Genomic DNA, 230,686 nt, shown 5'->3' with positions numbered 1-230,686 from the left:
CTTTTGGGATAAATGTCGCAAGTCTAATTTTCAGTAAATCGGTAAAAATTGATCAGATTTATTTATCAGATTCGTTTATAAATGTAAAAGTCAATCCTGATGGAGAAGCCAATTACAACATTTATAAATCGCAAGAACAAGCTTCGCAATCAAAAGATAGTTCTGACACTGCTTTAAAACTAGACCGAATTGAAATTTTAAACAGCAAGATTATTTATGATGATAAATCGACAAAAGTTCATTTTGACGCTTTCGGATTCAATTATTTAGGAAAAGGAGACTTGAATAAAGCCGTTTTTGATTTATACTCAAAAGCCAAAATCGAGAAATTAAATATCGTTTACGAAGATGAGCCGTATTTAATGAATAAAAAAGTCGATGCTGATTTGATCACCAAAGTAAACATAAACTCCCTTTCTTTCTTTTTCCAACAGAACAACCTTAAAATCAATCAGCTTTTGGTCGATTTTAAAGGAAAATTTGACATCTTGAAAGACGGCTATAACATGGATTTCGTTATTAAATCTGATAATAGCGATTTGTATGATGTTTTTACCGCTTTTCCTCCAAAATACATTACTTGGCTTTCTAAAACCGAATTAAAAGGAAACACCAATCTTCTTCTAACCTTAAAAGGAAAATATATTTCTTCAGAAAATATCGCTCCAGATTTGGATTTAGATGTTAAAATAAAAGATGGTTTTGTGAATTACAACAAAAGCGCCTTTCCTGTTTCAAACTTAAATTTAGACATCAAAACAACCGTTCCGTCTTTAAATCCGGACTTAGTTATTGTTGATGCCAAAAACCTTTCTTTAAACATTAATCAAGATTATTTAAAATCGAAGTTTTTGGTTAAAGGTGTAAATACGCCAGATATTAATGCTGATTTTAAAGCTAAAATTGATCTTGAAAAACTAACTAAAGCACTTGGAATCCCAGATATCGAATTAAAAGGAGCTTTGGCTGGAGATGTAAAAGCAAATGGAGTATTTGACCAGAAAAACAAGCGTTTTCCTGTTACAAACGGAGTCTTGAATTTGGACAACGGATATTTAAAAACACCATATTACCCAAATCCGATTACCAACATTACGATTAAATCGAAAATCGAGAACCAAAAAGGTACTTTTCAAGATTTGAAGGTAAGTTTAACTCCAACTCAATTTACTTTTGAAGGGAAACCTGTTTTTGTACAAGCCGATTTAAGCAATTTTGATGATTTAAATTACGACGTAAAAGCTAAAGGCGAATTGGACATTAGCAAAATTTATAAAGTTTTCTCTCAAAAAGGCCTTGACCTTGACGGTTTCGTAAAAGCAGACGTTTCTTTGAAAGGAAAACAAAGCCATGCCGAAAAAGGAAATTACAGCAAACTCAACAACAAAGGAACTCTTGAATTAAGAAACATCGGAATTGCTTCTGAATATCTTCCAAAGAAATTTATCATCAAAGAAGGTATTTTCAAAATCAATCAGGATAAAATGTCGTTCAATAATTTCTTAGCCGCTTACGGGCAGTCTGATTTTAAAATGAACGGTTATTTACAAAACGTTTTCAATTACGTCATGACCAATACAGGCGTTTTAAGAGGTTCTTTTAAAGTTTCTTCTCGATATATCAATGTAGACGAATTTATGTCTAGCGTAGATCCAAATACAACTGTAACGCAGAGTTCGGCTCCAAAACCGGAAGCAAAACCATCAGAAAGTGCTCAGACTGGAGTAATCATCATTCCAACCAATTTAAATTTACAATTGACAGCTAATGCTCAAAAAGTAAATTTCGACAAATTAAACCTTCAAAATGCAACTGGAAATTTAACTATGAAAAATGGCAAATTAACCATGCAGAACACTGGCTTTAATTTAATTGGATGCCAAGTTTCTATGAATGCTAATTATCAAGCGGTAACTCCGCAAAAAGCGAATTTTGACTATTCTATAAAAGCTACAGATTTTGACATCAAAAGAGCTTATAACGAAATTGAAGTTTTCAGAAAAATGGCAAGTGCCGCAGAGAAAGCACAAGGAATTGTTTCTTTAGATTATCAATTAAAAGGCCGCTTAAATGGAAATATGGAACCTGTTTATCCTTCTCTTGTGGGCGGCGGAACACTTTCTGTAAAAGATGTAAAAGTAAGAGGCCTGAAAATGTTTAGTGCTGTAAGCAAACAAACGAACACAGAGTCTATCAAAAATCCAGACCTTTCTAAAGTTGACATTAAAACAACCGTTAAAAACAATATCATAACGGTAGAACGCTTTAAATTTAAGTTTGCAGGCTTTAGACCAAGAATTGAAGGAACATCAAGCTTAAACGGAAAATTAAACTTGAAAATGCGTCTAGGATTACCTCCTTTTGGCATTTTCGGAATTCCGTTAACTGTTACAGGAACTCAAGATAATCCAAAAGTAAAAGTGGGACGAAAAACCGAAGATTTGGAAGAGACTAAGGATACTGAATAAATGAAATTCAAATTCCAAAATTTTAAATTCCAAATTCCAAAAGCTAAATTCTAAAAAATGTACTTATATATAAAACCGAAGCTTTAGACTGCACCCAAAAGTTTGGACGAATTTATAATTAAATTTGATAATAATGAGCTCGATATTGTATCGGGCTCATTCCTTTTAGATTAAGTTTTATCCTGTCATTATTGTAATAGTTTATATACTCTATTATTTCTTGTTTTAATTGAGCAATGGAACTGTATTTTTTGAGATAAAAAAGTTCTGATTTTAATATTCCAAAGAAGTTTTCGATAATAGCGTTGTCAAGGCAATTCCCTCTTCTAGACATACTTTGCTTAATTCCTTTTTTCTTTAATAAATATTGATATTCTTTCATTTGATATTGCCACCCTTGATCTGAGTGCAGTATTAAATTTGTTTTATCTGGTATTTTTTCAAAAGATTTTTTAAGCATAGACACAGTCTGATTGAAATTTGCTCTTTCTGATAAATCATAACTGATAATTTCTCCATTGAATAAGTCAATTATTGGAGACAGATATAACTTTTTGCCAGACACATTAAATTCCGTAACGTCTGTTGCCCATTTTTCATTAGGCATTACAGCTTTAAAATTACGTTTTAATACATTGGGAGCTATTTTGCCTTGTGCTCCTTTGTATGATTTATATTTCTTTGCTCTAATTAAACTTTTTAAGCCTAAAAGCTTCATCAGCCTGAGTACTGTTTTATGGTTGATCAGAATGCCTTTGTTTCTAATTTCCAAGGTAATGCGTCTGTAGCCAAATCTTCCTTTATGCAGATGGTAAATCTGCTGGATCAGTGATTTAATATATTTGTATTTATCCTCTGCTTGATGTTTTTTCTCGTAGTAATAGTAACTGCTACGTGCCATATTCATATGAGCCAGCATAATGCCAAGCCCATACTCATGCCTTAATTCTATTATGGCTTGCGCTTTAAATTCTTGGCTTCTTCGGCTTGAACTAAGGCATTGAACTTTTTTAAAAGAGCATTTTCACATCGCAATGACTCAATCTCCAGTAAAAGTTCTTCTTCTCTGCTAAGAGGTTTGCTTGGTTTCTTTTTAGCTCTTTTGAAGTTCATAGATTTAGGTCTTCCTTTAGGTTGGTCTTTTAAGCCTAAGATACCTTGATCTTCATATCTTTTTTGCCATTGAATAATAACAGATTCACTAGGAATATTAAATTCAAGACAGGCTTCTCTCAAAGATAAAGACTTCTTATTAATTTTTAGCAATACATTTTGCTTAAACTTGACGCTGTATATCTGGTTTTCCCTGGGTAAAAGACCTTCTTTGCCATACTGCTGGTAAAACTTAACCCATTTTCTCAGATTTGACTCGTCAAAATTATTTTCATTAGCAACTGAATTAACTGAACGATGTCCATTTAAAACTTCTTCTACACAACGAAGTTTAAACCCATAATTGTACTTGATTTTTCTTTCCATAAAAATGCCCCAAAATAGTGTCTAACTTTTTGGGGCAGTTCACTTATGCCTCGGTTTTTTTTTTATTTTAAGCTTGATATATTATTTTAGAAACATACAAGATTCCTTTGGCTAATAACCACAACAAAGCTGCCGTTCCAAGCAGTTTCCAAGCCCAAGCTTTACTTCTTTTCCAATCTGAGAAAAAGGAGAATATTTCAAAGTATTTTATAATGATATAAACACTTGTTCCAATTAGCGAGAACCACACAATCTCGTTGAAATGATTCTTAAAACCGTACCAGAAAGCTAAACTTAAAAAAAGTATAGTGACAAATTGCAGATAATAATAATTCCTGAAATCATATTTGTAATTCATTTTTAAAGACAAGATCAAAAATGACATCGTCAGTAAACTTATTAAAGCCGATATCACATTATTAAAAAGAGAATTCTCTTGAAATACAAACGCAACAACTGCAGCAATTGCAATAACCGTACATCCGCCAAGAGAATTTATTCCACGGTCTCTTTTCTCTTTTTTAAAAGGAAACAAAACCGGATATAAGTATTTTTCTAAAGTGCGCCAAAATGGTAAAGCATAAATTGCAGCAATTCCCGACAATACAATTTCGTAATTATAAAACACATCTTGAGGAACTTTGTACAGCACATATACAAGCGCCAGTGTAAGACATAATGCAGGCAGAGAGATTGTTTTTACTGCATCCCAAGGACTTTTACCCCAAAAATCATCTTCTATCCTAACAATATATCTTTTAATCAAATATTCTTTAGTAAAAATAGCTGTCGACTGACTCCACAACAAACACAAACCGACATGAACAACGACTGTACGAAGTACAAATTCTTCGATAGAAACTCCAAAATAAATACAGAAAACACTCACTATAAGCAATTCGTAAGTCAATAAAACAGGAGAAAATAAAAATCTAAATAGCGGCGCTAAATGCTTAATTACAAAATCAATCAGCAAGTTCCAATATCTTTTAAACAAAGCAACGACAGCGCAAATAGCTATAAATGCAGAAAGATAATACATCCAATTTGCCAGCGATTGTGCTTGTATCCAGAATTGAATTGCCGAATCTTTTGGCGGAGTATATAGTATCTGAGAATTAGTAAAAACTTCCAGCGCTAACTGATCTCTTTCTCGATCATTCAACTTCGGAAATTGATTTTTATGTTTCAGCCAGAATTCGTTAGCATCAAAGCCATTCTTCTCTAAAACTGCCAATTCATATAAAACTTTTTTCTGTTCGCCGTTGAATGAATTTAAACGAATATTAATACTGTCAGAAACAGCTTTTGCATACGTACTGAAACAGCACAGCAGTAGAAGTAGTATTACTTTTTTCAACTTTTAAAAATTAAGGCATAAAACAAACGCAAAAAGTAAATATAAGTTTTAAAGTCTTTTAAAAAAAATATATAAAACAAAAAACCCGATCATTTCTGAACGGGTTTTTGTAAAAGTCATCTTTATGATTATTATGCCTCGAATGGGATAATAGATACATAAGATTTGTTATCTCTTTTCTTTTGGAACTTAACAACTCCAGCAACTCTTGCATGAAGAGTGTGATCTTTACTAATGTAAACGTTTTCACCTGGATTGTGTTTAGAACCTCTTTGTCTTACGATGATGTTCCCAGCAATAGCAGCTTGTCCACCATAAATCTTAACGCCTAGACGTTTTGATTCTGATTCTCTACCATTCTTCGAACTACCGACACCTTTCTTGTGAGCCATGACGTATGAGTTTAAATATTGTTATTATTCTTTAGTAGCTTCTTTTTTTGCTTTTGGAGCTGCTGCCTTTTTCACTTTTGGAGCTTCTACTTCTTCAGTAGCTGCATCTTCTGCTACAACTGCTTTTTTAGCTGCTGCTTTTTTAGTTCCTCCTGCTGCAGTAATACCTTCAATTACAATTTGTGTAAGATATTGTCTGTGACCATTTCTTTTTTTGTATCCTTTTCTTCTTTTCTTTTTGAAAACGATAACTTTATCACCTTTTAAGTGTTGTAACACTTTAGCTTCTACTGAAGCACCTTCTATAGCTGGGGCGCCTAAAGTTACATTTCCGTTGTCATCTAATAAAAGAACTTTGTCAAAAGAAACTTTTGAACCTTCTTCGTTAGCTAAACGGTGAACATAAACCTTTAAGTCTTTGCTTACTTTAAATTGTTGCCCTGCTATCTCTACGATTGCATACATACCAAATTGATTTATTGATTTTTAAGGTTGCAAATATACAACTAATAATTTACTGTGCAATCCCTAAAAGCAAAAATATTTTTCCTTAAAAAACCCTTGTTTTTCAACCAGTTTCAAATTGTCAACATAATTAATTTAAAGTAAAATATTGTTAAAATTGCATTTATTTGAAAACAAATCTGTAATACCTAAGTAAAAAAAACTATTTTTGGTGTAACCAAAATCAACTCTTGTCTACCTACTATTGTTGATATTTAAAATTATTAATCTTTATGAAAAAATCAATAATGATGTTAAGTGCTGCATTAATGCTTGGCGGAGTGGCTCATGCCCAAAAAGTAGCTTTTGAAGAATACGATTTAGACAATGGCCTGCATGTCATTTTACACAATGACCCTTCTGCTCCAGTTGTTATTACTTCGGTAATGTATCATGTTGGATCAAAAGACGAACGCCCTGATAGAACTGGATTTGCGCACTTCTTTGAACATCTATTATTTGAAGGAACTCAAAATATAAAACGAGGCGAATGGATGAAAATTGTTACTGCCAATGGCGGAGTTAACAATGCCAATACATCCGACGATAGAACTTATTATTATGAAGTTTTTCCTTCTAACAGCTTAGAACTTGGATTATGGATGGAGTCTGAAAGATTGATGCATCCTATTATTAATAAAATTGGAGTTGACACGCAGAATGAAGTCGTAAAAGAAGAAAAAAGAATGCGTTACGACAATCAGCCTTACGGAAATATTCTTCCTGAGGTTAAAAAGAACATGTTCAAAAAACATCCTTACAGATGGACTACAATTGGTTCTATGAAAGATTTGGATGCAGCAACTCTTGAAGAGTTTCAAGCTTTCAATAAAAAATTCTACACGCCAAATAATGCTGTTTTGGTTGTGGCTGGAGATTTTGAAAAAACGAAAACCAAAGAATGGATTCAGAAATATTTCGGACCAATTCCAAGAGGCGAAGAAGTTAAAAAACAAACTTACGTAGAAGATCCAATCACTCAGACCATTAAAGCGACTTACGAAGATCCGAACATTCAGATTCCGATGATTGTGGCTTCGTACAGAACGCCTTCAATGAAAACCAGAGATGCCAGAGTTTTAGATTTGATTTCTTCTTATTTAAGCGACGGAAAAAGCTCTAAACTTTACAAAAAGATCGTTGACGACAAAAAAATGGCGCTACAAATTGGCGCTGTAGGTTTTAGCCAAGAAGATTACGGAATGTACATTTTATATGGTTTACCAATGGCTCCATATACTACAGCCGATATCTTAAAAGAAATGGATGAGGAAATTGTAAAAATACAAACCGATCTTATTTCTGAGAAAGATTATGAAAAATTACAAAACAAATTCGATAACAATTATGTAAATGCGAATTCGAGCGTAGAAGGAATTGCAGAAAATCTTGCTTCGTATTATTTGCTTTATGGAGATGTCAATTTAATTAATACCGAAATCGACATTTACCATTCTATCACAAGAGAAGAAATACGAGAAGTTGCCAAGAAATATTTAAATCCGAATCAGCGTTTGATTTTAGATTATCTTCCAACTGCCAAATCTCAAAACTAAGAATATCGAATCATGAAAAAAATATATCCTTTTTTAATCCTTATTTTCCTAACTGGAATTATGCAAGCACAAAATCGTCCACAACCCAAACCAGGAAATGCCCCAGTAGTCAACATCAAAAAACCCCAGACCTTTGTTTTAGCAAACGGAATGAAAGTTTTAGTTGTTGAAAACCACAAATTGCCTAGAGTTAGTTTTACACTTACGCTAGACAATGCTCCATTTACTGAAGGCAACAAAAAAGGGGTTGATGAATTGACTAGCAGCTTAATTGGAAACGGAACTAAAAAAACAACCAAAGAAGCTTTTAACGAAGAAATTGATTTTTACGGCGCTAATATCAATTTTACTTCTCAAGGAGCTTATGCGAGTTCATTATCAAAATATTCAGCACGCGTTTTGGAGCTTTTGGCAGAAGGTGCTTTACAGCCAAATTTCACTCAAACTGAATTTGACAAAGAAAAGGCAAAACTTTTAGAAGGCCTTAAAGCCGATGAAAAAAGCGTTCCTGCTATTTCAAACCGAGTAGTTGATGTTTTAGCTTTCGGAAAAAATCATCCAGCAGGAGAATATCTTTCAGAAGAAACTGTAAAAAATGTCACTCTTGCAGATGTTCAGAACAACTACAACACTTATTTTGTTCCAGAAAACGCTTATTTAGTTGTTATTGGAGACATTAAATTTAAAGAAGTAAAAACGGCTGTCGAGAAATTATTCAGCGGATGGAAAAAACAAGCCGCACCAAAAAACACCTATCCAAATCCGACAAATGTTTCCAACTTACAAATCGATTTTGTCGATGTTCCAAACGCAGTTCAATCTGAAATCTCATTAGTAAATACGATCAATTTAAGAATGAGCGATCCAGATTTTTTCCCTGCTGTTATTGCGAATCAAATTCTCGGAGGTGACTTCAACAGTTACTTAAACATGAATTTACGCGAACAGCACGCTTGGACATATGGCGCAAATTCTAGCATTGGAAGCGGAAAATATGTTACAAAATTCAAAGCTTCTTCGGCTGTTAGAAACACAGTAACTGATAGCGCTGTGGTACAATTCGTAAAAGAAATTAAAAGAATTAGAACAGAAAGAGTTGACCCAGAAGTTTTAAGAAACGTAAAAGCAGGTTACATTGGAAGATTTGTAATGCAAGTTGAAAAACCGCAAGCTGTTGCACGTTATGCTTTGAACATTGAAACAGAAAAACTTCCTGCCGATTTCTACGAAAAATACATTCAAACTATAAATAATGTTACGGCAGACGATATTTACCGTGTTGCCAACAAGTATTTCTTGCTAGACAATATGCGAATTGTGATTGTCGGAAAAGGATCGGATGTTATTCCTGGCTTGGAAAAACTAAATATTCCGATTTCTTATTTCGATAAATACGGTAATCCAATTGAAAAACCTGTTTCTAAAAAAGAAGCTCCAAAAGATATTACCGCAAAAACAGTTTTTGAAAACTACATCAATGCTATTGGGGGAGAAAAAGCCGTTACTGCAGTAAAAACATTATACATGAATGGTTCTACAACTATCCCTCAAGCTTCTACTCCATTAACTTTTACTTCTAAATTAGATTCAAAAGGAAAAATGATGGTTTCGCTTTCAATGGGAACAATGAATTTAATGAAACAAGTTGTAAATGAAAAAGGCGCTTACGTTGAACAGCAAGGACAAAGAAAAAACCTTGAAGGTGAAGATTTAGCCGAAATGAAAGCCAACGCCGCTCCTTTTGAAGAATTACAGCTTGTAAAAAGAAGCGATTTGAAGGTAGAAGGAATTGAACCAATTAACGGAAATGATGCTTACGTAATTAAAGACGGTAAAACAAAATACTTTTATGACGTTAAATCTGGCTTAAAAATAGCTGAATCCAAGGTTCGCGAACAAGGTGGAAAATCAGTTGAGCAAATCACTAATTTCAACGATTATAAAGAAGTAAAAGGCGTAAAGGTCCCTTTTAATTTAGTTCAGAATGTTGGTTTCGAATTGGATATCAAAATGTCTGACATCAAAATAAACGAAGGAGTTTCTGAGAAGGATTTCTTGTAAAAAAAGATGCTGAGATTCTAAGCTACTAAGTCGCTAAGCTTTTCTTACTCATAGGCTTTGTCAAAGTTTAAAACTTTGACAAAGCTTTTTTTTATTGAATACGTTTATCACTATAAGCCCTTCGTTCCTAAGGATAAACTCCATCAAAGAGCACAAAGAGCTTCGACTCCGCTCAGCCTGACAGAACAACTTCAATACATTTTACATTTCACAAACAACTTTTCACTCATAACTCATAACTCATAACTTATAATTCATAACTCAACAAAAATCATTTTTTCGCAGACAAATAAACCCCTATCAAAATGACAAACGCACCAAGAGATTGAATTGGAGTTAAAAATTCGTTATCCAATAATCCCCAGAAAAATGCAACAATCGGAATCAAATACGTTACTGATGTTGCAAATACTGGAGACGACATTTGTATCAGTTTAAAGAAAAGGACATTGGCAATTCCGGTTCCTAAAACACCTAAAATCATGACAAAAAGTATAGAATGTTGCGTTTCTTCAAAATGTATTTTCTGACCGATATCGGTTGTGCTTAAAATAAGTAAAGCAGGTAAAAGTAGAATGGTAAAATTTCCCGTTGTAATGCTAACCGAATTCAGATCGTGCAAATATTTCTTAATCAAGTTTACGTTGATTGCATAACTGAGCGTTGCCATTACAACCAACAGCACATAAAGATAATTTTGAGTTCCGCTTGAAGAATCACCGCTTAAAACCAAAAGCAGACAACCGATAAGCCCCACAAAAACACCTAAAACTTGTCGTTTTTGAAACTGAATTCCGAAAGCTATAATTCCTAAAACCAAAGTGTTTAAAGGCGTCAGCGAATTCAAAATAGCCACAATCGAGCTATTTACCTGAGTTTCTGCAATCGCAAAAAGATAAGCTGGCATAAAAGTTCCGAAAAGCGAAGTTATCGCAACATATTTCCACTGACGTCGCGATATTTTCTTTAGACTATTAAAACCTACAATTAACAGAAACAGAGCAGCAAAAATAATTCGGAACGAACCAACTTGAATTGCTGTCAGCCCCACTAATCCCTTTTTAATTAAAATAAATGAACTTCCCCAAATAAGAGAAAGAATCGTTAAGTATATCCACTTTAACTGTTTTGTATCCATAAATTGTTATTTACTGCAAATTTGTAATTATTTTACGAACTGAGCGTTCTCTTTTTATTAATTTTGCAAGAATCTAATTCGCAATTTTTAAATTTATATATAATGAAAATTTCAAAAATCTTAATCGCCGCAACAATCGCTGGTCTAGTATTTGTTGGCTGTAAAAAAGCAGAGGACAAAAGTCTTCAAGTTGTAAATGCAGAAAAAAATGCTCCAAAAGAGCACAAACCAATTGCTGCTGAAAATTTACAGACTGCAAGCTTTACAATTGAAGGAATGACTTGCGCTATGGGATGCGCGAAAACAATCGAAGAAGAATTAGCAAATCTTGATGGAGTTGACAAAGCAACGGTTGATTTTGATAAAAAAACAGCAACAGTAAGTTTTGATAAAACCATCCAAAATCCAGAATCTTTAACAAAAGTAGTGCAAGAAACCGGAGATGGAAAAACATATAAAGTTTCGAATTTTAAGTCTTAAATCGAAATTCAACAGTTAGGAAAGGTGTTCAAATTTGAACGCCTTTTTTAATTTATATTTGTTGAGAAATTGCTTTAATTCACGAGCGAGATTCCTATAAATGGCAAAGTGTTTACGCAATAGAAAGAACAACTTTAAATAATTAAAAATGAGAATTTATAATTTTTTATACTTACATTATTTATCTTCAAATTTCGGTTTATTTTTTATCTTATTCTGTTTATTACTTTCCCTTAAAATGATTGGCTTATTAGTCTACATTTTACTTCTTTCAATATTGGCTTTGGTTTATTTTCTAAGATCAAAAAAATTAACGATAAATAATGAAAGCCTAATATTATCCTACAAAAATTCAATAAGGAACAAAGACTTTAACTTTCAACAAATTGATTCTATTAATATAATCCATAAAGATTATCAAGTATTTCACATTAAAAGTATCGAAATAAAATTCTACGATAAAAAAAGCTATAAAATTAATTGCAATGGCATTTATGAAGAAGAATATGAAGATGGAATGTTCGATTTATTTTTATTTATAAAAGAAAAATTTGAAAATACTTTTTTCATAGAATTTGATTTATTAACGAAGTGCATAAGACTTACAAACAAAAAAGGATCCCAAATTTAACCCGATAGCGCGGATTTGTAACCGTGCGCGCAACAATAAGACACAATACAAATTATTAAATATAAAAGCTTTCGAGTTAATATACTTATTTTTGAAACGCTCAACTGTTGCGCTTACTCAATTTTGTGGGCAAAGATTGGAAATCAACGCTAACAGACGGAGTAACGGAGGCATTAAAATCTAAAATTAATTTCATTGAATCAAACTATGCTCAACTACATTTACATGCTTTTTTTCTTATCACTAAACATTTACATTTATATATATTTAAATAATGTGTCAGAAATAAGACGTATTTTTTATTTCATCTTAGCATCAATATTTATAACTATAATCTTATTACATGAGCTAGAGCTTATACCATTCCAAATAACAAGGTCTCAATTTAATCATATATTCTTTTTTAGTTATGTGATAATACTTTTCTATTTTTTTAATAAACTGCTAATTCGTGAAGTAGCGAAAAAGCAATCTTTTAATTCCTTTAATACTTTGATAGTTTCTAAAATAGAGAACGGAATATTTTTAAAATTCATTTTTCTAGTCTGTTCTATAATACAGCTAAAAGCAATCTATGCACTAAAAAATCTTTGAGCATATACGAGCGAGACGCTCGTGCTAGCAGGAGGACAAAATAAATTATAATTTTAATGATGAAAAATACGTATCTATTTATAATAAGTTTAATTGCTTTCAACTTAATTTCTTGTGAAAATTATACTAAAAAAACTACAGATGATATTGAAGAAATATCTAAGTCTACAAAAAGTGGCTTAAAAGATAATTCTATTAAAAATCAACTTATAAAGAGCCATGATTTAGAAAAAAAATGGCTCATAGATTTTTATATAAGTTATATTAGGTTTTATATAAACTCATCAAATGGAAAAGATAAACCAAAAATGTCTTTGTTTTTTAAAGAATTAGATTCGATTAAAAAGCAAAATTCGATTCAAAGTTTCTATAAAATTCAAACAAAGGATTTTAATAAAGATTTTGACTACATAACCAATAATGAGTTTATATGTGAGCAGTCGCTAACAAGCTTAAAAATAAATAAGAAAGAAGGATTAGAAAATACCTATGCGGTATCTTTTATTGCCGAATATCCTTTAAACGAAAAAGAATCAGAATACAAAAAGATAAATTTTGATGTTAAAGTAGTGAATGAAAATGGGAAATATAAAATATCCAAGACCTGCTGTTTTTAGTTACTTTACATAAAAAAAAAGGATCCAAATTGGATCCTTTTAATTTTTATTTCCATTTCAACGTTTCCATCAAACGCTGCATATCATTTTTAACATAACTCGCGGCAGGCATAATCGAATCAAAGTTTGGTTTTGCGTAGAAATACACCGAACCTATTAAAAAGTGCTTTGTACTGTCGGTAACGTAAAACTGAGAATTTGTTGCTGCGTTTCCGTCTACTTGATAAAACATTCCGTAAACCTTTTTCTGCGGATTTAAATATGGCTGTTCTAAAATATCATCGGCTTTAATTACGTGCTCATACGTCAGTTTTTGAGCGTCGCGTAGTAATTTATCAATATTGCCATTTACTGGCTTATAGGTCAAATAAATGGTTGCTTTCATCTTTGGGTAAGTAATCGCAAATCCGCATTCTTTTTCACCTTTAATAATCGCATCTTCATTCATCTGAAAAGCAAATGGGCAATTGTTTTCAAAGTTCACATATTTTGCTTCTGGATAATCTAGTCGCAGGTAACTCGCTGGTTTTGGCAAAACATCATTTTTACAGCTTATAACCGTTAGAGCAAGCAAAATTGCTGTTATTGAAAGTATTCTATTTAACATTTTAATTTATGGTTACTTTTATTTGTTTTACACGCTTTTTATCAACTGTTTCTATGGTGAAAATACAGTTTTCAAAAGGCACTTTTTGATCTTTTTTCGGAAAGTTACCTAAAATTTCCAGAATAAATCCAGCTAATGTTTCGGCTTCTCCTTTGTGAGCTTCAAAAACATCTTCATCAACATCCACAATTCTGTAGAAATCTTTCAGGTTTATTTTTCCTTCAAAAAGAAAATTATTCTCGTCAATCTGCGAGAAGTTTAAATTTTCATCATCAAACTCATCACTGATGTCTCCAACTATTTCTTCAATAACATCTTCTAATGAAACCAATCCAGATGTTCCTCCATATTCGTCAACCACAATGGCTAAATGGCTTTTTAGGCTCTGAAAATCCTTTAAAAGATTATCCAGTTTTTTATTCTCAGGAACAAAGAAAGCTTCACGAATTAAAGAAGTCCAATCAAATTCTTCTTTATCAATATGCGGAAGCAAATCTTTTACGAAAAGAACCCCTTCAATCTGATCGATATTATCACGATAAACTGGAATTCTCGAAAAGCCTGTTTCAATTATTTTCGGATAAATGGCGGCGAAAGTTTCTGATATTTCTAATGCAAAAATATCAATTCTCGGACTCATTACTTGCTTCGTATCGGTATTTCCGAAAGAAACAATTCCTTCCAGAATTTTTTGTTCTTCTGTCGAAGTTCCTTCAGAATCGGTTAATTCTAAAGCCTGAGAAAGCTGATTGATCGAGAAATTATTCTTTTGCTTGCCTAATTTATGCTGCAAATATATAGTAACAGAGCGCATTGGCAAACTTACAGGAGAAAGTACTTTGTCTAAAAATGCGAGAGGATAGGCTACTCGTTTAGCAAAAAGAATACTGTTTCGGCTTGCATAAACTTTAGGAAGGACTTCGCCGAATAATAAAATTAAGAAAGTCACCAGAATTACTTCTAGCGTAAATTTAAAAGCAGGCGAACTTACATTGGCAAAAATATTCTGCCCGATGTAAGCAAATAGGATTACAATGCCGATATTAAAAAAATTATTGGCAACCAATAAAGTTGCCAAAAGCTTTTTGGGTTTATCTAATAAATTCGAAATAATTTTTCCTTTTGCGGGACTATCGTTTAAAGACTCATCGATATCTTGCTGTGACAAAGAAAAAAGAGCTACTTCAGCACCAGAAACAATTGCTGAAAGGAATAATAAAATAAAAATCCCGACGGAACCAATAATTAAATTAGCGTCAAGATTGGAAGAAAAAAGTAAACTGGGCTCTGGGTCCAAACTGTGTAAAATTAGTTAAACATCGCTTAAAAGGGCAAATCATTAATAGGCAGCCCTTCAGGAGCATCAAAGTTAGTGTTTTTTGCCGACTCTGTGTCCTGGTTTTGTTTGGTATACGCAGTTTCTTTTTTCGTAGTCAGGAAAGTAAACTCCGTAACCTGTATTTCGGTTGTATATTTTGTTGTTCCATCTTCTGTCTGCCACTGACGAGATTTAATTCTTCCTTCAACATAAATTTTGTCTCCTTTAGAAAGATATTTTTCGCAAATCTCTGCGGCTTTATTACGCACAACCAAACTATGCCATTCTGTAGAGGTAATCTTTTCATTGGTCGTTTTATTGATATATACCTCATTGGTAGCCAGCTGAAAACGTCCGATGCAGTTTCCTCCATCAAAATAATGCATCTTTACATCATCGCCTAAATGGCCAATAAGCATCACTTTATTTAATGTTCCGTTCATAGTTTTTGGTAGTATTTCTCCCAAAGATACATTTTTTTAGCAATTTATTTCTTGCTTTTCTATAAAATTATATATCACAATAGGAAAAGGAAAAGTTTTTAATTTTTGGGCATCTATTCCATTTTCAATTTCTTCTTTCACTTTAATTTTCCAAAATTGAATATGCAGATGCTGGTGAGAAAGTTTATGAATTAAGGTCGATTCGCTGTAATCTTCTATACTTATAATAGTATATTCTGGAAATATTTCATCCTTTACTGCTTGCGAAACCTCTGGAAAATCAACAATCGATTGGGTTTCTAGGAGCGGAAACTCATATAAGTTATGCCAGATTCCTTTTTCGGTTCTTTTTTGAATTAAGGTGTTTCCCGAAACATCTTCCAAAATCAAATAATTAAAGTAACGATTGGTTACTTTTACTTTTTTTGATTTTATAGGCAATATATTCACTTTTCCTTTCTGCAAGGCAGCACAACTTTCATTAAAAACACAAATAGAGCAATCGGGGCTTTTAGGAACGCACTGCAATGCTCCAAACTCCATTATGGCCTGATTAAAGATAGCAGGATTATCTTTAGGCATTAATTGCTGCGCCAAAGCCGTAAATTCTTTTTTAGTTGCTGGAAGTGCAATATCAGATTCGATATCGAAATAACGAGCCAATACGCGAAATACGTTTCCATCTACAACAGGAACAGGTTCGTTGTAAGAAAAAGAAGCAATTGCGGCAGCCGTATATTCGCCAACACCTTTAAGTTTTAAAAGTTCTTGATACGAATTGGGAAAAATTCCATTTAAATCGTCACTTATATATTGAGCTGTTTTATGAAGATTACGAGCACGAGAATAATATCCTAAACCCTGCCAAAGTTTCAAAACTTTCTCTTCTGAGGCATCAGCCAAATGTTTTACAGTAGGAAATTCCTGAGTAAACGAAAAAAAATAAGGCATTCCTTGAGCAACTCGCGTTTGCTGAAGCATGATTTCTGAGAGCCAAATCTGGTACGGATCGACCGTTTTTCGCCACGGTAAATCACGCTTGTTCTGTAAATACCATTTTATCAATATGTTATAAAAATCCATTGCAAAATCCTTAGATTGCAAAAGTAAATGTTTATGTAATTAAAATTTAACGAATTAGCTTGATTAATTATTTTTTTAATTCCTATATTTGCAAACTCAAAAAAATAGTACACCATTTATAAATAAAATAGGAAAGAAAATGACGAAAGCAGATATCGTAGCGAAGATTTCAGAGAAACTAGGTCTTGAAAAAGGAGACGTTCAAGCAACAGTAGAAACTTTTATGGAAGAAGTTAAGACTTCTTTAGAAACTGGAGACAATGTTTACCTAAGAGGTTTTGGTAGTTTTATCGTAAAGACTAGAGCTGAAAAGACTGGAAGAAACATTTCAAAAAACACTACTATTAAAATTCCAGCACACAACATTCCTGCGTTTAAACCTGCAAAAGTTTTTGTAGAAGGAGTTAAAACTAACAACGAAGCAAAATAATATTAATTAACATAAATCTGACACAATATGCCAAGTGGTAAAAAAAGAAAGAGACATAAGGTAGCTACTCACAAACGTAAGAAAAGAGCGAGAGCTAACCGCCACAAAAAGAAAAAGTAGTTTTAAACTACTTTTTTCTTTTTAAACGTTCATTGAAATTGAAAATTAGTATTCAGTCTTCAGTATTTAGTGTTCAGTCCACTGATTACTTACAACTGCTAACTGCAAGCTAGTTTTCTCCGGGTTAATACCTGTTAAAAATATTGTTTAATCCATCTGTAGATAAGATTTTAGATTTTAGATTTCAGATTTTAGATTTTTAATTAAGTCTATATTCTTTTCTCTTCATTCTATTTTCTGAAAAAACAGATAAAAATTTACAGTGTGAATAAAGAATTAATCATTAGATCTAGTTCTGAAGCCGTAGATTTTGCCTTATTAAAAGATGGAAAACTAATTGAATTACACAAAGAAGAAGAAAAAAGCAACTTTCAGGTTGGTGATATTTTTATTGCCAAAATCAGAAAACCAGTTGCTGGACTTAATGCTGCTTTTGTAAATGTAGGCTTTGAAAAAGATGCCTTTTTACATTATCATGATTTGGGTCCAAACTTAGCTTCCCAACTGAAATTCATAAAACTTGTAAGCGCAGGTAAATTAAAAGATTTCTCCCTAAAAACCTTTCAGTTTGAAAAAGAGATTGACAAAGATGGCATCATTACTGATATTTTAAGTGCCAATCAATCTGTTTTAGTCCAAGTAGTTAAAGAACCTATATCGACCAAGGGTCCAAGAATAAGTGCTGAGCTTTCTCTTGCCGGAAGATTTATTGTTCTAGTTCCTTTTTCTGATCGCGTTTCTATTTCTCAAAAAATAGAAGACAAAAAAGAAAAGGATCGTCTAAAAAAACTTGTTCTATCGATCAAACCTAAAGGATTTGGTGTTATTGTTCGTACAGTAGCAGAAGGCAAAAACGTAGCCGAATTAGAAAAAGATTTGCAGAACCTGCTTGGCAGATGGTCTGCAATGTGTAAAAAATTACCAACTGCTCATCATCCATCAAAAGTATTAGGAGAGCTTAATAGAGCTTCTTCGATATTAAGAGATGTATTTAATGATACCTTTAGCGGTATTCAAATAGATGATGAAGAGTTGTACCATCAAACGAAGGAATATCTGCAAGAAATTGCACCTTCAAAACAATCGATTGTTAAGTTTTATCAATCAAATGACACCCCAATTTTTGAGAAATACAATATAGAGAGACAAATCAAAACTTCATTTGGCCGAACTGTTTCCATGAGTAAAGGTGCTTATCTTATTATAGAACACACCGAAGCTCTTCACGTTATAGACGTAAACAGCGGGAACCGTTCTAATAAAGCGACCAACCAAGAAGACACAGCCATGGAAGTAAATATGATTGCCGCAGCAGAAATCGCAAGACAACTACGCTTGCGCGATATGGGCGGAATTATCGTAGTTGATTTTATCGATATGTCTAATCCAGAAAACAGGAAAGTTTTGTTCGACTTCTTGCGAGAAGAAATGAGCGACGATAAAGCAAAACATAAAATATTACCGCCGAGTAAATTTGGTTTGGTCCAGATTACCAGACAGCGAGTAAGACCAGAAGTGAATATCAAAACCAGAGAGGAAGATCCTAATAAACACAATGGCGAAATTGAAGCTCCAATTTTAATCATTGATAAGATCACCGCTGATTTAGAAAGACTTTTAAAAACCCACAATAAAGTTGTGCTTAATACACACCCGTTTGTGGCTGCATACCTCAGCAAAGGTTTTCCATCATTACGTTCAAAATGGTTTTTTGAACATAAGAAATGGGTGAAAATCATACCTCGTGACGCTTACACGTACTTAGAATATCATTTCTACGATAATAAGGGAAATGTTATTTCAGAATAAAAACTAAAACCGCCTTTCGAAAGATTGGCGGTTTTTTTTATGCTTTTTTTTAGTTTTTCCGCCACGAATTCACGAATTAGTGCAAAACAAATTCGTGAATTCGTGGCGGAAAAATTATTCTCTTACAATTTCAATTTTTCTTCTAATTTCGTTTCCAGAAGCATCTACAACTGTAATAAAATGCGTTCCTGTTGTTGGCGTAATTGGCAATTCATGGAATGTTTTTGTTGTTGCTTTGTACACATCATCAATATACCAAAACAATTCCTTATCTCTTTCAGAATAAGCCACTTTTAGAATTACTGGTTGCACGTTACTATTAAAATCCTTTGTTAAATAGATTTTACTGTTGGCTTTTGGATAAATAAAATCCATTGTTGTGGTTTGTGTTCCTTCGCAACCTTCTTTAAATGGTGGCAACGGCAGGTATTCTATATGCTGGCTTTTGTAATACCACGCCATAACCGGAGGCAGTACAAACCAGTTTTTAGTCACAATATTATCGATGCTTTCGCAGCTGCTGTTTACCTGAAACTGTTCTGTTTTATCTAAATGAATGGTTTTATGATAGGGACAAACTTTGGTCGATTTTCCTTTTTTAGGAACCCATTGCTTGATTTTCGGGCAGTTATCTTTTGCTAAATAACCGCTTAAACGGCAGACCTCAACTTCGGCTAAATCATTATACGGAGTATCGAACCATCTTTGTCTTGGCAGTAAATTAAAAACATCAAATAAAATGGGTGCGGCACTGGTAACTCCCGTTAAAGTTGGCCTTCCCTCGCCTGTTGCATTTCCAACCCAAACTCCAACTACATATCTGGAATTGGTACCAATTGCCCACGCATCTCTATTTCCGAAACTGGTTCCTGTTTTCCATGCAATTTTAAGCGAACTGTCGTAAAACTTCCAAGCTTCGTCTCCTTCGGGCCTGTTGACTTCTTCCATTGCGTTATACGTTAGCCAAATTGCTCCTGCACCCAAAATATTCTTCTGATTGGTTTCTGATCCAAAATCAGGCTTAAAATCGTTTTTATAATTCAGCTCTGTAAATTCGTTTGTTCTATATTGTCCTTTATTTTTTGTGTAATAATTAACCGTAGACGAAAGATTCGCATACGTTCGGCATAAATCCCACAAATTGCTTTCTGCACCTCCTAAAATCAACGACAAACCGTAATGATCAGGTGTTTTATTAATGTTTCTTAATTTGAATTTCTGCAGTTCTTCATAAAATTTATTTACGCTAAAATCCTGCAACATTAAAACCGCGGGAATATTTAACGAACGTGATAATGCACGATGTGCCGGAACAGCTCCGTCAAAAGTCAGATTGAAATTTTGCGGTGTATATCCTGAAATCTGCGTTGGAATATCGGCAATTAAAGTATTTGGCAGTAATTCTCCATCGTCTAACATTGCGCCGTATAAAAGCGGTTTTAAGATACTTCCTGTACTTCTTGGCGCATCAATAATATCGACATCTTTTTGATGATCTGCATCAGCTGGAGAATTTCCAACATAACTCATTACATTTCTGCTCTGAACATCGATTACTAAAATTGCCAGATTGTGAACTTCATTTTGTTTATACTGATTATAATAATATCTCGCAATTTGATTGACTCTGTTTTGAAGTGCATAATCAATTGTAGTTTTAACTCTTGTGCCCTCTTCGTTTTTAGCCGCCCTTTGAAGCAAATGCGGTGCGATTTGAGGCAGATCATACGGTTTTTGAGGCAATGGTTCTTCTATTGAAAGTTCATACGTCTGCTTGTCGATTATACCTTCTTGATGCAGTTTTAGCAAAAGTCGGTTACGTTTGCTTAATAGTTTTATTTGATTTTTCCCTGGATAAATTAAACTTGGCGCATTGGGTAAAACCGCCAAAACTGCACTTTCTGCCCATGATAATTGATTGGACTGAACACCAAAATAACGCCACGAGGCCATTTCCAATCCCACAACATTTCCTCCAAATGGTGCGTGTGCGGCGTACATTTCGAGAATTTCATTTTTGGAATAGCCTAATTCCAATCTTGTTGCAAGAATAATTTCTATTATTTTTTCGAAATAGGTTCTGTTTTTTCCTTTTCGTGATAAACGAATGACTTGCTGTGTTAGTGTACTTCCTCCTCTGACCACTTTTCCTGCTTTTCTGTTTTGTTTGAAAGCATTGATCATCGCGCCTGGATTAAAGCCTGGATGTTTATAGAAATATTCGTCCTCAAAATAAACAATGCATTTCTTGAATTTGTATGGAACACTGTCTTGTGCAGGAAAACGCCATTGTCCGTCTCTGGCAATTTTAGCGCCTAGCAATTCTCCTTCTTTGCTTTCTATTACGGTTGAATAGGGTTCTTTGAATAAGGTTCGGGGTATCGAAAAATAGTAAATCAGCAAGAGCAGAAATGCAATTGCTGATTTTATCTTGTTCTTTTTTATCCAGTTTATAATGCGCTGGAGGAATGCTTTTATTTTTTTTTTCAATGCTTGTTTTTTTAACCGCAAAGACGCTAAGTAATGCGCAAAGTTCGCAAAGTTTTTTCGCCACGAATTCACGAATTATTTTTTTATAATTTAAATTCGTGAATTCGTGGCTAACAACTATTTCACCACCTCAACCCAGAAACCTTTTGTTCTTGCTAAGAATGTATTATCGTACATCGCTTCGCATTGCAATCCTGGCAGGTAATAATTTCCTAAATAGGATGCGTTTAACAAAATACGGAAAACTTTAGTTTCTCTGGCTTTCATTCCGAAATAGAAATTTGTTCTGTCGTCGCGGATATCAATATAATCGGCAATGTTATTTACCGCATCTCCATAATCGGTGAAACGAGTATTTACGATTTCGAATCCTGAAGGAAGAATTTGCGACAATGCCACATTTTGAACACTTTCTCCTCTTTGGTTTTTAATGGTAACCTCAGCAACAAATTCAGTTCCTTGATTGATTCTTGAAACATTGATTATACTTCCTTTTCTGTCTTTAAAAACAATAGAAGCCGTAACATCGCTTTGAACCGCATTTTCTTGTCCTATAGGCAGAATTCCGGTATTCAATACGCGAACATAAATTGTGTTTGCCTTATTATTTTTCAGCGTGATACTATTTGCGCCAGAAGCAACAGACAAACTGCGATCTGCAACTGATTTACCAGTGTTTATCGTTTCTCCTTTTCCGTTTTTACTGAATTGGATATTGATTCCTTTTGGACCATTGCTCACCGCAAATTTCGACATTGCATATAAGCAGTAAGCTGTTGTCTGCGTGCTCATCCATTGATTAGCCGACATTTCTTTAGCCAATTTCGTTGCTGTTACAAAGGCTTTTTGTTTTTGATCTAACAGAAGCATCGTTTCTAAAGCCATTGCTCTGTTTCTTTCGCTTGAACCATAATAGTAATAGCTGTAACCGTCTGAACTTCCGTCGATGCTTGTTTTCAAGAATAAACTTTGTCCTGCCGATTTTTGACCTGCTAAAACATAAGCCGCTGCTAAACGAAGCATACTTTCATTCGAAATGCCTTTTGTTTCTCTTAATCTATTCATGGCTGATAAATCGGCATTTCCGGCTAAAGCCAAAGTATATAAACGATACGCCTGAGCTAAATCATTTCCGTATTTCGGTTCAAAACGCCATTGTTTCGCTTCTTTCTGCTGGTACGACAGCCATTTTGATTTGAAGTTTATCGGTAATACATATCCTTTTTTCTCCGCTTCAATTAAGAAATGTCCTGCGTAAGAAGTTCCCCAATCGTCTGCAATTGCATTGCCTTGCCAGTATGGCATTCCTCCGTTTGATAATTGGAAATTGCCCAATCTTGCAATTCCTGCAGCAATATTTTTCTGAATCAAATCTTTACGTTTCGCATCAATATCAGCTACATCACCCAAATACAATTGCGGAAAAACAGATGAAGTTGTTTGTTCAACACATCCATGAGGATATTGAATTAAGAATTGTAATCTTCCGTTCAAGTTCATTGATGGCATTGACGAAACTTCCAATCTTGCTTTGTTACTTCCTGCAATTCCGAAAGTTTTCCATGAAATTGTTTTGGTACTATTTGGCGTTAAAACAACATCAGTAAAAGTACTCGTAACCGGATTCGGATTCGTCATATCGATTTCAACATCATAAACTGATTTCTCACTTCCTGATGTTGCGATTACCTGGACTTTTGCGATTCCAGTTGCAGATCCTACAACCAAATTAAAATACGCCATTTTTTCATCTGGCTGGGCAAAATTCAATCTTTGAACTGTGCTTCCCATTACTTTCAATCCGTTGCTGGTTTTTACCCGAATTGAAACATTTTTGATTTTGCTTTCAGTAGCAAAAACTGTTACTGGAAGTGTTACTTTTTCTGATGGCGAAATTTTTCTTGGTAAAGAGGCTAAAACCATCAGCGGACTCTTAACTTGTGTTGCTTTTTCTACACTTCCGTAAGCGCTTGTTTTTGCATCTCCTGCCACAACCATTGTTCGAACAGAACCAATGTATTTAGGCAATTTTAATTGATGTGATTTCGTTTCTCCTTTTTCTAATTTAAATGGACCATAGTACAATACAACAGGTTTAAAACGGTTTGCTTTTTTAGCTTTTCCTCCGCCTAAATCCTGGTCACCACCAATACTGAAAATCTGATTTATTTTTCCGCCATAAGCGCCAATTACATCATCATAGATATCCCAAGTTTTTACTCCTAAAGCTTCACGAACATAGAAACTATCCCAGGCATTTGGCGTTTTAAAACGAGTTAAATCTAAAAGTCCTTCATCTACAACCGCAATTGTATACGTCATTTCTTTGCCTGATTTCTCGCCTACTTTTACTGTAAATGGCTGTTCTGGTCTTAACACATCTGGCATATTAAGTGTTGGTGCCAAAATCGTATTTTTATCTACTACTTCGATTGGCACAATTCCGTACATACGAATTGGCGAATCGTTTTTGGTTGAAGCGTGCGGTTGCAATAACGTAATATTGAAATAAACGTTTGGCGCCATTTCTCCCGTAATCGGAACTTCAACTTTGGTTTCTCCTTTTTTAGTTTCTGCCCAAATAGTCTGCACTACTCTTGATCCATTTTCTACAGAAATTAAAGCACGCCCACCTTCACTTGAAGGGAAAGAAATTTGCGCTTTTTCTCCAACTGCATAGTTTTTCTTATCCGTAGAAAATACTAACATATTGGCTGTCGATGCATCTCGGTTTCTTGTTTTTCCAGACCAGATTGGCCAGTCGATATTTACAGTTAACGAAGTTGCATGACCATCTTCCTGATCGGCAATACGAATTAAATAACGCCCCCATTCTTCATCAGTTAAGGCAAATTGGAAACTTCCTTTTCCGCTTGAATCGGTATTGATTACAAAAGTTTTGTATGAAGTTGTTGCATTCGACGAGTTATAATTGGATAAATTATCGCTCGAAGAATCCCACCACCATCTCCAATCTACTTTGTAAACCCTTACTTCGAGATTACGAACCGATTTTGGTCTTCCGTTTTCATCCACTGTCACTACTTCAAAACGATTATTTGTTCTCGTTTCAAGCATACTGTATTTATTCAGTTCTGGCGTTTTAAGTCCAACATACGTTTTGTAAGGAGAATAAGTCGTCGACATTACATCTGTACTAAAATCTCCTCCTTCTTCATATACTTTTGTGATGAAGGATACACGAAGAATTCCCGGCGCCTGACCTTGCAATCTTGGCTGAATATTTATCGAAGCTTTTCCGCTTTCGTTTAATTTTCCTGAGAATACATTGATTTCCTCTGTACTGAATTGACGTGCTAAATCATCAAAAGTATATTTTTCGTATCCTTTGAAAGTAGTCGACTGCTGAGAGAATTTAGCCTGCATTTCTACATTCAAATTCTTCGCAATGGCACCATGAAGCCAAGTTACTTCTAGATTATCTGTATTTGGATACGATGCCGAAAGTGTTTTTCTGCTAAAGGTATTTTTGATTTTCAAACGATTTGGTTTGATCGTCTCAATCTTAATGCTCTTATAGAATTTTGCCCCTCCAACGCTTACCATTGCCTCCCAGTTTCCTGTTGGCGCATCTTGGTTTGTTGGAATGGTAAAAGCATAATGATTTAAATCATTCGTTTTTTGAACCGTCTGATAAACTGTTTTCCCGTTCGGATCATTTAATCTAAATTTAATTGGATGTGATTTCGGTAGTTTATTCGCAGCATCATTCAAAATAAATGACAAATACAAATTATCACCCGGACGCCAAACACCTCTTTCTCCGTAAATAAATCCTTTTAAACCTTTTTGTAAAGTCTCACCCGCAACATCAAAATTACTTACCGATAACGAAAGTCCGTCATCCAACTTCACATAAGTTGACTGGTCTCCTAAAGTTACAATAGCAAAATAAGCGAATTTATCCAATTGGAAAGATGCAATACCTTCACTGCTTGTCGCTTCAGTGGCAATTTTTTGCTGTTGAAAATTATACAAATCAACTCTTGCGTTCGAAACCGGTTCTGTGGTAACAATATTATTTACCGCAAATAAATACGATTTGTTCTCTCCTCTTTTAGCAATAACGCCTAAATCTGTGGCTAAAATATTGGTTGCGATTCTTGCATTGTAGAAATAAGAACCTGTACAAGGATCTTGGCTTTCTCTCCAATCGTAATCGTCGTAATAATAGTAATCATCATAAGAGTTTCCGCTATAGTTTACGTCGTTTTCATCCACTTCCTCTTCTTCTGCCTGATCATCACTATCGTCTGATGTTTCGCATTTATAAAGTGAATATTTCTTTTTGTAAACAAACTCTACTCTGTAAATAGCCCCTGGTTCTGGTTTGATGATTTTAGATAAATCTAAAGCATAGGTATTCCATTTTGCTAGATTTACGAGCGTGCTTTCCTTTAAATTCAGCGTCGTTTTAGCAATTGGCTGTGCTACCTTTTTGAGGTTTTGTCCGCCGTTTAATTCGTTATATTGAAGAAATTGCAGAATATTATTTTTGTAGATTTTATATACTTTTACATCTACCGCACTAAGATTTACAGCTTCAAAATTTAATTTTAAATTGTTTGAACTTGGCAGAATCGTTCCGTTTTTAATAAAACGAATATTGGGTTTTATCTGGTCAAAAGAGATTTTTTCGCTGTAATTGTTTTCCAGTTTTTTGCCGTACTGACTTTCGATTCCTTGAAAAACTTCCAACAACAATTCTCCCGTCACAACTTGTTCTGGCTCTTCATCTGGCACATATTCAACCGCTTCTTCTGCAACTGTAGCGACTGAATCTACAGCAACCGCTGCTGAGTCAACCACAACGGCAGCCGAGTCTACAGCAACAGCAGCTGGTTCTGCCACTGCTATAGCTACTGGCTCTTCTTTTTTAGGCGCATTTTGGTTTGTAAAATATACTTTCAGTAAATTTCCTTGTGTAGAAAACTTAAGATTGTTGGTGTTTTGAATAGAAACCAAACCAGCAAAATCTTGTCCTTTTTCTAAAGGTTCGGAGAAATTAATTAAAACCTGCTGATTGTTTCCGTCTGGAACCTCAACTTTTATAACTTTAAATTCGTTGATACTAGTAATCGGAAAATCGATTTGCCCTTTTTGATCGATATCGAAATCATTTCCATCATAGATAATTTCTAAATTTGAAGCTTCTGACTGACGCTGAATACTGTCAATTATAAAATGAAATTCTTTGCCTGAAGACACGTTTTTATCAAACTTAATCTTAAGATCGTTTCCGTTATGTTTGGCTTGAACCAACTTTATGGCAGTTTCCAAATCAATATTGTCTGCTGTTTTAAGCGTACAGTTTAAATACTGATATTCTTTGCTGTAGGACTGAATATCACCTGTATTGATGGTAAAATCTTGCTTAACGGTTTTAACTGTAAAATTGAATTTAGAAAGGTCTTTTTCTTTCTCTTTCGGAATGGCTGTTAGTTTATCTAAGTTTAAAGTAACTTGATATTCTGTTCCCATTTTGAGTTTTTTCTCCGGAATAAAAGCCAGAGTATTTGTAGAAAGGGCAATGACTTTTCCGTGAACACTTGGCGAAATATCAAACAAATCGTCGTCTAATTCCTGATTGGGTTTCCAATCGTTTTTATCGAATGCCAAAACCACACGAATATCAGAATCTGCAGAAACGATACCGCCTGTAAAACTGGTAATGTAATCTTTGAATAATGAAAAATCGGAGTTGAAATCTGCAGCTGATTTGCGACCGCAAGATTGAAAAATAAAAAACACAAAAAATACGAGAAACAGTCCTTTTGCTTTCACTTTTAACTAGAGTTAAATGGTTAATAAACTAGTATAAAAGTAAAATATTTTCTGAATCTTTAAGAGGAAAATTCTTTAACAATGATTATTTAACTTTTGTTGAAGATTTTAAATATTGAGAACTACATTAGAATGTATTAGAGCACTATTATTTACGCCTTTCCAGAAAAAAACGTTTCATTAAATCGGCTGCTTCGTTTGCCATTACACCAGAAACTACTGTAGTTTTAGGATGCAGTTTGGTTCCCATATTCAAGAATCCACGCTGTTCATCGCGTGCGCCAAAAACGATTTTAGAAATCTGGCTCCAATACAACGCTCCTGCACACATTTGGCAAGGCTCAAGAGTAACATAAAGTGTACAGTCTTTTAAATATTTTCCGCCTAGAAAGTTGGCTGCTGCGGTGATCGATTGCATTTCGGCATGAGCTGTAACATCATTTAGTAATTCGGTCAAATTATGACTTCTTGCAATAACTTTATCTGCCACAACAATAACAGCTCCAACAGGAATTTCGCCTTTTAAGTAGGCTTCTTCTGCTTCCTGCAAAGCTTTCTTCATAAAATATTCGTCTGTAAAAGGATTTTCCATAAATGCAAAAGTAAAACTTTACTCATTATTTTTACTACATTTAAACTTTGAAATTCGAGTATGAAAATAAAATACAAAATAGCTGCTAAACCAAATTGCAAATTCTTTTTGCCAATGCTCCATGCAGTTATCGCTGTAGTTTTATTCAGTTGTCAAAATAAAGAAGATAAAGAACAGGAAGTTAAGAATATTGAATATACCAAAGATACTGCGACAACAAAAACGGCTATTTTAGACTCAACTACAATCAATGAGAAAAAACTAGATCAGCCTTCTCGAGATTTACCAAAAGCTACGAAGATCGAATTAAAACAAACAACGTCAATAGCAACTAAAGAAGTTGACAAGAACAACTCTTCAAAATCTGATAAAGTAAAAAAAGACGATGCTCCATTAGCTGTAAAACCTCCTTCAAATACAAACGCAGAATTTCCAGGCGGTATCGATCAATTTCATACTTTCTTCATGAAAGAATACAAGAAACCTGAAAACGTAAATTATTGGAAACTCAATTTCACGCTTGCGTTTGCGGTAGAAAAAAATGGTTCTGTTTCTTTTCTTGAATGTTCTCCAGCCGTTGAAGAACCTTTAGAAAAAGAAATTATCAGAGTTTTAAGTCTATGCCCGAAATGGCTGCCTGGCGAATCGAATGGAAAAAAAGTCAGAATGCAATATTCTGTTCCTATTTTATTGAAATAAGACTCGACAGGAAAATTAAATTTAAAACCGTAAATTTGCTTTTTACCATACAATGAAAAGCGATTTACTTTCCAACATATATAATCCTGCTGATTTACGTCTTTTAAAAGAAGAACAGCTTAGTCAAGTTGCCCAAGAACTTCGTCAGTTTATTATTGATATTGTTTCTGTAAAAGAAGGTCATCTGGGGGCAAGTTTAGGCGTTGTAGAACTTACAATTGCTTTGCATTATGTTTTTAATACTCCTGATGATTTATTGGTTTGGGATGTTGGGCATCAAGCTTACGGTCACAAAATCCTGACCGAAAGAAGAGAAATTTTTCATACCAATAGACAAATTGATGGCCTTTCTGGTTTCCCAAAAAGAAGCGAAAGTGTTTATGATACTTTTGGAGTTGGACATTCGTCGACTTCGATTTCTGCTGCTTTAGGAATGGCAATTGCTTCTAAATTAAAAGGTGATTTCGATAAAGAACACATTGCGGTTATTGGTGATGCTTCAATTGCAAGCGGAATGGCATTTGAAGGCTTAAATCATGCCGGAGTTACCGATGCCAATATTTTGGTGATCCTAAACGATAACGCCATCGGAATTGACCCTAGCGTGGGCGCTTTAAAAAAGTATCTTACTTCGGTTAAAAATGGAAAAAATCCGCGTCAAAACAACATCATTAAATCTTTGAATTTTGATTATTCTGGCCCAATTGACGGTCATGATCTTCCGAAATTAATCAAAGAATTAAATCGCCTTAAAAAGATAAAAGGGCCAAAATTCCTTCATATTGTCACTACAAAAGGAAAAGGTTTGCTGCAAGCGGAAGAAAATCAAGTGAAATATCATGCTCCTGGAAAATTTGATGCTTCAACTGGAGAAATTCATTTAAAATCGGAAGAAAATCTTCCTCCAAAATATCAAGATGTTTTTGGTTTAACCATTTTGGATTTAGCCAAAAAGAATGAAAAAATAATCGGAATTACACCCGCAATGCCCTCTGGAAGTTCATTAAAATTTATGATGGATGAATTGCCCGATCGTGCCTTTGATGTGGGAATTGCCGAACAGCATGCCGTAACGCTTGCCGCAGGAATGGCTACTCAAGGAATGATTGTGTATTGCAATATTTATTCGACTTTTTTACAGCGTGCGTATGATCAAGTGATTCATGATGTTGCTTTACAAAACTTGCCGGTCATTTTTTGCCTTGACCGCGCGGGCTTGGTAGGCGAAGACGGTGCGACACATCATGGCGTTTTCGACATTGCTTATCTGCGTTCGATTCCGAATATGATTATTTATGCTCCGTTAAACGAAATTGAACTGCAAAACATCTTGTACACAGTTCAATTAGGAATCGATCATCCAATCGCAATTCGATATCCGAGAGGCCGCGGAGTGCTTCCAAACTGGGAAGTAGAAAATTTCGGACATTACGAAAAAATAAACTGGAATGAGGCAAAATGTTTGAAAGATGGTACGAAAGTTGCTGTGCTATCGACCGGAACAATAGGAAATAATGTTATAGAAGCGCTCAAAGAATGCAACCATTCTGATGAAATTGCCCACTATAACTTTAGCTTTATTAAACCATTAGACATCAATACATTAAATACCATATTTAAAACTTTCCAAAACATTATTACAATCGAAGATGGGGTTAAAAATGGTGGTTTTGGAAGTGCTATTTTAGAGTTTGCAGCATCAAATAATTTTAAAAATTCTATTGAAATTTTGGGTGTTCCAGACGAATTTATAGAGCACGGAACAGTAAATCAGCTGCAACAACTATGTAAAATTGACGTTAAAAGTTTGGTAAATCTTTTTTCTAACGGTTCAAAATAATTATTTTGCGACACCAAAAACAAATTGCCTAATGAAATTATTACGTTCTATCCTTTTGCTACTATTGCTTCTGTGTACATCTAATAACTTTGCCCAGATTATTCAAACCACTCTAAGCCCAAATCAAGCACCTAAACCGCCTTCAAACTGGACAAAAAGAAATCAGCTTGGTTTTGACATTTCAGAAATTGCATTCGTAAATTGGAGCGCCGGGGGAACAAGTTCTATTTCAGGTTTATTTAAAGGTGAATTTGGAAGAACTTATGCAAAGAAAAATCACAAATGGGTAAACGAACTTATTGTCAAGTATGGCCTTAACAAACAAGATGGTATCGAATTAAGAAAAACAGACGATGCGTTTCAATTTAACTCTACTTACGGTTTTAGAAAAGACACGGCTTCAAACTGGTATTACTCTTCTAAATTAAACTTCAACACGCAGTTTACAAACGGTTATAATTATCCGAATAGAGACGTCGCAATCTCTAAACCTTTTGCACCAGCTTACATCTTTCTGGGAGCAGGAGCTGAAAATGCAAACAAACAAAAAAATAGAGTTTTTTACTTCTCACCTATTACGTTAAAAACTACTTTGGTCTTAGATCAAGATTTAGCCAATCAAGGTTCTTTCGGGGTTAAAAAAGCGGTTTACGCAACAGACCCGCTTGATCCTACGCAACAAATTTTAATTGAACCAGGTCAAAAAGTTAAAGCCGAATTTGGTATTCTTTTTACTGGATATATGAAAAGCGAAATCTATAAAAACGTTTTTTACGAAAACAGATTAAGCTTATATACGGATTATCTAAACAAATTCGGAAATGTCGATATAGATTATGACACCAAATTAGATCTTGTTGTTAATGCTTATGTAAAAGCAAATATCGGATTTCATTTAATTTATGACGACGATATTAAAACTAAAAAAGATGTTGTTGACCCAACAACCGGAGCCACTTCGCAGGTAAATGATGGCCCAAGAATGCAGTTAAGACAGGTTCTTGGTGTTGGTCTTGTTTACGCTTTTCAATAAGGGATAAATACTATTATATAAAAAAAGCTTCTTTTAGAATATTTCTGAAAGAAGCTTTTTTGTTTTTTAGCGCTTTTTTTGTCCCTGAATCATTTCATAGAGTTCAAGAGCATTTCCGTCTGTTAGTAATGAAACATAGTGGCAGATATGCAATAAACGCTCGTATAAATTGGTTTTATCCAAATGATGCTTTTCTGGCAACATTTTTAAAATGAGCTTATCATAGTTAGAGGCAGTTCCTTCAAATTTATTGTTATATGCTGTAATGAATTTATCCAGCAGTGTTTGAATAATCTGATATCCTACAATTTCTTTTTCGATCACTTCGCGGCTTTGGTAGATTTTTTCAATGCTTAGTTTGATAATATCATCCATCTGGGCTTTGTATTTGCTCTTATCTGTCAAAGCATACGGAAAGTTTCCAGCCAGAATTGCTTCTTCATTTTCAACAAAAACATTTACCGCATCATTAATTAAAGTTCCAATTGCTAAGGCTCTCAAATAACTAATACGATCTTCTTTTGTTGTTAACGATTTGTATTTAGAAACTCCGATATTGTCTTTTACCAGATTAATCAAATATTCTAAAGCAAAATCTTCAGAAACCAAACCTAAATTGATTCCATCTTCAAAGTCAATAATAGTATAGCAAATATCATCTGCGGCTTCAACTAGATATGCTAAAGGATGTCTTTCGAAACCAATATCATTTCCAGATTTATTAGCAATCATTCCCATATCTTTGGCCACTTCTTCAAAGAATAATTTATCAGATTGAAAGAAACCGTATTTTTTATCGGCGATATTATTGGTTGGTTTTTTCGGAAGACTTTCTTTCGGATATTTCATAAAAGCGCCTAAAGTAGCGTACGAAATACGTAGTCCGCCCTCTATTCCAGGACGGCTTGCGGTTAAAACCGAAAATCCGTTGGCATTTCCTTCAAAATCAATCAAATCTTGCCATTGTTTATCGGTTAGCTGGTTTCTGTATCTCTGACCATTTCCGATAGAAAAATATTCTCCTATGGCTTTTTCGCCAGAATGTCCAAAAGGCGGATTCCCTATATCGTGCGCCAATGAAGCCGCCGCCACAATTGCGCCAAAATCATTCATATGGTAACCGTGAACTTCTTTCAGGTAAGGATATTTTTCGATGATCTTTTTTCCAACCAAACGCCCAAGCGAACGTCCAACAACAGAAACTTCCAAACTATGCGTTAAACGTGTGTGCACGAAATCGGTTTTGGAAAGTGGAATAACTTGTGTTTTATCTTGTAAACTTCTAAAAGCGGCAGAAAATATAATTCTGTCATAATCGACTTCAAATCCTAAACGCGTATCATCTTGTTCTACACGTAATCTTTTGCTTGTATCGCCCTGACGTTTTAATGATAAAAGTTGTTCCCAGTTCATTTTTATATTTTAGATTTCTGATTTTAGATTTTAGATTTGGATCCAAGCTTCAAAAATACGTTTTTATTTTAGGATAATATTCAATAAATATAAGCCGCAGATTAATTTTGATTCGAAAGCTTAAATAATTTTTTTTGCCACGAATTTCACGAATTTTCACGAATTAATTTAGACGCAATGATTTGTGTTAATTAGTGAAATTCGTGGCAAAAAAACATTAAAATTCTAAAGCGGTGCTGTGTTTGATTTCGCCCATTACAAAAATACTGTTCGTATTTCCTATGTTTTCTATGGTCGACAGTTTATTCATTACAAAATCCTGATAACTAGCCATATCTTGCACTAAAATCTTGAGCATAAAATCGTAATCGCCAGCAATATTATAGCATTCTATAATTTCTGGAAGCGCTACAATATCTTTCACAAAGTTGCTTCCGACATTTTTGGCGTGCTCTTTTAAACGTACGTTACAAAAAACAGTCATTCCGCGATTCATTTTCTTCTTATCTAAAAGCGCCACATATTTGGTAATATAACCGTCTCTTTCCAATCTTTTAATTCGTTCATAAACGGGCGTTACCGTCAAAAATAATTTGCTGGCAAGGTCTTTTGTATTGATATTGCAGTCTTCTTGAAGATATTTTAGGATGAGCAAATCGGTTTTGTCTAAATTTTCCATAGTTTTTTTTACGGCTAGAAGTTCATTTTAAACCATTTCAAAGTAATTAAATCTTTAAAAATAGGTTTTAAAAACACATTTTACTGAAATAAACCTCAAATATAAGTTATAAAAACCAAGAACGTAAATTTGTTCAGTAAAAAATACTGAATCAAAAATGAAAACAAACAACTTAGGTTACCCAAGAATTGGCAGCAACAGAGAGCTCAAAAAAGCATCTGAATTGTATTGGGCAGGGAAAATTTCTGCCGCAGAACTTATAGATGCCGGAAAAGAAATTCGTCTTAAAAACTGGAAATTACAAGCTGAAGCAGGGGTTGATTTAATTCCTTCTAATGATTTTTCTTTTTATGATCAAGTTTTAGATTTGACTTTAACTCTTGGAGCAATTCCAGCACGTTACCACGAATTGGCAAAAAGCAACTCGTCTCTCGATTTGTATTTTGCAATGGCAAGAGGATCTCAAAAAGACGGACAAGATGTGGTGGCAATGGAAATGACAAAATGGTTTGATACCAATTACCATTACATTGTTCCTGAATTCACAAAGAACCAAAAGTTTGAATTGTTTTCTGAAAAAATAATCGATGAATTTAAAGAAGCCAATGCGCTTGGTATCAAAACAAAACCCGTTTTAATTGGGCCAGTTTCGTATTTATTATTAGGAAAAGAAAAAGAAGAGGGTTTTAATAGAATTGATCTTATCGATGCTTTACTTCCTGTTTATTTCGAAATTCTTGAAAAATTGCAAGCAGAAAATGCCGAATATATTCAGTTAGACGAACCTTTCTTGGCTTTAAATTTAACTGATAAAGACAGAAGCGCTTTCACGAAAGTGTACAACGAAATCAACAAACGTTTCCCAAAACTTAAAATTGTTTTAGCAAATTATTTCGATTGTTTTGGCGAAAATTTAGAAACGGCTTTGGCTTTGCCTGTTGATACCTTCCATTTAGATTTAGTTCGTTGTCCCCTTCAATTAGATGATATTTTAGAATCAGGAAAATTGGTTTCAAACGTAAATCTTTCTCTTGGAGTGGTTGACGGAAGAAATATCTGGAAAAATGATTTTAAAAAATCTTTAGAATTAATCAAAAAAGCAACTAATGCTTTAGGCGAAAGCCGAATTTTAATTGCACCTTCTTGCTCTTTAATTCATAGTCCGTGCGATTTAGATTTGGAAACAAATGATGAAACGCTTACACCAGAAATCAAACAATGGCTGGCTTTTGCTAAACAGAAAATCAACGAAATTGTTCTTTTACAACAATTTGCTTCTAATGAAGTGAATATCGAAAACTCAGCCGAATACAAAGAAAATGTTCTGGCAAATGAGAACCGTAAAACTTCAAAATTAATTCATAATAACGAAGTAAAAGCACGTGTGGCAGGAATTACAGCTTCTGACAACCAACGAAAAAGTGCTTTTGCAACAAGAAGAAAAAGACAAATTGAAGCTTTAAAATTGCCTTTATTTCCAACCACAACTATTGGATCTTTCCCTCAAACAGCAGAAGTGAGAAGCTGGCGAGCAAAATTCAAAAAAGGCGAATTAACAGCTCAGGAATACAACGATTTAATCGAAAAAGAAACCGAGGCAACAATTCGTTTTCAAGAAGAAACCGGAATCGACGTTTTAGTTCATGGTGAGTTTGAACGCAACGACATGGTGGAATATTTCGGCGAACAATTGGCAGGATTTACTTTTACCAAAAATGGTTGGGTTCAAAGCTATGGAAGCCGTTGTGTGAAACCGCCAGTTATTTACGGAGACGTTTCTCGTCCAAACTCAATGACGGTAAAATGGTCGCAATATGCACAATCTTTAACTCCGAAATGGGTAAAAGGAATGCTGACAGGTCCTGTAACTATTTTACAATGGTCTTTTGTTCGTAATGATCAGCCGCGCTCTGAAACTTGCACGCAAATCGCTTTAGCCATTCGTGATGAAGTTGCCGATTTAGAAAAAGCAGGAATCAAAATCATCCAGATTGATGAACCGGCAATCAGAGAAGGTCTTCCATTACGAAAAGAAGAATGGGCAAAATATTTAGATTGGGCGGTTCGTGCTTTCAGAATTTCGGCAAGCGGTGTAAACGACGATACGCAGATTCACACGCACATGTGTTACAGCGAATTCAACGATATTATCCAAAACATTGCCGATATGGATGCCGATGTTATTACAATCGAGTGTTCTCGTTCGCAAATGGAACTTTTAGATGCTTTTGCTAACTTTAAATATCCAAACGAAATTGGTCCTGGAGTTTATGATATTCACTCTCCTCGTGTTCCTTCGAGTACCGAAATGGTTCGTTTGCTAGAAAAAGCTTCCAACGTAATTCCGTTAGATCAGCTGTGGGTAAATCCAGATTGCGGATTAAAAACCCGCCATTGGGACGAAACCAAAAAAGCACTAATAGAAATGGTTGCCGCAGCCCAAGAAATGCGTGCAGCTGTAGAAAATCCAGTGACTTAACACCTTAAATAGTTTTTGTTTTTTATGCTAACAAAGGAGGCCGAATATTAGTTATGATTCGGTTCGGCTTCATTTTGTTGGTATTACTTTTTTAGGAGCGGAATATTTATAAAAGCATTCTTTTTTTCTTTAGCATTTCTGTCCTCTCTTTTTTCAATGAATTTAAAAAATTTGCATTTACAAGCATTATCAAAAAATGCCCTATTCATTACCAGAGATTATTGTTCCTTTAAATCAACATTATAATTCCAAATTTTTACTTTACCTTTTTCGTTTACTAATATAATTGTCTCAATAGTTTCCAATCTATCATATTTTACATTATAAATCAATAAATACTCTCTTCTACTATCCGTTCCAATTGCTCTGGCTGTTTTCCATTCTTTTAAATTATAATCTTTAAAATCTCCTACTTTTTCCTTTTTCTGAATCAAAAACAGTTTTAATTTTTCTTTCTCAACTGAATTTTTATAAAGTGAATCACTAAATAATTCTATAGCAGTTTCAATTTTGTTACTACTTATTGCAGAATAAAACAAAGCTGCTGTAGATTCTGCATTATTTTTCTCTTCTCTTTCATCTTTAAAATTTACGTTAGCATTAAAATTACAACTTGATAAAAATATAATTCCTACTGCAATAATCAATTTAAAACTTCTCATTTCTTTTTTTATTATATACCTTTTCACCACATTCAAAATTAAAACTCAAAACAGCTGGCGTTTGTTGGTGCTGTTGTAATTTTTTAAAGATATCCTTTAAAAACATCAAAAAGAACCTGTAAAAGATTAATTTAAAACATAATAAGCCAAAAAAACATGTCCTATTTTGATACACTTTATTAAATGCAGCACTGTTTTTGACGTTATAAATAGCCTAAAAACAGTCATATTAAAAAATGACCTATTCTGATACATTATCCATTACCCTATTGTTCATCAATTGATACTGCTTTTAAAGGCAATTGACTTAATACTTTTTTTCAAATTTTTTTTCTATTTCTCTCCTTTCAAACCACCATAAATCTCTCAGATATAGCCATCTTGGCTTATTGTCCACCATTCTAAAGACAGCCCGTACTGATGCTCCAGGATTTTTATTAAAATTTTCCTTTGGAGGGATAACTGATACATAATACATTTCATCATCATTTGAATCTTCCTCTCTGAGATAAAAAATCTTTCCTTTTAGAAAATTATAACCTTTTTGTTCCCAATTATCATACTTCTTCCACTTTTTTGGAATTCTTAAAGATAAATTATGCTTTTCAATATTATCTAGATAAAAATTTAACTTCTCCTCTGTACAGTTAAATCTATGTATATTCCCTCCTCCTAAAGTTCCTGAAAACCCTAAATCACAGGAGGTCAAAATCATTAAACCAAAAACTGTAATTGCTAAATACTTTTTCATAATTATTTCCCTAATTCAATTATTTCAAATGCCTTAACCATATTTACAGCAGCATCAAGTTTCCGTTTCCAAAAAGGTGTAGTCCCGCTATCCGCTGTATCTTTTGCGGCCAATCCTGCCACAAAGGGTGCCGCTTCTATCGTGGCTAGAAAAGAAATTTTCGATTTTTTAAAGATCTTCTTTCAAAACGGCAAAAACAACCTGCAAAAGTTTAATTTAAAACACAATAAGCCCAAAAACAAAAAGACAACCAGAAGGCTGTCTCTTTTTTCAATGAATTTTAAACTTATCTTATTATTTCTTTCATATTTACTGGCGTTATTAAAAAATGCCCTATTCTTATACATTACCCGTTTTTATTTAAATTCATTTAACTTATAGGCCAATGAATCTCCTCTTGTAAAAACAACTATGACTTTGTTTTTATATAATTCAAACTTTTCAACTTTAGCATTAAAAAAACGATCCGGTAATTCTTTAGAGAATATTTTTTTGCTCTCCATATTAAAGAAAAAAAACTTATGTCCTTTTTTAAAAAACAGAAACTCCTTTCCAGAATTTTCTACAATCTCTGTTTCAAATTTAGTAACATCAATTTTACCTAACTTATTGTTTGCATTACATATTATTAAATATCTATAATCAGTACTTGAGCCTTGTGATAAAACAATATAGTCCGTTTTGAACAGTAGCTTTGGAATCATGCCATTATAAGAATTACAGTCAAACGAATAATTATCAAGAATATCAGTAATATCATTCAATTTTATTTCAATACCATAACTTTTATTATTAATTGGTATAAATTTGACATAATCTCCATTTTTGAAAACTGTATCTTTAGCTGTGGTACACTTAAAAAAAGCTTCTTTGCTTAAACTCTTATTATCATTAATTGATGTTTTACTTTCATTTTGCTGTAATCGATCGTTCTTTTGACAATTAAACAATAAAGCACATATAAGCAATAGGCTATAGTGGCTTAGCTGTTCTACCTTTAATTTTTTCATAATTTAAATTGGGGCTGAAATTTATAGCTTTGATTGAAAAAGATGGTGTTGCTTTCCAAAAAATGGTTCCTCCATATGCTGCTGAAGAATTAAGGAGAACCATTCCATTGAAATATCCTTGGCTTGCAGGCGAATATGTCAATAATCTTCCTGTCATTTTAAAATCTGGATTAAAAACAGCATTCTTATTACCTGAATATTTAGCCAATTTATCGTCAGTCCAGAATCCTTGAAATGTGTTAAAATGTGAAGTATTAATTCCTAATCCAAGTGTTCTAGATTTAATATGATCCCATCCTTTAGTTGCTAAATCAAAACCATCCCATCTCGTTGCACCATTTGAAAAATCATTTCCTCCTATCACAGCATTGATAGCCGCTTGCATTCCATACTCTGAATTATTATTATATTTTGTAGAATTACCGCCGTTACCGTAGCCATATATCCCCTCGGTTTGTAAAGTTGAAGATATCGTTTTGACTTTGTAATTTGCTAAGTTAACGATTGAAGATGCTAAAGCATAAGATTCTTGTATCTAGCTCCGTAATAGTACAATCCTGTCTCTTTATCGAGCTCTTTCGAAGTAAACAAATACGGAGTATTCCACTTGGCATTCTTCTCTTCTAAGAAACCCTCCCCGAAAGGCACGTACTCAATATGCTGCACCACTTCGCCGTCTAAGTTAGTGATATAAGATGTACTGCCCAAATGATCTGGCAATGCCCTATTTTGATGCATTACCTATTCTGATACAATACCAAATTATTCATTACAAAATTTTATATCTGACTCTATTATACCATTGGAAGCAAGTGTCATTTCATACTCATCTACTTCTCCTCCTTCTTTGAAGTACCTTTCTTTTTTATCTCCATGCATATTAACTTCAATATATTTTACTTTTGCTTCGTTTTGCATAACAAATCCAATCGACATAATAGCCTTTCCATCTTTTATTTTCAAACAAGCCGATTCATTGAAAACATAAAAATTATCTATATTAGAGTAATCTAATTTAAGGCATACAATTCCATACTGCCTTCCCCCATGTTTAACAATTTTCGAATCCATAACGGCTCCCTTAAATTGAATCTTTTCAATATTCTTACCTGTATGTTCAAAAACGTCTTTATGCTGTTCTTTAATATAAAATTGACTAATTATAATTACACCTATGAAAGCTATTATAATAATCAAAATAAATAATAGTTGTTTCGTTATTTTTTTCATAATCAATTATTAAAAAGGAAGTTTTAATTTTTTATACCAGTTAGATATTATATCTGCCCAACTACGTTGTTTTGTAGGGACTGGCTTTGTAAGTAACATCGTCGTTCCCATATGTGCTTCTCCCCCTATATTTCCTCCTGCAAAAATTCCTCCTGATGGACCTATTCCAACAGAAGCTCCTAAACTGTAAACTGTCCATGATTTATCTTTTGCTACTGATACTTGGCCATTTACAGCTACTTTCCCTAACAAAGGCTCATAAGAACCATAAACTCCTCCTCCTGTATATTGACCAGCAAATGCCTCGGGATTATTAGTATTCTTAACTTTAGGATCATGAACTGCCAAAAACCAACTTGCTCCTGCATTCGCTGAAACCGAAAAACCTGTTTCTGCGTTTAATTGACCTTCAACTCCCATATAATCGTACCAATAGCCCGAATATTCATTTCCTAAAAACAGTGTGTTTATTTTAGAAATACTTCCACTTGTACCAGTACCTGCTACTGCTGTAACTGATCCTGTTATTTGATAGCCAATTGCTAAATTAGTTACGTCAGAAATTGTATGATTCCCTTTAAAATCTCGATCTGAATTTAAAGTAATGTCTATTGCGCTTGTTTTTATGGTTAGGCTTGAATTATTTTTCCCTTTTATGATAATATCATCAGGTTCATTACCATCAGGATCAATAAACTTAGCAGGATTATTAAAGGCATAATTGTATGGTGACCAATTCGGATATTTTTCAGCCATTTGGTCAACAGATTTCATGAGTCCGAGCTTCGGATCAAAATATCTAGCTCCGTAGTAGTAAAGACCTGTTTCTTTGTCAAGCTCTTTACTTGTGAATAAATACGGCGTATTCCACTTGGCATTCTTCTCTTCTAAGAAAACCTCCCCGAAAGGCACGTACTCAATATGCTGTACAACCTCGCCGTCTAAGTTAGTGATATAAGATGTACTGCCCAAATGATCTGGATGATAATAGAATTGTTGCAATTCAGCATTGTCGTTTTTAGCCATTTTTCCTGTTGAAGAACTAGAATTAGTTTCTCCAGAAGGATTGCAACAAAAACCAAGACCGTTTACATAATCGTTATTGTCCACACCATAATACGGCACTTCAAACGTATCATAATTAGATTTCGTTATCTCTAATGCTTTCTTGTATTTCGCATCATAATTTACTTTTACGCCAGAGAATGACTCTCCTGCTTTTTCCACACGTCTTGGGTCAGCGCCATAGCTTTCAAAATCACCTATTTTAGAAACAATTCTTTGGCTTCCAATATAGATATGCTTGGTATATCTGCCACCATTTTGTGCAACCAAATATGGGTTTACATAAAGGGTAAAATCTGAAGTCGAAGTTTTGCCTCCTGCAAATACAGAATTCACAAAAATACCTTGTCCTCCGCCTGATAGTTTGGTTACCCTTTCTCCACCTGCGTCATAAGTATAGTTAGAAACGTAACCGTTTATGTCAATAGCCTGTAAACGATTCTCTTCGTCCCAGATTAATTTCTTTTCCTGAGCTTTTTCAACCACTTGATTATTAAGTTTGACCTCTTCAGTATTCACGTAAATCATGTTACCGTTTTTGTCGTACGTGTATTTGTTGTTTTTCTGCTTATCGACTTTTGGGTCGGTATTTTTAGTTCTGTATTCTGTTTCGGCTATATTATCCAGCAGGTGTTTGTTGGTGCTGTTGTAATTATAATTCAGGGTATAACCTGCTTTTAAAGCGCCTGTTTCGGTCACTTTGTTCTGCGCCACGTTTTGTGTTTTGCTTATAATGTTATGCAGGTTATCGTACTTCATTTCTAAATTATAGTTTGCCGTTTTCTGGTCGGCACCTGTATAGACTCCATTTGCAGAAGTCAATTGATACAGGTTGTCGTAGGCATAATTGTGCGCCATGCTGCCTCCCATTTTATTGGTTACGCCAGCGGCACTATTGGTTACATTGAGTACGTTGCTTACTTTGTCGTACTGGTACTTATTGTTCATAAACGTCCTTGGCGTATTATTGCCCTGATAGCCTGTTCCGGAGGCTACAGTCATATTGTCGAGTCTTCTTCTCAAAGGCTCGTAATCGTATTTGGTTTCGGTTCCGTTACAGTATTTCAGGTAGCTTCGCTGCTCAAATTTGTCATAGCCTATTTTGTTGACATAATTGTAACTGTAGGCTTTTTTTCCTGCCACTGCCTGCAACAATCCGCCAGAATTGTAGGTATAGCTTATTTTTTCCTGATCAGGATAAATCATTTCCTGCAATCGGTTCCAAGAATCGTATTTCCAGTTTGTAACATAAGTGGCTATGGCCGAGTTGGGCACAATCACGGTTCTTTTAATGCTCTCGATCTCACCCATAACGCCGTATGAGAATTCTTGCGCTCCTGTGGCATCTTCCAACAGGATTAATCTTCCTTTGCGGTTCTGGCTTTCGTTTTTAGAGCCATAGACATAACGTACATCGTTCTGAGGGTTTTCAGGATAATGTATGTTGGTTAGTCTGCCGTAATCGTACTCATAAGTAATCTTTTTGCTTTTAGCTTCTAGATTTGCTGTCTGTCTTTCTAAGAGGTTTCCTAAAGCATCATATTTAAAGGTGCTTTTTCCTGCATCTGGCTGTATAACCTGCGTGCGTCTGTCGCCCATATCGTAAGTGCTTAGGGTTTGTTGCCCTTGTGCATCCGTCACGGTGGTGTTTCTTCCTATTCCGTCATAGCCAAACTGTGTTGCAACATTATTGGCATCTAGCGTTTTTACGGTTTTTCCTGAACCGTCTGCATAACTTGCATTTATGTTGTTTAAGGCGTCTGTCACTTCAGTTTTTAACATACTTCCTTCTATGGTGTAGACCATTTTTGTGGCTGCTCCGTCAGGCAGAGTGGTTGTAATTGGTCGATCCAGAACGTCATAAGTTGTTTTAGTTGGCTCAACGGCATCAAAACTGTCCATAAATTTATTCCAGTCGCCAAGTGACGAAGTCTGCGGATAATAGGCTTCTTTGACACGCCCAAAAGCATCAAACTTCGCACGGCCAGAAACAATCATAACATCGCTCTGCTGGTCTGGTTTCTTATTGTCAGTAATAGCAGCGTCTTTTTTGACCTGAATGGCTCTTCCTAGTCCATCTACAAAAGTGACTGTTTCTATAGGATCGTTAGGGTGCTGTGCATCAAAATGTTTGGTTTTGGCATAAGCGGTTCTAGTCAGGTTTCCGTTAGACACTTCAGTCTTCGGGAAATACTCCATCATAATGGTATAAGGCTGTCCTACAGCTGCCTCTTTTGGCCCTTGAACTTTGGTCAAACGACCAAATTCATCAATTTCTTTCTTGATTACATAACCGTTTATATCCTCGGTTTCTAATGGAATCCCGTAACGGCTGTCGTAATTTCTGTTGTAACTTCTGTACTCAAACTGGTCTGAGATTTCTTCTACATACATCTTGAAAGTATCATCGTAACGATACTTAAACACAGGACGTTCTTTTTTATAATTCTCAGGCAATGTTTTTTGAGTTATGTTTCCGCAACTATCATATTTTAAATCGGTAATTGCCCATTGGCTATCATTAAGTTTCTGGCTAACTTGGGTAATATGATTGGCAAAATTAGGATCTGCATAGGCTGCCCTAAAATCACGAACTAATGTTCCCCCTATAAATACTCTGCTATTTACAGGCAGTCCTAAAATATGTTTGCTCAAATTTGCCGAATAAGAAATTTCGGTTTTATAATTCCCTGAGGAATTATCTTTGTAGGTGTAGCTCTTTAAATCTCCAAAGGTTCCTGAACCTACATAGTATTCATAGTTTATTTCGTTTAACTGAAGCGGATTTGTACCGCCTTCGTAAGCTAATGAAACGGCTTTTTTAAGGGGAGTAAAGCTTACCCCTCTGTCTGAACATATTTTGGTTATAGGAGTAAAGTCGTATTGGTCTCCAGTTGCTTTTACTGCATAGGTATAGTAATCCTGTGTACTCTCTGTATATTTTGCACCAGAATTTGTTGAACTGTCTACACCTTCATTACTCTCTAAAATAGAGCTTAATAATTGTCCGCTATTGTAGTAATCAGAAACATCAAAGTTTTGAGTTAAGGTACGATATACTTTATCCCCATTTTCGGTGTCTATGTTTTGTGTTTTTACTTCACCAAAGCCAAGGAATGTTCTTTCGTGGCGTTCGTATTTTCCTTTTGCATAGGCAAATTGTGTTTTCATGTCTACACCATCACTTGCAATTCCGTCTTTTACTACAACACTCTGCATGACCCATTTCCCTCCCGGATGGTCATAAGTAGGCTTACTTCTAGTATAGTCTACAATAAACTCTCCGCCAAGTGGTGTACGCACTGCTTTTAGTTTATTGGTGCGGCCAATAGTAGAGCGCTTTACTTCTATGGCATTATCTACTGTTGAAGTTAAATAATCTGGGAATCCGTCACCATCTATATCTTGCAATTGGGTTTCTACACGGTTACTTGAAAGCGCTACGTTTGCTCCTGGGTTTATGGCTACTTTTACCAAAAAAACGGGAAAACCTACTGTAAATGCTGCATTGAGCGATTCCGCTGTAGAGGATACTTGCCCTAAAGTACCAAGTCCATTCCATGGAATTGGTGCGCTAAACTTATCTCCCAGATTAAGTCGCACCAAATCGTTTTTAAATACCTGGTCTACAAGTCCGTCTCCGTTAACATCCTGTAAAGTAAAGTCGTTCCAGCTAATATTTTTAGTTACTCCATATCCTGCTGTAATTGATGAAGAACCAAAATCTACCCCTAATCCAAAACTTGGAAAAATAGATTCTCCTTTACTGATATCTTCTAGTCCATAATCAATTGGATCAGTAAAACCATATCCTAAATTAAGTTGTACTTTTTTATCACTCAATATTTTATCCGGAAGTCCATCACCATTAATATCAGTCCAAGTTTGCACCGTTGCCTCGTTATTAGTAGCAATTCCTCCACTGATGGTAAGCGAGCTGCTTGCATTTTTAGCATTATTTAATGCTGCTTTTGCCGCCATGTTTGATTTATCTTTTTTATAAGTGGCTCTAGCAGTAGCTACAGCAGACGAAAAGAAAGCTTGCCCTCCATAAGATACAGACTTAGCCTCATGGCTACTGGTATGAATTCCTGAAATTGCAATATTTTCTCCTTCAAAACCTCCGCTACTATTGGTCATTTGAATATTTGATTTTGAAATAATATCAGGGAAACCATCACCATTCATATCCTGAAAATCGGTAATTACCTCCGTATTACCTGTAGCATTGCTAGCTGTAAGACCTCCAATTCCTGTTTGTACTGATGTACTTGTTGATTTAGTGATTTTATTAATTCCAAATGCTCCAGTTCCTTCTGTACAATAAGGCTTGTTTGTAGTTGGAGTTCCAATAGCTAATCCGTCCAGCGGATTTGTTAATACTACATTGCTCTCGCCTAAACGTGAACTTGACATGAATGTATTGTTTACATAAATCTGGTTATTGGCTCCAGACCAGTATTTTTTGGTTGTTACATCAGGATTCATAACCATAAAGATCATTTTTCTAGGATCAGTTTCAGCTTTGTCAGAATCCGGTAATATCAGTTTGCTTTCGTCTATAGGCTGGTTGTAGCGTCCGTTCATGCTATTGTACACAAACTGCCCCCAATGTCGTTGCATTGAACCAAATTTTTCTGAATCTGCCATTGCTGGAGCAAATACTGCCGCTGTAAGTGTTGTTCCGTTTATGTTTACTGTAGTTACAGGCGGAGCAATTGTTCCCAATGCCGCACGGTCAGAAATGGTATATTCAACCCAAATTTTGTCGCCTACAGCTGCTGTTACTGCTAAAGGAGTAATAGAAACAAGTGCCCCATTCTTCATGGTATAATTGCTCTTGCCCAGTAAAACACCGGCACTTGTTTTGGCTGATAATGTTACCTTGTAAGTGATGTTATCTGTATTTGTTGCCGTAAAAGTAGGTGTCAAACTAAGAGCTGTAGTTGCTGCAGTATAGACATTCCCTTCGATTAAATGACTGGCAAAAATGCTGTAGTCTTTGAAAGGAACCACTTCGTAGTCTGATGCGCCTGTGATGTTTGCTTTGTTTATTCCTGCACAATTAGCATCAGATGTATTTATAGCTGTAAATGTTCCCGCAGGATAATGCGTTAACGTGGCATCCCAGGTTATTTTGTCCCATGCTACATTGGTTTCACTAGTTACATCAATTTTTACTTCCTGATAATCTGCTACAATGGCCGACAGAATTGTTTGGGCTGTTAATGTCCCATTAAAAGTTTCGGTTCTGGCAAATGTTCTACACCAAATGGTTTCAAAAACTCCTGAACTGTCTTTTCCTGAAATGCTAACCAAAACAGCATCACTTGTCACCGGTTTTGTAAAAACTCCTGTTACCCTGATGGCTCCTGTTTCATTTGTTTTTTGAGGAACGGCATTTGTTGTACTGTTTTCAACCACAAAACCTTCGCTGGCTTTGTAACTAAAACGCTGCTGTCCTTCAGGATTTGTTGGCAAACCGGCTCGGCTTACATCGGTGTAGGTAATAACTGGATTCCAGTCTACCTGATCAAAAGCGCCATTGGCCAAATCTGTACGTCCGGACTGAACCCTGAAATATATTTTTTCGCCTTTTGCCACTGTTTGCGAAGCTACCGTAAGATTTAAAGAAGGAGTTATTTTTGTCAGCGGTTGTTGTGCCACAATTTGTGTACCTGCTTTTTGTATTCCTACAAAAACTCCATCTGCCAGTGCATATTCGGCCTCGTCATAAGTTCCTGTAGGCGCTTTGAGTGTAGCGATACCGTCAATTTTTACAGTACCTGCAAAAGGTGCTTCCCATACACGCACTACATCCTGCAATGGTGAATTTGCAATGGCTTCTGCCTGCTCGGCAGGATCAACTGCCGTAACCGTTTTATCTATAGTACCATTCCCTTTCATTGGACTGGCAGTGTCAGAACTTGAAGTGGTAAAGGTAGGAATGGCATTTCCGTTCAGATTAACGATATGATTAAAATAAACCACCCCATCACGAACTAAATCGACCAGACCATCGTTATTTATATCCTGAAAATATGTACTTGTGGTACTTTTGCTATTTTCATAACTGGTTCCTAAGGTCACTATCATATTACCGAATCCAGGTTTAGTTTCAGCACCGAAACTAGTCGACACCGTTTTATTCATCAAAATTGCCGAAATCCCGTTTATTTGATAACGATCGCCAAAAGTTTTATCTCCAAGATTTGGCCTGTAATAAATTTTTCCTGATTCTCTAAAAACTTTATCTACCAAACCATCTCCGTTAATATCAACCAAAGCCAAAAACCCTTTTGACTCTGAAGAGGAATATGAAAAATTTGCACCTGCAGTGTTGCTTGTTGAATTTATACCTCCGTCATTAGGCCCAACTCCTACATAGAGAGAGAATCCACCCGAAGTAGAAACTCCACCGCCTAAGGCTGATATTTTATCATTGAAAATAATACCGTCTTTACTAATATCGGCTTTTGTTATTACAGCGTTTCCTGTTACATTATCTGCTCCTGTATTCCAATCTTCTTTTGCTTTAAAAGGTACATATCCTTCCGAAGCTTTCACATCATCATAATAATCAAAAATATGTTCATTGAATTTTGATCCAGCCGCATCGTTCTGCACTACTTTTTCTAATAGCGTTTTCTTAAAAGCTCCATCACCTGCCTTATAGACAAAATCGTAACTGCGAAGTGTTTTCCCCAAATGGTTTACCGTTACTTTAGTCAACAATTTCTGTTCAGAAGTCAGGAAACCGTAACGTCCGCTGCTAGTTTTTACTGTTTTCTCACCCGCGCTTGTAAAGGCAATTGTACTGTGTGCATTGTCGTCTTTATTTCCGTATTCTATTTGTGACAGATATACAGCTTTTGCTGTGATGCCGCCGCCTACTGTTTCGTTTGTAGAAGTATAATTATATTTAATGTAATCCCCATGCAATTCTGTTATACTTGTTAAGTACCATTGTGCTATATTGCCATTGTCTCCTTTAAGGGTTTGTTGATACTGGTATCTGGTTCCATTTTTATCGGTTACTTCCCATATATAATTTTTAGGATCGCTACCTTTTCTGATTATTTTACTAAAACTTCCTTCTGTTCTTGGATAAAACTGAACGTCGCCCGACTTACGGGCTATTTTTTCTCCACGATGGGCTACTATAGGTTTTTGGTTTTCCATCACAGCGAGCATTGTTCCACCCATAGTATAGGTTTCTGTTTCCTGTGTTGTACTATAACGTGGCACTCCCCAGCGTGTGTCTACACTGATGGTTTGCAATTGCATACTCCAACCTTCTCCAAGCCAGCCGTTGCTAACATCACTATTATAATTAATAGAAATACTGGGCTGCATACCGTTACGCGCAGGGGGCACTTCAATGCTATACCTTAAATCTGCTGTCCCGTGTTGATTTGCAGTTGGTGGCTGTATAGCCTGAATTGCTGCTGTCGGATCTGCTGCCTTGATATCGTTCATCATTGTAGCTGCAAAACCCTGCGTATCTGGAGATTCTGGTGTTTTGATAACACCATTGATCATATCGGTAAAATGGGTGGTTTTTGAAATGATTACTTGGTTTGCAACATCAAGACTATCACGTTCTAAGGCTTCCCAATGTCCTGTGCTTTTATCAAAGTAAAAAGTTCTAATGTCTTCTTCAGTATATCCCTGAGGCAGTAATTCTTTCTTATATCCTAATTTTACCAATGCTCCTTCAGCAAAATGTTCGCCATGTGGCAGAAAACGATATCCATTTCCTAATGTAAGGTTTGTCATTGTCGGATCTAATGCCGGCAAATCGATCGCTCGTAACGGAGTTATGCTTAAAGTCTTATTTTGCAACAAAGCCGAAGCATTTACCTCTAAACTTGCCGCTCCTACACTCAATGCCATTTTTTGGCCTTTTATAAATGCTTTTGACTGTCCTGCAAAAACCGCTGTTAAAGGTTCTTTGTAAACATTATTTATGATTTCTAAAGCGATTGTCTTTTCTAATATTTGCCCTTTCGAATGGATCTTTACCGTTGCTTTTGAATTATTTCCTGCAGGCAGTATTGTTTCAAAAAAGCCATTGTAATGTGAAATTGTTTTTCCTTCAACTGTAATTTGGCTATCTGCTGGTAATCCCTGAACAAAACCACTAACATAACCTTCTCCTTTGTAATTCAGTCCTTTTAAATTGTCCATTCTTAAAGAGCCCGATTTGCTTTTTTCTATTATTAAAGACAAATTACGAACCTGATATCCATAGGTTGCATTTTCTGGAAGCGAAAACTGAAGCGTATTTTCACCTCTGCCTAAACTAGCTGCATTTATGTATTGTTCCTGTTTGCTCCATTGATCGCTTTGTTGCACCCAAGTTCCTCCGCTAGAAAATTCATCGTTTACACTGATAGCTACCCCCTGATGATCCGCAACGCCTTGCAGTTCATAAACTAGTTTTACTCTGTCGCTAGGTGCAATATTTTGCTTAATTTCAAAATGAAATAAATTATCTGCTGGATTATCTAATAATTTCCCGCCATATGCCCCAATAGTACCTTCTTTTTCTACTGCGCTAATGATAATTTGATTGGATGCACCCACTCTTTCTACGTGCGATTCTTCGTTATTTTTTTTGGTTTTAATAGTTTTTAAGCTATTACCTTCAGTATTTAAAACAGAAGTTGGAGTAACATTATTCACAATTTTGCTCTCCGATTTAAAATTATAAGCAAAAGCAGTTTGTCCAAAAATTAGAACAGCCAAAATACTTGCTGTAACTCTTTGAATTGCTAATTTGAAATTTTTCTTCTTTTCCATGGTTTTCCTAAAATTGGTATGGATTACTTATTATTGTTGAATTTTCACTAAACAGCAAAACTCTAGTTGATAATTATCGATTTAGAAAATTCTCCCGCTGTTGTAAGCACCTTTATGATGTAAACCCCTGCTGCAGGAAGGCTTGTCGTAAAAGTGCTTGTCTTTTGGTATTCGGGATTTCTCAGCTGTGTAATCAATGTTCCTGAAGTATTAAATATTAAAACCATCACTTCTGAAGGTTCATTTAATTTTACATTGATTGTAAAACTTGCTCCTACTTTTGAAGGAATTGGAGCAACTATAAGATTATCTGTTACTTCTGGTGTTGGCGGCACTATTTCTTTGCATTCTGGTGCTGTAAGTGTTATTTGCTGCACTACTTTACTTGTAGTTCCGTCACCTTCTGCAATAGTTAGATAACCAGCTGTTCCCCATGTTAATTTAGTAGGACTGATTACAAAACCGGTACTAACTAGATTGTAAATGCCATTATTTGCTCCGTCTAAAGCCACAAATGCATAATATGCAATTCCAGTATCTGGAGCATTAACAACTTGACTGCCTACGTTTTTGCCATCAACAGAGCAACTAAAAACATTTCCTTGTAAATCCAATTTTATCTGGCTCCCTTTTGTTAAGGATGCTAGGGCCGCCGACATTGTTCCTTTATTCCAGAAATACAATTGATCTTGCTTGATGACAACGCCATAATTAAGCAAGGCTGTATTTACTGTTTTTTGACTAATAAACCCGACATATTTATCTGAAACAAAATCTGTTACTGCCCATACCAAACTTCCATTAGTTCCTGCTGGAAGCGCTGTACCTGAAGTAACTGCTGCCAAGGGAGCTCCTGTTTTTTGGAAATTGGTGCCTAGCATTTCTAAAGTAAGGTTATAATCTCCTGCTTCTAAGTTTTCGATTTCTTTTTTAGAATCATAGAAAGTTCCCGTTTGCAAAACTGTAGAACTTGCCGTTTTAGTAAGTGTATATTTGTAGCCAGGAAGTCCTTCTTTTACTTCAATTTTAATTTTTCCATTCTGCTGCAAAACCTCATCTTTACAAGTTGGTGCAACTCCTTCTTCGAGAGCAATAAGTTTCACGGTCGCATCTTTATATCCAAAAGAAAATACATCTTTGCCATTGCCATCTGTATCCCAGATTACATTATTGAAAATGATTTTTTTTCTGGTATTGTCAATGTCACTTACCGGATAGTATTCGACATTTTCAACAGCAAATTCTCCTGTACCCGAACGGTCAATGATTAAAAAGCTTCTGTCTGTATTATTGGCGAATTCTGCTGCTCTTGATGCATCAAATGAGAGCTCTACTCTTGAGCCTGTAGGAACAAAACCACCGTGGGCTACTGTTAAGGATACATCTGCATTTTTTTTCTGTAATGCAACAACTCCATAAAAGGCTTTATCCATATCTGCCGGTGCAATGGTCAGTTTTTTTGTTGCAAGATCTTTCGTTCCGTCAGGATTATAAATGTTTATGTATATCTCATTTTCTTTTTTCTCGATGCTTAGAGTGTGAATAGTAGCAGACATGGTTCTCCAATATTCTGGCTTCTTTGTGTTTTCTAAAATGTAAGTAGCTCCTGTCGCGTCTATTTTTATTCCGTAATCAGATGTACCCGCCACACCGCTTTGATCTCCAAATTTCACTTGAATTTCAGTTCCAACCGGTATTGATTTAAATTCTAAATATCCGTTCTTGCCTTGCAAAGGAATTTTGGTAACACTTGTTCCTACAGTAGAGGCTGTTCTATTTGTAAAAGTGCTTCTGCCAAATTCTGAGTCTACATCCAATCCTGTAGTATTAAAAAGCAACATTTTTTGTTCTGCTGTCGGAGGAGATACATTCGTAACTAGTTTCCACGTTCGCTGCATTCGTTTTATTCCAGCAATACCACCACTATTTTGAGTAGCTAAAGCGCCATTGTCGTCGCCCCATAAAGTTGCGTTTTTATCTAGGAGATCGTTTCCTGGAAATTGTCCCATAACCAATAATCGGTAACGGGATGACTGATCTCTATAGTTGGTATCGTAGTAAGAATCGTATGCATCCGAATGATACGGTGTTTCTTCATAACTTGTCGTTGAAAATGGCTGATTTAAACCACTAACATCATCACGCATTATTCCGGTAATGCGATTATTGTATTTTGCATTTGCATTCCAGTCCCATATTAATTTATCATCACTTGCGATGTACGAATTACCCAGGCTGACTCCATATTTTATTGCAAGATACGTTTCGGCTTTTCTGCGTTCAAGAGGGGTCAGGACTCTACTGTATACTAACAATTCAGGAACGTACCCATAAAAATTATTAGCAAAGTTGGTCATTGAATAAGTTGACAGACCATTAGCCGTATTTAAATAGCCATATCCTAGAGTAAGATTAGCTTTTTGATCTTCTCCCCAAACTGAACTGTTAGGCTGTTGATATTGGTAATAGGAAACTATTTTTAAGGAACGTTCTCGATACTTTGCATCAATTCCTTCGCTATTATCTTGCTTGCGATACAAATCTTCACCAACACTGCTGCCATAATCTAAAATTTCAGCATCTCTTTCTTTGCTATTGACAATTTTATCATTACTAACTAAAGCACCCTCATTTGGACGCCCAGTAATCCCAAACAATATATTTTCATAATTAAAATAGGTACCTGAATGGCCAAATAGCCCGATTATAGTTCCTTGCGATAAATTGGTATTATTTAAAAAAAACTGACGGCTGCCACCATCTAAATATAATGATGGATTGAAATTGAAGTAGCGCCCTGCATTAGTATATTCAGTATTGGTATTCCAGTTGTTTAACTTAGAACCGTCTCCACTGTAATCTTGCCATCCAAAATTACCATTTGAAAGACGATTTGATTTGAACCATACTTGAGCTCCTGAAATTCCTCCTGGCGATTGGCCACGAACGGAGAAGTGAAAACTTAAAACTAAAATACAAATCAACAAAGTAATTATTCTTCTCATTGCCACATCGATATTGGTTAGTAAACTTTACTTTTTAAAGTAAATTTCTTACAATTTTAATACATTATTCGGAAACAAAAAAGAAAAATATAAAAATTAACTTGTTAATTTTTTTTAAACAAAAGAATAAACCACCTAAATTAGATTTATAAAGAAGAAGGAAATTCTATTAATTAAAATACTTTAAAATCAGATTAAAAAAATTAAAGCACAAAAAAAGCGCTCCAATTGGAGCGCTTTCTGAAATTGAATATAAAAACTAAGATTAGAAGTTTTTAGAGATTCCGATGTTTAATGTTTTACCAAAGTTGAAGTAGAAATTGCTAACATCTGGTCCGTTATTGTCATAGTTTAAAGTTTCGTATCCTAAACCTCCAATACTGAAGTTAAGACCAAAACCTTTTTGCATGTTGATGAAAAGCGCTGGAGTTACACCAATGTACATTCCGTCTGCTTTAGATTTTGCATAGTTTGCTCCAATATAGCTTTTGTCTGTTTGATTTTGAAAACCAGCTCCTAAATCTGCGAATACAGCAAAAGTTTGGCTCAATGGTTTTGTATAACGTACAAATGCACCAGCTTTGAAACTGTTTGTTTTGTATTCGTTTACTCCTTGATCGTCTTTTGAAGAAGCAACAGTAAATTCACCTCCAACAGTCCAGTTTTCGTGAAATTGGTAACCTACTTTTGGAGAAAAAGAAAATTCGTTTGATTTTCTTTCAGCATTACCATAATCTCTTGTTTCAGAAGAATAACCAATGTTTCCACCTACTAATACTGTTCCTTTTTGTGCGTTTGCAAAACTGCAGATAGCTAAAGCAGCTACCACTAACATTTTTTTCATTTGGGCTTTTATTTAAAATTTATGTTTCCCTTAACAACAACAGTGCCGTGAATTAAGGTTTTTATATTTTTTTTAAGAGATACTTTAAAAGCCAAAATGTAGCAATCGACAGTATTTCTAATTACTTTTGTACCAAATAAAAAATCTATGTCGATAGTAGTAAACAACATATCAAAAAGTTACGGAACACAAAAAGCATTAAATTCAATTTCTTTTTCGATTGAGAAAGGAGAAATTGTTGGATTTTTAGGTCCAAACGGAGCTGGAAAATCTACTTTAATGAAAATTTTGACCACATATTTATTGGCAGATGAAGGCTCAGCCCTTGTAAACAGTCACGATGTCATGACGGAGGCCAAAGCGGTACAGCGTTCGATTGGATATTTGCCAGAGCATAATCCGTTGTATTTAGATTTGTATGTTCGTGAGTATTTGGCATTTAATGCCGATGTTTATAACATTCCAAAATCAAGAATTGAAGAAGTAATCCAACTGACAGGACTGACACCAGAAAGCAATAAAAAGATTGGACAGCTTTCTAAAGGATACCGCCAGCGTGTTGGGTTGGCAAATGCTCTGCTTCATGATCCAGAAGTTTTAATTTTGGACGAACCCACTACTGGTCTGGACCCGAATCAGTTAATGGAAATTAGAAATGTGATTAAAAATGCAGGAAAAAATAAAACTGTTTTTTTATCTACACACATTATGCAAGAAGTTGAAGCAATTTGTGATCGTGTCATAATTATTGACAAAGGACAGATTGTTGCAGACAATAAATTAGACCATTTGGTTACAGCAGATAAAGAGCAAGTTATTGAAGTTGAGTTTGATTACAAAGTAGAAGAACAGCTTTTGGCTAGACTGGAAAATATTTCTTCGTACATAAATACTCATGACATGACATGGGAGCTGACTTTTGTTACAGACAAGGATATGCGTCCTGCAATTTTTGATTTTGCCAACGAAAACGGATTAAAAACATTGCAGCTAAATCAGAAAAATAAAAACCTAGAGGCTGTTTTTAGAGAAATTACGAAATAAGTATTCGGTCTCTCCCGATAGCTATCGGGACAGTTTTTAGTTAGAAAAGCGGTTTGTTTTATTTAAAAACAAACCGCTTTTCTTTTTTATTTTCTCTTCTTTTTCCTGCTAATCAGTAAAATAGGATTTCATTTAAAAAATAATTATTATTTTTATTTAGACTTGTTATAAATAATATTATATTTGGGCTATCAAATCTTAATGCTCTGTTATGTTAAACTAATAAAAAGATTTGATCTGAATAATTGCATTTTAGATACCGTCTATAAAAATTTCGTTCTTTAAACCTTGTTTTTGTTTTTTTTTGTGTTAGTCAAGAGCCTGTTCCTTCAAACAGGCTCTTCTACTTTTATAAAATTTATAGATTAGAAAGCACTTCTCGCACTTCTCGCATTTCTTGAATTACAAGTTTTACATCATTTTCTGTGGTTCGCCAATTTACAAAAGAAGCTCTGATCCCTTTTTTGTTTTGATACACTGTCGGCGTCATAAATACTTTCCCCGTGTCGTTCAAAGCAGATAAAAATTGGCTTACTTTTTCTTGATTGTGTTCACCCTTTAGTGTAAAGCAAACATTATTTAAACGAATTGGCGCTAATAGCTCAAAATCATTCTCTATCAAAGCATTTCCAAAATGTAGAGCCAATGCTATACTGCTTTCAATAATATCTCTGAAACCTTCTTTTCCATACGCTTTAAGCGAAAACCAAGCTGGCAGTGCACGCAAACGGCGTGAGTTTTCAGGAAGTACATTTAGATAGTTGAAATTTTCTAATGCATTTCCTAAATATGGGGCGTTAGAATTTTGAAACGTTTCAATCTGGAGATTAATATGTTCTTTTTTAGTTAAAAAGAAAGCACTTTCATAAGGCACATTCATCCATTTATGGCAGTCAATCGTAATACTGTCTGCTTCTTCCCAGCCTTTTACCAAATGATTGTATTTATCCGAAACGGCTGCAAATCCGCCAAAAGCGCCATCAATATGCCACCAGAAATTGTATTTTTCTTTTAGGGCTACAATTGCTTCAAAATCATCAAAATCTGCAGTATTTACAGTTCCTGCACTTGAAATCAAGATAAAAGGTTTTCCGTCTAATTTCTTAATATTTTCTTCCAAATCGACAATATCTAAAGCTTCACGATTTCCTTCAACTGTTTTTACCACGGTATAATTTTGGCTCCCAATTCCTAAAAGCGATAGGCATTTTATAGAAGAAGAATGCGGTGTTGCGGTTAAAATATTAACTGTTTCTGAAATTCCATTTTTAGCGTAATCTTTTCCAAATTGTTTTCCAAACCATTGTCTGGCAACGGCCAAAGAAGTAAAATTTGACATCGTAGCACCAGTAACAAATCCGCCTAAAAATGTATCGGGAAGGTCTAAAAGCTGTAATAGCAAATTAATTGTTTCAAACTCTATTAATGCCGATGCCCCACCTTGTGCTTTTATTGCTTGCGTATTTTGATCGTAAACAGATGCAAGCCAATCACCTACAATAGATGCCGGAGTTGAACCTCCTGTGACAAATCCCCAATATCTTGGCCCAGATGACGAAACCATTAAAGGAGCCAATCTTTCATTAAATTCTTTTAGAGCATCAATAGAGCCTAATCCTAATTCATTTAAAGTTGTTTTTGGATCAATTGTATACGTGTTTGAAGTTGGAACATTTTCTATATCATTCAGAAAATCAACTCCTTGCTTTTTTGTTTTTTCTAAAATATTCTCAAAATCGTCGAGATCTTGCTGTAGTATTGAATTCATAAATTTGTTGTATTAGTTATGTTGCGCAGATTGCGCGGATATAAAAAGGTTAATAAAAAATGTGTTTAAAAAATGGCTTTTACCATTTCGTTTTCTCCGAAAATCGAGAAACGAGCATTGACGAAATCACATCGCCATTGGCATTTAACAAAGTGGCAATCGGGTCAACCAATGTTCCTAGAATCATAGCAACTGGCAAAGCTTGCTCCATTGGAAAACCATAAACGGTAATGGCTAAAACTTCTCCAATGTACCCTCCATTCGGAATTCCGCCTTCTACAATGGAAACAATCACCGTAATTCCTAATGCCAAAAGAATGGTTGAAGGTTCTGTGAAATCTTTTCCAAACATGGCAAACAGAAAAGTAATTTTTAAGATGGATGACATACTCGAACCATCTTTGTGCAGTGGAGCACCAAGTGGAATTACAAGATTCCGCACATGTGCTGGAATTCCCATTTTTTGTGCTGCTTCCAAATTTGCAGGAATGGTTGCGATACTGCTGCAAGTTCCTATTGCTGTTAAAGAAGGTGTGATGTTATTGCTCCAAAAGACTTTAAAAGCTCGTTTCCCTCCAGCAATAACTGCGTATAAACTGAAAAATGTAAAGAAATAAAAGATACACGCCGCGTAATAAACCCCCATCGGTTTTGCATAAACACCAAACAATTGTGGTCCGAAAATACCAACCTGATAAGAAAAATAAGCTCCTAAACCTATTGGTGCAAATTTCATAATAATATTTAGCAATTGTTTCATGACCTCGTTTCCTGAATCAAGAAAACTCTTAAAAGCACTACCTTTTTCACCAGATTGTAACGTGGCAAAACCAATTAAAAACGAAAATATAATAAGTGCCAGCATGCTTTTTCGAGACAATAATTCGAAGAAATCATTTGTCGTAACCAGTTTTGCAATTTGATCGCCTACAGAACCAGATTCTATGTTTTCAAATGGAACTTTCGTAATGGCAATATCCTGATGAATTGGGAAAAGATAAACTGCAAAAATCATCACAATTGCAGAAATTAAAAGTGTCGACAGAAAAACCAGCAACATTATAACAAATAGCTTTCCGAGCTTTTCAGTTCGCTCCAAGTTTGCAATCGAAGAACCAATTGTAAAGAAGATAAGCGGGATAATTGCTGTAAAAAGCAAATTCAGAAAAATATCTCCAATTGGTTTTATAACTAGAACTTTTTCTCCAAAAACTAATCCAAAAATACTCCCAATGGTGATACCTCCAAGAAGCAGAAGTATACTGCTGTAACTTTGCAGAAAATTGATTTTTTTAGTTTCCATAATGATACAATTGGGTTAGGATTCTGTGCTAATAATTTTAAACACATAGAAACATAGTCCTCTTTGTCTACAAAGGCGTTTCACTTGTTTAAATGCACATAGCTATGTGTGAAAAAATGTGTTTTTTCTCTTAATTCTTTTCGATTAAAATCAAAATAAATCTATGTTTCTATGTGTTTATAAAATGTATTGATTTTTTACTTCTCCAAAACTATTGTAGTAAAAGCTCTATCGACCAATTCACCTGTTTTGCTTTTTACTTTTTCGGTCTGAGTTTCGGTGTAAACAATTTTGAAAGCTGTTTTCTCAATTAATTTCTGTGCTTTTTCGGTGCTGTAAAGCTCAAATCCAAATTGAGTAAATGGCAAGGTTTTCATGAAATCTTCTTCAGCAAATGTTAGACAGAAATTTCCATTTGAATTTAAAACTCTATAAATTTCTGAGAGTAACTCTTCAGGCTTCTGCCAAAAATAAATGGTATTTACTGTAAATATTTTGTCGAAAGATTCGTCTTCAAACGGAATTATATTTCCCTCGTAAAGTGAAAAGAAAGCCTGTTTTTGAGAAACAAAATTTCTATTGGTTTGGCGCGCTTCCTTAAACATCAATTCAGACATTTCAAGTCCGTAATACTTTAGACTTTCTGCTTGTTCAAAAAGAAATTCAACATGCCCTGCATTTCCGTGCCCGAGTTCCAGAATTTTATTTCCTTGAGATATATTAAGATTTTGGATGGAATGCTTGGTCATATTGATGTTTGTTTCGTTCATCATATTTCCCATTTCAATTCCTTTCTCTCCCGTTGGATTTTTTAATTGAGAGGCTATGGCTTGTAATTCTTCATTTTTCATGGTGTGAAAATTTTAAGCTTCTAAATTAAACAATTCCACGTTATGTTGGTCATTGCGAGGAACGAAGCAACCACATTTACAAAATCACCAAAGATATACTTCGTGAGATTGCTTCGTTCCTCGCAATGACAATTAAGGCCGATCCTTAAAAAACCTGACTCGCAATCTGACGGATATTCTCTGATTTACCCATTGAATAATAGTGTAAAAACGGAACTCCAGCTGCTTTTAATTCTAATGACTGCTGAATTGCCCACTCGATTCCCACTTGTTTGATTTCAGCGTTATTTTTGCATTTGTCTACCGCATCAATTAAATCTTCTGGCAAATCGATTCTGAAAATTTGTGGTAAAACTTGTAAATGTCTTTGAACGGCAATTGGCTTAATTCCAGGAATAATCGGAATTGTGATGCCCATTTCTCTTGCTTTTTCTACGAAAGCAAAATATTTAGCATTATCAAAAAACATCTGTGTTACTACATAATCAGCTCCGGCATCTACTTTCTCTTTTAATCTTTTTAAATCTGATTGCAAAGAAGGAGATTCTAAATGTTTTTCTGGATAACCAGCCACTCCAATACAGAAATCGGCTTTGTTGTCGGCATCAATTACTTCATGCAGATATTTTCCGCAGTTTAAGTCTTTAATTTGTTTTACCAGATCGATTGCGTAATGATTTCCACCCGCTTTTGGCACAAAAGATTGTTCGTCTTTCATCGCATCGCCTCGAAGAGCCATTACGTTGTTGATTCCTAAATAATGACAGTCAACCAGCATGTATTCCGTTTCTTCTTTGGTAAAACCGCCACAAAGCAAATGCGGAACCGTATCAACATTATATTTATGTTTTATAGAAGCGCAAATTCCAAGCGTTCCCGGACGCATACGGGTCAATTTTTTATCCAAAAGTCCGTTACCACGGTCAATGTAAATGTATTCTTCACGAGAAGTCGTTACATCAATAAACGGCGGATTAAACTCCATTAACGGATCAATATTATCGTATAATTCCTGAATACTTTTCCCCTTTTGAGGCGGAATAATTTCAAATGAGAATAATGTTTTTCCTTTGGCGTTTTCTATATGTTCTGTTACTTTCATTATTTGCGTTATGAGTTATGAATTAAGAGTTTTGAGTCTGTTCGTGTAAAAAATCTGAAATCAAAAACTTAAATCAATCATTTTTTGTTTGTTTCAAAGTTTCAGGTTTCATGTTCCAAGTTTCAAGCTATGCAAACTTGAAACCTGAAACTTGAAACAAAAATAACTTCGTTAATCTGCTATATTAGGGTTTAACCATTTCATTGCGTAATCAAGCGGTACATTTCGGCGTTTGGCGTAATCTTTTACCTGATCTTCTTTTATTTTTCCTAGCCCGAAATATCTACTTTTTGGATTTCCGAAATAGTATCCTGAAACCGAAGAAGCTGGCCACATCGCCATACTTTCTGTCAGTTTCACGCCTATTTGTTTTTCAACATCCAAAAGTTTCCAAATCGTTGGTTTCTCCAAGTGATCCGGACAAGCTGGATATCCTGGCGCAGGACGGATTCCTTTGTAATTCTCTTTAATTAATTCTTCATTAGTTAAAGATTCTTCAGAATCATAACCCCAGAAATCTTTACGCACTCTTTCGTGAAGATATTCGGCGAAAGCCTCTGCAAAACGATCTGCAAGCGCTTTAACCATAATCGAATTATAATCATCCAGATTCTTTTCATATTCTGCAGCCCATTCGTCTACACCAAAACCAGTAGTTACACAGAAAGCTCCCATATAATCTTCGATACCACTTTCTTTAGGCAGAATAAAATCGGCTAGAGCGATATTTGGAGCGCCTTTCGTTTTTTGTGACTGCTGACGAAGCGTTAAGAATTTCTCCAAAACTTTTCCATTTTCATCACGCAATTCGATATCGTCGTCATTTACCTGATTCGCAGGGAAAATTCCGTAAATACCTTTTGCTTTTAGTTTTTTCTCTGCTAAAATGACTTTCAGCATTGCCTGAGCATCATTAAAAACAGAAGTCGCTTGTTCGCCTACAACCTCATCCGTTAAAATTGCTGGATATTTCCCATACAATTCCCAAGTTTGAAAGAATGGCGTCCAGTCAATGTACGGAACCAAAACATCCAATTCTACTTCGATGGTTTGTGCACCAATTACTTTTGGTTTCACTGGAGTATATTCGCTCCAATCCAACGGTAGTTTATTTTTACGAGCATCTTCGATCGTTAAGAAGTTTTTGTCTCTTGAACGATTTAAGAACGTTTCTCTAAAAGAATCGTATTCTGCACGAATATCTGCTGCATATATTTTTCGGTTATGATCTAACAGGTTTCCTGCAACAGTAACAGCTCTTGAAGCATCGTTTACGTGAATAACAGTTTCTCTATATTGAGGTGCAATTTTCACGGCGGTATGCGCGCGCGAAGTTGTTGCCCCACCAATCATAATCGGGATTTTAATATCTTGTTTGTCTAATTCTTTGGCTAAATACACCATTTCGTCAAGCGAAGGAGTGATCAGTCCGCTTAATCCGATAATATCTACATTATGCTCAATTGCAGCCGAAATAATTTTCTCTGGAGGAACCATTACTCCTAAATCGACAATCTCGTAATTATTACAAGCCAACACTACCGAAACAATATTTTTTCCGATATCGTGAACGTCACCTTTTACAGTCGCCATCAAGATTTTTCCGTTTCCTTGTTTGTCGCCTGCTTGTTTGCTTGCTTCAATAAACGGCAATAAATACGCCACTGCTTTTTTCATTACACGAGCCGACTTAACTACCTGAGGAAGGAACATTTTTCCGCTTCCGAATAAATCTCCAACGACATTCATTCCAGCCATTAAATTGATCTCGATAACTTCAATTGGTTTTGTAGCTGCTAAACGCGCTTCTTCAACATCCTCTTCAATAAAAGCATCGATTCCTTTTACCAACGAGTGCGTAATACGATCTTGGACCGATCCTAAACGCCATTCTTGAACCGCTTTTTCATCGCTTTTTACTTCTCCTTTTACGTTTTCTGCAAAATCTAAAAGTCTTTCTGTAGCATCGTCACGTCTGTCTAGAATTACGTCTTCAACGTGTTCTAATAAGTCTTTCGGAATATCATCGTAAATCGTCAACATCTCTGGATTTACGATTCCCATTGTCATTCCGTTTTTGATTGCGTGATATAGAAACACCGAGTGCATCGCTTCGCGAACCACGTCATTTCCTCTAAAAGAAAACGAAACGTTACTCACACCACCGCTAATATGTGCGTGCGGCAAGTTTTCGCGAACCCATTTTGTTCCTCTAAAAAAGTCCAAAGCATTCAGGCGGTGTTCTTCCATTCCTGTTGCCACTGGGAAAATGTTCAAATCGAAAATAATATCCTGTGGTGGAAAGTTTACTTTATTGACCAAAATATCATACGAACGCTGACAGATTTCAACTCGGCGATCGTAATTATCGGCCTGACCTACTTCGTCAAAAGCCATTACAATAGCAGCCGCACCGTAACGTTTGATTAATTTTGCGTGATGAATAAAGGCTTCTTCGCCTTCTTTTAGCGAAATCGAGTTTACAACACTTTTTCCTTGTACTACTTTCAGACCCGCTTCGATGATTTCCCATTTCGAACTGTCGATCATAATCGGCACTCTCGAAATATCTGGTTCTGCAGCAATCAAGTTTAGGAATTTGGTCATAGCAGTTACACCGTCCAACATTCCTTCATCCATATTAATATCGATGATTTGAGCTCCTCCTTCTACCTGCTGTCTTGCAATATCAAGTGCCTCGTCATATTTCTCTTCCTTGATTAATCGAAGGAATTTTCGTGAACCCGTTACATTCGTACGCTCACCAACGTTTACAAAAACGCTTTCCGGCGTAATAATCAAAGGTTCTAATCCTGATAATACAAGGTCTCTTCTTTTTTCTGTCATTTCTTTCAATTTTCAACGGAATGAATTCCGTTGCTACCAATATTTAGTTCCTATCGGAACTTATTTTCATTCTCTTGCTTGTCCTTGCGACGAACAAAGCAATCTCACATTTTATTTATCTGTCCTGCAAGGTTTTCGAAACCTAGGTATTTATGTTTATTGTTTTGGGCGTGTCCCTCCGGGTCGGGCTATCCGCTCTTAGTCCTCGCTCTTCCTTCGTCAGGCTGTGGGCTAACCGCTTCTATCCCTCACGCGAATAAAACTGCATTTTTATAATTTTAAACCGTAATATTTTATAGCTCTACTTTTTATAGAGAAATTTCGTTTAAAGATCGAAGTAACTCAATTATATTATTTTTTGCCGAAACTTCATTCGCTAATCGCAACCTTTTTACTCCTAAAATAGCATCTGACATTGTAGCACTTCCGGATTGTTTAATATTCTTGCTAAACCTCAATTTATTTTGATAATACAATTTATATTCTATTGTAGTTTTGACCGTAAAGGTCATTCCAAAAAAAGGTTGATCAACAGAAATCAAATTAATTTCTAGAACCCAATTCTCATCATTTGCAATCGAATCTATTTTCGAAAATACTTCAGATTCGATAACAGACTTTTTAAATGCTTCTTCAAAATTTTCATTAGAAATCTTAGACGTCCATAATGGATTTGTTTTTTTTCCACCTGTAACAGATTTAATAAAAATTTTATCTCCAACTTTTTTTTCGGTTTTATAATCTTTAACCGTCATTCCTTCAATGGTTGCTGACGAAGCACATCGCGCAAGTAAAGCTGAAAGAAAGACTAATAAAACTAGATGTTTAATTTTCATTAATTTTTTTAAAAAAATTTACACATTAACCGTCGCAACTCTCGGCTTATAATCCTTCGCCACCTCCGCAATTAATCGAATATGATCTGGAGTTGTTCCGCAACAACCTCCAATGATATTGATTAAATTATCTTCTAAATATTCTTTTATGAAAGCTTGAGTCTGCTCTGGTGTTTCATCGTATTGTCCAAAAGCGTTTGGCAATCCTGCATTTGGATGCGCCGAAACGTTAAAACTTGTATTATGTGCTAATGTTTTTAAATATGGTTTCAATAAATCGGCTCCTAAAGCGCAATTGAAACCAACACTTAATAACGGAATATGCGAAACTGAAATCAGGAATGCTTCAACCGTTTGTCCAGAAAGTGTTCTTCCCGAAGCATCGGTAATAGTTCCTGAAACCATGATCGGAATATCGATATTGCGTTCTTCTTTTACTTCTTCAATTGCAAAAAGTGCTGCTTTTGCATTTAGTGTGTCGAAAATCGTTTCTACTAAAAGCAAATCGCATCCTCCGTCCATTAAAGCTTCTACTTGCTCTTTGTATGCAATTCGCAAATCATCGAAAGTTACGGCTCTGTAACCTGGATCATTTACGTCTGGAGACATACTTGCCGTACGGTTTGTTGGTCCGATTGAACCTGCTACAAAACGTGGTTTCTCCGGATTTTTTGCTGTGAATTCATCCGCAACTTCTCTTGCCAGTTTAGCCGATTCGTAGTTTAGTTCGTAAACCAAATCTTCCATATGGTAATCGGCCATACCAATTGTCGTTCCCGAGAATGTATTGGTTTCTACGATATCTGCTCCTGCTTCGTAGTACGCAGCGTGAACATCACGAATGGCCTGTGGCTGCGTTAGGGATAATAAATCGTTGTTTCCTTTTAACGGATGCGGGAAATCTTTGAAACGTTCGCCACGGAAATCTTCTTCAGAGAAGTTGTAACGTTGTAACATGGTTCCCATTGCTCCGTCAAGGATTAGGATATTTTTCTTTATTGCTTCTTGAATTGTAATCGACATCTTTCTCTTGCCGCTAAGGCGCTAAGGCGCAAAGCTTTTTTTAATTATAGTTTTGAAGGCTCTATTTAAACCCGACAGGTTTTTAAAACCTGTCGGGTTTAGTCTTCGATATTTTTTCTCACATTAATTCCAAAAGTGCACTATTGCTGGCTCATTAGCCCCGATTGAAGTGGAAATCCTTTTGTTGGCCGCGGCGAACAAAAGATTGCAACGAAAAGCGGGAACTATTGACTGCAAAAATGCGCCAATGATTCGCTCCTTACCGAAATTCCTTTCAGTAAATTATTTGTATGTTGTCTGGAAAAGTTTTGAGAAATACGAGAATGTATTTGTGTTATCTATCTTAAATACCGTGTGTTTACGATACAAAGTAGAATTTAGCACCTTCTTTATAGTAAAGGGTTGCTAAGGTTTCATCGGGTCTATCCCTCCGCCTTTCGTGATAACGAACAATAATTTTTAAGAACAGTGCAAAGGTATGAAATGGCAATACGATTTGCAAATGTTTTTTTTTAAGGCTCTGAGGTTCTAAGTTACTAAGCCTCTAAGTTTGTTTTTTATAATGGTAATGATTAGTGCTTCTAGTGAATTATTTTTTTTTACTAGCTTTTGCAAGCGGATTAAAATCTAAACAAAACTGTAACCATAATTCTAAATCCTTATTTCTTTGCCAGCCGTTTTCCGTGACGAAAATATAGTTTTTCATTGGTCTTTCAGAGCTTGACATTGGTATTACATCGTCTCTTTCTAATACACTTAGATATGTACTATCATCAATTCTGCAAAGCAACAGATTTTCTCCTGTTTGTTTGTCAAGTCGGGTTCCACAACACATTTTATTGTCTACCATAAAAACAAGTCCACCAAACATTTTCTTTTCGAAAAAATCAGCTTCTTTGAACTGAAGGTATGTTCGGATTCTTTGTGCATTATTTTCGTCGTAGGCCATTTTTAAAGATTCAAGATTCTGAGCTACTAAGTTACTAAGTTTTTATTCTTGAATTTAATCTTTAACTTTTTGAGCTCCAGCGGAGCGCAATATTTATAGAAACAATAACCCAACAACAAAAGCTCCATCGGAGCGACATATATTTCGCTCCGATGGAGCTCTTTTACAAACACATGATTTCTTTTCTACCAATATTTCATCCCTCTGGAATTTACCTTGATGAATAAAAAAAGCCCAAACTTTTAAAAGTTTGGGCTTCATAATATTTAAAAATCTTAGTAGCTTAGAACCTTAGTATCTTAGCATCTTTAAGACTAAACAATCGCTTTAACAACTGCCTTAGGAGCTTCTTTACGAGTTCCGTCGAAACCGTCTACTCCAGATACTGTTGTATATTTCAATACGTATTTTTTACCTGGATTGATGATTTGGTAAGCAGCCTGACACATTAATGTTGCTTCGTGGAAACCACAAAGGATTAATTTTAATTTTCCAGGGTATGTATTTACGTCTCCAATGGCGAAGATTCCAGGAATATTGGTCTGATAATCTAATGCATTGTTTACTTTAATGGCATTTTTCTCGATTTCTAATCCCCAGTCTGCAATTGGACCTAATTTTGGAGTTAATCCGAAAAGTGGAATGAAATAGTCACACTCGATTTTACGGTGTGCTCCGTTTTCTTCGATGTCTAACGATTCTACGTGCTCAGCACCATTAATTCCGATAACTTCTGCAGGAGTGATTAATTTAATTTTTCCAGCTGATTTTAATTCCTGCACTTTTTCTACAGAATCTAAAGCGCCTCTAAATTCGTTTCTACGGTGAATTAAAGTTACTTCTGAAGCTACGTTTGCCAAGAAAATTGACCAGTCTAAAGCTGAATCTCCTCCTCCAGCAATAACAACTCTTTTATCTCTGAATTTCTCAGGATTTTTGATGAAGTATTTTACTCCTTTATCTTCATAAAACTCGATATCTTCGATAAGTGGTTTACGAGGCTCGAAACTTCCTAAACCTCCAGCGATTGCAATAACTGGCACGTGAAATTTAGTTCCTTTATTAGACGTTACAATAAAAGTTCCGTCTTCTTGTTTTTCGATTGTCTCTGCACGCTCTCCTAAAGTAAAACCTGGCTCAAATTGTTTGATCTGCTCCATCAATCCGTCTACAAGATCTCCGGCTAAAACTTCTGGGAACCCAGGAATATCATAAATTGGTTTCTTAGGATATAACTCTGAAAGCTGTCCTCCTGCTTGTGGTAAAGCGTCCAGGATGTGGCATTTTAATTTCAATAATCCTGCCTCGAAAACGGCAAATAAACCTGTTGGTCCTGCTCCAATTATAAGTATATCTGTTTTAATCATTATGGTTGTTGTTTATAATCATTCTTAATAATACAAAGAAACGAATAATTTATTCTACTGACAATGATTTTTATCATTTCGTTTCTATGTGGTATTTGTTACTCTTTATTTTTTAATGAAGAGGTAATCTCATTCATTCTTCTAACCTTATCTTCAAAATTACCTTTAAGCGTTTTTCGGTATTCGTTCAGATTCTCAACCATTTGATTGATGTCTTCTGGAATTACTTCTTCAAAAAACTCTCGAAGCCTTTTGGCTGTTGTCGGTGATTTTCCGTTGGTCGAAATGGCAATTTTTACATTTCCTTTTGTTACGATTCCGCCCAAATAATAATCGCATAAATCTGGCGTATCGGCTATATTGCAAATCAAATAGCGTTTTCTGGCTAAATTGTACACTCTTTTATTGACTTCAAGATTATCTGTACAAGCAATTACCATGTGGCGCTTTTTGAGCATTTTCTTTTTGAACTTCGATTTGGTCAATGTAATCGAAGGATGTTTTTCAGCTAGAACTTTTATTTCTAAATGAAATTCTTTTGCTACTACCTCAACATTAGCATTCGGACTTGACTTGAGCAAGAATGAAAGCTTTTCCAAACCTACATTTCCTCCACCTACAATCAATACATTTAAATTATGAAGCTTTAGAAATATTGGATATAATTCGTTTTGTTCCATGTTACCAATATGTAGTTCCTATCGGAACATTTTTTTTTACAACATTTTTTTATCTACCAATATTTAGTTCCTGACGGAACAATTCTATGTAAATATCGGTTTTAAACCTGATGTTGCAAAATCGGTCGTTCCTTGGGAACTTATCTTATTATTTCTTTTGATAAAAATTCTTCGTAAAATCCTTTTAGTTTATGGCTTTCTTTTACCACTTCGCCTAAAACGATAATGGCTGGAGAACCTAATTCTTTTTCTTTTACGATTTCTAAAATCGAATCTACTGTTCCTACACCCATTTTTTCTTCTGCTGTTGTTCCGTTTTGAATGATCGCAACTGGCAGATTTCCTTTGTTTTCTTTTTGAAACAAATCGATAATCTGCGGCAGTTTGTGCATCCCCATCAGGATTACAACTGTTGCAGAAGATTGCGCCGCCAAAGCTACGTCTGAAGATAATTTTCTATCGGATGTAGTTCCTGTAATGGCCCAAAAGCTTTCTGAAACTCCTCTTTTTGTAATGGAAATTCCCTGACTTGCTGGAACTGCCACTACAGATGAAATTCCGGGAACGACAATCGTTTCAATTCCGAAACTTTCTGCGTATTCTATTTCTTCGCTTCCTCTTCCAAAAATAAACGGATCTCCACCTTTTAGTCGAACTACATTTCCATACGTCAAAGCATTATCTACAATCAATTGATTGATTTGATCTTGCGTGTAGGCATGGTTTCCAATTCTTTTTCCAACAAAAATTTTAATCGCATTTTTTGGTGCGTAATTCAGAATTTCTTCGTTGGCTAAGGCGTCGTATAAAACCACATTAGCTTCAGCCAGTGCTTTTACAGCTTTTAGCGTAAGTAAATCGGGATCGCCCGGACCTGCACCGACTAAAGTTATTTTGGGTTTTATATTAAGCATTTGCTAATTCTTGTGCTCTGAATGTTTCAATTTTATCAAAGAAAACGGTCGCTTGTGCAATGTAATCTTTAGCGAAAGCTTCAGATGGTTCATTTTTATTGATTTGGTAAACCAAGTCTTTAAAAGTTGAATTCAATTCGATTTTATTGGTATCGATAAAAACAGTATCAAACAAATCAACGATTCCTGCGTGATGGTTTGTTTTTTGGTTTTCTGCCAACAATAAAGCTTTTGCTCCATTTACAAATCCTGCATAAGCATGATAAATTGCGTCTGACCATTTTTTCTCGTCAAAAGATTCTTGAGCCAATATTAATTTCTCTTTAGCTTCAAACAATAAAGTTGCCACTAAATCGATCACAACACCAGCACATTCTCCAACTCCAACTGCTTTTACGTAGTTATCTGCGTTACCCCAATCCACAAAATCAGCTTCTGTTAGATTCGTTACATCAGATAATGGTTTTAAGATTTCGTAGAAGTATTTCTCTCCTTTTGTATCATAATAGTTTAGGAATTTTTGCCCATTCGCATTAGCGTCAAAATCATTTAAGATGGTACGCAATGCATCCGGACCTCTACGGCTAGGCACTTTAATTACTTTATCAGCAAAACGTCCTTCTCCGTTTCCTAATCTTCCTCCACCCAACAAAACTTGTAAAGCCGGAGCTACTAATTTTCCTGAGTTGATAGACATTCCTTGAAATCCAATTGCAGACATATTATGTTGCCCACATGCATTCATACATCCCGAAATTTTAATTTCAATTTCGCGGTTGTTTAAATACTGAGGATATTCTGCACTTAAAACTCTTTCTAATTCTTCTGCAATACCGGTACTACTTGCAATCCCCAAGTTGCAAGTATCAGTACCCGGACATGCCGTAATATCTCCAACCGAATTATATCCTAAATGAACAAAGTCAAGTTTGGCTAATTCTTGATAAAAGAAAGGAAGATTTTCCTCTTTTACGTGACGTATTACAATATTTTGACGCAATGAAAAACGTAATTCGTTTGCTGCGTAATTTTTAACTAAATCTGCTAATAATCTCGCTTTATCAGTATAAAAATCTCCTAATAAAACTTTGATTCCGATAGCGTAATATCCTGCTTGTTTTTGTGCAATTACATTCGATTTTTTCCAAGCTTCATAAGCTGCAGCATCTTCGATTGTAACTTTCGGCACTTCTAAAACTGGCTCTGGAATTGGACCATCAAAAGCAGTGGTATCAATTTCGTATGTTTCAAAAGCGATTGCTTTTTTCTCTTTTTCAACTAAATCAAGGAAAACATCTCTTCCCATTTCTTTGATTAAGAATTTCATACGTGCTTTCATTCTTTTTGCACGCTCACCGTATCTATCAAAAATACGAATGATTCCTTCTGCCGTTGGAATGATTTCGTTTACTGGAACAAACTCAGAAAGTAATTCTGCATGCGCTGGCTGAGATCCTAAACCTCCACCGAACATGATTTTAAATCCTTTTTGCCCGTCTTTGATTTTTGGAATAAATCCTAAATCGTGCAAATAACTCAGCGCCGTATCTTCATCTGAAGAAGAGAACGAAATTTTAAATTTACGTCCCATTTCCTGACAGATTGGATTTCTCAACAAGTATTGGAACAAACCGTGTGCATAAGGAGAAACATCAAATGGTTCGTTTACATCTACACCTGCTAATTCGCTCGCTGTAATATTTCTAACGGTATTGCCGCAAGCTTCACGCAAAGTAATATCGTCTTTTGCCAATTCTGACCAAAGTTCAGGTGTTCTGTCCAAACTTACGTAGTGAATCTGGATATCCTGACGTGTTGTAATATGCAGACGTCCAGTAGAATATTTATCGGATACTTCCGTAATTCTTCTCAATTGCTCGCTGGTCACTTTACCATAAGGCAATTTGATACGAATCATCTGAACACCTTCCTGACGCTGACCGTAGATACCACGCGCTAAACGAAGGCTACGAAAACGCTCATCATCAATTTTTCCTCCTCGGAATAAATGAATCTTTTTTTCTAATTCGATAATCTCTTTCTGAACTACCGGATTTTCTATTTCTGTTCTAAAACTTTCCATTTTGTCTTTAGTTGTTGGTTGTCTGTTGTTGGTTGTTGGTTTGCTGGCAGAATAACTATCAACCAAAAACCATCAACTATCAACTAGCGAATAAATCCTACTCCTGCTGTTGTATTGGTTGTTGTATCAATTAAGATAAAAGCTCCGTTTGATTTGTTTTCGTTGTAAGCGTCAAAATATAAAGGCTTGCTTAGTTTGATGCTCACTTCTCCGATTTCGTTTATCGCTAATTGTGAAGCTTCTGTTGTTCCTGAATAATCAGTTGCAATCGTGTTTTTAATGCTTTCTACTTTTGCTAAAACTCTGTTCGTATTGTGCTGTACAAGATATTTTGTTCCTGGAACCAGTTTTTTACTGTCCATCCAGCAAACTGTCGTTGTAATATCTTTTTCAATTCTTGGAAGCTCGTCTGATTTTACAATCATATCGCCTCTCGTTACATTGATATCATTTTCTAATTCGATAGTGATTGAAGAACCTGCAGAAGCTTCGTCAAATGATTTATCGAAGAAGTGAATTTTTGAAACTTTTGATTCTGTTAAAGAAGGAAGAACTGTTACAGCATCTCCAACTTTAATAGAGTTTCCGTATAATTTCCCTGCATAACCTCTGAAATCGTGGTATTCTTCTGTTTTTGGACGAATAACGGTTTGAACTGGAAAACGTGCTTTTCCTGCCTCATAAACATCATGAGAATGCAATCCTTCTAAATGTTCTAAAACAGTTTGTCCTTCATACCAAGGCATATTTTCTGACTTGTCCACAACGTTTCCACCGTTGATTGCGCTTAACGGAATGTAGCTTACATTTTGCTCTTTGAAAGTGCTTTTTGCGTTTAATGCCTCAAAATCAGCTTTGATTTTATTGAAAACTTCTTCTGAGTAATCTACTAAGTCCATTTTGTTGATGGCAACGATTACTTCTTTTACTCTCAATAAATTGTTGATGAAAAAGTGACGATACGTTTGCTCGATAACGCCTTTTCTAGCATCGATTAAAATGATAGAAACCTGAGAAGTCGAAGCTCCTGTAACCATGTTTCTTGTATATTCTACGTGACCTGGAGTATCGGCAATAATGTAACTTTTCTTTGCAGTAGAAAAATAAATATGCGCAACGTCAATCGTGATTCCCTGCTCTCTCTCTGCTACTAATCCGTCAGTTGCCAAAGAGAAATCTAAATAATCGTATCCTTTTTGTTTACTACTTTTTTCGATTGCTTCAATTTTATCTGTAGTCAATGATTTTGTATCGTACAATAATCTTCCGATCAAAGTACTTTTTCCGTCATCTACACTTCCTGCTGTTGCTATTTTTAAAACGTCCATTCTGTAATATTTTGTTTCAGGTTTAAAGTTTCATGTTCTCGCGAAACTTAAATCTGTATGTTTTTGTTTTCTTGATTTTTACTTTTAAAGGTTCTGAATTGTATTAACAATTCATCATTAACAATTATTAAAAGTATCCTTGTTGTTTTCTTTTCTCCATTGCAGCTTCAGAACGTTTGTCATCGATTCTGGCACCTCTTTCAGAGATAGTTGATGATCTGATTTCTCCAACCACTTCTTCGATTGTTGCTGCATAAGATTCAACAGCGGCTGTACAACTCATATCTCCAACGGTTCTGAAGCGAACAATTCTTTCTTCGATTTGTTCGTCTTCTTCTTGGTACACAAAAGGAGAATGCGACCAGATTAAACCGTCTCTCAAAAAAACTTTTCTTTTATGTGAGAAATAAATAGACGGAATCTCGATTTTTTCTTTTTCGATATAACTCCAAACATCTAATTCTGTCCAGTTTGAAATTGGGAAAACACGAACGTTTTGTCCATTTTCAATTTTTCCATTCAAGATATCAAACAACTCAGGTCTTTGATTTTTTTCGTCCCATTGTCCGAAATCATCACGAACAGAGAAAATACGTTCTTTAGCTCTTGCTTTTTCTTCATCACGACGCGCACCACCAATACAAGCATCAAATTTAAATTCTTCAATTGCATCCAAAAGTGTTGTAGTCTGCAAGCTATTACGGCTTGAATATTTACCAGTTTCTTCAACTACTTTTCCTTCATCAATAGCATCCTGAACATTACGAACAATCAACTCTAAACCTAATTCTTCTACCAATTTATCTCTGAAAGCGATTGTTTCAGGGAAATTGTGTCCCGTATCAACGTGTAATAGAGGAAACGGAATCTTAGCAGGGAAAAATGCTTTTTGTGCCAAACGCACTAATGTAATAGAATCTTTTCCTCCTGAAAAAAGTAAAACCGGTTTGTCAAACTGTGAAATTACTTCTCTGAAAATATATATCGCTTCACTCTCTAAAGCGTTTGTTTTTAATACTGAACTCATTGTTTTTTTGTTTGATATTTTTGTTGTAAAAATTTTGTTTCAGGTTTAAAGTTTCAAGTTTTCTGCCTAATCTAAAATCTCCACTCTTTATTCTATTCTCTTTAACCTCACCGGATTAAAATCCGGCGCTACAATATGAATCGTTCCTCCGGAACTAAAATCTATATTCTTTATTCTTTGTTCTATTTTCTATTTTCTTAAACAAAGTCTTGCCTCTTGCCTCTTTCTTCTAAAAAAATCTATTCTTTCTTGGCACTATGCAAACCACACTCTTTATGGCTTGATTCCCACCACCATCTTCCGGCTCTGATATCTTCACCTGGAAAAATGGCTCTTGTACAAGGTGCACATCCAATACTTACGAAACCTTGTTTGTGTAAAGCATTTTGAGGAACATTGTTTTCAGAAAGATAGGTTTCAACTTCTTCTAAAGTCCATTTAAGCAACGGATTGAATTTGATGATTTCGAAATTTCCATCGTATTCAAATAAGCTTAAATCGTGTCTGTTTTCTGATTGTTCTGCTCTTAAGCCTGTAATCCAAACTGAATTTCCTGCTAACGCTTTTCTTAACGGAACTACTTTTCGAATAAAACAGCACTCTTTTCTATTTTCTACTGAATCGTAAAAGCTGTTTGGTCCTTTTGTTTTCAAAAGATTTTCAACTGACGCCGCTTCTGGAAAATAAACCTCAATTGGCCTTTTGTATTTTTTTAATGTTTTATGAAAAACATCGTAAGTTTCCTGAAATAATCTTCCTGTATCTAAAGTAAAAACGGCAATATCAGTGTTACTTTTTGCAATAAAATCTGTAATTACCTGATCTTCCTGACCGAAAGAAGTCGAAAAAATTACTTTTCCCGGAAATTTTTCTGCTAAAAAAACTAAGGTTTCGTCAAGCGAAAAATCTTTAGTTTTCTCTAATAATTCTTGTACAATACTCGCACTCATAATCTCTTCCTTTCTAAAATTATCTTTTAAAATAATTTAGATAATGTTTTTAAACTCAATAATATAATTAGAATTCCAACCGCAACCATCATAGGTTTTCTTTTAATTTTATTAACCAAATAAGCTGCTAATGGCGCCGAAATAACTCCTCCTAAAATCAATCCGATAATTACCTGCCAGCCGTGGATTCCTCCAAAAAGCATGAAAGTGATACCGCTCGCAAATGAAATTGCAAACTCAGCTGCGTTTACAGAACCAATGGTATATCTCGGATTTCTTCCTCTTCCTAATAATGTTGAAGTCACAATTGGCCCCCAGCCTCCTCCTCCAACAGAATCCATAAAACCTCCAAAAACAGCTAAAGCGCCCAATTTTTTAGTTTTCTTTTTTACGATGCTCTTTCTCAATGCTTTTTTAATGATAACAACTGCCAGAACAATCATATAAACTGCAATAAATGGCTTAATAATATCTCCATTGATTACATCAGACAACAAATAAGCTCCTGTAATAGAACCTAATACTCCAGGAATCAACAAATGTTTTACCAACTTCTTGTTGATGTTCCCGAAACGATGGTGCGAAAGTGCCGATGCTCCCGTCGTAAACATTTCTGAAACGTGAACTGCGGTACTGCTTATAACTGGCGGAACTCCATAAGCCAATAAAAATGAGGTTGAAGTTGCTCCGTAACCCATTCCTAAAGTCCCATCAACTAATTGAGCGAAAACTCCAATGGCAAAAAATACTAAGAACTCTTCATTAAAACCATTTACAAATCCATCCCACGTAAATTCAGCGTGATGATTGTATATTAATACAGATAATAAACTTGCAAGCAAAACGACAGGTATGACAACCCACAAATTTCCTTTTGATAAAGCATTAGACTTGATCGCAGTGTTGTTCAATTTAAGTTCATTTTCCATATTTCTAAGATTTTTTACTCTTAAAAATCTATTATCCTATCGGCTTAGTAGATTACTTTGCAAATGTACTATATATTTTGAAATATCAAAACAATATATTTAGTTTTTTACAGAAGCTATCCTACTATAAACCAAGACAAAAGAGATTTAATAAAGGATTAATAATTTATTTAACAAATTAGGCACTACTTCGTTAGATTGTAACAGCGTACTTTAATTTTGTGATTTGTAAAAATACACATTTAATCTCTACCAAATCCATAGGATAATTATAAAATTGTTATTATTTTAGCGGCAAATATTTTTTCATGGATTTTCAGATCGGTCTTGTAATTGCGGGTTTAACAGTAGGCTTTATTGTCGGGTTAACAGGTGTTGGCGGTGGTTCTTTAATGACTCCTATTTTATTATATTTTGGCATTTCTCCAACAACCGCAGTAGGAACCGATTTACTTTACGCCGCTTTTACCAAAGCCGGAGGAGTATTTGTACATAACAAGAAGGGAAACATCAACTGGAAAATTACAGGCTGGCTTACTTTAGGAAGCGTTCCCGCCGCCTTATTGACTTTATGGATTTTAAATAGCATTAAAACCGATATTGAAACTATAAATCGCGTTATTAAATACAGTTTAGGATGGGCCTTATTGTTTACTTCTGTAGCAATTATATTTAAAAAGAAACTTTTGGCTTTTTCTCAAAAGCATGCTGGAGATAAGTTTCATAGCGAAAGCACGACTCAAAATATGCTGACTATTGGAATTGGCGTTTTATTAGGAGCAACAGTAACCTTAACATCTATTGGAGCTGGAGCACTCGGAACTGTTACTTTATTTTTTCTTTATCCATTATTACCGACTCCTCGTTTGGTTGGAACCGAAATTGCTCATGCTGTTCCGCTAACTCTTGTTGCCGGAATTGGTCATGCTTCAATGGGAAATCTAGATTTAGGATTATTGAGCCAATTACTAATGGGATCGCTTCCTGGAATCTATATGGGAAGTATGCTAAGCGGAAAAGTGCCCGATCAGCTTCTTAGAAACGCAATCGCCGTAATGCTTTTCATGGCTGGATATAAATTGATATTTTAAGGCAATTTTTTAAACCATATAAGTCATATTTAAACCATATAAGTCATATAAGTTCATTTAACAAGCTTTCTGCAAAGACTAAAAGAACTTATATGACTTATATGGTTTATTTTTTTTAGAATGCTATATCTGCCAAAGAGTTGCTTTCTAATATTTTAAGTGTGTTATCACGAACTTCTGTCATTAAACGTCGTGCTGCGCAAGTGGATTCATCATCGCAGTCATCGCATTTTTCGTAGAAATTATGGCTTGCACAAGGCAATAACGCAATTGGTCCTTCCAGAATGCGGTATACTTTGGCCATACTGATATCTTTAGGATCTTTTATCAGGTAATAGCCTCCGCCTTTGCCTTTTTTTGCTCCCAGAAAACCTGAATTTCTTAGCAATAACAAAATACTCTCTAAAAATTTAATTGAAATGTGCTCGCTTTTTGCAATTTCTGCAATTTGCACAGGCTCATTATTCTCACGTCTCGCTAAATAAGTTAAAGCTTTAATTCCGTATTTTGTTTTCTTTGAAAGCACTATTTTATGTTTTAAATTGTAGAATGCAGATTCTAGATTTCCTAAAAATGAACAAACTCCATATTATTCTGCAACAAAAATAGACTTTTTAAATGAGAAAAATAATAGTTAGATAGTTAAATTCTACTAATTCTATCAAATTACTTCGTTAGTCCCGATTAAATTGAATTCATGAAACATTCTCATTTCTTCTTCCAAAGCTTTTTTGTTAACTACATAAGTATGAGAGATAGAATCATGCCAACCTCGCGATCCTCCCAAAAAAGTAAATGCATCAAACGGAATAAAACGGCACAAGCTTCTTCTAAAAATAGTAGCAAAACCTGGTTTTTGCCCATTTTCATCTACCACAACAGTCCCCGTGATAAATTTTGCGATCGATCTTGCAAACAATCCTTCCATAACCAGATAATAAGTAAACGAAATAATAATGGCAATAACATTCCATCCGAAATCTCCCAGATTATCCATCCAAACTCCAAGCTCTGTAAATCCTAAACCAATTAAAACTCCCAGAAAAACGGTAACCATCATAAAGACGACAATAGAAAAGAACAGATCTATGAGGTAATTTAAAAAACGTGCTCCGCTGGAAGCTAGCAATTTATCATCTAGAATGTAAGTAGTGTTGCTCATATGCTAATTGGTTATTTTTACTAAATATAGTTTGTTGGTTACAACAAAAATATACTTTTTACATCAACAACCATAAAAAAGAATGACGATTTTTAACAGTAATAAATTTACAGTTAAAAATCGTCATAATATAATTCAGAAATCTAAAAATCTGAAGTCTAAAATCTTAAATTAAGAAAGCGCTTGCTTTAAATCTGCGATTACATCTTCTACAGTTTCCAAACCAACAGAAACACGAACCAATCCTTGTGTGATTCCAACTGCTAATTGATCTTCTTCAGATAATTTGCTGTGCGTTGTAGACGCTGGATGTGTAACAATTGTTCTTGTATCTCCAATATTTGCTGATAATGAACAAAGCTTAATTGAATTCAAGAATTTTCTTCCCGCTTCGATTCCACCTTTAATTTCAAATGCAATGATGTTTCCACCCGCTTTCATTTGTTTTTTGGCAATTTCGTATTGTGGGTGCGATTTCAAGAACGGATATTTTACACTATTTACATTTGGATGGCTTTCTAAAAATTCCGCTACTTTTAAAGCATTTTCGCAGTGTCTATCTACGCGAACAGCCAATGTTTCTAAACTTTTTGACAATACCCAAGCATTAAATGGCGCTAAAGCCGGCCCTGTATTTCTAGAAAACAAATAAATCTGTCTGATTAAATCTGCGTTTCCAACAGTAACTCCACCAAGAACACGTCCTTGTCCGTCGATTAATTTTGTAGCTGAATGAATTACTAAATGTGCTCCAAACTTAATTGGCTGTTGCAAATAAGGCGTTGCAAAACAGTTATCGATAATTAAAATCAAATTGTGTTTTTTAGCAATATTGCCCAACAACTCTAAGTCAATTACATCTACTCCAGGATTTGTTGGAGACTCAGCGTATAATATTTTGGTGTTTGGCTTAATGAAACTCTCGATTGTCTCCGGTTTGTTAATTTCGAAATAAGAAGTTTCGATATTCCATTTTGGAAAATAAGTCATAAACAAAGCGTGAGTAGAACCAAAAACACTGCTCGCAGAAACAATATGATCTCCAGAATTCAATAACGCAGCGAAAGTAGAATATACTGCGGCCATTCCAGTTGCAAAAGCATAACCCGATTCTGCACCTTCCATTTTGCAGATTTTATCTACAAATTCTGTTGTATTTGGATTGCTGAAACGGCTGTAAATATTTCTTTCCTTTTCTTCTGTAAAAGAAGCTCTCATGTCTTCTGCATCTTCAAAAACGAAGCTTGATGACAGGTACAAAGGCACCGAATGTTCTAAATATTGAGATCTTTCTAATTGTGTTCTAATGGCTTGTGTTTCAAAACCAAATTCTTCTGTATTCATTGTGTTGTTATTTTTTTTTGTTTTTTTGTTTCAAGTTTCAGGTTTCAAGTTAAAACTGAACTTAAATTCAAATGTTTAGAATTAATTATCTAATTGTCTAATTAACTCATTTTCTAATTTACAAAGCCTCGTTATTTAAAACTACTTTGTATTTTATTGTAGCTGTTGGTTCAACTGTTTTGGCAACTGAGCAGTATTTCTCGAAAGAAAGTTGCGCCGCTTTTTTTGCTTTTTCTGGATTGATTTCCCCTTCTAAATAGAAAACCACATCGATTTCTTTAAAAGGTTTTGCTTCTTCGATTTGTACGCGTGTACCTTCAACCTCAGCATTAAAAGAAGTGATTTCCTGACGTTGTTTCTTTAAAATTGAAATCATATCGATAGCGCTGCATCCTGCAACTCCCATTAACACTAATTCCATGGGGCTAGCGCCCAAATCGCTTCCGCCAAACTCGGCTCTGCTGTCAACGTCAACTACGTGTCCGCGTTCATTTTTTACTTTAAAATGAAATGCGTCATTTACTCTGTTTAAAGTTACTTTCATTGTGTTGTTATTTTTTTGTTTTTTGTTATTCTTGTCCTTGCGAGGAACGAAGCAACCTTACTAACAATCACACAAAGCTTGATTCTGCAAATGTGATTGCTTCGTTCCTCGCAATGACAAACTAGGCTTTTTACCCTTTATCAGATAATCTCAAAATATCTCCAAAAACTCCTCTAGCTGTTACTGCAGAACCTGCACCGGCTCCTTGAATAACGATTGGACGATCTCCGTAAGATTCTGTGTAAATTTCGAAGAAAGAATCAGAACCTTTTAGTCCTCCAAGCGCTGTGTCTTTTGGAACTGAGACTAATTTTACTTCTAAATTTCCTTTATCATTCTGCAAATCTCCAGACAATTCACCAATGTACCTTAACACGTGATTTGGCTGTTGTTCTGCTTTTATTTTAGCATAAATTGGATCAAATTCTTTCAGTTTTGTCAAGAAATCGGCTGCGCTTCCTTCACGCAAGTGTTCTGGAATTAAATTCTGAATAGAAATTTCTTCAAATTCATTTTGCAAATCTAATTCTCTAGCTAAAATTAATAATTTTCTACCAACATCATTTCCGCATAAATCTTCACGCGGATCTGGTTCTGTATATCCGTTATCAATTGCTTCTTGCAAAATTTCACTAAACGGAGCATCTTTAGCAGAGAAATTATTGAATAAATAACTCAATGTTCCAGAGAAAACGCCTTTAATTTTAGTGATGTTTTCTCCTGAAAGGTGCAGCAATTTAATGGTGTCGATTAATGGTAAACCTGCACCAACATTGGTTTCGTACAAATAATTCTTTTGATTTTCTGCTAATGCTTTTCTCAATTCTTTATAAAAACCGTAGCTTAACGTATTGGCCACTTTATTTGAAGAAATCAAATCGAAACTGCTTTCTACAAGCGGAATATAGTTTTCTACGAAAGCTGCACTTGCCGTATTATCGATTGCAATTAAGTTTTCCAAATGATGTTCATTCGCATAAGCGATAATATCTTTTATGGTATACGCTTCTCCTTTTGTCTGAATATCGTTTTTCCAGTTGTCTGTAACTCCGTATTTGTTTAAAAGCAGCTTTTTTGAATTCGCTATAGCGAAAACATTCAGCTTAATATCTTTACGTTTTTCAATTGCTGAAGCCGACTCCAAAATTTGGTTGATCAAAGTTCCGCCTACTAATCCGTGACCGAAAATCGCAATGTTGATCTTTTTAGAAACCCCAAAAATCTCACCGTGAATTACGTTTAATGCTTTGTTTAGTTCTTCTTTTTTAACAACCAAACTCACGTTTTTACCCGTAACAGTGTTGTTGAACAAAATTGGAACAATTTTATTTTTGATTAAAGCCGTATAAGGCTTGTGGAAAGTGCTCAAATCTTGACCAATAATCGAAATTACTGATACATTATCTGTTACCGTAATCTGATTTACATCTTTAGAATAAAAGTCATTTTCAAATTCTTTTTCCAATTCTACAACTGCAGTTGTTGCTTTATCAGTTGCTACCACCAATCCGATTCCTCTTTCTGAAGAACCTTGCGAAATGATGCTCACGCTGATATTGTGATCGCCCATTACTTTAAAAATTCGAGCGTCAACTCCAGCTTTTCCAAGTAATCCGCGTCCTTCAAGATTTACTAATGATACATTTTCTAAAACAGAAAGCGTTTTAATTCCTTCTTTAGAAGAATCTGAAGTGATTAAAGTTCCACGGTTTTCGTGGTTGAATGTATTTAAAATTCGCAACGGAATATTCTTTTCCAACAAAGGAATAATCGTTTTGGCATGAAGAATCGTTGCACCGAAATTTGCTAATTCATTTGCCTCGTTAAACGATAAATATTCGATTTTCTTTGCATCTGCAACCAAGTCTGGATTTGCAGTGTAGATTCCGTCTACGTGCGTGAAGTTTTGCAGTTCTTCAGCATTAAGATAATTTGCAATTAACGAAGCGGTATAGTTACTGCCATTTCTACCTAAAGTAGTTGTGTCGTTGTTGTTATTAGATCCAATGAAACCTGTAACTATATTAACCGTTTCTCCGTTATGCTCTTTAAAATAATTGACTACGTTTTTCTTTGAAAGCTGCTCTAAAGGCTGCGCATCACCAAATTTAGAATCGGTTTTTAACAATTCTCTTGTGTCTACAAAATTGGCTGGAATTCCTTTTTCCAATAAAATAGCCGTCAATAATCTGGCTGAAAGCAATTCTCCTTTTGACAAAATCTGATCTTTGATTTTTTTGCTGTAATCGCCAATTAAGCTTACACCTTCAAAAAGTTTGTCTAAGACATTAAATTCTTCCGACAAATCCACTTGTGGGTAGTCTGATATTTGGTATTTTTTAAAATTCTCTAATAATTCTTTGTAACTGCCGTTTTTAGCAGCAATGCTTAAGATAAATTCAAGCTCGTCTGTCGCATTTCCGCGGGCAGAAACTACAACGGCAATTTTTTCACCTTGATTTACTTTATCAGAAATGATAGAAACAACTTTGTTAAGTCCTTCTCCGTTTGCTAATGATTTACCTCCAAATTTTAATACTTTCATTTTATTTCTTTATTGTTTCTGCCTTAAAAATGTCGGCAAGTAAATGATCTAATTGTTTGTACTCGATTAAAAAAGCGTCATGTCCGTGAACCGAATCAATTTCGCTATAGAAAACATTGTCTTTAAACTTCTTCAACTCTTCGTAGGTTTCTACGTTTTCTTTTGCTGTAAAAAACAAATCTGAATTGATTCCGATGATATGAATTGAAGCTTTTGTTTGAGACAGTAAGTTTTCAAAACTTTCACTATTTCTAGTAATATCAATTGTTTTAAGCAACTGATTCATTAATTTATAAGAAGACAATTGGAATCTTTTTTGCAATTTTTTTCCGTGGTGCGCCAGCCAGCTTTCGATATTAAAAATCAGCAGCTCTTGGTTGATGGTTCGCTGAAATTTTTCTTTGAATGATTCTGGCGAGCGGTAACAAAGCATTGCATGTATTCTTGCATCTTCGATTGGTCGGGAAGAATTGTTTAGAATTTGTTCCTGAAGAAAACAGTTTGCGATAAGCCAATCTGTAGATTTCCAGTCGCTCGCAATCGGAATAAGATTTTCTGTGATGTTTGGCGCTAGAGCTAAAATTTCCCATGCAATTCCTCCACCAACAGAACCTCCAATAATTGCAAAAAGCTTTTCGATATGTAAAGCTTTTACGCCTTCGATAAAGATTCTCGCAATGTCTCTGGCTGTAAAATCAAGATAATTATCGATTAAGAAAGAGTTGCTTCCATTTCCTGGAATATCAAAGGCCAAAATGGTATAAACAGCAGTATCGATCGTTTTACCTTCGCCAATTAAGTCATTCCACCAGCCATTTTCTCCCGTTACTTGCGAGTTTCCTGTTAAGGCATGATTAACCAAAACAATAGGCGCACTGTACAGCGATTGTCCTGCAAGCGTAAAATTTAATGGTATAGAATGATAAGTTGCACCACTTTCTGTGATGAAATCTTGAATTATAATGGGATTTGGTATATTTTCCAATTTCAAATCTGTTGTATTATTGATTTGTATATGGAAATATTAAAAAGAAAAACTAGGTTTAACTAGAAAAAATCTTGTTGTTATCTTTCCACGTTTGGCGTGGTAGAATGTAGCACCTTCTTCGTTTTACCGAAGGGTTGCTAAGGCTTCATCGGGTCTAATCCCTCGTCCTTTCTTTATAACATTTCAATACGTGTTTGAACTTAACGAGTGCAAATTAACTACTAATTTCTCTAACAAACAAATTTTATCTAAAAGTGTTTGTTAAATTTCTGAGACTTACTTTAGCAAAAACTATTATACGCAAAAATTTACCGAACAAAAATGCCCAGTAAAATTAAGCAGGTTTTACCCTAGTTTATGATACTTTTCCGTTTAGATAAAAAGCGTTTCATTTTCTTTTGAATACATCAAAAACAATAAAGAATTGGGTGCTTTTTTTTCAGCAGCTTTACCCTCTTCTGTTGTTCCAGCCTCTATTCCGAATCTTGGATGAGCCAATTCGTTTGTTGGCGGCGGGTTATTGTTTTTTCTTGTCCTTCTGTTTTTCAAATCTGAAATTTTTCCTGCTAAGTAGTTCAATGTGCTCATGGTATTAAGTTTTAGTTAAGTTGTGTTTTATAATCTTTATTTCTCGTTTATCATTTTGTTAAATCCTTTTTTGGAATAAAAAAACCCTTTTGGATTTTTAGATACCAAAAGGGTTTAAGTTTTACACTTACATATACTTTTAGTATCAACAGACGTATGCGCAAATAAGCGCGACAGTAAACATCTTGTTCATCTGTACGGATTTATTCATCTGTGATTTATATTGTATTTTATTTAAATTCTGCATTTGCATTAAATTAAAAAGCCTCCTAATATTTCTTAGGAGGCTCTTACTATATTATTATTGTATTCTTACAATTTTTTCTAAGCAATAGACACCCCAGCCTCGGTCTTAACCGAAATGGCACAAAACATTTTGTTGACTTTTAAGTTCATTTGATTTCTAGTAGTTTTTGGGTATAACAAATATGCAAATATTTTTTTTATTACACAAATAATAATCAAGAATTTAATTACAAAATTCGTTGAAAATGTGTTTTTTAACGTCAAAAAACATCTTACAAAAACGAAAACGAAATAATACGGGTAAAAAACCTACAAAACAAAACCGTTTTTCTTTATAATTCCATTTGACAAATCAATTTATCAAAGAACTTCTTCTCTTTTTTTTCTTATTAAGCCAAAAAATTACAGCCAAATAGCTTCTTTGGCCCTAATTCTTTCTGCAATTTTTAGAATATCAGTTATTATTCCTCTAGAAATTGCTTGTTTGCATGGCGGAGCGCTCTGAATTACAATCGGAATATCTGCGTAAGATTTAGTGAAAATTTCAAAAAGCGTGTCAGAACCTTTTAATTGTCCGATTGGAGAATCTGCTGTTTCCGAAATCAATTTGGCTTCTAATGTGCCTTTTTCTACATCAAACTCACCAATATAACGAAGCACATGATTTTCTGCCTGAGTTATTTTGGCTATCTTAAAAGATTTATCAACGGCTTCCTTATTTAATACTCCGTTTTTCTCCAAATGCTCTTCGGTTATAAAAGGTTTGATTTTAATATCTGAAAGCTCAAAATCTTTTCCAATTTCTCTGGCCAATATCAAAAGCTTTCTGGCAGTATCATTTCCCGACAGATCTTCTTTAAAATTTGACTTCATTAAACCTAAAAGGCTCGCATCTTTCAAAACAGATGAAAATGTAGCCTCTTCTCCTGAAAATCGATTAAAAATATAGCTCAGATTATCAGAGAAAACACCTCGAATCTTGGTGATTTTTTCTCCTGAATAATACAAATCTCTTAAAGTCTGCAGCACAGGAATTCCAGTTTCAACCGATGTTTCATACAAAAACTCCTTGTCGTACTTTTTAAGATTGGCTCGCAGCTCTTTATATAAGTCAATCGGGAGCGTGTTGGCTTTTTTGTTTACTGCTACTATATTAAATCCGTTTTTGATTAGCGTATTATAATGCTTTACCAACTCATCGCTGGCAGTTGCATCTACGGCAATTAAGTTTTCGAATTCATTTTCTTGCGCAAACTCGACAATATCTTCTATTTTAAAAGGAACAGCCAACTGTCTGAAATTAGTTTCCCAAGCATAACCTACGCCTTCTTTCTCAAAAAAAGCAACCGTAGAATTGGTTATAATTGGAAAGTGAAAATCAACATTTTTGCTTTCAAGAAAAAACTCTTGACTTTCAACAATCTGATTAATCAAAGTGCTTCCGATATTTCCAATTCCGAAAAGGATAATGTTTATTTTAAGCTTTGACATAATTTCTAACTTTTTAATTTTTTAAACCATATAAGTCATATAAGTTCATTTTAGAAGAGGCGAATCTCTGTGCGCTTAAATTTCAACACAACGATTTAAATAAACTTATATCACTTATAGGGTTCAATTTTTTATAGTGATGCTTTTCATAAAAAATTACCTTTAGCACAGAGGCTAAAGGCAATCTTTCAAACAAAAAACAAAAAAACCTAATTTTTATTGATGCTGTATTGAGAAAGCGAAACGCTCTCAAAAACAGTTTGCAGATCGGCAATTAAATCTTCAATATCTTCAATTCCCACAGACAGACGAATCAAGTCTTTAGAAACTCCTGTTTCTACTTGCTCTTCATCTGTTAATTGCTGATGCGTAGTACTTGCTGGGTGAATAATCAGTGATTTTGTATCACCAATATTTGCTAGCAGAGAGAATAATTTGGTGTCGTCTACTACTTTTTTCGCAGCGTCAAAACCTCCTTTTAATCCGAAAGTGATAATACCGCTTTGTCCTTCTGGCAAGTATTCTTTGGCCAAAGCATTGTATTTACTAGATTTTAAACCTGGATAATTTACCCAAACTACCTCATCTTGTTTCTCTAACCATTCGGCTAGAGCCAAAGCATTTTCACTATGTTTCTTAATTCGGATTGGAAGTGTCTCTAATCCCTGAATAATCTGGAAAGCATTAAATGGACTTAAGGCAGAACCAAAATCACGCAGACCTTCAATTCGAGCTTTTGCTATAAAAGCTGCATTTCCTAAGGCTTCATGATATACTAATCCGTGGTATCCTGCAGATGGCTCGGTAAATTCAGGAAATTTTCCGTTTGCCCAGTCAAAGTTTCCAGCATCAATGATAACGCCTCCTAATGAAGTTCCGTTTCCTGCGATATATTTAGTTAAGGAATGAATAACAATATCGGCACCATATTTAATTGGGTTTAATAAATAAGGTGTCGCAACTGTATTATCTACTATAAATGGCACTTTGAATGCTTTGGCTTCTGCCGAAATTGCTTTTAAATCTAGTACGTCTAATTTTGGGTTTCCAAGAGATTCAACAAAAAAAGCTCGCGTGTTTTCTTTGGCTGCTTTAGTAAAGTTTTCAGGTTGTGAAGGATCAACAAAAGTAGTTGTGATTCCTAATCTTGGCAACGTAACTTTCAGAAGGTTGTAAGTTCCGCCATACAAACTGTTTGACGCCACGATATGATCTCCTGCTTTTAATAAAGTTAATAATGTTGTAGAAATTGCCGATGCTCCAGAAGCCGTAACGACTGCTCCAATTCCGCCTTCAAGCGCTGCTAGCCGCTGTTCTAGAATATCGTTTGTTGGGTTATTTAATCGGGTGTAAATAAATCCAGCTTCTGCAAGTCCGAATAAATTGGCTGCATGATCTGCGTTGCTAAATACATATGATGATGTCTGATAAATTGGCACTGCTCTTGTTCCTGAATTTTTAGTAACGTCGTGCCCTGCGTGTAATGCGTTTGTTGCAAATTTTTGTGTACTCATGATTTCTTAGTTTTTTAGGTATTGTTAATACGTTATATATTGTAATTTGAATTTTGAAACTGTAACTGAATTTTAGATTTATGCCAAAAACTCTTCTGCTTCTTCCTCTAGTTCATACATTTGAAACAGCAGCGATTTTTGATTTATGTTCTGCTCTTTATTTATTCTTGTGATTCTCTTGTAATCTCTTCTGATGTATTATCGTTATTTTGAGAATTGCTTCTTAACAAATATTCTACTGCAATTGAGTTTAGCGTTTTCATAATTTTTAAATTTAAATGAGTAAAAAAAAGCCCTTTCGGATGGCGACCAAAAGGGCTTATAGTTTAACTATAACAAAGATTGTCTCTTTCACTTTTGGCAACAGCAGGTTTGGATGCACATTTGCATCATCTTACAACACATCATATCTCTTTTTGCTATTGCTTTCATTTTATTTTAAAATTGAATTTGACTATTTTTAAACTCGACTAATTCGATAGAGTAAATGTAATAAGTATTTTTCTAACGACCAAATTAAAATTGAAATTTTGTATTATTTTTTTTAATATTTCTTTCAAGCCTTTTGTTTAAAAGGCCTGAAAGAAATTGTTTTAATTAGAATTTAAAGCTCAAACGGGCAAAGCCAAATCTTCCGTTCAGTCCGAATTGAGAAACGGCTCTTGAATACGCAAACTGATTTGCATTTGTCAAATCTGTACTTGGCGCTGGTGACAAGGTTGGAGTTGTGTTTGTAAATGCTGGAGTTGCAGGATTATTTCTATCTGGATATACATCTCCTATATTATTAACTCCAATTGTTGCTCTAAAATGTTCGTTGATCTGATATCCTAAAGATAAATCGGTAACCAATTTTGCGCTGTATTCTGGATGTTCGTATACAGAAGAAAATCCGTCCAAATTAACATCTGTTGCTCCTGGATCTGTCACTTTTCCGAAATAACTGTTTCTTAAATAAATATCCAGTTTTTTAATACTGAAAGTCGTCATCAAGTTGGCTTTCAATTTTGGAATTGCTTCTTCTAAATATACTCGGCTTGATTCTGGGAAGAACGAATAAATATAAGGATCTCCACCTGCATCAACTATAGATTTTGGAATATGAAGATCTCCTACTCTTTTGGTTTCGTTGAAGCTTAATGCAAAATCATTTCTGATGGCAAAATCTTGAATCACATCATACTTTTGTGAAATTACCAAATCAACTCCTTTTGTTTCAGAATCAATTCCATTTGTCCAGAAAGAAGCTCTTTCTACTCCTTTTAAATCAAATGCTTGTTGAAATAAAGTCAATGCTTGTGCTTGCTCTGGCGAAGTTGCCGCAGCAATTTGCGCATCTGTCGGTCTTGAATATTGTCCAGACAGCACAATTCTGTCGTTGATTCTTGTAAAATAAGCATCAGTTGCAATGGTTATGTTAGCTTCAGGAATTTTGAATGTAAATCCTGTACTGATGCTTTTTGATTTTTCTGGTTTTAAACTTTCAATTCCGATGCTTTTTGCCGCTTGCGAATCGTTTGTAAAATATCCCACTTGGTATGGTGCACCGTTTATAAACTGTGTTGAACTTGCTTCAAAATATCTTTGCTGCAATGAAGGCGCTCTAAATCCTGTTTGCCCAGAAATTCTCCAATTGATATTATCGTTTAATTTTAAAAGCGAAGCCAATTTGAAAGTCACTGTATTTCCAAAATCTGAATAGTTTTCATAACGAGCCGCTCCGTTTATTAGCCATTTTTCTGTAGCATTCAATTCTAAATCTACATAAGCTGCACCACTTTTTCTGTCTTTCTCTTTAGCATCTGAAGGCTGAAATCCAGAAAATCCTTGTGCTCCTGCCCCACGTTTGTTTCCAAAAAAGTCGGTTACGATTAATGGCGAATTGCTTGGCAAAATTCCCGAAACTAAATTTCCGTTTACATCATACAAACCGTAAGAAGCTTCTTCACCTGCTTTAATTTGGTAATTTTCATATCTAAATTCACCTCCAAAAGCTACGTTTAATCCGGCAAGAACATCATATTTTCTGCTAAAATCTAAATTGGTTGTGCTTTGCAAAAACGAAACTTTTCCTGCATCAAAACTAAAAGGAGAATTTGTTCCTAAAGTTGCATTAATAGTATTGTTTACATCATAATTAAAAGAGTTTGTTCCTAAATTGGTGCTTAAATCGGTATCAAAACCAAATAATTGCGTATTTATTCCAACTGCTCCAGAAGCATCTAAAATTTTTGATTCGATTTCTGGTAAAAATCCGTTTTCATACACTTGCGTGAAAGTTCCAGAACCATTTGGCAATCTGTTGAACGCATACGATTTACCGCCTCTATAAGAAACTCCTCCAAAAGAATATAAAGAAGTGATCTCACTTAAAGGATATTTAGCATTAAAATATACTTGCCCAGCAGCCAATTCTGACTGTCCAACACTCATATTATAATCGCTTCTCTGCTGACCTCTATAAGCCAATTCGTTATTGGTCACGTCAAAATTTAAAGCCGTCTGCATTTGTGCAATCGTCGATGCCGATGCAATAGCATTTTGCTGTGCCGGTGTAAAATAACTTACTTGTGGTGCATATTGTTTTAAAGAAGACAAAATCTGAGCTGAATTTGGAGTCGTATTAATATTGCTAAAGAAAGAGTTGATTTCGACACCTGCTTGCGCGGCTCTATTTTCTACCGCATTGTATGCATTAAAAATCGCATTGCTTCTAATTCCTGCTCTGCTCGTTGCCTGTCTTGTTACAGCTGTTCCTGTTACATTCAAGAAACTTCCCGGTTTTCCTAATGAAGTTCCGTAATTTAAATCGACTTGAGCGGTTTGTCCGTCTGCTCCTCCTTCAAAGTTGTTTGAACCCGAAGATAGATTTGCTCCGTACTGAATTCCTCCTGTCAAATAATTAGCATTCTTCTTCAGAACAATATTGATCACTCCAGCAATGGCATCAGAACCGTATTGCGCCGCAGCTCCGTCTCTTAAAACTTCGATCCTCTCGATAGCAAAAGACGGGATGGCATTTAAATCTGTTCCAACAGATCCTCTACCTGGCGATCCGTTTATGTTTACTAAAGCACTGGTGTGTCTTCGTTTTCCGTTGACTAAAATTAAAACTTGATCTGGTCCTAATCCTCTTAATTGTGCTGGATCTACGTGGTCTGTTGCATCTGCTGTCGAGGTTGGGTTACTCGTAAAGGACGGAGCAACATAATTTAAAATTTGAGTCACGCTGGTTTGCGGCGCTCCTTTTGTTATTTCAGATACGTTAAAAACATCTACCGGAACTGGCACATCTGTTTTTACTCTGTTTTTACTTCTTGATCCAATAATAGTAACTTCAGACAGTTCGTTGTTTTTTAAACTATCCTGCTCTTTTTTGTTATCTTGAGCATAAAGTCCTGAAAATGTCACAAGACCTAAAACGATTAGTACATTTTTCTTCATTTCTTCTTTACTGATTAATTAGTGTTTTGGCTTAAAAAAAATCTTACATCTTTCTTTTTATAATAAAAAAAACCTCTGCGTTTCGGCAGAGGTTCTATTTATATTTTATTGAAAAATAATTACAATAGCATCTCTGCGGATAACTCCGGCATCTTACAAGACATCATATTGCAAACTGTAAATTTCATTTGTTTCTTTTGTTTTAACGTGGGCAAAGTTGCAAACATTTTTTTAATCAGCCAAACAAAAAACCAAATATTTTCTATTACCCTATCAAAATAGTATGTTATTGTTAAATTTCTGCTAGAAAAAATAAAAAAAGTTGAACTTTAATTTGCAAATCAAAATGGTTTCATACCTTTGCACCCGAAACAGAGGAAAAATTTGAACTGATTGCAACCTCTTCATAATGAAATGGTTTCGTTATGAATGCTGAAAGATTCATTTCAGTAGTAAAAAATGCTAAAGCAGGAACTCTCCTTTAGCCCTTTTTAGCAATTACTTTTTCCCGCTTAATCTTAAATTAAAACATTATTTTTACATTATTATGGCTTATTTATTTACGTCAGAATCTGTTAGTGAAGGGCATCCAGACAAAGTTGCAGATCAAATTTCGGATGCATTAATTGACAACTTTTTGGCATTTGACGCTGACTCAAAAGTAGCTTGTGAAACATTAGTTACAACTGGTCAGGTGATTTTAGCAGGAGAAGTAAAATCGAATACTTATCTTGATGTTCAGCAAATCGCTCGTGAGGTAATCCGTAAAATTGGATATACTAAAAGTGAATATATGTTTGAGGCAAATTCTTGTGGAATTCTTTCAGCTATTCATGAGCAATCTGCAGATATTAACCAAGGTGTAGACAGAGCTAAGCCAGAAGAGCAAGGTGCTGGTGACCAAGGAATGATGTTTGGTTATGCTACAAACGAAACTGAAAACTACATGCCATTGGCATTAGATTTATCTCATAAATTATTACAAGAATTAGCAATTTTAAGACGTGAAAACAAAGAAATCACTTATTTACGTCCAGATGCTAAATCTCAAGTAACTTTAGAATACAGTGACGATAACAAACCAACTCGTATTGATGCGATTGTTATCTCAACTCAACACGATGATTTTGACGAAGAAGCCGCAATGTTGGCTAAAATCAAAAAAGATATTATCGAAATCTTGATTCCAAGAATTATCGCTAAAAACCCAGAGCACGCTCATTTATTCAACGATAAAATCAACTACCATATTAACCCAACAGGAAAATTCGTTATTGGAGGTCCTCACGGAGATACTGGTTTAACGGGAAGAAAAATCATCGTGGATACTTACGGTGGAAAAGGTGCTCACGGTGGTGGTGCATTCTCTGGAAAAGATCCGAGTAAAGTAGATAGAAGTGCTGCTTATGCAACTCGTCATATCGCTAAAAACTTAGTTGCTGCTGGTGTTGCTGACGAAATCTTAGTTCAGGTTTCTTATGCAATTGGAGTTGCTGAGCCAATGGGAATCTTCATTGAAACTTACGGAACTTCTAAAGTAAACTTAACTAACGGTGAAATCGCTAAAAAAGTAGAAGCTATCTTTGATATGCGTCCTTACTTTATCGAGCAACGTTTAAAATTAAGAAACCCAATCTACAGCGAAACTGCTGCTTACGGACACATGGGACGTAAACCAGAAACGGTTACTAAAACTTTCTCTGCTCCAGGCGGAAACGAAAAAACAGTTACTGTAGAATTGTTTACATGGGAAAAACTTGATTTTGTTGACCAAGTAAAAGCTGCATTTGGATTGTAAATTTAGATTTATAGACTAACTTAGATTATTTTAGACATCTTAGTTGGCCAAACATAAAAAAAGCCGATTTCTAAATTAGAAATCGGCTTTTCTTTTACAGTTACTTTACTTAATATGTTCCGTTACTCATCTTTGTTAGAACTTCTTTCATTTGGCTGGATGTTTCTTCATCAACATCCGGAGTGATGTATTTTACAGCTAAAACTTGCGTTTCGATAGCTTTTTGTTTTTGCCCGTCTTTATAATACAATTGAGCCAATGTATCTAAATAATAAGGATTGTTTTTGGTTACAATCAAACTGTATTCCGACCATTTGATGGCATCTTTTAAGAAGTTTGCATTTTCAGGTTTAAGTACAACAGTCCAAGCTGCACTATTGCAAATATCAGAATGGTAATTTTTAAAAGAGTTCCATCCATCATAAGAATAGCTTGAGCTTGAATCTAACCCAGAAAAAATAGCATCTAGTTTTTCTATAGGACTTGGACCCGCTAAAGTGGAATCAAAATAGGTATTAAACTCTCTTAAGTACGTTGTATTCGAACCATCTTTTTCTTCAATTTGGCCTAAATAGTAAAAGTAATTTTTGTAAACATCAAAATTACCTTTTCCAGAAGCAATGATTTTCTTGTAAATTGAATTGATTTTTTCTTTATTCATTTCTCCAGAAACTCCATCTTGAGAAAGATAAAGATTTTGCTGCAGTGCACTAGATATTTCAGAAACCACATTTCCAACAGTGTGAAGCTCTCCATCTTTATTATTAAAATCAGTACGGTTATTTTCAATATCCTCTGAATGTTTCAACAAATAATCAATCGCAAGAAAATCAGTATCGTTTAAGATTCTGTCGGTATTAAAAAGCTGTTTTGTAAATCCCTGATTCTGAATTTCTTTCAAAATAGCTTCTACCAGATACATGTTTGGTTTTGCATCTTTTTGGTGCGCTTCAATCAATTTTTTCCAAGTTTGAGCCACTACTTTTTGATCTAAAGCCGTTTTTGTAATTACAAATTCAGACGAATTAGAGTCACTTACCCAATAGTCTGAATCATAAGATGTTTCTAACAAAGATGCTTTATTAAAAGCGGCAATTAGATCTGAATCTGTAGCTTTTTTGTTCTTTAAAACCTTATCTATAAAAAGAAAAGCGTTTGCTCTCTGAAGCTTTTTATATAAATCACCATAATAGCTAAACTGATATTGCTGTGTTGCTAAATCTGATTTTGCAACAGCCAATTGATTTCCTTCTCCGTTTAAAATAATTATACTTGGATCGCTAATTTTATTGTTTTTCAGCCATTTTTTATCATCGGCTCCAGCCAAATAATAATTATAGGTATCGTATTGCGCATTGTATGCATCATACATATTATATCCCGTTTGCGTTTCCTGCTCTTTTATAAATGCATCAAAACTTTCCTTGGCTGTTTTATTCTTGCTATCAACTACAACAACCAAAAATTTATTGCTAACTGTTTTTGTAGCTTCTATTGCCTTTTTTAGATTGTTTTCGATTTTTAATTTAAAATCGTATTTCGTATAAGTAGCAGCCGTAGAGTCAACTGCATAATCTGCCACAGGAACTGCTGCTGCATCTACTAAATTATATGTCGCACTATCTACTGCAGTTCCTCCGTAGATATCATCATAAGAACTTTTACCAGGATAGGTCCAGTTTTTAATGACTTGCGTTTCTAACGCGACAACCTCAGGAGTCTTTGCTGGTTTCTCGTCTTTTTCATTGATAAACACCAAAAGATCTTTTCCATGTTGCTCAGAAATTTTTAATTCTTTTGTTTTTTGATCAAAAAAACCAACAAGATTTAAATCATTTAAAACTGCCAAATCATAGTTAATTGTTACCTCTGAAACATCTTTTGGCAGTGCATATTTACTTACATCACTTTTTCCGTCATAATCTTCGTAAACCAAATAAAGGAAATCCGCTTTTTCTATTTCAAAATCTAAATCGGTATTTGTCCATTCAGGGTCAACTTTTGTTTTTATATCTGAAAGTCTCTGGTATTGAACTGTCTCTGTTCCTTTTTGAGTTCCTATATAAAATGAATTGTAAGACGGATTTAAAAACTTAATCTTAACTTTTTTTGCTTTTTTATCTTTAACAAAAGAAAGATCAAATCTATTTATTGTAGTATTGGTATTTTTTAAGAAAACTAGCGAATCGCCTTTAATTTCATAACCTCCAGAATAAAAAACCAATTCATATTTATTATTGTCTAATAAATTTAACTTAATCTTTCCTCCTTTATTTGTAGATAAATAAGTTCCTTTTTCGATGCCTTTTGTTTGAGAGAAAGCAACAAACATTCCGGCAAAAAAGAGTAGAAAACTCCATGTAAAATTGCGCATGATTACGTTTTTTGTCATTATTAATATAACACAAAGATATTTGATTCTTCATTAAACAAATCACAAAATTAGCAACGAAAATACTACAAATTATATTTCATCGAAAATATGATGTAACGCGGCTGAACGGTATATTGGGAAACTCTTGTAGAGAACTGTGAAAAACTGTCGTCGTTTAAATATGTGGTATTTAGCAAATTGGTTGCCGAAATTTTATATTCCCATTTGCTGTTTTTTTTCTGGTAAACCAAACTGGCACTTAAGAAATCATATTCGTTGTCGACACTTTTATCCGCATTATAATAATGATAGAATTCATATTCCGACACAAAAGAAAAACTATCTAAGAAATAATAGTCTAATCTTGCAAATGGTTTATCGGTATAAAAAGTTGAACCACTGTATTTATTAATCAAAAGATTATATCCAAATTCGATATTGGGAAGGTTCTTATAATTTGTTGAAGCTTTTACGGTATAACTTTGACTAAAACTTTCTGTGGTCGACAATTGGTTATTCTGAATATTATTAAATTTTGACCAGTTAAAACTAGCATTTGCAGAAGCTTTATAATTCTTTAAAAACGAACGCCCGTAATTTCCCATTCCTGTAAAAGTCTCATCGGCCAAATTAGAATTATACGGAACAGAAGATTGATTAATTCCGTCAAAATTGGCTTTTGTTTTAATGGCATCTACTTTTCTTGTATAAGTGGCATTGGCAAATATGTTTTCAAAATTGAACATATTATATTTAAAATAACGAAGCGAATGCACTTGTGAAGTGGCATTTTCTAAGAAACGATTTCCACGAAACAAACTGCTATAATCTGATAAAATATAACCCGCAGCCAACTGATTAATATCGGTAAAATCGTTGGTTAGAGAGAAATTATACGTAAGCGTTTCCGATTTTTTGATTTGATATAAGGCAAAGAAATCCGGCAATACTTTTACAAAATTCTGAGAATAATCAGTTCCCAATTGCCCGTTTGTCATTTGATAGGTGTGCAGGCTTACTCCAGGAGTAAACGTAAATTTTCCTGTTAGAATTTTATAATGAAAACCTAGAAACGCGTCATTAAAACTATAATCGACATCATTATTATTTTGAGCATCGTTCAAATCATTTTTTGTTCCATTGTCCAACATTTGGAAAATATGAGAATTAAAGTTCTGATACGAATACGTATTTCCTAATGTAATGTTGATATTGCTTTTTGGAGTTACCATATAATAGTAATCCAATTTGGCATCTAGTTTATTGGTTTTCACAAAACGATCCTGATTTAAATCGTTTCTGTTCTGCCCAGAAATATATCCTGACAAATCAAAAGGCTGTGTCCTTAAGTTGGCATTGTAAAACGGATTTTCGTCTTGATACAAATGCTGCATTTCAAAAGCAAAAATATTTTTACTGCTCTGCGTATAATACAAACTCAAATTTTGATTGATCGAAGTTGGATCTTGTTTCTTTTGAGTTAAAATAGTTTCAACTGCTGAAACATCATTTACAACCGATTCACGAAGCAAATCTGTATCTTCATTCTGTTTTGACAGCTTGGTTAAGATGTCATAATCAAACTGAAATTTATCATTTGGTTTGTAAGTCGAACTCAGTTTAAAAAGTCCTAAATTATTCTTTTGATTGGTATTTTCATCACGTTTCTGTTGATCTCCAGAATCTAAAATCGTAGTTTGAGATTTGGTTTCTAAATCTGTTTTTGACGTTGAAAGAATTCCGAAACCGCTAATATTCCAAGCTTTATTGACAGAATAAGCAAAGTTTGTTGCACCAAATTTGGTTTCGATTTCTTTTGCTCTATTATTACGCAATAATGAAATTCCTAAATCATTTGAAGAAACATTAAAATTGCTTCCTCCTTTTTTCATCATGTTTTTAAATCCACCCGTGAACTTAAAATAATCTTGTGCAGTAAGCGGAAGCTCTCCAATATTATTAAAATTGGTAATTAAATTAATACTGTATTTTGGACTGTAATAGAATAATTTTGGGTTAATGATATAACGGCTGTCCAATTCTGCAACGCCAATTCCTGCGGTAACATCGCCAAACCAAAAGTTCTTTTTTCCTTCTTTCAGTTTGATGTTCATCGCTACATTATCCTGATCGTTTTCAAGACCTTTCAGTGCACTAACTTCATTATAATTTCGCAAAACCTGAACTTTATCAATAGCATCTGCTGGAATATTTTTAACGCCTAATTTGGTGTCTCCGTCAAAAAAGTCTTTTCCCTCCACCATCAATTTGCTCACTTTTTTTCCTTCCACTTCGATTTCTCCGTCGGCATTTACCTCAACTCCAGGCAATTTTTTCAAAACATCTTCCAGCTTTTTTTCAGTTCCCGATTTAAATGAATCTGCATTATAAACAATTGTATCTCCTTTTATCGAAACAGGCATTTCACGGACAATTTCAACTCCTTCCAATTCTATTCCCGCACCATCCAAAACAACATTCTGAGTCATGTTTTCAGATTTGGTAGCAATTGCGATTTCCTTAGATTTCATTCCCAAATAACTCACCTTGATCGTATAAGCGGTATTCGGTTTTAAAGTCAGCTGAAACTTTCCCTTATCATTCGTAATTCCGTACGAATCCATTGCTTTTGTGCCGTTATTAATTGCCATAATATTAGCCATTTCCAATGGATTTTTCTGCCCATCCTGAATAAAACCATCAAAACGGACACTTTGAGAAAAGCATATCGAAGTAAAAAGTAAGGCAAATACAAAGAGTATCTTATTCATTAGTAAGAATATTGAAAGTTTGGACCCGAGCGAAAGCCAACAGGTGAAGCAATTTGGAATTTGGATTTTGAAAAATTGGAATTTTGAAGATATTATCTTCCCATTGGTGGCGGTCCGCCTGCACGACCACGGTTCATTTCTCTAAATTCCTCCATTTTCTTAATTACTGTTTCATCATATTCTTTCTGAGAAACCACTTTTCCTTTTTTAGAAGGTTTTATTTCGACTTTATCTTTTGCATTCAAAACAATTTTCGAACACAAAATGGTAGTTGTTCCATCATTGATTTCTAAAATTAACCCCGGAAGTCCCCAGTAATTTTCTGGACCTTGATTAATAGGAATTTCTGGAGTATACCAGGCAGTTACTACAATTTCTTTTGGGATTTCGAAATTGTCTGTAAAATTAGTTTTAGTATCCCCTGAAGTCTTTTTAGCTTCATCCTTTTTATCATCGTTGTTTTTAGGTCTGAAGTTTCTAAAATCGGTTTTACTGGCCTGCTTTACTGCTGTGGCTTTAAAGCAATTGTAACCGCCAATTTGTTTGGTTTCTTGTTCTAATTTCCAATTTAATTTTGGTAGCGAATCGACAACGAGAAATTCTTTACCCATAAACTCTTTATCTACGGTATATGTTTTTGTTTTTACATCTTTATAAAAAGTCCCTCCGCCACCTGTGAGCGAACCAAACATCATTCTAAAACCTCCTTGCTGCTGCCCGGGAGCTTCTAGTTTTTCTTCTTCTTTATAAATGGATGCTGCTTTATCGAAGTTTAAAATGAATGTTTTTTCGAGCATTTTTTTCATACGCTCTTCCATATTTTTCTGCATTTCTGGAGTGATATCTCTGTTTCCGCGCATTCCTTCAAACTTTGGCGCTTGGGTTTTTGACTCGTAAACAGCCATTCCCTGAAAATCTTTTTGTGCTTGAATTTGAGTAGAAACAAGCATTAAGGTCATATAAAAAAATATTTTTTTCATTCTATTTTCTTTAAAGTGAGTATATCCGACAAAACTTACATTCAAATGTATTATTTATTTTAAAATTCAAGAAACTAAATATATTAATGGGATTAAGACATAGATAGAACTGCCTATTTTTTAGACTACTAGATTTAAAAAAGGTTTAATTGCCAAAATTGAAATTTTAAGGAGAGTTTTTGTAATTTGGTGCTCTTGTAAATCGATTTATAATGCATAGAACCATGCAAAAATTTTTATTCTCCTTGTTTCTTTGCTGTACTTTCTATGCGATTTCAGCACAGGATTTGAGCATAAATCCGTCTTTAATCTCACAGTATAAAAATACTTCTGATGAATTTTTAGGATATGACGCTTTCGGATATTCGTATCAGATAACTAATAATGTTTTTAGTAAAGTTAAAGGGAAAGAAATTTTAGAATACAAGAATGTCTCTTTAGGAAAAATTACGAAAGTTGATCTTCAGAATCCGCTAAAAATTGTTTTGTTTTACGAAGATTTCAATAGTGTTGTTTTATTGGACAATCAATTAAATAAAATGACTGAGATTAATTTTTCACAGAATACGACTCCAATTGTGGTTAGTGCAATCGGAATGTCTACTCAAAATCAGTTATGGATTTATAATGCCCTAAATCAGCAAATTGGTCTTTTTGATTATTTAAAAAATGAATACAAAACGGTTTCAATTCCGCTCACAGAAACCATTCAGTATTATCAGACCGATTTTAATACTTTCTATTGGATTGACAAGAAAAACAACGGATTTTCTTGTGACATTTTTGGAAAAATAACGACATTAGGAAAAGTAGCCGATTTTGATAAAATTGCAATTGTTAGTCCTTCGCAATATCTTTTTAGCAAGAATCGTTTGCTGTATTTTAAAGGTATTAATAAGTCAAACCCAGAGGTAATTTCTGAGATTAAAATTTTAGAAAAAACCTTTGACAATTTTTATTACAAAGACCAAATTTTATCTATTTTTACAACTACAGATATATCAAATTATAAAATCGTAACACCGTAATGCACATAGCAATAGCAGGAAACATAGGCGCAGGAAAAACTACTCTGACCAAATTATTGGCGAAACATTTCAAATGGGAACCTCATTATGAAGATGTAGTTGATAATCCGTACTTGGATGATTTCTACCATCAGATGGAACGCTGGTCATTTAATCTTCAGATTTATTTCCTTAACAGCCGTTTTCGTCAAGTGCAGCAAATTCGCGAAAGCGGAAAAAAAATCATTCAAGACAGAACGATTTATGAAGATGCGCATATCTTCGCTCCGAACTTATATGCAATGGGATTAATGACAAGCCGTGATTTTGAAAATTACACGTCTTTGTTCGAATTAATGGAATCTCTGGTTAAAGCTCCAGATTTATTGATTTATTTAAGAAGTTCTATCCCAAATTTAGTAGGCCAGATTCACAAACGCGGACGTGAATATGAGAACTCTATTTCTATCGATTATTTAAGCCGTTTGAACGAAAGATACGAAGCTTGGATTCAGACTTATACTAAAGGAAAATTACTAATTATTGATGTTGACAATATCAATTTTGTTGACAATCCTGAAGATTTAGGAAACATCATTAATAAAATTGATGCCGAGCTAAACGGGTTATTTTAAACACAAATTGCACAGATTTATACGAAAATAAAAACAAAGCCTCTAAAATAATTTTTAGGGGCTTTTTTTGTAACCTTAATAGTAAATATAATTATTTTCTTACTTTTGCACAGATAAATCGTTTTTCCCGTTTTGGGAAATTTTTATTATATTTGCCGAAGTAATTATGAGAATAATAGCCAAAAGAACATTGCAAAATTTTTGGGAGCGATTTCCAAATTCAAAGCAACAATTGTTAGCTTGGTATCAAATCTTTGATAAAAACAATTTTTCAAATTCAAATGTTATAAAATCTTTTTTTGGTACTGCAGATTTTGTCGGAAACAATAAAGTTGTATTTAATATTTGCGGAAATCATTATCGCTTAATTGTAAAAATTAATTACGACACGCAAATCGTTTATATTCTTTTTGTTGGAACACATAGTGAATATGATGATTTAAAAGATATTAAAAATTGGTAATTATGGATATAAAACCTATAAAAACAGAAGACGATTATAATAATGCGCTGGAAAGAGTTAATGTTCTTTTTAATGCAAAACCAGATACTATTGAAGGAGATGAATTAGATATCTTAGTAACGCTTATTGAAAAATATGAGCAAATTCATTATCCAATCCCAGATCCAGATCCTATTGAAGCGATTAAATTTATGATGGAGCAAAATGGATTGACAGATGCCGATTTAGGAATTATTTTAAATAGCCGATCAAGAGTTTCTGAATTGTTCAATAGAAAGAGGGCATTAACTATAAAACAAATTCGTGTATTGACAGAAAAGCTCCATATTCCAGCTTCAATTTTGATTAAAGAATATGCTTTAGTTCCATAAAAAAAGCCTCTAAAAATATATTTAGAGGCTTTTTCTTTTAAGAAGCTTTGTCAAAGTTTTAAACTTTGACAAAGCTATTATTTTGCAGCTTCAACTTTTGCTAAAACCTCTTCTTCAGTTCCTTCAAAAACTTCTGTTGTAGTTTTGCCATCAACTGTTTTAGTGACGGTTCCAGTTGTTTTTCCGTTAATGTTTTTAACCTCAACACGAACCGATTCGCTTTCTGAATGAGCGTATTTTCCAGTTGCATCAAAGTGTGCAAGACATTTTGCTGTTTCTTCTTCAGAACAGCCTTTTTCTTTGCACATTTTAATACATTCTTCTTTTGTCATTCCAGACATATCGCCGCATTTAGCCATTCCTGCATGCATTTCTGTTTTAGCACAGCAAGAAGCTTTTCCTGCAATATCTGATGGTGCATGGCCTTCTCCTAAAATTGGCGCAATTACCAATCCAATCAAACAAGTTAATTTAATTAAGATATTCATTGAAGGACCAGAAGTATCTTTAAAAGGATCTCCAACAGTATCTCCTGTTACGGCAGCTTTATGGGCATCTGAACCTTTGTATGTCATTTCTCCGTTGATCATTACTCCAGCTTCGAAAGATTTTTTAGCATTATCCCAAGCACCTCCAGCATTGTTTTGGAAAACTGCCCAAAGTACGCCAGAAACGGTAACTCCAGCCATATATCCTCCTAACATTTCAGCAATTAACTGATTGTTGTCTGAGTAAACTAATTTCCCAATTAATACAATTGCAATAGGAAAACCAATCGTTAAAATTCCTGGAAGCATCATTTCGCGTAAAGCAGCTTTTGTAGAAATCTCAACACATTTTCCGTATTCTGGTTTTCCTGTTCCTTCCATAATTCCAGCAATTTCTTTGAACTGGCGACGAACTTCGTACACCATATCCATTGCTGCTTTTCCAACAGAATTCATTGCCAAAGCAGAGAAAACAACCGGAATCATTCCTCCAACAAATAGCATTGCTAAAACTGGTGCTTTAAAAATATTAATTCCGTCGATTCCTGTAAAAGTTACGTAAGCTGCAAATAATGCTAATGAAGTTAAAGCCGCAGAAGCAATTGCAAATCCTTTTCCTGTTGCTGCTGTCGTATTTCCTACTGAATCTAAAATATCGGTTCTTGTGCGAACTTCTTTTGGCAATTCGCTCATCTCTGCGATTCCTCCTGCGTTGTCAGAAATTGGTCCGAAGGCATCGATTGCCAATTGCATTGCTGTTGTTGCCATCATTGCAGAAGCCGCCAAAGCTACTCCATAGAATCCTGCTAAAACATAAGAAATCCAGATTGCGATTGCGAACAATAAAACGGTTGGAAAAGTAGAAATCATTCCTGTTGCCAAACCTGCAATTACGTTTGTTCCTGCTCCTGTAGATGATTTTTGAACAATTGCCAAAACTGGTTTTGTCCCTAATCCTGTATAATATTCTGTTACAGATGAAATTGCTCCACCAACAACCAATCCGACTAATGTGGCATAGAAAACACGCATTGACGAAATGGCTTTAGAACCTTCTCCGAAGAAAGTCATTTGCATCGTTTCTGGCAACATGTGTTGAACTAAAAAGAAACAAGCCACAGCGGTTAAAACAATAGAAACCCAGTTTCCTATATTTAATGCTTTCTGAACTTGCGCTTCTTTCGCATTGTCATCTGTTATTTTTACTAAAGTTGTTCCAATGATTGAAAATAAAATTCCGAAACCGGCAATTGCCATCGGAAGTAAAATTGGTCCAATTCCGCCGAAAGCATCGTTAATACTTCCGCCCATATCTTTTATTACATAGTTTCCTAAAACCATTGCCGCAAGAACGGTCGCTACATAAGACCCGAATAAATCAGCTCCCATACCCGCAACATCTCCTACGTTATCACCCACGTTATCTGCAATTGTAGCTGGATTACGAGGGTCATCTTCAGGAATTCCTGCTTCAACTTTACCAACTAAATCTGCACCAACATCGGCTGCTTTGGTGTAAATTCCACCTCCAACACGCGCAAACAAAGCGATTGATTCTGCTCCAAGTGAAAATCCTGCAAGAGTTTCTAAAACAATAGTCATAGTATCTGTATCTTTCCAAACTCCGCCAGAAAAAAGATTAAAGAAAATGATAAAAAAGGATGTTAATCCTAAAACAGCCAAACCTGCAACACCAAGTCCCATTACGGTTCCACCGCCAAAAGAAACTTTTAATGCTTGTGGCAAACTTGAACGAGCTGCTTGAGTGGTTCTAACGTTTGTTTTAGTGGCTATCTTCATTCCCATATTTCCTGCTAAAGCAGAGAAGAATGCACCAAAAATAAATGCTATTACGATTAATAAATGAGTTTTTACTCCTGGAATAAAAGTAATTCCTGCCAAAGCCAAACTGGCAATAATTACGAAGATGGTTAACAGTTTATATTCGGCTTTTAGAAAGGCTAAGGCTCCTTCGTAGATGTAATCTGAAATCTCTTTCATCTTTCCGTCTCCGGCATCTTGTTTTAAAACCCAACTCCTTTTTATTCCCATGAAAAGTAATCCTAAAACTGCCATAACAATTGGCAGGTAAATCATAAATGCATTCATAATATTTTAATGGTTTTGGTTAATAGTCAACAATCTAACTAAAACGAATTTAAACAAAAAAGCAATACTCCTGACGGCAGTATTGCTTTTTTTATATTAGAATGCGGTTAAAATTATTTAATGCTAAATAATCCAGCCGGTTTATTTTCAATATCATCAAAACGTTTTGTACACTCAGCGATGATCTCGTAAGCTTCTTTTACGTCTCCCCATCCTTCTACATCTACTTTTTTGTTTTCAAGATCTTTGTAAACTTGGAAGAAGTGCTCGATTTCTTTTACTAAGTGAGGATTGATATCAGAAAGATCGTTTAATGAATTCCAGATTGGATCTGAAACAGGTACACAAATAATTTTTTCGTCTGGTCCTTTATCATCTGCCATGTGGAATACACCGATTGGTTTAACTTCCATAACACATCCAGGAAAAGTTGGTTCGTTTACCAAAACTAATACGTCAAGAGGATCACCGTCTAAAGCTAAAGTTTCTGGAATAAATCCGTAATCTGCTGGGTACATCATTGAAGAGAATAACATTCTATCAAAACGCATTCTTTTAATTTCAAAATCGTACTCGTATTTATTTCTGCTTCCTCTTGGTATTTCGATTAATACATCGAAAGTCGTTAATTTGTCTGCGGTCATTTTCGTTTTTTATTGTTTCTATAATTTCGGTTGCAAAAATAACTAAAGAATCTAGTTTTACAATAAAAAACAAGGTTAAATTATTTGCATTAAAGTTTAAAAAACAAGCATTTAATAGGTAATTGTTCGATTTCTTTTTTTCAAATAATAATGCCAAAGCAAATAGGTAGCATAAGATCTATATGGACTCCATTGTTGTGCATGGGTTTCCATCTCCTGTTTGTCATGAATATTCAATAATTCTTTGATCGTATTGATTACCGCAATATCGCCAAGCGGAATTAAATCGGGCTCTTGCAAACAGAACATTAAATAAATATCGATTGTCCAATTTCCAATTCCTTTTAATTTGATTAGCTCTTCGCGAACTTGTTTTGCCGATTTTGTGGCTAGACCATCAATATCCAATTCTTTGTTTAAAACCGCTTCCGCTAAAATTTTAATGTATTTTGTTTTCTGACGGCTTACACCGAGATTTCTAAATTCTTCATCAGACAAAACAGCCATGTTTTCAGGATTGCAAGTTTTGTATGCTTTGATTTTTAAAAATGTGGCTTTCGCAGAATCTACAGAAACTTGCTGTTCGAGTATAAGTAAAACCAAAGTTTCAAAACCTGGCGGGCGTCTCGGAATTGGCGGTAACCCGTACTTCTCAATGATTTCTAGAAATATTGGATTTTTGGATGAGAGAAAATCTATGGCTTCTTGCATGATTATAGTTTTCGAAAGTAAATCAAATTTAAGAAAAATGGAGTTAGTTCTCGCAAAGTCGCCAGGTCGCTAAGTTTTTTTATCTCTCGCAGATTTTGCAGATTTAAGCTGATAAATTGCTGATTAAAGAAATCTGCTCTATCTGCAAAATCTGCGTGAACAAAAAAGTCGCAAAGATTTGAAACCTTTGCGACTTTGTTACTATGTCACTTTGAACCTTAAAAATAAAATCCAAAAGATCCTTTTACTGCAAATTTGTGAGCGTCTGGCATATCTAGGTAATTTCCTCTCCAAGAAAAATCAATACGGAAAACTTTAAATATATTTCCAATCCCTGCATGATATTCATAATATACTTTTTCAGGAGCATTATAAGGTAATCCCGAAGCATTAATGGCGCGGTTAGCATCAGAAATGGTTCCGTGCACTGCTCTTATTCCGATATATTCTCTCCAATTCAGTTTTCTCATAAATGGAACTCTGGCGAACAATCTTCCTCCGAAATCATGATTCCATTGTAAGGTTGTATATTGATCTGTAACAAACTCGTAGAAGTTCAAGTTACTAAACGTATTTTCAATTGTAAAATAAGTCTGGTTACCCGGAATTACGCTCATCAAACCTAACGGAATGGTACCGAAAGTTTTTCCTGTTTCAACAATAATATTCGATCTTCCTAAAGGCCCTATAATGATAGGTTGCTTGTAGAAAACTTGAATTTTTTCGTAAGCGAAATCACTATCAAAAACACCCTTCAATCCATAGCTGAAATTCACAAAGAAATGGCTAAAAGGACTATCTACTAAACTTCTTTCTACGCCATAACCAATAGTTTTTCTGTTTGGCATAAACTCAAACTGAATATTGGCTTCTGATTGTTTTACCGCACTTTCTACAACTCCTGCTGGATTTTCGGGAGTTGGCAAAGTGGTATAGTAATCTAAACTAAATGTTTTTGAGGCCGATTCTAATGTTCTGTATGAGAGACCTGCTTGTACTATAAAGTTCTTTTTAGGCTCCATTTCGACAGAAATATTGCTCAAATTGATATTGGTTAGTTTTCCATTACTTCCTGTTGTAAACAAGGCAGAAGACGCAAAGCTTCGTCCTAAAATATCATTTGTAGTTGTTAAACTCGCTCCAATTTGCTCAATATCACGCCTATTCCCTCCCGAGATTATAACACGGTTTTTCTTGTCAACCATCCATTTTCCAGAAACTCCGTATTTGAATTTGTTATCATCAAATCCATAAGCTGTATAAGCCTGAATACGCCATGGATCGTTTGGTCCAAAATAGGTTCTCCCGCCCACTCTTAACCTTACACCTTCAACTTCATTATATCCAAAAGTTGAAAATATAGGTCCGTAATCAAAGTTTTTAAATTCGATATAACCGCTTCCTAAAATCGAGACGAGATTATACAGCTGCTTAAATCGTTTGACTGTCTGCAAGGTATCAAGCATTTTATAAATTCCCTGTTCGTCTTTGTTTAGTTTTTCAAAACGATTTTCCTCCCAGAATTCGGGCGGTCGTTCATAAACGGAATTGTCTATAAAATTGACTTCTTCTTTATAAAACTTCTCTGGTTTCTGAATATTGAATTTATGATTGCGATATAAAGTGGTTCTTTTTCCATACACTCCTTTTGATTTTTCCTTTTTATTCAAAGCAAAATCAGACATCATATAATCGCGAGTCAGAAGAAAAACAGAATCGTTCTCTACCTCAAATTCCTGTTCGATATAAATATCTTTTACCCAATTAATATTGGCACTTTTAGTAACGCCCATATTAATTTTCTTGATGGCAAAAGTCGTATCATTAACCCAGAAATCTCCTTTAAAAGTCAATTCGTTTTTACGTCTTGGGTAAAAAACAATATTATAACACCATTTTTTATCTACAAAGGCACTATCTTTTAAAACATAGTTGTAAACGTCGATTCCCGTTCTTGAGAGCGGACTTGTAAAACTTTTGTCAAAAAATTTAAGGTGATTGTCGTAAATGTTATAATCTGAATAAAGATCTTTTACAAAAGATAAAATCTGCTGATTTCCGTTAAAACCAGACATTTTATTTCCTGTTAGATTTTCTTTTACTTTCTTTAATTTGTTGTCTCCATAAACATCATAAACCGATTCGTTAATGAAAATTGGCAAATATGTTTTTCCAGTAACTTCAGAAGTATCAACATGTTGAAAGATAAACTCCATTCCTTTAAAAAGTTTGTTTTTCATGAATGCGCTATCAATAGTATTCATATCAAACTCCACTTTTTCGTACTTCTGCATCTGGTATTGATTAAACTGGTACAATCCGTTTTTACGTTTTCTTTCCCAGATTTTTCTCAAAATATCCAATGCAGGATTGTTCTTCTTAGAAGTTTTACCTGTATAAATTACAACTTCGTTAAGCACTTGTTCTTCGAACAAAACAATTTTAAAATTATAATTAACCGATTTTTCTAAAGGAATTTCTTTATCTGAAAATCCTGCCGAAGTAACAATAAGTGCCGTGTATGTATTTGGCGATTCTAAATAAAAGCGGCCGTCTTCATTAGAAACGATTCCGATATTAGAACCTTTAAATACCACATTTGCAAAAGGTATTGGCTGATTTGATTTGTCCAAAACAATTCCACTCACCTTAGTTTGTGCAGTAGCAACATTGGCAAAAGCAAATGCAATATATAAGAGAAGTAGAGTTAATTTGTTCATTTTAAAGTAAAAAAAAACTTCACCAATCCATGTTGTCTGATGAAGTTTTATGAGTATTTTGTATTTGTATTATTTGTATAATACTTTTTTAACTGCTTTTACTACATCACCTGCATTTGGCAACCAGTCTTTTAGCAATACTGGAGAATAAGGTGCAGGAGTATCTGCAGTTGTAATACGTTGAATTGGTGCATCAAGGAAGTCAAAAGCTTGCTCTTGAACGATATAAGTAATCTCAGAAGAAATACTAGCCACTGGCCAAGCTTCTTCAAGAATTACTAAACGGTTTGTTTTTTTAACCGATTTAAGAATTGCATCTTTATCCATCGGACGAACTGTTCTTAAGTCGATGATCTCACAAGAGATTCCTTCTTTTGCTAATTCATCAGCAGCAATAAAAGCTTCTTTGATGATTTTACCGAAAGAAACGATAGTTACATCTGTTCCTTCACGTTTAACATCAGCAACACCAATTGGAATTGTGTATTCTCCGTCTGGCACTTCGCCTTTGTCACCATACATTTGCTCAGACTCCATAAAGATTACAGGGTCATTATCGCGAATTGCAGATTTTAAAAGTCCTTTTGCATCGTAAGGAGTTGAAGGAACAATAACTTTAAGACCTGGAGTGTTAGCAAACCAGTTTTCTAAAGCTTGTGAGTGAGTAGCTCCTAATTGACCAGCAGAAGCTGTTGGTCCGCGGAAAACGATAGGCACATTAAATTGTCCTCCTGTCATTTGACGCATTTTAGCAGCGTTATTTATAATTTGATCAATACCAACTAAACAGAAGTTGAATGTCATATATTCTACAATAGGGCGGTTTCCATTCATTGCCGAACCAACTGCAATTCCTGAAAAACCAAGCTCAGCAATTGGAGTATCGATTACTCTTTTTTCACCAAACTCAGCAAGCATTCCTTTTGAAGCTTTGTAAGCTCCATTGTATTCTGCAACCTCTTCTCCCATTAAATATATGGATTCATCGCGACGCATTTCTTCGCTCATTGCTTCACAAATGGCCTCTCTAAATTGTATTGTTCTCATATTTTTTATTGTATGTTGAATTTTCTGAAGAGCAAAAATAAATATTTTAAATAACTTAAAAGCATAAATTGAATTTAAAATCGCATGAACTTCTATCTGTTCTCCCGTTTTAACTTTTTAAGCTTTATTGTGATATTTACGAAATCGATATAATAACGTATAATATACACTTAACGGCCTTAAAAATATTTTTCGGACAAACTTTTATCTATTTGTTTAATTCTTGTTCCTCCAAAATTCCATTCATCAAAACGGAAAAAGGCAAAAATTAGTATTTCTCAGACAAAAAATAATTTGCTGCAGAGATGTCATTTGTTGCAAAATTCCTAATAATCAGCCAAAATGCATGTTGTTTTGTTTTTAGATTCCGATGAAAATCACTAAAAACTACACAATCAGCGAAATCGTAATAGCTTTAAAAAATATTATGCACGCATAGTATAATTATTCCAAATTAAATTCTAAATTTGTAAAAGCATATTACAAATTCAAAATATATACTTATGAAAATACTGGTTTGCATCAGCCATGTGCCTGATACTACTTCAAAAATCAACTTTACCAACGGTGACTCAGAATTTGACACTAATGGTGTACAATATGTAATTAACCCTAACGACGAATTTGGTCTTACACGCGCTATCTGGTTTCAAGAACAACAAGGAGCAAATGTAACGGTTGTAAACGTTGGAGGTCCTGATACTGAACCAACATTGCGTAAAGCTTTGGCAATTGGTGCAAATGAAGCTATTCGTGTTAACGCAAATCCAACAGACGGATTTTTTGTTGCAAAACAATTGGCAGAAGTTATTAAAAATGGCGGTTACGATTTAGTAATTGCTGGTAAAGAATCTTTGGATTATAACGGAGGAATGGTTCCTGGAATGATTGCTGGAATCTTAGGATACAACTTCTTAAATTCTTGCACCGCTTTAACAATCGACGGAAACAGTGTAAAAGCTGTTCGTGAAATCGACGGCGGAAAAGAAACAGTAAGCACTACTCTTCCTTTAATTATTGGAGGTCAAAAAGGTCTTGTTGAAGAGAAAGATTTGCGTATCCCGAACATGAGAGGAATTATGACAGCAAGAACAAAAGCACTTACTATTCTTGAGCCAGTTGATGCTGCTGTAAATACTAAAGCAGTGAAATTTGAAAAACCAGCTCCAAAATCAGCAGTAAAATTAGTTTCTGCAGATAATTTAGATGAGTTAATCAACTTATTACACAACGAAGCGAAAGTAATCTAGTAATCAGTTTTCAGTCGCGGTTTTCAGTTTGAGAACTTGAAACCTGAAACTTTAAACTTCAAAACAAAAAAATTATGTCAATATTAATATATGCAGAATCTGCAGAAGGAAAATTTAAAAAAGTGGCTTTCGAATTAGCTTCTTACGCTAAAAAAGTAGCCGAATCATTAGGAACTACCGTTACAGCTTTAACTGTAAACATCAGCGATGTAAGCGAATTAGGCAAATACGGAGTAGATAAAGTTTTAAAAGTAAGCAACGACAAATTAGCTGGTTTTAATGCAAAAGCTTATGCTGATGTGATTAAACAAGCTGCTCAAAAAGAAGGTACAAAAGTAGTTTTACTTTCTTCTTCAACAGACAGCATCTACCTTTCTCCACTTGTTGCAGTAGGCTTAGAAGCGGGTTTTGCTTCAAATGTGGTTGGATTGCCTATTAGCACTTCTCCATTTCAAGTAAAAAGAAATGCTTTCTCAAACAAAGCTTTCAATATCACTCAAATCGATACAGATGTAAAAGTTCTTGGCTTGGCTAAAAACTCTTACGGACTTTTTGAAAGTGCTGGAGCTGCTGCTGCAGAAGATTTTAACCCAACTGTTGGAGACAATGATTTTGGAGTAAAAGTAGAATCTGTAGAAAAAGTATCTGGAAAAGTTTCTATCGCTGACGCGGATATAGTGGTTTCTGGCGGACGTGGATTAAAAGGTCCGGAAAACTGGGGATTAGTTGAAGATCTTGCTGCTGTGCTTGGCGCTGCAACTGCTTGTTCTAAACCAGTTTCAGATTTAGGATGGAGACCTCACAGTGAGCACGTTGGGCAAACGGGAAAACCAGTAGCAACAAACTTATATATTGCAATTGGTATTTCTGGAGCTATTCAGCACATCGCAGGTATCAACTCTTCTAAAGTAAAAGTAGTAATCAATAACGATCCTGAAGCTCCTTTCTTTAAAGTGGCTGATTACGGTGTTGTTGGAGATGCTTTTGAAATTGTACCGCAATTAACAGAGAAATTAAAAGCTTTTAAAGCTCAGCATTCTTAATTCAAAGAATTCTCTTTAAAAAATATTGCTGCCTAAAAACAAGATGTTGTATCTTTGTTTATAGGCAGCTTTTTTGTTCAATTTTTTTTGATTAAAATTGCAGCTTTATTTTTCAATCAAAAACAGTATTAAAATAAGGTGCTAAGTGCCTTTTTTACAAACATATATGAGTCTAGTAAAATTATCCATAAAAGGAATTTCATACAGTCAAACTCAAAATGGCGCTTATGCCTTAATTTTGAATGAAGTCGATGGCGAAAGAAAATTACCGATTGTTATTGGCGCTTTTGAAGCCCAGTCAATTGCTATTGCTTTAGAGAAAGAAATAAAACCGCCGCGTCCTTTAACTCACGATTTATTCAAAAATTTTGCTGAAAGATTTGACATCGTGGTTAAACAAGTTATCATTCATAAATTAGTTGATGGCGTTTTTTATTCAAGCTTAATCTGCGAAAGAGATAAAATCGAAGAAATTATCGATGCCAGAACTTCTGATGCAATTGCTTTGGCCTTGAGATTCAACGCTCCTATTTTTACTTATAAAAACATCTTGGACAAAGCCGGTATTTATTTAAAATCAAATACTGCCGAAACCGATTCTGGAGCTCAGGAAATTGATGATGTGCTTTCAAATCCAGAAACCTTCGGACATGAAGAAGAAAGCAATCAATCTGGAGACGTTTATGCAAAACATTCTTTACAGGAATTAAACGAACTTTTAGATCAAGCCGTTTCGCAGGAAGATTACGAAAAAGCCGCAAAAATTAGAGACGAAATCTCTAGAAGATAAATTCAATGTTTAATCGTTGAACCGTTTATTCGTTAAATCGATTAAACAATTAAACGAATAACCGAATAAACAAAACAAATGAAACAATACTTAGATTTAGTAAAACACGTTTTAGAAAACGGCAATCAAAAAGGAGACCGAACAGGAACCGGAACAAAAAGTGTTTTTGGCTACCAAATGCGTTTTGATTTAAGTGAAGGTTTCCCAATGGTTACAACAAAAAAATTGCATTTAAAATCCATTATTTATGAATTGCTTTGGTTTTTAAAAGGGGATACAAATGTAAAATACCTTCAAGAAAACGGAGTGAAAATTTGGGATGAATGGGCAGATTCTAATGGTGATTTGGGACCAGTTTATGGCCACCAATGGCGCAATTGGAACAGTGAAGAAATTGATCAGATTTCTGAACTAATTAAAGAATTAAAAACAAACCCAAATAGCAGAAGAATGCTGGTTTCGGCTTGGAATCCATCAGTTCTTCCAGATACTAAAAAATCTTTTGAAGAAAACGTTGCCAACAACAAAGCAGCATTGCCTCCATGCCATGCCTTTTTTCAGTTTTATGTAGCAAGTCCAGATCTTGAAAAAGGAGAAACAAAAGGAAAATTATCTTGCCAATTGTATCAGCGAAGTGCCGATATCTTTTTGGGAGTTCCTTTTAATATTGCTTCTTATGCATTGCTAACAATGATGATTGCGCAAGTATGTGATTTAGAGCCGGACGAATTTATTCACACTTTTGGCGATGCACATATCTACAACAATCATTTTGAGCAATTAGAATTGCAACTTTCGAGAGAACCAAAACCATTACCAAAAATGATTTTAAATCCAGAGATTAAAAACATTTTTGATTTTGATTATGGTGATTTCACTCTTGTTGACTATGATCCGCATCCTGCTATAAAAGGAAGTGTCGCTGTATAAAAACAAAAAATCCGCTTTAAATTAAAGCGGATTTTTTTATACAACTAAAACACTGTTTTCGCTTCCAGCAAAATCATTCCATTTATAAGAATCAGCTTCTGGATCATTTACATAATTTCCGTCAATCAGATACTTAAATTCGTATATAGCATCTTTAACCAAGTCATAAGTTGCTTTAAAAGTTCCATTTTTCAATTTACTTAAAGTTCCTTCTTCGGCATTCCAATTATTGAAATCTCCAACAACTGCTGCCGTATTTGCATCTTTAGCATCTATTGAAAACGTCACTTTACATACCGGTTTCGTTTTCACAAATTGTTTCTTCAAAGACATAACTATTTCGTTTTTAGATTTATACATCTAAAATTAATTAAATTCAACGAAACACTAGCAACTGCTAGAACCGATTTATGATAATACCAAAAACAGCATATTATTTTCGCTTTATCTGTAATTTAAAGCAGTTAAAATTTTGTTTTTCAAATTCTTAGATCATTTAAAAGCAAATATTCCATATCCAAAATATGGACTTTCGAAAATAAATTTTAATTTTATGATCTCATTTTTAGCTTTATGGAAAAAGAAGTACACGAACAATACGAATACGCTAGACGCCGATTAAGACAAAAAAAGATCTTATATTTTCATTTTGTTCTTTTCCTCCTTGGAAGTTTATTTTTATTTGTTGCTAATAAATTTTTTGGATTTGGAGAAGGCACAACTCAAAATTGGTGCATCTGGGGTGTTACAATTTGGCTTTTCATTTTTATTCTGCATTTTATAAAAGTGTATATAACTGACCGTTTTATGAATAAAAAATGGGAAAGAGAACAAATTGACCGATTAGTTGCTTTACAGCAAAAAAGAATCAGTCAGCTCGAATCTTCTATTAATGAAGAAAATGAAAATAAAATTTAGTTAGTATACGATGATTATAATGATAGCGGCTGCAGCCGAAAATAATGCACTTGGAAAAGACAACAAATTAGTATGGCATTTGCCAAATGATTTTAAAAGATTTAAATCGCTTACTACTGGTCATCATATTATTATGGGAAGAAAAACTTTTGAGAGTTTCCCTAAACCATTACCAGACCGTGTTCATATTGTAATTTCTCGCCAAGAAAACTACAAACCAGAAGGATGTATTGTAGTAGACAGTATTGAAAAAGCTATTGCTTTGTGCCCTGAAAATGATGACAGTTACGTGATAGGCGGTGGCGAAATTTACAATCTCGCTCTTCCATTTACGGATATTATAGAATTAACCAAAGTTCATCATTCTTTTGATGGAGATGCTTTTTTCCCTAAAATAAATAAAAGCGAATGGATTTTGGTAGAATCTGAAGAAAATTATAAAGACGAAAAACATCTTTACGATTATTCCTATGAGACTTACATTAGAAAATAAATAAAAAACATCCTCTTTTTAGGGAGGATGTTTTTAAATAATTGATTTCTGAAGCCTAAACTCGCTCAAGAAGGATTTTTGTTTTAAAAAAAATCACAAATGTCAAGAAACATTTGTAAAAACTGAATAACATTTAATGTTATTTGAGACCTAAATCTCAAACGCCTCTAATAACAAATACCACTAAGATATTAAAGGCAGAAAATTAAAATTTCCAAAAACAAATTTAATCCTAAGAACGTACTTTGCACTTAAATATAGTATTTCCCCCAAGAACAATACTTTACAAAACCCTTTCAAGAACAAATGAATTACCAGCGCAAAAAAAGTAATCATCTGTTTAAGTCATAGCGACATTATCAATCATTAAAACTTTAATCATTTTTACTTTAGCAAAGTTGCTCATAATAGCGCTATCAGACAATACCGTGATTTAGGGATTTTGGCAAAATACCTAGATTTAGGGATGGCAGAAATACCCTTGTTATTTGCTTTAAACAAATCCTGTAAAACATTTATTTGACAAATTAAAAAACTCAATTACAGTTAGACTAGATTGTTTATATTTGCCTAAATAAAAAAAATGTCTGAAAAAGTAACTCCGTATAAAGACTCTACCTTAGGTAAAAAAGAGCAAGTAACCCAAATGTTTGACACCATTTCTGGGAATTACGATAATTTGAATCGTGTAATTTCTTTTGGAATTGACGTTAAGTGGCGTAAAAAAGTATTAAAGATCGTATCAGACAAAAAACCAAAAGTTATTCTGGATATTGCAACAGGTACTGGTGATTTAGCTATTTTAATGTCGCAAACCAATGCTGAAAAAATCATCGGACTGGATATTTCTGCCGGAATGCTAGAGGTTGGGAAAAAGAAAGTGGAAGAAAAAAATCTTTCCAATATTATCGAACTCGTTTTAGGCGATTCTGAAAATATGCCGTTTGAAGACAATTACTTTGATGCTATTACTGTTGGATTTGGTGTGAGAAATTTTGAGAACCTAGAAAAAGGTTTTGCAGAAATCTTAAGAGTCTTGAAACCAAATGGAGTTTTTGTTATATTAGAAACGTCTGTTCCAGATAAATTTCCTTATAAACAAGGTTACAATTTTTACAGCAAAAATATATTGCCATTAATCGGAAAATTATTTTCTAAAGATAATGATGCGTATGGCTATCTATCCGAATCTGCTGCCGCTTTTCCTTATGGAGAAGCCTTAAACAATATTTTGAGAAAAACTGGGTTTATAGATGTTGTGGCAATGCCTCAAACTTTTGGTGTCGCAACAATTTATTCTGCATCTAAAAAATAGTATGAAAAAAATTGTAATCTTATTTTTATTGGTCTTAACGACAAAAGGACATTCTCAATTTGCTAAAAACATGTTTAGCAAAGATCCTATTATCAATCTAGAAAACTGGCAGAAGCAGCGCATTTACTTTGGCTATTATTTAGGCTTTAATAGTTTTGACTTTAAATTTGATTACAAAAGCCCTGTAACACAAGATATTCAGGTTAAAAAAACTACCGGTTTTAATGTTGGTGTTGTAGCCGATTTAAGACTTCAGGAATATATTAACTTGCGTTTTGAACCAGGTTTGTACTACACTAAACGCGATCTTTATTTTCCAGGCATAGGAAGTAAAGAAAGCGATTATCTAAGAGAAGTAAACAGCACCTATATCCACTTTCCTTTGTTATTGAAATTTTCTGCTTTACGCACGGGAAACATACGCCCATACTTAGTTGGCGGTATGTCTACAACTTTAAATTTGTCGAGTAATGCTAAGTCTCAAGATGACAACTTTGAGCAGAAATTTAGAGTAAAACAATGGACAGCAGCTTACGAGCTTGGTTTGGGTATTGATATTTTTACCGAATACTTTATTTTCTCTCCTTCTGTTAGGGGAATGTTTGGTATTACAAATGAATTAATTAAAGACAATCCTGAAAATGGCCCAAGTCCATGGACAGACAACATCGATTCGATGAAATCCAGAGCGATTTTAATAAATTTCACTTTTCATTAAAACAAAATATCAACTATTTCGTTTAAATTCACTAAGAATAATTGCTGTTGCAGTAGCTACATTTAAACTTTCCGTTTTTTGAAGCTCTCCAAATCTAGGAATTGTAAGACGGCTGGTTACTATTTTTTCAATTTCTTCTGAAATTCCGTTGGCTTCATTACCCATAATAATGATTCCTTCCTGAGGCAATTGAGTTTGATAAATATTTTCTCCGTCCATAAAAGTTCCAAAAACTGGCAGTTTAGTTTGAGCAAGAAAAAGTTTTAAATCAACATAGCTTACATTTACTCTGGTAATTGACCCCATTGTAGCTTGTACCACCTTTGGATTATAAATATCTACTGTTTCTTTAGAACAGACAATCTGCTTAATACCAAACCAATCGCAAAGACGCAAAATAGTTCCTAGATTTCCAGGATCTCTAATATCGTCTAAAGCTAAAATTAGACCCGAATTGATTGTTTCTTTGGGAGCTGGAATTTTAAAAACCGCCAAACAAGAATTTGGAGTAGACAAAGCACTTATTTTTTTCAGTTCTTGTTCATTAATAAGAGTACGTTTTGAAGCTTGAACCGTTTCAAAATCATTTAATGTGGTGTATAAATGTTCTAATTCAAAATTGGATTGCAGCAATTCTTGAATTACTTTTACTCCTTCAGCAAAGAATAATTGATTCGCAAAACGCTGCTTTTTTTGATGCAAACTAGAGATAAGCTTTATTTGGTTTTTACTAACCATAAAATAATGTACTTTTGAATTAAATATTAAAAAACACTTGAAAAATAATTCCACAAAAATAATAGCATTTCTTCTAATTGCAATATTAATTTGCGCTTGTAATGCCGTAAAAAGAGTTCCCGATGGAAAAAATCTTCTTGTAAAAAATAATATTCTTGTTAACGGAAAATCTACAAATGACGAAACTGCTTCTAACCAAATGTACCAAAAACCAAATGGTAATTTATTAGGCTATAAGCTTCGATTAAATTTATACAATTTAGCCAATTTAAACCCAGATTCTACTTATCAGGCAAAATTTAAAAACAATCCTGGAAAGTATGAGCGTATGTCTAAAATATTCTCAGCAAAACAAGTAGACCGTCTTGGCCAGTCTTTTTACTATAAAGGAATTCATGAATTTCTAAAAAACACAGGTGAACCACCAGTAATAATTGACACTTCAAAAACTAGAAAAACCTTATTACGTTTAAAATATTATTATTTCAACAGTGGCTATTTCAATGTACAAACCGATTATACAATTGACACCGTTGGGAAAAAGAAAGCAGAAATTAATTATAATATCACTACAGGGCCGGCTTATAAATTGGATACTATCAGAACCAAAATAATGACGCCTGCACTAGACTCTTTATACAGAACTAATAATGAGCCTTCTTTATTAAAATCTGGGAATCAATACAAGACTTCCGATTTTGAAGAAGAGAAAAACCGTATAACAACATACTTTAGAAATCACGGAGCTTATTTTTTCCAGCCTACTTACGTGACTTTCGATATTGACACCATTGGAAAAAAAGCCAAAGCAGATGTTACTCTAATTATTAACAACAATAATATTCAGGAAAAAGATTCGAGTCGCACGGAGCCTTTTAAATTATATAAAATTAGCGACGTAAACATCTACACGGATTATTCTGCTGCCAATGCTAAGAAAAAGCCAACAGACAGCGTAAGCTATAACAATTTTAACTTATACAGTTACAGAGGTTTAAAATACAGACCGCGCGCTATTACCGATGCTATTTTCATTTCTAAAGGAAGCACTTTTGCCGATTTCAGGACAACGCTTTCTTCTCGATCTTTAAATAATTTAAGAATCTTCAACTATCCATCTATTCAATACGAAGTAGACAAAAGAGATTCTACCGCTCAATCGCTTATTGCAAATGTGTATTTGACTCCAAGAAAAAAATACAGTTTTGGAGCAACTTTAGATGTAACACATTCAAACATTCAAGATTTCGGAATCGGAGCCAGTGTTTCTGAAACGATTCGAAACGTATTCAATCGAGCAGAAACTCTTGAGATTTCGGCTCGTTTAAATATTGGTTCGTCCAGAGACATGGCCAACCCAAACAACAATTTCTTTAACGTTTCGGAATATGGTTTGGATATGAAATTGAATTTTCCGAGAATTTTATTGCCTTTTGGAACCGAGAAAGTCATTCCGAAAAGTATGATTCCGTATACCTCTATATCTTCTGGTTTTTCGAAACAGCGAAATATTGGTTTGGATAAAGAAAACTTCACAGGAGGTATTTCATATAACTGGACACCAAAACGTCATAATACAGCAAAACTGGAATTATTAAATGCTCAGTTTGTCCGCAACCTTAACCCAGACAATTACTTCAATGTTTACACGTCTTCTTATGATGATTTGAACGGAATTGGAAAAGATTACAACGTTAATCCTATAAACTGGGGAACCACACCAGAAGAACAAGCAAGAAAAGACTTAACTATACCTCAAGGAACAACAGGTTTTACAAAAGACGTTTTAACTGGACAAACTGCTCTAACATCTGCCGATGCTCAATATAAAGAAGTTGAAAGCATTGAAGAAAGAAGAATTCGTTTAACTGAAAATGATTTCATTCTGGCCACCAGTTTTTCTTTTACCAAAACAACAAAAAAAGATTTGGCCGACAACAATTTCTACCAATTCAGAACAAAAATAGAATCTGCAGGAACTTTATTATCAGCCATTTCTAAAATAGGAAATCTTCCAAAAAATTCAAGAGGCAATTACGAGATCTTCAACTTGGAATACTCGGAATATGCGAAGACTGAATTTGATTATATCAAGCACTGGGATTTTGGAAAAGAAAAAGTTCTGGCGGTTAGAAGCTTCTTCGGTATTGCAATTCCGTTTGGGAACTCAAACTATATTCCGTTTTCACGAAGCTACTATGCTGGGGGTTCCAATGACAACCGTGCTTGGCAACCTTACTCACTTGGTCCTGGAAGCACAAATGCTTTAAATGACTTTAATGAGGCTAATATGAAACTTGCTGCAAGTGCCGAATTTCGTTTCAAAATTTTCGGAGATGTAAAAGGAGCGCTCTTTGCAGATGCCGGAAATATCTGGAATGTACTCGATAATGTTATAGATCCAAAAGCAAGATTCGACAACTTAAACGATTTAGAAGAAATTGCTTTGGGTACCGGGTTTGGTTTAAGATACGATTTGAGCTTTTTTGTGATTCGTTTAGATTTAGGCTTTAAGACTTATAATCCGGCACATGAGAAGGGAGACCGATGGTTTAAAGAATACAATTTTGGACACTCGGTTTTAAATTTTGGTATAAATTATCCGTTCTAATGCTAATTAATTCTTATTTTTGCAACCTAAAAACTAAAAACAACTATAAAAAAAATTAAAATGGCACACAACATTAAACCAGGAGTAGCTACAGGAGATCAAGTTCAAGAGATCTTTAATTATGCGAAAGAGAAGGGTTTTGCTCTTCCAGCAGTAAACGTTACTGGATCAAGCACAATTAACGGAGTTCTTGAAACTGCAGCAAAACTAAACGCGCCAGTTATCATTCAATTTTCTAACGGAGGAGCACAATTCAACGCTGGAAAAGGATTATCAAATGCAGGTGAAAAAGCAGCAATCGCAGGAGGAATCGCGGGAGCAAAACATATTCATACTTTGGCAGAAGCTTACGGTGCAACTGTAATCTTACACACTGACCACTGTGCAAAAAAACTTTTACCTTGGATCGATGGTTTATTAGATGCTTCTGAAAAACACTTTGCAGAAACAGGAAAACCATTATTCAGTTCTCACATGATCGATTTGTCTGAGGAGCCAATCGAAGAAAACATCGAGATCTGTAAAGAATATTTAGCTAGAATGAGCAAAATGGGTATGACATTAGAAATCGAACTTGGTATTACAGGTGGTGAAGAAGATGGTGTTGATAACTCTGATGTTGACAGCTCAAAATTATATACACAGCCAGAAGAAGTAGCTTATGCTTACGAAGAGTTATCTAAAGTGAGCCCTAAATTTACAATTGCTGCTGCTTTCGGAAACGTTCACGGTGTTTACAAACCAGGAAACGTAAAATTAACTCCAAAAATCTTAAAAAATTCTCAAGATTTCGTACAAAACAAATTCAACACAGGACACAACCCAGTTGATTTCGTTTTCCACGGAGGTTCAGGTTCTACACTTGAAGAAATCAGAGAAGGAATTAGCTACGGAGTTATCAAAATGAACATTGATACAGATTTACAATTTGCATACACTGAAGGAATCCGTGACTATATGGTTAAAAACCTTGACTATTTGAAATCTCAAATTGGTAACCCAGAAGGTCCAGATGCTCCAAACAAAAAATACTATGACCCAAGAAGATGGGTACGTGAAAGCGAAGTAACATTCAACGCAAGATTGGAACAAGCTTTTGCAGACTTAAACAATGTGAATACACTATAATTTTAGATCTATGATTTTAGATTTTAGATTTCTCTCTGGAATCTAAAATCTAAAGTCTAAAATCTTAAATCTTAAATTTTAAAAAATGGCTTGGTTTAAAAGACAAGAAAAAGGGATTACGACCGCTACAGAAGACAAGATGGACGTTCCGAAAGGATTGTGGTACAAATCTCCTACTGGAAAAATTATTGATGCTGACGAATTAGCGAGAAATTTGTTCGTAAGCCCTGAAGATGATTTTCACGTTCGAATTGGAAGCGCAACCTATTTTGAAATTTTATTTGACAACAACGAATTTGTTGAGTTAGACAAAAACATGACTTCTAAAGACCCTCTGCATTTTGTGGATACAAAAAAATATGCAGATCGTTTGAAAGACGTAATGGAAAAAACTCATCTTAAAGACGCTGTACGTACGGGAGTAGGAAAATCTAAAGGAAGAGAACTTGTAATCTGCTGTATGGATTTTGCATTCATCGGTGGATCTATGGGAGCTGTTGTAGGTGAAAAAATTGCAAGAGGTATTGATCATGCTATCAAAAACAAACTTCCGTTTGTAATGATTTCTAAATCTGGTGGAGCTCGTATGATGGAAGCTGCTTATTCTTTAATGCAATTAGCAAAAACTTCTGTAAAATTAGCTCAATTGGCTGAAGCAAAATTACCTTATATCTCTCTTTGTACAGATCCAACAACTGGAGGAACAACAGCATCATACGCTATGTTGGGAGATATTAACATCTCTGAGCCAGGTGCATTGATTGGTTTTGCTGGTCCGCGTGTTGTACGTGACACTACAGGAAAAGATTTGCCAGAAGGTTTCCAAACTGCTGAATTTCTTTTAGAGCACGGTTTCTTAGACTTTATCACGCCAAGAAAAGAATTGAAAGATAAGATCAACTTATACATCGATTTGATTCAGAATAATGATATTAGAAAATAAGTTTTACACTTCTTTCTAAAAACACAAAATCCCAGAAAATAACTTTCTGGGATTTTTTTATATCTTTATTTTAAATCTTATTCTTTATGGTTAGAATTTTTATTGGTTTTATGCTTTGTTTTCTTCTTTTGAATTGTGCTAAAAAAGAGGAAAAAGCTGTTATTAAAAACAAACCTTACATCATCTCCAATGAAGACAAAGAACTTGAAAAATATTACAATTCATTAGCAGTACCACCTCCATCAACAAAAGGACTTTTCTATGGAGAAAGCCAATTAATAATTGACAAAAAAGGAAATTTATATTTTTATCAAAAAAGATACATTCAAATATTATGTAGTTATGGCAGTGAAAAAGATACACTTCCACATTTTCTTGATTTACAACCAAAAGACATTGTCAAAATTCCGAAAAAGTGTCTAAAAGATTTTCTATCAGAAAATATTTTAACAAAAGAGAAAAGGAGACAAATTTTAATAATAGGCTCCCAAAGCGATACAATTAAAAATCCTTACTTTTTGGATCTTTTAAAAAGTAACATCATACAAACTTACTACATAAGAAGAACCACACAAGAAGAAGATACTGTTTTAAAATACAAAGCCAATAGTGATTACTATTACTCTGATTCTATTAAATGGGATCGAACAAAAATTAAGTTTCCTAGTAAATAACACAAGTAAATCCCAAAAACATTCTTACGATTTTTTTATATCTTTATTTTAAATCTGATTCCTTATGGCTAGAATTTTTATTGGTTTTATGATTTGTTTTCTCCTTTTGAATTGTAGCAAAAAAGAAAATCACGAAAAAGATATCCCTTATATTATTTCACAGAATAATAAAGAAAAAGTTCAAGGCAAGGATACAATTCCCCCTCCTCCACCTATTCCTGGTTACTTGTATTATGGAACCAACACTTTCATCATTGATAAAAATTCAAAGATCTATTATTCTCAAAGAAACGAAATAGGACATATTTGCGGAAATTGGGAAAGAAACGATACAATTCCATACTTTATTAATTTGCAACCAAAAGATTTAATAGAAATACCTGCTAATAATATATCCGATTTAATAAAAGCAAATTACAAAGACAATTTCAGAAATATAACTTTTATAGCTTCAAAATTAGACACATTAGATTCAAAAATTTATTTCGATTTAATTAATGCGCTTAAATCATCATTAAAAGAAAATGATTTGTATTTTATACGGAGAACAACTCAAGAAGAGGACACAGTTTTAAAATATAAGGAAACAAACGGATATTATAATTCCGAACAAATTAAATGGGATAAAAACAGAATTACATTTCCTTTTATAAAACCAAAACTGGAAAAGATAAAAGATTAAATCAACTCGCTTTTCTCAAATCCTTTTTTAATTCTTTTTCAGCAATTTTATATGCTAGTTTTTCGCGCCATAAAGCATAACGCTCTCTAAAAACTACTTTTATACCACTATCTACTGCTCCATGCATAAATAAGCTCCAAACACTCGCTATTTTTCGTGACCATGATTTATCCCATGCCCGAAGGGTAAGTGAAAAAGAACCGTCGACATAACGCATCCAATGCCACATTCCTGTTGGCATAAATAACGTATCGCCATGTTCTAAGAAAACTTCGTAACCCTCTACTCCTTTTAAAGCAGGAAATTTTTCAAAATCAGGATTCGCAACATCATAATCTTCTAGCGCGTAAGTTGTATTTGGCAGACAATAGAGCCTTTTCTTCCACTTATAATCGAACAATATGATGTGTTTTCTTCCTCCAAAATGGGTATGAAAAAGATGAGGCAAATCAATATCGTAATGTAAAAATGTAACCGCTTTAGAACCGCCAAAAAACATAGCTGGCATACTTTCTATAAAACCTCCCATTAATTCTTTTGGAACTTTTACATCATTAACCAATTCTGGCCTGTGTTTGAAAAGATTGAAGAAAAAAATACGCAGTTGTGTAGGCTCTCTTTTTATGAGGTCTAAGTACTCGCCAAATTTCATAGTGGCGATAGAAGCATTAATTACTTTTGAAGGATCTGCTTTAGAATTATCGACTAATTTCACCTCAATATCACCAGCAATCTCCTTAAAGTATTCCGTCGACCATTTCTCTTTTGCAGGCCAATCATTTGTAAGGCCTTTTATAATTAAAGGCTTTTTTTTGTCTAAATAATTCTTTTTGAAATCTTCTCTAGAAATAGACTCAACAGTATCAACAGATCTAAGGTTAAAGCTCATTGTTTTAATGATTTAGTTTCTTGCTCTATAAAAATATCTAATTATTTTGAGCCGTCAAAATTTACAGTAAAATAACACAAAAGTAATATTACATTCCTGTACGAATCGCTTCGACCGGATCTAAATTTGCAGCCGAAACTGCTGGCAGAATTCCAGAAACTAAGCCAATAAAAGCAGCTAGACCAGTTCCTAAAAGAATGTTTCCTAAACTTAAAACAAATTCGAAATCTAGTACTTTTGTCAGAATCATAGCAATTCCCCAAACCATCAGCAGCCCTATAATTCCTCCAATAACAGAAAGAATAATCGCTTCAAACAAAAATTGGAATAAGATGAATTTATTTTTTGCTCCCAAAGATTTTTGAATTCCGATAAGATTGGTTCTTTCTTTTACCGAAACAAACATAATATTAGCAATTCCGAAACCGCCAACCAAAAGAGAAAATCCGCTAATAACCCAACCTACTGCATTCATCTGACCTAAAATTCCGTCAATAAAATCGGTAAAGCCAGAAAGCACATTAATGAAAAAATTATCCATTTCTCCCGCTTTCATTCCGCGAATTGCTCGAAGTTTTTGAGCAATTTCCGCCTTATAAGCGTCCATATCAACACCTTTTTCAGGTTTTAAGACTATTACGGGCGTCATAGAATCGCTGTCGCCATACATTCTTCTTAAAAAATTGGCTGGAAAATAAACCGAAGTATCATTGCTGTCTCCAAAAAATCCAGCTCCTTGTTTTGCAATTACCCCAATAACCGTAAAACGCTGTCCGTATAAACGAATGTTTTTACCAATTGGATCGCTCGAACCAAAAAGTCCGTCAGCAATGTCATATCCCAAAACTATAACAGCAGTTCCTGAATTAGATTCAGATTCATTATAAAATCGTCCTTTATCAAAACTCAATCCGTCAATATCGACCATTTCGCTTGACGACGGAATTACATTCACATCACTAACTGTTTTAGAATCGTATTTTAAACTTTCTCTGTTTACAAAAAGCTGGTATCCGACTTGGGCGGTGTTATTCATCGAATTTTTCAGTCCAATATATTCATCATATTTTACATTCGGAAACTGTTCTCTCTTCCATTGTGGAATTTCAGACGGTCCAAAGCAATATTTCATTAAATAAATCGTATTTTTATCTAAGCTGCTTAAATCTTTAGAGATTTTTTTGTCCAAAGAGTCAACAGCTGCCAGAACAGCGATAATTGAAAAAATACCAATCGTTACACCTAAAAGCGACAACAATGTGCGTAATTTATTATTTCGCAAAGCATTGATGGCGAAGCTGAGACTTTCTTTTAATAATCTTAGATAAACGATCATATTTTTGTATTTTTCAATAAAGTAAAATTCAATAATTTAAATTCAAAAACCTAATAAAAGTTAACTTACTCATCAGTAGATTTTTTTAGCATTTTGTTACACTAATTTTTTTTAATTTAAGATATAAAAAAACTACTTTTGCAGTCTCAAAATCATAACTACACAATGAGCACAACTAAAAAAATACAATCGGCATTAATTTCTGTTTTTTCTAAAGATGGATTAGAACCAATTGTTAGAAAATTACACGAACAAAATGTAACACTTTATTCAACTGGAGGAACAGAAGATTTCATCAAAAACCTTGGTATTCCGGTAGTTCCTGTTGAAGATATAACTTCTTTCCCTGAAATTCTTGGCGGAAGAGTAAAAACTTTACACCCAAAAATCTTTGGTGGTATCTTGAATCGTCAAGACAATGAAAGCGATGTTCAGCAAATGAAAGAATTTGATATTCCTCAAATCGATTTAGTGATCGTTGATTTATATCCTTTCGAAAAAACAGTTGCTTCTGGAGCTAGCGAACAAGATATTATTGAAAAAATTGATATCGGTGGTATTTCGTTAATTCGTGCTGGTGCTAAAAATTTCAAAGATACTGTAATTGTTGCTTCTGTTAACGAGTACAGCTTACTTTTGGATTTGATTACAGAGCAAGACGGAGCAACAACCTTAGAAAACAGAAGATTGTTTGCTACCAAAGCATTCCACGTTTCATCTCACTACGATGGAGCTATTTTTAATTATTTCAATACAGACGAGACTATTTACAAAGAAAGCATTGCAAACGGTCAAGTTTTAAGATATGGTGAAAACCCTCACCAAAAAGGATTTTTCTTTGGAGATTTTGATGCAATGTTTGACAAACTTCACGGAAAAGAATTATCATACAACAACTTGCTAGATGTTGATGCTGCAGTAAATTTAATTGCTGAATTTAAGAATGACGGACCAACATTTGCAATTTTAAAACACAACAATGCTTGCGGATTGGCTTCTAGAAAAACTATCAGCGAAGCTTATTTGGCAGCTTTAGCTTGCGATCCTACTTCTGCTTTTGGCGGAGTGTTAATTTCTAATACTAAAATTGATTTAGAGACTGCACAAGAAATCAACAAACTATTCTGTGAGGTTGTAATCGCTCCAGCTTATGATGATGAAGCAGTTACGGTTTTACAAGAGAAGAAAAACAGAATTATTTTAGTACAACACGATGTTGAATTGCCAGCTCGTCAAGTAAGAACTTGTCTTAACGGATTGTTAATTCAGGACAGAAATAATATTACGGATAATAAAGAGCATTTAAAAACCGTTACAATTACAGAACCTACTGCTCAAGAGATCGAAGATTTGATCTTTGCTTCTAAAATCTGCAAGAATACAAAATCAAACACTATTGTATTTGCTAAAAACGGAACATTGATTTCATCAGGTACAGGTCAGACTTCAAGAGTTGATGCTTTAATTCAAGCTGTTGACAAAGCAAAAGCTTTTGGATTTGATTTAAATGGAGCTTCGATGGCAAGTGATGCATTTTTCCCATTTCCGGATTGTGTAGAATTAGCTAAAAAAGCAGGAATAACTGCTGTAATTCAGCCAGGAGGTTCGATAAAAGACGAATTAAGTATAAATTATTGCAACGAAAATAATCTTGCAATGGTATTTACAGGAACTCGTCATTTTAAACATTAATTTGTTTAACTTTGTTCGATAAATAATTTATAACATTTTAAACCCCTAAAAAACTTATGGGATTTTTTGATTTCATGACCGAGGATATTGCGATAGACCTTGGAACCGCAAACACTTTAATCATTCATAATGATAAAGTTGTCATTGATAGTCCGTCTATCGTTGCACGTGATAGAGTATCAGGCAAAATCATTGCTGTTGGTAAAGAAGCCAATATGATGCAAGGTAAAACACATGAAAACATCAAAACTATAAGGCCTTTGAAAGATGGTGTAATCGCTGATTTTGATGCGTCGGAAAAAATGATCAATATGTTCATTAAAAGCATTCCTGCATTGAAAAAAAGAATGTTTACTCCAGCTTTACGTATGGTTGTATGTATTCCTTCTGGTATTACTGAAGTGGAGATGAGAGCGGTGAAGGAATCTTGTGAGAGAGTAAACGGAAAAGAAGTTTACTTGATTCATGAACCAATGGCGGCGGCAATTGGTATTGGTATCGATATTATGCAACCAAAAGGAAACATGATTGTCGATATCGGAGGTGGTACAACAGAAATTGCTGTAATCGCATTAGGCGGAATTGTTTGTGACAAATCTGTTAAAATTGCGGGTGACGTTTTTACAAACGACATCGTTTATTACATGCGTACACAGCACAACCTTTTCGTAGGAGAAAGTACTGCTGAGAAAATTAAAATTCAAATTGGAGCGGCTATCGAAGATTTAGACGGACCGCCAGAAGATATGTCTGTTCAAGGTAGAGATTTGCTTACTGGGAAACCAAAACAAGTAGATGTTTCTTACCGTGAAATTGCAAAAGCATTAGACAAATCTATCCAGCGTATCGAGGATGCGGTAATGGAAACATTATCTCAAACTCCACCTGAGTTAGCAGCAGATATCTACAACACTGGTATTTATTTAGCTGGTGGTGGATCAATGTTAAGAGGTCTTGACAAACGTATTTCTCAAAAAACAGATTTACCGGTTTATATTGCCGAAGATCCGTTAAGAGCAGTTGTACGAGGAACAGGAATGGCTCTTAAAAATATTGCTAAATTTAAAAGTATCTTAATCAAATAAGATTCAAAATAACAATCAATTTATTTTTATGAGGGTCGGATTTTTAATATTTGACCCTCGTAAAAACTGAAACCTTTAAGCATCCTGAAACAAAATAACCAGACAAGAAATGCAGCAAATATTTAATTTCCTTATAAGAAACAGTAATCGATTGCTGTTTTTGCTGCTTTTAGGTATTTCGTTGACGCTTACAATTCAATCGCATTCCTACCACAGAAGCAGAGTAATCAGTTCGGCTAATTTTTTAAGCGGAGGTGTTTATGAAAGAATTAATCGTGTAAACGAATATTTGAATTTAAGAGCCGAAAACGACGAACTTGTATTAGAAAATGCAAGGTTAAAAAGTCTTTTGTTTAACAAAGAAGATACTACCAAGGCTCCATTGCCAGACAGCATCAAAGGGGTAAAACCTGCTGATATCGTTGTATCAAAAGTAATTCATAACACTTACAACACACACGAAAACTATATCACTCTAAATTCTGGAAGCAAAGAAGGAGTTAAGCCTGATATGGGAGTTATTAACAGTTTAGGTATTATCGGAGTTGTTGATAATACTTCTGCAAATTACTCAACTGTTGTTAGTATCTTGAATACGAAGTCGCATATTAATGCTAAAATCAAAAAATCGAACCACTTCGGTTCTTTAACTTGGGACGGAAAAAGCACGGGATTTGTTCAGCTAGAAGATATTCCAAGATTAGCATCAATTAAAAAAGGCGATACTATTGTTACTGGTGGACAATCTGTAATTTTCCCTGAAGGAATTAATATCGGAACAGTAGACGTTGTTTACAAAAAGGATAACACAAGTTTTTATGTTATAAAAGTTAAACTGTTTAACGATATGACAAACTTGGGCCATGTATATATTATCAAAAGTAAAGACAGAGAAGAACTTATTAATTTAGAAAACAAAAACAAAGAAAAAAATGAATAGCGCTCTGTTAGTCAATATTTTTCGATTTATTATGTTACTGGCAGTTCAGATTGTTATTTTCAACAATATGAATTTCTTAGGATATATAAGTCCTTTTCCGTATATCTTGTATATCATTCTGTACCCTGTAAACAGCAATAAAGCAGGACTAATTATTTCTAGTTTCCTTCTCGGACTTACAATGGATATGTTTTGTAATTCTGGAGGAATACATGCAACAGCCTGTGTTATTTTAGCTTATTACAGACCCTATATTTTTAAATTTTCTTTTGGTTTAAGCTACGAATATCAAACCATTAAACTGAACGAATCTTTAACACCAGAACGATTTTCATTCATTTTAGTTTCGGTCTTAATGCATCATATTGTATTATTTGTTTTAGAAGCATTTCAATTCAAATTTATCTGGGACATTTTGCTCCGAACCTTATTTAGTTCTATCTTTACTATAATCACCTCAATAATAATAATTTATCTTATTAAGCCCAATAAACGATGAGAAAAGCTTTGCTGCCCACTATAATTATTATTGCAGCATCTTTGCTAGTGATTAGGATTTTTTACTTGCAAATTATTGATGATTCTTTCAAACTGAAATCTGAAAATAATGCAATAAAAAAGGTTTACGACTATCCAGAAAGAGGCTACATCTATGACCGTAACGGAAAACTTCTTGTTGCGAATCAAGCTTCTTACGATATCATGGTTATTCCGAGAGAGATAAAAAAAGACCTTAATGTTGCTGAATTTTGTGCACTTTTAAATATTACGGAAGAAGAATATCATAAGCGTATTGAAAAAGCAAAAGTATATAGCCCACGACTTCCTTCTGTTTTCTTAGCTCAATTAAATAAAAACGAATTTGCCGCTTTTCAAGAAAAAATCAGAAAATATGATGGTTTCTATTTCCAGAAAAGATCTTTACGCGATTACGAAGTAGATTACGGCGCAAACATTTTCGGTTTCATAACGCAGGTTAATGAAAAACAGATTGCAAAAAACCCTTATTATAACAGTGGGGATTTAATTGGTAAGCAAGGTGTAGAAGAAAGTTATGAAGAAATTTTACGCGGTATTAAAGGTGTAAAATACATTCAAAAAGACAAATACAACAGAGAAATTGGCCCTTATAAAGAAGGAAAATACGATACAATCGCCGTAGCTGGAGAAGATGTCAACTTAACTATTGATGCCGAGCTTCAGAAATACGGAGAAGAATTGATGATAAATAAGCGAGGCGGAATTGTCGCGATTGAACCTAAAACAGGTGAAATTTTAGCATTAGTTACCGCTCCTTCTTATGATCCTGGAATTTTAGTAGGTCGCCAAAGATCTAAAAACTATACGCTTTTATATCGCGATTCTATTGCAAAACCTTTATATGACAGAGGACTTTTGGCGGAGTACCCTCCCGGTTCTCCATTCAAAATTCTTACTGGTTTAGTTGCACTGCAAGAAGGAGTTATCAATGAGCAGACTACTTTTATGTGCCATCATGGTTTTAGCTATGGAGGTGGTCGTTTTATGAAATGTCACGGTTTTGGTCCTCATCAATTACATAACGGAATCTATAATTCTTGTAATACTTATTTTGGTCAAGCATATATGCTTACTATCAATAAGTACAAAAATCCTGGACAGGCTGTAGATGTCTGGAGCAGTCACGTAAAAAGTTTTGGTTTAGGGCAATTTATGGGCTACGATTTACCTACTGGAAAACGAGGCAATATCCCGACTTCTAAAACATATAAAAGAATTTATCCTAATGGAGGATGGAGAAGTTCAACCATTGTTTCTAATGCAATTGGCCAAGGAGAGGTATTAATGACACCTATTCAATTAGCCAACATGATGGCTACTGTAGCAAATCAAGGGTATTATTATACTCCTCATATCATTAAAAAGATTGAGGGAGAAAAAATTGACGAGAAGTTTACAACAAAACACGTTACAACGATTGATCAAAAATATTTTCCTCCTGTAATTAGCGGATTATTTGATGTTTATAACAAAGGAACGGCTTATGCCCTTAGAGTAGAAGGAATTGACATTTGCGGAAAAACAGGTACAGCAGAAAATTTTGCTAAAATAAACGGTAAACGAGAAAAACTTAAAGATCACTCTATTTTTGTGGCTTTTGCTCCAAAAGACAATCCGAAGATTGCGATTGCCGTAATGATTGAAAATGGAGGTTTTGGTGCAACCGTTGCAGGACCTATTGCGAGTTTAATGATTGAAAAATATCTTAGACATAAAATCACAAGAACTGATTTAGAAACTAGGGTTTTAAACAAAAGCTTAGTAGCAGAATATGCTAAATTGGGAGGAATAGGAGATGCGGCTAAAATTGAGTCTGTTCCTAAAGATTCTGTTTTACAAGCAAAAATTGTAAAACCAAAAGCGCCTGTTACAACAGCAGCACCAACAACTGAAGTTAAAAAAACAGCAGTAGACACAACTAAGAAAAACTAAGAAGAGGATTATTTCAAATGAAAAATCAAAGTGTAAAAAATAATATCGATTGGATAAGTGTCTTTATCTACATTGCGCTGGTAACTTTAGGTTGGCTTAATATCTATTCGTCTTCTTTATTATCAACAGATGGAACTTACCAAAAACAGCTTATTTTCATTGGCTGTACTATTCCGTTGATATTTGTTGTTCTTTTTGTGGATGGTAAATTCTATGAAAAATACGCCAGCATTATATTTGGAGTATCTCTATTATCGCTTGCAGGACTATTTCTTTTCGGAAAAACAATTGCCGGACAGCGATGCTGGTATGCTATAGGAAGTTTTACGCTGCAACCTTCAGAATTTGCAAAGGCTGCTACATCATTGGCTTTAGCCAAATACTTAAGCGACACACAAATCAACCTTAAAGAAACCAATAGGCAGATTCAGGCTTTGGCTATTATGCTATTACCTGTAATGCTTATTTTACCACAGCCAGACCCTGGGAGTGCTTTAATTTATAGTGTCTTCATTCTTGTTTTATATAGAGAAGGCCTACCTTCTTGGTACGTTTGGACCGCTTTTATAACTATAGTTCTTTTTGTTCTTACTCTGGTTCTAGAACCATACGTAGTTATTATTATGGCTTTTGTTGTATTGGCAATAATACATTTTAAAGGCCGAGTAGTAGACAGAAATATAATCTTAAGCGGCGTTTTATTAGTCTTAATCTCTGGATTTGTCTTTTCTGTTGATTATGTTTTTGATCACGTTTTTAAGCAGCACCACAGAGACCGTTTCAATATTTTACTTGGTAAAACTGTAGATATGAAAGGTATTGGATACAATACCAACCAATCTGAAATTGCAATTGGATCTGGCGGTTGGATAGGAAAAGGTTTTCTTGAAGGAACACAAACTAAAGGAGGATTCGTTCCTGAACAGCATACTGATTATATCTTTACAACAGTAGGCGAAGAATGGGGATTTGCAGGCTCTTTGGTCGTAATTTTACTTTTTGTAGGGTTATTGCTTAGAGTCATTTATTTGGCAGAAAGACAAAAAACAAAATTCAGCCGAGTTTACGGATATTGTGTCGCAGGGATTCTCTTTATACACTTCTTCGTAAATATTGCCATGGTAATTGGAATTTTCCCAACAATCGGGGTTCCTCTGCCCTTCTTTTCTTACGGAGGTTCTGGACTCTGGGGATTCACGATTTTACTGTTTATTTTCCTTAAAATGGACGCCAACAAAGTGAATGAGTGGTAAATAAATCACAAATTATCCTTTTTAAAATTTCCATCTGAAAACGAATATTCTGATCGTTCCATTCTAATTAAACCTTAACTAAAAGCACAAAGTTTAATTGAACAATTTAGATAGGCATCACAATAATAAAAACAAAAAAGTCCGAAGTTTAAACTTCGGACTTTTTTGTTTTTTATTTCTTTAATTATATTTCTTCGCTTGGCCTCTTTTTCAGAAGTTTTAATACAACTGGGAAAGTTGAGATGATAATGATTATTATAATGATGTATTCGATATGTTTCTTTAAATCTATTCCTTGTTTTAAGAAAACGCCGTATAAATAGTGTCCAGCGAAAATTAGAATAAATGACCAAAGGAAAGAACTCAAAATATTATAAAACATAAACTTTTTTTTATCCATAGAAACGATACCGGCAACAATTGGAGCAAACGTTCTGAATATCGGAAGGAACCTTGCGTAAATAATTGCTTTTCCACCATATTTTTCAAAAAAGTCTTTTGATTGCAGCAAATATTTTTTCTTAAACCAGAATGTATCTTCTTTTTTAAACAAATAATAACCGCTTTTTGCACCAAACCAATAACCAGTCATATTACCTAAAACCCCCATTATAGCAACTGCTGTAGCAAGCAGGAACACATTTACAAAATCATTTGGAATATAGGCAACATTTTCAATTAGATCACGACTGTAAATACCTGCTAAAAAAAGCAAACTATCTCCAGGAAGAAAAAAACCTGCAAAAAGTCCTGTTTCAGCAAAAACTATAAACAGAACAATAAACAACCCAATCTGAAAACCTCCGACGCTTAAAGTAATATAAAATTCAGGGTTTAATAACTGGGTCCATTCAAAATTATTCATAAAAGCAAAATTGGTTATCTTATAAGTCCGTGAAAGTAACAATAATTTACCTTAACCACAATAAAATACGGTATTTTAAACATAAATTAACTATTAAAAAAAGCCCAGACTAGTTGTCTGGGCTTCTCTTAGCGTTATTCTCTTACATACTTGCAACAGCTGTGTAGATTATCATAATCTGCAGTCGTTGCTTTAACTTCTTTAGTATCATGACCTGCCTTTGCAATCGCTTTGTTTAAATCTGAAGGAGAACATTTCTCTTCGTTTAAAATAACAGAAAGCTGATGCGAACTTACATCCCAGCTTGCCGTTTTTACTCCTGGAACACCGTAAGCTGCTTTTTCAATTCGTTTCTTGCATTGTTCACAGTTTCCGTTTACTTCTGTTGTGTATTTTAAGTTCTTATTTTTCTTAGTTTGAGCTTGAGCTGAAAAACCTAAAAAAACCATCATTGCTATTAAAACTATCTTATTCATTTTTGCTATTATTTAATGTTACTGAAATTTATTTTTACTTTTTATTTAATTTTAAATCTTAATCCTGCATAGTACATCTGCCCAAAAATTGGAGCGTATGCTATCGATGCATCAAAATTAGGTCCAAAAGAATCATTTGCGCCTAAAATTGCTTTTTGCTGTTTGTAATTTCCAATATTCTCCCCTCCTACATATACTTCAAAAACAGGTGAAAAAACACGAGTTACCTGTGCATTCATCACCGCATAAGCTGGCGAAAAATCTGGAAATTGATCTTCTACAGGATTAGTTGCCGTATAAGGCAATTGCTGTTTTCCTGACCAATTATATGTAAAATCAAACTTCCATTGCTTATCATTGTTCATCGTTGTTTCGTATTCTAAATTTCCTAGGAAACGATGTTTAGCTTGAAGCGGACGCTGGAATGTTCCTCTTAAATAATCGGTTTGAATGTCGTAATATTTGTAAGCTGTTCTTAAGTTTAAGTTACGAATCAACTCATAATTAAACTCAACTTGAAGACTGTTTGCAAAAGAACTTCCCTTCAAATCATAAAACAAAACCTGTTGCGGACTTTGCATGACGTCTACAACTGCCTGATTTTGAAAATCTGTTCGGTAAAGATCAAAACCCGCATCGGCATTTCTATTGAAAAGTTTGAATTTCTGCGAAAAACTCACTCCATAATTCCATGCTATTTCTGGGTTTAAACCGTATACTTTTCCGCTAGAGTCTAAAATCGAGAACGTTCTTGAGCTAGCAAAAAGCTGCTGATTCTCTGCGAAAATATTAGCAGAACGTTTTCCTCTTCCTGCAGAAAAACGAATTACTCCATTTTTCCAAGGATTATATCTCATGTGCAATCGCGGCGTAACAAAAAATCCTAATCGGTTATGATTGTCTACTCTTCCACCTAAAATCAAACTGAAATTATCGGTGTTATCATAAGTATATTCGAAGAAAGCACCAACCGAATTATCAATTCTGCTCACATCGGTTAGGTTTACAAACTCCTGATATTGATCGTAAGTAAAATTCAACCCAGTCGTAAATTTGTGCATTGTATTATTAATAATCGAATTGAAAATCAAATTCGAATAAAAACTGTTTTGCTTAATATCGTATTGATTTAAACCATAATAAGAATCTTGTTTGTGGCTATTAAAAGCATTTTGAAATCCGATACTTTGATAGGGCATATCTTTAAATACGTATCCAATTTTTGTTGAAACATCAAAACGTTCTGTATTAATTTCAGAACCCCAGTGATTGGTCGTTCCGCGATCACGATCTTTATCAAAATCCACTTCTCCCGTTTGTTTTTTATCATTCATGTATCTGAAATTGATAAAACTAACCAAACCGCTTTCTGGATCATAATATTGATAACGATTTAAAACATTGATTTGTTTCCCCAATGGATTGTCTAGAAAACCATCATCGTTCATATCGTTTTTGGCTACACGGGCATTTCCGTGAACAAACAAGCTTGTCGCCCATTTATCAGACAGTTTTTTATTGAAGTGGGTATTCAATTCAAAACGAGAATCGGTTGAACCGTAAGCATTCAAGAAAAACGGAATATCATTTAACGGTTTTAAAAGTTCCGTGTTAATTTGACCTGAGATACTTTCGTAACCATTTATAACACTTCCAGCTCCTTTGGTAATTTGAACGCTTTCAATCCAAGTTCCAGGAGTAAATGATAATCCGTAAGCTTGAGAAGCGCCTCGAACAGAAGGAATATTTTCTTCCGTAATCATTAAATACGGACTCGTCAATCCAAGCATTTTAATCTGCTTGGTTCCTGTTAGGGCATCAGAAAAATTGACATCAATTGATGGATTGGTTTCAAAACTTTCTGCGAGATTACAGCAAGCAGCTTTTAGCAATTCTTTACTGGTAATTACAGAAGTATTGGCTGTTAACGTATAGGATTTTTTAATTCCTTTTTGCTTTTTAGTGATTTTTACTTCTTCTAGATCTTCTTGCGAAAACATAGATACAGAAAATAAAAACGCTACAAAAAGCATTATATTTTTTTGCATAAAAAATGATTTTAATGTTGAAATAGAATTACATTCTTGCATTTTGCGGAAAGCAAAAAACAAGCAAAATGTAAATGCGAAGCCCTAATTAAGGCTTGCAGTGCATCTTAACATTAAAATCAGGAATAGAAAATATACTGATGGTATAACTTGAATAAGGGGGGCGCATTCGCATCAGCATAATACGACAGTACTTCTTTCTTTTTGAAATTTTGAACTTCTAAAAAGACAAGAGGTTTGTAATCTTGTATAACAGCTGGGAAAGCAAATTGAAAAAAGAAGAATTTGATTGTTGCGTCATCTGATTTCTTTTCAAAATGAACCACTTTGTCTTTGCAGCAAGAATTTTTTTTCTCTTTAGAACCGCAACATTTCTTCTCAATTACAAGTTCTGCCGTAGTTTTTAAAGAAACAGAAGCAATTTCTCCGCCGCAATAATGCACATCAAAAGCAAACCCAATATTGGAAACCAATAAAAGGAGCGCCAAAAACAGACCTGTGCACTTTTTCAAATTCATACTGCAAAGCTATTCAAAAACTGCCGATAAAAAACTAAAACAAATGTTATTTTTTAACCTTTTGAAGCTGATAGTAAAAACCAGGAATAAACAAAAGCACCAGAATAGGCTGAATTATAAATCTTCTGACATAAAAAAGAAGCCACGCGCCATCTGGAAAAAAATGAAGTATTATATAAAATGAGCTTAATAGCACAACCAAAAAACAGGCATATACAAAAAAGCTAAATTTAAAAATATCGCGATCTTGAAACAAAGCATAAATCAGTAAAAGAGATAATGCCGAGTTTAAAAAGTAACGCAAGAAAAGCGACCAAAAAAGCTTTAAATTCTCAACTTCTGGATAAGGTATCGAGTGAAAATCGGCTTCAAAATATACTAGAAATGGATCATAAAACAATTTTCTTTCAAATGTTCTAATCAAAGCAAAACCTGTTACTACAAGAATTGCAATCAAGATTTTAAATTTATTCTCTTTTAAATTATTTAGCATATTTTGAAAATCTATTGATCCAGAAAATCCATAAAATAAAAACATATCCGTAGATCATCAGAGGAAAGAAAGTTCCGTGCAGAAATCGGGTATATTGAGGAAAATTATACGATAGAACAATTAAAATACAAATTCTAATAACATTCAAAACATAAATAGAAATAAGTCCTAAGATTATAAACAGCAATGTCTTTTTAAAATTTCCTGAAAAAGCAGCAACAAACGACACAAAAAGTATCATCACGCTTAGCGCATTGCATCCTTCGGTTATACGCGCTATAAATTTGCCGTTTAAGATAATTTCTTGCCATGGGTTTTGCGAGCTTTTCTGAATTATAATATCATAATTAAAAAGCTTTAGCAATTGCTCTGCATTTTGTCCAGCTGCAGTTGTCACAGCATCAAGTTCCTCAGCCTGATAGCTATTTAAATAAAATTTGTAAAGCAGTGTAAAGACAATATAAGTAAGAAAAAAGATGCTTACAAAAATCAGGAAAGGCTTAAACTGCACTAAATATTTTTTCAAGAGATTTTTTTTTCAAATTTATATATTTTTTGAGTTCAGCTTTAAATACTTTTGTATAAAATTTTACATTATGACATTTCAAGAATTACAACCAAAAATAAGTGCAATTGTCGCTGGCAATGAAACAGATAGAGACGGAAAATTATTGACAATATGCCAGCTTTTAAACGAAAACGTAGAGTATTACAACTGGGTTGGGTTTTATTTTGCTAATCACGAGGCTAAAACTTTACATTTAGGCCCTTACGTTGGCGCAGAAACAGACCATACTGTAATTCCGTTTGGAAAAGGAATTTGTGGCCAAGTAGCAGAAAGCAACGCTAATTTTGTAGTACCAGATGTTAAAGCACAAGACAATTATATTGCCTGCAGTTTGACTGTAAAATCTGAAATTGTAGTGCCCCTTTTTGTTAATGGAGTAAACATTGGTCAGATTGATATTGACAGCCACGTAATTGACCCTTTTACAGAAGCAGACGAAAGATTTTTAGAATTTGTAAATCAAGAAGTTGCTAAATTATTCTAGAAGAACTATTTTTAAGATAAAAAATAGCACTGAATGAAAAGACTCCTGCTCTTTTTGCTTCTGATAATTTCAGTCCGTCTGTCTGCACAAATTAATATGGTTTCTAAAAAAATCTTTTTAGACTCCTTAAATCGCGAATGCACTCCAAAAAATTATGCTTACACAAGAGTAATAACCAATTATTCTCAAAAAAGCACACGCTATGTTGTAACCGATTTTTACAAAAACGGAAGAAAAAGAATGACTGGCACAACACTGGATCGTGATATTTTAAAGAAAGACGGAGAATTTATTTATTATTATAAAAACGGAGCAAAAGAAACCGTCGTTAATTATTCTGAAGACCATAAAAACGGAAAAGAGATTAACTGGTACGATAACCAAAGTAAAAAATGTGAAAAACAGAATCTTTGGGATCCGAAAACCAAAAAGACGCAAACGTTGGTTCTGAACTGCTGGGATGAAAACAAAAGCCAAACTGTAGTGGATGGAAATGGAGATTATGAAGAAACCGATCAATTTGTAACACAAAAAGGAACTCTAAAAGATGGACTAAAACAAGGTGTTTGGGAAGGAAATGATTCGCTTAAAAAAATCACATTTGTAGACAATTACGATCGTGGAGTTTTAATTTCGGGCACAAGCATTGATGCCAACAATGTCAAATTCTCCTACTCTTCTTTAAGCGAAAAGCAATCGGGCAAGAAAACTCAAAAGTCAAAGTAGAAAAAACAACCGAAATAAGAACCAAAAAAACGATTGTAAATCATTAAAAACAAAATTCTTACCCCTTATTTTTAGATTCTTTTATTTTTTTTTGATTTTTCTGTTTTTTTAATCTAATTTTGCACCCGTCTTACAAAAGTTGTATGACATACATAAAAATCATTAAAACAATATTGGAATGTATTTAACTAAAGAAAAGAAAGAAGAAATCTTCGCTCAACACGGTGGTGCAACAAACACTGGAAGCGCAGAAGGTCAAATCGCATTGTTCACTTACAGAATTTCTCACTTAACTGAACACTTGAAAAAAAATCGTCACGATTACAACACTGAGCGTTCTCTTGTACTATTAGTAGGTAAAAGAAGAGCTTTGTTGGACTACTTGAAAAAGAAAGATATCAACAGATATCGTGAGATTATCAAAGTATTGAATATCAGAAAATAATCAATATAGAAAAGAGGTGCGAGAGTGCCTCTTTTTGTTTTTACATCAGAGCTATTTATAATAAGCATATTACAAGAAAAAAAGTTTGGTTTTTCATTGGGTTTTAGATAACAACAACTACACACAACAACAACTACAACACAACTAAAACCCATTGTATAATCAAAAAGGAAAATTTATGATTCCACAAGTTTCACAAGAAATTATCGATTTAGGAGATGGAAGAAGCATCTCAATCGAGACTGGTAAATTAGCAAAACAAGCCGATGGTTCAGTTGTTGTACGTTTAGGAAACTGCATGCTTTTGGCAACTGCAGTTTCTGCAAGAACATCTAACCCAGGTGTTGACTTTTTACCTTTAACGGTAGATTACCGCGAAAAATTTGCTGCTGCAGGACGTTTCCCAGGAGGATTTTTCAAAAGAGAAGCAAGACCAAGCGACAGTGAGGTATTAACAATGAGATTAGTAGACCGTGTATTGCGTCCGCTTTTCCCAGACGATTACCATGCTGAAACTCAGGTTATGATTCAATTAATGTCTCACGATGACAATGTTATGCCAGACGCATTAGCTGGTTTAGCTGCATCTGCTGCATTAGCTGTTTCTGACATTCCATTTTACAACTTGATTTCTGAAGTGCGTGTTGCTCGTATCGACGGAAAATTAGTAATCAACCCAAGCAGAGAAGAATTAGAAAAATCTGATATTGATATGATGATCGGAGCTTCTATGGATTCTGTTGCAATGGTTGAAGGTGAGATGAAAGAAATCTCAGAAGCTGAAATGGTTGAGGCAATTAAATTTGCTCACGAAGCTATTAAAGTTCAAATTGTTGCTCAACAAAAATTAAGAGCAAAATTAAGCTCTCAAGAATACAGAACTTACGAAGGTGAAGTTGAAGACGAAGCTGTTTACGCTAAAGTAAAAGCTGCTGCTTACGATAAATGTTACACAATTGCTCAAGAAGCTTCTGGAAAAGCCGAAAGAGGAGAAAAATTTGCTGCTGTAAAAGAAGAAGCAAAAGCTTTATATACAGAAGAAGAATATGCTGAAAATGCAGATCTTGCAGGTTTAGTTGGAAAATATTTCTACAAAACAAACAAAGAAGCAGTTCGTAACGTAATTCTTGAAAAAGGAATTCGTCTAGACGGTAGAAAAACTACAGAAATCAGACCAATCTGGTGTGAAACTGATTATTTACCATCTGTTCACGGATCTTCTTTATTTACACGTGGAGAAACTCAAGCTTTGGCTACAGTAACTTTAGGAACTTCTAGAGAAGCGAACCAAATCGATTCTCCATCAGAACAAGGTGAAGAAAAATTCTACTTACACTATAACTTCCCTCCTTTCTCTACTGGTGAAGCAAAACCATTAAGAGGAACTTCAAGAAGAGAAGTTGGTCACGGTAACTTAGCTCAAAGAGCTTTAAAAAATATGATTCCTGCAGATTGTCCTTACACAATCCGTGTTGTTTCTGAAGTTTTAGAATCTAATGGTTCTTCTTCTATGGCAACTGTTTGTGCTGGAACAATGGCTCTTATGGATGCTGGAGTTCAAATGACAAAACCAGTTTCTGGTATTGCTATGGGATTAATTACTGATGGTGAGAAATTTGCTGTATTGTCTGATATCTTAGGAGACGAAGATCACTTGGGAGATATGGACTTTAAAGTAACTGGTACTGCTGACGGTATTACTGCTTGCCAAATGGATATCAAAATCGAAGGATTACGTTATGACATTATGGAACAAGCTTTAGCACAAGCTCGTGATGGACGTTTGCATATTTTAGGAAAATTAACTGAAACTATTGCAACTCCAAGACCAGATGTTAAAGCTCACGCACCAAAAATCATTACCAGAACTATTCCTGGAAACTTCATTGGCGCATTAATCGGACCTGGAGGAAAAGTAATTCAAGAATTACAAAAAGCTACAGGAACTACAATCGTAATCAACGAAGTAGACGAGCAAGGAGTTGTTGAAATCTTAGGAACTGATCCAGAAGGAATCAAAACTGTATTGGCTAAAATTGACGCTTTAACTTTCAAACCTCAAGTGGGAGAAGCTTACGAAGTAAAAGTAATCAAGATGCTTGATTTTGGAGCTGTTGTAGAATATACTGCTGCACCAGGAAACGAGGTATTACTTCACGTATCTGAATTGGCTTGGGAGCGTACAGAAAACGTTGCTGACGTAGTTAAAATGGGAGATGTTTTTCAAGTGAAATACTTAGGAGTTGACCCTAAAACTAAAAAAGAAAAAGTGTCTAAAAAAGCACTTGTTCCAAGACCTCCACGTGAGGATAAAAAAGAGTAATCAGATCTTAGTTTACTAAAGGTTTATTCATAGAAAACCCCAATTCTTAACTGAATTGGGGTTTTTCAGTTTAAAGAAAATCATTAAAAAATAAAAAGTTCTCGAGTTAATTTGGTTTTCTAACTTAAAATATACCAAGAATATACTTTTTACCTGTTTTGAGGTATTTTTATATCACTTTTATTACATTTTAACAGTATTACGTGATTTTCATAACATTTTTTTAATACTTTTGGCACCAATCAATCCAAAATCAAAAAAAATCACACTTCCTTGAAAAATTATCAAAAAAAAGCGATTTATCTTTCGCTATTTGCAAGCCTATTGAACATATCGCACATGTTTTCACAATCTGCTGAAAAATTTTCATTGTACGATTACTTCGACCAAGCAGTGGGCAAAGACAATTTAAATATTAATAATGGAATAGTTCATAGCGAATCTTTCCGTCCATTAGAAGGCAAAAACAGATATTACATTGATGAATTCAATCTTGGAAACATTAGTTTTGAGGGTCAGATTTATTCTGATGTTAATCTTAAATATGACATTCTTGAAGATCAAGTCATCTACAAACAGAATGGCTCTTCAGAAAATGTACCTATAAACCTTATTACCAATAAGGTTGATTATTTCTTTATTAAAAACAAAAAATTTATTAACCTAAAGGAAGAATCAGTAAAATTTCCATCTATCATAAAAGGCATTTACGAGGAAACATACATTGGAGAAAATGTTTCTCTTTACATTAAGCATACCAAAGAAAAAGCAAAGTCTTTTCAGGCAGATGTTATCTACTATGACTTCATTTATAAAATAGGTTATGTATTAAAATACAACAACTACTTCTACAAGGTCGAAACAGAAAGGGATTTCAAGAAAATTTTTCCAAATTTTAAGAAAGAAATAAACAGTATTTACAATACTGATAAAAAATTAGAACGCTCCAACAAGCCTCAATTTATAGAAAATCTCACAAAACAAATCAATGGTCTTTTAAAAAAAAGTTCTAATTAAATGAAAAAAATTACTCTTATTCTATTTCTAATTGCCTTTCAACAAATCATATATTCTCAAGTAATCAGTGACAAAATATCTGTTGATTTTAAAAATGCCAATATAAAAACCGCTATTCAAGACATTGAAAAAGTATCTTATTATAAATTTTATTTTGATGAAAAATGGTTTGAAAATGACAGCACTTCTATAACCAAACAATATAAAGAAGTTAGAATTGGCGAAGTTTTGGAAGATGTTTTTCAGAACACGAGCTTTAACTTTTATGTTTCTGAAAATAAAGTTATAGTTACAAATAATAGTATAATCTACAACCAATTGCCAGATGATTACTTCGGAATTCCTCTTGAAAGAGACGAAAACGGAATGATCAACCCAATTTTCTATCAGCAATATGATTCTATTAAAAAAACCAACTCAAGAAACCCAAATAAAAACATTCGAGATATTGTTTTAATCGGTAAAGAAGTAAAAAATCAGAAAAAAAAATCTACTTATACATTATCTGGTTTTATAAAAGGGGGGAAAAACAATTCTGGTCTTGCTAATATTGTCGTAAAAACACCAAATTCTGAGTTTTCAGCTGTAACAGACAAAAAAGGATTCTACAGCATGCAAGTTCCAGGAGGATTAAACGTCGTAGAAACCGAAAGTTTCTCCTATAATAAGGTCAGTAAAAATATAATGGTTTATAATGATGGCGTATTAAATTTTTCTTTGACAGACAATATAAACCAGCTGGACGAAGTGCTTATTAAAACCAATAAAAGCAAAAGTGCAAAAGCAGCAATTACTGGCGTAACGACAATTGATTCTGAAGGAATTAAAAACGTTCCTTTAGTACTAGGGGAACGTGATATCCTTAAGGTTGCTTTAACTATGCCTGGAATAAAAAGTGCAGGAGAAGGTTCTGCAGGTTTTAACGTTAGAGGTGGTAAAGAGGATCAAAATTTATTCTTATTAGACCATGCTACTTTATACAACCCGTCGCATTTCTTTGGTTTTTTTACGGCGCTAAATCCTTATACAACTAAAAAAGTAGACATTTATAAAGGTAGCATTCCTGCTGAATTTGGAGGTAGGTTATCATCTGTTTTTGACATTTCATCAAAAATCGGAAATGTAAACGAATTTCAAGGTGAAGGCGGTATTGGTCCTGTTACCAGCAATTTAATGCTATCTACACCTATTGTAAAAGGAAAATCAAGTCTAGTGGCTGGAGGAAGAGCAACTTATTCGGATTGGATTTTAAAAAGTCTGGATGATGAAAATTTAAAAAACAGTCAGGCTTCTTTTTATGATTTTATCCTAAAATACAATCACAAAATAAACGCAAAAAATGATATTGAATCTACGCTTTATTACAGCCACGATAAATTCAGTGTTTCATCAGATTCTTTATACAAATACAGCAATCGTTTAGCAACTCTAAAATGGAATCATACTTTCAATGAGAAAAACAAAGGGTCTTTGATTGTTACGAATAGTGAATACAAATTCAACATTGATTATCAATCTGAAGGAGTAAATAATTTTGATTTCGGCTATAAAATCAACGAAACTCAAGCAATGATCAAAATGAATTATTTATACAATGAAAAGCATAGATTTAGTTATGGTATTTCGACAAAATTATATTCTGTAGATCCTGGATATTTGAATCCGACAAATCCACAATCTACATTGGTCCCGATCGATGTTGAAACCGAAAAAGGATTAGAATCTGCGGCCTACATTGGAGATAATTTTAAAGTAAACGACAAATTTTTGCTTGATTTTGGTTTACGATATTCTACTTTTTCGGCTTTAGGAAAATCTACTCAGCGAATTTACGAGGACAATGCCCCTATTAGTGATGCAACGGTAATAGATACCAAAACATATGGTAACAATGAAGTAATTAAAAGATACGGAGGATTAGAACCAAGATTTGCTGCCAGATATTTCCTTGCAGATGATTTCTCTGTAAGAGCAAGTTATGACAAAACCTATCAATACATTCATTTGCTATCAAATAATACGACACAATCTCCAACAGACATTTGGAAACTTTCTGATTTAAATGTTAAGCCAGAAAGCGCTCAGCAAGTTTCTTTGGGATTTTATAAAAATCTTAAAGGTGGCGATATAGACCTTAGTGTAGAAGGATATTACAAAAGATCTAAAAACATATTGGACTATAAGGTGGGAGCCGAATTATTATTGAATGAAAATATAGAAACTGAACTTTTACAGGGAGAAGGAAAAGCTTATGGTGTAGAATTTTTGGTTAAAAAACAAGTTGGTAAATTAAACGGATGGCTTGGATATACATACTCGAGATCTTTAATAAAACTCGATAGCCAGTTTAATGAAGAAAAAGTAAATAATGGAAAATATTTTCCATCAAACTTTGATAAGCCACACGATTTTAGTGCCGTTTTAAACTATAAAATTACCCAGCGTTACAGTTTTTCAAGTAATTTTATTTATCAAACAGGAAGACCAATTACATATCCGATCGGAAAATACGATTATGGCAACGAACAATATACCGTTTATAGTGATCGTAATAAATTTAGAATCCCTGATTATTTCAGACTTGACATTGGCCTGAACATTGAAGGAAATCATAAAATAAAAAAGTTAGCTCATAGTTTTTGGAATATTTCGGTATACAATGTTTTAGGCCGTAACAATCCATATTCAGTATTTTTTGTTACAAAAGAAGGACAAATAAAAGCTTACAAAACATCTATTTTTTCTATTCCAATTCCAAGTATTACTTATAATTTCAAGTTTTAAAATCATGAAAAAACATCTATATAAAATATCACTATTACTAATTCTTACAGCCACTATTAGCAGCTGTACGGAGCAATATGTTTTTCAAAATACAGATTTTGAAAGTGCTCTTGTGGTAGAAGGAACTATTACGAACGAACTTAAAAATCAAACCATCAGACTTTCTCAAGTTTATCAGCTTGAAGAAACAGGTCCAAGACTTGAAAAAGGAGCAAATGTATCTGTTTCAGACGATAAGGGAAATGAATATCAGTTTACAGAAAAAGATACGGTTTACGAATCTATCACACCATTTAAAGCTGAGCCTGGAAGAAAATATCAATTAAAAATTAGAACAAGTGCAGGAAAAAACTATACTTCTGACGAGCAGGTTCTAACTACCGAAACCAAAATTGACAATGTAACTGCTACAGTTGAAACAGTGAATGGACAAAGAGGTGTACAAATTAATGTCAATAGTTTTGATCCTTCCAACACCTCAAAATATTATAGATATGAGTATGCTGAAACCTATAAAATTATCGCGCCAAGATGGTATTTTCAGGAAACTAGTCTACTAACGATACCTGCAAACCCTGGAAATCCTATTGAAGGAACACCCCCTTCTCCTCAACAAGAAGTAATTTCAGTAACGCCTCGAACTAAAGAAACTAGAGTTTGTTTTTCTACCAAAAAATCAAACAGTATAATTTTAAACAACACAAGTGGACTTAGTGAAGACCGGGTACATTTTCCTGTGCGTTTCATTAGCGACCAAAATTACATTATATCACATCGTTACAGTATACTTGTAAAACAATATGTTCAAAATTTAGCTGCATATACTTTTTATAAAACATTACGAGATTTATCAACCTCCGGAGGTGTTCTTTCACCAAAACAACCTGGATTCTTTTATGGAAACATAAAATCTGTCGAAAATCCTGAAGAAAAAGTAATTGGATTCTTTGAAGTTTCTTCAGTTTCTACAGAAAGAATTTATTTTAATTATGCTGATTTGTTTCCAAAAGAAGCTTTACCTCCTTACTACGAATCTGACTGCGAGCCCGAAGAATTCAAAGACTGTGATGGCGATCTTCCTTGCAAAAGAGCAATATTACGTTCTTATATTCGCACAAATGTTAGAGCATTGTTTTCATGGACCTACGGTGACATTTATTTTATGGTAAAAACACCATGTGGAGACTGTACTTCTTTTTCATCTAATATTGTTCCTCCTTTTTGGGTAGATTAATCTTTTTTAAATCCATGAAACACTTTTCTATATATAATAAGACTAATGTTCTAAGCAGAATTAAACATTTGGCGCTTTTGATATTTTTATTAACTCAAAGCGGATTCAACTATGCTCAGAGTTCACAAAACAAAAACGATATCCCGACCATTTCAACGCAAGAAACTATCTTTATTCATTCGAACACAACTAGCTTTTTGACTGGAGAAACATTGTATTTCAAACTGTACTGTTTAAATCCTTTAAACAATAAAACTAGTCAAGTAAGCAAAATTGCTTATGTTGAATTAATTGACAGTGAGAAAAAATCGCTTCAAAAAAATAAAATATATCTTGATAACGGAATTGGAACTGGAGAATACTTTATTCCAACAACATTAAAAACTGGAAATTATAAAGTCATTGCTTATACAAAATGGATATTGAATAATCCTAATTCGCAAAAGCATGAAATAGATATTTTCATTATCAATCCGTTTCAAACTCAGGAGCCAAATGACAATATTACATTTGATCTTGTTAACCCCAAAAATACTGCAACAGCGATTCAAACCATAAATTCAAATACCGGAAACGATAAAAGAATCGATTTTGAATTTGACAAAGAAAGCTATTACACAAGAGAAAAAGTAAACTTGAAATTGAAGTCTTTGACGAAAACCATTGAAAAAGGCAATTATTCTGTTTCTATTAGAAAAATAGATCAAATTCCAACTCTAAAACAACTTACGCCTGCAGAATTTGCTAAGAAATCGGCAGAAAACTATGTTAATTCTACACCAGCTTCTTTTACTTATATTCCAGAAGTAAGATCGGAACTTATTACAGGCTATATCACATCAAGCAGCAATCAAAACTTGGCCGGCAAATCGATCGCCTTATCATTGCCCGGAAAAGAATATGTTTTGAAAATCGTCAAAACAAATGCACAAGGAAAATTTGCCTTTTTATTAGATCAATTTCCTAATTTTCCTAATGCAATTTTGCAGGTAATCGATGAAAAAAGAGCTGATTATACAATCGTGCTAGATGCTTTTCCAAAATTTGATACTTCTTCATTACAATTTACTTCAAAATTTAATCTGTCTCCAGAACTAAAAAATGATATTGAAGAAAGATCTACAGCAAGCCAAATTCAAAACGCTTACTATCAAATCAAAAAAGATAGTTTAGTTACTGAAGCTGTTATGACCCCATTTTTCAGCACAATCGAAAAAACTTATGTTCTAGACGACTATACAAGATTCCCCACTTTAAAAGAAAATATTGTCGAGATTCTGGTTGAACTTTATTACAGAAGAAATAATGGGAAATATGAACTTCATATTAGAAATGATCAAAAAGACCTACAAGTATACGGTCCGCCTATGGTGCTAGTTGACGGATTATTAATTCAAGATCCAAGCGACCTTTTTGAATACAATATGGGAAATGTAAACAAAATAAGCCTAATTTCGGAACCTTATGTGTATGGACCTAATCTGTATGGAGGCATGATTAGTTTTGAAACTAAAAACAATGAATTTTCAGAGAATTATGCAAAGAAATATTTGAAAACAATGGAAATCCAGCGTCCAAACCCTCAAAAGGTATACAATAATCCTGATTACGCTCCTGGAAATAAATTACAGCGAATTCCAGATTACAGATATCAATTACTATGGAAACCGGATGTAAAATTAGAAACTAAAGAAGATCAATTATCTTTTTATACATCAGATCTTAAAGGAAATTTTGAAGTTATCTTAGAAGGTTTTACCGAAAATGGGCAGCCAGTCTATGTTTCAAAAAACATTACAGTAAGATAATCATTTTTCATTTATAACATATTATCAGCCTTGATCGAAATATTTTTTGATCAAGGCTTAATTTTTTTATTCAATTTGTACGCAACCTTTTTTATTTCTTGAGACTATTCTTTAGAACCGAATTTAAAAAGCAGATATAATGAAAAACATTCCGAAAATACCAACTGGACTTCTACTATTCATTTTTATTGTTTGCGGATGCGAATTTCAAGACAATCTACATGAAGCTGTTAATTTAGAAACTGGAAAATTTGGAAAACTAATTAAAAAAGATTCCGAGTTATATCATACATTAGAAAACACAACTTCCAAAAAAGCGCTTGAAGAAGGAGAAACACCTCCATGTGTAGAATTTATTTATCCTTTAGCTTTAAAGGTTTACGACAGTAATCAGAATCCGATTGGAATACAGTATATATTGAGTGACGTGCAATTCAGTAAAATTTTAGAAAATCTTTCTACTGATCAATCTTTAAGCATTAGCTACCCTATTTCAACAACTTTAGCAGATAACACTATTTATTCTGTAAATAGTAATTCAGAACTGAACATTGCTCTTAAAAACTGCACCAGAGAAGACATCATAGCGTATTGTAACGGAATTATTTCTCCGCCTTTGGATAAACCATTAGATTATTATTGGAAAGTAAGTTATGCTCAAACCGATGACAATACTTATTTAAGCGGTCGATTCTTGATAAACTCAGATGCAACTTTAGTTTTTTATTTTAATAATCAAGAATACAGCGGAACATGGTTCTTTTTATTTGTTGACGATAAATTACATCTAAATATAAAACTAGATGGTGCATCTGAATTAGCTAAATATTGGAGTATTGATGGAGAAGTTGAAATGTACGGTACAAATGTGACCATAAAAATGCTAGACAAAAACATAAAACTCGAGCTCTTATATGAGACTAAATATCCATATAAAATTGGTGACAGAGGACCAGCAAAAGGAATTGTTTTTTATGATAAAGGCAAATATAGTTTGGGATGGCGTTATATAGAAGTTGCAACAAAAGATTTAAAAGATTTAGAATGGGGTTGTGTGGCTTCATCTATCTCAAAAGCAAGAAATAACGAAATTGGAAGTGGCTATTACAATACAGCACAAATTGTAATTTATCACGACAATCTAACCAATTTCTACACGAATCCATCAGTTTGCAGCAATTTAAACAACGGAACTCTTTTGGCTAAAGATGCTATATCATTTAATCAAGATGTTTATAACGATTGGTTTTTACCATCATCAAATGAATTAGAACTAATATATAAAAATCTATATTTAAAAAATTTAGGCAATTTTACAGATTCAATTTATTGGAGTTCGACAGAAATTGATCAAAATGCAGTTTCGACAATCAATTTTAAAACAGGAGAAAAAACTTCTACATCAAAAATTCCAGAAAAAAGCAGTACCAAAGCTAGAGCTATAAGATACTTCTAGTTTATTGAAAAAAGGGCTTTTGATTCTTATATTTAAACAATACAAAAACGCTTCATTTTTGAATTTAGACCAAATCATAAAAGGCTGCATCAGGCAGAACAGGAAATCACAAGAAGAACTTTACAATCTCTATTATAAAAGTCTTTTTGTGATAAGTCTAAAATATTGTCAAAATAATTCTGAAGCCGAAGACACTCTCCATGATGCTTTTATTGAAATATTCACCAACATAAAAAACTTTAAAGCAACAGGAAGTTTTGAAGGATGGATGAAACGGATTTTGATAAATAAAGCAATCAGCAGATATAAAAATTCCTTTTTTCTCACATCAATTAAAGATGATAACATCCCTGAGATAACAATTAATGATTCTGAAATGGACTATCCTATTGATTATTTATTATCATTAATACAAGAATTGCCCCATCAATATCGATTAATTTTTAATCTCTACGAACTTGACGAATACAGCCACAAAGAAATTGCCGGAATGCTTTCTATAAGTGAAGGCACATCAAAATCTAATTTGCATAGAGCAAAATTAATTCTAAAAGAAAAGATCACTTCAACAAAGTCGTTCCATAACTATCAAGCAAGCCATGGAAAATAAAAAAGAAATAGGTAAAATATTTAAAGATAAATTAGAGCTTTTGGACAAAAGTCCAAGCAACAATTTATGGGCTTCTATTGAAAGCGATTTAAACAAAAAAAGGAAAAGACGTCTTTTATTCTGGCTTATTCCAAGTGTATTGCTAATGGGAATTGCCAGTTCAATTTTCATTTTAGAATTAAACCAAAATCAAAATAAACCATTAAATTTTGAAGAAGATAAAACTGTTATCGATAGATCTGAAACAACAAATGACCAAAAGAAACCATTGGTGATCAAAAACAATACCTCACAAGATTCTGTGAACAAAACAATTTATACAACGAAATCAACAGCAAAAAAAACAGTTGAAACTCCAAGTGAGACCAAAACAACAATTAAAAAAAGCAGGACAGAAAAATTAATCAAACAATCTTCAAAATTGGTAGCTACAACAGACGAATATGAAGAATATGAAGTGGTAAAAAAATACAAAGTAATCATTAGAAAAAACAAAACTGTTACAACTTCTAAAAAGCCTAATTCTGTTTCAGAAAAACCAGAAAGCGCTCCAAAGAAATCAAATAGTACTGCTAAAAAAGCATCTGTAATTTCAAGAAAACCAAGTGCTAAAACCACTTTAAAGAATCCAAAAAATAATATTTCAAAAAATAGCACTTCGAAAAATAGTGTTGCAAAAAGCAAAAAGAAGAAATCGACAATTCAAGAAAGACAGAGTGATTCAGTTGTCTCTCAAGATAATCAGCCTATAAAAACTGAAGATTCAGAAAAAAGTAATACAAAAACCACCAAAGAGAGTTTAGAAGATTCAGACAATCCAAAGACAATTAAACAATATAGTATTATTCCTCAACAGAAGAAAAAAACAACTCCAAAAAGAGAATATATTGAAAGAGAATATCCTGAGCAAACGAGTGAAAAAGAACCCGAATTTTCAGTTTCTGTCTATTACGGACCTGCTATTTATGGTTCGTTATCAGGAAAATCAACAATAAATGAATCTTTTGATGATGTTTCAAAAAGCCATTCGATAACTTCTCATTACGGAGTTTACTTTAAAACTATGTACGGGAAATTTGGATTCAAGGCTGGTATTTCTAAAATAAATTTAAAAATATCCAATCATTTAAACAATCAATCGCAAATCAATTATGAAAATATGGTTCTGACCAATAATGATATTTATAATGTTATTGCGAATGATGAAGATATTCGGCTGGTGCAAAAAATATCTTATTATGAAATTCCCTTTGAATTCATTTATGCGATTAAAAAAGATGAAACTCCATACGGCATTGAAGCTTTTAGCGGATTTAGCGCTATGATGTCAGATGCAAATGAGCTTTATCTGTCTTCTAATAATTTAAAAAACGAAAGAATAGGCTCGACTAAGAATTTAAACAAAATGAATTTATCATTTAATTTAGGAATGGGTCTTTATTATAAATTAAATGATAAATTTCAATTGGATTTCAATCCTATTTTTAAATATTATTTAAGCACTTTCAAAGATTATAGTGCGCCAAAACCTTATAGTTTATCGCTTCAATCTGGGGTCACCTATAAATTTTAGAAAAAAATAAATAATTATTGTAACTTTATTGATACTCCTTACGTATAACCATTTGTACACTTTAAAAATAGGGAGACAACAACATGAGACAACTTAAAATCACCAAGCAGGTAACTAATCGTGAAACTGCATCGTTAGATAAATATCTACAAGAAATTGGAAAAGTTGACCTAATTACCGCTGATGAAGAGGTAGAATTAGCACAAAGAATAAAGGCTGGTGATCAAAGAGCTTTAGAAAAACTAACAAAAGCCAACCTACGTTTCGTAGTATCTGTGGCTAAACAATATCAAAATCAAGGATTAACTCTTCCGGATTTAATTAATGAAGGAAACTTAGGTTTAATTAAAGCGGCTCAACGTTTTGATGAAACTCGTGGTTTCAAATTCATTTCTTACGCTGTATGGTGGATTCGCCAATCGATTCTTCAAGCATTAGCTGAACAATCACGTATTGTGCGTTTACCATTAAATAAAATTGGTTCTATCAATAAAATCAACAAAATGTATGCGTTATTAGAGCAATCTAACGAGCGTCCGCCTTCTGCTGAGGAAATTGCAAAAGAACTTGACATGACTGTTAACGACGTAAAAGAGTCTATGAAAAACTCTGGACGTCACCTATCTATGGATGCGCCTCTTGTTGAAGGAGAAGATTCTAACCTTTATGACGTATTGCGTTCTGGCGAATCTCCAAATCCAGATAGAGAATTAATTCACGAATCTCTTCGTACTGAAATCGAACGTTCTTTAGAAACATTAACTCCAAGAGAGGCAGATGTTGTTCGTTTATATTTTGGACTTGGCGACCAACACCCAATGACTCTTGAAGAAATTGGTGAAACTTTCGACCTAACTCGTGAGCGTGTTCGTCAGATTAAAGAAAAAGCAATCCGTCGATTGAAACACACTTCTAGAAGTAAAATCCTTAAAACATACTTAGGATAAACAATATTAAATTTCAATATTTAAAATCCCAAATTACAATTGGCTTGGAATTTGGTTATTTTAAATTGGAATTTTCCCGCAAACAACAGTTTGATTGACTGTTCGTTTTTTGATTGATGATTGAAACTCCGGCTGATTACCGGAGTTTTTTATTTTTTACTGAAAAGTTTTTTTACCGCAAAGACACAAAGGATAACGCAAAGTTCGCAAAGTTTTTATCTTAAAAGAAAACAGGGGACACAAAGCTTTGTGAACTTCCTATTCTTGAATAATCTTAAATAAAAAACTTTGCGTACTTTGCGTAAATCTTAGCGTACTTTGCGGTTAAATTATCCCATTCATCATAAAAAAATTATCTTTGCAATAAAACAACACACAAACAAATACAATGAAAAATACATTTATAGCTCCTTCTGTCTTAGCTGCAGATTTTGGTAATTTACAGCGCGATGTCGAAATGATTAACAACAGCCAAGCCGATTGGTTTCATATCGATATTATGGATGGAGTTTTTGTACCCAACATATCTTTCGGAATGCCCGTTTTAGAAGCTATTTCAAAACATGCCAAAAAATATATCGATGTACATTTAATGATTATCGATCCAGATCGTTACATTAAAACTTTTGCCGATTTAGGAGCGAATGGACTAACGGTACATTATGAAGCTTGCACGCACTTACACAGAACACTTCAAGCAATTAAAGCTGAAGGAATGAAAGCTGGAGTTGCAATGAATCCACATACCAATGTAGATTTGTTAGAAGATGTTATTAATGATATCGACGTAGTTTGCATTATGAGCGTAAATCCTGGATTTGGGGGACAATCATTCATCGAGAACACTTATGACAAAATAAAGAAGCTAAAAGCGTTAATTACACGCAAAAATGCTTCAACATTAATCGAAATTGACGGTGGCGTGACAAGCAAAAATGCAAAACAATTAGTACAAGCTGGTGCTGATGTTTTAGTTGCTGGAAGCTTTGTTTTTAAAGCTGAAAAACCAACAGAAACAATTGCCGAGTTAAAAACTCTTACTAGTTTTTAATTTTTCATCTAAACACATAAAATCAAAAAGTCCTAAAAATTATTTTTAGGACTTTTTGATTTACCACAATATATTAATTTTTATTTGGCTCAATCCAATATGGATTTACCTTAAGCTGTTCAACAATATATTGAATCGCTTTTTGCGCCTTCAAACTGTTTCCAAATTTATCTAAAGGAGGCGAAATAACAGCGATTCCAAATTTACCTGGACATACTGCCAACATTCCTCCACCAACACCACTTTTTGCAGGAAGGCCTGAATTAAATAACCAAATACCTGAATTGTCATAGAGTCCTGCAGTTGCCATTACTGGCAAGGTATACATAACTGTAGCTTGACTTACAACTTTTTCCTTAGTAACCGGATTAACTCCACCATTTGCAAGTGTGGCAGCCATTGTTGCTAAATCTTTTGCATTAACATTCAATGCACATTGCTTTGTATAAATATCTGTAGCCTGAACAGGATCAAAATACATTTTGCCATAAGCTAATAATAAATGTGCAATAGCTTGATTACGCAAATTATCTCCTGCCTCACTAATATAAACAGGACGATTTATAGAAAGTTTTCTTCCTGCAAAGTCGCTTTGGATTTTCATAATTTCTTTCCATTTTGCTACAGAATCATTCCCCTGTACAAGGCTTGTTGCTGCGATTGCGCCTGGATTTACAAGAGGATTAATTTTATCTCCTTTGTGCATTTCTACTGCAACAATAGAGTTAAAAGGCAATCCTGTCGCATCTACACCTATTTTATCTTGCAAAACTAGAGGACCTTGTTCTTCAATAACTTTGGCCATCGTAAACACTTTCGATATACTCTGTATGGAAACCATCGAAGTTATATCACCTTTAGTATATACCGTTCCGTCTGTAGTTATGAGTGCAATTCCAAAAATATTAGGATCAACATTGGCTAGTTCTTTAATGTAGTCGGCATTTTTTCCTTCTTTTAAATCTTTAAATTTATTAAAGGCGTTATTAAGAACATTTTCTATATTTTGCTTTGTTAATGTTGTTTGAGAGTAACCCCGATTTATGATAAAAGTAATCATCAGAACAACAAAAATCATTTGTTGCTTTACTCTAAGAAAAATGTAATGCATGATATTTTTGGTCTAAAATTAGTCTTTTAAACAGGCATATAAAAATTACCTTTTATTTTTCATGGCAACACATTTCTTTCAATACACTTAAAGCGTAGATAATCAATACAGTATTTAAATTAAAAATTTTTATCGCTTTTCAAATTTTTCAGATTCGGGAAGAAATCAATTCCAGTCATTTTTTCTAAAGTTTCAATTGGAACCACAAAATCATAAATCGATTGATCGCTTTTTTCATTCGGAACCAAGAAAGCAATGGCTTTATGCTCATTACCTTTATTAGCCAAAACGATTTTATAAAAATATTTAGGAACAGCGACTTTTTCCATTCCTATTTTTTTGTCCGAATCTTTCGCAATTCCGCCAGTTACGACATAAATATTATTGTATTTTCCTGCCCAATAGCGCGTTTTTTGCTCTATTCTGTTCCAAATTCCGGCATTAAATTCTTTTTTCTGAGGAGAAATATTCGACGTATAAAAAGTGTCATTGTAAGCATCTTTGCTAAATTCCATATCTCCGGCAGGGCAAAGATGTCCTTTATCATAACCTGATTTTTTATAATTTCTCCAATCTGCAGAACACGTAGTTACTTTTGGATCTTCAATAAAATAAGGTCTTTTATAATCATGATTCTTTAGATATTCTCTTTTCAATTCGTAAGCCACCCATTCTGCCTGTTCAAACTTTTCGTTGTACGATAAAGTATAATACTGGTGTTTTACAATCTGTTTTGTCGTTGAAGTTGGCAAATAAGCAACTGTATACAAAGAGTCGGTACTTGTAGAATTTCCTTTAAAAGAAACCGCTTCACTACCTGCCTTTTCTTCTCCTAAATTTCCCTTTTCTAAGTTCTCTTTTTTACAAGAAAACAGTACACAACTCATTAAAATCAAACTTAAACAAACTTTCATAATTCTATTTTTATGAGTTAAACTTACAAAAAAACGCTCCATAAATTCAAAATTTATAGAGCGTTTTTAAACAAATTAAATTCTTTTCGAACTTAAGACTTCACTAGTTTATCCTTTTTCATTTTAGGATTAACTGTATTTTTTACCAAACCTTTTGTCTGTAAATCATCTAGTACGTTTAATGCTTCTTCTACATAAACATCTTTAGATAAAGCTTGGTGCCATGCATCTCTTTTCTCTTTTAAAGAAGCATCAGCTTTCATTTCGTCTTCTTCATACGGAAGTGATTTAAAGATTAAATCGTTTTTGTAATCAGAAATCGGTTTGTATTTTTTTCCTTCGTTTTCAACTTGTTCCTGAGTTTCTTTAAAACTCTTAATATTCAAGCTGTATACGTTTTCTTTGTTCTTTACATCAATCCATTTTGCATTATCATCAATTAATTTAAATTGAGGATTTTGAGCAATTCTGTTTTTACTATTATTGATGGCTTTAGTAAAATTCTCATTAGAAGTCCAAGTGCTATAATCTGCTGGATCAATTTTGTCCCAAGGCATTGCATTGTCAATATCTCTCTCACCCATTTTTAAGTAAGCATAACGATCTGGCATCACCACATCACTATGAACACCCTCTAATTGAGTAGAACCACCGTTAATTCTGTAGAATTTTTGTCCAGTAATTTTCAATGCTCCAAGATCTCCATAATTTGCATTACGCACAAACTGATTCAAATCTAATACGTTTTGCACCGTTCCTTTACCATAAGTTTGTTTGCTTCCGATAATTACACCACGTTTGTAATCTTGAATTGCAGCCGCTAAAATCTCAGATGCAGAAGCAGAAAAACTGTTCACCATGATAACCAATGGTCCATCCCACTCGATTTTTTTGTCTTTATCGTATAAAACTTCTTTCTTTTTACCAGCAGATTTTACTTGAACAATTGGTCCTTCTTCAATAAATAAACCGGCAATGTCAACAACCGTAGAAAGAGATCCTCCACCATCATCACGTACGTCTAAAACAATACCGTTGATGTTTTCTTTTTTCAATCTCTCTACTTCTTTTGCAATATCTTTTCCTGCATCACGTCCGTCTTTGTTTTCAAAATCGATGTAGAATTTAGGAAGATAGATTACTCCATATTTTAAACCGTTTTTCTCTACAACACTAGACTTCGCATACGTTTCTTCAATTTCAACAACATCACGAATGATCGAAATTACTTTAATAGAACCGTCAACTTTCTTAACTGTCAGTTTTACTTCAGTTCCTTTGTGACCTTTAATTTTTTTCACAACATCATCCAAACGCATACCCACAACATCTACGGGCTCTTCATTTCCTTGAGCAACTTTCAAGATCAAATCTCCTGCTTCAAGTTGTTTTCCTTTCCAAGCTGGACCTCCAGAAATCAACTCATCAATCTGAGTAAAATCATTTTTCTTAGTCAAACGAGCTCCAATACCTTCTAGTTTCCCACTGATATTTACATCAAAACGATCTTTTTCTTCTGGTGCAAAATAGCTTGTATGCGGGTCGAAACGAGCCATGATAGAATTCAAATAAACAGAAAACCAATAGTCTCTATTCAAATCTTTAATTACGCTAAAATTATCATCTAAAGATTTTAAAGAACTTTCGCGAGTTTCTTTTTCTAAAGTTTCAAAAGATTTTTCTTTGTAAGCTGGATCTTTTTTCTTCTTTTCTTCTTCTATTTTTTGTTTGGTAACCAAAGAAGAAAGAGTAGACAATTTGATTTGTTTTCTCCATCTTTCATTAATCTCTGTTAAGTTTTTTGCATACGGAATTTTTTCATAATCTGCATCAAAAGTCTCATCTACATTATAGTTAAATGGCTGACTCAAAATCGTTTTGTAACGTTTTTTACTTTCTTCCATACGCTTCATCAGCCTTGTATAAGTAAGATTAAAAAACGTAATGTCTTTATTCAAAAACTGATCATCCAACATCAATTCATATTGTTTGAATTCGTCGATATCAGACTGCAGGAAAAATCTTTTTGAAGGATCTAGAGCTTCAATATAATCTTTAAAAATACCTTTAGAAAATTCGTCATTTATTTCTGCTGGGCTATAATGTCCTTTTTCAATAACAAATGCTAATAATTCTAAAAGTGTCTTGTCTCTGTTCGGATCTGGGTCGATTGTCCTATCGGCATTCATCTTAAATGCAAATAATGTAAGCGATAAGCACAATACGGCTATGAGTATCTTATAATTTCTTTTCATAAACTTTATAATAGCATTCATCAATTTTTTTATCTAAGTTACGTTAAAAACTATGCCACGAGAGCTAACGTCACGATAATTTTTTGTTAAAGATATAAAAATGTTTAATTCGCAAAAAAGTTCTTTACCTTAGTTGACAAATTTTGCTTTTTTTGTGACTTATCCCAAAGAATATGCGACTAAATTTGTTTTTAAAATCTTACAATTGTTAAAACTACACATAATTTTTATTAAATGAAAGCGGAAAAACCACTAATATTAGTGACTAACGATGATGGAATTTTGGCTCCCGGAATTAGAGCCCTTATTAGCGTTATGGAAACGATTGGCGATGTGATTGTCGTTGCACCAGATAAACCGCAAAGTGCCATGGGACATGCCATAACTGTCAACAACACCTTATTTATTGACAAAATTTCCAAAGACAATGACGCAATTGCAGAATACAGCTGCTCTGGAACTCCTGTAGACTGTGTAAAACTGGCAGTAAACGAAATTTTAAAACGTAAACCCGATTTATGCGTTTCTGGAATAAATCATGGTTCAAATTCTTCTATCAACGTCATCTATTCTGGCACCATGAGTGCAGCCGTAGAAGCTGGAATTGAAGGCATTCAGGCAATTGGATTTTCTCTTTTAGATTTTGACTGGAATGCTGATTTTGAACCTATAAAATCTTTCGTAAAGAAAATAACTTTAGAAACCTTGGCTAATAAACTGCCTCCCGGAGTGGTTTTAAACGTGAATTTCCCTAAATTGAAAGAATCTGAAATAAAAGGCATTAAAGTTTGTCGTCAAGCGAAAGCGTACTACGCACAGAAATTTGATAAAAGACAAACTCCTTTTGGGAAAGATTATTACTGGCTTGCCGGAAAATTTGTAAACGAAGATAAAGGCGAAGATACCGACGAATGGGCTTTGGCAAACGGATACATTTCTGTAGTTCCAGTACAATTTGATTTGACTGCCCACCACTCTATTCAGCAACTTAACACTTGGAAATTAAATGACTAAAGAAATACTAATTGGTTTTATAATCGGAATTTTTACGGCTCTTTTAGGAAGCTATTTGTTCATCACTTTTTTTACAACATTTGATATTTCGTCAGGATTTCAAATGATTAGAGAACATGGATATCTTGGAAAAATAATCACTCTTGGAACACTTTTAGATCTTGCCGTGTTTGCAATTTTACTAAAAAGAAACAAAGAATATATGGCTCGTGGCGTAATTTTAGCCGTGATTGTACTGGCAATTTCGACATTAGTTATTTAAATCTTATCTTTGCTAAGTTACCGTTCAGAATTACAATTTTAGCACATTTACAAAAAAACCAACATGAAGTATTATATCATTGCAGGAGAAGCCTCAGGAGATTTGCATGGTTCCAATTTAATGAAAGCATTATATGTTGAAGATCCAGAAGCAGAAATTAGATTTTGGGGTGGCGATTTAATGCAAAAAGTGGGCGGAACTCTTGTAAAGCACTATCGAGATCTGGCTTTTATGGGCTTTATCGAAGTGATTTTTAATTTAAATACCATTTTAAATAATATTAAAATCTGTAAAAAAGACATTTCTGAGTTTAAACCAGACGTGATTATTTTTATTGATTATCCTGGTTTTAATATGCGAATTGCAAAATGGGCAAAAGCATTAAACTACAAAACCCATTATTATATTTCTCCGCAAATTTGGGCTTGGAAAGAAAACCGAATCAAAGCAATTAAACAAGATGTTGATAAGATGTATGTTATTTTGCCTTTCGAGAAAAGCTTTTACGAAGACAAACATCACTTTCCTGTCGATTTTGTTGGGCATCCGCTTATTGATGCTATTCAGAATCAGCCTGCTTTTGACGAAGCTTCATTTAGAAAAGAAAATAATTTAGGTGAAAAACCAATTATTGCCGTTCTGCCAGGTAGCCGCAAACAAGAAATCACCAAAATGCTTAGCGTGATGCTTAGCGTTGTGGATGATTTTCAAGATTATGAATTTGTAATTGCAGGCGCGCCAAGTCAGGAATACGAATTTTATCAGCAGTTCTTAAAAAATAAAAACATCGCATTTGTTTCGAACAAAACATACGACTTGCTTCGTTCTTCGACAGCAGCTTTAGTGACTTCTGGAACTGCAACTCTTGAAACTGCACTTTTTAAAGTGCCTGAAGTAGTTTGTTATAAAGGAAGCGAAGTTTCGTATCAGATTGCAAAACGCATTATCACTTTAAAATACATTTCTCTTGTTAATTTAATTATGGATCAGGAAGTTGTAACCGAATTAATTCAGGGAGATTGCAATAAAAAACGAATTAAAGAAGAACTTCAAAAATTATTAGAGCCTGACTATCGCAATAAAGTACTGCATAATTACGATATATTAGAACAAAAATTAGGCGGAGTTGGCGCGAGTAAAAACACAGCAAAACTCATTGTTGCCGATTTGAAACAAAATAATTAATTGATTTTGAAAAGAATAATCCTTTTTCTGCTTTTGGCAATTGCTTTTACTTCTTGTAAATCGACTTCAACAGCGGTATCAAAAAGTGAATCAAAAAACGAGTCTAAAAAAGAAAACAGAGCTTTGGTTAATAATTTAATCGAAAAAGCAACTGATAATATTGGCGTTCGCTACAAAGCAGGAGGAACTACAAAAAACGGATTTGATTGTTCTGGACTTGTTTATACCACTTTTGAAAGTGAAAATATTCAACTTCCGAGAAGTTCCTACGATCAGGCAAAAATAGGAAAAGTCATTCCGCTAAATGATGCTCGAAAAGGCGATTTAATTTTCTTTAAAACCAACAAAAGCAGACAAATTAACCATGTCGGATTAATTACAGAAGTCAATTCTGATGAAATCAAATTTGTACATTCTTCCACATCCAAAGGTGTTATCGTTTCTTCTACAAAAGAACCTTATTATAAAAACTCTTTTGAGCAGGTAAATCGGGTTCTTCCTTAAAAAAAATATTTTTTTTATTATTTTTCTTACAAATATTTAATACTTTTAAATCATGAAAGTATTAGATTTTCCGTTAGTAAAAATTGCAATTGCCTTTATACTTGGCATTATTGCTTCGTACTATCTTCATTTTCCTATTTCAATAGTTACTTTTTCCCTTTTGCTTAGCTTCATCGTATTTTGTGGAGTTTTCTTTTGGACTTTTAAACGCAATAGGAACTCTATCCTATTTGGAATTTCAACTTGTGTTCTATCCTTTTGCATTGGAACTTTTACGCTTTTAAGCCACACAGAAAGTCTTCAAAAGGATCACTATACACATTGCAAAGCGGCATTTGAAAGTAAACAGACGATAACTTTAATTCTACGGGAAAAATTAAAGAGCAACGATTATAGCGATCGATATATTGGACTTGTAAAAACAATCTCTAGAAAACCTTATTCAGGAAAAGTAATTGTAAACGTTCAGAAAGACAGCAGCAACAACCAACTGATCATAGGAAATAGCATTAAACTGCAAACGGTTTTACAGCAAAACAAGCCAAGCAAAAATCCGAATCAGTTTGATTACAGCAGATATTTGGCCGATAAACAAATCTACGCCCAGATTTATTGCCAGAAAAAAGAAATTCTGGTTAGCAAAACCATCCAAAAAGACATCTGGTATTATTGCGCCAAACTGCATTCTAGAATAATCCGTAATCTCGAAAAATCAAAATTCAATCCAGATGAAATGAATGTCGCATTGGCATTAATTTTGGGCCAGCAACAGGAGATTTCGCAAGAAATAATCCAAGATTACCAATATTCTGGAGCTACACATATCTTATCTGTTTCAGGGCTTCATGTTGGGTTTATAATGCTTTTTATCACCTTTATCCTCAAACCAATTCCGAACACCAAAAAGGGCTCGTTCTTTAAACTAGCCTCAATTCTTGTTTCTTTAGCTGGTTTTGCCATTATTTCTGGTTTATCTCCTTCAGTTCTGAGGTCTGTCGTGATGTTTTCTTTTCTTGCAATTGGAAATCATTTACGTCGAAATGGAAATATTTATCATACTTTGCTAGTTTCAGTTTTACTGATATTACTTTTTGAACCCTATTTCTTGTTTGATGTTGGTTTTCAATTAAGCTATATCGCATTGTTTTTCATTCTTTGGCTACAGCCTATTTTGAAGAACATTTACAAACCAAAGAACAAATTAATAATTTACATTTGGGAAGCCTTAACGGTTTCTTTCGCCGCACAAATTGGTACTTTACCTTTATGCCTGTACTATTTCCATCAATTTCCAGGCTTATTTTTTGTCACCAACATCATCATACTTCCCATTTTATCTTTCATTATGATTGCTGGAATTGTGGTTATGATTTTTGCCATTTTTACCAGTCCGCCACTATTTGTGACCGTGGTTTTTGAGAAAAGCATTTATCTCCTAAACTTCATGATTCATGCTGTTGCTTCTGTAGACTCATGTGTCATTCGCGACATCAGTTTTAATTTGTATCATTTATGGGCATTTTCATTCTTTATTATTGGGTTCATTGTTTGGATTAAAAAACCGAGTTTTCATAAACTGCTGTTTGTTTTTGCATCCATTATAATGATTCAGCTTTCTTTTATTTTAACCAAAATCAAAACGGAAAACGAAGAAGAATTAATTGTTTACAACGAAAAAAACAACACACTTGTTTCTGAGCGTTCAGGAAAAAATCTAGTCCTATTTACGAGAGATAACATGATTAAAAATAATAGAAATGTAAATTCGTATCTCGTCGGAAATTCAATTGCGTTATCTAAAATTAAAGAGGTTAAAAATGTGCTTTATTTCAAAAAGGCCAAAATTTTGATAATCGACAGTACCAAAAGTTTTTCAGAAAAAATCAAACCTGACATTTTAATTCTTACTCAAAGCCCAAAAATAAATTTGGAACGATTGATTCAAAATCTTCAGCCCAAAATTGTAATTGCTGATGCATCAAATTCAAACTCAATCCTGAAATATTGGAAGAATAGCTGTCTCAAAAAAAATATCCCTTTTCATTCAACAAAAGAAAAGGGATATTATAGATTATAGTTTTATTCTGGGTTTAAAATCGAATCGGATTCTGAAATCCATGATTTAACACCAGATTCTTTATAGCCAATAAGGCCTAGTTTATTAAAATTGGTTTTCCCTTTTCGGCTGGTGACTTCAGAAAAACACACTTGCGGAATTTCTTCAATGCCAAAAGCATTTTTTAATAGTAAATTTTGTTCCTTAGTTGCGTCTGGAATAGTAGGATCTGACAGATCAAGCTTGACCAAAATAACATTTTTGCGTGACCATTCTTCGAAATCACGAGTAGAAAAAATTTCATTCTGTAATTGAGGGCTTGCACCTTGTCCAGTAAAAAAAATCAGTAATGGCTTTCTCTTTTCTGCGCTCACAGCTACAGCATCATTAATATCTGTTTTCCATATTATATTTTGAGAATTCATACAAAATGGACTTAAAAGCAATAGTAGGATAAGTAGTTTTTTCGGCATATAATTTTAGTTTGGGTTATGTTAATAAAAACTAAAATAATATAAAAATAGAATCCGATGAAGAATTTAAGAGATTAAAAACCAACTTCTAAGCATTAAAATCAAATTGACAATAAATAGCTTATTTTTTAATAAATGTTAAATAAACACTACTGAAAATAATCAAATTCTTGGTGTTTGTTTTTTAGAATAAAAAAATCCCCTTTTGCAAAACAGAAGGGGACTAAAAAAAATTAAAATAAAAGTCGAATGAAATCGTTTATTATTCTGATGGATGCAAAATTGCATTTGATTCTGCAATCCATGCTTTTGCCCCTCCAGGCTTGTAGGCTAGTTTACCTAAAGCACTAAATGTGGTTTTGTTTTTTCTTACCGATGCCATTGCAAAGCATACTTCTGGAAGATCTTGAACTCCAAATGCATTTTTCAATTTCACATTTTGTTCGCGGTCACTATCCGAAGCATTCATATCAGACAAATCTAATTTTACTAAGACCACATTATCACGTGACCAAACAGCAAAATCGGGCGTTTTAAAGATTTCATTTTGAAGATTTTCTGGTACACCTGAGGCAGTGAATAAAATCAACATTGGTTTTTTCTGGTCGTTACTTATCGCAATAGCATCTGTCATGTTTGTTCTCCATGCTAGATTATTTTGTGCTTGCGTCATAAATGAACCTAAAAAAAACAGTAGGATAAGTAATTTTTTAGTCATATAAATTGGTTTTGGTTAGATTAGCAAGACGAAATTAACATTATATTTTAGTTATCCAAATTTTATTGGCACAAAAAATACAGGATATGTTTTTTTACATATAATAAAATACCAAATACTCAATTACTAGAATTATTTTTAAGAATTTTTCCTACTAAATAAAAAAAGGTCTCTTACAGTGTAAGAGACCTTTTCATTATTTTGTATTAAACTATTATAATTTTTTCGGATGCACTATTCCTTCTGCAACAGTCAACCAAGCAGATGGTCCGCCGGCTACATATCCAGTTTTTCCGAGTCCTTTAAAATTGACTCTTCCATCTTTTGTTTCGGCACTTGTAAAATAAACCGTTGGAAATCCTTGAATACCGAAAGCTTGTTGCAATTCGTTATTTTGATTTTTAATTTCTGGAGTCTGTGCTACAGCTCTAGGATAATCTAATTCAACTAAAACCACATTATCTGTAGCCCATTTTTTAAACTCAGCAGTCTTTAAAACTTCATTTTGCAAACGAATACACCAACCACACCAATCACTGCCCGTAAAAAACATTAGCATTGGCTTTTGTTCTTTATTACTTACAGTAATTGCTTCTCTAACATCTGTATACCATTTTAATTCTTGCGCTTGAAGATTAGTGGCACCAATTAAAAACAAAGCAATAAGTACTATTTTTTTCATAATGGAAATTTTATACAAATTTATGCAAAATGTGATTACAATGTAATTATTTAACTTCTTGCATTAATTTTCTAATTACTGGAGTTAAAACAATTAAAACAACACCTGCGATTAGAGAATACAATGCCAATTGATAATATCCGTCAGTATAGGCAATAAGTTTAGACATCAAAGTTGTTCCCGTATTGGCATCAGATATTTCAGCTCCCAATTTTCCTGCAGCAAACTGGCCAAATGCACTTGACAAGAACCACAATCCCATCATCATTCCAAATAATCGTTTAGGCGATAATTTTGTAATTACCGACATTCCAATCGGACCAATACACAATTCTCCAAGTGTATAAACAAGATATCCTAAAGCAAAAACATCTAAAGAACTTAATCCATTTTCATCTACAAAAAATCTTGCGCTATAGAAAATAAAGAATCCCGCTGCAAGCAAAATAAATGACAAACCAAACTTAATAACCGTATTCGGCTCGATTTTTTTCTTAGCCATCAATATCCATAACAATCCTACCAATGGACTGAAAATAACAACATACAATGAGTTGATACTATTATTTACGACATTTGGATCAATATGAAAAAACAACATCTTGTTAGATAAATTATCTTTTGCAAATAAAGACAAGGATCCTCCTGATTGTTCAGAAATTGCCATGAACATAAAATACCCAAAAATGAATACGAATGCAGCCAAAAGTTTTCGCTGCTGTTTTCCATCTTTTAACATTATCAGCTCGTAAGCAAAATACCCTAATGCTACTATTCCCATAGTATACATAAAGTACTCTGTAAAATCAGAATTGATAACCATTATATAAACCAATGGAATTACAACAAAAGAACCTACATAAACCGCAATTTCATAAAGGCTACGTTTTTTAGGCGCATGATTTTCTAATGGAGAATTTCCAATTGGCGCTAAATGTTTTTTCGTCAAAAGAAACGTTATAACTCCGATTATCATAACAATTGCCGCAGAAAGGAAACAAAGACTCCAAGAATAGTTCTTTCCTAAATAAATAGGAATTGCACCTCCAAGCATTCCGCCTATATTAATTCCCGCATAAAACAATCCGTAACCCGCATCTCTGCGTCCGTCGCTTTCATGATACAATTCTCCTACCATTGAAGACACATTCGGCTTAAAAAAACCTGTTCCGATGATAGAAAGCGTTATTCCGTAGTAAAAGAAATCATGCGGTGAAGCTGCGATAAGCAAATTCCCAAGAATCATAACTATTCCTCCAAAGAGAAGTGATTTCTTAAACCCTAAAATTTTATCTGCAAAAATTCCTCCAATAAAGGTAAAAGCGTAAACAAAAGCCTGAATCGCTCCATATTGAAGATTTGCTTTTCCTTCCAACAAACCTAATTGGTCTACCATAAAAAAAGCTAAAACCCCTCTCATTCCGTAGAAACAAAAACGCTCCCACATTTCAACCAAAAACAAGTACCACAATTGCTTTGGGTACTTGCCTTTAAAATTTTGAATTTCTTCTAAAGTAATATTGTTTTCCATTTATCTAACACCATGCATTAATTTCTTCAATAGTGGTGTTAAAGCAAATAATAAAATTGCTGCAATACCCGTCAAGACAACAAAAACCATAAAGAACTCATATAAATTATGGATTTCGAACCCTGCAAAAATCGGATTTTGCGCACTAATTTGATGATGGTCTAGCAAAGCCAATTGGTCTGCTGTAAGTGTTACTTTTTTATCTAAAACTGCCTGTAAGTCAATTCCAAGCTCTTTTGCTTTTGCAAATTTATCACCAGTTGCAGGTAAGATAGAACCTAGAGTTCCTCCTAACGCATATCCAGATGCATTAGACAAAAAGAATACTCCGTATAATAATGATGCAAAACGTTTTGGAGATAATTTACCAACCAATGATAAACCAATTGGAGATAAACACAACTCTGCACATGTATTTAAGAAATATAGTAAGATAAGCCATTTTACCAATAAAAGCCCCGAAGTTCCAATGTAAGAAACTTGAGTTGCAATCATTAAGAAACTCATAGAGATGATTACTAATCCAGCTGCAAGTTTTACTGGAGAAATTGGCTCTTTTCCTTTAGCTCTTAAAGTATCCCAAAGAATACTAAAAGGAACTGCTAAAAATACAACAAACATTCCGTTAAAAATCTGAACCATCGATGGTGGCATTGCCCAACCAAAGAAATGTCTGTCTGTTTGGTTATCGGCAATAAAAGTCAAAGATGAACCTGCCTGCTCAAACGCCGCCCAGAAGAAAATAATAAAAAACGAAACAATGTAAATTACAATAATTCTGTCTCTTTCTACTTTAGTCAAAGAAGTATCAGAAATAATTAATCCTGCTAAAGCCAAACCACTTGAATAAATCAAAGTATAAATCAAGTTCTGCCCTACCACATAATGGAAAAAGAATCCTAAAGCAACAAATGCAATTCCCGCTCCTATTAACGCTTTTGTAGAAAAATTTGCTGTTTGCGCTTCTCCTTCTTCAAAATCTGAAGCATCATTTTTAGAAGGCAATCCTCCTAATGGTTTCCCTTCTGGAGAAACAACGTATTTATTTTTTAAGAAGTAAAAAAGAATTGTTCCTAACAACATAGCAACAGAAGCCGCCATGAATCCCCATCTAAAAGCGTGGATATCCCTAATTCCTCCCGCATCTTTAACATCTCCTAATAAAGGACAGATTGACTGCCCCAAAAAAGCTCCGATGTTAATACCCATATAGAAAATAGTAAAGGCACTATCTAATTTTGTTTTTTCTTGTTTTGGATATAAACTTCCAACCATACTAGAAATGTTTGGTTTGAAAAATCCGTTACCAAAAACAATTACTCCTAATGCAGAGTACATAATGATTTTTGCCAGACCTAAATTAGATTCAAAAACACTTCCGCTGGTAAACAAAAGCATCTGTCCAATTGCCATTAACAAACCTCCTAAAAGGATACAGTTTCTATTTCCTAAATAACGATCGGCAACAAAACCTCCTAACATCGGGGTTAAATAACAAAGCCCAAGGAAACCTCCATAAATTAAAGAAGCTTCTTCTTCCTTCATTAATAATGAATTCACAAGGAATAAAGTCAATAAAGCTCGCATTCCATAAAAATTGAACCGCTCCCACATCTCCGTTCCAAACAATACCCAAAGTCCTTTTGGATGCGCGGTTTTTACTTGTGTTTCTCCCATATTATTCACTATTTAATTAGGTTTATATTTTTAGATTATAGATTTTCTTTGATGAAATTGGTCATTTTTGTGTAAAGCTGAACTCTAGTGTTTCCGCCATAAATACCGTGGTCTTTATCTGGATAAATTTGAGAATCAAACTGTTTATTAGCTTGAATTAAAGCTTCCATCATCTGCATCGAGTTTTGAACATGTACGTTGTCATCTCCAGAACCATGAATCAATAAGAACTTCCCTTTTAATTTACTTACGTGATTAATTGGAGAATTTTGATCGTATCCACTTGCATTTTCCTGCGGAGTCTGCATATATCTTTCTGTGTAAACGCTGTCATAAAAACGCCAGTTTGTAACTGGAGCAACCGCGATTGCCATTTTAAACACATCATTTCCTTGGAAAATACAGTTAGAAGCCATAAATCCTCCGTAGCTCCATCCGAAAATTCCAATTCTTGAAGCATCAACATACGGATAAGCACCAATTACTTTTGCTGCATCAATCTGATCTTCAACTTCATATTTTCCTAATTCTTTTTGAGTCACTTTTTTGAAATCAGCTCCTTTATAACCTGTACCTCTTCCGTCAACACAAGCAACGATATAACCTTGCTGAGTCAATGAAAGGAACCAGTAGTCATTAGAATTATTCCACTGATTATTTACCTGTTGAGATCCTGGTCCAGAATATTGGAACATGAAAACAGGATATTTTTTTGAAGGATCAAAATCTTTTGGTTTTAAAATCCAAGCATTCAATTCGTTCCCTTTGGCTGTTTTTAAAACAAAATATTCTTTTGAAGGAAGGTTATACGCTTTCAATTTATCTGCTAACTCCTGATTGTTTTCGATAACCTGAATTTCTTTTCCTGTTTTAGCCTCGTTTAAAGTATAAGTTGTAGGCTGTGTATTACTTGAGAAAGTATTAATAAAGTATTGGAAATTTGGACTGAAAGTTGCTTTACTTGTTCCCACTTTAGAAGACAAACGCACTTTATTTTTTCCGTCTAAACCAATTCTGTAAAGGTCTCTGTTAATAGAACCGTTTTCTGTAGATTGGTAGAAAATAGTTTTTGTTTTTTCGTCGAAACCGTAGTATGAAACAACTTCCCAGTTTCCTTTAGTAACTTGATTTTTAAGTTTTCCGTTTTTATCATACACATATATATGATTAAAACCATCTTTTTCGCTAGTCCAGATAAAACTGTTATCTTTTAAGAACGTTAAGTTATCTGTAATATCTACGTAAGCTTTATCTTTTTCGTTTAAAACTACTTTTGCAGCAGCCGTGTTTCCATCAATAAATAATAAATCCAAATTATCTTGGTGACGGTTTAAAACCTGAGCAGAAAGCACATTTGCATCGTTAGTCCACTGCATTCTTGCAATGTAGAAATCATTGTAATTTCCTAAATCTACTTTTTTAGAAGCATTTGCAGCAGCATCATAAATATGCAATGAAACTACAGAGTTTTTTTCTCCTGCTTTTGGATATTTGAAAGTTTCAATGGTTGGATATAAATCTTTGTGGAAAATTGACATAGAAAATTCCGGAACCTGGCTTTCATCAAAACGGATGTAAGCTAGTTTTTTACTGTCTTTACTCCAATCAAATGCGCGCACAAAAGCAAATTCTTCTTCATAAACCCAGTCAGTAATACCATTTATAACAGCATTTTTCTTCCCGTCTGTTGTTACAGCAGTCGATTTTTTTGAAGCAACATCATAGATATACAGGTTGTTTTCTTTCGCGTAAGCAATTTTAGTTCCGTCAGGTGAGAATGTTGGTTCCTGAATTTGAAAATCAACAAGTTTAGTTAGAGATTTAGCTGCGATATCGTAAAGGAAATAATCGGCAGTAAAAGAGTGACGGAAAATTTTAGATGAATTACAAGCAATTAAGATCTTTTTTTCAGAAGCATCAAAAGTATAGCTGTCAATTCCGTCGGCAAGTTCTTTGTAGTTTTTTGTATCAATAAGGTTCGATACTTTTTTCAGCGTTGCAAAATCGTATAAATCAATCTGCATGCTTCTGCTCGCCATATCAACATTTAAAACAGTATATTGATTCGTATTTTTTAGCGATTGCAGCTCATCCATTCCTTTGGCCCGGAAAGTGCCGCTAAAAACATTTTCGACAGTTATTTTTTGCTGTCCAAAAACGACTGCAGTTAAAAATAAAAGTACTGCAGTAAATTTACTTGTATTCATTAGAATTATTTTAAATATAAAAAGAGCCCAATTTTAGTAAAAAAAATAAACATAATACACATTTTAAGTGTTAAATGTTAAAAAAAATAACGATTGCGTACTTTGATGTCTAAAATAGATTGCAATCAAAACTCTTAAAATAGTATCTTTGCCGCAACATTATTATTTAATATATTGAGAATGAACAACGCTGTTGCTGGATTTTCTAAATTATCCAAAAAAGAAAAAATTAACTGGATTGCAAATGAATATTTTTCAAATTCTGAAGAAGCGCAAAATATTATAAGAAATTACTGGAATTCAGACGAAAAGCTTCAACAGCTGCATGACGAATTTATAGAAAATACCATAACGAATCTTTATATCCCACTTGGGGTTGCGCCTAACTTTTTGATTAACGGAAAGTATAAAACAATTCCTATGGCCATCGAGGAAAGCTCTGTAGTTGCAGCAGCCTCTAAAGCAGCAAAATATTGGTCTACAAGAGGTGGATTTAAAGCTACGATTATCAATACAGAAAAAATTGGCCAAGTCCATTTTACTTATAGCGGAGACGCAGAAAAACTAACTCAGTTTTTTGACCAAATCAAACCTAAATTCTTCACAGAAACGCAAGGCATTACCAAAAACATGCAGCAGCGTGGCGGTGGGATTTTAGATATTAAACTAAAAGACAAAAGAAGTTTACTTGAAAATTACTATCAGCTTCATGCCACTTTTGAAACGAAAGACAGCATGGGAGCCAATTTTATAAATTCTTGTTTAGAGCAATTTGCCACTACTTTAAAAGAAGAAGCTCAGAATTCTGACTTGTGCCAAAATGGTGAAAAGCTAGAAGTCATAATGAGTATTCTATCCAATTATGTCCCGCATTGCCTTGTTAGAGCCGAAGTTTCATGTCCGATTGAACACTTGGCAGAAAAACACATTGCCAATCCGCAAGAATTTGCAGAACGCTTTGTTCAAGCTGTTCAAATTGCAGAAGTTGAACCTTTTAGAGCGGTAACGCATAATAAAGGAATCATGAATGGTGTCGATGCTGTAATTCTGGCAACAGGAAACGATTTTAGAGCAGTTGAAGCTGGTGTTCACGCTTATGCGGCCAGAAATGGCCAATATGCTAGTTTATCTCACGCTAAAATCGAAAACGGAATTTTTACTTTTTGGCTTGAAATTCCGCTAGCCGTTGGTACCGTTGGCGGTTTAACTTCTCTACATCCATTAGTAAAATTGTGTTTGGAAATTTTAGAAAAACCTTCTGCATCAGAGTTAATGGAAATTGTCGCTGTTGCAGGTTTAGCGCAAAATTTTGCTGCATTACGCTCGCTAACAACTACAGGAATCCAAGAAGGCCACATGAAAATGCACCTTAACAATATTATCAATCAATTTGAAGCTACAGACGAAGAACGCCATTTAATTAAAGTGCACTTCAAAAAAACAGCTGTTTCTCACAGTGCGGTAGTCGAATTTATTGAAAATCTAAGAAAATAAACAATCTCGTAAATTCCAATATTTTAAATCCCAAATTATAATATTAGGATTTGGAATTTTAGGAATTGAAATTTTAGAATAACATATGCCAACAACCTTTTACAGTAACGGAAAACTTTTTATCGCAGGAGAATATCTAGTTTTAGACGGTGCAGATGCTTTTGCTTTACCTACAAAATTTGGCCAAGATTTAGTCATTGAGGAATTAGAAGGCAAAAAAATCGAATGGAAAAGTTACGATTACGACAAACATTTATGGTTTGAAGAAACCATTTCTTTTGATGAAGTTATAAAAGGTTCAGATCCGCAAATCGATACTGTAAAATCGACTTTAGTCAATATACTGCACGAAGCTTATGTCTTGAATCCAAAATTTATCGATACGGCCAACGGCTATAAGGTAAGCACTCATTTGAGTTTTCCAAAAAACTGGGGACTAGGAACTTCTTCCACTCTTATAAATAATATTGCGCAATGGGCCGGGATTAATGCTTTTACTCTACTCAAAAACAGCTTTGGCGGAAGCGGTTACGATATTGCTTGTGCACAAAACAATACTCCTGTTTTGTACCGAATAAAAGATAATTTTGTAGAGCAAGTTGAATTTAATCCAGATTTTAAGGAGCACCTTTATTTTGTTTATTTGAATAAAAAACAAAATAGCAAATCTGCCATATATTCGTACAACAATCACAAAGGCAACCATTTAGCAGAAAGCATTGCAGAAAATAACAAAATTACAGCTGCAATTATGCACGCCAAGACATTAAAAGAATTTGCTTCTGCGATTCAGAAACACGAAATTCATTTAAGCAGAGTTTTAGAAATGCAAACCATTAAAGAAGCAATATTTCCTGATTTTAATGGCGTAATTAAAAGCCTTGGAGCTTGGGGAGGTGATTTTATCTTGGTAGTTTCTAAAGAAAATCCGAAAGAGTATTTCTTCAATAAAGGATACGAAACAATTCTAACTTATGAAGAAATGATTTTATAATCGTTTCTTCTAATTTATTAATTTACTTTCTTCCCTTTAACATGTTTTGTCTCCAAACGGCGAACCGATTTATCTTGTTCATTTGACTCTATAAGTCTATTATGCAAGCGTTCAGCCATTTTTTCGATGCTGTTTGTAATAGAATCATACACCACTTCCATTCGTCGGTGTTTTTCTTCTTTTACAGCTCTTAAAACATCTTCTACAAAAACTTTATCATATTTTTCGGCAACCGAGTCATGTGTATTGGTTAACCTAATCACATTATCGTTGCTCAAAATAGTAACTTTAAAATGTTGTTCTTCGTTACTTAAATAATACTTCCCACCCAATTCATCAACATTGATGTCGGTGCTGCCCACTTTTAAAAGCTCGATAATAATACCATAAATATGACTTTCTATTTTGGTATATACCCTTGGCTTTCTTCTAAAAAATTTAAAAGTAAAAAACATTTAAATAATTAATTATTAAGCATTTGTTTATTGGATTCGAATTCTTTCTTTATTTTCTATTTCTGGCAAAAGCCAAAAATATGTTAAAATGAAAAAACGAGCAAATTAACTGTAATAATTTGAAAGTCACAAATTTTTTAAATTAAATTTCGATTATTCCTATATACTTTTAGAAAATTAACAGAAAAAAAATACAAAATAGGATTATTGATATTACAAAAAAAGAAAAACCCGAAACACAAAAGCGTTTCGGGTTTTTATAAGATGAATTACTTTCTAATTAGTAATTAAATTGTAATCTGTTATCTTCAATTTTAGCATTGTTTTTTAACGCTGGCAATACTCTGCTTGCATCATTAGCGCTTTGAGCTTTTACTTTCTCTACATAAGCAGCGTGATTTGCAATTGCAGGAGCTTTTACAGTTTTGATGTTTTTAACCACATAAACACCTGTATTTCCTTCAATTGGAGCAGAAATTTTGTTTGCTGCTAAAGCAAATGCATTACCTACTACTTTTGGCTCTTGTCCAACTCCTCCAGGTAAAACTGGATTGTCAAGAGTTACATCTGCAGCTTGCTGAACAGCAACTCCTGCAGCTTTAGCAATAGCTTCAATGCTTGAACCTTGCATTTTAGCTTTTAATAATTCTGCTTTTTTCTTGTTTTTCAAGATTGGCTCAACATAAGGTCTTGCCATATCAACAGAAACTAAACCAGATTTATTTTCACCTTTATATTGCGCAATAACGTGTCCGATGTTTGCAATTTCAAAACGTTTTACGTCTCCTTTGTCAGTTTCTTTATCAAAAGCCCATCTTACAATGTTACGTTGGTTTCCTAATGGTCCGAACGCTTCATCCATTGCTTTTGCATTAACAGGCTGAGCCACTTTTAAACCTAATTCTTTAGCTGCTGCATTAAAATCTTTATCAGCAGCATCCATTTCGAATTTAGTCGCTAATGTAAATACTTTATCAGAAGTAGCTTCAGAAGGCTCGATTTTTTGAGCAATTGTAGCCAAACGAATTCCGTCTTGTTTGTCTGTAATTTTGATAATGTGAAATCCGAAAGGAGTTTCTACTAAACCAACTTTACCAATTCCGTTGCTGAATACAAAATCATTGAAAGGTTTTACCATTTGGTTTGGCCCAAAATATCCTAAGTCACCACCTTGCTGTGCAGATGAATCATCAGAACTAGTAAAAGCCAACATCATAAAACTATCTGGATTAGCTTGAACTTGTGCTAAAATTTCTTCAGCTTTAGCTTTTGCTTCTTCCTTAGTTCTTTTCTCTTTTGGGTTTGGCGTTTGAGATCCTTCGTAAGCAATTAAGATATGACTTGCTTTTGCATTAACTCCAGCTTTAAATCCTTGAGATTTAGAAATTGCATAGTATCTTCCGTACACGTATGGTCCGTAGATTGCTCCAGCTGGCAAGCTGAATAATTTGTCAGCATCAACTGCTGGCAAAGCATTTTTAGGAACATAAGTAGAATCGTAAGGAACATCAGAATTTGCGTTTACAAATTCAGCAACGTTTGTAGCATTTTTAAATCCAGCCAATGTATCGTTTTTACCAGTTTTTGCGTTGTAAACAACACTTCCTGATAATAATGCAATCAATTTAGCTTTAATTTCAGCCTCATCTTCTTTAGAAGCTTTATCTTCAACTAAAACGTATTGAATTTCGCGCGTTGCATCTGCTTTGAATTTTTTCTCATTTTTCTTCATGTAAGCAACAATCTCATCATCAGAGACTTTTACTTCACTATCTTTAATAGAAGAGTACGGAGCAGCTGCATAAGCAAAACTTACTTTGTTCGCTTCCATTTCATACTTTAATTTTCCTTCACTAGCAGTTGTGTAAAGTCCTGATTTAATTAAAGTATTATAGATTTGAAACTTCGCGTTCAATTCAGCATCTTTCTCTTTTTGAGCGATGTATTGCGCTGCTTCTGGGTTTGATTTAAAATAATCTTTGAACTTAACAACATCAAAAATTCCTGCTGCGTTTAAGAACATTGGGTTTTTACCAATGTTTGGATCTGATTTCAAAACCTCTAAAATGTGTTTTTCACCAACTCTCAATCCTAATTTATCAAATTGTGATGACAATAAAGCGATTGAAACTTCTTGATCCCAAACTCTGTTTGCAGCTTCAGTGGAAGTTATACCTTGCCCACTTTTTTCAACATTACTAACTTTAACTCTAAAGTCTTCAAATGAAATATCTTTTCCATCGATGCTTCCTACATCTTTTGAACTTTGACCGAATGTTCCTCTTGTAAATAGATCTTGTATTATAAATGCAAATAATGCAAGTGCAATAACTCCTATCAATAAAGCGGAACGCTGTCTAATTTTTGCTAAAACTGCCATTTTATTATCGTTAATTTTATATTCAGTTTGCGAAAATACAATTATCTAGTTAATAACAATACAACTAGCGTTTTATTTTACACATTTTTTTTTATTAATTTAAAAAATCAGTCTTTAATTGTCAATTTGACTAGTTCTATTTTCTTATTTGACGCCTCTTTTATAAAAAAATGGAACTTATCTATTACAATTTTATCTCCTTTTTGTGGGATTTCTTTTGTGTGATTGACAATAAAGCCTCCTAATGTGCCATAAGAATCTTCTTCTGGAATCATTAATTTATAGGTCTCATTCAAATATTCGACATCCAAACGGGTTGAAAACAAATACTTGCCTTCTCCTATTTCCTCTTCGATCAATTCTTCATCCAAATCGTGTTCGTCTTCGATTTCGCCAAAAAGTTCTTCTACAATATCTTCAATGGTAATAATTCCCGAAGTTCCTCCATATTCATCCAAAACTACCGCGACATTTTTACGTTTTTTAATCAATAAATTCAAAACATCTTTGATCAAAATGGTTTCTGGAACAAATTCGACTGTCATCAAAACCGATTTTATAGTAGCTGGCTTTTTAAACAAATCAAACGAATGGACATAACCTACGATATCATCTAATGAATTTTGGCTTATAATTATTTTAGAATAACCCGTCTCAATAAACATTGCTTTAAGATCATCGACAGTATCAAACAAATCTACATCTACAATTTCTGTTCTGGGCGTCATGATATCTCGCGCCTTAACATTGGAAAATTCTAATGCATTTTGAAAAATCTGAATTTCAGAATCTACCTCTTCGTCTTCCTCAACCGTACTCATTTGTTCTGTTATATAATTTCCGAGTTCAATTCGGCTAAACAAATGAATCTGACTTCCTTCTGTTTTGAAAAATTTACTTAGCACAAAATCGGCAATCCAAATAAAAAAAGTCGAGATATAATAGAATAATCGGTAAAATAAATATGCCGGAAGCGCCAGAATCTTAATTAAAGAATTGGCATAAATTTGAAAAAAAACTTTCGGAAAAAATTCTGATGTCAATAAAACAACAAATGTCGCAAGAAGCGTCTGGATTAAAATATTCCACCAATCAGAAAAGACCAAACCAAAATAAGCCATCCAGTTTAAGATTAGATCGCCCATAAAAAAACCGTAAATTACCAAAGCTACACTATTGCCAATAAGCATGGCAGCAATAAATTTGGATGGATTTTCGGTTAGTTTTGTTAAGATTCGAGACAAGAAATCGTCTTGTTTCTTTTCTATTTCGAGATAAATTTTGTTGGCGGATGTAAAAGCGATTTCCATCCCAGAAAAAAAGGCGGCTAGTATTAAACAGATTATTATAATACTAATTTCCATTTTTTATTGGTTTTTATTTCGGTCATTATGCCTATTAAGAAATCTTCTCCTAAAGAAAAACATAAAAATAGCCATTCCTGCAATTACAAAATAAAAAGGATAGCTTTCATCTCCTTCATTTAGCTTTACAATACCATCATAAGTAAAGAAAACTGCAAAAAGGATGTAAACGTATTGTGTGTATTTTAAATAACCCATAATATTATAATTCTTCGTTTGATTCAATTTCACCGCTTATTCGCTGCGAATTGATCACTTTAAAATCTTTGCTAAAATCTATTCCCTGACCGTAAGAAACTCCTTTTGTATCGGTCAGTTTAAATTTTCTTTCTGTATAAAACCATTCGTTTTTCTGATCGAAATACAATTGTTCTGTTTCTAGAACCTGTCCTGCTTCTGAAGTGATTTTTACCTTTCCGATCAAATCTATAATTCCTGTGTTTTTATACGAAACTGCATAATTGCCTCGTATAAAGGTACGCTTTTGCTTTTTATCGTATAAAGTAACATCTATTCCTTTAGGAAATTCTGTGAAAGGAAAATCAAGATTTGAATAATCTAACATTTTCGGACTTATTAAAATTCCTGTAATGCGCCCAGAATCTGTATACTTAATATTTACAGTATCGGCATCACTGGCAGGAACAAATTCTGAGAAGTTAATTTTCTGAACTTCTTTAAAATTACTTTCGCATCCAAAAAACAGTGTCACAGCAACAACTGTGACCACTATTAGACTATATCTTTTTGGTAAATTCATTTGCCAAATGTAGTAAATTGTAATGAGCTTCTAAAAGATAAAAAATCTCTTTATTGGTATTTGCTCTTCACAAACCATTTATCATTGAAAGAGAAGCTTAGGCTGAAATTAACATAATTTTCCTGCACTAAATCTGCTGATGTTGTACCACGCTTACCAAATTCGATTCCGAAATTCACATTTGAGAAAGATCCAGGAATCGGAATTCCAGCTCCCAATGACATTCCGATATCATTAATAGATTGATTATTTACAATCAGACCAATTTTTTCGTATTTCAAACCAGCTCTATAGGTAATTCTGCTCATGTAGCTTGTAAAAGAAGCATAATTTGGAAGATAATAACCTCCAACAGCATATTTAGAGTAGCTCTCGTATCTTACATTATCGGCTGCATTATAATAATTTGCTAACTGTCCGTCTCCTTGAAAAGTCATGTTTGCTCCCACAAGCCATTTTCTAGCTTCACCAATACCAAAACCAATATTCAATTTGTTTGGAAGTTTTAATTTTGTTGTTTGCGTTGGAACTACATAAGGATTTGGATCTCCTTGTACCGAAATAACTCTTGTATTGTCTGAATTTAAATTGCTTGCAAAAGAATAGCTTAAACTAGAAAATATGCTCCTTTTTTTATCGATTTTTTTCTGATACATTGTCCCAAAGCTGAATGCCATACCAGAAAGCTCAGAAGTATTAACCTCCGCCGTTCCGTTTTGAACTCCAGTAATAGCTTCTACGCTCGTGGTTGTAATTTTTCCAAAATTATATTGTGCGTCTGCTCCAATATTCCAGCCTTTCATTATTTTGTATGACAAACCAAAATATACTTTGTTTACGCCACCTTTTCCGTCAAGCTGGGTACTTGTTGCTCCTTCTATTGCCGAATTGTCTTCGCGAATTTTATATCCTACTGAAGTTACAGGAATCAACCCAAATGAAGCACCAAATTTTCCCATCGGGATTCCTAATGCCAAATAATCAAAAGTAGAGCGTTGTGCTTTTTCTGACTTAGAAGTCGTTTTTAAATTAGAAGTTGCAAATGTTCCTCCAACTGTAAAAGTTGTCTGAATTAAGCTGGCATAACTTGCCGGATTTTCTAAGTTTAAGTGAATCGTATCCTGCTCTACTGCAACTCCTGCCATAGATCTGTTTTCAAGTGTTCCCTTGAATCTCACATCTCCTATTCCGAAAAAAGAATAAGGCGAAGCTGTACCTTGTTGAGCGAATGAAACGAACGATATAAGCAAACAAGCGCTTAGTATTACTTTTTTAATCATTGTCGATTTTATATTGATATGTTTGGCTCAAACTCTCCAGAAGGAAATTTGAATTGGCAAATATGGTATTTTTTAATCGTTTAGCCAAAAAATCTGCATCGCCTCCCGTTAAAATTATGATAAAATTTGAAAACTCTTTGCGATATTCATCGATAAAACCGTCAATCTCATAGACGAAACCATTGACAACACCAGAATGTATGGCTTGTGCTGTAGAGTTTCCTATATAAGAATCGGGTGCTTCTAAGGTTAGTAACGGCAGTCTGGCAGTAAAATTATGCAGCGCTTCATAACGCAAACGAAGGCCTGGCGATATGGCTCCTCCTAAATAATTATCGTTTTCGTCGATAAAATCGTAGGTAATGCAAGTTCCGGCATCTATAACTAAACGATTTTGTTTTGGAAATTGAAGTGTCGCCCCAGCAGCCAAAATCATTCTATCTATACCTAAAGTTTTTGGTGTTGCATATTTATTATGGAAAGGAAAAACATCTTCGTGTGTAAAAAAATGAACTTTAAGCCTGTTTTCGAAAGTCAAAAAGGATTGTTTTTCGATATTTCCAACCGAAGCAACAACCAAATCGGAGCATTTTGGAAATTTTTCTAAAATATTTTCAATTTTTTTTTCGATTTCTTTTTTATCAAAAACAAAATTTTCTAGAGAAGTATTACCCTCAAATACAGATGCTTTAATTCTGGTATTGCCAATATCGACCGTTAAAATCATATTTCCTTTTTTGCTTTTGCGAAGATACGAATAGATTTTTTCTAAAAAATGTTTTGCACAAACCAAAAATGATTATATATTTGCACCCGCAACAAGCACGGTACCTTAGCTCAGATGGTAGAGCAATGGACTGAAAATCCATGTGTCCCTGGTTCGATCCCTGGAGGTACCACGAAACCCACTCAACCGAGTGGGTTTTTTGTTTTTTATACTTTTCTGTTTTTAATTGTGCTAATTTTTTTCTGCCACGAATTCACGAATTTCCTCTAATTAAATTCTTGTGTGAAATACTAGCAAAATAATTTCTCGAATTTTTAGTGCGTAAACTATAAAGCACATTGTTTTGTCATTTCGAGGAACGAGAAATCTTCGCGAGTAGCTCCTCATAGTAATTCGTCAATCTTTGTAGAGTTACTCGCGAAGATTTCTCCCTGCGGTCGAAATGACAAAATGAGGATAAAACATTGTAAATACAGGAAAAAATTAGCGGAAATTAGTGGAATTCGTGGCAAAATAATTTCTCTTTTTTTTAACCGCAAGGTTCGCAAAGGTATTTTAAACTTTGCGAACCTTGCGTTTTTTTTCTTTGTGTCTTTGCGGTTAATCCTTTTTTTTACTTCGAAATCAAATGTCAACAAATAAATAGTTTTTGTTAAAAAAGTATTAAGTGAATAAAAAAATATCTTCTATATTCGTGAAAGTGTATTTTTATATTTCATTCATTAACAAGATCTCAAATCAGCTTTATGAGCAAAACTTCTACTAAAGGCATTTGGAAAGTAATTTCGGCCTCTTCTATGGGCACCATGATCGAATGGTACGATTTTTACATTTTTGGCAGTTTGGCTGTTGTTATTTCTACTAAATTTTTTCCTAGCGACAATCCAACCGCAGCGTTTTTATCTACTTTGGCCACATTTGCAGCTGGATTTGTTGTTCGCCCATTTGGAGCTTTATTCTTTGGAAGGCTTGGTGATATTATTGGACGTAAATATACTTTTATGGCTACCTTATTATTAATGGGTGGCTCTACTTTTTTAATTGGCTGTATCCCTAGTTACGAAACGATTGGTTTTCTAGCTCCTTTATTAGTTTTAATTTTGCGTCTGCTTCAAGGACTTGCTCTTGGCGGTGAATATGGCGGAGCCGCCACGTATGTTGCCGAACATGCGCCAGCAGGCGAGAAAGGTTATTGGACCTCTTGGATTCAGACTACTGCTACCGTTGGTTTGTTTATTTCTCTAATGGTTATTCTAGCAACTAAAAGTGTACTTTCTGCAGAGGCTTTTGACTTGTGGGGATGGCGTGTTCCTTTCTGGGTTTCAATTGCAATGGTTGGGGTTTCTTATTTGATTAGAAAAAACATGGATGAATCGCCTGTTTTCGCGAAAGCTAAAAAAGAAGGAACTACAAGTACAAATCCGTTAAAAGAAAGTTTTGGAAACAGATACAATTTAAAGTTTGTTCTTTTGGCTTTATTCGGAGCTACAATGGGACAAGGTGTTGTCTGGTATACAGGTCAATTCTATGCGATGAGTTTTATGAAAACGGTAATGAATGTTGATTCTTCACAAGTAGACGAATTATTAGGTATTTCTCTTTTAATTGGAACTCCGTTTTTTATTGCTTTCGGATGGCTGAGCGATAAAGTTGGCCGCAAATATATTATGATGCTCGGAATGCTATTTGCTATTTTCTCATACAGACCTATTTATAAAGCGATGTACAAGACTACAGACATTAGCCTGAAAACAGAAATTGTAGAAAATCCGAGAGAAACAACTGAAAAGAAAGCTGATGGAAGTTCTGTCACAATCACTGAAAAAAAATACACTGATGGCACAACCGTGATCGAGAAAAAAACGTACATGGATAAAAAAGATGTGCAAACAAGTGTTTCAATTCAAATAACTTCAACTGATAAATGGGCTTTAATTTTTCTGGTTTTTATTCAAGTGCTTTTCGTAACCATGGTTTACGGCCCAATTGCAGCCTTTTTAGTAGAGATGTTTCCAACCAAAATTAGATATACTTCGATGTCTCTTCCTTATCATGTTGGAAATGGAATTTTTGGAGGTTTACTTCCTGCTATTTCTACCTATTTTGTATCACACGCCAAAACAGCAGGCAAGGCCGATTTTTATCTGGACGGATTATGGTATCCGATAATTATTGCTGGAATCTGCTTTGTTATTGGAATGATTTATATTGACAACAAAAACAAAATTACTCACCTTTAAAATTTACAAAAAAAATGAATGCGATTAAACAAGTTTTAGGGGCGTTATGGATTGCTTTGGCCGCAGCTGCTGCCTATTTTTGCGTGTTTGAATTTGGTTTGCCGAAACTGCTTTCAGACCAACAAGACGATTTGGTATTTGGTGTTATTATTTTATTTATACTGACTCCGCTTATCGTTATGGGATTAGGAACATTTGGATATTATTCTTTAATTGGAGAATATAATGACCCTAAAAGAAAAAACAAATAAGAGACTTTATATAGTGCAAAAAACTACTAAACAAAAAAAAAGGCTGTCCATTTCTAGACAGCCCTTTTTCATTACTAACCAAACCTAATTTTTAATAAACTTCGCCACGCGAACTTTATTATTCTCGTCAAACGTTTTTACGAGATACAATCCAGAAGTTAAACCACTAACTGAAAATTGATAATCTGCATTTCCGTTTGTATTAAATGTTTTTACTAATTGTCCTGTGACAGAATAGACATCTACTTTTGAAGTTTTAAAACCTAAAGTAAAATAATCGGCTACAGGATTTGGATACAAAGTAACTTGGCTTCCTTTTTCAAAATCTTCTATCGCCAAATTTGCCTGTTTATTACCGTAAATTCTATATTCTCCTGGAGCCAGACTAATTGGCGCATTTACATCTGCAACGTTAATTGTTGAATTATCCATTAAATTATACCAAGCCCCAGTGTATTGAAAACCTGGCACCATGTTTTGTGCAGTTGTATCGAAATTCGCCAAAATTACGACATCTTTAAGTTGAGCTGAAGTCAAACTGCTATTGGTAATTTTGATATTTACTGTCAAAGTAGTCGTATTGGCCATTGTTGCTGTACCCAAAAACACTGGCTCTGTTTTTTTAAGCGTAATCATCTTAGCCCAATCGTTGTAAATTTTACTTCGATTTGGGTCGCCAAGCCAATTTTCTGTCCATTGTGGCTGCGGTTTTGTATCTAATTTACAATCTCCGGGAGTTGTAGATGTTTCATCATTTACAGTTCCGTTATTACAGCTAAAAATAGAATCATCCATTCCTAATTCTCCAAAATGCCAAATCATTTTTGGTCCAGGAATCAACAAAGAAACTGCTCCAATTGCAGACATTCTTGATAAAGCTGTATTTAATGTTTTTACATTATAACTTCCGTTTGAAGCGCCATACTGTACATTTTTATACATTAAACGTTCTTCGTCATGGCTTTCTGCATAACCCATTAAACGATTGGCAGCAAATCCGCGGTTTGCACTATTCATTCTAAAAATATTGCTTTCAGAAACATATCCCATTGACAGTTGATTGTATTCTTTTGTCATTTTCCCCCACATCATTACACCTTTACTTGGAGTTTCTGTTACTCTATAATTGGCCCATTGCTGCTCCTCAGCATCAGTACCTAAATGTTCAAAAATAGTATAGTGCGTTGGATCTATTGCCCATGAAAAATCAGCATATTTTTTCAAAATATCAACACGATCTTGTTGGTACGAATCTGTACAAGCATTATCGCTAGACGTACATGATTGCGTAAATCCTTTTGTCAAATCCCAACGGAAACCATCAATTTTATATTCTTCAATCCATTGTTTGATAACACGATTTACATAATACTGTGTTTTTAGCGATTGATGATTAAAGTCTTCCCCTACACTATAACTGTGTTTTGCAACTGTATTGAAATATGGATTTTCTGCTGTTGGAGATCCAAAACCATCTCCATCAGGATCATTCATCCACATTCTAATCATTGGATTTCGTCCAAAAGCATGATTTAAAGCTACATCTAGTATGACAGCAATTCCGTTCTGGTGGCATAAATCGATAAACTCTTTTAATTTATCCGAAGTTCCATAAAACTTATCCAAAGCCATATGAAATGAAGTGTTATAACCCCAGCTTTCATTACCTTCAAACTCCATTACCGGCATTAATTCAATCGCATTGATTTTTAGATTTTTAAAATAATCTATTCGATCTATTAAACTCTGATAGCTTCTAGCCGCATCAAAATCGCGAACCAAAACTTCATAAACTATTAGTTTTTCTTTTTCAGGTTTTACAAAATTTGTCACCTGCCAATTGTAAGGTGTCTGTCCCGTTTTTAAAACGGTAACCTCAAAATTCTGTCCCGCAGGATAAGCAGGCATATTTGGGTATTTTGACGCCGGAATAGAAGGATCGTCATAAGGCGACAATACCAAAGTCGAATACGGATCTGCTGTTTTTACCATTGCTGGCGAATTTGCAAGTGGAGTTGTGTCTACAACCCAATATTGATACGTATTGTTTTCGCCCGAAACCAAACCCGTTATTTCTAACCAAAATTTCCCAGAGGATGGATCTTTTTTCATGGCATAAGCCGATGTTGGTTGCCAATTATTAAAACTTCCTGCAACATAAACAAAGTCTTTTAAAGGTGCGTCTAATACCAAAGTCGCTTTTGTAAAATCGGAAGGATTATAATTAATTCCATCAACCAAACCTACAGGCATAGCCTCAGAAACTGTATTTGGATTTATAACTACTGTAAATTTCTTTGAAACTGTAGTTGCGCCCTGAGTTGCAATAAGCTCATAACTTTGATTGCTGGTAATATTAGTATGTGTATAAGAATAACTTGAAGTACTAGCGTTTGTATTTATAATTGCTCCGTTGGCTTTTAATGTATAACTTCCAGCTCCTCCGGTATTGGTTGCTAAAATATTAAAATTGGAACCAGAAGAAATAATTGAAGTGCTATTTTCTGTTGGAGAAGTTAACGTAACTTGGAAAGAGCCTACATTAAGAAAAAAATCGGAGCATGACGGTGCAAATTTTAGCGTCTGACTTCCGTTAGCATTTCTAAAAACTATTCCCATTTTTGTTGCTGCGGTTTGCTGTCCAGAAGTTAATCCGAAGTAAACACTTGGAGTAATAGTAATACTCCATGTTCCATTTGCATTTTTAGTCATTAGACCAACACCATCATCAGCTCCCCAATTTCCTTTGACAACTTGCCAAGGATTTGCATCTGTACCTATTCCAGAATGCATATAAACCTTTGTAGGATTGGTTCCCATTGTGTTGCATGTACTTGACGCAAATGATGCCGTAATAGTAATAGGTTCATTGACTTGAAATACAGCTGGCGATACCGTTATCTGTTGACCATAAGTAATAATCGACAGCAAAAAGAAAATAAAAAGTAATGTTTTTTTCATAATCTCGTGGTTTGTGTGGTTAGTTAGTTTGATTAAAAAAGGGCTATCTGGAGATAGCCCTTTTTAATATTTATGCTAAAAATTAGTCTAATGTGATCTTTTTTGCACCATTATCGATTGTTAGCACTCTTGGTCCAGTTGGTCCAGTATACTTAAAGTTACTGTCACCATCTCCTGCATTTACCAATTCACTATCTATTGTATAACCTAAGTTTGAATAATAAGTATAGTTATGACTTGCATCCCAGTTTCCGTCACTTGTAAAGTTATTACCTAAGAACTCTCTAAAAGCCTCTCCACTTTTTAGAACAATTGTTACTTTATAAACATTTGTTGTACCAACTACTAATGGGAATTCAGTTTCAGCATCACCAGCCCATGTCCAACCTCCTGGAGTAGCTGCACCAACTAACCAGTGAGAACTTGCTAATGGCACGTGATATGGAGTAGCTGTAATGGTATAAAAGTTAGAATATTGAGGAAGTCCTGAAGCACCAACAACAGCTTTGATACGAATATCAACTTTGTTTGCCTCTTTCTCAACAAAACCACCATTTACTAATGCTGAATTTAATTCAGATACCGTTAAGGCTACAAATTTTTCTGTTGTATTTGTTACTGTGATAGGAGCTGCAAATTTTGTTCCTGCTTTAGCTATTTCAACAGTATAATTTACTACAGTTTGCATCCCAGTATATGCGGCATTATCCCACACAACAGTTGTTGCAACCTCATTTTCAGTCTCTTTTGAAAGAACAATAGTAAAATCAGATTTAGGATTCAATAAAACTGGAGCTGTAGCTGGTTCAATTACTGGTCTTTCTTCTACATCATCAGCATTACATGAAACTGCCAATACACCGATGAAAGCAATTAAAATTTTATATATATTTTTCATTTTTAATATTTTTTATAAGGTTAGTTAGTATCCTGGATTTTGTTTTAAAGTTGGGTTTGCCTGTATAATTCTAGAAGGGATTGGCATTAAATCTCTGTAAGATTCAGTTGCAATTCCATTTATAGAACCACCTTTCCATTGCCAGATTTTTGATCCTCCTGTGAATTTACCAAAACGAATTAAATCTGTTCTTCTATGGCATTCCCAAAACAATTCTCTCCCTCTTTCGTCCAAAATAAAATCAAGATTTAATTGTGATGCATTAATCGTTGAAGCATTTGCTCTCGTACGAAGCTGATTAATATATCCCACTGCTGTTCCTGTATTAGCAGACGAAGCTCCTCTTACAGCTGCTTCAGCATACATTAAGTATACATCTGACAATCTAAACATTGGGAAATCAGTATCAGGAATGTCATTTCTTTGCGCCGCAGATCCATCAGATTTTTTATTAATGTATTTCGTTACAGCATAACCATCTGTAAAGGTTCCAACATTATTAATATCTTTTGATTGACCATTTGTATAAAAAGTTCCTCTTTTATCTCCAGTAGCAGTTTCGTCAGGAAACAAATTCACAAACTCTCTACGAGTTCTAATTCCCTGCCAACCACCATCCATACCTCTTGAAGCAGCATCCATACTACCTCCAATAGATGCATGAAGAATAAAACTCATTCCTCCTCCTGTAGCTCTAATAGCATTACCATCACTTATAACTGGAAAAATGAATTCTGTTTGAGCACCATTTACATCATTATCTGCAGAGAATAAATAACGATATGGCACATTTGCAAACGTATACCCTGAATTATTAATAATATCAGCACACAATGTACCAGCATCGTTAAATCTATCAGTTCCTGTATACACTTTTGCATTTAAATAAATTTGTGCTAATAAAAACTTAGCAGCTGTTTTATCAACTCTACCATATTCATTTGTTCTTGAAGCAGCTAAAGTTTTATCTAAATCTTTTAACTCCGCCTCAACAAAAGCAAAAACTTCAGCTCTTGATTTTTGCACAGGATAAAAGAATCCTACTGGATCAAGCTCAGTTGTAATTGGCACGTTTCCAAACAAATCCATTAAATTAACATAAGAAAAAGCTCTTAAAAAACGAGCCTCCGCTCTAAATGTAGCAATATCAGCTTTCAAACTGGCATCAACACCTCTTGCATTTAGTTTTTCTTCTGTCGTTTGTCTTAAAAATTCATTAGCCACACTAATTTCATAGAAAGCTCTTGAGTAAGTTCCTGCTAAAAATTCATTTGCAGGAGACCAAGTTTGAGAATTTAAAGTTGGCAATGTTCCATCAGCCCAAGCAATAATAGCCTCATCTGTAGTGAATTCTTGTGTTACAAAAAGCAAACGCAAATAACTACTAAAATCTCCTCCAATTCCAGAAATATCTGGCTGACCGTCACCATCATTACCTCCAACATACAAACCAGCATATAATTTCGCTAAGACTTGTTTATATGATGCTGGATCTTCAAAGAACTTTTCAGATAAAAATTCATCATCATCAGTTGGAGTAACATTCAAATCATTCGTACATGAAGTAAGCGTCATATTCAATCCTAAAACAAGTAGGAAAAAATAAGATATATATTTAAATGATATTTTCATTTTATGTTTTTTTAAATTTATTTTTCAATAATCTACTAGAAGCTTGCGTTCACACCAAACAAGAAAGTCCTAGCTCTTGGATATACATTGTTATCAATTCCATTGAATCTCTCAGGATCTAAACCATTGTATTTTGTTAATACAAATACATTTTGAACTCCCGCTGTAAATCTTAAAGAAGCAGCTTTTAATAAATTTTTATCGAAAGTATAACCTAAGGTAATGTTGTCTAATTTGATAAAAGAAGCATCTTTAATATAATAATTAGACAGGTAACGTTGTGTACCGTTATCTTCATATTTAAAACCTGTGTTCAAATAATCAACGCTAACATTAGATAAGTCTGTATCTCTTCTTAAAGCAGCGTCAGAGTATCCTAAATTTGAGCTTACGTTATCGAAAATATAATTTCCTAAACTTGCTCTCCAGTTCATTGTAAAATCAAACTTTTTATAATTTAAAGTAGAAAACAATCCAAATGTGTAATCTGCAGCAGGCTTATGGAATCTGTAGCGATCTGATGCGTCAATTTTACCATCACCATTTCTGTCTACATAAGCACCTGCGATTGGTTTTTTGTTTGAGTCATATAATTGCTCATAAACCAAGAATGATCTCGGAGCATAACCTACAGAGTTTACTTGTATTTTATTTCCTGCTCCTCCAGCAATGTCATCTCCTGTTAAATAACCTTGAAAACCAGGAACGGTAGTACCTAAATTATCAATTTTTTGATCAAGATAAGTTGCGTTAAAAGCAACATTCCAAGTCAAATTATCATTTTTAACAACATCTGATTGAATGTTAAATTCAACACCTCTAGTTCGTACACTTCCAATATTATAAATTCCTGAGTTTCTAATATTTGCTCCATCAGGCACCACTACATCTGCTAATAAATCGCTAGATTTTTTATCAAAATAGTTTATGGTTCCAGTAATTCTGTCATTAAGAAATCCAAAATCAATACCTAAGTTCATTTCTGCCAATTCTTCCCATTTAATATTTTCGTTGTAACCTTCTGGTCTTGCAGTAGAATAAACTTTGCCTCCAAAAATATACTGTGTATTAATTGTACCTAGAGTTACTCTTTTTAGGTAATCGTATGCAGCTGTGGTAACATCTTGTTGTCCAGTTGTTCCGTAACCAAATCTTAATTTAAGACTTGATAATGTTTCATTATCTTTTAGAAAAGCTTCTTCAGCCACATTCCAAGCTAAAGCAACTCCTCCAAAATTACCCCATCGGTATTTTTCAGAAAAACGAGAACTTCCATCTCTTCTATAATTTACAGTTAGCAAGTATCTACTGTCATAACCTAAATTAACACGACCAAAATAAGATTGCAAGTTAATATCAGGGCTTGTATTAACATCAGTATTAGGATTTGGCTGTCTTAATTCACCAGATTGATATCTTTCTCTCTGGAATAATTGATAATTGTAACCTGCCGTTGCATCAATTTTAAACTTCCCTAAATCCTTAACATAGTTAAAGTAAGCATTTAAGTTTTTGTTTTGAAGCATATCTGTATACTTAGAATAATTTCCGTAGTTTACATAATCAGGACCATTAAATGGTTTTGGCTGATATCCTAAAATACTCTCTGTACTTACCGTAGTATTTCCATTACTATCAAATCTATCAATACCAGCTTCCACAACAGCTCTTAAATCTTCAAAGAAGTGAAATTTGTAATCTAATCTAACATTACCCCATTTTCTAGTAGAAGTAGCTCTTCTATCATCTTGATTTAATCTAGCAACAGGGTTTCTTGCTGGTAATAATGGTACGTTACCATTAGCTTCTAACCACTCAAAATATCCTCCATAACGAGATCCTGTTTGATAAACTGGTTGTGTTGGATCAAATCCAATAGCACTTCCAATAACAGCATTTTCATCTTGAAATTGATTTTTTCCGAAAGCTAAGTTTCCGTTAATGTCAATTTTTAAATGATTATCAAATAAAACTGGATTTAACGATATCGATGTCGTAGTTCTTTCAAAAGAAGTATTTCTTAAGATTCCTGGATTATCAACATTTCCAACAGATAAACGTACAGGCAACTTATCAAACAAAGCACCGCTAACAGAGATATTATTATTGGTTGTTAAAGCAGTATGGAAGATCTCATCCTGCCAATTTGTATTTGCAGTTCCTAATAGTGCTTTTTGTGCAGCATCACCTCTCTCGTTAACTAGCGCACGAAATTGATCAGCATTTAAAACATCTACTTGATTAGCAACAGTATTTATACCAACCTGAGAACTAAAATTAACTTTTACTCCTCCTTTTGATCCTTTTTTAGTAGTAATAACAATTACACCACTAGCAGCGCGAGATCCATAGATTGCAGCAGCTGAAGCGTCTTTTAATACTGTAAATGACTCAATATCATTTGGATCAATTGTAGATAAGATACTAGTAGCTCCATTAGGAACGTCATTTGTTAAAGGAAGTCCATCTAATACAATTAAAGGCTCATTTGATGCCGTTAAAGAAGATCCTCCACGAATTCTAATATCTGCTTTAGCTCCAGGAGCTCCACCTCCAACAACATTAACACCAGCAATACGTCCGCTGATTAATGTTTCTGGAGTTACGTTAATCCCTTTATTAAATTCTTTAGCAGAAATTTGAGAGACAGATCCTGTTGCATCTTTTTTCTTCACAGTACCGTATCCAACCTGCACTACAACTTCTTTAAGCTGGTTAGTGTCTTCCTCTAAAGAAATGTTTAATGTGTTTTGTCCGCTAAAATCAATCGTTTGCGTTTTATAACCAATAAAGGAAACAACTATTTTGCTTCCGCTTTTAACATTTGACAGCTGGTAATTACCATCAAATCCTGTTGATGCACCATTTGGAGCACCTTGTACATTTACATTTACCCCCGGTATTGGCTGACCTGTCGTTTTATCAATAACAGTCCCTTTTAAAGTGTTCTGAGCCAACACTGTAAAAGGCAACAATAGGAATAAAAATAACAACTTTTTGTAAATTGTTTTCATACTTTTTGTTTAAATTAGTTTTGAGTTTTTGAATGTTAGTTAAGTTTTTAATTTTACTTCGAATTTCAAAATTATGAATTTATTAACATGCTCAACCAGAGACAATTTTTATTGCTTTACGAAAACGTGGTAGTGTTGAAAACTTTCTATATTTTGTAATCTTTTAGCGTTAAAATTGTCAATTATAAAAAATTCAGATACCTTTATTACTAATTAGATTTTTTTTAGATTACCATATGAAACGCAAAATAACCCTAAAACAGATTGCAAAGGAACTTGACGTATCCATCTCAACTGTCTCAAAATCACTTAGAAACAGTCTAGAAATTGGTGAAGAAACACGACTAAAAGTGCAGGCTTTTGCGAAGTTTTACAACTATAAACCCAACAACATTGCCCTTAGTTTAAAAAACCGAAAAACGAAGAGTATCGGGATTATTATTCCAGAAATCGTACACTACTTTTTTTCGACTGTTATCAACGGAATAGAGCAAGTAGCAAACGAGTATGGATATAGCGTAGTAATCTGTGTGTCAGACGATTCTTTTGACAAGGAAGTTCTAAATATGGAAATGTTGGCCAACGGAAGTATAGATGGTTTTATCATGTCGCTTTCTAAAGAAACCCAGTATAAAGGAGACTTTCATCACATAACAGAAGTTATCAATCAAGGAATGCCCGTTGTTATGTTTGACCGTGTTACCAATGATATTTTATGTGATAAAGTTATTATTGATGATAAATCTGCAGCTTATGAAGCTGTTCAAAGTTTAATTGACAATGGCCGAAAAAAGATTGCTTTGGTAACTACAGTCGATTATGTAAGCGTTGGAAAATTAAGAACTGACGGTTACGAAAAAGCTTTATTGGATAATGGATTGCCTTTTAATGAAGATTTAATAATAAAAATTGAAGATGTAGATACCTGCGAAATCACGATCAGTCAGCTTCTGCACGATAGAGCTTTTGATGCAGTTTTTGCTGTAAATGAGCTTTTTGCGGTAACTATTATCAAAACAGCCAATAAAATGGGTTTAAAAGTTCCTGAAGATTTAGCAGTAATTGCATTTACTGACGGAATTATCTCCAAATACTCTACTCCAAGTATTACAACTGTAAGCCAAAGCGGTGAAAAAATGGGCAATAAAGCAGCCAAAATGCTTATTGAAAGACTCGAAGCAGAAGAAGACGACGATGAAGAACATACCGAAAATTACACTACAGAAGTAATAGAAACTCATTTAATAAAAAGAGAATCTACTGACTAAAATACTTAAAATCAACACCTTCTAAAGCCATAAAAAATATTTATGGCTTTTTTATTAGTTTAAATAAAAAAATAATTTATACTTTTACGCCCGTCAAGGCTTTTAGTTTTACTTCGAAAAGAACAAAGTTTTGATAAGCAAAGCGCTTATCGTATAATTTTCATAATTACGATATGGAAAAGCGTAAATTAAGTTTCTGGGAAATTTGGAACATGAGTTTCGGGTTCTTAGGAATACAATTCGGTTTTGCACTACAAAATGCAAACACTTCTAGAATTTTTGAAACCCTTGGTGCTAAAATTGACGAGATTCCAATTTTATGGATTGCAGCTCCTGTATCTGGTTTAATAATTCAACCTGTTATTGGTTATTTTAGTGATCGCACTTGGACACGTTTAGGAAGACGTCGCCCTTATTTTTTAATTGGAGCAATTTTGTCTTCGGTGGCATTATTTGTTATGCCAAACTCTCCAACATTGTGGATTGCGGCAGGAACTTTATGGATAATGGATGCCTCGATAAATGTTTCAATGGAACCTTTTCGCGCCTTTGTGGGTGATAACTTGCCCGATGAACAACGAGCATTAGGTTTTGTAATGCAGAGTTTCTTTATTGGAACTGGCGCCGTTGTTGGTTCTGTTTTGCCTTATCTTTTCACAAATGTCTTTGATGTAAGTAACGTTGCTCCTAAAGGAATTATTCCAGATGCAGTAAAATGGTCTTTCTACATTGGCGGAATCGTTTTTCTGCTTTCCGTTCTATGGACTGTTTTTAAAACATCAGAATATACTCCCGAGGAACTTCATGCTTTTGAAGCCAATAGCAAAAAAGATTCAGAAAACAACACTCTAAATCCTGAAACCGAAACAGGTGTTACGACCAAAAAACAATTGACTTTAGGAATTGCATTTGCTGCAATTGGTGGAATAATTTCATTTTTGATTTTTGAAAATAGTTTAGCCAAAGAATTATATATTTTATTTGTTGGACTTATTTTCATGGGCGTTTTATTCGTAATTGCATCTCAATTGCGAACCAAAAAAGTTCAAAATGGTTTTACCATAATCATGACTGATTTATTGAACATGCCAAAAACAATGCAAAAATTAGCTTGGGTTCAGTTTTTCTCTTGGTTTGCGCTTTTCTCCATGTGGATTTATACTACACAAGCTGTTACACAACATATTTTTGGCACAACCGATACTACATCAAAAATTTACAATGATGCCGCAGACTGGGTTTCTGTGCTCTTTACTGTTTACAACGGAATCGCAGCAGCAGTAGCGTTCTTATTGCCAATTATTGCAAAAAAAGTAGGCGTTAGAGCAACACATTTATTAGCCTTGTGCTCTGGAGGTGTTGGTTTAATTTCAATTTATTTCATTGGTGACAAACAAATGCTGATTCTGCCAATGTTGGGTGTCGGTATCGCTTGGGCAAGTATTTTATCCATGCCATATGCCATGCTTTCTGGTGCTTTACCGGCTGCAAAAATGGGTTATTATATGGGAGTTTTTAACTTCTTTGTAGTGATTCCGCAAATTGTTGCGGCAACAATATTAGGATTTATAATAAAACAATTCTTCAACAGTGAACCTATTTACGCTCTGATTATTGGAGGAGCATCAATGATACTTGCCGGATTGCTGACGCTGAGAGTAAATAACAAAACTAAAATTGAAATTCATGAATAACAAAAAAGCATTTATCTTCGATCTTGATGGAGTGATCGTCGATACCGCTAAATACCACTTTTTGGCCTGGCAAAAAATTGCTCAGTCATTAAATATAAATTTTACACACGAAGACAACGAACTTTTAAAAGGTGTTAGCCGCGTTCGTTCGTTAGATATTATACTTGGATTAGGCAATGTTGAGGCTTCTCAAGAAGACAAAGACAAGTGGCTGATTCAAAAAAACGAAGATTATTTATCTTATTTAGTACACATGGATGAAAGTGAGGTTCTTCCAGGAGTTTTAAAAATTCTACAGCTACTAAAAGAGAAAAATCAAGGAATTGCACTGGGTTCTGCCAGCAAAAATGCAAGACCAATTCTAGAAAAAACAGGAGTTCTATCTTACTTCGATGTTATTGTTGACGGAAACGACGTGAGCAATGCAAAACCAGATCCTGAAGTTTTCTTAAAAGCGGCTCAATTATTAAACATTGATCCAAAAAATTCAATTGTATTTGAAGATTCTGTTGCTGGAATTCAGGCAGCAAATATTGCAGAAATGGTAAGTGTTGGAATTGGTGAGGAAACAATTTTACATGAAGCTGATTACATTTTCAAGGACTTCACCCTTATCGAGGAAAGTTTTATCCAAAAGTTAATCAATTAGAAAATGTGTCAATTTGATAATTACAAAATAGATAATTATCAAATAATAAAATAGTATAAATCATCAATTAACAGATAAAATCAAATTAGAAAAAACAGTCAAATAATTATCAAATTGACACATTTTCTAATTATCTAATTAAGAAAGAAATGAATCAAGATTATATAAAACCAGACAATTGGTCCATAATAGAAGAAGGATTTGATGTCGAAAGAGTAAAATCGTCTGAAAGTCTTTTTAGTATCGGAAACGGTGCTATGGGACAGCGTGCGAATTTTGAAGAAACATATTCTGGCGAAACTTTTCAAGGAAGTTACATTGCAGGTATTTATTATCCAGACAAAACAAAAGTGGGCTGGTGGAAAAACGGTTATCCGAAATATTTCGCCAAAGTTTTAAATGCCCCAAACTGGATTGGAATTGATATTGAAATCAACGAAGAAAATCTTGATTTACACAATTGTGCCGAAGTTAGAAATTTCCGAAGAGAATTGAATATGAAAGAAGGATGGTACAATCGTTCTTTTGAAGCTGTTCTAAAAAACGGAACTGAAATCGCAGTAAATATCCGTCGTTTTCTTTCCTTAGATTTAGATGAAGCGGGAGTGATCAAGTACGATATTACACCTTTAAATAAAGACGCAAAAATCGTTTATAAACCGTACATCGATGCTGGTGTAACGAATGAAGATGCCAACTGGGAAGAAAAATTCTGGGAACCTCTTGAAGTTAAAAAAGGTACAAATGAAGCTTTTGTAACCGCTCAGACTTTCAAAACGCATTTTAAGGTTACGACTTTCATGCACAATACGATTTTGGCAAATGGCGAAAACATCAATGTTTCTCCATCAACAATCGACTCAACTATAGATAAAGTTCAGTACACTTACGGAACTATTATTGCAAAAGGACAAACCTCAACAATTCAAAAAATTGGAGGTTATACGGTTTCTTTAAACCATGAAAACACCTTGGCTGGAGCAGAAAAAGCAATTAAATCTGCTGTGGCGCTAGGTTACGAAACCTTGCTCCAAAACCAAATCGATGCTTGGGCAAAAATTTGGGAAATGTCAGATATTACGATTGAAGGTGATGTTAAGGCACAACAAGGAATTCGATTCAATATTTTCCAATTGAACCAAACCTATTCAGGAAAAGACAGCCGATTAAACATTGGTCCAAAAGGATTTACTGGAGAAAAATACGGCGGATCAACTTATTGGGACACTGAGGCATATTGTATTCCGTTTTACATGGCGACAAAAGATCAGCAGGTTGCAAGAAACTTATTGACGTACCGTTACAATCAATTGGACAAAGCGATTGAAAACGCAAAAGACAATTTAGGTTTCAAAAACGGTGCGGCTTTATATCCAATGGTAACCATGAACGGTGAAGAATGTCACAACGAATGGGAAATCACACACGAAGAAATCCATAGAAACGGAGCGATTGCTTTTGCGATTTACAACTACTACCGTTATACAGGAGATTACTCTTATATTCCAGAAAAAGGTTTGGAAGTTTTAATCGGAATTGCCCGTTTTTGGCACCAGAGAGCTTCTTTTTCTAAAGATAAAAATCAATACGTAATTCTTGGCGTTACAGGTCCGAACGAATACGAAAACAATATCAACAATAACTTCTACACGAATTATATTGCAAAATGGTGTATTGATTTTGCTGCTGAACAAATTGAAAAAGTGGCTTCAGAATATCCTGCAGATCACAAAAGAGTAATGGAGAAAGTTAATCTTTCATCAGAAGAAATCAAAGAATGGAAAAAAGTGGCAGACGATATGTACTTCCCTATTTCTAAAGAACTTGGAATCTACTTACAGCAAGATGGTTTCTTAGACAAAGATTTAGTTCCGGTAAAAGATTTAGATAAATCACAGCGTCCGATCAATCAAAAATGGTCTTGGGATCGCGTTTTACGTTCTCCATATATCAAACAAGCCGACGTTTTACAAGGTTTCTATTTCTTCGAAGATCATTTTTCGAAAGAAGAATTAAAACGCAATTTCGAATTTTACGAATCATTTACAGTTCACGAAAGTTCGCTTTCACCTTGCGTACACTCAATTCAGGCTGCAGCGTTAGATAAAATGGACATGGCATATACCTTTTATTTAAGAACTTCTCGTTTGGATTTGGATGATTATAACAAAGAAGTGGAAGAAGGTTGCCATATCACATCAATGGCCGGTACATGGATGAGCATTGTAGAAGGTTTTGGTGGAATGCGCGTCAAAAATGACCAACTTCATTTCTCACCAAAGATTCCGAAAGAATGGAAAGGGTATTCGTTTAAAATCAATTTCAGAAATCAGATTTTGAAAGTAACTGTAAGTCAAAACGAAACAACTTTTATTGTAGATGGCGATCAAGATTTAACAATTGTAGTTAACGGAAATCCTGTAATTGCAAGCAAATTTGTACAAATTAATTAAATTACAATACACTAAAAACTTAAAAAACATGAAAAACTTATTTTTCGCCAGTTTAGTTTTGTTTGCGGTTAGCACGATTGCTAAAGCGCAACAATTAAAATCTCCCGAAGGCAAGTTCGTAATGGAATTTTCGCTTCAAAGCGACGGAACTCCAACTTACAATTTAAAATACAAAAATAAAGAGGTTATAAAAACCAGTAAACTAGGTCTTGAACTTAAAGATGATAAAAAATCTTTGTTGAATGATTTTACTGTTGTTGATACAAAAACTTCAACTTTTGATGAAACTTGGAAACCAGTTTGGGGAGAAGTAGATCAAATCAGAAATCACTATAATGAATTGGCAGTAACTTTAAACCAAAAAAGCACAGACCGACAAATCGTAATTCGTTTTCGTTTGTTTGATGACGGTTTAGGTTTCCGTTACGAATTCCCAGCACAAAAGAATCTTACTTACTTTGTAATCAAAGAAGAAAGATCTCAATTTGCCATGACGGGAGATCACACTGCTTTCTGGATTCCTGGAGATTATGATACTCAAGAATACGATTATACAAAATCTAAATTATCAGAAATTAGAGGTTTATCTCAAAAAGCATATACCGCAAACGTTTCTCAAAAATCTTTTTCACCAACAGGAGTTCAAACTTCTTTGATGCTAAAAACGGCAGACGGAATCTACATCAATTTGCACGAAGCGGCTTTGATTGACTATTCTTGTATGCACTTGAATTTAGACGACAAAAACTTAGTTTTCGAATCTTGGTTAACGCCAGATGCAAAAGGAGATAAAGGTCATATGCAAGCGCCAAATCATTCGCCATGGAGAACGATTATCGTAAGCGACGATGCTAGAGAAATCTTAGCTTCAAAAATGACTTATAACTTAAACGATCCATCAAAAATTGATAATACTTCTTGGATTAAACCAATAAAATACGTTGGTGTTTGGTGGGAAATGATTACAGGAAAAAGCTCTTGGTCATACACAAACGACTATCCAACAGTTCAATTGGGTGTTACAGATTTCGCGAAAGCAAAACCAAACGGAACGCACGGAGCAAACAATGCTAACGTAAAAAAATACATTGACTTCGCAGCTGCAAATGGTTTCGACGCTGTTTTAGTGGAAGGATGGAACGAAGGCTGGGAAGACTGGTTCGGACATTCTAAAGATTATGTATTCGATTTCTTAACGCCTTACCCAGATTTTGATGTTAAAGGGCTTCACGAATATGCAAAATCTAAAGGTGTAAAAATTATCATGCACCACGAAACTTCAGGATCTGTTCGTAACTACGAGCGCCACATGGATGCTGCTTACAAATTCATGAAAGACAATGGATACGATGCTGTAAAAAGCGGTTACGTAGGTGACATTTTACCTCGCGGTGAAAACCATTACAGCCAATGGATTGTAAACCACTATCAATATGCTATTGAAAAAGCGGCTGATTACAAAATTATGGTGAACGCTCACGAAGCTGTTCGCCCAACAGGAATTGCAAGAACGTACCCTAACTTAATTGGAAACGAAGCAGCAAGAGGAACAGAATACCAAGCTTTTGGAGGTTCTAAACCAAATCACGTAACGGTTTTACCTTTTACAAGATTAATTGGAGGTCCAATGGATTACACTCCAGGAATCTTCGAAATGGATATCAGCAAAATGAATCCGGACAACAAATCGCATGTAAACAGTACAATCTGTAACCAATTGGCTTTATACGTAACAATGTATAGCCCATTGCAAATGGCTGCTGATACTCCAGAAAACTACAACCGTTTTCCAGATGCATTCCAGTTCATTAAAGATGTAGCTGTAGATTGGTCAGAAAGTAAATATATCGAAGCTGAGCCAGGAGATTTTATCACTGTTGCCCGTAAAGCAAAAGGAACAAACAACTGGTTCGTTGGAAACGTAAACGGAGAAACTCCACGTACTTCAAACATCGATTTCAGTTTCCTTGAAAAAGGTAAAAAATATACCGCTACAATTTATGCTGATGCAAAAGATGCGCACTACAAAACAAATCCGCAAGCTTATACCATCAAGAAAATTGCCGTAACTAATAAATCAAAATTATCTCAGTTTTCTGCTCCTGGAGGAGGATATGCAATCAGCATTATTGAAACGAAATAATTTAAATTAATCATATAAGAAATGTAAGTCCATTTAAATAGAAATCCCCCAGTTTTTGTCTTAAATGTTCTTACATTTCTTATATGGTTTAAATTCTACTTCACTATGAAAAACCAAAAAACATCACTTATCTATAAACTAGTCCTATTGGTTTTGTTGTTTTCTGCTTCCGCGAAAGCGCAAATCCAAAAAGTAGAACCTCCTTTCTGGTACACAGGAATGAAAAATTCAGAACTTCAGATTATGTTCTACGGAAAAAACATTTCGCAATACGAGGCTTCGGTTTCGAATAATGTTGCAATTAAAAATGTCGAAAAAACAGAAAATCCAAACTACCTTTTTGTAACCATTAATACAAAAGATGTAAAAGCTTCTGAATTGGTTTTCTCTTTCAAAAACAATAATAAAGTTGCCTTTAAACAAAAATATACGCTTAAAGAAAGAAGAGCAAATTCTGCCGAAAGAAAAAGCTACGATGCATCAGATTTAATTTACTTAATCATGCCGGATCGTTTCGCTAACGGAAACACTAAAAACGACAGCGACGCTTCTTTAACTGAAAAAGCAAACCGTCAAGATCCAAGCGGACGTCACGGCGGTGATATTGAAGGAATTATCAAAAACCTAGATTATATTTCGTCTCTTGGTGCAACAACCATCTGGAGCACACCTCTTTGCGAAGACAACGACAAACAGCATTCGTACCACACTTACGGACAATCTGATGTTTACAGAATTGATCCGCGTTACGGAACAAATGAAGATTACGTTCGCCTTTCTTCTGAAATGCACAAAAAAGACATGAAATTGGTTATGGATTATGTAACCAATCACTGGGGAATTACGCATTGGATGGTGAAAGATTTGCCAACAAAATCATGGCTGAATCAATTTGAGAACTACACACAAACACATCATAGACGTGAGGTAATTACAGACATTCATGCTTCAAAAATCGATCAGGAAGTTTGTGTTGACGGCTGGTTTGTGCCTTCAATGCCAGACTTGAATTTAAGAAATCCGCTTGTTGCTAAATACTTAACTCAAAATGCTATTTGGTGGATTGAATATGCAAATTTGGATGGTTTTCGTGTAGACACTTATAATTATTCGGATAAAACGGCAATGGCAAATTGGGCAAAAGCAATTACAGACGAATACCCAAATTTTAATATTGTGGGTGAAATCTGGATGCACAATCAGGCAAATTTAGCTTTTTGGCAAAAAGACAGTAAAATTGGAGCGATTGAAAACTACAATTCGAATCTTCCAACTGTAATGGATTTTACGCTTCAAAGCCAGATTACTTCTGCTTTCAACGAAAATGAACCAAGCTGGGACAACGGATTGATTAAATTCTACAACAATTTTGCAATGGATTTTTTATATCCAAACCCAAACAACATTTTGGTTTTTGCCGAAAACCACGATACAGATCGTATGAATCATAATTTCAAATACGATTTGCCAAAATACAAACTGGCAATGACTTTATTGGCTACAGTTCGCGGAATCCCACAGATTTATTACGGTTCAGAAATTGGAATGGGCGGTGATAAAGGCAAAGGCGGAGATGCCGATATTCGTCAAGATTTCCCAGGCGGATGGGCTGGCGACAAAAACAATGCTTTTACAAAAGAAGGAAGAACTCCAGAACAAGCTGCGTATTTTGATTTCAGTTCAAAATTATTCAGCTGGAGAAAAACAAATGAAGCAGTTCATTTCGGAAAAATGACACATTATATTCCTGAAAATAACACCTACGTATATTTCAGATATACTGATGCTAAAACGGTTATGGTAGTTTTCAATAACAATGCAAAAGAGCAAGTTGTAAAAACAAATCGTTTCAAAGAAAGCATCAAAAACTTCAAATCAGGAAAAGATGTTATCACAGGAAAAACATTCGATTTAGCTTCTGAAATTACATTGGAACCAAAATCAGCCTTGGTTTTAGAATTGGAATAACAATATTTTTATTTTTTTTCCGCCACGAATTCACGAATTATTTTTTGACAATCACTGAGAATAAAATTCGTGAATTCGTGGCTATTTTTTTACCTAAAAATTTCCTAAATAATGAAAAAATACACTTTCCTTTTTTTATCTTTAGTATTCATAATTACGGGTTGTTCTGGCTCAAAATCAGTTACAATGAATAACGACAATACTTCGAAAACACCTTTCGTTTGGGAAGGAGCAAATGTTTATTTTTTACTAACAGACCGTTTTTACAACGGCAACGAATCAAACGATTTAAATTTCAACCGAAACAAAACTCCTGGAAAACTTCGTGGATTTGAAGGCGGAGATATCATCGGAATCACTAAAAAAATCGAAGAAGGTTATTTTGAAAAATTAGGAATCAATGCCATTTGGCTTACGCCAATTGTAGAGCAAATTCATGATGGCGTTGATGAAGGAACTGGATTGAGTTATGGTTTTCATGGCTATTGGGCAAAAGACTGGACAGCTTTAGATCCGAACTTTGGAACAAAAGAAGATTTAGCCAATTTGGTAAAAAAAGCACATGAACGAGGAATCAGAATAGTTTTAGACGGTGTAATCAATCATACAGGTCCAGTAACCCCAGAAGATCCAGTATGGCCTTCTGATTGGGTACGAACGGGCGTAGTCTGCGATTACAAATCATTTGAAAACACTACAATGTGTACTTTGGTTGATAATCTTCCTGATGTAAGAACTGAAAGTTCTCAAAACGTAGAACTCCCTCCTTTTTTAATTGAAAAATGGAAAAAAGAAGGACGTTACGAAAAAGAAGTCGCTTCGTTAGATGAATTCTTTAAAAGAACAGGTTATCCAAGAAGCCCTAAATACTACATTATAAAATGGCTTACTGATTATATTCTAGAATTCGGAATTGACGGTTACCGCGCCGACACTGTAAAACACACCGAAGAAGGCGTTTGGGCTGATTTCAAAAAAGAATGTGATTATGCTTTTGAAACTTGGAAAAAACACCATCCTTTACAGGTTTTAGATCAGAATCCGTTTTATACGATTGCCGAAGTTTACGGTTACGGAATCAGCGGCGGTCAAGATTACGATTTTGGAGATCGAAAAGTCAATTATTTTCAAAATGGCTTTAACAGCTTGATCAATTTTGAGTTTAAATGGAATGCTGCTCAAAGCGATTACGAAACTTTATTCTCGAAATATTCCAATCATCTAAATAATGAATTAAAAGGATATTCGGTTTTGAATTATGTTTCTTCACACGACGACGGCCAGCCTTTTGATGCGAATCGTGTGAAAGGTTTTCAAGCAGGAACAAAGCTTTTACTTTCACCAGGAATGTCACAAGTGTATTACGGAGACGAATCGAATCGTTCTTTGGTTGTTGAAGAAACTCAAGGCGATGCAACATTACGTTCAAACATGAATTGGGACGATATTGAAAACAATCCAGATACAAAATTCATGCTTTCACACTGGCAGAAATTAGGTCAGTTTAGAAGAAATCACCCTGCAGTTGGTGCGGGAGTTCATACACAATTAAGTAGTCAGCCGTATCTATTTTCAAGAATATATTCTAAAGGATCCTATGCTGATAAAGTCTTAATCGGTCTAGATTTACCCGAAGGCAGAAAAGAACTTTCTGTATATTCCCTTTTCGAAAACGGAACTAAATTACGTGATGCATTTTCTAACCAGAAAACAGAAGTTGTTGATGGAAAAGTGATTATTGACAGCGAATTTGGGATTGTTTTACTAGAGAAGATTTAAAATTTTTTCCGCCACGAATTCACGAATTTATTTTTTACAATCTTTGAGAATAAAAATTCGTGAATTCGTGGCTATTTATTCTAATAAATCTTTGCGACCTTTGCGGTTAGAAAAAAAACTCAGAAAATGCTAAAAATAGCTCATAGAGGTGCAAAAGCATACGAACCTGAAAATACACTTCAAGCGTTTCAAAAAGCCTTAGACTTACATTCAGACGGAATTGAACTTGACGTTCACCTAAGCGCTGACGGACATATTATCGTAATTCATGACGAAACCATAGACAGAACAACTAACGGAGAGGGTTTGGTAAATACTTTTTCATTATCTGAATTAAAATCTTTTCTGATTGATGAAAAATTCCAAATTCCAACTTTAAATGAGGTTTTTGATTTGGTTGACAAAAAATGTCTGATCAATATTGAATTAAAAGGTTTAGGAACTGCTCCTAAAGTTGTTTGGATAATTGAGCAATATATTTCAGAAAAAAAATGGAATTACAATAACTTTATAATTTCAAGTTTCGATTGGAATATGCTTCAGGAAACTTCAAGTTTAAATCCAAATATTCCGATTGGCGTTTTAACCGAAGAAAATATTGAAACTGCTTTGGCTTTCGCCGAATCGATAAAAGCAAAAGCAATCAACCCTGATTTTCAGTTATTGAATAAAGAAAATGTGCAGCAAATTCAAGAAAAAGAATTCTTGGTTTTCCCTTGGACAGTAAACTCAGAAGAAGACATTCAAAAAGTAAAAAGCTATAAAGTAAACGGAATTATCTCTGATAATCCAGACAAAATATAGAATAGCCACAGATTACACTGATTAGAAGGATTTTTTTTCGCCACGAATTACACAAATTTCCACGAATTAATTTATTCATATTTAAATTTGAAAAAATCTGTGTAAATCATTTTAATCTGTGGCAAAAAAATTAGTGCCAATTCGTGTAATTAGTGGCAACCAAAAAAAATATGATTAAAAATTTCGACATAATAATCGTTGGCGGAGGCGCTGCAGGTTTTTTTACCGCAATCAATATTGCTGAGAAAAATCCGAAACTGAAAATCGCTATTTTAGAAAGAGGAAAAGAAGTTCTTTCTAAAGTCCGCGTTTCGGGTGGCGGACGATGCAACGTCACGCACGCTTGCTTTGAACCCAACGAATTAGTAAAATTTTACCCTCGCGGCGAAAAAGAACTTCGCGGACCCTTTCACCAATTCTGCTCAGGAGATACAATCGAATGGTTTGAAAAACATGGTGTTGAATTAAAAATCGAAGAAGACGGCAGAATGTTTCCAGTTTCCAATTCGTCACAAACTATAATCGATTGTTTTTTAAAAGCAACTGAAAAATTAGGCATAAAAGTACTTACGGGACAAAGTGTTCAGTCGATTTTCAAAAAAGAAAATCACTGGAAAATTGATACGCAAACTGATAATTATGCTACTGAAAAATTAGTAATGGCAACCGGAAGCAATCCCAAAATTTGGGAAATGCTTCAAGAGCACGGTCACGCCATTGTAAGTCCTGTTCCTTCCCTATTTACTTTCAATATCAAAGATTCTAGAATAAAAGAATTGCCAGGCGTTGCGGCACAAGTTACCGTAAATGTAAAAGACACCAAATTAGAATCAACAGGACCTTTGTTAATTACGCATTGGGGAATGAGCGGACCCGCCATTTTGAAGCTTTCGGCTTGGGGCGCACGCATTCTGCACGATAAAAATTATCAGTTTACCATTTTTGTAAATTGGCTAAATGATGTCGATTATGAAGATGCTGAAAAAATCTTAAAAGACTTAAAACAAGAACACGCTAAAAAAGCAGTTTCTAAAAAATCACCTTTTGACTTCCCAAATCGTTTGTGGGAAAGTTTGGTTTTGGCTTCGGGAATTGATGCAGAAATGAAATGGGCGGATTTATCTAAAAATCAATTGCAGAATTTAACTTCACAATTAACAAAATCTGAATTTAAAGTCAACGGCAAAAGTACTTTTAAGGAGGAATTTGTAACAGCTGGCGGAATCGATTTAAAAGAAATCAACTTTAAAACCATGGAAAGCAAAATACACGAGAACCTTTATTTTGCTGGAGAAATTGTCAATATCGATGCCATAACAGGAGGATTTAATTTTCAGAACGCCTGGACAAGCGGGTTTATTCTGGCTCAAAATATTTAATACAACATGAAATTTAAAGGAATTATTTTCGATTTAGATGGCACATTAGTCAATTCGTTAGAAGACATTTCAGATGCGATGAACAAAGTGCTTCAAGGTCTAAATTTCCCCACTCATACTTACGATACGTATCAATATTTTATTGGAAGCGGATTGCGAAATTTGGTTAGCAAAGCACTTCCTGCAAGCAACAATTCGGACGAACAGATTGAAATTTGTTTTGAATGTATGATTAACGAATATCGTGAAATCTGTACGCTGAAAACCAAACCTTATGATGGAATTGTGGAGTTGTTAGAAAACCTGACTTCGCAAAACATTAAAATGGCGGTTTTCTCAAATAAAGCCGATGAATTGACAAAGAAAATAGCATCTGAAATATTTCCAAATCATTTTGATACAGCGATTGGTTTAAGCACAGAAGCGCTAAAAAAACCTAATCCATTTGAAGCGTTAGCAATTGGCAAAAAATGGAATTTAAAACCTGAAGAAATTCTTTTTGTCGGCGATTCTGATATCGATATGCAAACAGCTGTAAATGCCAATATGTTTCCTGTAGGCGTTACTTGGGGCTACAGAACCGAAAAAGAATTAAAAAACAGCGGTGCAAAACTGGTTGTGAATACGGCTTCAGAATTAATTGAGATTTTATAATCAAGTAGTTTTACCGTAAGGATTCTTTCAAATACTTTTCTATATTTGTCGCTTTAAACAAGACCTCCCTTACAAATAAAAACTAAACAATTAATGAAAAAAATACTCTTGGCAACTATTCTACTTTTTACGGTATTTGCCTGTGATTCTACTGATTCGGAAAATATTAAAGAAAGCAAAATATTGCTAAGTACAAATGTAATTGATGCTGAATATTCAAAAAAAACGGATCAATTAGTATATGTTTCATCAAACCCTTCACAAGTAAATATTTTTGATTCTAAGACAGAATCATTTAAAAAAATATCATTGGCTTATCCTCCTAAATGTATTTCTATTTCACAAGATGGCATTACAGCTGTAGTAGGTCATGATGGCCACATCACACATGTTAATTTAAAAAATCCATCCATAATCCAGACCTACGATATTTCTTGTTCTGCGCTTGATATTGTTCTTGGAAAAAATAAATGGGCGTATGTTTTTCCTGAAAAAGATCAATGGACGTATTTAAGAAGTGTTAATATGAATTTGGAGTATAATTATGAAATGCCTGAAAGTATGTACAATCAGACATACGCAGGAACTAAAGGAAGATTACATCCTTCAGGCAAGTATATCTATGCACAAAGTCCGTCATCAAGATCTAAAGTTCAAAAACTTACAGTTAAAAATGGAAATATTGATGATAGATATGAATCTGATTTTGAAGAACAGAGCTATACTATTTCTAACGTATGGTTTTCAGAAGATGGTAATAGGCTTTTTACAAGAAATAGAAATGTTTTAAAGACTTCTGAACTTAATAGTTTAGATGGTGTATACAATGGCCAAATTCCTTCTGAAAACAATTATATGGTCAATTGGCTAGATCATTCTTCTTCAAAAGCCAAATTATATGTGATTTTTTCAAATGATGATGATTGGAATCCGATAAAACTAAACAACATTTATGTTTTTAACGATTCAGATCTTAGTTATGTAAAGAAATTTGATTTGGAAAAATATTTCAATCAGGCAGAAAGAAATAGTGTAGAAACTTATGATGCTGCACCTTATTTTGTTTTTAGCAACTCAACAGAAAATCGTTTGTTTGTGATAACAAAAGCCGTTAATTCTGACTTAGTCAAAGAATGGGCAATTCAAAAAATCGATATCAACTAACAAATGTTTTTTTTTAATTAAAACCAATTAATATTCACCTTTTCTTTTTAATATAATATGAAAAAAATTGTATTAGCATTAATCACATTGTTAACAATTATTGGCTGTTCAAGTAATGATTCTAATGAACAAACTAAAGAAGCAACTTACTCAGTGCCAGACACCTTAAATTTTACAATTTTCAACAACAAACTTGTTCTTAATATTGAAAATCAAGGTGAATCAATTTTAAATTATACGTTGACAAATTCAAAAAATTATGTAAATCTTTCTAAAAAAGATGGAGTTGTAACTGCTCTAAATCATGATGAAATTACGGTTACGGTTGATAAGCAAAACTTACCAAATGGCAAATCGTACTCAAAATTATATTTAAATATTAATAATAAAAAAGATTCAATAGTTGTAAGTGTAACTAATTACGTAGAACAAAAGGTAATTTTAAATTCTGATGTTGTCGATGCAGAGTTTTCTAAAGTTACCAATCAACTTGTATATGTCTCTGCAAGTCCAGCCGCAGTAAATATTCTATCTACAAATACAGGCTTGATTGAAAGTATACCTTTGTCATACGCCCCTACATGTATTTCATTATCTCTAGACGGAAAGACAGCCGTTGCTGGACATGATCGATACATTTCTTACATCGATTTAATTAACAAAACTATCACAAAAACTTATCCTATATCTTGTTACGCTAATGATATTGTTCTTGGAAACAATAAATGGGCATATGTTTTTCCTAAGAATGGACAATCAACTTTTATAAGATCCATCAATTTAAACTTGATAACTGATAATGAGTACGAACATATTGGCGAGAAAATTTACGAAGGAAATAAAGCACGATTACATCCATCAGGTAAATACATATATGGCGCAGAAAACAATTTATCTCCATCAGATATAGAAAAATATGATATTCAAAATGGAAATGCAGAATATGGCTATGATTCTCCTTATCATGGAGATTATATTATGAACGGAAATCTATGGTTTTCTGAAGATGGTAATAGAATATTTACTAGAGGAAAAACTGTCTTTAAAACTTCGGAACTTAGAAGTCAGGATATGATATATAACGGCACAATCAATACTGAAACAAACCCATACTCACCTATTCAATGGTTAGACCATTCAGCAGCCAAAAATAATCTTTATCTACTACTTGTAGCTGATGATAGTTGGATTCAAAAGAAACTTCCTTACGTTTATGTATATAATGACACAAATCTTGCTTTTAAAAACAAAATATCATTAGAGCAATTTTTAGTTTCTAAAAATGAATCAGAAAAAGTATTTTATGATGCTGAACCATTTTTTGTGTTTAGTAATTCTGCTGGAAATAATTTATTTGTAATAGTAAAAGCAACTGGAGCAGGTTTAAACAAAGAATGGGCAATAGAAAAAATTAGTATCCAATAAAAAAATATACTGTTACATAATAATTGGCAAATAAAAATCTTTCACTCCAAAAACAGATCACAGCAATTGCCTCTTTTTCTGAAAATGAAATTGGGACAATTGCCTCTTGTTTTGAATATCAAAAATTTAATGCCAAAGAATATCTTTCGTCAATGGGAAAAATCAGTAACAAGATTTTCTTTATTTTGAACGGATTGGCGAGGGTCTATTACTTAAAAGACGGAAAAGAAATTACGACGTATTTAAGTACTGACGAAGGTTTTATTGCTTCTTATTCCAGCTTTATCAACCAGACGGCATCTTTTGAGAATATTCAATGTATTGAAGATTGCGAAGTGCTTTCGATTTCTTTCGAAAAAATGCAATTTCTCTATAACGAAATTCCAAATTGGGATCGTGTCGGAAGAATTCTGGCCGAGCAGAATTACCTCTGCATGGCAGATCGCGTTTTAAAACTGCAAATGATTCCTGCCAAAGAAAAATACCAGACTTTTTTAGCTTCGGCTCCAGCCAAAATAATCCAGCGAACGCCTTTAATTTATATCGCTTCTTTTCTCGGAATTACTCCAGAATCGCTGAGCAGAATCCGCCAAGACATTTCTTAACATTTATCAAGTGGATTAAAAAGCCAAATTCGAATCTTTGCCAAAACAAAATTTGAAAAGATGAAGAATATTGCCAAAGACGTTTATCAAATCCCTTTATTTCCTAGAAACGCTATAAACTGTTATTTAATTGAAGATGTTTTAATTGATGCTGGAATTAGAAGTTCTGCCAATAAAATATTAAAAGTCCTTAAAGACAAAACCGTTACCCAACACGCACTAACGCATGCTCATGCCGATCATCAGGGAAGCAGCAAAGCAATCTGCGAAACCCTGAATGTTCCGCTTTTATGCAGTGAACTTGATAAAGAATTTGCTGAAAACGGAAATGTAACTACAGAATACCAGAATCCGAATCATATTATTTCAAAACTTCAGAAAAAATTTTGGGCAGGAAGAGGACATTCTGTTTCTAAAACTCTAAAAGAAGGAGATCAAATCGGCGGATTTATGGTTATTGAAACCCCTGGACATTCAAGAGGTCATTTGTCTTTTTTTAGAGAAAAAGACGGGGTTTTAATTGTTGGTGATGCCATGGTAAATATGGATTTACTCACTACAAAAGTTGGCTTGCATGAACCTCCTTACCTATTCACAACAGACCAAGAAATCAATAGAAAATCAATATTAAAGTTGGTGTCATTACAACCTAAAATATTGTGTTTTGGACATGGGCCTGTTCTATTTAATAAAGGTGAATTAGAGAAATTCAAAAACTCGATTCAATTTAATTAACAAGAATTTACAGATTCTGTAAGTTTTCGTTAAGACTATTCTAATAATTTTACTCTCAACTAATTAATCCTATATGAGAGTAAAATTACTTACCACAATTTCTATTTTCACTTATCAAATCAGCGTTTCTCAAAATGAAAAAGTGTTGAATGGAAAAGTTCTTTCGCAAAACATTCCGCTTAGTAAAGTGGAAGTAATTAATAAAACTGCCAAAATCAGCACAAGAACAAATACACTAGGAGAATTTTCGATTCTAGTTCGTTCAAACGACAGTGTACTTTTCTTCTCTAAAGACTACTTTTTTAAAAGGTTGAAAATATCTCAGGAAAATATCGATCAAAATAATATTGTGGTTAATATGATTTTGAAGCCTGAAGAATTGGAAGAAGTTTTAATTACGAATATAAAATTTCCAAAAGTTAATACTCCTCAAGAAGTTTCAGACTCAATTGCGTTATTGAAAGCTTCTCAAAGTTTAGAAAAATATACTGGTGTCAATGACGGATCTATTGCCAATGGAATGAATTTTATGGCAATGGGGAAAGGTCTTGTAGACTTATTTAAGAAAGAAGACGCCACAAACAAAAAATCCAAAAAGAAAACTTCCGAATTAGATTTCAAAACATTTGCGGAAGCAACCTGCCCTCTGGATTTCTTTACAAAAGACTTAAAATTAAATCATGATGAAAAAACTCTTTTTCTAGAATTCTGTACAGCCGATCCGCACTCGGAAGTTATTCTAAAACAGAAAAATCTACTTTATACAATGGATTTTTTATATGCTAAAAATGAAGAATTTAAGAAACTGAAAACGGAGATTAAAAATTAAAAAACTACTTGTTTAACCACCAAATACTTGCATTCAAAACCGTAGCAAATCCAACCCAAGCCAAATACGGAATTAATAAATATCCTGCTGTTTTGTTGATTTTGATAAATTTCAGGTATGTCTCATAAATCATCAGCCATAGCAGCACAATTTCGATTAGAGCTAACATTGGATTTTTCAATCCGAAGAATAAATATGACCAGATTGAATTTAAAATCAACTGAATGATGAAGAAAAGCAATGCTTTTTTTACTTCTTCCGTATTTTCTTTTATTCTATCCCAAACCAAAGCAGCTGCAATTGCCATAAAAATATAAAGCACTGTCCAAACCGGCATAAAAATCCAATTCGGCGGATTAAAAACAGGTTTTTCTAAAGTTACATACCAAGTCTCAATACTTGGTCTTGTAACCAAACTTGCAGAATATCCTACTGTTAAACATATAACTAAAGCTATAGCGATTTTTACGAACTTATTCATTTTATCAAATTTTGAATTCAAAAATAGTCAAAAGAAAATTTAAACCATATAAGTCATATAAGTTCATTTTAGCAAAGCGGCTTATATTTCTTATATAACTTATATGGTGAAAAAATTTAAAAGTTATCTTTGCCAAAATTTTATAATTCATGTATTCAGCAGCTGATTTTATACCAACTTCATATACTTCAACAATCGAAAACGGAAACTTCGAGTGGAGCGCGCCAAGCAACATTGCATTAGTGAAATACTGGGGAAAAAAAGACAATCAGATTCCGGCAAATCCGTCAATAAGTTTTACACTTAACAATTGTAAAACGATTACGAAACTGGCTTTTTCGAAAAAAGATACTTCAGCTTCGACAAATGGTTTTTCATTTGATTTGCTTTTTGAGGGAAAACCAAAAGAAGATTTCAAACCAAAAATTCAGAAGTTTTTAGAAAGAGTTGAAGCTTATCTGCCGTTTTTGAAAGATTATCATTTTACAATTGATACTCAAAACACATTTCCGCATAGCTCAGGAATTGCTTCTTCGGCTTCTGGAATGGCTGCTTTGGCAATGAATTTTATGAGTTTAGAAAAAAAACTAAATCCAGAAATGACAGAGGATTATTTCTATCAGAAAGCTTCATTTTTGGCTCGTTTAGGTTCTGGAAGTGCTTGCAGAAGCGTGAAAGGAAATGTTGTAGTTTGGGGAAATCAGGCTAATATTGAAGGAAGCACCGATTTATTTGGTGTTGAATTTCCGTATACGATTCACGAAAATTTCAAGAATTACCAAGATACTATTTTATTGGTTGATAAAGGCGAAAAACAAGTTTCGAGTACAGTTGGACATGATTTGATGCACAATCATCCATATGCCGAAAGACGTTTTGCCCAGGCACACGAAAATCTGGATAAATTAATCGCCATTTTTGAAAATGGAAATATAGACGAATTCATTAAAGTTATAGAAAGCGAAGCCTTGACTTTGCACGCCATGATGATGACTTCTATGCCTTATTTTATTCTGATGAAGCCCAATACACTACAAATCATAAATGCGATCTGGAAATTCAGAAACGAAACGCAGATTCCAGTTTGTTTTACGCTTGATGCTGGTGCAAATGTTCATGTTCTTTATCCTGAAAATGTTGCGGCAAAAGTGCGTCAATTTATTCAAGACGAATTAGTTGTATTTTGTCAGAATAGTCAGTACATTTGCGACGAAATTGGAAATGGCGCGATTGCATTGTAATTTTGCGTATCTTTATATATTTTAGAATAGTTTTTTGATTACATTTATGAATACAGCTGCAATAAAACTTTACGATTTATTTAGAAAAGAACTTAATCTCGATGAGAGTAAGGCTAAAGAGTTTGTTGAAGCGATTGACAGAACTATTAGTGAAGAAATCAGACAAGATAAAAATGAAATTGCCACTAGGGATTTTGTAAAAAAAGAAATTGTAGACGCGAAAAACGACATGATAAAATGGTTTGTCGGTTTGTTTTTTGCCTTAGCAATGATGATAATTGGCTTGTATATTAAAGGCTAAGATCCACCCAAATAAAAATTACTTTTAAAAGAAAGACATAAAATAAATCATGAAAGGACCCTTATTTTACTCAAAAATATTACTCTTTGGAGAATACGGAATTATCCGCGACTCTAAAGGACTTTCTATTCCTTATAATTTTTACAACGGCGCTTTGAAAAAAAGCGAAGAACCTACTGAAGAAGCAATCGCATCAAACAGAAGTTTACGAAGTTTTGCAGCTTATCTTGAAGTTTTGCACACGCAGCAGCCAGAATTGGTCACTTTCGATTTAGAAACGTTAAAGAATGATGTTGAAACTGGAATGTATTTCGATTCTAGTATTCCGCAAGGATATGGCGTTGGAAGCAGCGGTGCTCTTGTAGCTGCTATTTATGATAAATATGCTGCTAATAAAATCACCGTTTTAGAAAATCTGACTCGTGAAAAACTATTACAGTTAAAAAATATATTTTCTCAAATGGAAAGCTTTTTCCACGGAAAAAGTTCAGGTTTAGATCCGCTAAACAGTTATTTGAGTATTCCAATCTTGATCAATTCAAAAGACAATATTGAAGCAACTGGAATTCCGACTCAAAGTTTTGACGGAAAAGGTGCTGTATTTTTGTTAGATTCAGGAATTGTTGGCGAAACGGCTCCAATGGTGAGCATTTTTATGGAAAACCTAAAAGATAAAGGCTTCCGCGCTATGCTTAAAAATCAGTTTGTAAAATACACCGATGCCTGCGTAGAAAACTTCCTGCATGGCGATATGAAATCGTTGTTTACCAATACTAAAAAACTTTCTAAAGTTGTTTTAAATCACTTCAAGCCAATGATTCCAGAACAATTTCACGGAATCTGGCAACACGGAATTGACACCAATGATTATTACCTAAAACTTTGCGGTTCTGGCGGAGGCGGTTATATTCTTGGTTTCACCGAAGATTTAGAACGTGCTAAAGCTTCTTTAAAAGATTACAAATTAGAAGTTGTTTATCAATTTTAATTTCCTAAAAACGATACTTATTTGAATAGACTTTCCTAATATTTAACCTAAAAAAGTTACTGAACATGAATGGTATTTTAAAGATTATCAAAGCAACTTTTTTAGGAGGAATTCTTTTTTTAGCGCCATTAATTTTGTTATTGGTTCTATTTGAAAAAGGATATCATATAGTACAAAAAATTACAGTCCCAATTGTAAGTTCTCTTCCAAGAGTAAAATTTATGGGGTTTGCGTTACAGGAAATTATTGCTGTAACCATTATTATCATAATTTGTTTTGCAGCAGGTTTATTAGCGAGAACTGTTTATGCCAAAAAGCTCATCCAAAAAATTGAAGACAATGTTTTGAGTTTGGTTCCAGGTTATGCATTTATCAAGAATATGAATGAAAGCATAATGGGTTTTGAATCTAAAGAAGATTTAAAAGTAATTATGGTGCCTACAGATGCAGGCTGGCAATTTGCTTTTTTAATTGAACAAATAAACGATAATGAATTTACCGTTTTTATTCCAGATGCGCCAAATCCTTGGAGCGGATCGGTGGTTTTTGTAGAAAAAAAGGACATTAGAGAAATTGAAATCACTCAAAAACAAGCTTTGGCTTGTATTAGAAAATTGGGCTATGGTTCTAAAGAATTGTTAAAAAACAAACTCTAAATTTTTGAATTAAAAAATATCTTTTAACTTCCCTAAACTAATCTCCACAAACAAAACTTTATGTTAAACAGACAGCAAAAACTTTTAATAATGAAAATTGTTAGTCTGTTCTCTGTGGTTAGAGGTTATAACATTCCAATAATAGTTTTAGCGCAATATTTATCGGCGATCTTTATACTTGCTCCAGAAATTAGAGCACTAGATATTCTGCTAGATTTTTATTTATTTCTAATAGTTTTTGCCTCGGCTATTACAATCGCTTCTGGATATATTATCAATAATTTTTACGACAGCCAAAAAGACTTAATCAACAGACCTAACAAATCGATGCTGGATCGTTTGGTTAGCCAGAAAACAAAACTGAATGTTTATTTTGGTTTGAATTTTCTTGCTGTGTTAATGGCTGGAATCGTTTCTTGGCGCGCATTTTTGTTCTTTTCTGTCTATATTTTCATGATTTGGTTTTATTCTCATAAAATCAAGAAGTATCCAATTATCGGGAACCTAATGTCGGCATTGCTTGCAGTAACTCCGTTTTTTGCCATATTACTATATTTCTATAACAAGATTTCATTTGAAGAAATAGAAAATCACATGAGTCATTTTGTTGTGATTTCGGCACATGCGGTTTTCTTATTTTTACTTTTACTGATTCGCGAAATGATCAAAGATTTAGAAAACCTAAAAGGTGACTTAGTTACAGATTACAGAACAATTCCTGTTTTGTATGGAGAAAAAATCTCTAAGCAAATCATTACTGCTTTGACTATTTTGACGATTGTTCCTGTTTACGTTTTGGTAAATATTTATGATGTAGGCTACATGGATATTTACTTTTATGTTTGTTTTGGAGTTTTACTTTTTTTCCTGATTTATTTATGGAAGTCCAATTCTAAAGAGCAGTTTTTAAGACTTCACAATGTTTTAAAATTCCTGATTGTTTCTGGCGTTTTTTGCATTGTCTTGATCAATCCTAGTGTTTTATGGCACGGAAAGGAATTGATTTCTAATTACTAATTTTTTTTTATTCCACAGAGATACGCGAAGGATTTCTCAGAGATACACAAAAGATTCTTTGTGAGACTTTGTGATCAGCTTTGTGGCTCTTTGTGAAATAGCCAAAAATATTTACTGTTAAGTTTTTTATATTCCACAGAGATGCGCGAAGGATTCCGCAGAGATACACAAAATTCTTTGAGAGACTTTGTGATCAGCTTTGTGGCTCTTTGTGAAAGAGTCAAAATATTTACTGTTAAGTTTTTATATTTCACAGAGATGCGCGAAGGATTTCGCAGAGATACACAAAAGATTCTTTGAGAGACTTAATGTTTGTGCTCTTTGTGAAATAGCCAAAATAATTAAAAGAAGCCAATTGTTTGAGATTAGCCCCGATTGAAATGAAAATCCTTTTATGGTGGGGTTCACCATAAAAGATTGTAATGGAAAGCGGGAATCCATGTTTGAAAAAAAGCCAATTGCGGTGATTCTAATGTATCTGAAAATTACTGCTATTAATCTAAGAACATAGAACTTAAGATTTATTAGCAGGAAAAAACTATCTTTGCACAAATTAATGATTCTATGAACAACAAGGAAGGCAAAAATAAAAGAGGCGGATCTAGACCAAATAGCTCAAGATCAAACTCTAGTAAGCCAAAACCTCCTATGGCTAAGCGCGCGCAAGGGCCTAAAAAAGTGAAACCTGAAGTTAAAGCGGCACAGGAAGCAGCAGCAGAAAAATTTAGAAAACAAAATCAGCCTGCAAAGAGACAAAAGGCTTCAGATGAAATTCGTTTGAACAAATACATCTCTAATTCTGGCGTTTGTTCTCGTCGTGATGCTGATATTTACATTCAGTCTGGAAACGTAAAAGTAAACGGTAATGTAGTTACCGAAATGGGATATTTGGTAAAACTGAATGATGTTGTAAACTTTGACGGCGTTACGCTAACTCCTGAAAAGAAAGAATATATTTTATTGAATAAGCCTAAAAACTTTACGACTGCTTTTGACGAAGGTCAAGAATACCGTAACGTTCTAGAACTTGTTCGTGGTGCTACAAATGCTAAAATTGCTGCTGTAGGGAGAATGGACAAAAATACAACCGGTTTGTTGTTGTTTACAAACGATACTGATATGATTCGTAAGTTTACATTGCCGAATCAGAAATCTTCTAAAATCTATCAGGTTTCTTTAGATAAAAACTTGAAGTTTGAAGATTTGGAAAAAATCAGCAAAGGTTTGGTTCTTGACGGACACCGCGTTTTTGTTGAAGAAGTAAGCTATATTGATAATGAACCAAAAAGCGAAGTTGGTCTTAAATTGCGTACTGCTAACGTAAAAGTGGTGCGTTCTATTTTTGAATCTTTCGAATACAATGTTTTGCGTATTGACCGTGTTTCTTTTGCAGGATTAACCAAAAAGAACCTGCCTCGCGGAAACTGGCGCTTTTTGACCGATCAAGAAATTATCAATTTGAAAAACACATAATTGTTTTTCAAATTGAAATCCTAAATGAATCCTGTTTTCTTATAGAAAATGGGATTTTTTATTTTTAAAAACTAAAGAAATTATGTCCGAAAAGGGTAAAAATAGATCTTCCGATAGATTGGTTTTTGTCTTCTACTGTTTCGAAATTTGAAAAACCTAGGATGATTTTAATTCCAGGAGGAATGCTGTTTAAAATATCTCTTTTTTGATCTTCTAAAAGGAGCTTTAAACTTTCTATTAATTGGAGATTGTACCGTAAGTAAGACATTACAAGTAATGCTGAAAAGTTAAGTATTTCTCTGGCTGTTTCGCTTTTAATACCAACTTCGTTAGAAACCATTTCTGAAATCCTGCCTTTTTTGTTGGAGAATAATTCTTTCAGTAACACATTTCCTTCTAAACGGTAACAGTCGTCAACTGATAAAATTCTGCCGGCATTAAAATCTACTTCTTGGTAAAAAGTAGAATCTTCTTGGATCAATGAAACAATTTCAGAGTAAAAATCAGATTCTTCGGCTTTGTTGTAGAGTCCCATCAAAATTGTGCCGATCGAGACGTCTATTCCCTTTATTAAAAGTGCATCATTTTCAAAATAAAACTTGTTTAACTTGGAGACAACATTAGAAGAAATAAAGCGTCTAAGTTCAATTTGTAGGTTTGGGGTCATACTCATAACTTAAAAAATGATTATTTATACTGATTTAAAATAAACGATAAAGTGAGGCTTTTTATCGTTTATCGTGATAAAAATATAAAATATTTTAACATTTCCAAAAATTAAGTTAAAAATTTACAGTCTTAATAACCAGCCATTAACACTAAAAACTCTGCAACACTAGTAAACACAACCCTTTAGTAGTCAAACAAAAAAGAAAAAAAGCTTAAGAAAAGTTTGATAATTAATTTTAAGCAACGTTAAAAAGCTTAAAATGTTACAGAATTAAAATAAAATATTACGATATTCCCACACAATATTTAAAAATATTCCCAAATACACGACTGCAACCACAAAGTTAACAAAGCTCGATGCAAGAAAGCCTAATAGCGATCCAGTAGCTGCTTTTAAGGCTCTTTTATGATTTTGAGAATCGAAACATTAATTCGCCGATTAAAGCTCCTAAAAAAGGTCCAATTATGATTCCAAACGGAATTGGAGCAAGAATCCCAACAATCAACCCAATGTTAGTTCCCCAGACTCCGTAAGAGCTTCCTCCGAATTTTTTTGTTCCTTTTGACGGAATAATATAATCTAATATGGTAATGATGACCATGAGCACAAAAGTAATTCCCAAAACCCAATAATTATTTTCGACTGCTTTGGTAAGGTACAGCAAAAGCAATCCCACCCAAGAACTGGACAATCCGGGAAGAATAGGAATAAAACTTCCGAAAACACCAACAATCATACATATAAAACCTAATAATAATAAAAATAAATCCATGTTGTTTTTGTAAATTTGCACTTACATTTTTAATTAATTCCAATGCGTATACTTATCAAAATAATTTTTGCATTACTGTTTTTTTCAGTTTTTGAAGGTTCTTATGCACAACCAAAAAAACTTTCAACCGACGACAGGATATTGCAAGACAGCCTTTATAAAAGTAATAAGAAAAAGGTATTAAATTTTTCTATGAAAGAATTTGATGCTCTTTTTTTTGATTTCTTCAGCAAGAAAAATAATCCTGATATAGTGTTAACCAAAACAGAATTCTATAATTATACGGTTCAAATTGCTGCTTTTTCAGATCGACTGGCCAAATTATATCCAAATCAAAAGGAAATTGCTGAAAAAAATAAAGAAAATTGGCTTTCAGAAAACTATGAAGATTATCTAGAATACAAAGCTTCTCAAAAAAAATAATCGTATTTTTATATTTTAAATTTGTTCATTTATCCAATATCAAAAACCTTGAGGCAGTTTTTTCTTCTTTTTATATGCGTGACTTTTCATTCTTGTCAATATTTTGAGAAGCAGGTTCCGTCTGAAAAAGAGTTACTTCAGAAAGAATTAAAATCAATTAATTGGAAAGAAGTTGATGAATATCCTTCTGTTCCAGATTGCGATAAAATTGCCGACAAAAAACTTCGCCAGCAATGCTTTTTTGAGGTGATGTCTAGCCTTGTTCAAGAAAAATTGAATGTTGACACTTTGTCGATTTTATACCCGGAATTAGATACAATCGAAGTAAAAGTAACTGTTTTTCCTAACTCGACTATGAAGTTTGAACCACAGTTCCCGAAAGATTCTGTTGCGTACGACACCATAAAAATTGACAGTATACTTCATGTGCGTCTTGTTGATTTCCCGAAAGTAAATCCTGCCATAAAACGCGGAATTCCAGTAAAAACACAGTTCATTCTGCCTGTTATTATAAAAGCAAAAGAATAGTTTTTTTACCATATAAGTCATATAAGTTCATTTAAATTAACTGAGAAACAAAAGAGATTTGCAACTTAAATTCCTTATATAACTTATAATGGTTTTAATTTATTTTCTAAATTGGCGATCTTTCCATTCATAAGAACCGAACAAACTGTACACTGCCACCGCTGAACTAAAAAACGGATAAAACAAACTGCTCAGCAAAAGACTTTTAATTCTCGTTTTCGTCAAAAATTGATTGGTGACTGAAAGCAAAAAAAAGTCAATTGTAAACTTAGAAAAAGCAAAAATCACAAAAATTGGATATGGCCAAATTCCGAAAAGAAGCAAGAAAAATCCAATTACAAAACTCAGATTTCCGAAGAAAACTATTAGTCCTAAAAACTTTCCAAAAGTGCTTTTATACGAACTTGTTTTCGCCGCCCAACGCACTCTTTGATGAAACAATGCTTTCCAGTTTTCGGTTGGTTTTGCGGTTACAATGGCGTCATCAGCTTTTAAATAATGAACTTTGTTTGGGAATTTTTCAATTGCTTTCTGGACTAAAAAAACATCATCTCCACTGGCAATTTTATCATTTCCTTCAAAGCCATTTAAGCTTTCAAACAATGATTTTGTATAAGCAAAATTGGCTCCGTTACACATAAAACCTTTATTCAAACCAAAACTTCCAATCGTCGCGCCCTGCAAACTCGTTAAATCCAATTGCTGAAAATGATCAAGAAAAGAATTTCCGCATTTGTATGATACAGCACCTGCAAGCATAGAAACTTTATTCTCTTGAATGTAATTAGCAAACGTCAAAAGCCAGTTTTCTGGAACAATGCAATCGGCATCGGTTGTAATGACCCAATCGGTTTTTACATGTTGCATTGCAGTTGTAATAGCATCTTTTTTAGGAGATTTGGATGCCCGAATATTGTCAATTTGTAAGACGTCAAATGTGAAATGTGAAATGTGAAATTTCTCGTCTGAATTATCGTCTACAAGAATTACTTTAAATAAATCTGTCGGGTAATTTAAATTCGAAAAACCCTCTAAAAGTATCGGCAGATTTTCTTTTTCGTTTCGAAACGGAACTATAATCGTAAAGCTAGTTTTGGGTTCCAAATCCGTTTTTTGATATCTTCTAACTTTGAAAAAACCATAAATCAGTAACGCAATGCTAACGACATAAATGGCTAATATTGCGAATAAACCGGAAATCATTTTACAGTTTTAGTTTTAAAATTCAGTACAAAATAACTTCCTAAAACTACTGGAAGAACGACATTTAAAAACCACATTAAAGTGCTAATAAAAACTACGATCCATTCGTTTACTTTCAGAATTCCGAAGAAATAAATCGCTACACTTCCTTTTACTGCAAAGTCCAAAAATTGAAAAGTTGGCAATGATGACGCCAAAAAGTAAACCGAAGTGATGGCCGCCATTAAAGTTAAATAAGGCAAATCGACATCAAAAGCTAAAAACAAAAAATAATATTGATGCGAAAAAACCAAATAACGGCAGATTCCTAAAAAGATGTTTTTCTGATGAACCGATTTCGGAATTTCATTGATTTTATGAATCAGTTTCTCAATCGAATATCCTTTTACTTTGATCTTTTTAATTGAAAATAGTATAATTAGAATCAATACAAATCCGCCGAAAAGGATTAAGACTGTTTGGGTTGTAATTACGTTGAATTGTGCGTTGAAATACAACAAGCCGAAAATTCCAAAAATGATCGTTAAAATCATTTGGATTCCGTTGCAGATTAAGTTTAAGAAAACAACTCTTTTGGCTTCAGATTTTGGATAATACAACGCTTTTCCTGCGTACTCTCCTACTCCATTTGGCGTAAAAATTCCAGCTGTTAAAGCGGCCAAAACCTGTTTTGTAGATTCATAAACCGATATTTTATGAATGACTTGCGCCAGATTCTGCCATTTCAAAATCTCAAAATAACGATTCAAAACGCTCAAAAGCAAAATAAATCCAATACCCAAAACCGACTGGTTTTTCTTGAATAAAACAATAAACTTCTGCCAATCTAACTTATCGTTGTTAGCCAGCTGATTGTAAATAAAATAAAATGCGCCACCAACAATCAAAAGTTTGGCTAGAAGAACTAGGAATTGCTTAGCTTTGTGTGGAATTGAAGTCATGCCGCAAAAGTAATTGAATTTGAGAATGTGGCAATGAAAATGTGCCAATTAGAAAATGAGTCAATTTTCTAAACTTGACCCGAGGCTTTAGCCGAACTGGCGAAGCAAACCTTAAACTTGAAACAAAAAACTCTTGACACAAGAACGCATCATATTAGGTATTGACCCCGGAACCACGATTATGGGTTTCGGATTGATTAAAGTAACCAATAAAAAAATGGAGTTTTTGCAATTGAACGAATTGCAACTTTCCAAATACGATAATCATTACCAAAAACTAAGAATCATCTTCGAAAGAACCATCGAACTTATCGAAACACATTGTCCTGACGAAATTGCAATTGAAGCGCCTTTCTTTGGCAAAAACGTTCAGTCGATGCTGAAATTAGGCCGTGCGCAAGGAGTTGCGATGGCTGCAGGACTTTCAAGAGGAATTCCGATTACAGAATACGAACCTAAAAAGATCAAAATGGCCATTACCGGAAACGGAAATGCCAGCAAAGAGCAAGTTGCTAAAATGCTGCAACAGCTTTTAGGCTTAAAAGAATTACCCAAAAATCTCGATTCAACAGACGGGTTGGCAGCAGCAGTTTGCCATCATTTCAATTCTGGAAAAGTTGTTGCAGGAAAGAGCTATTCGGGTTGGGATGCTTTTGTGAAACAAAACGAAGATCGAGTTAAAAAATGAGGCAATTAGAAAATTAGATAATGAGATAATTCTATTCGTTGTCTATAAAATTATCTAATTATCAAATTGACACATTATCTAATTAAGAAATGAGCGGCATCTACATCCATATCCCATTTTGCAAACAAGCTTGTCATTACTGCGACTTTCATTTTTCGACTTCGATGAAAAAAAAAGACGATATGGTTTTGGCTTTGGCTAAAGAAATCGGTATGCGTAAACCCTTCGACTCCGCTCAGGATGACAATATCATTGAAACGATATATTTTGGCGGAGGAACACCTTCGGTTTTAAGTAACGAAGAAATTAACTTCCTAATTTCAGAAGTCTACAAAAACTATAAAGTTGTTGAAAATCCGGAAATTACGTTGGAAGCCAATCCAGATGATTTGTCTACAGAGCGAATTTTAGAATTGTCTAAAAGTCCAATAAACCGTTTAAGCATCGGAATTCAATCTTTTTATGAAGACGATTTGAAGATGATGAACCGCGCTCATAATTCGGCGGAAGCCAAAAAATGCCTGGAAGAAGCGACTAAATACTTCGACAATATTTCGTTGGACTTGATTTACGGAATTCCAGGAATGAGCGACGAAATGTGGAGACAGAATATTCATACGGCTTTAGATTTTGGCATTCCGCATATTTCGAGTTATGCTTTGACAGTAGAACCAAAAACCGCTTTAAGCAAATTAATTCAAACTGGAAAAATTGCCGCACCTCAGGATGAAGTGGCTTCAAATCATTTTATGATTTTGGTCGAAATGCTTCAAAACAACGGTTTTATTCATTACGAATTATCAAATTTTGGAAAAGAGAATTATTTTTCCAAAAACAATTCGGCCTATTGGCTGGGTAAAAAGTATATCGGAATTGGTCCTTCAGCACATAGTTATGATGGCGAAAAAAGAGGATGGAATATTGCGAATAATTCACTTTATATAAAAGCAATTCAAAACAACGAACTTCCAATTGAAACGGAAATCTTGACTATTTCTGATCGTTATAATGAATATATCATGACAGGATTACGAACGATTTGGGGCGTTTCTCTAGAAAGAATCGAAAAGGAATTTGGTTTGGAATATCTAAATTATCTAAAAAAACATTCTCAAAAGTTTTTAAATGATGATCTGCTTTCAGTTGAAAACAACATTCTAAAACCAACTCTAAAAGGAAAATTTTTAACGGATGGAATTGCTTCAGATTTATTTTATCTAAATTTGGATGAATAAAAATTAGCCACGAAGGCACAAAGGCTCAAATCAGTTAATCTTTGTGACTTAGCGTCTTTGTGGCACAAAACCCAAACTTGTGTTAGCAAAAATCAACAACTTCGAAATAGACCTATCAAAACCCATTGATATCTCGATTCCATTAACCAATACAGACGAAAATCCGATTGCTTGGTATATCGAAAAACCTTCGATCGAACCTGTTGTTTTTGGCGATTGGATTGGAAAAGTTTCTGAGGGAAAATCATCTACAAATTTCAATAATATTTTCTTTAACCCGCACGGACATGGTACGCATACGGAATGTTTAGGACATATTACCAATGATTTTTACAGCATTAATCAATCGCTGAAACAGTTTTTCTTTACTGCTAAATTGATTACAATTGAACCCGAAAAAATTGATGACGATTTCGTTATTACCAAAGATCAAATTGTAAACTTACTTACTGAAAAAACAGAAGCTTTAATCATCAGAACGCTTCCAAATGAACTGGATAAAAAATCAAGAAAATATTCCAATACGAATCCGCCATATTTGGCTGAAGATGCTGCAATTTTCATCCGCGAAAGCGAAATTCACCATTTATTAATCGATTTACCAAGTGTTGACAAAGAACATGACGAGGGAAAATTATTGGCTCACAAAGCTTTTTGGAATGTAAAAGACACTGTAAATCTAAATCAAGATGCGAGATTAAAAGCCACAATTACGGAGATGATTTATGTCTCAGACGAAATTGAAGATGGAAATTACATACTAAACCTTCAAATCACTTCGTTTGAAAATGACGCAAGTCCATCGAAACCAATATTATATAAAATTTATTAGTTGCCACTAATTACACGAATTCGCACGAATTATTTTTTGCCACAGATTAAAAAGAAATTAGTGAAAATTTGTGCAATTTGTGGCTAAAAAACTAAACTCTAATGATAGAAGTATCTACTGATAAAACAAAACTCGACGTTCCGTTTATACAAAACTTTTTAAAAGACATTTATTGGGCTGCGGGACGAACAATAGAAGAAGTGCAGCGCACAATAGATGCTTCGGTTTGTTTTGGAATTTATTTAGATGACAAACAAGTTGGCTTTGCACGTGTGATAACCGATTATGTGGTTTTCGCCTACTTAATGGACGTTTTTATTACTGAAGAACATCGCGGAAAAGGGTATTCTTCTATTTTAATCGAAGCCATGATGAAAGAACCGCAATTGCAGGAAGTCAAAATCTGGCGATTGGCAACAACAGACGCTCACTTTTTATACGAGAAATTCGGATTTACTAAACTCAATCATCCTGAAAAGATGATGGAAAAAATAGTCAAATGAAAACAGTCTTACAACTCGAAGAAGCCGCTCTATTCATTCTCGGCATTTTTTTATTCAACCGTTTAAATTATCAATGGTGGTGGTTCCTAGCTTTAATTTTAGTTCCCGATTTATCGATGATTGGTTATGTTTTTGGCAACAAAGCCGGAGCATTTCTCTATAATGTCTTTCATCACAAAGGCATTGCACTTTTAATTTATGGCGTTGGCTGTTATTTAAGCATTGAAATTGTGCAGTTAGCGGGAATTATTTTATTTTCACATTCTGCAATGGATCGTATTTTTGGTTATGGCCTTAAATATGAAAAAGGTTTTAAATACACGCATTTAGGTGAAATTGGTAAATAAACAAGTATGAATTTAGAAACGTTTTACGAATATTGTCTTTCTAAAAAAGGTGCCAGTGAACATTTTCCTTTTGATGAAGATACTTTGGTCTTTAAAGTGGGCGGAAAAATGTTTGCTTTGTCTTCTCTTTCTCAATGGGAAAAAAACGAACAATCGGTTAATTTAAAATGTGATCCAGACCACGCGCAAGAACTCAGAGCAGAATATGACGAGATACAACCAGGTTTTCACATGAGTAAAGTGCATTGGAACACCGTAGCTTTAAACGGAAATCTGCCTGATAAATTTGTTAAAGAACTCATAGATCATTCGTACGACTTGGTTTTCAAAAGTTTGACAAAGAAAATTCAAAATGAAATTATCTAATTAGAAAATTAGGCATTACATTTGTAGCGTCTGTAAAAAACTCAGCAACTTAGAAGCTCAGTAACTTAGCAACTTAAAAAAATGAAAGAACAATTTAAAAAATTTCTAAACGAAGAACAAGATCCAAAAGCGATTGAAAAAATCACTTCGAAACTTACCGATTTATTAATGAAAGGCGAAGAAGTTGGATATATCGCAGTGCAAAAAAAGCCTGCAATTACTGTTTTTCCAGATAGTATTGTATTAACAAACAAACGTATCATTATCTGCAAGCCTAAAAATTTAGGTCTTTCTATGGATTTTACAGATTATACTTGGGATGATATTGCAAGCACTTTTGTAAAAGAAAATATTTTAGGTTCTGAATTTTCATTTGGAACAAAAACAGATTTAGCGGTTTCTATTGATTATATTCCGAAAATTCAAGCTAGAAAAATTTATACGTATGCTAAAGAGCAAATGGATTTATTGAAAAATCCAGTTTCTGCTGCAGCTCCGATTCAAGAAACTATTCAAGCCGAAGAGCCTGTTTTTGAAGACGAAGATGAAGTTGAAGAAGTAGAAACAGAAGAAGTAACAAGCTTTGCTGAAATTTTACCAGCTGCTCCTGCTGTTACAGAAACTTTTGAACCGCTTCCGACTCAGCCTGCTGGAGAGCGTAAATTAAGTGATTTATCTAAAGAAGAACTTTTTGATAAACTACAGAATTACAAAAAACTTCTTGATAATGGTTTAATCATGCAAGGAGAATATGACGCTTATAAAAAAGAGATATTGGGCTACATGTAATTTCTAAAGTACAAAGTTCTGAGTACAAAGTTCTGAGTACAAAGTACAAAGATTATTGACTTTGTCTAAAATAAAAAAAGCCAGAAATAGAAGTTCTATTTCTGGCTTCTCTTTTTAAGTCTTTATTGAGACTTCTAACTTTGCACTTAGAAGCTTAGCAACTTTGAACTTACAATGTAGCCTTTTGTTTCTCTACAAATTTATGCGATTGTAATTCCAGCAATTCTTTTGCATTCTTTCGCTGAAGGTCAAATAATCCTTTGTCTTCTGCGATATCAGCGTACACTTTATCGTGCATTTCGGCGCTGGTTTTCACTAATAAATCGCGTTGGTATTTGTTTTGAGCCAAAGTTGCTTTCATGGCAGTTTCGGCTTCTTCTTGTTTGAAATCAAACTCTCCTTTTGGCGCTAATAATTTGGCAATAATTGGAGAAGTTTCAATTGCCAAGAATAACAGCATTATGAAAAATGATGGTAGCCAAGGCAGTTTATTCAATGCATTAATACGCGCCATTAATCCGTCAAAACCTTCAATGATGGGCTGTGTTTGCGAAACTTTCTTATCTAAATCGGCTTGGAGTTGTTTTCCAGCTTTTTCTTTTTCGGCGATTTTAGCTTCGTTTGTCGTTTTAAGAGTTGCAAATTCTTTTAACGCTGCATCGTGTTTTTCTCGCTTCTCTTTATAAACCGGACCTTTTCCTAATTTCTTGGTTCCAGCAGTTCCTTCGGCTTCAGTAATATAAACAGAATACAGATCGTTCACTTCTTTCTCTTTCCTTACAATATCGGCTTTTAGCGCTGCAATCTCCGCTTTATTTTTATCTAAATCTGTTTTAAAATAAGTGCCAATTTGTTTTTTATTAGCCAACTCCATTTCGTTTTTCTCTTTCAATAAAACCGTATTGATTTCTTTTTCGAAAATTTTAATTTCCAAAGGTTTAGAAATTACAATAGCAATAATAATCGCTAAAGCAATACGAGGCGTTGCTTGAAGAAATTCGTCCAGAAAACGGTCTCTTTTTTTAATGGTTGAAACGATAAATCGGTCCAGATTAAAGATCAGTAAACTCCAAACAAATCCGAAAATCAAAGCGGGATAAATAGAATCGAAAACGGTAAAAAGTGCATAAGCACTAGCCAAAAAGGCCATAACTGCTGTAAAAAATACGGTGGCTCCAATACCTACATATTTGGTTTGTTCGCCTTCTGAGCAGTCTTTCAGAATGTCTCGGTCGACACCTGAACATAAGATAAAAAATTGTTTTAACATGATTGATGATTTTTGATTGATTGATACGGCAAATTTAACGCCAAATTTTCAAATACGGTCAAATTATCCTTTTTCTTTTTAATTGTAAATCAATTATTTGTCCGCTTAAGTGTTATTTAAACATTAATAGATTTCAAATTTCAATAGGCAATCATAACACTATTTTAATTTTTTTTCAAGGCTCTAGTAATATAAGGGCTTTAGTTTCGCAACCGAAAATAAAACTAAACACACACAATGAAAAATTTCTATCTATTAACAGCATTCTTTTTATTCGCCTTTACAGGTTTTGCCCAGAAAGCGATAATATCTGGAAAGGTATTAGACGCCGACGACAAACTGCCACTTCCTGGAGCTATGGTTCAAATTGTAGGCGAGAAAAAATACACCGTTTCTGACTACAACGGTCGTTTTGAATTATTAAATATCAACGAAGGAACGTACCAAGTTGAAGTAAAATATATTGGATACGCTACTTTAACGCAAGAAATAAAAGTAGAGCAAGGAAAAAATAATGTAATCGACTTTGCTCTTAAAGCTTCTGAAAACGAATTGAAAGAAGTGATTGTTGGAGACATCTTAAAAGGTCAGGCAAAAGCACTCAACCAACAAAAAAACAATAAAAATATCGGAAACGTAATTTCTTCAGATCAAATGGGGCGTTTTCCAGATGCTAACGTGGGAGATGCTTTAAAACGTGTTCCTGGTATAACTATGCAAAATGACCAAGGGGAAGCTCGTAATATCATTATTAGAGGTTTGGCGCCGTCTTTAAACTCTGTAACTTTAAATGGCGACCGTATTCCATCTGCTGAAGGAGACAATAGAAACGTGCAAATGGACTTAATTCCGTCTGATATGATTTCTACAATCGAAGTAAACAAAACGTTGACATCAGATATGGATGCTGATGCGATTGGAGGTTCTGTAAACTTAATTACAAGAGCAACTCCAAACGGAGAAAGGATTTCTGCCACACTTGCAGGAGGATATTTGCCAATTCGTGACCACGCTTCTTACACTGCTGGTTTGGTTTATGGTAACCGTTTTGCGAATGATAAACTTGGAGTAGTTTTTAGCGGATCGTACAACAATGTAGATTACGGTTCTGATAACGTCGAAAACGAATGGGTTAAAGATGAATTTGGAAATGAATACGTACAAGCTTCTGAAATTAGAAAATATGACGTGCAACGCATTCGCCGTAGTGCCTCTGTTGCTTTAGATTATAAATTCAACGACAATAATACTATTTTTGCAAATGCGATCTACAACTGGAGAGACGATCGAGAAAACCGTTTCAGAACCACTTACGATGATATTGAGCCTCTTTATAATGGTGAAGAAATTGTTGGTTTTGAAGGTCGTGTAAAACGCCAGACAAAAGGTGGTTTAGACAATAGCAGAAACAAAAACAGAAGATTAGAAGACCAGAGAGTTCAAAATTATTCTATTCGCGGAGAGCATTTACTCAACTCTACTTTAGATTTAGACTGGTCTGCAAACTATGCAAAAGCCAGAGAATACCGTCCGGGAGAGCGATATATCGAATACCGTCAGAAAGGTTTAGAAATGTTCGAAGATTTATCAGATATCAGATTCCCTTTAATCACTACTGTTGGCGAGTCTGTTGACAAATTTAAATTTAATTCTGTAACTGAAAACACAGATGAAACAAGCGAAAGCGAATTTGGTGCAAAAGTAAACATCCGTTTCCCATTCTCTGTTATTGCAGGCGAAAAAGGAAGATTAAGAACGGGGCTTAGACTTCGTTTGAAAGAAAAAGAAAGAAACAATAATTTCTATTCTTATGAGCCCCTTACTGATGATATGGGATTATTATCTCAAGTTCCAACATCTTATTTTGATGGAAAAGATTTTAATCCAGGAAGTAAATATGTGCCAGGAACTTTTGCTTCTGCAGCCTATTTAGGAGGTTTAGATCTAAACAACCCAACTTTATTTGATAAAAAAGCAGATCCAGCAGAATATTTAGCGGTTAATTACAACGCAAAAGAAAGCATTTATGCCGCTTATGTAAGATGGGATCAAGATTTTAACGATAAACTTTCTATGGTTTTAGGTTTCCGTTTAGAAAATACGCATATCGATTATACAGGAAATCGCGTATTAGACGAGGAAGAATTAGAGAGCAAAATCAACAACACCAACTCTTACACTAATTTACTGCCAAGCATCTCATTACAATACAATGCAACAAAAAATTTAGTTTTAAGAGCTGCTGCGACAACAGCTTTGGCAAGACCAAACTATTACGCATTGGCTCCCTATGTAAACAATATTGCGGCCGATAAAGAAATTACGGCTGGTAATCCAGATCTTAAAGCTACTTATTCATACAATTACGATTTTATGGCAGAGAATTATTTCAAATCTGTTGGTTTAATTTCTGGAGGTGTTTTCTACAAAAGATTAAATGATTTCATTTACAACTACAGCGACAATCAATATACTGATGCGAAATTTGCTGCAGATTTCCCTAATCAGACAAACCCAATTCCTGCAGGAGAAAACTGGTCGTTTCTACAGTCAAGAAATGGAGAAAATGTAGACGTTTACGGATTTGAAGTTGCTTTTCAACGCCAGTTAGATTTCTTGCCTGGCAAATTCTTAAAAGGTTTTGCCATCTACTTAAACTATACTTATACGCAATCTAAAGCAAAAGGAATTGCCGATGAAGACGGAAACGAAAGAAACGACATTAGCCTTCCTGGAACAACTCCGCACATGTTTAACGGATCTTTATCTTGGGAAAACAAACGTTTCTCTGCGAGAATCTCAACCAACTTTACTTCTGATTATTTAGATGAATTAGGTTCTGAATCTTACAAAGACAGTTACTACGACAAGCAATTTTTCTTAGATGCAAATGCGTCTTACAAAATCACTCCAAAATTGCGCTTTTTTGCAGAAGCTAATAACTTAACCAACCAACCGTTACGTTACTATCAAGGAGTTGCCGCGCATACCAAACAAGCTGAATATTACCAGCCACGTTACAATTTCGGATTGAAATTAGACTTGTAATCTGCGCTTTTTTAAAATTCTTAAATTAGACAGCGTTTACTGCTCTGTCTAATTGCATTAAAAAATAGATAATGATAATGAAAAATAAATCTTTAGTTGCTCTTTTACTTTTAACTGCTTTATTCATAGCATGCAAAAAAGATACTTTAGCTCCAGTTCTGCCAAATGCTTTAAAACCAACAGCAGTCACAGAAGCTTTGCCTCACGATACAGATGATCCTTCTATTTGGATCAATCCAACAGATGCTTCAAAAAGCATAATTGTTGGAACAGATAAAGATACAGATGGCGGTTTGTATGCTTTTGATTTGAACGGAAAAATTCTTAAAAAATCAATTCCGTTAAAACGTCCAAACAATGTTGATATCGCTTACGGATTAATCATTGACGGAAAAAAAGTAGATGTAGCCGTTACAACAGAACGTGAAGAAAATAAAATCAGAATTTTCAGTTTGCCAGATTTAGAGCCAATTGATAATGGCGGAATTCCTGTTTTTGAAGGAGAAACGCAACGCGACCCAATGGGAGTTTCTCTATACACTCGCCCATCTGACGGAAAAATCTTTGCCATTGTTGGAAGAAAAACGGGTCCGACAGGAAGTTATTTATGGCAATATGAGCTTTCTGGAAACGGAAAATTCGCAACAGCAAAAGTGGTTCGCAAATTCGGTGCGTATAGCGGTAAAAAAGAAATTGAAGCTATTGCAGTAGATAACGAATTAGGTTTTGTCTACTATTGTGACGAACAGGCAGGAATTAGGAAATACAAAGCAGATCCAGCTTTAAACGATAATAAAGAATTGGCTTTCTTTGGTCAAAAAGATTTTAAAGCAGATCACGAAGGAATTGCAATCTACAAAAAAACAGATTCTACAGGATATCTTTTAGTATCAAACCAACAGGCCAATACTTTTATGGTTTATCCAAGAGAAGGTGCCAACGGAAACCCAAACAAACATCCCTTATTGGCAGAAGTTCCAACTTCTACAATTGAATGTGATGGTGCAGATGCAACTAGCGTAAATCTTGGCGGAAAATACAAAAACGGACTTTTCGTAGCGATGAGTAACGGAATGACTTTCCATTATTATGCTTGGGATTTAATCCAAAAACGTATAGACGAAGCGAAGAAATAAAGATTCAGTGTTGATTTGAAATTGCAGTTTTTCAGTACTTTCCTTTAAACTGTGCTGAAAACTGCGTTTCAATGTCTTTAAAAAGTATTCATTGTCAGGCTGAGCGAAGTCGAAGCCCAGTTTCCAATTGTAGCGCCCTTCGACTTCGCTCAGGGACAACAAACAGTATCAGACAAACACAAAAAAACAAAAAAGCTGTTCATCTCTGAACAGCTTTTTTATTTGAATTAATTCATTCCTTTTATTCTGTAATCGGCGCTCCTGCTAAGATTTCAGCATTAGCAAACTCTTCGAAT

Annotated in this window: 186 protein-coding genes, 1 tRNA gene, 1 pseudogene and 2 riboswitches (2 of these 190 cut by a window edge); of the genes and pseudogenes, 93 read left to right on the top strand and 95 right to left on the bottom strand. The window is 34.1% G+C overall.

All coding sequences use genetic code 11. From position 1 onward, the window contains the following. Positions 1–2,468 carry the 3' portion of an AsmA-like C-terminal region-containing protein gene (locus J7574_RS05000; RefSeq protein WP_290965044.1) on the top strand. 292 nt of this gene lie to the left of the window's left edge, so the window shows 2,468 of its 2,760 coding nt (coding positions 293–2,760); its start codon lies off the left edge, out of view; the stop codon is at positions 2,466–2,468. A gap of 118 nt (positions 2,469–2,586) precedes the next feature. Here J7574_RS05000 and J7574_RS04995 read toward each other — a convergent pair whose 3' ends face one another. From J7574_RS04995 to rplU, 5 genes are all read right to left on the bottom strand, one after another. Continuing rightward, a complete protein-coding gene (locus J7574_RS04995) occupies positions 2,587–3,420 on the bottom strand; it encodes an IS3 family transposase (RefSeq protein ID WP_290965417.1) in 834 nt (277 codons plus the stop codon). Continuing rightward, a complete protein-coding gene (locus J7574_RS04990) occupies positions 3,420–3,947 on the bottom strand; it encodes a transposase (RefSeq protein ID WP_290965040.1) in 528 nt (175 codons plus the stop codon). The genes J7574_RS04995 and J7574_RS04990 overlap by 1 nt, the downstream gene beginning before the upstream one ends. Positions 3,948–4,014: 67 nt before the next feature. Beyond that, complete coding sequence (locus J7574_RS04985; RefSeq protein ID WP_290965037.1) at positions 4,015–5,307, bottom strand: hypothetical protein; 1,293 nt, start codon at positions 5,305–5,307, stop codon at positions 4,015–4,017. 131 nt (positions 5,308–5,438) lie between these two features. Further along, positions 5,439–5,699 carry a 50S ribosomal protein L27 gene (rpmA, locus tag J7574_RS04980; RefSeq protein ID WP_012023622.1) on the bottom strand — a complete coding sequence of 87 codons (261 nt, stop codon included), beginning with the start codon at positions 5,697–5,699 and terminating at the stop codon, positions 5,439–5,441. A gap of 24 nt (positions 5,700–5,723) precedes the next feature. Then, positions 5,724–6,164, bottom strand: coding sequence for a 50S ribosomal protein L21 (gene rplU / locus J7574_RS04975; protein ID WP_056207958.1), 441 nt, complete (start codon positions 6,162–6,164; stop codon positions 5,724–5,726). Between the two features lie 272 nt (positions 6,165–6,436). On the opposite strand from rplU, the gene J7574_RS04970 reads away from it, so the two are divergent. Then, positions 6,437–7,759, top strand: coding sequence for a pitrilysin family protein (locus J7574_RS04970; protein ID WP_290965028.1), 1,323 nt, complete (start codon positions 6,437–6,439; stop codon positions 7,757–7,759). Positions 7,760–7,771: 12 nt separating this feature from the next. Further along, positions 7,772–9,820 carry a pitrilysin family protein gene (locus tag J7574_RS04965; protein WP_290965026.1) on the top strand — a complete coding sequence of 683 codons (2,049 nt, stop codon included), beginning with the start codon at positions 7,772–7,774 and terminating at the stop codon, positions 9,818–9,820. Positions 9,821–10,091: 271 nt separating this feature from the next. Here J7574_RS04965 and J7574_RS04960 read toward each other — a convergent pair whose 3' ends face one another. Then, positions 10,092–10,958, bottom strand: a complete 867-nt coding sequence (locus J7574_RS04960) for a DMT family transporter (protein ID WP_290965023.1) — start codon at positions 10,956–10,958, stop codon at positions 10,092–10,094. Positions 10,959–11,060: 102 nt separating this feature from the next. Here J7574_RS04960 and J7574_RS04955 point away from each other — a divergent pair, with 102 nt between their 5' ends. The 3 genes from J7574_RS04955 (at position 11,061) to J7574_RS04945 (ending at position 13,280) form a co-directional block, all read left to right on the top strand. Further along, positions 11,061–11,438, top strand: a complete 378-nt coding sequence (locus J7574_RS04955) for a heavy-metal-associated domain-containing protein (RefSeq protein WP_290965020.1) — start codon at positions 11,061–11,063, stop codon at positions 11,436–11,438. A 148-nt stretch (positions 11,439–11,586) separates the two neighbouring features. Continuing rightward, positions 11,587–12,069, top strand: coding sequence for an EbsA family protein (locus tag J7574_RS04950; RefSeq protein WP_290965017.1), 483 nt, complete (start codon positions 11,587–11,589; stop codon positions 12,067–12,069). Positions 12,070–12,719: 650 nt separating this feature from the next. Then, the gene (locus J7574_RS04945) at positions 12,720–13,280 is read left to right on the top strand and encodes a hypothetical protein (RefSeq protein WP_290965014.1); all 561 of its coding nucleotides are present in this window, start codon (positions 12,720–12,722) and stop codon (positions 13,278–13,280) included. A gap of 46 nt (positions 13,281–13,326) precedes the next feature. On the opposite strand, the gene gldD is transcribed toward J7574_RS04945, so the two are convergent. From gldD to mutY, 4 genes are read right to left on the bottom strand one after another with little or no spacing between them, the layout of a single operon-like run. Further along, positions 13,327–13,887 carry a gliding motility lipoprotein GldD gene (gene gldD / locus J7574_RS04940; protein ID WP_290965011.1) on the bottom strand — a complete coding sequence of 187 codons (561 nt, stop codon included), beginning with the start codon at positions 13,885–13,887 and terminating at the stop codon, positions 13,327–13,329. A 1-nt stretch (position 13,888) separates the two neighbouring features. After that, a complete protein-coding gene (locus J7574_RS04935) occupies positions 13,889–15,184 on the bottom strand; it encodes a gliding motility-associated protein GldE (RefSeq protein ID WP_290965008.1) in 1,296 nt (431 codons plus the stop codon). Between the two features lie 26 nt (positions 15,185–15,210). Continuing rightward, positions 15,211–15,648: a single-stranded DNA-binding protein gene (locus J7574_RS04930; RefSeq protein ID WP_290965414.1), complete on the bottom strand. Its 438-nt coding sequence runs from the start codon at positions 15,646–15,648 to the stop codon at positions 15,211–15,213. Positions 15,649–15,684: 36 nt separating this feature from the next. Further along, a complete protein-coding gene (gene mutY, locus J7574_RS04925) occupies positions 15,685–16,731 on the bottom strand; it encodes an A/G-specific adenine glycosylase (RefSeq protein WP_290965006.1) in 1,047 nt (348 codons plus the stop codon). 139 nt (positions 16,732–16,870) lie between these two features. Between mutY and J7574_RS04920 the strand changes: the two genes are divergently transcribed. Together J7574_RS04920 and J7574_RS04915 are read left to right on the top strand one after the other, a co-directional pair. After that, entirely contained in the window at positions 16,871–17,161 is a 291-nt protein-coding gene (locus J7574_RS04920; RefSeq protein ID WP_007805026.1) for an HU family DNA-binding protein, read from the top strand. Between the two features lie 384 nt (positions 17,162–17,545). Next, positions 17,546–19,090 carry a ribonuclease E/G gene (locus J7574_RS04915; RefSeq protein ID WP_290964975.1) on the top strand — a complete coding sequence of 515 codons (1,545 nt, stop codon included), beginning with the start codon at positions 17,546–17,548 and terminating at the stop codon, positions 19,088–19,090. 114 nt (positions 19,091–19,204) lie between these two features. Here J7574_RS04915 and pbpC read toward each other — a convergent pair whose 3' ends face one another. The 3 genes from pbpC to J7574_RS04900 all read right to left on the bottom strand — a co-directional run bounded on the left by pbpC (position 19,205) and on the right by J7574_RS04900 (position 27,977). Then, the gene (gene pbpC / locus J7574_RS04910; RefSeq protein ID WP_290964972.1) at positions 19,205–21,580 is read right to left on the bottom strand and encodes a penicillin-binding protein 1C; all 2,376 of its coding nucleotides are present in this window, start codon (positions 21,578–21,580) and stop codon (positions 19,205–19,207) included. Positions 21,581–21,697: 117 nt separating this feature from the next. Then, a complete protein-coding gene (locus J7574_RS04905; RefSeq protein ID WP_290964969.1) occupies positions 21,698–27,385 on the bottom strand; it encodes an alpha-2-macroglobulin in 5,688 nt (1,895 codons plus the stop codon). Positions 27,386–27,533: 148 nt separating this feature from the next. Beyond that, positions 27,534–27,977 carry a nucleoside deaminase gene (locus J7574_RS04900; RefSeq protein ID WP_125722166.1) on the bottom strand — a complete coding sequence of 148 codons (444 nt, stop codon included), beginning with the start codon at positions 27,975–27,977 and terminating at the stop codon, positions 27,534–27,536. Between the two features lie 60 nt (positions 27,978–28,037). Here J7574_RS04900 and J7574_RS04895 point away from each other — a divergent pair, with 60 nt between their 5' ends. The 3 genes from J7574_RS04895 to J7574_RS04885 are packed head-to-tail and all read left to right on the top strand — an operon-like array spanning position 28,038 to position 31,549. Beyond that, the gene (locus tag J7574_RS04895; RefSeq protein WP_290964965.1) at positions 28,038–28,676 is read left to right on the top strand and encodes a hypothetical protein; all 639 of its coding nucleotides are present in this window, start codon (positions 28,038–28,040) and stop codon (positions 28,674–28,676) included. A gap of 52 nt (positions 28,677–28,728) precedes the next feature. Next, a complete protein-coding gene (locus J7574_RS04890; protein ID WP_290964963.1) occupies positions 28,729–30,516 on the top strand; it encodes a 1-deoxy-D-xylulose-5-phosphate synthase in 1,788 nt (595 codons plus the stop codon). Between the two features lie 31 nt (positions 30,517–30,547). Next, positions 30,548–31,549: a DUF3078 domain-containing protein gene (locus J7574_RS04885; protein ID WP_290964960.1), complete on the top strand. Its 1,002-nt coding sequence runs from the start codon at positions 30,548–30,550 to the stop codon at positions 31,547–31,549. Between the two features lie 66 nt (positions 31,550–31,615). On the opposite strand, the gene J7574_RS04880 is transcribed toward J7574_RS04885, so the two are convergent. After that, positions 31,616–32,962: a deoxyguanosinetriphosphate triphosphohydrolase gene (locus J7574_RS04880; RefSeq protein ID WP_290964957.1), complete on the bottom strand. Its 1,347-nt coding sequence runs from the start codon at positions 32,960–32,962 to the stop codon at positions 31,616–31,618. A 217-nt stretch (positions 32,963–33,179) separates the two neighbouring features. After that, a complete protein-coding gene (locus J7574_RS04875) occupies positions 33,180–33,641 on the bottom strand; it encodes an Lrp/AsnC family transcriptional regulator (RefSeq protein WP_012023598.1) in 462 nt (153 codons plus the stop codon). A 157-nt stretch (positions 33,642–33,798) separates the two neighbouring features. Between J7574_RS04875 and metE the strand changes: the two genes are divergently transcribed. Next, on the top strand, positions 33,799–36,120 hold the full coding sequence (metE, locus tag J7574_RS04870; protein ID WP_290964951.1) for a 5-methyltetrahydropteroyltriglutamate--homocysteine S-methyltransferase: 2,322 nt from the start codon (positions 33,799–33,801) through the stop codon (positions 36,118–36,120). 218 nt (positions 36,121–36,338) lie between these two features. Here metE and J7574_RS04865 read toward each other — a convergent pair whose 3' ends face one another. The 9 genes from J7574_RS04865 to J7574_RS04825 all read right to left on the bottom strand — a co-directional run bounded on the left by J7574_RS04865 (position 36,339) and on the right by J7574_RS04825 (position 53,492). Continuing rightward, positions 36,339–36,782, bottom strand: coding sequence for a hypothetical protein (locus J7574_RS04865; protein ID WP_290964948.1), 444 nt, complete (start codon positions 36,780–36,782; stop codon positions 36,339–36,341). 307 nt (positions 36,783–37,089) lie between these two features. Beyond that, entirely contained in the window at positions 37,090–37,533 is a 444-nt protein-coding gene (locus J7574_RS04860; protein ID WP_290964946.1) for a hypothetical protein, read from the bottom strand. A 356-nt stretch (positions 37,534–37,889) separates the two neighbouring features. Next, positions 37,890–38,543 carry a hypothetical protein gene (locus tag J7574_RS04855; RefSeq protein ID WP_290964943.1) on the bottom strand — a complete coding sequence of 218 codons (654 nt, stop codon included), beginning with the start codon at positions 38,541–38,543 and terminating at the stop codon, positions 37,890–37,892. Beyond that, on the bottom strand, positions 38,506–38,928 hold the full coding sequence (locus tag J7574_RS04850) for a hypothetical protein (RefSeq protein ID WP_290964940.1): 423 nt from the start codon (positions 38,926–38,928) through the stop codon (positions 38,506–38,508). Before J7574_RS04850 ends, J7574_RS04855 begins: the two co-directional genes overlap by 38 nt. 128 nt (positions 38,929–39,056) lie before the next feature. Then, positions 39,057–39,281, bottom strand: coding sequence for a hypothetical protein (locus J7574_RS04845; RefSeq protein ID WP_290964937.1), 225 nt, complete (start codon positions 39,279–39,281; stop codon positions 39,057–39,059). 24 nt (positions 39,282–39,305) lie between these two features. Further along, a complete protein-coding gene (locus J7574_RS04840) occupies positions 39,306–39,773 on the bottom strand; it encodes a hypothetical protein (RefSeq protein ID WP_290964935.1) in 468 nt (155 codons plus the stop codon). Positions 39,774–39,782: 9 nt separating this feature from the next. Then, positions 39,783–49,643: a SpvB/TcaC N-terminal domain-containing protein gene (locus tag J7574_RS04835; RefSeq protein ID WP_290964932.1), complete on the bottom strand. Its 9,861-nt coding sequence runs from the start codon at positions 49,641–49,643 to the stop codon at positions 39,783–39,785. A 62-nt stretch (positions 49,644–49,705) separates the two neighbouring features. Further along, positions 49,706–52,648, bottom strand: coding sequence for a T9SS type A sorting domain-containing protein (locus J7574_RS04830; protein WP_290964929.1), 2,943 nt, complete (start codon positions 52,646–52,648; stop codon positions 49,706–49,708). 265 nt (positions 52,649–52,913) lie between these two features. Continuing rightward, a complete protein-coding gene (locus J7574_RS04825; protein ID WP_290964926.1) occupies positions 52,914–53,492 on the bottom strand; it encodes an outer membrane beta-barrel protein in 579 nt (192 codons plus the stop codon). Between the two features lie 147 nt (positions 53,493–53,639). On the opposite strand from J7574_RS04825, the gene gldA reads away from it, so the two are divergent. Then, on the top strand, positions 53,640–54,536 hold the full coding sequence (gene gldA / locus J7574_RS04820) for a gliding motility-associated ABC transporter ATP-binding subunit GldA (RefSeq protein WP_290964925.1): 897 nt from the start codon (positions 53,640–53,642) through the stop codon (positions 54,534–54,536). 358 nt (positions 54,537–54,894) lie between these two features. On the opposite strand, the gene J7574_RS04815 is transcribed toward gldA, so the two are convergent. The 16 genes from J7574_RS04815 to J7574_RS04740 all read right to left on the bottom strand — a co-directional run bounded on the left by J7574_RS04815 (position 54,895) and on the right by J7574_RS04740 (position 74,493). Next, the gene (locus J7574_RS04815) at positions 54,895–56,304 is read right to left on the bottom strand and encodes a pyridoxal-dependent decarboxylase (protein ID WP_290964922.1); all 1,410 of its coding nucleotides are present in this window, start codon (positions 56,302–56,304) and stop codon (positions 54,895–54,897) included. A gap of 79 nt (positions 56,305–56,383) precedes the next feature. Further along, positions 56,384–57,607 (bottom strand): dicarboxylate/amino acid:cation symporter, encoded by a 1,224-nt coding sequence (locus J7574_RS04810; protein WP_290964920.1) that lies wholly within the window; start codon positions 57,605–57,607, stop codon positions 56,384–56,386. Positions 57,608–57,804: 197 nt separating this feature from the next. Further along, positions 57,805–58,458, bottom strand: coding sequence for a class I SAM-dependent methyltransferase (locus tag J7574_RS04805; RefSeq protein ID WP_290964918.1), 654 nt, complete (start codon positions 58,456–58,458; stop codon positions 57,805–57,807). Positions 58,459–58,603: 145 nt separating this feature from the next. Next, positions 58,604–59,560, bottom strand: a complete 957-nt coding sequence (gene metF / locus J7574_RS04800; protein WP_207297949.1) for a methylenetetrahydrofolate reductase [NAD(P)H] — start codon at positions 59,558–59,560, stop codon at positions 58,604–58,606. Between the two features lie 171 nt (positions 59,561–59,731). Further along, on the bottom strand, positions 59,732–62,407 hold the full coding sequence (gene metH, locus J7574_RS04795; protein ID WP_290964911.1) for a methionine synthase: 2,676 nt from the start codon (positions 62,405–62,407) through the stop codon (positions 59,732–59,734). A gap of 308 nt (positions 62,408–62,715) precedes the next feature. Continuing rightward, entirely contained in the window at positions 62,716–63,243 is a 528-nt protein-coding gene (locus J7574_RS04790) for a hypothetical protein (RefSeq protein ID WP_290964908.1), read from the bottom strand. Between the two features lie 18 nt (positions 63,244–63,261). Next, on the bottom strand, positions 63,262–64,266 hold the full coding sequence (locus tag J7574_RS04785; RefSeq protein WP_290964905.1) for a homocysteine S-methyltransferase family protein: 1,005 nt from the start codon (positions 64,264–64,266) through the stop codon (positions 63,262–63,264). Positions 64,267–64,597: 331 nt separating this feature from the next. Further along, a riboswitch (SAM riboswitch) is annotated at positions 64,598–64,715 on the bottom strand. A 140-nt stretch (positions 64,716–64,855) separates the two neighbouring features. Then, a complete protein-coding gene (locus J7574_RS04780) occupies positions 64,856–65,215 on the bottom strand; it encodes a TfoX/Sxy family protein (protein ID WP_290964902.1) in 360 nt (119 codons plus the stop codon). Between the two features lie 314 nt (positions 65,216–65,529). Continuing rightward, positions 65,530–66,582: an NAD(P)/FAD-dependent oxidoreductase gene (locus J7574_RS04775; RefSeq protein ID WP_290964900.1), complete on the bottom strand. Its 1,053-nt coding sequence runs from the start codon at positions 66,580–66,582 to the stop codon at positions 65,530–65,532. Positions 66,583–66,680: 98 nt separating this feature from the next. Then, positions 66,681–67,262, bottom strand: coding sequence for a bifunctional precorrin-2 dehydrogenase/sirohydrochlorin ferrochelatase (locus J7574_RS04770; protein WP_290964898.1), 582 nt, complete (start codon positions 67,260–67,262; stop codon positions 66,681–66,683). Between the two features lie 140 nt (positions 67,263–67,402). Beyond that, positions 67,403–68,176 carry a uroporphyrinogen-III C-methyltransferase gene (cobA, locus tag J7574_RS04765; protein WP_290964895.1) on the bottom strand — a complete coding sequence of 258 codons (774 nt, stop codon included), beginning with the start codon at positions 68,174–68,176 and terminating at the stop codon, positions 67,403–67,405. After that, positions 68,169–70,259: a HEPN domain-containing protein gene (locus tag J7574_RS04760; RefSeq protein WP_290964891.1), complete on the bottom strand. Its 2,091-nt coding sequence runs from the start codon at positions 70,257–70,259 to the stop codon at positions 68,169–68,171. The genes cobA and J7574_RS04760 overlap by 8 nt, the downstream gene beginning before the upstream one ends. An 83-nt stretch (positions 70,260–70,342) precedes the next feature. After that, on the bottom strand, positions 70,343–71,587 hold the full coding sequence (locus J7574_RS04755) for a GTP-binding protein (RefSeq protein WP_290964889.1): 1,245 nt from the start codon (positions 71,585–71,587) through the stop codon (positions 70,343–70,345). 127 nt (positions 71,588–71,714) lie between these two features. Beyond that, positions 71,715–72,614: a sulfate adenylyltransferase subunit CysD gene (gene cysD / locus J7574_RS04750; RefSeq protein ID WP_008466601.1), complete on the bottom strand. Its 900-nt coding sequence runs from the start codon at positions 72,612–72,614 to the stop codon at positions 71,715–71,717. 239 nt (positions 72,615–72,853) lie between these two features. After that, on the bottom strand, positions 72,854–73,564 hold the full coding sequence (locus J7574_RS04745; RefSeq protein ID WP_290964886.1) for a phosphoadenylyl-sulfate reductase: 711 nt from the start codon (positions 73,562–73,564) through the stop codon (positions 72,854–72,856). A gap of 26 nt (positions 73,565–73,590) precedes the next feature. Continuing rightward, the gene (locus J7574_RS04740) at positions 73,591–74,493 is read right to left on the bottom strand and encodes a sulfite exporter TauE/SafE family protein (protein WP_290964882.1); all 903 of its coding nucleotides are present in this window, start codon (positions 74,491–74,493) and stop codon (positions 73,591–73,593) included. A 308-nt stretch (positions 74,494–74,801) separates the two neighbouring features. Between J7574_RS04740 and J7574_RS04735 the strand changes: the two genes are divergently transcribed. Further along, positions 74,802–75,584 carry a sulfite exporter TauE/SafE family protein gene (locus J7574_RS04735; RefSeq protein ID WP_290964879.1) on the top strand — a complete coding sequence of 261 codons (783 nt, stop codon included), beginning with the start codon at positions 74,802–74,804 and terminating at the stop codon, positions 75,582–75,584. 115 nt (positions 75,585–75,699) lie between these two features. Here J7574_RS04735 and J7574_RS04730 read toward each other — a convergent pair whose 3' ends face one another. The 10 genes from J7574_RS04730 to J7574_RS04685 form a co-directional block, all read right to left on the bottom strand. Continuing rightward, the gene (locus J7574_RS04730) at positions 75,700–76,110 is read right to left on the bottom strand and encodes an Rrf2 family transcriptional regulator (protein ID WP_012023576.1); all 411 of its coding nucleotides are present in this window, start codon (positions 76,108–76,110) and stop codon (positions 75,700–75,702) included. 135 nt (positions 76,111–76,245) lie between these two features. Beyond that, complete coding sequence (locus tag J7574_RS04725) at positions 76,246–76,746, bottom strand: RDD family protein (protein WP_290964870.1); 501 nt, start codon at positions 76,744–76,746, stop codon at positions 76,246–76,248. Between the two features lie 171 nt (positions 76,747–76,917). Next, positions 76,918–78,090 (bottom strand): aminotransferase class I/II-fold pyridoxal phosphate-dependent enzyme, encoded by a 1,173-nt coding sequence (locus tag J7574_RS04720; protein ID WP_290964867.1) that lies wholly within the window; start codon positions 78,088–78,090, stop codon positions 76,918–76,920. Positions 78,091–78,208: 118 nt separating this feature from the next. Continuing rightward, on the bottom strand, positions 78,209–78,634 hold the full coding sequence (locus J7574_RS04715; protein ID WP_026728534.1) for an OsmC family protein: 426 nt from the start codon (positions 78,632–78,634) through the stop codon (positions 78,209–78,211). A gap of 130 nt (positions 78,635–78,764) precedes the next feature. Continuing rightward, positions 78,765–81,179 (bottom strand): bifunctional aspartate kinase/homoserine dehydrogenase I, encoded by a 2,415-nt coding sequence (gene thrA / locus J7574_RS04710; protein ID WP_290964860.1) that lies wholly within the window; start codon positions 81,177–81,179, stop codon positions 78,765–78,767. A 1-nt stretch (position 81,180) separates the two neighbouring features. After that, positions 81,181–82,164, bottom strand: coding sequence for an alpha/beta fold hydrolase (locus J7574_RS04705; RefSeq protein WP_290964857.1), 984 nt, complete (start codon positions 82,162–82,164; stop codon positions 81,181–81,183). Positions 82,165–82,241: 77 nt separating this feature from the next. Further along, positions 82,242–82,349, bottom strand: a riboswitch (SAM riboswitch). A 190-nt stretch (positions 82,350–82,539) separates the two neighbouring features. Beyond that, positions 82,540–82,755: a hypothetical protein gene (locus tag J7574_RS04700; protein WP_290964855.1), complete on the bottom strand. Its 216-nt coding sequence runs from the start codon at positions 82,753–82,755 to the stop codon at positions 82,540–82,542. A 648-nt stretch (positions 82,756–83,403) separates the two neighbouring features. Then, positions 83,404–84,492 carry an aspartate kinase gene (locus tag J7574_RS04695; RefSeq protein WP_290964853.1) on the bottom strand — a complete coding sequence of 363 codons (1,089 nt, stop codon included), beginning with the start codon at positions 84,490–84,492 and terminating at the stop codon, positions 83,404–83,406. Between the two features lie 209 nt (positions 84,493–84,701). Next, a complete protein-coding gene (locus J7574_RS04690) occupies positions 84,702–86,006 on the bottom strand; it encodes an O-acetylhomoserine aminocarboxypropyltransferase/cysteine synthase family protein (protein WP_290964851.1) in 1,305 nt (434 codons plus the stop codon). A 597-nt stretch (positions 86,007–86,603) separates the two neighbouring features. Beyond that, positions 86,604–89,450, bottom strand: coding sequence for a TonB-dependent siderophore receptor (locus J7574_RS04685; RefSeq protein ID WP_290964848.1), 2,847 nt, complete (start codon positions 89,448–89,450; stop codon positions 86,604–86,606). Positions 89,451–89,997: 547 nt separating this feature from the next. Here J7574_RS04685 and metK point away from each other — a divergent pair. Beyond that, positions 89,998–91,248: a methionine adenosyltransferase gene (gene metK / locus J7574_RS04680; RefSeq protein WP_111367782.1), complete on the top strand. Its 1,251-nt coding sequence runs from the start codon at positions 89,998–90,000 to the stop codon at positions 91,246–91,248. Positions 91,249–91,357: 109 nt separating this feature from the next. On the opposite strand, the gene J7574_RS04675 is transcribed toward metK, so the two are convergent. The 3 genes from J7574_RS04675 to J7574_RS04665 form a co-directional block, all read right to left on the bottom strand. Next, positions 91,358–93,622: a hypothetical protein gene (locus J7574_RS04675; protein ID WP_290964840.1), complete on the bottom strand. Its 2,265-nt coding sequence runs from the start codon at positions 93,620–93,622 to the stop codon at positions 91,358–91,360. Positions 93,623–93,705: 83 nt separating this feature from the next. After that, complete coding sequence (locus tag J7574_RS04670) at positions 93,706–96,393, bottom strand: carboxypeptidase-like regulatory domain-containing protein (protein ID WP_290964837.1); 2,688 nt, start codon at positions 96,391–96,393, stop codon at positions 93,706–93,708. Positions 96,394–96,485: 92 nt separating this feature from the next. After that, on the bottom strand, positions 96,486–97,373 hold the full coding sequence (locus tag J7574_RS04665) for a GLPGLI family protein (protein WP_290964835.1): 888 nt from the start codon (positions 97,371–97,373) through the stop codon (positions 96,486–96,488). 224 nt (positions 97,374–97,597) lie between these two features. Between J7574_RS04665 and J7574_RS04660 the strand changes: the two genes are divergently transcribed. The 4 genes from J7574_RS04660 (at position 97,598) to J7574_RS04645 (ending at position 99,849) form a co-directional block, all read left to right on the top strand. Next, positions 97,598–98,401: a hypothetical protein gene (locus tag J7574_RS04660; protein ID WP_367272537.1), complete on the top strand. Its 804-nt coding sequence runs from the start codon at positions 97,598–97,600 to the stop codon at positions 98,399–98,401. Then, entirely contained in the window at positions 98,401–99,015 is a 615-nt protein-coding gene (locus J7574_RS04655; RefSeq protein WP_260672371.1) for a deoxynucleoside kinase, read from the top strand. Before J7574_RS04660 ends, J7574_RS04655 begins: the two co-directional genes overlap by 1 nt. A 166-nt stretch (positions 99,016–99,181) precedes the next feature. After that, positions 99,182–99,478 (top strand): type II toxin-antitoxin system HigB family toxin, encoded by a 297-nt coding sequence (locus J7574_RS04650; protein ID WP_290964828.1) that lies wholly within the window; start codon positions 99,182–99,184, stop codon positions 99,476–99,478. A 2-nt stretch (positions 99,479–99,480) separates the two neighbouring features. Continuing rightward, the gene (locus J7574_RS04645; protein WP_290964825.1) at positions 99,481–99,849 is read left to right on the top strand and encodes a DNA-binding protein; all 369 of its coding nucleotides are present in this window, start codon (positions 99,481–99,483) and stop codon (positions 99,847–99,849) included. A gap of 77 nt (positions 99,850–99,926) precedes the next feature. On the opposite strand, the gene J7574_RS04640 is transcribed toward J7574_RS04645, so the two are convergent. The 5 genes from J7574_RS04640 to J7574_RS04620 form a co-directional block, all read right to left on the bottom strand. Next, a complete protein-coding gene (locus J7574_RS04640) occupies positions 99,927–102,446 on the bottom strand; it encodes a sodium-translocating pyrophosphatase (protein ID WP_290964822.1) in 2,520 nt (839 codons plus the stop codon). Positions 102,447–102,559: 113 nt separating this feature from the next. Then, positions 102,560–103,090: an inorganic diphosphatase gene (locus J7574_RS04635; RefSeq protein WP_012023556.1), complete on the bottom strand. Its 531-nt coding sequence runs from the start codon at positions 103,088–103,090 to the stop codon at positions 102,560–102,562. Positions 103,091–103,201: 111 nt separating this feature from the next. After that, complete coding sequence (locus J7574_RS04630; RefSeq protein ID WP_290964818.1) at positions 103,202–103,801, bottom strand: DNA-3-methyladenine glycosylase 2 family protein; 600 nt, start codon at positions 103,799–103,801, stop codon at positions 103,202–103,204. A 218-nt stretch (positions 103,802–104,019) separates the two neighbouring features. Further along, positions 104,020–106,521 (bottom strand): DUF5686 and carboxypeptidase-like regulatory domain-containing protein, encoded by a 2,502-nt coding sequence (locus tag J7574_RS04625; RefSeq protein ID WP_290964815.1) that lies wholly within the window; start codon positions 106,519–106,521, stop codon positions 104,020–104,022. A 69-nt stretch (positions 106,522–106,590) separates the two neighbouring features. Then, positions 106,591–107,568, bottom strand: coding sequence for a pyruvate dehydrogenase complex E1 component subunit beta (locus tag J7574_RS04620; protein WP_290964813.1), 978 nt, complete (start codon positions 107,566–107,568; stop codon positions 106,591–106,593). A 503-nt stretch (positions 107,569–108,071) separates the two neighbouring features. Between J7574_RS04620 and J7574_RS04615 the strand changes: the two genes are divergently transcribed. The 4 genes from J7574_RS04615 (at position 108,072) to J7574_RS04600 (ending at position 111,581) form a co-directional block, all read left to right on the top strand. Then, a complete protein-coding gene (locus tag J7574_RS04615) occupies positions 108,072–108,818 on the top strand; it encodes an electron transfer flavoprotein subunit beta/FixA family protein (protein ID WP_290964811.1) in 747 nt (248 codons plus the stop codon). A gap of 74 nt (positions 108,819–108,892) precedes the next feature. Beyond that, positions 108,893–109,861, top strand: coding sequence for an electron transfer flavoprotein subunit alpha/FixB family protein (locus J7574_RS04610; protein WP_290964809.1), 969 nt, complete (start codon positions 108,893–108,895; stop codon positions 109,859–109,861). Between the two features lie 166 nt (positions 109,862–110,027). Then, a complete protein-coding gene (locus J7574_RS04605; RefSeq protein WP_008466556.1) occupies positions 110,028–110,651 on the top strand; it encodes a bifunctional nuclease family protein in 624 nt (207 codons plus the stop codon). Between the two features lie 78 nt (positions 110,652–110,729). Continuing rightward, a complete protein-coding gene (locus tag J7574_RS04600) occupies positions 110,730–111,581 on the top strand; it encodes a thymidylate synthase (RefSeq protein ID WP_290964805.1) in 852 nt (283 codons plus the stop codon). 36 nt (positions 111,582–111,617) lie between these two features. Here J7574_RS04600 and J7574_RS04595 read toward each other — a convergent pair whose 3' ends face one another. After that, complete coding sequence (locus tag J7574_RS04595; RefSeq protein WP_290964803.1) at positions 111,618–111,914, bottom strand: isoamylase early set domain-containing protein; 297 nt, start codon at positions 111,912–111,914, stop codon at positions 111,618–111,620. A gap of 240 nt (positions 111,915–112,154) precedes the next feature. Between J7574_RS04595 and J7574_RS04590 the strand changes: the two genes are divergently transcribed. From J7574_RS04590 to J7574_RS04575, 4 genes are all read left to right on the top strand, one after another. Next, complete coding sequence (locus tag J7574_RS04590) at positions 112,155–112,499, top strand: 2TM domain-containing protein (RefSeq protein WP_290964800.1); 345 nt, start codon at positions 112,155–112,157, stop codon at positions 112,497–112,499. Positions 112,500–112,509: 10 nt separating this feature from the next. After that, positions 112,510–112,992 carry a dihydrofolate reductase gene (locus tag J7574_RS04585; RefSeq protein WP_290964797.1) on the top strand — a complete coding sequence of 161 codons (483 nt, stop codon included), beginning with the start codon at positions 112,510–112,512 and terminating at the stop codon, positions 112,990–112,992. Positions 112,993–113,575: 583 nt separating this feature from the next. Beyond that, positions 113,576–114,307: a bifunctional demethylmenaquinone methyltransferase/2-methoxy-6-polyprenyl-1,4-benzoquinol methylase UbiE gene (ubiE, locus tag J7574_RS04580; RefSeq protein ID WP_290964794.1), complete on the top strand. Its 732-nt coding sequence runs from the start codon at positions 113,576–113,578 to the stop codon at positions 114,305–114,307. A gap of 1 nt (position 114,308) precedes the next feature. Next, positions 114,309–115,025: a porin family protein gene (locus J7574_RS04575; protein WP_290964792.1), complete on the top strand. Its 717-nt coding sequence runs from the start codon at positions 114,309–114,311 to the stop codon at positions 115,023–115,025. A gap of 9 nt (positions 115,026–115,034) precedes the next feature. Here J7574_RS04575 and J7574_RS04570 read toward each other — a convergent pair whose 3' ends face one another. Beyond that, positions 115,035–115,763, bottom strand: a complete 729-nt coding sequence (locus J7574_RS04570) for an RNA methyltransferase (protein WP_290964789.1) — start codon at positions 115,761–115,763, stop codon at positions 115,035–115,037. Between the two features lie 37 nt (positions 115,764–115,800). Here J7574_RS04570 and J7574_RS04565 point away from each other — a divergent pair, with 37 nt between their 5' ends. The 5 genes from J7574_RS04565 to J7574_RS04545 all read left to right on the top strand — a co-directional run bounded on the left by J7574_RS04565 (position 115,801) and on the right by J7574_RS04545 (position 121,801). Then, positions 115,801–118,374 carry a BamA/TamA family outer membrane protein gene (locus J7574_RS04565; protein WP_290964788.1) on the top strand — a complete coding sequence of 858 codons (2,574 nt, stop codon included), beginning with the start codon at positions 115,801–115,803 and terminating at the stop codon, positions 118,372–118,374. A gap of 60 nt (positions 118,375–118,434) precedes the next feature. Further along, entirely contained in the window at positions 118,435–119,502 is a 1,068-nt protein-coding gene (fbaA, locus tag J7574_RS04560; protein WP_012023542.1) for a class II fructose-bisphosphate aldolase, read from the top strand. 85 nt (positions 119,503–119,587) lie between these two features. Continuing rightward, the gene (gene accD, locus J7574_RS04555) at positions 119,588–120,445 is read left to right on the top strand and encodes an acetyl-CoA carboxylase, carboxyltransferase subunit beta (RefSeq protein ID WP_008466538.1); all 858 of its coding nucleotides are present in this window, start codon (positions 119,588–119,590) and stop codon (positions 120,443–120,445) included. A gap of 86 nt (positions 120,446–120,531) precedes the next feature. Further along, entirely contained in the window at positions 120,532–121,119 is a 588-nt protein-coding gene (locus J7574_RS04550) for a hypothetical protein (RefSeq protein WP_290964781.1), read from the top strand. A 64-nt stretch (positions 121,120–121,183) separates the two neighbouring features. Further along, the gene (locus tag J7574_RS04545) at positions 121,184–121,801 is read left to right on the top strand and encodes a hypothetical protein (RefSeq protein WP_290964778.1); all 618 of its coding nucleotides are present in this window, start codon (positions 121,184–121,186) and stop codon (positions 121,799–121,801) included. Between the two features lies 1 nt (position 121,802). Here the strand turns inward: J7574_RS04545 and J7574_RS04540 are convergent, their stop codons facing one another. Then, positions 121,803–122,690 carry a cupin-like domain-containing protein gene (locus J7574_RS04540; protein WP_290964775.1) on the bottom strand — a complete coding sequence of 296 codons (888 nt, stop codon included), beginning with the start codon at positions 122,688–122,690 and terminating at the stop codon, positions 121,803–121,805. Positions 122,691–122,778: 88 nt separating this feature from the next. Continuing rightward, positions 122,779–124,026 (bottom strand): ABC transporter permease, encoded by a 1,248-nt coding sequence (locus J7574_RS04535; protein ID WP_290964772.1) that lies wholly within the window; start codon positions 124,024–124,026, stop codon positions 122,779–122,781. A gap of 165 nt (positions 124,027–124,191) precedes the next feature. On the opposite strand from J7574_RS04535, the gene purH reads away from it, so the two are divergent. The 6 genes from purH (at position 124,192) to rodA (ending at position 131,468) form a co-directional block, all read left to right on the top strand. Further along, on the top strand, positions 124,192–125,718 hold the full coding sequence (purH, locus tag J7574_RS04530; RefSeq protein ID WP_160780822.1) for a bifunctional phosphoribosylaminoimidazolecarboxamide formyltransferase/IMP cyclohydrolase: 1,527 nt from the start codon (positions 124,192–124,194) through the stop codon (positions 125,716–125,718). Between the two features lie 56 nt (positions 125,719–125,774). Further along, positions 125,775–126,803 carry a rod shape-determining protein gene (locus J7574_RS04525; RefSeq protein WP_008466528.1) on the top strand — a complete coding sequence of 343 codons (1,029 nt, stop codon included), beginning with the start codon at positions 125,775–125,777 and terminating at the stop codon, positions 126,801–126,803. Between the two features lie 109 nt (positions 126,804–126,912). Next, positions 126,913–127,743 (top strand): rod shape-determining protein MreC, encoded by an 831-nt coding sequence (mreC, locus tag J7574_RS04520; protein ID WP_290964763.1) that lies wholly within the window; start codon positions 126,913–126,915, stop codon positions 127,741–127,743. Beyond that, positions 127,736–128,242: a rod shape-determining protein MreD gene (locus J7574_RS04515; RefSeq protein WP_095928103.1), complete on the top strand. Its 507-nt coding sequence runs from the start codon at positions 127,736–127,738 to the stop codon at positions 128,240–128,242. The genes mreC and J7574_RS04515 overlap by 8 nt, the downstream gene beginning before the upstream one ends. Then, positions 128,239–130,215, top strand: coding sequence for a penicillin-binding protein 2 (gene mrdA / locus J7574_RS04510; protein WP_290964757.1), 1,977 nt, complete (start codon positions 128,239–128,241; stop codon positions 130,213–130,215). The genes J7574_RS04515 and mrdA overlap by 4 nt, the downstream gene beginning before the upstream one ends. A 17-nt stretch (positions 130,216–130,232) precedes the next feature. Next, positions 130,233–131,468, top strand: a complete 1,236-nt coding sequence (gene rodA / locus J7574_RS04505) for a rod shape-determining protein RodA (RefSeq protein ID WP_290964754.1) — start codon at positions 130,233–130,235, stop codon at positions 131,466–131,468. A 184-nt stretch (positions 131,469–131,652) separates the two neighbouring features. On the opposite strand, the gene J7574_RS04500 is transcribed toward rodA, so the two are convergent. The 6 genes from J7574_RS04500 to xrtF all read right to left on the bottom strand — a co-directional run bounded on the left by J7574_RS04500 (position 131,653) and on the right by xrtF (position 136,394). Beyond that, positions 131,653–132,333 (bottom strand): VTT domain-containing protein, encoded by a 681-nt coding sequence (locus J7574_RS04500; protein WP_290964752.1) that lies wholly within the window; start codon positions 132,331–132,333, stop codon positions 131,653–131,655. A gap of 134 nt (positions 132,334–132,467) precedes the next feature. Continuing rightward, positions 132,468–132,809, bottom strand: coding sequence for a heavy-metal-associated domain-containing protein (locus tag J7574_RS04495; RefSeq protein ID WP_290964750.1), 342 nt, complete (start codon positions 132,807–132,809; stop codon positions 132,468–132,470). A gap of 41 nt (positions 132,810–132,850) precedes the next feature. Beyond that, complete coding sequence (locus J7574_RS04490; RefSeq protein ID WP_290964747.1) at positions 132,851–134,857, bottom strand: TonB-dependent siderophore receptor; 2,007 nt, start codon at positions 134,855–134,857, stop codon at positions 132,851–132,853. Between the two features lie 119 nt (positions 134,858–134,976). Beyond that, positions 134,977–135,375, bottom strand: coding sequence for a hypothetical protein (locus J7574_RS04485; RefSeq protein ID WP_290964744.1), 399 nt, complete (start codon positions 135,373–135,375; stop codon positions 134,977–134,979). A 46-nt stretch (positions 135,376–135,421) separates the two neighbouring features. After that, positions 135,422–135,868, bottom strand: a complete 447-nt coding sequence (locus tag J7574_RS04480) for an exosortase F system-associated protein (protein WP_290964742.1) — start codon at positions 135,866–135,868, stop codon at positions 135,422–135,424. After that, a complete protein-coding gene (gene xrtF / locus J7574_RS04475; protein WP_290964739.1) occupies positions 135,858–136,394 on the bottom strand; it encodes an exosortase family protein XrtF in 537 nt (178 codons plus the stop codon). The genes J7574_RS04480 and xrtF overlap by 11 nt, the downstream gene beginning before the upstream one ends. Positions 136,395–136,464: 70 nt before the next feature. Here xrtF and J7574_RS04470 point away from each other — a divergent pair, with 70 nt between their 5' ends. From J7574_RS04470 to rpe, 13 genes are all read left to right on the top strand, one after another. Next, entirely contained in the window at positions 136,465–136,920 is a 456-nt protein-coding gene (locus tag J7574_RS04470) for a GAF domain-containing protein (protein ID WP_290964737.1), read from the top strand. A gap of 33 nt (positions 136,921–136,953) precedes the next feature. Continuing rightward, positions 136,954–137,646 (top strand): hypothetical protein, encoded by a 693-nt coding sequence (locus J7574_RS04465; RefSeq protein WP_290964735.1) that lies wholly within the window; start codon positions 136,954–136,956, stop codon positions 137,644–137,646. Between the two features lie 178 nt (positions 137,647–137,824). Beyond that, entirely contained in the window at positions 137,825–138,091 is a 267-nt protein-coding gene (rpsO, locus tag J7574_RS04460; protein ID WP_008466503.1) for a 30S ribosomal protein S15, read from the top strand. A gap of 178 nt (positions 138,092–138,269) precedes the next feature. Continuing rightward, entirely contained in the window at positions 138,270–140,414 is a 2,145-nt protein-coding gene (locus J7574_RS04455) for a polyribonucleotide nucleotidyltransferase (protein ID WP_290964731.1), read from the top strand. Positions 140,415–140,687: 273 nt separating this feature from the next. Then, positions 140,688–141,431 carry a hypothetical protein gene (locus tag J7574_RS04450; RefSeq protein WP_290964729.1) on the top strand — a complete coding sequence of 248 codons (744 nt, stop codon included), beginning with the start codon at positions 140,688–140,690 and terminating at the stop codon, positions 141,429–141,431. After that, on the top strand, positions 141,432–144,215 hold the full coding sequence (locus tag J7574_RS04445; RefSeq protein ID WP_290964728.1) for a TonB-dependent receptor: 2,784 nt from the start codon (positions 141,432–141,434) through the stop codon (positions 144,213–144,215). 4 nt (positions 144,216–144,219) lie between these two features. After that, complete coding sequence (locus J7574_RS04440) at positions 144,220–145,449, top strand: DUF4249 domain-containing protein (RefSeq protein ID WP_290964725.1); 1,230 nt, start codon at positions 144,220–144,222, stop codon at positions 145,447–145,449. 14 nt (positions 145,450–145,463) lie between these two features. Beyond that, complete coding sequence (locus tag J7574_RS04435; protein ID WP_290964722.1) at positions 145,464–147,257, top strand: hypothetical protein; 1,794 nt, start codon at positions 145,464–145,466, stop codon at positions 147,255–147,257. Between the two features lie 139 nt (positions 147,258–147,396). After that, positions 147,397–148,713 (top strand): hypothetical protein, encoded by a 1,317-nt coding sequence (locus J7574_RS04430; RefSeq protein ID WP_290964721.1) that lies wholly within the window; start codon positions 147,397–147,399, stop codon positions 148,711–148,713. A gap of 58 nt (positions 148,714–148,771) precedes the next feature. Next, a complete protein-coding gene (locus tag J7574_RS04425; RefSeq protein ID WP_290964719.1) occupies positions 148,772–149,323 on the top strand; it encodes a sigma-70 family RNA polymerase sigma factor in 552 nt (183 codons plus the stop codon). Then, entirely contained in the window at positions 149,313–150,896 is a 1,584-nt protein-coding gene (locus J7574_RS04420) for a hypothetical protein (protein WP_290964716.1), read from the top strand. Before J7574_RS04425 ends, J7574_RS04420 begins: the two co-directional genes overlap by 11 nt. Before the next feature lie 83 nt (positions 150,897–150,979). Continuing rightward, on the top strand, positions 150,980–151,843 hold the full coding sequence (locus tag J7574_RS04415) for a sigma-70 family RNA polymerase sigma factor (protein ID WP_007804760.1): 864 nt from the start codon (positions 150,980–150,982) through the stop codon (positions 151,841–151,843). A 388-nt stretch (positions 151,844–152,231) separates the two neighbouring features. Beyond that, positions 152,232–152,894 (top strand): ribulose-phosphate 3-epimerase, encoded by a 663-nt coding sequence (gene rpe / locus J7574_RS04410; RefSeq protein WP_290964714.1) that lies wholly within the window; start codon positions 152,232–152,234, stop codon positions 152,892–152,894. A gap of 73 nt (positions 152,895–152,967) precedes the next feature. Here the strand turns inward: rpe and glsA are convergent, their stop codons facing one another. The 3 genes from glsA to J7574_RS04395 all read right to left on the bottom strand — a co-directional run bounded on the left by glsA (position 152,968) and on the right by J7574_RS04395 (position 157,195). Further along, positions 152,968–154,005, bottom strand: coding sequence for a glutaminase A (glsA, locus tag J7574_RS04405; protein ID WP_290964711.1), 1,038 nt, complete (start codon positions 154,003–154,005; stop codon positions 152,968–152,970). Positions 154,006–154,124: 119 nt separating this feature from the next. Further along, positions 154,125–154,919, bottom strand: a complete 795-nt coding sequence (locus J7574_RS04400; RefSeq protein WP_290964709.1) for a DNA/RNA non-specific endonuclease — start codon at positions 154,917–154,919, stop codon at positions 154,125–154,127. A 92-nt stretch (positions 154,920–155,011) separates the two neighbouring features. Then, on the bottom strand, positions 155,012–157,195 hold the full coding sequence (locus J7574_RS04395; protein ID WP_290964707.1) for a carboxy terminal-processing peptidase: 2,184 nt from the start codon (positions 157,193–157,195) through the stop codon (positions 155,012–155,014). Between the two features lie 213 nt (positions 157,196–157,408). Between J7574_RS04395 and surE the strand changes: the two genes are divergently transcribed. The 5 genes from surE to J7574_RS04370 all read left to right on the top strand — a co-directional run bounded on the left by surE (position 157,409) and on the right by J7574_RS04370 (position 162,216). Further along, complete coding sequence (surE, locus tag J7574_RS04390; RefSeq protein ID WP_290964705.1) at positions 157,409–158,188, top strand: 5'/3'-nucleotidase SurE; 780 nt, start codon at positions 157,409–157,411, stop codon at positions 158,186–158,188. After that, positions 158,181–158,450: a hypothetical protein gene (locus J7574_RS04385; RefSeq protein WP_290964703.1), complete on the top strand. Its 270-nt coding sequence runs from the start codon at positions 158,181–158,183 to the stop codon at positions 158,448–158,450. Before surE ends, J7574_RS04385 begins: the two co-directional genes overlap by 8 nt. A 63-nt stretch (positions 158,451–158,513) precedes the next feature. Then, positions 158,514–159,635 carry a lipid-A-disaccharide synthase gene (gene lpxB / locus J7574_RS04380; protein WP_290964701.1) on the top strand — a complete coding sequence of 374 codons (1,122 nt, stop codon included), beginning with the start codon at positions 158,514–158,516 and terminating at the stop codon, positions 159,633–159,635. A gap of 6 nt (positions 159,636–159,641) precedes the next feature. Next, positions 159,642–160,139 (top strand): NlpC/P60 family protein, encoded by a 498-nt coding sequence (locus J7574_RS04375; RefSeq protein ID WP_290964699.1) that lies wholly within the window; start codon positions 159,642–159,644, stop codon positions 160,137–160,139. A gap of 52 nt (positions 160,140–160,191) precedes the next feature. Further along, positions 160,192–162,216: a ComEC/Rec2 family competence protein gene (locus tag J7574_RS04370; protein ID WP_290964698.1), complete on the top strand. Its 2,025-nt coding sequence runs from the start codon at positions 160,192–160,194 to the stop codon at positions 162,214–162,216. Positions 162,217–162,218: 2 nt separating this feature from the next. Here the strand turns inward: J7574_RS04370 and J7574_RS04365 are convergent, their stop codons facing one another. The 6 genes from J7574_RS04365 to J7574_RS04340 all read right to left on the bottom strand — a co-directional run bounded on the left by J7574_RS04365 (position 162,219) and on the right by J7574_RS04340 (position 169,483). Further along, entirely contained in the window at positions 162,219–162,668 is a 450-nt protein-coding gene (locus J7574_RS04365) for a thioredoxin family protein (RefSeq protein WP_290964695.1), read from the bottom strand. 262 nt (positions 162,669–162,930) lie between these two features. Beyond that, the gene (locus tag J7574_RS04360; RefSeq protein WP_290964692.1) at positions 162,931–163,386 is read right to left on the bottom strand and encodes a thioredoxin family protein; all 456 of its coding nucleotides are present in this window, start codon (positions 163,384–163,386) and stop codon (positions 162,931–162,933) included. A 214-nt stretch (positions 163,387–163,600) separates the two neighbouring features. Beyond that, entirely contained in the window at positions 163,601–164,068 is a 468-nt protein-coding gene (locus J7574_RS04355; protein ID WP_290964689.1) for a thioredoxin family protein, read from the bottom strand. A 46-nt stretch (positions 164,069–164,114) separates the two neighbouring features. After that, positions 164,115–165,599 (bottom strand): peptide MFS transporter, encoded by a 1,485-nt coding sequence (locus tag J7574_RS04350; protein WP_290964687.1) that lies wholly within the window; start codon positions 165,597–165,599, stop codon positions 164,115–164,117. Continuing rightward, entirely contained in the window at positions 165,600–167,276 is a 1,677-nt protein-coding gene (locus J7574_RS04345) for a peptide MFS transporter (RefSeq protein ID WP_290964685.1), read from the bottom strand. 35 nt (positions 167,277–167,311) lie between these two features. Next, on the bottom strand, positions 167,312–169,483 hold the full coding sequence (locus J7574_RS04340) for a S9 family peptidase (RefSeq protein WP_290964684.1): 2,172 nt from the start codon (positions 169,481–169,483) through the stop codon (positions 167,312–167,314). A 180-nt stretch (positions 169,484–169,663) separates the two neighbouring features. Between J7574_RS04340 and J7574_RS04335 the strand changes: the two genes are divergently transcribed. Further along, a complete protein-coding gene (locus tag J7574_RS04335; protein ID WP_290964683.1) occupies positions 169,664–170,977 on the top strand; it encodes a hydroxymethylglutaryl-CoA reductase, degradative in 1,314 nt (437 codons plus the stop codon). Positions 170,978–171,062: 85 nt separating this feature from the next. Continuing rightward, positions 171,063–171,971: a GYDIA family GHMP kinase gene (locus J7574_RS04330; RefSeq protein WP_290964680.1), complete on the top strand. Its 909-nt coding sequence runs from the start codon at positions 171,063–171,065 to the stop codon at positions 171,969–171,971. Positions 171,972–171,988: 17 nt separating this feature from the next. On the opposite strand, the gene J7574_RS04325 is transcribed toward J7574_RS04330, so the two are convergent. From J7574_RS04325 to J7574_RS04295, 7 genes are all read right to left on the bottom strand, one after another. Next, the gene (locus J7574_RS04325; RefSeq protein WP_290964677.1) at positions 171,989–172,426 is read right to left on the bottom strand and encodes a hypothetical protein; all 438 of its coding nucleotides are present in this window, start codon (positions 172,424–172,426) and stop codon (positions 171,989–171,991) included. A 280-nt stretch (positions 172,427–172,706) separates the two neighbouring features. Next, entirely contained in the window at positions 172,707–174,806 is a 2,100-nt protein-coding gene (locus J7574_RS04320) for a peptidylprolyl isomerase (protein WP_290964675.1), read from the bottom strand. A gap of 107 nt (positions 174,807–174,913) precedes the next feature. Next, positions 174,914–176,170 (bottom strand): hemolysin family protein, encoded by a 1,257-nt coding sequence (locus J7574_RS04315; RefSeq protein WP_290964672.1) that lies wholly within the window; start codon positions 176,168–176,170, stop codon positions 174,914–174,916. Between the two features lie 3 nt (positions 176,171–176,173). After that, a complete protein-coding gene (locus J7574_RS04310; protein WP_111368053.1) occupies positions 176,174–176,368 on the bottom strand; it encodes a hypothetical protein in 195 nt (64 codons plus the stop codon). Positions 176,369–176,372: 4 nt separating this feature from the next. Then, positions 176,373–176,930 (bottom strand): LPS export ABC transporter periplasmic protein LptC, encoded by a 558-nt coding sequence (lptC, locus tag J7574_RS04305; protein ID WP_290964668.1) that lies wholly within the window; start codon positions 176,928–176,930, stop codon positions 176,373–176,375. A 50-nt stretch (positions 176,931–176,980) separates the two neighbouring features. Further along, positions 176,981–178,210 (bottom strand): hypothetical protein, encoded by a 1,230-nt coding sequence (locus J7574_RS04300; RefSeq protein WP_290964665.1) that lies wholly within the window; start codon positions 178,208–178,210, stop codon positions 176,981–176,983. Next, positions 178,203–178,937: a type III pantothenate kinase gene (locus J7574_RS04295; RefSeq protein WP_290964662.1), complete on the bottom strand. Its 735-nt coding sequence runs from the start codon at positions 178,935–178,937 to the stop codon at positions 178,203–178,205. The genes J7574_RS04300 and J7574_RS04295 overlap by 8 nt, the downstream gene beginning before the upstream one ends. Positions 178,938–179,036: 99 nt before the next feature. On the opposite strand from J7574_RS04295, the gene J7574_RS04290 reads away from it, so the two are divergent. The 3 genes from J7574_RS04290 to J7574_RS04280 all read left to right on the top strand — a co-directional run bounded on the left by J7574_RS04290 (position 179,037) and on the right by J7574_RS04280 (position 181,428). Continuing rightward, positions 179,037–179,109: transfer RNA gene (locus J7574_RS04290), tRNA-Phe, on the top strand. A 574-nt stretch (positions 179,110–179,683) separates the two neighbouring features. Next, positions 179,684–181,177, top strand: coding sequence for an MFS transporter (locus J7574_RS04285; protein WP_290964659.1), 1,494 nt, complete (start codon positions 179,684–179,686; stop codon positions 181,175–181,177). Between the two features lie 14 nt (positions 181,178–181,191). After that, a complete protein-coding gene (locus J7574_RS04280; protein WP_290964656.1) occupies positions 181,192–181,428 on the top strand; it encodes a DUF6814 family protein in 237 nt (78 codons plus the stop codon). Between the two features lie 84 nt (positions 181,429–181,512). Here the strand turns inward: J7574_RS04280 and J7574_RS04275 are convergent, their stop codons facing one another. From J7574_RS04275 to J7574_RS04260, 4 genes are all read right to left on the bottom strand, one after another. Then, positions 181,513–184,389 carry an alpha-amylase family glycosyl hydrolase gene (locus J7574_RS04275; RefSeq protein WP_290964654.1) on the bottom strand — a complete coding sequence of 959 codons (2,877 nt, stop codon included), beginning with the start codon at positions 184,387–184,389 and terminating at the stop codon, positions 181,513–181,515. A gap of 82 nt (positions 184,390–184,471) precedes the next feature. Next, on the bottom strand, positions 184,472–185,287 hold the full coding sequence (locus tag J7574_RS04270; RefSeq protein WP_290964652.1) for a SusE domain-containing protein: 816 nt from the start codon (positions 185,285–185,287) through the stop codon (positions 184,472–184,474). 24 nt (positions 185,288–185,311) lie between these two features. Next, positions 185,312–186,919 (bottom strand): RagB/SusD family nutrient uptake outer membrane protein, encoded by a 1,608-nt coding sequence (locus tag J7574_RS04265; protein WP_290964649.1) that lies wholly within the window; start codon positions 186,917–186,919, stop codon positions 185,312–185,314. A gap of 35 nt (positions 186,920–186,954) precedes the next feature. Beyond that, a complete protein-coding gene (locus J7574_RS04260; RefSeq protein ID WP_290964647.1) occupies positions 186,955–189,933 on the bottom strand; it encodes a TonB-dependent receptor in 2,979 nt (992 codons plus the stop codon). Between the two features lie 236 nt (positions 189,934–190,169). On the opposite strand from J7574_RS04260, the gene J7574_RS04255 reads away from it, so the two are divergent. From J7574_RS04255 to J7574_RS04185, 15 genes are all read left to right on the top strand, one after another. After that, the gene (locus J7574_RS04255; RefSeq protein WP_290964644.1) at positions 190,170–191,201 is read left to right on the top strand and encodes a LacI family DNA-binding transcriptional regulator; all 1,032 of its coding nucleotides are present in this window, start codon (positions 190,170–190,172) and stop codon (positions 191,199–191,201) included. A gap of 173 nt (positions 191,202–191,374) precedes the next feature. Then, the gene (locus tag J7574_RS04250) at positions 191,375–192,895 is read left to right on the top strand and encodes an MFS transporter (RefSeq protein ID WP_290964642.1); all 1,521 of its coding nucleotides are present in this window, start codon (positions 191,375–191,377) and stop codon (positions 192,893–192,895) included. After that, the gene (pgmB, locus tag J7574_RS04245) at positions 192,888–193,544 is read left to right on the top strand and encodes a beta-phosphoglucomutase (protein ID WP_290964640.1); all 657 of its coding nucleotides are present in this window, start codon (positions 192,888–192,890) and stop codon (positions 193,542–193,544) included. The genes J7574_RS04250 and pgmB overlap by 8 nt, the downstream gene beginning before the upstream one ends. A gap of 149 nt (positions 193,545–193,693) precedes the next feature. After that, positions 193,694–195,997, top strand: a complete 2,304-nt coding sequence (locus J7574_RS04240) for a glycoside hydrolase family 65 protein (protein WP_290964638.1) — start codon at positions 193,694–193,696, stop codon at positions 195,995–195,997. 28 nt (positions 195,998–196,025) lie between these two features. Beyond that, the gene (locus J7574_RS04235) at positions 196,026–198,140 is read left to right on the top strand and encodes a glycoside hydrolase family 97 protein (RefSeq protein ID WP_290964635.1); all 2,115 of its coding nucleotides are present in this window, start codon (positions 196,026–196,028) and stop codon (positions 198,138–198,140) included. A 105-nt stretch (positions 198,141–198,245) separates the two neighbouring features. Further along, the gene (locus J7574_RS04230; protein WP_290964632.1) at positions 198,246–200,108 is read left to right on the top strand and encodes a glycoside hydrolase family 13 protein; all 1,863 of its coding nucleotides are present in this window, start codon (positions 198,246–198,248) and stop codon (positions 200,106–200,108) included. A gap of 111 nt (positions 200,109–200,219) precedes the next feature. Next, positions 200,220–201,887, top strand: a complete 1,668-nt coding sequence (locus tag J7574_RS04225) for an alpha-amylase family glycosyl hydrolase (protein WP_290964630.1) — start codon at positions 200,220–200,222, stop codon at positions 201,885–201,887. 126 nt (positions 201,888–202,013) lie between these two features. Beyond that, entirely contained in the window at positions 202,014–202,691 is a 678-nt protein-coding gene (locus J7574_RS04220) for a glycerophosphodiester phosphodiesterase family protein (RefSeq protein ID WP_290964629.1), read from the top strand. 170 nt (positions 202,692–202,861) lie between these two features. Continuing rightward, a complete protein-coding gene (locus J7574_RS04215; RefSeq protein ID WP_290964626.1) occupies positions 202,862–204,070 on the top strand; it encodes an NAD(P)/FAD-dependent oxidoreductase in 1,209 nt (402 codons plus the stop codon). Between the two features lie 6 nt (positions 204,071–204,076). After that, positions 204,077–204,724, top strand: coding sequence for an HAD family hydrolase (locus J7574_RS04210; protein ID WP_290964623.1), 648 nt, complete (start codon positions 204,077–204,079; stop codon positions 204,722–204,724). A gap of 93 nt (positions 204,725–204,817) precedes the next feature. Continuing rightward, on the top strand, positions 204,818–205,888 hold the full coding sequence (locus J7574_RS04205; RefSeq protein WP_290964620.1) for a hypothetical protein: 1,071 nt from the start codon (positions 204,818–204,820) through the stop codon (positions 205,886–205,888). A gap of 57 nt (positions 205,889–205,945) precedes the next feature. After that, on the top strand, positions 205,946–207,313 hold the full coding sequence (locus tag J7574_RS04200; protein WP_290964618.1) for a hypothetical protein: 1,368 nt from the start codon (positions 205,946–205,948) through the stop codon (positions 207,311–207,313). A 23-nt stretch (positions 207,314–207,336) separates the two neighbouring features. Next, entirely contained in the window at positions 207,337–207,918 is a 582-nt protein-coding gene (locus J7574_RS04195; protein WP_290964616.1) for a Crp/Fnr family transcriptional regulator, read from the top strand. 60 nt (positions 207,919–207,978) lie between these two features. Then, positions 207,979–208,653, top strand: coding sequence for an MBL fold metallo-hydrolase (locus tag J7574_RS04190; RefSeq protein ID WP_290964614.1), 675 nt, complete (start codon positions 207,979–207,981; stop codon positions 208,651–208,653). A gap of 73 nt (positions 208,654–208,726) precedes the next feature. Further along, a complete protein-coding gene (locus J7574_RS04185; protein WP_290964611.1) occupies positions 208,727–209,482 on the top strand; it encodes a hypothetical protein in 756 nt (251 codons plus the stop codon). Between the two features lie 4 nt (positions 209,483–209,486). Here the strand turns inward: J7574_RS04185 and J7574_RS04180 are convergent, their stop codons facing one another. Continuing rightward, positions 209,487–209,963: a TspO/MBR family protein gene (locus tag J7574_RS04180; protein ID WP_290964608.1), complete on the bottom strand. Its 477-nt coding sequence runs from the start codon at positions 209,961–209,963 to the stop codon at positions 209,487–209,489. Between the two features lie 149 nt (positions 209,964–210,112). Between J7574_RS04180 and J7574_RS04175 the strand changes: the two genes are divergently transcribed. The 6 genes from J7574_RS04175 (at position 210,113) to J7574_RS04150 (ending at position 215,639) form a co-directional block, all read left to right on the top strand. After that, positions 210,113–211,204 (top strand): diphosphomevalonate decarboxylase, encoded by a 1,092-nt coding sequence (locus tag J7574_RS04175; protein ID WP_290964605.1) that lies wholly within the window; start codon positions 210,113–210,115, stop codon positions 211,202–211,204. A gap of 46 nt (positions 211,205–211,250) precedes the next feature. Continuing rightward, positions 211,251–211,505: a hypothetical protein gene (locus J7574_RS04170; protein WP_290964602.1), complete on the top strand. Its 255-nt coding sequence runs from the start codon at positions 211,251–211,253 to the stop codon at positions 211,503–211,505. Positions 211,506–211,554: 49 nt separating this feature from the next. Beyond that, positions 211,555–212,493, top strand: a complete 939-nt coding sequence (locus J7574_RS04165; RefSeq protein ID WP_290964600.1) for a mevalonate kinase — start codon at positions 211,555–211,557, stop codon at positions 212,491–212,493. A 65-nt stretch (positions 212,494–212,558) separates the two neighbouring features. Then, complete coding sequence (locus tag J7574_RS04160) at positions 212,559–213,149, top strand: DUF502 domain-containing protein (protein ID WP_290964597.1); 591 nt, start codon at positions 212,559–212,561, stop codon at positions 213,147–213,149. 60 nt (positions 213,150–213,209) lie between these two features. After that, positions 213,210–214,166, top strand: a complete 957-nt coding sequence (locus J7574_RS04155; RefSeq protein ID WP_290964595.1) for a geranylgeranylglycerol-phosphate geranylgeranyltransferase — start codon at positions 213,210–213,212, stop codon at positions 214,164–214,166. Between the two features lie 564 nt (positions 214,167–214,730). After that, positions 214,731–215,639 carry a pseudouridine synthase gene (locus J7574_RS04150; RefSeq protein WP_290964593.1) on the top strand — a complete coding sequence of 303 codons (909 nt, stop codon included), beginning with the start codon at positions 214,731–214,733 and terminating at the stop codon, positions 215,637–215,639. Between the two features lie 64 nt (positions 215,640–215,703). Here J7574_RS04150 and J7574_RS04145 read toward each other — a convergent pair whose 3' ends face one another. Both J7574_RS04145 and J7574_RS04140 read right to left on the bottom strand, forming a co-directional pair. Continuing rightward, positions 215,704–216,306, bottom strand: coding sequence for a DUF937 domain-containing protein (locus J7574_RS04145; RefSeq protein WP_290964591.1), 603 nt, complete (start codon positions 216,304–216,306; stop codon positions 215,704–215,706). Positions 216,307–216,579: 273 nt separating this feature from the next. Beyond that, positions 216,580–217,081 (bottom strand): annotated as a pseudogene (locus J7574_RS04140) (DUF456 domain-containing protein). Positions 217,082–217,123: 42 nt separating this feature from the next. Between J7574_RS04140 and J7574_RS04135 the strand changes: the two are divergent. Together J7574_RS04135 and J7574_RS04130 are read left to right on the top strand one after the other, a co-directional pair. Next, entirely contained in the window at positions 217,124–217,504 is a 381-nt protein-coding gene (locus J7574_RS04135) for a hypothetical protein (RefSeq protein WP_290964589.1), read from the top strand. 48 nt (positions 217,505–217,552) lie between these two features. After that, complete coding sequence (locus tag J7574_RS04130; RefSeq protein WP_290964587.1) at positions 217,553–218,032, top strand: hypothetical protein; 480 nt, start codon at positions 217,553–217,555, stop codon at positions 218,030–218,032. A gap of 99 nt (positions 218,033–218,131) precedes the next feature. Here the strand turns inward: J7574_RS04130 and J7574_RS04125 are convergent, their stop codons facing one another. Continuing rightward, positions 218,132–219,235 (bottom strand): glycosyltransferase, encoded by a 1,104-nt coding sequence (locus J7574_RS04125; RefSeq protein WP_290964584.1) that lies wholly within the window; start codon positions 219,233–219,235, stop codon positions 218,132–218,134. Then, a complete protein-coding gene (locus J7574_RS04120; RefSeq protein ID WP_290964582.1) occupies positions 219,232–220,176 on the bottom strand; it encodes a lysylphosphatidylglycerol synthase domain-containing protein in 945 nt (314 codons plus the stop codon). Before J7574_RS04120 ends, J7574_RS04125 begins: the two co-directional genes overlap by 4 nt. A gap of 133 nt (positions 220,177–220,309) precedes the next feature. On the opposite strand from J7574_RS04120, the gene ruvC reads away from it, so the two are divergent. The 7 genes from ruvC to J7574_RS04085 all read left to right on the top strand — a co-directional run bounded on the left by ruvC (position 220,310) and on the right by J7574_RS04085 (position 224,936). Continuing rightward, a complete protein-coding gene (gene ruvC / locus J7574_RS04115; protein ID WP_125723175.1) occupies positions 220,310–220,864 on the top strand; it encodes a crossover junction endodeoxyribonuclease RuvC in 555 nt (184 codons plus the stop codon). 89 nt (positions 220,865–220,953) lie between these two features. Further along, positions 220,954–222,099: a radical SAM family heme chaperone HemW gene (hemW, locus tag J7574_RS04110; protein WP_290964575.1), complete on the top strand. Its 1,146-nt coding sequence runs from the start codon at positions 220,954–220,956 to the stop codon at positions 222,097–222,099. A 79-nt stretch (positions 222,100–222,178) separates the two neighbouring features. Further along, positions 222,179–222,931, top strand: a complete 753-nt coding sequence (locus J7574_RS04105; protein WP_290964573.1) for a cyclase family protein — start codon at positions 222,179–222,181, stop codon at positions 222,929–222,931. Positions 222,932–223,032: 101 nt separating this feature from the next. Beyond that, positions 223,033–223,434, top strand: a complete 402-nt coding sequence (locus J7574_RS04100) for a GNAT family N-acetyltransferase (protein WP_290964570.1) — start codon at positions 223,033–223,035, stop codon at positions 223,432–223,434. Further along, a complete protein-coding gene (locus J7574_RS04095; protein WP_290964567.1) occupies positions 223,431–223,781 on the top strand; it encodes a DUF4260 domain-containing protein in 351 nt (116 codons plus the stop codon). Before J7574_RS04100 ends, J7574_RS04095 begins: the two co-directional genes overlap by 4 nt. A 6-nt stretch (positions 223,782–223,787) precedes the next feature. Continuing rightward, the gene (locus tag J7574_RS04090) at positions 223,788–224,147 is read left to right on the top strand and encodes an MmcQ/YjbR family DNA-binding protein (RefSeq protein ID WP_290964565.1); all 360 of its coding nucleotides are present in this window, start codon (positions 223,788–223,790) and stop codon (positions 224,145–224,147) included. 81 nt (positions 224,148–224,228) lie between these two features. Then, the gene (locus tag J7574_RS04085; protein ID WP_290964563.1) at positions 224,229–224,936 is read left to right on the top strand and encodes a PH domain-containing protein; all 708 of its coding nucleotides are present in this window, start codon (positions 224,229–224,231) and stop codon (positions 224,934–224,936) included. Between the two features lie 169 nt (positions 224,937–225,105). Here J7574_RS04085 and J7574_RS04080 read toward each other — a convergent pair whose 3' ends face one another. Beyond that, positions 225,106–226,206, bottom strand: a complete 1,101-nt coding sequence (locus J7574_RS04080) for a DUF4407 domain-containing protein (protein ID WP_290964560.1) — start codon at positions 226,204–226,206, stop codon at positions 225,106–225,108. A 237-nt stretch (positions 226,207–226,443) separates the two neighbouring features. Between J7574_RS04080 and J7574_RS04075 the strand changes: the two genes are divergently transcribed. Both J7574_RS04075 and J7574_RS04070 read left to right on the top strand, forming a co-directional pair. Then, positions 226,444–229,254 carry a TonB-dependent receptor gene (locus J7574_RS04075; RefSeq protein ID WP_290964557.1) on the top strand — a complete coding sequence of 937 codons (2,811 nt, stop codon included), beginning with the start codon at positions 226,444–226,446 and terminating at the stop codon, positions 229,252–229,254. A gap of 77 nt (positions 229,255–229,331) precedes the next feature. Further along, entirely contained in the window at positions 229,332–230,390 is a 1,059-nt protein-coding gene (locus J7574_RS04070) for a phytase (protein WP_290964554.1), read from the top strand. A gap of 241 nt (positions 230,391–230,631) precedes the next feature. Here the strand turns inward: J7574_RS04070 and pckA are convergent, their stop codons facing one another. Then, a protein-coding gene (gene pckA, locus J7574_RS04065; RefSeq protein ID WP_290964552.1) for a phosphoenolpyruvate carboxykinase (ATP) crosses the window boundary here: on the bottom strand, positions 230,632–230,686 show its 3' portion. 1,550 nt of this gene lie beyond the right edge of the window; only the last 55 of its 1,605 coding nucleotides appear in the window; its start codon lies off the right edge, out of view — the gene reads right to left on this strand; it ends in the stop codon at positions 230,632–230,634.

The sequence above is a fragment of the Flavobacterium sp. genome (assembly GCF_017744675.1).
Classification (GTDB): Bacteria; Bacteroidota; Bacteroidia; order Flavobacteriales; family Flavobacteriaceae; genus Flavobacterium.
This window is presented reverse-complemented; position numbering and strand designations above follow the sequence as displayed.

What these genes read in the sequence shown, in the direction of transcription:
- J7574_RS04095 (WP_290964567.1), top strand. Translation starts at nt 223,431, where the DNA reads ATGAAAACAGTCTTACAACTCGAAGAAGCCGCTCTATTCATTCTCGGC.
- J7574_RS04550 (WP_290964781.1), top strand. Translation starts at nt 120,532, where the DNA reads ATGGTTAGAATTTTTATTGGTTTTATGCTTTGTTTTCTTCTTTTGAAT.
- J7574_RS04655 (WP_260672371.1), top strand. Translation starts at nt 98,401, where the DNA reads ATGCACATAGCAATAGCAGGAAACATAGGCGCAGGAAAAACTACTCTG.
- rplU (WP_056207958.1), bottom strand. Translation starts at nt 6,164, where the DNA reads ATGTATGCAATCGTAGAGATAGCAGGGCAACAATTTAAAGTAAGCAAA.
- J7574_RS04920 (WP_007805026.1), top strand. Translation starts at nt 16,871, where the DNA reads ATGACGAAAGCAGATATCGTAGCGAAGATTTCAGAGAAACTAGGTCTT.
- J7574_RS04455 (WP_290964731.1), top strand. Translation starts at nt 138,270, where the DNA reads ATGATTCCACAAGTTTCACAAGAAATTATCGATTTAGGAGATGGAAGA.
- J7574_RS04775 (WP_290964900.1), bottom strand. Translation starts at nt 66,582, where the DNA reads ATGATTAAAACAGATATACTTATAATTGGAGCAGGACCAACAGGTTTA.
- J7574_RS04420 (WP_290964716.1), top strand. Translation starts at nt 149,313, where the DNA reads ATGGAAAATAAAAAAGAAATAGGTAAAATATTTAAAGATAAATTAGAG.
- J7574_RS04185 (WP_290964611.1), top strand. Translation starts at nt 208,727, where the DNA reads ATGAGAGTAAAATTACTTACCACAATTTCTATTTTCACTTATCAAATC.
- J7574_RS04165 (WP_290964600.1), top strand. Translation starts at nt 211,555, where the DNA reads ATGAAAGGACCCTTATTTTACTCAAAAATATTACTCTTTGGAGAATAC.
- J7574_RS04770 (WP_290964898.1), bottom strand. Translation starts at nt 67,262, where the DNA reads ATGGAACAAAACGAATTATATCCAATATTTCTAAAGCTTCATAATTTA.
- J7574_RS04315 (WP_290964672.1), bottom strand. Translation starts at nt 176,170, where the DNA reads ATGGAAATTAGTATTATAATAATCTGTTTAATACTAGCCGCCTTTTTT.
- J7574_RS04640 (WP_290964822.1), bottom strand. Translation starts at nt 102,446, where the DNA reads ATGAATGCATTTATGATTTACCTGCCAATTGTTATGGCAGTTTTAGGA.
- thrA (WP_290964860.1), bottom strand. Translation starts at nt 81,179, where the DNA reads ATGAAAGTATTAAAATTTGGAGGTAAATCATTAGCAAACGGAGAAGGA.
- J7574_RS04215 (WP_290964626.1), top strand. Translation starts at nt 202,862, where the DNA reads ATGATTAAAAATTTCGACATAATAATCGTTGGCGGAGGCGCTGCAGGT.
- J7574_RS04370 (WP_290964698.1), top strand. Translation starts at nt 160,192, where the DNA reads ATGAAAGTATTAGATTTTCCGTTAGTAAAAATTGCAATTGCCTTTATA.
- J7574_RS04835 (WP_290964932.1), bottom strand. Translation starts at nt 49,643, where the DNA reads ATGGAAAAGAAGAAAAATTTCAAATTAGCAATTCAAAGAGTTACAGCA.
- J7574_RS04385 (WP_290964703.1), top strand. Translation starts at nt 158,181, where the DNA reads ATGACTAAAGAAATACTAATTGGTTTTATAATCGGAATTTTTACGGCT.
- J7574_RS04970 (WP_290965028.1), top strand. Translation starts at nt 6,437, where the DNA reads ATGAAAAAATCAATAATGATGTTAAGTGCTGCATTAATGCTTGGCGGA.
- J7574_RS04310 (WP_111368053.1), bottom strand. Translation starts at nt 176,368, where the DNA reads ATGGGTTATTTAAAATACACACAATACGTTTACATCCTTTTTGCAGTT.
- metK (WP_111367782.1), top strand. Translation starts at nt 89,998, where the DNA reads ATGGCTTATTTATTTACGTCAGAATCTGTTAGTGAAGGGCATCCAGAC.
- J7574_RS04155 (WP_290964595.1), top strand. Translation starts at nt 213,210, where the DNA reads ATGTTAAACAGACAGCAAAAACTTTTAATAATGAAAATTGTTAGTCTG.
- gldD (WP_290965011.1), bottom strand. Translation starts at nt 13,887, where the DNA reads ATGTTAAATAGAATACTTTCAATAACAGCAATTTTGCTTGCTCTAACG.
- J7574_RS04575 (WP_290964792.1), top strand. Translation starts at nt 114,309, where the DNA reads ATGAAAAAAATTGTAATCTTATTTTTATTGGTCTTAACGACAAAAGGA.
- J7574_RS04690 (WP_290964851.1), bottom strand. Translation starts at nt 86,006, where the DNA reads ATGAGTACACAAAAATTTGCAACAAACGCATTACACGCAGGGCACGAC.
- J7574_RS04280 (WP_290964656.1), top strand. Translation starts at nt 181,192, where the DNA reads ATGAATGCGATTAAACAAGTTTTAGGGGCGTTATGGATTGCTTTGGCC.
- J7574_RS04600 (WP_290964805.1), top strand. Translation starts at nt 110,730, where the DNA reads ATGAAACAATACTTAGATTTAGTAAAACACGTTTTAGAAAACGGCAAT.
- J7574_RS04845 (WP_290964937.1), bottom strand. Translation starts at nt 39,281, where the DNA reads ATGCATCAAAATAGGGCATTGCCAGATCATTTGGGCAGTACATCTTAT.
- J7574_RS04570 (WP_290964789.1), bottom strand. Translation starts at nt 115,763, where the DNA reads ATGGTTAGTAAAAACCAAATAAAGCTTATCTCTAGTTTGCATCAAAAA.
- J7574_RS04760 (WP_290964891.1), bottom strand. Translation starts at nt 70,259, where the DNA reads ATGGAAAGTTTTAGAACAGAAATAGAAAATCCGGTAGTTCAGAAAGAG.
- J7574_RS04135 (WP_290964589.1), top strand. Translation starts at nt 217,124, where the DNA reads ATGCGTATACTTATCAAAATAATTTTTGCATTACTGTTTTTTTCAGTT.
- J7574_RS04780 (WP_290964902.1), bottom strand. Translation starts at nt 65,215, where the DNA reads ATGGCCTACGACGAAAATAATGCACAAAGAATCCGAACATACCTTCAG.
- surE (WP_290964705.1), top strand. Translation starts at nt 157,409, where the DNA reads ATGAAAGCGGAAAAACCACTAATATTAGTGACTAACGATGATGGAATT.
- J7574_RS04200 (WP_290964618.1), top strand. Translation starts at nt 205,946, where the DNA reads ATGAAAAAAATTGTATTAGCATTAATCACATTGTTAACAATTATTGGC.
- purH (WP_160780822.1), top strand. Translation starts at nt 124,192, where the DNA reads ATGAGCACAACTAAAAAAATACAATCGGCATTAATTTCTGTTTTTTCT.
- J7574_RS04445 (WP_290964728.1), top strand. Translation starts at nt 141,432, where the DNA reads ATGAAAAAAATTACTCTTATTCTATTTCTAATTGCCTTTCAACAAATC.
- J7574_RS04075 (WP_290964557.1), top strand. Translation starts at nt 226,444, where the DNA reads ATGAAAAATTTCTATCTATTAACAGCATTCTTTTTATTCGCCTTTACA.
- J7574_RS04955 (WP_290965020.1), top strand. Translation starts at nt 11,061, where the DNA reads ATGAAAATTTCAAAAATCTTAATCGCCGCAACAATCGCTGGTCTAGTA.
- J7574_RS04630 (WP_290964818.1), bottom strand. Translation starts at nt 103,801, where the DNA reads ATGCAAGAAGCCATAGATTTTCTCTCATCCAAAAATCCAATATTTCTA.
- J7574_RS04610 (WP_290964809.1), top strand. Translation starts at nt 108,893, where the DNA reads ATGTCAATATTAATATATGCAGAATCTGCAGAAGGAAAATTTAAAAAA.
- J7574_RS04815 (WP_290964922.1), bottom strand. Translation starts at nt 56,304, where the DNA reads ATGAATTCAATACTACAGCAAGATCTCGACGATTTTGAGAATATTTTA.
- accD (WP_008466538.1), top strand. Translation starts at nt 119,588, where the DNA reads ATGGCTTGGTTTAAAAGACAAGAAAAAGGGATTACGACCGCTACAGAA.
- lptC (WP_290964668.1), bottom strand. Translation starts at nt 176,930, where the DNA reads ATGAATTTACCAAAAAGATATAGTCTAATAGTGGTCACAGTTGTTGCT.
- mreC (WP_290964763.1), top strand. Translation starts at nt 126,913, where the DNA reads ATGCAGCAAATATTTAATTTCCTTATAAGAAACAGTAATCGATTGCTG.
- J7574_RS04340 (WP_290964684.1), bottom strand. Translation starts at nt 169,483, where the DNA reads ATGAATACAAGTAAATTTACTGCAGTACTTTTATTTTTAACTGCAGTC.
- J7574_RS04070 (WP_290964554.1), top strand. Translation starts at nt 229,332, where the DNA reads ATGAAAAATAAATCTTTAGTTGCTCTTTTACTTTTAACTGCTTTATTC.
- J7574_RS04665 (WP_290964835.1), bottom strand. Translation starts at nt 97,373, where the DNA reads ATGAAAAAAATATTTTTTTATATGACCTTAATGCTTGTTTCTACTCAA.
- gldA (WP_290964925.1), top strand. Translation starts at nt 53,640, where the DNA reads ATGTCGATAGTAGTAAACAACATATCAAAAAGTTACGGAACACAAAAA.
- J7574_RS04825 (WP_290964926.1), bottom strand. Translation starts at nt 53,492, where the DNA reads ATGAAAAAAATGTTAGTGGTAGCTGCTTTAGCTATCTGCAGTTTTGCA.
- J7574_RS04895 (WP_290964965.1), top strand. Translation starts at nt 28,038, where the DNA reads ATGAAAATAAAATACAAAATAGCTGCTAAACCAAATTGCAAATTCTTT.
- J7574_RS04270 (WP_290964652.1), bottom strand. Translation starts at nt 185,287, where the DNA reads ATGAAAAATATATATAAAATTTTAATTGCTTTCATCGGTGTATTGGCA.
- cysD (WP_008466601.1), bottom strand. Translation starts at nt 72,614, where the DNA reads ATGAGTTCAGTATTAAAAACAAACGCTTTAGAGAGTGAAGCGATATAT.
- lpxB (WP_290964701.1), top strand. Translation starts at nt 158,514, where the DNA reads ATGAAGTATTATATCATTGCAGGAGAAGCCTCAGGAGATTTGCATGGT.
- J7574_RS04180 (WP_290964608.1), bottom strand. Translation starts at nt 209,963, where the DNA reads ATGAATAAGTTCGTAAAAATCGCTATAGCTTTAGTTATATGTTTAACA.
- J7574_RS04355 (WP_290964689.1), bottom strand. Translation starts at nt 164,068, where the DNA reads ATGAAAAAAATAGTACTTATTGCTTTGTTTTTAATTGGTGCCACTAAT.
- rpsO (WP_008466503.1), top strand. Translation starts at nt 137,825, where the DNA reads ATGTATTTAACTAAAGAAAAGAAAGAAGAAATCTTCGCTCAACACGGT.
- J7574_RS04900 (WP_125722166.1), bottom strand. Translation starts at nt 27,977, where the DNA reads ATGGAAAATCCTTTTACAGACGAATATTTTATGAAGAAAGCTTTGCAG.
- J7574_RS04945 (WP_290965014.1), top strand. Translation starts at nt 12,720, where the DNA reads ATGATGAAAAATACGTATCTATTTATAATAAGTTTAATTGCTTTCAAC.
- J7574_RS04470 (WP_290964737.1), top strand. Translation starts at nt 136,465, where the DNA reads ATGACATTTCAAGAATTACAACCAAAAATAAGTGCAATTGTCGCTGGC.
- rodA (WP_290964754.1), top strand. Translation starts at nt 130,233, where the DNA reads ATGAAAAATCAAAGTGTAAAAAATAATATCGATTGGATAAGTGTCTTT.
- J7574_RS04685 (WP_290964848.1), bottom strand. Translation starts at nt 89,450, where the DNA reads ATGAAGAAAAATGTACTAATCGTTTTAGGTCTTGTGACATTTTCAGGA.
- metH (WP_290964911.1), bottom strand. Translation starts at nt 62,407, where the DNA reads ATGACAGAAAAAAGAAGAGACCTTGTATTATCAGGATTAGAACCTTTG.
- J7574_RS04605 (WP_008466556.1), top strand. Translation starts at nt 110,028, where the DNA reads ATGAGTCTAGTAAAATTATCCATAAAAGGAATTTCATACAGTCAAACT.
- J7574_RS04755 (WP_290964889.1), bottom strand. Translation starts at nt 71,587, where the DNA reads ATGGACGTTTTAAAAATAGCAACAGCAGGAAGTGTAGATGACGGAAAA.
- J7574_RS04525 (WP_008466528.1), top strand. Translation starts at nt 125,775, where the DNA reads ATGGGATTTTTTGATTTCATGACCGAGGATATTGCGATAGACCTTGGA.
- J7574_RS04990 (WP_290965040.1), bottom strand. Translation starts at nt 3,947, where the DNA reads ATGGAAAGAAAAATCAAGTACAATTATGGGTTTAAACTTCGTTGTGTA.
- J7574_RS04805 (WP_290964918.1), bottom strand. Translation starts at nt 58,458, where the DNA reads ATGAAAAATGAAGAATTACAAGCCATAGCCTCTCAATTAAAAAATCCA.
- J7574_RS04440 (WP_290964725.1), top strand. Translation starts at nt 144,220, where the DNA reads ATGAAAAAACATCTATATAAAATATCACTATTACTAATTCTTACAGCC.
- rpmA (WP_012023622.1), bottom strand. Translation starts at nt 5,699, where the DNA reads ATGGCTCACAAGAAAGGTGTCGGTAGTTCGAAGAATGGTAGAGAATCA.
- J7574_RS04745 (WP_290964886.1), bottom strand. Translation starts at nt 73,564, where the DNA reads ATGAGTGCGAGTATTGTACAAGAATTATTAGAGAAAACTAAAGATTTT.
- J7574_RS04595 (WP_290964803.1), bottom strand. Translation starts at nt 111,914, where the DNA reads ATGTCTTTGAAGAAACAATTTGTGAAAACGAAACCGGTATGTAAAGTG.
- J7574_RS04725 (WP_290964870.1), bottom strand. Translation starts at nt 76,746, where the DNA reads ATGAGCAACACTACTTACATTCTAGATGATAAATTGCTAGCTTCCAGC.
- J7574_RS04535 (WP_290964772.1), bottom strand. Translation starts at nt 124,026, where the DNA reads ATGATCGTTTATCTAAGATTATTAAAAGAAAGTCTCAGCTTCGCCATC.
- J7574_RS04960 (WP_290965023.1), bottom strand. Translation starts at nt 10,958, where the DNA reads ATGGATACAAAACAGTTAAAGTGGATATACTTAACGATTCTTTCTCTT.
- J7574_RS04220 (WP_290964629.1), top strand. Translation starts at nt 202,014, where the DNA reads ATGCTAAAAATAGCTCATAGAGGTGCAAAAGCATACGAACCTGAAAAT.
- rpe (WP_290964714.1), top strand. Translation starts at nt 152,232, where the DNA reads ATGAAAAATACATTTATAGCTCCTTCTGTCTTAGCTGCAGATTTTGGT.
- J7574_RS04205 (WP_290964620.1), top strand. Translation starts at nt 204,818, where the DNA reads ATGAAAAAAATACTCTTGGCAACTATTCTACTTTTTACGGTATTTGCC.
- J7574_RS04515 (WP_095928103.1), top strand. Translation starts at nt 127,736, where the DNA reads ATGAATAGCGCTCTGTTAGTCAATATTTTTCGATTTATTATGTTACTG.
- J7574_RS04500 (WP_290964752.1), bottom strand. Translation starts at nt 132,333, where the DNA reads ATGAATAATTTTGAATGGACCCAGTTATTAAACCCTGAATTTTATATT.
- J7574_RS04850 (WP_290964940.1), bottom strand. Translation starts at nt 38,928, where the DNA reads ATGCAAGCGGCTATCAATGCTGTGATAGGAGGAAATGATTTTTCAAAT.
- J7574_RS04320 (WP_290964675.1), bottom strand. Translation starts at nt 174,806, where the DNA reads ATGGCAGTTTTAGCAAAAATTAGACAGCGTTCCGCTTTATTGATAGGA.
- J7574_RS04085 (WP_290964563.1), top strand. Translation starts at nt 224,229, where the DNA reads ATGAAAGAACAATTTAAAAAATTTCTAAACGAAGAACAAGATCCAAAA.
- mrdA (WP_290964757.1), top strand. Translation starts at nt 128,239, where the DNA reads ATGAGAAAAGCTTTGCTGCCCACTATAATTATTATTGCAGCATCTTTG.
- J7574_RS04715 (WP_026728534.1), bottom strand. Translation starts at nt 78,634, where the DNA reads ATGAAAGTAACTTTAAACAGAGTAAATGACGCATTTCATTTTAAAGTA.
- J7574_RS04700 (WP_290964855.1), bottom strand. Translation starts at nt 82,755, where the DNA reads ATGAGCACATTGAACTACTTAGCAGGAAAAATTTCAGATTTGAAAAAC.
- J7574_RS04125 (WP_290964584.1), bottom strand. Translation starts at nt 219,235, where the DNA reads ATGATTTCCGGTTTATTCGCAATATTAGCCATTTATGTCGTTAGCATT.
- J7574_RS04620 (WP_290964813.1), bottom strand. Translation starts at nt 107,568, where the DNA reads ATGAGAACAATACAATTTAGAGAGGCCATTTGTGAAGCAATGAGCGAA.
- J7574_RS04235 (WP_290964635.1), top strand. Translation starts at nt 196,026, where the DNA reads ATGAAAAACTTATTTTTCGCCAGTTTAGTTTTGTTTGCGGTTAGCACG.
- J7574_RS04865 (WP_290964948.1), bottom strand. Translation starts at nt 36,782, where the DNA reads ATGAGAAGTTTTAAATTGATTATTGCAGTAGGAATTATATTTTTATCA.
- J7574_RS04120 (WP_290964582.1), bottom strand. Translation starts at nt 220,176, where the DNA reads ATGACTTCAATTCCACACAAAGCTAAGCAATTCCTAGTTCTTCTAGCC.
- J7574_RS04855 (WP_290964943.1), bottom strand. Translation starts at nt 38,543, where the DNA reads ATGAAAAAATTAAAGGTAGAACAGCTAAGCCACTATAGCCTATTGCTT.
- J7574_RS04790 (WP_290964908.1), bottom strand. Translation starts at nt 63,243, where the DNA reads ATGAAAATTAAACATCTAGTTTTATTAGTCTTTCTTTCAGCTTTACTT.
- J7574_RS04810 (WP_290964920.1), bottom strand. Translation starts at nt 57,607, where the DNA reads ATGGAAACTAAAAAAATCAATTTTCTGCAAAGTTACAGCAGTATACTT.
- J7574_RS04585 (WP_290964797.1), top strand. Translation starts at nt 112,510, where the DNA reads ATGATTATAATGATAGCGGCTGCAGCCGAAAATAATGCACTTGGAAAA.
- J7574_RS04860 (WP_290964946.1), bottom strand. Translation starts at nt 37,533, where the DNA reads ATGAAAAAGTATTTAGCAATTACAGTTTTTGGTTTAATGATTTTGACC.
- mutY (WP_290965006.1), bottom strand. Translation starts at nt 16,731, where the DNA reads ATGGATTTTTATAACATATTGATAAAATGGTATTTACAGAACAAGCGT.
- metE (WP_290964951.1), top strand. Translation starts at nt 33,799, where the DNA reads ATGAAAACAAACAACTTAGGTTACCCAAGAATTGGCAGCAACAGAGAG.
- J7574_RS04335 (WP_290964683.1), top strand. Translation starts at nt 169,664, where the DNA reads ATGAACAACGCTGTTGCTGGATTTTCTAAATTATCCAAAAAAGAAAAA.
- J7574_RS04285 (WP_290964659.1), top strand. Translation starts at nt 179,684, where the DNA reads ATGAGCAAAACTTCTACTAAAGGCATTTGGAAAGTAATTTCGGCCTCT.
- J7574_RS04670 (WP_290964837.1), bottom strand. Translation starts at nt 96,393, where the DNA reads ATGAATAAGATACTCTTTGTATTTGCCTTACTTTTTACTTCGATATGC.
- J7574_RS04890 (WP_290964963.1), top strand. Translation starts at nt 28,729, where the DNA reads ATGAAAAGCGATTTACTTTCCAACATATATAATCCTGCTGATTTACGT.
- J7574_RS04360 (WP_290964692.1), bottom strand. Translation starts at nt 163,386, where the DNA reads ATGACTAAAAAATTACTTATCCTACTGTTTTTTTTAGGTTCATTTATG.
- J7574_RS04395 (WP_290964707.1), bottom strand. Translation starts at nt 157,195, where the DNA reads ATGAATGCTATTATAAAGTTTATGAAAAGAAATTATAAGATACTCATA.
- J7574_RS04190 (WP_290964614.1), top strand. Translation starts at nt 207,979, where the DNA reads ATGAAGAATATTGCCAAAGACGTTTATCAAATCCCTTTATTTCCTAGA.
- J7574_RS04490 (WP_290964747.1), bottom strand. Translation starts at nt 134,857, where the DNA reads ATGCAAAAAAATATAATGCTTTTTGTAGCGTTTTTATTTTCTGTATCT.
- J7574_RS04090 (WP_290964565.1), top strand. Translation starts at nt 223,788, where the DNA reads ATGAATTTAGAAACGTTTTACGAATATTGTCTTTCTAAAAAAGGTGCC.
- J7574_RS04325 (WP_290964677.1), bottom strand. Translation starts at nt 172,426, where the DNA reads ATGTTTTTTACTTTTAAATTTTTTAGAAGAAAGCCAAGGGTATATACC.
- J7574_RS04695 (WP_290964853.1), bottom strand. Translation starts at nt 84,492, where the DNA reads ATGTCAAAGCTTAAAATAAACATTATCCTTTTCGGAATTGGAAATATC.
- J7574_RS04590 (WP_290964800.1), top strand. Translation starts at nt 112,155, where the DNA reads ATGGAAAAAGAAGTACACGAACAATACGAATACGCTAGACGCCGATTA.
- J7574_RS04415 (WP_007804760.1), top strand. Translation starts at nt 150,980, where the DNA reads ATGAGACAACTTAAAATCACCAAGCAGGTAACTAATCGTGAAACTGCA.
- J7574_RS04645 (WP_290964825.1), top strand. Translation starts at nt 99,481, where the DNA reads ATGGATATAAAACCTATAAAAACAGAAGACGATTATAATAATGCGCTG.
- J7574_RS04345 (WP_290964685.1), bottom strand. Translation starts at nt 167,276, where the DNA reads ATGGGAGAAACACAAGTAAAAACCGCGCATCCAAAAGGACTTTGGGTA.
- J7574_RS04150 (WP_290964593.1), top strand. Translation starts at nt 214,731, where the DNA reads ATGAACAACAAGGAAGGCAAAAATAAAAGAGGCGGATCTAGACCAAAT.
- J7574_RS04885 (WP_290964960.1), top strand. Translation starts at nt 30,548, where the DNA reads ATGAAATTATTACGTTCTATCCTTTTGCTACTATTGCTTCTGTGTACA.
- cobA (WP_290964895.1), bottom strand. Translation starts at nt 68,176, where the DNA reads ATGCTTAATATAAAACCCAAAATAACTTTAGTCGGTGCAGGTCCGGGC.
- J7574_RS04495 (WP_290964750.1), bottom strand. Translation starts at nt 132,809, where the DNA reads ATGAATAAGATAGTTTTAATAGCAATGATGGTTTTTTTAGGTTTTTCA.
- J7574_RS04080 (WP_290964560.1), bottom strand. Translation starts at nt 226,206, where the DNA reads ATGTTAAAACAATTTTTTATCTTATGTTCAGGTGTCGACCGAGACATT.
- J7574_RS04480 (WP_290964742.1), bottom strand. Translation starts at nt 135,868, where the DNA reads ATGCTAAATAATTTAAAAGAGAATAAATTTAAAATCTTGATTGCAATT.
- J7574_RS04230 (WP_290964632.1), top strand. Translation starts at nt 198,246, where the DNA reads ATGAAAAACCAAAAAACATCACTTATCTATAAACTAGTCCTATTGGTT.
- J7574_RS04430 (WP_290964721.1), top strand. Translation starts at nt 147,397, where the DNA reads ATGAAAAACATTCCGAAAATACCAACTGGACTTCTACTATTCATTTTT.
- J7574_RS04435 (WP_290964722.1), top strand. Translation starts at nt 145,464, where the DNA reads ATGAAACACTTTTCTATATATAATAAGACTAATGTTCTAAGCAGAATT.
- J7574_RS04950 (WP_290965017.1), top strand. Translation starts at nt 11,587, where the DNA reads ATGAGAATTTATAATTTTTTATACTTACATTATTTATCTTCAAATTTC.
- fbaA (WP_012023542.1), top strand. Translation starts at nt 118,435, where the DNA reads ATGGCACACAACATTAAACCAGGAGTAGCTACAGGAGATCAAGTTCAA.
- J7574_RS04275 (WP_290964654.1), bottom strand. Translation starts at nt 184,389, where the DNA reads ATGAAAAAAACATTACTTTTTATTTTCTTTTTGCTGTCGATTATTACT.
- J7574_RS04880 (WP_290964957.1), bottom strand. Translation starts at nt 32,962, where the DNA reads ATGAACTGGGAACAACTTTTATCATTAAAACGTCAGGGCGATACAAGC.
- J7574_RS04660 (WP_367272537.1), top strand. Translation starts at nt 97,598, where the DNA reads ATGCAAAAATTTTTATTCTCCTTGTTTCTTTGCTGTACTTTCTATGCG.
- J7574_RS04400 (WP_290964709.1), bottom strand. Translation starts at nt 154,919, where the DNA reads ATGAAAGTTTGTTTAAGTTTGATTTTAATGAGTTGTGTACTGTTTTCT.
- J7574_RS04785 (WP_290964905.1), bottom strand. Translation starts at nt 64,266, where the DNA reads ATGTCGATTACAATTCAAGAAGCAATAAAGAAAAATATCCTAATCCTT.
- J7574_RS04350 (WP_290964687.1), bottom strand. Translation starts at nt 165,599, where the DNA reads ATGGAAAACAATATTACTTTAGAAGAAATTCAAAATTTTAAAGGCAAG.
- J7574_RS04330 (WP_290964680.1), top strand. Translation starts at nt 171,063, where the DNA reads ATGCCAACAACCTTTTACAGTAACGGAAAACTTTTTATCGCAGGAGAA.
- hemW (WP_290964575.1), top strand. Translation starts at nt 220,954, where the DNA reads ATGAGCGGCATCTACATCCATATCCCATTTTGCAAACAAGCTTGTCAT.
- J7574_RS04250 (WP_290964642.1), top strand. Translation starts at nt 191,375, where the DNA reads ATGGAAAAGCGTAAATTAAGTTTCTGGGAAATTTGGAACATGAGTTTC.
- J7574_RS04675 (WP_290964840.1), bottom strand. Translation starts at nt 93,622, where the DNA reads ATGCGCAATTTTACATGGAGTTTTCTACTCTTTTTTGCCGGAATGTTT.
- J7574_RS04175 (WP_290964605.1), top strand. Translation starts at nt 210,113, where the DNA reads ATGTATTCAGCAGCTGATTTTATACCAACTTCATATACTTCAACAATC.
- J7574_RS04160 (WP_290964597.1), top strand. Translation starts at nt 212,559, where the DNA reads ATGAATGGTATTTTAAAGATTATCAAAGCAACTTTTTTAGGAGGAATT.
- J7574_RS04930 (WP_290965414.1), bottom strand. Translation starts at nt 15,648, where the DNA reads ATGAACGGAACATTAAATAAAGTGATGCTTATTGGCCATTTAGGCGAT.
- J7574_RS04240 (WP_290964638.1), top strand. Translation starts at nt 193,694, where the DNA reads ATGAATCAAGATTATATAAAACCAGACAATTGGTCCATAATAGAAGAA.
- J7574_RS04615 (WP_290964811.1), top strand. Translation starts at nt 108,072, where the DNA reads ATGAAAATACTGGTTTGCATCAGCCATGTGCCTGATACTACTTCAAAA.
- J7574_RS04265 (WP_290964649.1), bottom strand. Translation starts at nt 186,919, where the DNA reads ATGAAAATATCATTTAAATATATATCTTATTTTTTCCTACTTGTTTTA.
- J7574_RS04875 (WP_012023598.1), bottom strand. Translation starts at nt 33,641, where the DNA reads ATGGAAAATTTAGACAAAACCGATTTGCTCATCCTAAAATATCTTCAA.
- J7574_RS04365 (WP_290964695.1), bottom strand. Translation starts at nt 162,668, where the DNA reads ATGCCGAAAAAACTACTTATCCTACTATTGCTTTTAAGTCCATTTTGT.
- J7574_RS04170 (WP_290964602.1), top strand. Translation starts at nt 211,251, where the DNA reads ATGAATACAGCTGCAATAAAACTTTACGATTTATTTAGAAAAGAACTT.
- J7574_RS04540 (WP_290964775.1), bottom strand. Translation starts at nt 122,690, where the DNA reads ATGAGCTTTAACCTTAGATCTGTTGATACTGTTGAGTCTATTTCTAGA.
- J7574_RS04830 (WP_290964929.1), bottom strand. Translation starts at nt 52,648, where the DNA reads ATGAGAAGAATAATTACTTTGTTGATTTGTATTTTAGTTTTAAGTTTT.
- J7574_RS04485 (WP_290964744.1), bottom strand. Translation starts at nt 135,375, where the DNA reads ATGAATTTGAAAAAGTGCACAGGTCTGTTTTTGGCGCTCCTTTTATTG.
- J7574_RS04465 (WP_290964735.1), top strand. Translation starts at nt 136,954, where the DNA reads ATGAAAAGACTCCTGCTCTTTTTGCTTCTGATAATTTCAGTCCGTCTG.
- J7574_RS04965 (WP_290965026.1), top strand. Translation starts at nt 7,772, where the DNA reads ATGAAAAAAATATATCCTTTTTTAATCCTTATTTTCCTAACTGGAATT.
- J7574_RS04740 (WP_290964882.1), bottom strand. Translation starts at nt 74,493, where the DNA reads ATGGAAAATGAACTTAAATTGAACAACACTGCGATCAAGTCTAATGCT.
- J7574_RS04300 (WP_290964665.1), bottom strand. Translation starts at nt 178,210, where the DNA reads ATGATTAAAAAAGTAATACTAAGCGCTTGTTTGCTTATATCGTTCGTT.
- J7574_RS04100 (WP_290964570.1), top strand. Translation starts at nt 223,033, where the DNA reads ATGATAGAAGTATCTACTGATAAAACAAAACTCGACGTTCCGTTTATA.
- J7574_RS04635 (WP_012023556.1), bottom strand. Translation starts at nt 103,090, where the DNA reads ATGACCGCAGACAAATTAACGACTTTCGATGTATTAATCGAAATACCA.
- J7574_RS04260 (WP_290964647.1), bottom strand. Translation starts at nt 189,933, where the DNA reads ATGAAAACAATTTACAAAAAGTTGTTATTTTTATTCCTATTGTTGCCT.
- metF (WP_207297949.1), bottom strand. Translation starts at nt 59,560, where the DNA reads ATGAAAGTAACAGAACATATAGAAAACGCCAAAGGAAAAACATTATTC.
- J7574_RS04625 (WP_290964815.1), bottom strand. Translation starts at nt 106,521, where the DNA reads ATGAACAAATTAACTCTACTTCTCTTATATATTGCATTTGCTTTTGCC.
- J7574_RS04650 (WP_290964828.1), top strand. Translation starts at nt 99,182, where the DNA reads ATGAGAATAATAGCCAAAAGAACATTGCAAAATTTTTGGGAGCGATTT.
- glsA (WP_290964711.1), bottom strand. Translation starts at nt 154,005, where the DNA reads ATGCATTACATTTTTCTTAGAGTAAAGCAACAAATGATTTTTGTTGTT.
- J7574_RS04735 (WP_290964879.1), top strand. Translation starts at nt 74,802, where the DNA reads ATGGATTTTCAGATCGGTCTTGTAATTGCGGGTTTAACAGTAGGCTTT.
- J7574_RS04255 (WP_290964644.1), top strand. Translation starts at nt 190,170, where the DNA reads ATGAAACGCAAAATAACCCTAAAACAGATTGCAAAGGAACTTGACGTA.
- J7574_RS04840 (WP_290964935.1), bottom strand. Translation starts at nt 39,773, where the DNA reads ATGAAAAAAATAACGAAACAACTATTATTTATTTTGATTATTATAATA.
- J7574_RS04210 (WP_290964623.1), top strand. Translation starts at nt 204,077, where the DNA reads ATGAAATTTAAAGGAATTATTTTCGATTTAGATGGCACATTAGTCAAT.
- ubiE (WP_290964794.1), top strand. Translation starts at nt 113,576, where the DNA reads ATGTCTGAAAAAGTAACTCCGTATAAAGACTCTACCTTAGGTAAAAAA.
- J7574_RS04295 (WP_290964662.1), bottom strand. Translation starts at nt 178,937, where the DNA reads ATGATTTTAACGGTCGATATTGGCAATACCAGAATTAAAGCATCTGTA.
- pgmB (WP_290964640.1), top strand. Translation starts at nt 192,888, where the DNA reads ATGAATAACAAAAAAGCATTTATCTTCGATCTTGATGGAGTGATCGTC.
- J7574_RS04145 (WP_290964591.1), bottom strand. Translation starts at nt 216,306, where the DNA reads ATGACCCCAAACCTACAAATTGAACTTAGACGCTTTATTTCTTCTAAT.
- J7574_RS04225 (WP_290964630.1), top strand. Translation starts at nt 200,220, where the DNA reads ATGAAAAAATACACTTTCCTTTTTTTATCTTTAGTATTCATAATTACG.
- J7574_RS04720 (WP_290964867.1), bottom strand. Translation starts at nt 78,090, where the DNA reads ATGAATACAGAAGAATTTGGTTTTGAAACACAAGCCATTAGAACACAA.
- J7574_RS04545 (WP_290964778.1), top strand. Translation starts at nt 121,184, where the DNA reads ATGGCTAGAATTTTTATTGGTTTTATGATTTGTTTTCTCCTTTTGAAT.